The sequence below is a fragment of the Virgibacillus carmonensis genome, from assembly GCF_057836705.1.
On record NZ_JBYQFJ010000003.1, the window covers coordinates 1 to 230686 of the forward strand.

The window sequence follows — 230686 nt, forward strand, 5'->3', positions numbered from 1 at the left end:
GCACCGCTCTGCTTATGCTTGTCGTGTCTTTCAAGGCGCCCTGAGCTTTTCTTACCAGTTATGATCAAAGAACAGAGAAAAAGGGGGCAATCACAATTGCTAAAGCAACTAATGCTACAGCACAAGATCCGACCTTGCTCTCTTTCCAAAGCTTTATGGAAAACCCAATTGTATATAAAAATACGACGGTGATCATGATCCAAATAAATAATGTCAAGTTAATCCCTTATTTCCTTTTCATTTGGTAATTCACTTTGACGGCCAAATTGACCGAATGTAACCTTTACATCTATATTTACCTTCATATCAGGATAGGATTTCATCCAGTCAAATTCTTCAAAAGCAGGAATTGTAAGAAACCTTTTTCTGGCAATTAATGACCAACCGAATGGTTCTGCTTTAAACACCTCTTGAGTCCTTGTAACAAGTTTCTCCATCTTTTCTGTAATTTCCTTCTCGATGGATTTTTTTAATTTCTTTCTTTTTGATATGTCTTTCTCATAGTCCACCATACTGTGGGCTGACAACACCTCAATTTCAAGGGGAACTGTTACATCAATTGTTGGTGTAGAAGCTGCTAAATCCATTTCAACTTTATTAGACTTTGTTTTATTAACTCTTGTTGCCACACGAAATTTTTCATTAAATGGATCTGTATAAGTAGTCAAAACATCTGTAGCGTTTAATGTGTCGTTCAACATAATGGAAACGCGGGTTTCGTCTGCTGTAAGCTTACCAATCATTATTCCTTCTTTAAAAACGGCTGATCCGGCGAAGTTTGTTGTATTTGTTTGACCCGAATAGCGGAATTCACCAGCAGTAAAATTATCATTATCACGATTTTGATTCCCATCATCACTTTGTTTTGTTGTACCATACATTGCCAAAAAGAGATCCGCGTCCGCTTCCGTTATTCTAAAATAACGAATCAGTTCAGAATTTGGCAGCATACCAGTTTCGATTCCGCGTTCCAAGACCATATCAAAATATTTATGTGGTCTTGTTTCAAGTTTGGGTTCATTTTCCTTAAAAAATTCACTCGCTTTTTCTTTTGTAACTACCAAATGTACATCACGTCTAATTTCTGGATCTTTAGTAGTGTCGTACATCCATCTTATAAAGTCTTTATCCTTGGCAAATTCCTGTGACACAGTCAATACGCTCAGTAAATCGTAGGTAATTTCTTTTGAGATAACAACGTTTGCTGCGTTTCTGGAAGTAGTGATATCATCTGTAACAAAGCTAATTATTTCATGTGGGGGTTCTTTTGTACCACCACCCTGTATTTGTGAACCATATTCTGGGTTTGCGATTAAATAGGTGAGCTTAATTTGATTGTCATCTTTAGCATTATCTAGCCCAATTGCAATTACATAGGCTCTTTCTTCGATCTGACTTTGGTTCCAGCAACCACTTAGTATAAGTGTTAAAATGATTAGACAGCCAATCCGATATACAAGTTTACGTCTTTTCATTTTTGTAATCCCCCTTGAACTTAGCTAATACCCACAACATACAAGGCAAGCCGAAAAAAACAGGTGTTAAAACAAATAACAGGGAGTCTCTTAGTTGGGAAAGTGCAAACGATTCATTTTCTAATATCATTCCAAGAAATAGAAATAGTGTGGCAAGGGAAGGAATTGTATGTTCAAAGTCTTTAATTCTAAAAAGTCTTCCAAATAAAATCCCATTTAAGTAAAGATAAACGGCAAATCGAATAAATGAAGCAATTAACCAAAATGGAAAAAAGAGTGTCTCCATATTTGATAGGAATCCTATACTAATATAGCGAATTGCTTCGTGATAGGGGTAATTCAACATTTGCGCGGTCTTATAATCAAATAAGAGTACGTAAGCTAGAATAGCCACAGTCAACTCCACAATTAATATTACAAACGCTATCCATGTGCCTCTTGTAAAATCTTTGGTGTTTCGAATATAAGGTGTCAAGAGGCACAAGTAAAAGATATCACCATAAATGGAAAGTCGCATTGTACTTTCTTTGACTACTTCCCATCCTCCAGGCCCGAGGAGTGGGAATAGAAATGCAAAGTTTCCCTCTATCATGGTTAATAGTAATGCTAGGAATAACGAAATTTTAATATATGGAAGAATGGCTTTCGCAACTGAGCCAATTTGTTCTAGTCCATGTTTTGCCGCGTAAACACATACACCTATTAAAATAGTGTATATAACGATGGTTGGTGTTCTTGTAAAATACATTGTTCCTATGATATCAGTATAAATGGCACTATCAATAATAATGGCAGCAGAGCCTACAATCCATAGAACAAATATAATGACAAACCCGATGTACTTTCCAAACAGATGAATGATGATTTCCAGTAAATTTTTTTCTTTATAATACATCATTGTTTTTAGTAATAAATAAATCGGAACAATCGATATGACGCCACTTATAATTGGTGTCATCCATGCCGCATTATATAATGAACTATACAAAATGGCTGGTAAATCATCCGCTAGCTTGGTACCAATCGTTAGTAAAATGATGGCTATATATTCTCTTATCCCAATTTTTCCGCTACTTTGCTCCATATGTCAATTCTCCTATTTCTTTTTCAAGTCTTTAGGCTTTAAATAGCTTGGACGGAATATTTCATTTTTCAGCATCCTCCTAAAAATGGTGTCACCTGAAGAAAGGTATTTAGGTGTTAATGGAGAAAGATAGGGTACTCCAAAGGATTTAATGGATACCATGTAAAACACACCCATAATGAACAAGGCAGTAATGCCATATATTCCAAATGCACCAGCAGCAAGGATGAAAGCAAAACGGCATATTCTGACAGCAAAGTTCATACTAATATTACCAATCGCAAACGAACTTAATCCACCTAAGGCAACTACAATTACTACAATTGGGCTTACAAGGTTTGCTTGGACGGCAGCTTGACCTAATATTAAGGCTCCAACAATTCCAATTGTCGGGCCTATTGGACCTGGAATCCGTAACCCTGCTTCGCGAATTAGTTCAAATGCGATTTCCATAAATAATACTTCCAATACAGCACCAATGGGAACTTTTTCTCTTGTAGCAGCTATAGCAAGTAATAAATCAGGTGGTACCATTTCAGCGTGGAAATTGGTAACTGCAATATAGATGGAAGAAGTAAATAAGGCGATGAACATTGCCGTCATTCGTAATAACCGTGTGAAGTTCCCATAAACAAGTCGCATGTATCGGTCTTCCGAAGTGTGATAAAATGACCAGAATGTAGCAGGTAAGACGAGTGAAGCTGGTGAGTTATCCATGAGTAATACAATATAACCTTCCTCAAGGAAAGACGCTGCACGATCCGGTCGCTCCGTATTTAAGATAGTTGGAAAAATCGACTTTTGCCGTTCTTCAATATGCTGTTCTAGTATCGCTAAATTTTCGATCGTATTAATATCTACTTTATTTATTCGTTCCTTAACTTTTAGTAATAATTCTTCATTAACCAAATCTTTTACATATACATAATAGACTTCATTATGGGACCGTTTGGAAATTGTAGAGGACTCAATAATCAAATCCTCACTCTTAATTTTTTTTCGAATTAATGAGATGTTCGTCATAACTTTTTCGTTAAACGCTTCTTTAGATCCAATTAAAGAAACTTCATTTTCCGCTTTTTCAATTCCTCTACCCTGGAAGTTGGCCGCATTAATAATAAACGCTTGCTTTTCACCTTCAATAAAAATTGCTACATTTCCTTTATTGACATCTTTTAGGATATCCCTTACTTTTTTAGCCGTGCTAACAGTTTGAGCAGACATTAGGTCATCGATTTTTCGTGAAGGTTTTTCGTTAAGTAAAAGTGGACTAATTATTTGTTTTTCGATCATGTCCGAATCAGTTATGGTACTAATGAAAACTAGTACAGCTTTTTTATTGTTACCGCCGATTCGGATATCTCGGAATTTAACATCCTTATTAGCTGGATAAGAATAGATGGATTTGAACGTACTTTTCGTGTTGTCCAGGTTTTGTGTAATCTCCTTTTCCTTAATCGCAATGTCTTTTTCCGAGGATTGCTGGGTATATAGCTTTTCTTTATTTGTTGTTATGTATTTAGTTAGTAAATTTTTAATCATTAGAAGCTACCCCCAAGCGTACGTTATTCCACTTATCTTGTCACGATAGCCGTTAAAGTATGTATTTCTGGAATTAGCAGGAATAGACTTTTTTTAATCGATCTTTTCATGATATAGTTAAACTAATCATTATCTGAATTATTAAAAAGGTGGTGTGAGCCTTTGCAAACCAGTGAAAGACCAAAACTTAAATCGGTAATTAATATGGATGCAACAGGTATAGCGCAGGCGATTAAGAATGGCGAAATGTCTAGCTTTGATGTTACCAGCATATACATAGAACACATTAAAAAAATTAACCCTGCTATTAATGCGATGGTTGAAGAACGTTTCACGGAGGCATTAAATGAAGCACAAGAAATGGACAGACAATTAAATGATGGTACAAAAAAAGGATTATTATATGGTGTGCCAATTAGTGTTAAAGAAGCATATAACGTTAGAAATATGAAAACAACTGGGGGATTAATCAATCGATATGATCTAATAGCCAGAAATGACGCCGTCCTAGTGGCTAAGCCTAAAATGGCTGGGGCTATAGTACTTGGTAAAACAAATACTCCTGCATTATGTTTTTGCCAGGAAACAGATAATAAACTATACGGAAGAACAAACAACCCGTGGGACCTTGAACGAACTTCAGGTGGTTCCAGTGGTGGTGAAGGTTCGTTACTAGGCGCTGGTGGGGCTGCTGTAGGAATCGGCTCAGATATTGGTGGGTCTATTCGGTTTCCAAGTCATTTCAATGGTGTTGTTGGGTTCAAGTCTGGAAAATATCAAGTATCAGCAGAAGGAAATTTCCCTTCTATTACTATTCCGTTACAGGAGCGCATGTTGGGATTGGGGCCGATGGGAAAGTCTGTACGTGATATGGAACTTTTATATAATATAATCGCAGAAAATAAAAGTAAGGATATCCAATTGGATCAGTTTGAAATTGAGCTGCTGCAGGAGGATACTGAATACCCCTTATCAGATCAGACAACAGAAATTATGGGGGAAATTGAAAAATTTGTAGCAACTTCCGCTCCAATAAAACGATCGATACCGCCTTACTTTAAAGAAAGTGCCCAATTATGGCAGGAAATTATGTCGATAGATGGCGGGAAAGGAATGGAAAAAATTGCATTCACCAGTGATAGGTTAAGTTCCTTAAAAGAATTTGCTAAAGAGAAGGTGACGAAGAAATCACAATTTCATCCTTACTTAACATGGGCGATGATTGGTGCTAATTTGTTCAAACCTAACAAAAAACGCAGAAGAGAAATAAAGGCAATTATTGAAGAAGGAGACAGGACATTAGCAGGTTATCTAAAGGATCGTCTATTGATTTTTCCAGTGTATCATACAGGGGCACTAGAACATGGAAAGGTATATCGCGAGATCTTTTCCATTAAGAAGACCTTTTTAAAATATATGCCGTATGTTGCGTATGCAAATGTATGGGGACTTCCATCATTATCTGTTCCAGTAGGAAAAGATGATAACGATATGCCAATCAGTATACAAATCATGAGCTCTAATGGTAATGAAGCTGCATTGTTTCAATTAGGGAAAAGAATGGAAGCACAATTTGGTGGATATACCAGGTGTAAGAAACTTGACTAACTAAAACGGGCAGTAGTTTGGTCACTACTGCCTTTATAATCCCTCACACACAAAACCGTCTCCTTCACCATCAAGTCGGTGTGAATCTATTTCGGGTCCTCCAGCAGATTCAAAAAATGTTTGTGCTTCTTCTTGAGATGTAAAATCCCCACAATCACGATCAGGACCAGTTAAGTCATAACTAGGTTCTTTTTCATTATCCTCCTGATTAACCGGAATTGATTCGGAGTTAAATCCTTCCTCTGTAACATAGCCATCAATACTCCAGATACCGATTTCCTTGTTTTTTGCTTTGGATTCTAACTCGCGAAGTTCTAATACATACTTATCATTTGGAGGATAGACGTAAGCGACTCTAGCCAAGCCTTCTTTAATTAGTAGCTTGTTAAACATTTGACCGTCCTCGGTATAAACATATGCAAGTAATCTATCATATTTATCTCTCTTTTGGGTTCCATGTTCGATACGAATTGGGTCAGAAGGGGAGAAGGATTCTTTCATACGTTCACTTGCTTCGCGACCAAATGGTTGAACCTCCTTATCTGGGTGCTTTGTTTCCGGTGTATCAACCAATAACAATCGTATGTATTCATCTTTGCCATCAATCGTTGCAATTAATGTATCGCCATCTACAGATCTGACAAAGGTCGCTTCATGTTCATCAGGTGTACAGCCTAGAAGTAGTACTACTAATAGAAAAGTGGCTAAACATCTTTTAAGCAAATAAAAACAGCTCCTTCCATGTACTAAACAAATTATACATGAAAGTAAGCTATTCTAAAAAGACTATTTTAAGTATGCCGATACGAGGTCAATTGCTTGCTGCAGCTTTTGACTATTAGTTTGATACAATTGTTTGGCTGACTGATTCTCTGTAGCTAATGCGAAAAGCTCAAGATCAGCTTGGCATTTTTTTAAATTTGCTAGAAGTAATGGTTTTTCCGAGGGAGAGGGTACTGCAATTTTGTCATCATATAAATCGACAGTAAGCTGTCCATCTGTATCTGCTTGCCCTAGAAAAACATTTTCAATACTCACGTTCAACTTATCAAGTTCCGTTTCTAACCAATTTGTGTTTAAGGAGAGGTTTGCCAATGGTTCTAGAATTACTTTACCATCCATGATTACCGTTTGTGGTTCTTTTTCCGTGGGAATCTTCATTCCGAGAACTTTTGCGGTTATCGGTTGGTTTTCTTTTTTTTCCATCACATTCAAGCTACCAGAGGGTTCAAGTACAGCGAACTCAACATCAGCTGCTTTATAGATATTATTGGAACGAAGCTTTTCGAGTAACTCATCAGTGGTAAAACGCTCTTTCTTAAGGTTGTCCTCCATAATTTTACCGTCTTGAATGAAGACTGTACTTTTACCTTGGACAAAGTTTCGAAATGATTTACTTTTCTGTGAGAGGAATTCAACGGCAAGCGGTATGAAAAACCACACCAACAACGCCGCAATAGCATGAAAGAAGTTCGTTTCAGTATCTGCCGCATGCATCGCAACAATACTACCAATGACAATACCTGTTATATATTCAAAAATGTTCATCTGTGATAGCTGCTTTTTGCCCAACGATTTTGTTATAAAAAAAAGTACAACAAGTAAGATAAACGATCTGACGATAATATTAACCCACTCTGGCATACTAAAAATCCTTTCTAAAATAGCTGAATTCACTAGCTTTTGTATTGTGGTTCCTCTTGGTCAAGATAAATGACTTGTTTTTGTAAGTCACTCTTCACTTCACCGACAATTAATTGAACGTCTTGATATACTTTTTTTGTTTGTTGATCCTGTGTTTTATTTGCTAATAAATCTAATGTTGCTTCCGCACTTTTTAATGAAGAAAAACAACTTTTCACTTGCGATCCGATCGTCATCTTTAATTGCCTCCTTAACCTTTAGGTCTAAAAAATATAGCACCAATCATACCAAAAATAATTGCGGCGGATATACCCGAACTAGTAACTTGGAACATGCCTGTTACTACACCAATTAGTCCATGTTCTTCTGCTGCGGCCATTGCGCCATGTACTAATGAGTTTCCAAAGTTTGTTATTGGAACCGTTACGCCAGCCCCAGCAAAATCGATTAATGGTTCATACAATCCGAAACCATCCAGGATTGCTCCAGCAACAACAAGTATACTTAAAGTATGTCCTGGTGTTAGTTTGAAAACGTCAAACATAATTTGACCAATTACACAGATAAGTCCTCCTATAACAAATGCCCAGAAAAAAATCATATACTATCACTTCCTGTTTCAATAGAGACTGCATGAGCGATACAGGGAATAGGATCCTTTTGTTGAATACTTAATGTAGAATGTAATGCACCTGTTGCAATTACAAGAATACGATTTAGTTCTCCTCGTTTCATTTTGTTTAAGAAATGACCGTACGTAACGACAGATGAACATCCAGCACCACTTGCTCCTGCTAAAACTGGCTGCCCTTCTCGATAGATCGTCAATCCACAGTCGACATATTGATCTTCTGAAATAGGAACACCTTGTTTTTTTAGGAGATCTAAGGAAACTTCCCGCCCAACATGACCTAGATCCCCAGTTATGATTAAATCGTAATAGGAAGGATCTATATTTCTTTCCCTCAAGTGGGTTTCTAATGTATCCACCGCAGCGGGGGCCATAGCGCCACCCATGTTGAAGGGGTCGCTCATGCCCATATCAACTACTTTTCCAATCGTTGCAGAGGTAATCACCGGACCTTTGCCTTCCTTTGCTACCAATGCACAACCAGCCCCAGTTACCGTCCATTGTGCTGTAGGTGGCTTCTGCCCACCGTATTCAGTAGGGTAACGGAATTGCTTTTCTGTCGCAGCATTGTGACTTGCACTACCACTTAATATATAATTGGCTCCTTGTCCATTGATTAAAAAGGCAGATAGTGCAAGACTTTCCATTGAAGTAGCGCATGCACTAAATAGTCCGAAATAGGGCACATCTAGCGTTTTTGCAGTAAAGCTTGTAGGTGTAATTTGATTAATTAAATCGCCACTAATAAAAAATTCAACCTGCTCTTTTTGAATGGAACTATTCTTAATCGCAAACTGGCAAGCCTCTTCTAGCATTGTTTGTTGCGCCTTCTCAAAAGAAGCTTGTTTCAGCCACATGTCATCATGGAGTAAATCGAAATCATTCGGGATATTCCCGTTAGCCTCAAATGGACCTCCGACAGTACCAGTGGAAATAATGACGGGTTTATTTTCAAAAACCCATGTTCGATGACCTAGTAACATCTATAATCCCCCCCATTGAATTAGAATCGTTTTGATCAGTGCAACAACAAATGCTGAAAATACGCCGAATAAAACAACAGATCCCGCTAGTTTGAACATATTGGAACCCACACCCAATACAAATCCTTCTGTACGGTGCTCTATGCATGCGGAAATAACAGCGTTACCAAATCCAGTTACAGGAACTGCTGATCCAGCACCAGCAAATTGACCAATTCGATCGTATATTCCAAAACCGGTTAACAGCATGGTAATAAAAATTAATGTAGCAACTGTAGGATGTCCCGCTGTTTGGTCGGTGAAATCAAAGAAATAAATATAAAACGTTGTAATTAACTGACCAATAAAACAGATTAATCCACCTACTAAGAAGGCTTTTATACAATTTTTGACTATAGGCCTTTTCGCCTCCCGTTGTTGTTGGAAGGCTTGATATTCTTGTGCAGTTGGAGGTAAGTTTTTCTTTTTTTTATCAGCCATTACGTGCCCACTCTTTCATTTAAGTTTTATCGCGTGAAAGTTCAATTAGATGTTTCACTTCTTTTTTTAACTTTTTATTGCCAATCTTTTTTTGAGATACCCTTTTTTCTAATTTATTTACTTCCAATACCAATTTTTGGTCCGTTGAAACTTCCAACTGAAGATCACCAAATTGCTTCTTGAGTTTCTTTTCTAACTTTTTTTCTAATTTGGTTAATTTCAAACGATCATTATGATGTACTTTATACGCAATCAACATTTTTTTATCCGTGTTAACTGCATATACATTGGTTGTTTCATCATATCTCCGCAACATTTTTTTTGCTTGTTCTGATGGGGATTGATCATTTATTGAAGAGGTGCTTAACTTAGATGGCTCAGCTTGTGTTTGTTCTTTTGAAGTATCCGTATTTGTATTACAAGCAACTAAAAAACTTAGCACGATTAGAACAAACAACTTTTGTATTTTCAATTTATCATCACCTACTTTATTAGGATTATGTAGTAGGGGGTTGAAACTGGAAATTCAACCCTTTAAATCAGTCTAGACGTCTTTATATTGCGGTTCTTCCTGTTCAATTTCCTGCATACGTGGTTCAACACTTTGCACAATGGCATCTGTTTGTTGTGCTGCACCTTCATATAATTGTTGTGCTTGCTTATTTTCTGTTTGTAAGGCAAATTGTTCAAAGCTTGCTTGAGCACTTTTCAATCCAGCAATGGTTTGCTTAACCTGACTAGAAACTGTCATTCGTATTCCTCCTTTCGCTATCAGTTATTAGAATTGTATTTTTTGTCGTTATTATGCTTTATATTTATTTCCTTTTTATGTTAATGTTGATATAAGAAAAAACTGAATTATTTTATTCTTAAATAAGATTCCAAGTACTATTCTAAGAAAAATGAAACTTAATTGTCGTTTTATTCGTCCTATATAATAAGAATCAACAATTGGTTGGAGGGCTATCCTTGCGAAGATTTAAGCTTATATTACTTATAGTTCCCATTAGTATCCTAGCCATCCTTTCTTTTATATGGATTGGATTTGAAAAAACAACACTAGTTGCAAATCAGACTGGTTCTGCAGGTGTTGGAGATTTTATCCTACATATTAGAGTTGAGGAAGTGGAGCAGGAAATTAAGGTGTTCCGAGCATTGCAATACAATGGAAAAGAAACCATTGAAATTGAACACCAAACGCCATTAGTATCTGTCTCATTAGATAATAGAAATCATGACTTTACAGGGAGTTCGGTCTTAGAAGAGATGAAATATGGAAATAGTTATTACCCACAAAAAGCTAAATTTATAAAGGTGCCGGAAGAAAAAGGAGAATATACCTTATATTGCATAGCCAAATTTCGAGTAAACGGGGAAGAAAAAGTTATCGAACACACTGAAGAGTTAGTTTTTGAGTAATAAAAACCCTTAATCATTTCTGCGGATTTAAACTTATCCTAGTCATGTATAAGCACCAGAGCTAGAAATAATAAAAACAGCACTTGGGCAAGTGCTGTTTTATCTGGCTTTTTAGTCCGTTGTTACGGTAACTTTTTTTGTTATCCCACTGGATTCATTCCACTCGGCAAGAGAAGAGGGTTCATCCAGGGCAGGTATTGTTATCGAGATATTTTGATTATCGATCCACTCTGCAGTAAGAATTGGCCGATGGTAGTCCAGTAATTCCATCTCGTTTGTCGCATTTGTCAGTGGTAAGAGTTCCCACTCTAGGATGTCAATTACAACAATGGTGCTTAGGTGCACTGACATAGTATCATCACGATTAAACTGAAGAAGTATTTTTGAATTATCTTGTGATAGTTTTATCTCTTTTAATTGGGCTAGGTCCGCAATCAGATAAGCTTGATTTCCTTCACTTTTATTTAGTAATAGGTAGGAACATGATTCATTCACACATGAAAATTCAAGTAAGTATAGGTGACCATCGTCATACTGAAGAGGTTTAAGATGCATTGATTCCACTGTTTTGGCACGGTCTTTTGATGCGCTCAAATATGCATTTAAAATAGGGACCATTTCCAGATTAATCATTACTTTTTCATCTGGAAGGATGAATTCAATCATTTCATCGATCTCATCTTCATTTGATTGCTCAACCAGCTCAGGATTCTCTTCTGTACTCTGGGTCTCAGTTTTCTTTTTCACAATAACTTGCTCTTCATTTTGACAAGCTGCTAGTAACAGTAGTAAACCAATTAATAAAAAATATTTTTTCATACAAGCTCTCCTACATAGATTAATAATTAGAATATAATTAATTATACATTAATCTAAAATAGAAAAAAGGCTATATTCACAAAAAAACACCGCACTTAAACGATGTTTTAAACATTTTTGTTGTCATCTTGATTATCGCGGCTACCATGTGATAGATAATCTTCTTGTAATCCTTCCTTTTCCTTTATGGACAAAGAAGAATCATTAGTAGGATTTTTACTTTTATTCGAGATCAAAAAAGCGATAATCAGTAGGACTATAACTGCAATTATCATATAAAGCCACATCATTTTTTATCACCTCTTATAGTGAAGCAAATGTTTTAAAGCATAGGAAAGACATAGCTGATTAAGAACCAAAGAATTCCGAAAAATATGATTAAATAAGTTGCGTACTTAATCAAAGCTACGCCAACCTTGCTTGAATCTGATTTCTTTTCTCGATGTTCCACTTCTACTTCTCTGTCTCGACGCTCATCCATCCATACTTACACTCCATTATTATATTCTTGGTTACTATTTAATACCCATCATTGTTTAAAGTAAAACTTTTCGGAGAATGAAAAATATTATTTATTAAAAAAATTTGTTAGACTAAGAGTACTAGAAAAATAAAGTGAAAAGGATTTTGTTGACTATGGTAGAAATGCGTAAGCCTTTGTCAGTTCATGAAGCAGTAGACAACGTAATGAAATTTAGTAAAACGGGTGAATCTGAAGTGGTCTCAATTGAATTATGTGATGGGAGAAGGCTAACAGAACCAATTATCACCAAACATGCAGTACCACCGTTTGATAAATCACCCTATGATGGATTTGCCTTTTATTCCCGAGATACCAAGCATGCATCTACCACAAATCCTGTTGAATTTGAGGTTGTTGAGCATATTGGGGCAGGACATGTTCCGAAGAAAAAGCTGAAAATGAACCAGGCTACACGCTTGATGACTGGTGCACAAATTCCAGATGGAGCGGATTGTGTTGCGATGTTTGAAATATGTAGGGAATTTGAACGAAATGGAAAACCTTACATTTCTTTAAAAAGCAAAATGGAGCCAGATCAGAACGTGATTCGAAAAGGTTCTGAAATTGGGAAAGGTATCAAACTGGTTTCCAAAGGAACAGTTATCAATCCTGGTGTAAAAGCACTTTTAGCAACATTCGGGTATAAAAACGTCCATGTTGCGAAAAAGCCTGTCGTTGGAATCTTTGCAACAGGAACCGAATTACTGGACGTTGACGAAGAGCTCGAACCAGGGAAAATACGGAATTCCAATGCATATATGATTATGTCGCAAATAAAACGATCTGGGGCAGAACCTCTTTATTTCGGAAAATTAGTTGATGAACTTGAAACAGGCTTTGAATCGATTAAAGTTAAATTAGAAAAAGTAGACTTTCTCATTACAACTGGTGGGGTTTCTGTTGGTGACTATGATTTAATGCCAGCAATATATAAAAAATTAGATGCCAGGGTTTTATTTAATAAAGTGGCTATGCGTCCAGGCAGCGTAACAACAGTAGCAACGGTAGGGGGGAAACTTTTATTTGGCTTATCAGGAAATCCTTCAGCATGCTATGTCGGATTTGAGTTGTTCGTTCGACCCGTATTACAACGGTCTTTATACAATGAAACTCCCTTTCTAAAAAGGTCACAGGCACGATTAGCTAACGACTTTCCTAAGCCTAATCCCTTCACTCGGTTTGTGCGTGGAATAATTTTTATTGAAGATGGACAGGTTTCTGTTCGCTTAGCGGGTATGGATAAGTCTAATGTTGTGACATCGTTAGCCTTTACAAATGGGTTCATAGTCCTTCCCGGGGGAAGTAGGGGCTATACAAAAGGTTCACAAGTCGATGTATTATGGCTTCATGATGATAATGGTGGACAAGACATGTTTTAAAAGGAGCTGAGTGAGAGTGAATCAAGTAATCACCCCAATTACAGATCATCTTGGAAGACAACTTAAGGATCTTCGAATATCGGTAATAGATAAATGTAATTTCCGGTGTACCTATTGCATGCCAAAAGAGATTTTCGGCGATGACTATGTTTTTCTCCCTGAAAGTGAATTATTAAGTTTTGATGAGATTACACGTGTCGCCGAACAATTTGCGAAACTTGGCGTTGAAAAGATTCGTATTACTGGTGGTGAGCCGCTACTACGTAAAAACTTAAACGAACTCATTTCAACGTTAACAATTATACCTGGTATTAACGACATTGCATTAACAACAAATGGAGTATTTTTGCCGAAGAAAGCACAAAAATTAAAAGAAGCTGGATTAGAACGGGTGAATATTAGTTTAGATGCAATTGAAGATGACGTCTTTAAGCAGACAAATGGTAGAGGTGTTGTAACACTTCCTGTATTAAAGGGGATTGAAGCTGCGCAAAAAGCTGGGTTACAAGTTAAAATAAATATGGTTGTAAAAAAAGGAATGAATGAGGATCAAATTTTGCCGATGGCCAGATATTTTAAAGGTAGTGGTGTTATTTTGCGATATATTGAATTTATGGACGTTGGAAACCATAACGGGTGGGATCTAAATAATGTGATTTCAAAAAAACAAATTATTGATATAATCAAAGAAGAATTACCGATTGTCCCATCTGATCCGAATTATCATGGCGAGGTAGCATCAAGATACAAATATGAGGATGGAGCAGGAGAAATTGGAGTCATTTCATCAGTGACGGATTCATTTTGTAATACCTGTACGAGGATTCGATTATCAGCGGATGGTAAGCTTTACACCTGTTTATTTGCCTCTGATGGATACAATCTACGGCAGGACTTGCGTACAGGTTTATCAGAAGATGAGTTAGGAACCAATTTGAGTTCCATTTGGAATAAACGAACTGATCGCTATTCTGATGAACGGATGGAGTCGAAAAAATCAAGTCGCAGGAAAATTGAAATGAGCTATATAGGCGGATAAAGTATGTGATGTGTCTGGGGGTGGATAAATGAAAACATTTAAATTAAGTTCTTTAGAAATTGTAGAAAATGAAGATCATGACATTGTCCTGCATGAAATTCCTTTACTGGATGGTCTCGTTATTAACCGGGAAGATGAGCAGAATCGCTGGATTATCGAAGCCTTCATGGAGAAAGATAATGTTGAAGTTTTTCATAATCTCAAGGAAGAGGATGACACCGTTGTGCTCCAAGTAAAGATTACTAAAGAAACAAATACACCAGCAACGTTTATTACTTCTATTTTATCAATCAACGAAATTGGTGACCGGATTAATGTGATCTTTATGGGTACAATTGTTGACCAACGAAAAGGTATTGTTAAAGACATGTTAAAGAAGCTAATTGAAGAGGGCTACCAAGGTGAATCGCTATACAAAAAGTTTAAAGAAATGATTGAACAGGGTTAGTAGACTGTATACTAACCCTGTTATGTTGCACTGGGATATCCGCTAAATTTCACCCTATTAACTAACAAAAATACTATCTAGAGAAATAATTGTCGATTATACAAGCAAATCTCTTATATGCCTGCTATAATGAGTTTAAGTTTTGTTCCATCTAACCGATATATTAAATGAAGGTAATAAGGAGTCGCTTTATGTTTTTAAATATAGTTAAATTTGAATGGTTAAATAAGCTATCACCAGTGCAGTTGATCCTGTTTTTCTATTGTGTAGCAGTAGTTGTTTCAACAGCTATTTTGGCGTTACCTTTTGCACATGAAGAAGGGGTAGACGCATCATTAATCGATATATTATTTATTGCAGTAAGTGCAATAAGCGTAACAGGATTATCACCGATCAGTATATCTGAAACATTTAACACATTCGGCTATTTTTTGTTAACCTTTATCTTGCAATTTGGTGCGGTCGGAGTTATGGCAATGGGTACTTTTATTTGGATCATACTTGGTAAGAAAATTGGTCTGAAAGAACGTCGCTTAATTATGACAGATCAAAATCAGACTTCATTTGCAGGGATGGTTCGACTGATCAAACAAATTATGTTCGTTGTTTTAACAATTGAGTTCATTGGTTTTATAATTTTAGGTACATATTACATTCAATATTTTCCTACCATTGGTGAAGCATATTTAAATGGTTTTTTTGGTTCAATAAGTGCTACGACTAATGGTGGATTTGATATAACTGGTAGCTCCCTAATCATGTTTAAAGATGATTATTTCGTTCAATTCATTCATATGTTGTTGATCATTTTTGGGGCGATTGGTTTTCCAGTGTTAATTGAAGTGAAGGAATACATGTTTGCGAAAGAAGAAGTTCGTAAAGGTTTACGTTTCTCACTATTTACTAAGGTAACCACATTTACATTTTTTGCTTTAATTGGAGCGGGCGCCATAGTCATTGCTCTCTTAGATGCTGGTAACTTTTTTGCAGATAAGTCATGGCATGAGGTCGTATTTTACTCCTTGTTTCAATCTGTAACAACTAGAAGTGGTGGTTTGGCAACAATGGATGTTAGCCAATTAACAGAACAAAATCATTTGTTTATGTCATTTCTAATGTTTATCGGAGCATCACCTAGTAGTGCTGGTGGTGGAATTCGAACAACCACTTTTGCATTAGTATTAATATTTATCTTCACGTATGCCCGTGGGGGTGCAAGTATTCGTATATTTAAAAGAGAAGTGCATCAGGATGATTTATTAAAAGCGGTTACTGTATCATTAATGGCAATTGCATTTGTATTTAGTTCCATTCTTGTCATATCAATTATGGAGCCTTATTCATTATCAGAAATATTATTTGAAGTCACCTCCGCGTTTGGTACGGTCGGTCTGTCGCTTGGGATTACCAGTGAGCTTTCAACACTAAGCAAATTTATATTAATGATGCTAATGTTTATTGGACGAGTAGGGATAATCACATTCTTGTTCATGTTTAAAAATAATAAATCAAGCGGGAAGTTCCATTACCCGAAAGAAAAAATGATAATTGGGTAATGAAACGGGAGTCTTTGGAGGAGAATCGTATGTCTAAAGAGAAAATAGAATTTCCGATCCATGATGGCGTTTTTATACATTTAAAAGATGCAATACTGTTTGTTGATGATCTAGGAAATATCGTTAAAGGTAATAATGCTGCTTTTTCATTACTTACTATTAGCGATAAAGATGATTTATCAATTTTTCGTTACTTGGATTTTGATTTATTAATGGAAGATACAGAAAAACATTTACTAATGGAACTAAAGAAAGAAGACGGAAAGTTAATTGAAGTAAAGTCGGTTCGCATCGATGATTCTTTGTATTGTTTAATAATGAGTGATTTGTCTATACAAGATAAAACGGAAGAGGTCAAAACCTACATCAATCAGTTGACACACGCGAGTGAAGAAGGAATGGTGATGTATAACGAGGATCGAATTCTAGATTGCGATCAAACTTTTGCCAATATGTTTGGATATGCAAAAGAAAGTATAACAAAAAAGAACCTGTCAGAGCTCGTTCAAGAATACAGGGGTTATGGATTAGATCAACTTATTTACAGAAGTTCTGAGGAATCACAGGTCTACACAGGAAAGAAGCAAAACGGAAGTACAATTCATATTGAGATGATTGAACAGCCCTATAATAATTTTGGCGCTATCATTCGTGTGGCGATTATTAAAGACATTACAGAGCGAATTGAAAATGAACGGCGAATAGAGTTCATGGCTTTTTATGATGAATTGACAGATTTGCCGAACAGAAACTTTTTTGTGAAAGTTCTGAAGGAAGCTGTCATGGCTGCAAAAGAAGCGAATGAGATGCTAGCTGTTTATTTTATTGATTTGGATTATTTCAAGGAAATTAACGACACGCTTGGCTACGCATTCGGTGATCAATTATTGAAAGCTTGTGGGGAAAAGTTGAAGTCATTTCTACAGACTGATACATTTATCGCTCGTATGAGTGGAGATGAATTCTTAATTCTACAAAAACATACAAAAGACACAGATGATGCTATTAAACTTGCGAAAGCATTAATTTCTGAATTTGAAAAACCAATAAAAATTGATGGCTACGAACTTTTTATTTCCATAAGTATTGGTATTAGCGTTTTTCCGGAAAATGGCTTAACAGAAAATGACTTAATTAAGCATGCTGATTCGGCGATGTATGTTACCAAGGAACGTCATCGAAATAGTTATAAATTATTTGAATCATCCATTTCCGAAAGTTTTAAAAATATGTTAACAATGGAAAGTGAACTCAGAAAAGCATTAGCATATGGGCAATTTGAGCTGCATTACCAGCCGCAAAAAGATTTAGGGTCAGGCAAGATTGTGGGCATAGAGGCTTTGTTACGCTGGAACCATCCGGTAAATGGCTATATTCCTCCAGATGAATTTATTTCACTGGCGGAAAAGACCGGGCTGATTATTGATATTGGAGAATGGGTTTTAAAAGAAGCTTGTAAACAAAATAAAGCATGGCAGGATAAGGGATATGAACCTGTCATTGTGGGTGTTAATTTATCTGCAAAGCAGTTTAACCAAAAGGGATTAGTAGAGAATATTGAGAACATACTTAACCAAACGGGATTATCTCCAAGTTACTTGGAACTTGAAATCACTGAGAGTATGGCGATGAGTAATGAAAAATATATTATTAATACCATGAAACGACTACGGAAATTAGGAGTATTGGTTTCCATTGATGATTTTGGTACCGGGTATTCCTCATTAAGGTATTTAAGTATATTTCCGGTCACAAAATTAAAAATTGATAAAATGTTTATGGATGATAACCAAAAACAAAATCAAGCTATTGTGAAATCAATTATTCACATGTCCCATTCTTTAAACATGAAGGTTATTGCAGAAGGCGTGGAAACAATCGAACAGCTTTCTTTTCTAGAGAGTGAAAAATGTGATGAGGTACAGGGGTTTTATTTCAGCAAACCATTACCAGCAGCACAATTAACTAAATTCTTTCAAGTGCAATAAAAAGAAAAAGCAAAAACCAGCTGGATTTAAGTTGATTTTTGCTTTTTAATATATTGGTTTGGCATGATTGCAGTTATTATGTATAACTTAGTGGAAATATTTATTTTGGTTACCAAGAAGGATTTTTTTATTTGATCTTGTAATAAAAATTATTGCTTGTGCTAATGTGAAATAGCACAAGCAACCTGAGATAAATTAGCAGTAAAAAGCTGTACCTACAATGATTAGAAGTATAAAAAGAACAACAATTAACGCGAATGAACTCCCGTTATTATGAGCTCCTTGTACTTGGTTTCCATAACCGCCACATCCACCATATCCATATGACATACTACTTCACCTCCTAGACGTTTACAGTTATACTATATGTAAACTTAGACGAAATGTATGGACGTTTTAATCAGTTTTCGTAATAAATAGGGATAGAAGCACATTATCTAGGAATATGGATAGGGAATTTGTAATGGATCAACAGCCAAAATACCTTTAGTAGATAGTGTTACGTAAAAACCCTAACCAATAAAATTATGGTTAGGGTTTTAGTTTATTTCTCAACCTGTGATATGTTGAGTATTTTCAACTGGTCATTTTCATATCCGACTGTAAAGTTAAATTTAATAGTTGCTTTAGATACCTTTTCTTCATTAGGCTGTTTGACAGAATAATTCACTTTTACAGTTGTTTCCACTTGACCATTACCTGTTAAACTGGTTGTGAATTCATTGAAATTTAAGTTTACAACATGAATATATTGTTCTCGAAAAGCAGAATAGGAGGTTTTCCCCTGCATTTCACTACCTAAAATAGTGTAGGCACTAATGTAATCTCGAATCAAAATGCTATCAAGAAAATAATCGATTAAATACTCCGCATCTTCTTTGTATGCAGCTTCATCAATATTGTTTATAATCTCTGACGGAGTTGAAAAGTCTAAGTTATCCGTTTGTGCTTCATTAGACCATTGCTCAATTTGATCGATTACATTTGCTAGTGGAATACTAAAACCAATCGTCCCATCCTTAGTACCAACTGAATTTATGCCAATAACTTTGCCAGTCGCTCTATTTATAAGCGGTCCGCCACTGTTACCATGCGTAATCTGTGCGGAAATTTGATAGACATTTTCATAGTCATATCCATCAACCGAAAAGTTTCGCTCAGTCCCAGATATTATGCCAAGTGTAACGGTGTTTTGAAACCCATGGGGACTTCCAAGTGCTATTACTTCATCGCCTATATCTGCTTTGACTTCTTTCTCAATCTGAATGGGGGACTGATTAGCCATTTGCGGAACTCGAATTACTGCAATGTCTGTTTCTTCACTAATGCCGACAACTGCAGCAGGATACACTCGTGCGTTCGATGTTCGTACATGAATGACATCAGCATTCTTTACAACATGAGCATTCGTAATGATATCTCCCTTTTCGTTATACAAAAAACCAGAACCAGTGACCGTGGTCTCTTCATTAACACCTTCAATCTGCATTACATTTTTTTCAGCTTTATGAATGATTGACTTAAGGTTTAATGTTTGAGGTGAATTATTAATTTTATTTATACCGGAATTACTGACGGATATTTCAACTGCATACCACTGGTTATACATTGCAAAAATACTGATTCCACCAATAATAACGATAATAACAGTAATGGCAGTTGGTATATATTTATTTTTCTTCAAGGAAGTTCACCCCATTAGTTGTGCACATTATTTATCTGTGTACCATTTAATTTTAGATACTTCTACCTTTAGTTCTTTAGCTTTATTGTTTACTTCAAAGTGGGTGAATTCAAATTCACCGGCCTCATTTGGATAAAGTGTATCTGGGAATACATAAACCTCATTTGATGTAAATTTTTCGCCCTCCCTTGTTAGTAAATCATACTCAACTAATATGGTATTGATTGGTATGGTTGCAATACTTTTCACTTTTCCCTTCACAACGAGTTTTCCCTGTTCGTCATTAAGAAGTTCAACATTTGCTAATTCGACAGCGTCATTCTTGTTTTGTTTTCGTTCTTTTTCAGCAGTACTAATTGCTGTCTCAATACGACGTTGTTGGGCAGTTTCAAATGCAATTCTTTCGCTATCTATTGCTGTTTGTAAGCTATCTAGCTTTTCAGAATCTGGAGCGTAGATTAACCCATCACTAACAAGTGCCTGCGCATCAGAAAAATGACGTTTTTTCAGCTGTTCACTTGCCCTGGAGTAAGTATAGTTTATTATTTGATTGCGAATATTGGTTGTAATTTTTTCAGCTTCGTTACTTTTAATGGATTCTGCTTCCCAAAGTAAAACTTTTAATTCGTTCATCTTAGGTTCTTTTAGTAACTGACTTTTTAATTGTTCTACTTTAACGGTATTTCGTGTCAAAACGATCTCATTAACTAGTTTTTTCACAACTGACCCATTGTAATTTTTTAGAGATGATTCCGTTTCAACGATAAGGCTAAGTGCTTTCTGATATTCCTGCTTTGCAAGGTGTTTCGCTGCGTCATCGAGTTTAGATTGAATGAGGATAGCTTTATCCATAAGTTCAATTGCATTTGAAGCTTGCGGGAAATTTTCTTTTTGTTCTAATGCTTGCTCAAAAAGGTTCTTCGCTACCTCGTAATTTCCTTTTTGAGCATTCTTCTCACCATTAGAATACATTTCCTTGGCTTGTGCAGTCTGATTTTCTAAAAATAAGTAAAAAACACCAATGGATAAGGTCAAAAGAAAAATAATTATCAATGGGAGAAACCAAAACTTTTTTGATCCTCTTGAAACATTCAATCGGTTATGCATATCTTCAGGCAAATGTTTTCCACATTTTATACAATAGGATTCATTATCCTGTACTTTAGTACCACAATAAGGACAGTGAAACAAAACTGTCACCTCTTTCGTCTAAGGTGTTGAAGTGTAACGTTATTTAGTGAAGTGATGGGGGATATATCGGGCATTATGAATAACCGCCGTTCTAAAAAATATTGGCAATTCTGTAAATATATCCGCCATTCAATTCTCATAGATGATTAGTCATCGTTGCTTTTCTTTTTCATTTTAACATATTTTTGCTTTATTTAGGGTTGGTAAATTGGTATGATAGTAGGGAAGTGTTAATTGTTTAATTTAGTACATAATATAGGCGTACTTATATCAAGATGGGGAGGTGCATTACTGTAATGGAACTAGCATTAGGTGTGATTTGTTTTGCAATTCTTGCTCTAAACGTTGGGTATTGTTTCCTAGATAATGAAAAGTAATAAAAATCGTGCGCGGTAAGATGACTTATCGCCATGGAACAAGGAAACACAATGAAAACTGGAGCAAAAAATAATAGAAAAGGGCCAGACCATTGTTTAAGTCTGACCCTAGTATTTATTTAATCATAGACCATTCATCAAATGGATAAATGACAAGCTCAGATCGGCCTACAATATCGTCTGCATTGATAAAACCTAATCCATTTCTACTGTCCTTACTGATTGCTCTGTTATCCCCCATGACGAAGAATGAGTCTTCTGGAACCTCTATTGGACCAAAATTCCCCGTATGATTTAAAGCTTCATTACTAATAAAAGCCTCATCATATTTTTCACCATTAATATATAATTGGTGATCTTGGAATTTCACTGTTTCTCCAGGTAAACCGATAATCCGTTTCACATAGTTTTTAATTGGCCGCTTGATAATCACTACATCCCCACGTTCTGGCTCGTCAACAAGATATATAAGTTTGTTGAAAATTACACGTTCTCCATCTTCTAGAGTAGGAACCATGCTCTCACCTTCAACTATCGAGGTTGCGAACACGAATGTACGCAGAAAAAATGCTAATAATATTGCTATAAATATTGCTTTTCCCCACTCTAACCATTCATTTTTCTTTTTATGCTTAACCAACTTGGACATCCTTTCCTTACTTAAACCCTTTGCGATAATCGTAACATATTATGCAGTGGATATTAGAATATAATAACCGTTATGACTTCATTCTTTTTAGTTTCTTAAGGGACTGAATCATTGTAGCGTGATAGGCTTCGTCCGTATTTAAATGTATTCCCATTTCATAAGATGTTTTCGAAGGCTTCGTCCAACTTATTATGCCCGTTGAATCAAATAATGTATCATCAATCATAAATGACAATTTAATTTGACTGCCACTTTCCAACCGGATATTATCCTCACAATAAACTTTTGCGCCATTCTTACTGACATCTAATATGGAAACATTAATTGATGTACGGGTAATATTAGCTGATTCACACAGTTTTCCAGGGATTGGTTGGCCAAATGAAAAACGAAACGCTTCATTTCTTTTGAAATACAAGTTAATCACCTACCTATTCATTATAATAAAGGTATCATTTTAATGGAAAATATTATAGTCTTTTGCCTTATTATAAACAACAGCTGTATCTAGTTATTATACAAAACTTGGCAAACCTAAACGTACGTGCTAAAGTTATATCAGCTATGTGTAAGAGGAGGTAACCATTTAACCGAGATGAGTACAATAGACAAATTGCTAAGAAGAATTGAGTTTCTGCGTAACGAAATGACTAAGGTTGCCTTTAAAAAAGGGTTTACAAGCCAAGAATCTATTATTATTAGTCAAGAGCTTGATAAATTATTAAATTTATATGATAGTATCCAACGAAAAGAAGTAAATAAAAAACAAAAATAACAAACTCTATTCAATGTGTATAGAAAATTTTGTGTCTGGGATATATCCTGATGCTAAAATAAATTATGGATAATCCCTTTCAGCTGTTCGCCCAGCAAAATGTATATCTAACTTTTTGTGTAAGAAGTTCTCCGACCAAAACCTTTGTGTAAATACCACCACACTATATGTAGACTAACAACAGCATGTACTCTTCACCAAATTCGAACCTAATACCCAATTTAAAAGATGACATTATTTTAATGAGGTTCCCACTATGCTTTTATACTCCAAATATAAAAAAGATTATTTCTTCACAAAATGTTCAAATAATTTCGATTCATTCAAAGAAATTAGGGTATAATGATACTAATATAGTAAAAGGAGTGAGGATATGCGTCCCAAGACTCAGAACTTTGAAGATCTTGTAAAACAATACAAGCAAGAATTGTTATCAAATGAGAAAGAATTATCACAAATTGAAATTCGGCTTGAAAATAAACAGACCAAAAAAGAACAAAAAAAACCAAGACGATTTTCTTTTTATGATTAGGTGAAGAAGTAACGAGGTATGAGCAAAAAATGGAGTGATAGAAACTATATCACTCCATTTTTCCATGTAGAATTAGTATTATTTTTTGTGAAAAGTTGAATTAAAATAATTGATCCGATAATACAAGTCATTCCAATCATTTGTATATAGGAAAAAGCTTCATTGAAAACAATGATACCAATAAAGGTTGCAACCAACGGCTCGACCGTCGTAAGAATGGATGCCTTTGAGGCTTCTGTTTGATGTAAGCCATATGTATAAATAATGTATGCAAGTGCTGTAGGTAAGAGACCTAATCCAAATGAATAGAATAAAACAGCAGGATTCATTAATAAGTGAAATTTTGTCTCGTATGGAAAAAAGGGCAGTAAGGCTATACTTGCTATGATAAATGTGTACACGGTAATGCTTAAACTAGTATATTTTTTCAAAGCGTATTTGCAGAAAATACTATAGAGTGCATAACCTATCCCAGATCCAAGTCCAAAAAGAATGCTGTTAAGCTGCAGGGTTTGCGTATTAAGAGGTATGAGACTAACGATTAAACAGGTACCAAGAAGCGTAATTACTAATGCAGCTAATTTAACTCTCGTTAGCTTTTCTTTAAATAAAACGAAGGAAAGAAGTGTTACAAATGATGGTGCAGTGTAGAGCAATGCAGTTGCAAACGGTATCGTTGATAATTCAATTGCAGTAAACAAACAATAATTGAAGAATATAATACTTATAATTCCAGTTCCAATGAAATACTTAATATCTTTAAAAGAATGCAATGCTAACTTTTTTGGTGATTTTATCAGTATGTAGAAGAGTAAGATGAAAGCCGTTGTTAATACGCGTAAAGTTACTACTTCCATTGGGGTGAATCCAAAGTCGTACAGGTTTTTAACAAACCAGCCAATGGTTCCCCAAAGTGCGGCGCCAAGCATAATAAATAGATAAGCACTATTCAAGGCTACATTCCTCCTTCTGTCAAACACTTTGAAGACTTTTCAATTGTACTCATTATACCAAATTACCGGTATTAAATTAACGAAAAGTTTAGAGGTTACAAGTTGTGGTGATAATAAAGGTAACTGAAAGGGTGGGAGGAGTATCATGGAACAAATAGTATGGTCGTTATCTTTCATGAAAAATAGCCCATACGGCTTAATGACATTGATTGTGATCGGAACATTAATTTGCTATCTTTCTATAAAACCACTGATACATTGGTTTGTGACGTTAAAGCAAGATCGAATATTAAGTTACATTATGTGTAGCTTTATTATATTAATCTGTACAATTTTAATAGGGTTCCTATTTTTTCAATCAGACTATGTATATCTTATAAAGATTACGTTACTATGTATGGCAGTTTTTGGTGGTATTCTAGTTATTGTACGGCTATTACATTTTATTTTCCAAACCGTATTTATGAAGAATGTATAGTAAAACCCCGTCAACTTTATTTGACGGGGTTTTTGAGTTACCTAGCGTTCCTCTTTTTCAACTATACCAACTTCTGATTGCACCTTTTCTAACCAACGATATACCAATGCATAATGTTCCTCCGGTGCCGGTTGATTGACCGGTGCATGCTTTAAAATCAAAGCTTTTTCTGTTTCGGAAAGCTTTTCATATTTATCTTTCAACGTATGTGTTTGATCCGCATAACGGTGTAGTTCATAGACAAAATCTTTTAATTCTATCATGATGGTGCCTCCTTTTACTATACTAGTACCTTTCATGATAAAAGCTAAACATTAGAAAAACTCACCATTAGTTTCTCGTCATTAATAGCGAATGGCGAAGTTTTTCTTATATCGGCGTTTCTTTAAAACTTATATACCATCCTTACGTGTAAAAAACCGCAACTGTTTACTGGTTGCGGTTTAAACTAGTTCCAGCCTGATTGCTGGTGTACATTTCTTATGTTTCAAATTTTCGATAAGGCTTTGTTGGTGGCCATTCCATTTTCCCTAAGGATGAAGGGGTATAGTAGGAAGAAGTATATTTCTTGTTTTTAGGTTTTTTTTCGGGTTTCGGTGTAAAGTTAATGTATTGATAAACTACTTTTTTTGCTTGTGATAATGACATTTTTGTTTGAGGGTTTCGGTATGATTGATCCAAAGTACCTAGGTGTTCAAGCTGATTAAAGTCATTTTTTTCTGGAGGTATATGAAAATAGTAGTTATCCACTTTTACGAGTAATGTAGAGTGTTGATTACTGAATTTCGGATGGTCAGAAAAGTGAAGTCCAATCTTTTTTGCTTGATCTTCTGCCAACAACTTCTTAATTGTTTCTTTTTTAATGTAATATAGATGTTTAGGCTCTGGAGCAGTTTTTGCATGTCTATTAATGGTATACAATGCCATCGCAAGCTCAGCTACAGAAGTTGGTTTTGCTTGATTCATTGTTTGTCCTCCTCCTTTCGATTTATTATGTCAATTCTATACTATCGCAAAGCTTGTCCATTTACAATAAGTGAAAGCAAAGAAAAAGAAACTAGAATTAAAATCCAGTTTCTTTATGTACTACTTTATTTCTTTAATATCTTCTACAATTTTATCCATTTCTGCTGCCTTAGTTCCTGAATAATAATTAATAGCAGTTCCTTCTGGGGATACGAGGTAAAAGCTAGTACCGTGCATGAATTGATTAGAATCAGGAATTTTTTCTAATGCTGATTTAAAAGACTTTATTGATAGTTCTTTAATCGTTTGAAAGTCATAACCCGTCAGGAAATGCCAATTATCAAAGGAGGCTCCTCGTGCTTGACCAAATTCTTTTAATGCAGCTTTCGTATCATGCTCAGGGTCAATACTAAATGAAATCAATTGAACATCCTCAAGTCCAGCTTCTTTTAATTTTTCTTGTAGTCTAGCCATGTTTGCTGTCATTGGTGGACACACTGTTTCACAATTTGTAAATATAAAATCGGCTACCCAGAAGTTTCCTTCAAGACTATTTTGAGTTACTTTCTCACCATCCTGATTTGTAAAAGCAAAATCTTGTACTTCAGAAGTAATATTGCCTTCATATTCTTCGCCACAAGCTGTAAGTATAAGAACTAGCATTAATATCGGAAAAGCTATTTTAACCTTTTTCACCATATATGTACCCTCCATATTAACAAAATCGTATCTAGCGTAGCACTTTTCTACTGAAAAAACTATGGATAAAGTGTTACACATGTGATTGTTTCTATTTGCTTTGTAATGTATACACATATATTTCTGGTTTACACAGAAACCGATACGGTAATCTTGTTGTTCCTATACCTTTTGTAACATATAGAGTTAAATGATCCAGTTGATATTTACCCTTCACGTATTTTTGCGCATATAATGGTGTATACAAATGCCCGATAATAGGTAAACGCACCTGGCCACCGTGACTATGACCGGATAACTGCACATCCACGTGATAATTAACCGTTTTATCTGCAAAATCTGGTTCATGTGCAAGTAATAGTGTGAATAGCGAAGGGTCTGTTTGATTTAAGGTTTTTTCTAGATTTGGATCCCCTAGCATAACATCATCAATTCCAGCTACAACAAAAGATTCTTGTCCTTTTTTAATAGTAGCATGTTGATTTTGAAGTAAGTTAAAGCCAGCTTGATCCATTACATTTTTTACTATATTTGTACCATACCCGCCATGGTCATGGTTCCCGTATATCCAGTATTTACCGTACTTTGCATGTAATGATCCTAAAATGCGAATCAATGTAGTGTTCCAATTATAGTCATTGGGAGCATCAACTAAATCCCCCGTGAAGACAATTATGTCGGGTTTTTGATTGTTAATGGTTTGCGCTAATTTTTCTAATTGTTCAAGCGAGTAATGAAAACCTATATGTGTATCAGAGAACTGAATGATTTTAAAATTATTGAATTCAGGTGTAACTTTAGCTGAAGAAATAATCTCTTGATGGATATCTAATAAACCCGGTTCAATTTCACGAGCATAATAATAGGTTCCACCACTTAAACCGAGGAATGCTAAAAGACTACCAAATGATTTTTTTAAAAATGATCTTCTATTCATGTGGTCAAACCTTTCTAAAACTGATACTAGCATTATATCATGTATTTTGGCATTCAACATGACGTATTAATAGATGTAAATAAATCGTAATAGGGTATACTTATCTAAATTATCTGTTTACCTTTTGGCAGTAAACGCAACCTATGCTTGGAACGCTGGTGCAGGAATTATTTACTCATCTGCCGCAAAAGCGGGGGTACTTAATATGACGCGAACACTAGCAGTAGAATGGGGTACGCAGTATGGGATTCGCGTAAATGCGATTGCACCCGGACCTATTGAACGAACTGGTGGTGCAGAAAAATTATTTGAATCAGAGAAAGCAGCGCAACGTACAATCGATTCTGTTCCATTAAAGCGATTAGGAAAACCTGAAGAAATTGCAGAGCTAGCATATTTCCTGATTTCGGATAAGGCAGCATACATAAACGGAGAAGTTGTAACGATGGACGGTGGCCAGTGGTTAAATAAATTCCCTTTTTAATATAGAAAAGCGAAAGCGACTGGTTAGAAGCGGAAGCAAGAGCAAGGAACCGCAAAACGCACGGGTTTAGCGTTCTTAGTGTTCCTTGCTTTTGACGGCAGCTTCTAGGAGCCCTAGCTGGATCCAGAAAAGCGTAGTGGGCTTGCTAGCGGTGAAATGCGTAAGCAAGAGAACGTAGAGCACACGGTATAAGTTCTCGGAATCACGAACTTGCTAGACCGCAAAGCAGACTGTATATAGGTGCTTACTGTTTTCTAAATCACATAATACAAAATTGTAAAAAAGTGAAAAACCGACCCAGCTAACACAAATAAGTGCCATACTGCATGGTGATATGGAAAGCCACGCCAAACATAAAAAACAGCACCTACAGTGTAAAAAACACCGCCAATTAGTAAGAGTAGTAAGCCAGTATCATTAAATGCTCTTATCAAAGGCTCCCAGGCAAAAACAATGATCCATCCCATTAAGATATACAATAATGTTGACATCACGATAAACTTTTTTACAAAAAACACTTTAAATATCACACCAAGTAAAGCAACTCCCCAAACAATACTAAATAATACCCAACCAATTTCACCACGAATAGCAACAAGTAATAGTGGTGTATATGAACCAGCAATAAATAGATAAATGGACGAATGGTCAAAAATCTGAAAGATATCCTTCCATTTACCCTCTGGAAGGCTGTGTACAATTGTGGAACATACATACATAAAAAACATGGTCGACCCAAATACAGTAACTGAGACGATATGCCAAGGATTACCGTTACTAGATGCATCTAAAATTAGTAGTACAAGAGCAACTATACTTAATAATGCACCGATCCCATGGGTGATAGCATGAGCAATTTCTTCTCTTCTTGTAAATGTGTGTATTTCCATGTCAAGACCCCGTTCCATTGTGATAGGTAATTGTTATATTAAATTGAAAGTAAACCATGAATTCATGTTATATCATATACAGGTATTAGCTCAATATAAATTACTTGTCCAAGTGAAAAAATTATGTTTCTATACTTCTAATTATGGTAAGCTAATTATGTAGATAGTTATTATTTACTCCTTTTATGTGGAATAACTCCCTCCAACATTTTTGACTAGTAAAAAGGAGCGTTTTTAATGAGCACATTGAAAGATAAGCAATTAACAGATATCATTGTTGATGATTTATTAATTTCTTCTGAGAAGGTAGCACATGTACAGTTAAATAACCCACTTGAACATGCGCTGCTTGTTTTGGTGAAATCAGGGTATTCTGCTGTTCCTGTTCTAGATTCATCGTACAAATTGGTTGGTACGATTGGTAAAACTGTCATATTGAATCAAATATTAGGGCTTGAACGTATTGAATTTGAAAAACTTTCTACTATGCGTGTAGAAGAAGTAATGAATACGGATATTCCATTTTTAGGAATAAACGATACGTTTTTAGATGCATTAAAAGCAGTCATTGATTATCCATTTGTATGTGTAGCCAATCAGGAAGGTTACTTTGATGGAATAGTGACTAGACGCACAATTTTAAAACAAGTCAGCCGAGATATTTATACAAAAAAACAAACAACTGAAAAATGACTATCCCACCCTTGCCATTGTATTGATGACAAGGGTGGTCTTATTAATAAATTGAATAAAAGCAGTGATATATAATGATGGATAATAAGAAAGAGTTGAAGCGTCCTCTAATAGTGGTATCGGTCATGTTAGGTATGTTTTTGGCTGCAATTGAGGGGACCATAGTTGCTACAGCAATTCCTAGTATTGTAGCAGATTTGGGTGGGTTTTCTTTATATAGTTGGGTTTTCTCTGCATATTTATTAACCAATGCAGCAACGGTTTTGGTATTCGGAAGGCTATCTGACATTTTTGGAAGAAAACCAATCTTTGTAATTGGTGTCAGTATATTTTTAATTGGCTCCATATGTTGTGGTCTAAGTACGTCCATGTTCATGTTAATTCTATCGCGATTTATTCAGGGTCTAGGGGCCGGTGCAGTAATGCCAATTGCGACGACAATCGTTGGCGATATATATGACAAAAATGAAAGAGCCAAAATACAAGGCTATCTGGCTAGTGTGTGGGGTATTTCTGCCATATCGGGACCACTTTTGGGTGGTCTGTTTGTTGATTCATTAAGCTGGAGATATATCTTTTGGATGAATATTCCCCTTGGACTTCTAGCCATGCTTGGAATTATTTTTTTCTTACATGAAGGTATTGAGAAAAAAGAGAGATCAATTGATTTTGGTGGGTCTATTTTAATAGTAATTACTGTAGTTTCTATGATGTTTATATTGGTTGAAGGTGGAATAGGAATTCCGTGGAGGTCACCATTTATGGTTTGTTTACTTTTACTTGCAGTAGGCGGATTCATTTTCTTCCTATTTCATGAGAAACGCGCTGAAGCTCCAATGATGCCCTTTGATATTTGGAAGGATAAATTGATACGTGTAGCAAATCTCACAACGTTACTAACAGGCATGATATTAATTGGGGTATCAAGCTATTTACCGGCATTTGTTCAAGGAGTTATGGATCAGTCTGCAACAGTGGCAGGATTTACATTGACTACGATGTCGATTGGATGGCCAATCTCATCGGTCATTGCTGGTAGACTGCTTTTAGTCATCGGATACCGAAAGACTTCTTTAATTGGGGGAATCGCGTTAATTATTGGCGCAATCTTCTTTTTTATGTTAACTCCTGAGATGGGTCCAATTTGGGCTGGAATAGGTTCCTTCTTTATTGGTATCGGAATGGGAATGACTAGCACTTCATTTATTGTAGCGATTCAAGATACAGTAAGTTGGGAAAGAAGGGGAATTGCTACTGCTGCTAATATGTTTATGCGGTCACTAGGTAGTGCAATAGGTGCTGCATTACTCGGTGGAATATTAAATAATCGAATTAAGACACTTATCACTACAAACGGAATTGAAAATAAAGTATCAGTTGATGCAACTAATCAGTTATTATCTTCAAATCAACAACAGAATCTTTCTAAACAGGTCAAAAGCGTACTGGAAGATGCGTTAACATCTGGTTTGCATTACGTTTATTTAGGATTGCTGATTTTAGCAGTTATAGCCTTCGTATTAATTACATTACTTCCTAAAAAAGAAAGTAATTAAAATACGTTACCAAATGTTTCCGCTTTCATTGTATACCTTTTTACTTTTTGTAAAAACTACATAGGAGTAATTTTCTAATGTAGTAGAGGAGGTAATAGGTATGGCGCGAATTGGCGTTGAAGGAACACTTACAGATGTTAAAGAAGCACTAAAGGAAAAGGGCCACCAAGTAGTAGATCTGCACTCTGAAGAGGATGCAGGTCAATGTGACTGCTGTGTTATCTCAGGCCAGGATAAAAATGTAATGGGAATGTCTACAGCTAGTATTGCTGGACCAGTTATTAACGCAGATGGTTATAATGCGGAAGAAATCTGCCAGATGGTTGAACAAAAACTTCAATAAGAAAAGAAAACCCAGCTCAAAATTGAACTGGGTTTTCTCCTATTTAGATGCTTTTTCTACATTCACTTGATGCGGATATGGAATGTCAATTCCAGCTTCATCAAAGGCTAATTTGATTTGTTTGCGCATAGCGCGTTCACACGCCCATTGTAAGCCGTTTTCAGTTTGACCGACAACACGTAGTACAATATCTGATGCTCCGATTCCTTGAACCCCTATTGCATTCGGGCCATCCTTAAAGCGTTCGTCCTCTTGGAATTCAGCACATACCCGTTCTAAAACTGTTATGGCTTCATCAATGTTGTCATCATAGCTAATACCAATATCAACTAAAGCACGCATATTTCCGCGTGAGTGGTTAGCAACGCCTTCTAACAGACGATTAGGTACAAAATTAAGTGTACCATCGAAACTGCGGATTTTCGTAGTTCTTAAGCCAACTTCCTCGACAATTCCATCGTAGCCACCAGAAGTGACATAATCATCGATTTCCATTTGACGTTCCAATAAAATGAAAAAACCTGTAACAATGTCACTTACAAGACCTTGTGCACCAAATCCTATTGCTAGTCCAACTATCCCAGCTCCAGCTAGAAGTGGAGCGATAGGTATGGCAAAGACCGCAAACAACATAACAATGAAAATGAATATCATCACATAGGAAAATACGTTTACTAGTAATTTTTCTAATGTTTTAACACGACTTGGTGATAGCTTTTCATGTTTGCCTACCCTTTGTATAGATTTTTCAATAACCTTTTTACCAATTGGAACAAAAACAATAAAAGCAATAATTAATAATAGGATCTTTAATCCAATTGGTAATGCAATAGATAAAATTCCACCTATATCGAAATTTAATCCTTCTTTGAAAATATCCATGTATAGTCTCCTTTCTTGTAAAAGATTGTACTGTATTCGTTTTTTATCTTATCGGAAGCTTAAAAGCAATTCAAATAATATCCTTTTGTGTCAGGTAATTCTTCATAATAGACACCAATTGCAATTAAATGTTACGTTATTAGTTGTGTAACCTTTGTTTTAGAGTCATTATGTCTGGTTATACTTATAAACAAGTGACTGATATGTGACGGGGTAATGTCCCTTTTTAAATTAATTATTATTTAATATTGACTAAAATTAAGAGGTTGCCTATAATCGTTTATGGATATAGTTTAATTAATATGATGGAGGGATTATCTATGGCAGAAAGAATGGTAGGAAAGCAGGCACCACGATTTACAATGGATGCTGTAATGCCTAATAAAGAATTTGGAAAAGTAAACTTAGAAGAGAATATGAAAGATGATAAATGGACAGTCCTTTTCTTTTATCCAATGGATTTCACATTTGTATGTCCTACAGAAATTACTGCAATGTCAGATCGATATGACGAATTTGAGGATCTAGATGCAGAAGTAATTGGTGTATCAACTGACACTGTCCATACACATAAAGCGTGGATTAATACATCGCGCGACGATAATGGATTAGGTGAGTTACTCTATCCATTAGCTGCTGATACTAACCACGTTGTTTCACAAGACTATGGTGTGTTAATAGAAGATGAAGGTGTAGCTTTACGTGGATTATTTATTATTAATCCGGAAGGCGAGCTTCAATACCAAACTGTTTTCCATAACAACATTGGCCGTGATGTTGATGAGACATTACGTGTATTACAAGCGCTTCAAACTGGTGGACTTTGCCCAGCAAACTGGAAACCAGGTCAAGAAACACTTTAATAGATAATTTAGCGTATCATATAAATGTTATTAGCTGACTCTTTAATAAGGAATATTGCTGAGTCAGCTTTTTTAGGTAAAACAACATTGGAGGTAGAACTTATGCGATTACGTGCACAGATGCCCGATTTAGACGGAGCAACAAAGTGGTTCAACAGCAATGAGATTAGGAAAAGTGATTTAATTGGGAATAAACCTACATTAATTCACTTTTGGTCCGTGAGCTGTGGATTATGCAAAGAAGCAATGCCTAATGTAAATGAATTCCGAGATGAATATAAAGATGAATTAAATGTTATTGCTGTTCATATGCCACGATCTGAAAAAGATTTAGACTTAGACCAAATCAAGGAAGTAGCAGGGGAACATGATATTACGCAACCAATTTTTGTGGATAATGAACACAAATTAACAGATGCATTTGAAAATCAATACGTTCCTGCTTACTACGTTTTTGATTCAGAAGGTAAATTAAGACACTTTCAAGCAGGCGGTGGGGGCATGAAGATGCTTCGTAAGCGTGTTAACAGAGTGTTAGGGACTAATGAAAAATAATTATATTAATCAAAACGCTTCTACAGAGGATTGTAGAAGCGTTTTTTTATGTCCAAAAAAATAATTATGAAAAACTTTAAAAAATTGAGTAAAAGGAGTAGATATTTATTTCGGAACCCGTTATATTAGTAATTACGGAAAACAATCAAAGGAGGTAAACCATGGATATATTTAAAAAACTAAAGCAATTTTATTGGCCCTATAGGAAGTACTTTTTTACTTCGTTAGTCTTTCTAATCATTGTTACTGCAATTACTGTAGTGTATCCAATCATATTACAAAAAACGATAGATGAGGTAGTCATTAAAGACCGATATTCACTCATACCATATATCGCGATAGCATTTTTATTTGTCATGATTATTAAAGGATTTGCAACCTATTTTCATCAATACTTAGGAGAGCTATTTGGTATCCAATCTGTTTATACACTAAGGGATGCATTATATGAAAAGCTACAAGTGTTATCATTTAAATATTATGATAACGCTAAAACTGGTGATTTAATGTCAAGATTGACTGCTGATGTGGAAGGTTTTCGCTTTTTCCTTTCTGCCGGATTTTCAGAGCTAATTCGTATAACACTTTTAATTGTTATAAGTTTAGGTGTTATGTTGTTTTATTCTGTTCCACTTACGCTTGTTACAATGGCTGCTATGCCATTTCTTGGTATTGTCGTGTATAAATTTGATAAACGTGTTCATCCCGCATTTAGGGGAATACGAAAATCATTTGGAAATTTAAATACACGTGTTCAAGAAAATATTAGTGGGATGACTACTGTAAAATCCTTATCTCGTGAAGATTTTGAAATTGGTAGATTTTCATCAAACAATGATAACTATCGTCAACATTATTTAAAAACGTCAGGAATATGGGCAAAGTTCTTTCCGCTGATGGAGTTCATTGGGAATGTATGTGCTGTTGCATTATTAGCGTTTGGTGGTTACTTAGTTATTGAAGAAAGACTAACTTTAGGTGAATTGGTCGCGTTCTTCAGCCTCATTTGGTATATCTTAGGACCATTGATGAACTTAGGATTTGTTATTAATTTATTTTCACAATCAAAAGCATCGGGAGAACGTCTAATTGAAATTCTAGATGCAAAAGAAGATGTAGTTGAAAAAGATCAACCAATCGATGTTCCAATTAGAGGCCACGTTACCTTTAACGAAGTTACGTTAACCTATACAGAGAATGATGACTCTGCACTTAAGAATATCAGTTTTGATGCTCCACCAGGTAAGGTTGTAGGATTGATTGGGGCAACTGGTTCTGGTAAAACAAGTATTACACAACTGATAACACGATTTTATGAACCCGAAAAAGGTAATGTGCTGGTCGACGGGCTACCTGTTGAAAATTATAAATTAAAATCCCTACGCAGTAATATAGGATTCGTTTTACAGGAATCATTTTTATTTTCAACTAGTATTCGAGAAAATATCGCCTATGGTAATCCAAACTTAAAGGATGAACAGATTATCGATGCGGCAAAACGGGCTCAAGCACATGATTTTATTATGGAAATGCCTAGAGGGTATGACACCATGCTTGGTGAGCGTGGTATGGGATTGTCAGGTGGTCAAAAACAACGTATCGCTATTGCACGGGCCATTTGTATCAATCCCAGTATTCTAGTTCTTGATGATGCTACATCAGCGGTAGACATGGAAACAGAGTTTAAGATTCAAAAAGCACTAAAAGAAGTAATGAAAGGCCGTACAACATTTATTATTGCACACCGTATATCTTCTTTGAAGCATGCCGATGAAATAATAGTGTTAGAGGATGGAGAAATAGTTGAAAGAGGTAAACATGATGCGTTAATAAATATCCGTGGCGTCTATCAACGTATTTATGATATTCAGTATCAAGATCGAGATGCAATTATGAACGTAGCAAATCATTAAGGGGGGATAAAAGTGGCTAAATCAACAGAAGAGGTTAAAAAAAGTCGTCATTCGAAACGATTTCATTATACCGTTGATCAAGCAATTGATAAACAGTTTAACTGGAAGCAAATGTTAAGATTATTAGCTTACTTAAAACCATATTCGAAAACTTATTTACCTGGTGCAGTTATTGCAATGCTAATCTCTACAGCAGTTCGTTTAATTGTTCCGATAATAATTGGTAAAGTCGCGATAGATGTTGCTATTGGCAATAAGGATACGGGTTTATTGACCTATTTGGTGGTCATAATCGGTGTACTTTATTTAGTAAATTATGTAGGTAATATTTATCGAATTAAGTGGGTAAATATTTTAGGGCAAAATGTAATTTTTGATTTACGGAAACATCTATTCTCACATGTACAAAGATTATCACACCGTTTTTTTGATTCTAGGTCAGCAGGGTCTATATTGGTTCGAATAATGAATGATATTAATTCCTTACAGGAACTGTTCACAAACGGGATAATCAATTTGTTAATGGACGTTGTAACACTTATTGGAATTATTGTTATATTACTTGTAATCAGTCCAAAACTAGCACTGGCTATCATGGTAATCATACCAATTATGTTCTACATCTCAATCAAACTTCGTCGTAATATTCGCAGATCCTGGCAGGATGTACGTATTCAACAATCGAGGCTGAACTCACATTTAAATGAAAGTATGCAAGGCATTCGTATTACTCAGTCATTTTCACAGGAAAAAGAAAACGCTGAATATTTCAATGGTATTAACTTTGACAATTTTGACAGTTGGCGTACAGCAACAAAAAAGAGTGCCTTATTTCGACCATTTGTGGAAATGAGTAATGCAATAGGTACAATAATTTTAATAACATATGGTGCCTATTTAATTCTTCTCGGTGTTGAAAATGGTGGAATTGATATAGGTACATTCGTAACCTTTGCGTTTTTCCTAGGTATGTTCTGGGAACCGATTTCTCGCCTTGGTCAGATGTATAATCAATTGCTAATGGCAATGGCGGCATCGGAGCGAATTTTTGAATTTCTTGACGAGCAACCAAACGTTGATGAAAAGGAAAATGCCTATGAATTGAAGGACATGAAAGGTAATATTGAATTTGATCAAGTTCAATTTTCTTATGATTCCGATCGAATAGCCTTGCATGAAATATCTCTCGATATTAAGCAAGGCCAAACGATAGCGCTGGTAGGGCATACCGGTAGTGGTAAATCTACCATAGCTAATTTGATTAGTCGCTTTTATGACCCTACAAAAGGGGCAGTTAAAATTGATGGGCACGATTTGCGTGATGTGCGCTTAAATACGTTACGCCAACAAATTAGTGTTGTGTTACAGGATACATTCATCTTTTCGGGTACAATTATGGAAAACATTCGATTTGGTCAGCCAGATGCGACCGATGAACAAGTGAAGGAAGCTGCAAAGGTAGTTGGTGCTGATGAATTTATAAAGCGACTTGCAGATGGATACGCGACAGAAGTAGAAGAACGTGGTAATATTCTTTCTGCAGGAGAGCGACAGCTTTTATCGTTTGCCCGAGCATTATTAGCGGATCCCCGAATTTTAATTTTAGATGAGGCTACAGCTAGTATTGATACTGAAACGGAAGTTAAAATTCAAGCAGCATTGAAACGTTTATTGAATGGAAGGACAGCGATAATGATTGCGCATCGTCTTTCCACTATCCGTGAATCCGACATGATCTATGTACTTGAAAACGGTAAAGTCCTTGAAAATGGAGACCATCAAGAGCTAATGGAATATAAAGGAGAATACTTTGACTTAGTCAAATCACAATTTCAAATGTTAGATGTGATCTAGTAAGAAAGACGTAGTGGGCTTGTACTCGCGGCGAAATGCGTAAGCAGTAGAGCACACGATTTTAGTGCTCGGTGTGTCAATCGCTTACGTCGCAAGCCTACGGAGCTATATAGTAAGAGAAAGGTAAGTCTACGATAGTAATTACAAAAACCAGTCCGGTTTGGAAGTAGGGACTGGTTTTTTTGTCATATAACTGTCATTTTCATTTGTGATTTTTTCGGAGAAAGGGTATATACTATGAGTGTAATAAGATAGAAACGAAATATAATACTACTAACACTTGTTCAGTATTGAGCATAATTTAAATATATCCAACCTTAAAAGGATGATGAATAATGAGCTATGAAGTCATTGGAATAACCGTGTTATGGTTCTTTTTATATGGTTACTTAATTGTGGCATCTATTGATTTTGGTGCAGGTTTCTTTGCATACTATGCCAAAATCACAAAAAAAGATCATATCATTAATCAGCTAATATCAAGGTATTTGTCACCTGTGTGGGAGGTAACTAATGTATTTTTTGTATTTTTCTTTGTTGGGTTAGTAGGATTCTTTCCAGACACAGCCTATTATTATGGAACAGCCTTGTTGATTCCAGGCAGTATAGCAATTATTTTACTCGCTGTTCGTGGCTCATTTTATGCCTTTGAAAACTATGGTTCGAAAAAAAGCAATCTTTATATGTTCTTATATGGTGCAACCGGACTGCTCATACCAGCTTCCTTATCGATAGCATTAACATTATCAGAAGGCGGATTCATCGTAGAAACAAATGGTGTTGTATCACTTCTTGTTACAGAACTGTTAACAAGTCCTTATTCTTGGAGTGTAGTATTTTTAGCGATTGTTTCCGTATTGTATATTAGTTCTACTTTTTTAACCTTTTATGCAGCACGAGCGAATGATAAACCAGCACTAAAAATTGTAAGAGGATATGCATTGTTTTGGAGTGTGCCAACGATCATTGCTAGTTTAACGACCTTTATTGCATTGAGTCAACACAATGAGCGACATTATGAAAATATGCTTGATCTTTGGTGGATGTTTGGTTTGTCAGTCGGATTCTTTATGATTGCTATGTTGTTAATATTTCAGGAGAAGCTTTATGGATTGGCGTTTATATCAGTAATGCTACAGTTTTTCTTTGCCTTCTTTGGATATGGTAAAGGGCATCTACCGTACATATTAGATCCATACATTACCATTTATGAGAATGCTACACAAGAATCAATGGGAATCGCTCTGATTGCGGCCTTTATAGCGGGACTTTGTTTATTAGTTCCGTCTTTAGTGCTATTAATGAAAATGTTTTTATTTGACGCGGACTATGTTAAAGGAAAAAAATAACCTATACATTTTCCTTCCCAATGTATTATGTTAAACTTATGAAAAAGTATGGTGAATGGTGGAGGATATAGAATGAAGCGAGAATTTGCTGTAATTGGATTAGGAAGATTTGGTGGAAGTATTTGCCGTGAACTAAATGCTGAGGGAATGCAGGTTTTGGCAATAGATAGTGACGAGGATAAAGTAAATGAATATAAAAATATTGCAACACATGCTGTTATTGCAGATGCTACTGATGAAGCAACATTAAAGGAATTAGGAATTAAAAATATTGATCATGTAATTGTAGCTATAGGTGACAATATTCAAGCTAGTATATTAACTACTGTTGTTCTTACAGATTTAGGAATAAAGAAGATAACTGTTAAAGCACAAAACGATTACCATGAAAAAATTCTGAACAAAATTGGAGCTGATGAGGTAGTTCATCCAGAGCGGGATATGGGTAAAAGAATTGCTCATAACATAATATCGAACAATATTCTGGATTACCTTGAGTTGTCTGATGATCACAGTATTGTTGAGGTTAAAGTTGGTAAGAAGATGCTTGGAAAAACGATGATTGAGCTTGATATTCGGGCTAACTATGGCTGTAACGTTGTTGCGATAAAACGTGGTAAAGATATTAATGTATCGCCCCGTGCAGACGATACACTAAATGAAAACGATATATTAATTGTAATTGGATCTGATAAGGATATTTCACGGTTTGAAAAGCAGCTAGTTATCGATGACAATTAATTAATTAAATTCAAGCCTGTATTTGCGAATACAGGTTTTTTTTATTGCCCTTTAGGAAATAGTGACTGATAGAGAGGTTATATAAAAACTATGGAAAGGGTGGGGTAATTGTTTGAAAAACGAACAGGTGAACTATTAATTGATCAATTAATACAATGGGGTGTTGATCATATTTACGGCATGCCCGGAAACTCCATCAATGAATTTATTGATGATTTAAGGAAGAGAGAGGAAGACATTGATTTTATCCAAATACGACATGAAGAGGTAGGAGCATTTGCCGCATCATCTTATGCTAAATTAACAGGAAAGCTAGGCGTATGTTTATCTATAGCTGGTCCTGGAGCTACTCATCTGATCAATGGCTTATATGATGCTAAAAAAGATAAAGTGCCCGTTCTTGCTATAGTGGGGCAAGTGCCAAGTACTGCGGTAGGTACCAATGCACATCAGGAAATAAATTTGGAACGTATGTTTGATGGGGTAGGTGTTTTTAATCGACGAGTTGAAGCAGCAGAACAACTTCCAGACATGCTCAATATGGCCATTCGAGAAGCCTACACACAAAAAGGGGTATCTATTTTGATTGTTCCTGACGATTTATTTGCTGTTAAACAAAAAAATGACAAAATGAAAACAAGCCAGACACCTGTACATCCAACCATTACACCAGATCAAGAAACGATGGAACGAACAATTAGTTTACTGAACAGCGCAAAAAGACCTGTCATTTTAGCAGGGAAAGGTGCACGTGATGCTAGGAATGAGCTGGTTGACTTTGCAGAAAAAATTAATGCTCCAATTGTTCTGAGCCTGTTAGGTAAGGGAACTATCCCGGATTATCACGAATTGAATTTAGGGCAGCATGGACAAATAGGGACGAAACCCGCTTATGAGGCCATAATGGATACAGATTTACTGTTATTGATAGGAACGACCTTTCCGTATAGGGACTATTTACCAGACGGTGTAAATGCTATTCAAATAGAAATAAAGCATGGTGATATAGGGAAGATTTATCCAATTACTGAAGGGTTATGTGGTGATGCTAAACATATTTTACCTAGATTAACATCTTTAGTATCTGAGTCTAAATCAGATGAATTCCTTAAGAAGTATCAAGAAAAAATGAAGAGATGGCATATTCATATGCTAGAGCTGAAGAAAGATACAACAGATCCAATTCACGGGCCACAAGTTATGTATGAACTGGAGAAGAATATGGAAAAAGATGCCATTATATCTTGTGATGTAGGAAATGTGACTGTCTGGACTACCCGTTTTTTTCCTATTACTAATCAAAAATTTATAATTTCTGGCGGATTAGCATCCATGGGGTCTGGTTTACCAGGGGCAATTGCAGGTCAACGAGCATACCCAAATAAGCAAGTTGTTGCGATATGTGGCGATGGAGGATTTTCAATGGTAATGCATGACTTTATTACCGCGGTTAAATATGACATGCCGATCAAAGTTGTCGTACTGAATAATAGTATGATCGGCATGATAAAGTATGAACAGCAAATCAAGGGCAATTTAAATTACGAAACAGGCTTAGGTGCGGTTAATTTTGCGGAATTTGCCAAAGCTTGTGGTGGGGATGGTTATCGAATAGAAAAATACGAAGAGATGGAAACTACCATGAAACAAGCTTTTATGTCGAAAAAACCCGCTATTATTGATGTAGTTATTGAAGACATAGCGCCATTGCCGGGTCAAATTACGTATGATCAAGCGGTCAGCTACAGTGAGTATTTAATTAAAGAATTTTTTACAAACGGTAAAGCAGAATTTCCGGATGTAAAAAAAACCATACGGCGATTAATATAAAAACAAAAGCGGAAGCACCATATGTGGCGCTTCCGCTTTTTACTAGTTAAAGTGCCCATTGCAAGCGGACATTTTGCTTTTGGTTAAACTTCCATAATAATTGGTAATACCATTGGTCGGCGTTTTGTTTTCTCGAATAAGAATGGGGCGATGGTATCAGTAATTTCATTTTTGATTTCAGACCATTGTGTAGTTCTTCTTTCCATCACTTTATTCAGATGGGTCGAAACGAGTTTTTGTGCCTCATTGATAAGATCCTCTGATTCACGCATGTATACAAATCCACGTGAAATGATATCAGGTCCAGCGGAAATTTTAAATTCCTTCATATCGATACTTACAACTACGATTACAAGACCTTCTTCTGAAAGAATACGTCTGTCGCGAAGTACAATGTTACCGATATCTCCAATACCACTACCATCTACATAAACAGATCCAGAAGGTATTTTTCCTGCAACCATTGCATTATCTTTGCCTAGTGCTAATACATCCCCGATATCCATTATAAAACAGTTTTCGGGTTTTACGTCACATGATTCAGCAAGCTTTGTGTGTTCCTTTAACATACGATATTCACCGTGAATTGGCATGAAATATTTTGGTCTAATTAAACGGAGCATTAGTTTTTGTTCTTCTTGACTACCATGTCCTGATGTATGAATATCACTTAATGGACCATGGATGACTTCTGACCCCGCACGGTATAATTTGTTGATAATACGGCTTACACTTACATTATTACCTGGGATTGGAGATGAGGAAAACACAACTGTATCACCAGGAATTGTTTGAATCTGTCTATGTGTTCCATTAGCAATACGTGATAATGCAGCCATTGGTTCACCCTGAGAACCTGTACAAAGTATAACTATTTCATGTGCTGGAAGGCGGTTGATTTGATGCGCATCAATAAACGTCTCTTTTGGTGCATTAATGTATCCTAGTTCTTGTCCAATAGCAATGGAAGACTCCATGCTTCGTCCAAAAACTGCGACCTTACGATTATATTTTACAGCTGATTCAATAACCTGTTGTAGTCGATAAATATTTGATGCAAATGTGGCGAATATTAATCTGCCATTTACACGAGTAAATATATTGTCAATATTACTGCCAACAACGCGCTCGGACATTGTAAATCCTGGAACTTCACTGTTCGTACTGTCAGAAAGAAGACATAAAACGCCTTCCTTACCAATTTCAGCCATTTTCGCAATGTTTGCTGGCTCACCAACAGGTGTAAAGTCAAACTTGAAATCTCCTGTATGCACTACATTACCAGGTGGTGTTTTAACAACTACCCCATATGAGTCCGGAATACTGTGTGTAGTACGGAAAAAAGATACAGACGTTTTACGGAATTTAATTATATCGTCTTCTTGTATCGGATGTAATTTTGCTTTACGTAATAAACCGTGCTCATCTAATTTATTTCGAATTAATCCAAGTGCAAGCTTACCCGCATAGATTGGTATATTGATCTCGCGTAAAAGGTAAGGGATTCCTCCAATATGATCTTCATGACCATGTGTGACAATAAGGCCTTTAATTTTATCTTGGTTTTGTATTAAATAGGTATAATCGGGAATTACATAATCAATTCCTAATAGTTCATCCTCTGGAAATTTAATTCCAGCATCGATTAATATAATTTCATCCTGAAATTGGACAGCGTATGTGTTCTTTCCAATTTCCCCTAATCCACCCAATGAAAATACTGCTGTTTGATCATTCTTTACAAATTTCATGGGTTATACGTTCTCCACTGTAAAATTTTCTGATTTCTTTTCATACGCTAAATGTGCATCGTCTAATTGTTGGATGAATTCAATATTATAGTTACGATTCACTAATTTGTTGCGTACTTCTTCTTCTGTTTTCGCCTCAACATAAAGGCCCTTTGTTCGTTCTCGCACAGGAATCTCCGTTTTCAATTCCTGATAATATACTTTGTAAATCATTTCATCTCTCCTATCGATTTCTTTGTTTTATTTGGTATAAGAATAATTGCATCCGTATGTTCCAGAAACAATGCTTCTTATGCATGGATTATTTTTAACATTATTTAATAAAGCCGACGATGGATAGGCAGCTACTTCACTTTGCTTATATCGGGGTGCACTGACAACAAAATATTAATTTTGCTCTCGTTATCCCTCTGTTTTAATCCGCTCGTCAACTATAATAAGTTTTAAACCGTCCTAGCATGTGTTTAATGTATGATTGGCTTTATTTATGGTAGTCTTTCCTATAACTAGTTGGTACTCGTCCACGGCCTAAAAAATCCTTCCAGCGTTTCTTCAGCTTTTCTTTTAGGCGTTTTAACATGATCCCATGCACTCCTCTCATTATCTTAAGAAAGCAACATAAACGTTCTACCGATCCAATCCCTCTTATCTATAGTATAGTACTGTTTGATAAATATTGAAATAAAAAACCATGATTTATATAAAAAAACATTTTTATCAGTCTAAGTTCAGGATTTATGACACGTTATTATCCAACTATTTTTCACCTAGAAAGAAATCTTATTCAAACTTTGCACAAAAAGCTGCCCTTATTTGTAATGGGCAGCTTTAAATGGTATGGAATATAAAACTTTTTAATCGTGCTTGTTTCTAATCAATTGCCTTTGCATCATCCGGAGCTTCTAGTGGGTTATCCTTATTGATGTGATCATAAAACATAACACCGTTGAGATGATCAACCTCATGCTGGAAAACGATAGCAGGGTAATCACGTAGTCTTAGTTTTATTTCTTTTCCTGCAAGATCTGTTGCTTTCAATGTAATACGCGCGTTCCTCGGCACATAACCTTCTACATTTCGATCAACAGAAAGGCAACCTTCGCCACTAGTCAAGTATGCTTTTTCAACAGAGTGGCTGACAATTTTTGGGTTGAATAGTCCGTAGCTATATTTTTTTCCATTTGCATCCTCAAAGTGGATAGCAATCATTCGCTTGGAAACACCTAATTGTGTTGCAGCAAGCCCTACACCCGCACGTAATTCATATTCACGCGCTATTTCATCATCTTGACTATTTTTTAGGAATTGTAACATATCTTCTAAAAGCTTTTGTTCTTCATTTGTTGGTGGAATTGAAACATCCTTTGCCACTTCACGTAATGCAGGATGTCCTTCTCGTACGACGTTTTCCATTGTTAACATGGGGTTCTCACTCCTAAATTGTACATAATTTTTTATTTTAACATAAATACTAATTAAAATTTAGAAATATGATATAGTTACGAATATCATATTTCCTATGTTCATATATATGTTATACTACTACATAGAAAAAATAGATTCTTATATTTCGTTTATTGTGAAAGCTGAAGGAGGAAACGCCCAATTGTTTTATAGAAAGATAGCCATCATTTTATTAATAAGTGTAATTGCAATGTTATCCGCATGTAGCGGCGCATCAACATCTGAAAAGATATATGATCATTTGGAAAAAGCGGTAACACTTGAAGAAGTGTTTGAAAAGCAACAAGATGATATTGTTGAGCTAGAGAGGAAAGAGCAAGAACTTTATAGTCAAATCATTGATCTAAGCATGGATGAGTTTGATAAAATAACATCGATTGCGAAAGAAGCAATTGGTGTAATTGAAAAGCGTAAGGAAAAGATTGAATTAGAAAAAGAAAGTATCGACACATCAAAAGAAGAGTTCAAAAAAATAGAGGATTTAATAGAAGAACTTGAAGAGAAAAAGGCAAAAGAGAAGGCAACTAAAATGTATGACGTTATGATGAAACGATTTGACGCCTATTATAAACTGAATGATGCATATGAACAATCACTTAAATTAGAAAAAGAACTGTATGCAATGCTTCAAAAAGAAGATCTTGAACAGGAGACATTGACTGAACACATTAAAGAAATCAATGAGAGCTATAAAAAGGTCCTAGAAGCAAATGAAAACTTCAATACATTTACGGAGAAGTATAACCAACTGAAAAAAGAATTTTATGAGACAGCCAATGTTGAAGTGAAGTACGACGAGGAAAAAAAGAAATAGATAGCAATTAAGGGCTAAATCCTAAATAGGGTTTAGCCCTTGTTTTTTTATGCTGACTAATACAGTTTAACTATCTTTATATAACAGTTTGATAAAAATTCTGATACTTTGAAAATGAGATTAAAAATATATAGAAATAAAAGCAAAGTGATTGACCAAGTTGGTGTAAATAAGCTAAACTTTATATATATTATTATTGTACCAGTAATTTTTGCGATGATTATGTAACAGTTTTTGAAAAATCTAACGGAAAAGATTAGTGAATTTCAAAATAGGGAATACAATTAGAAGCAAATTGGTACAGATTTTTTTCGTATATTGGGAAGGCTAGAAAAGACAAATAAATGGATATAAGGAAAGGAAGAGGTGAACTATTTTGAAACACGTACTTGAAAGTGTTGAAAGCCAGTTCGAGATGTTCCAGATTCTAGATGAAAACGGAAAAGTAGTTAATAAAGAAGATATGCCTGATCTTTCAGATGATGATTTGAAAGAACTGATGCGTCGAATGGTTTATACTCGTATGTTAGACCAACGTTCTATTGCATTAAATCGACAAGGTCGCCTAGGTTTCTATGCGCCAACAGCAGGGCAAGAAGCTTCACAGTTAGGCAGTCAATTTGCATTAGAAAAGGAAGATTATATTTTACCAGGATACCGTGATGTTCCACAAATTATTTGGCACGGTCTTCCATTATATCAAGCATTTTTATTCTCAAGAGGACATTTTCATGGCAACCAATTCCCTGAGGATGTAAACGCAATGAGCCCACAAATTATTATTGGTGCACAAATAACACAGGCTGCAGGTGTAGCGTTAGGGCTTAAAAAGCGCGGTAAAAAAGCAGTAGCTATCACTTACACAGGTGATGGTGGGACATCACAAGGTGATTTTTATGAGGGAATGAACTTTGCAGGCGCATATAAAGCTCCAGCGATTTTCTTTGTTCAAAATAACTATTTTGCTATTTCCGTTCCAGTAGAAGAACAAACAGCTGCGAAGACATTGGCACAAAAAGGTGTCGCTGCGGGTATTGAAGGACTACAGATTGACGGCATGGATGTTCTTGCTGTATATGCAGCCACAAAGGATGCTAGAGAACGTGCTGTTAATGGAGAAGGACCTACACTAATCGAGGCGTTAACTTATCGTTATGGTCCACATACAATGGCGGGGGACGATCCAACACGTTACCGTACAGATGATTTGGATAACGAATGGGAGAAAAAAGATCCATTAGTTCGTTTCCGTAAATATCTAGAAGGTAAAAAGTTATGGTCTGAAGAGGAAGAGAACAAGGTTATTGAAGAAGCTAAAGATGACATTAAAAAGGCTATTAAAAAAGCTGATGACTATCCAAAACAAAAAGTAACAGACCTTATTGAAAATATGTTTGAAGAACTTCCTAAAAACTTGCAAGAACAAATGGAAGAATACAAAGAAAAGGAGTCGAAGTAAATCATGGCACAAATGACAATGATTCAAGCAATCACAGACGCAATGCGCACAGAGTTGAAGAACGACGAAAATGTGCTTGTATACGGTGAAGACGTAGGACAAAACGGTGGAGTATTCCGTGCTACTGAAGGTTTACAAGATGAATTTGGTGTAGAACGTGTTTTTGATACGCCGCTTGCTGAATCAGGAATCGGTGGACTATCAATAGGACTCGCACTACAAGGTTATCGCCCAGTGCCAGAAATTCAATTCTTCGGCTTTGTATATGAAGCAATGGATTCAATTAATGGTCAAATGGCTCGTATGCGTTATCGTTCGGGTGGATCTAAAACAGCTCCTATTACCATTCGTTCACCATTTGGTGGTGGAGTTCATACACCAGAGTTGCATGCTGACTCTCTTGAAGGATTAATTGCTCAACAACCAGGTATTAAAGTTGTTATCCCATCAACACCACATGATGCGAAAGGGCTTTTAATCGCAGCAATCCGTGACAATGACCCGGTTCTATTTTTAGAGCATATGAAACTGTACCGCTCATTCCGTGGTGAAGTTTCAGAGGAAGAATATACAATTGAGCTAGGCAAAGCAGATGTGAAACGTGAAGGTAAAGATGTAACACTAATTACGTATGGTGCGATGGTACATGCTTCATTAAAAGCAGCAGAGGAACTAGAAAAAAATGATATAGATGCAGAAGTTATTGATTTATGTACAATATCTCCAATTGATATCGATACAATTGTTGAATCTGTTAAGAAAACAAATCGTGTTGTATTTGTACAAGAAGCACAACGTCAAGCAGGAATTGCAGCACATGTTATTTCTGAAATACAAGAGCGCGCAATCCTACATTTGGAAGCACCAATTTTACGTGTTACAGCACCAGATACTGTTTATGCATTCTCACAAGCAGAAGAGGTATGGCTACCAGATCATAAAGACATCGTAGATAGGGTTAATGAAGTAATCAACTTTTAATAGAAGGATGGGAGGTAGTAATTATGGCATATAATTTCAAAATGCCCGATATTGGTGAAGGAATTCATGAAGGTGAAATTGTTAAATGGTTTGTAAAAGAAGGCGATGAATTAAAAGAAGATGACGTGCTTTGCGAGGTTCAAAACGATAAAGCGGTTGTTGAAATTCCTTCTCCTGTAGAAGGAACGGTTACAAAGGTTCATGTTGATGAAGGCACTGTAGCGATAGTTGGTGATACACTTATCACGTTCGATGCAGAAGGTTATGAGGATGAAGACGTAGAAGAGTCTGAAGAAGAATCTAAATCAGATGAAAAAGAGGAACAAAAAGAAAAGAAGCAAGATAAGTCTAGCGAATCATCTAAGAACGATAAAGGTGATGAACAAGAGGATAAAGATACAACTAAAAAGGATGAGCAAGAATCAGCGCAAGAAACATCATCTGACGATAAACGAGTAATTGCAATGCCATCCGTAAGGAAATATGCTCGGGATAATGATGTTGCTGTCCAAGAGGTTAATGGTTCTGGTAAAAATGGTCGTATCCTTAAAGAAGACGTAGACAAGTACTTAAGTGGTGATCAAAAAGCAGAATCACACGAATCATCTGAAGATAATGGTGAGCAAGCAGAAGAAAAGCCAGTTTCAAAAGAAACATCAGTTCCAAAAGGTGATTACCCAGAAACTCGCGAGAAAATGAGCGGTATTCGTAAATCAATCGCAAGAGCTATGGTTAACTCCAAAACAAAAGCGCCACATGTTACATTAATGGATGAAATTGATGTAACTGAACTGGTTGCACATCGTAAGAAGTTTAAGGCTATTGCTGCAGAACAAGATATTAAACTGACGTATTTACCATATGTAGCTAAAGCTTTAGTTTCTACATTGAAAAAGTATCCAATTTTAGGTGCAGCAGTAGATGATGAAACAGATGAGATCATCTATAAACATTATTATAATGTTGGAATTGCAGCAGACACGGATAAAGGCTTGTTGGTACCAGTTGTAAAAGATGCTGACCGCAAATCAATTTTTGCTATATCACAAGAAGTAAATGAATTGGCAGATAAAGCGCGTAATGGTAAACTTGCATCTGATGAGATGAAAGGCGCAACAACCACGATTACGAACATTGGATCTGCTGGTGGTCAATGGTTTACACCAGTTCTTAATTATCCAGAAGCAGCTATTTTAGGGATAGGACGTATTGCCGAGAAACCTGTAGTGCGTGATGGAGAAATTGTCATTGCTCCAGTAATAGCACTATCATTGAGCTTTGATCATCGAATTGTTGATGGTGCAACTGCTCAATTAGCATTAAATCAGATTAAACGTTTGTTGAACGATCCACAATTAATTATGATGGAGGCGTAAATTATGGTAGTAGGAGATTTCCCAATTGAATTAGACACATTAGTTGTGGGCGCAGGACCTGGTGGCTATGTAGCTGCCATCCGCGCTGCCCAATTAGGTCAAAAAGTAACAATTGTTGAAAAAGGTACTTTAGGTGGGGTTTGCTTAAATGTTGGTTGTATCCCTTCTAAGGCGATGATTCAAGCAGGTCATCTTACTGAACATGCTCATGGTAATGAAGAACTAGGGATTAAAACGGAAAATGTTTCAGTGGACTTTTCAAAAGTTCAAGAATGGAAGGGTAAAGTTGTTAATAAATTAACTTCCGGTGTTGAAGGATTGTTAAAAGGGAACAAAGCAGATATCGTTAAAGGTGAAGTATATTTTGTAGATAAGAATACGGTTAAGGTAATGGATGAAAAAAATTCACAAACGTATACATTTAACAACTGTATAATCGCTACAGGATCTTCACCAATTGAAATTCCAAGTTTCAAGTTTTCTGATCGTGTGTTAGATTCGACAGGCGCTTTGAATTTAAAAGAAATCCCTAAGAAAATGGTAGTGATTGGTGGGGGATATATTGGTACTGAGCTCGGTTCAGCGTATGCTAACTTTGGCACTGAAATTGTTATATTAGAAGGCACAAAAGATATTCTTGGTGGCTTCGAAAAACAGATGACACAAGTTGTTAAAAAGCGTCTAAAGAAAAAAGATGTTTCCATTATTACAGAAGCTATGGCTAAAGGCGTGGAAGAATCAAAAGATGGTGTTAAAGTAACCTACGAATCAAAAGGTAAAGAAGAAACAGTAGAGGCAGATTATGTATTGGTAACTGTAGGTCGTCGTCCTAACACAGAGGAACTCGGCTTAGAACAAGTAGGAATTGATGTTGATGATAAAGGACTTATCAAAATTGATAAACAATGCCGTACAAATATAGATAACATTTTTGCCATCGGTGATATTGTTGCTGGCCCTCCACTAGCACATAAAGCTTCCTATGAAGGAAAAGTTGCTGCCGAGGCAATTAGTGGTGAAAAAGCAGAAATCGATTATATTGGAATCCCAGCTGTTGTATTCTCTGATCCAGAGTTAGCATCAGTAGGATACACGGAGAAGGAAGCTAAAGATGCTGGTTACAAAGCAAAAGCATCTAAGTTTCCATTTGCGGCCAATGGTCGTGCATTATCATTAAATGATAGTGATGGATTCCTGAAATTAATTACTAGAGAAGAAGATGGTTTAGTTATTGGAGCTCAAATTGCGGGACCTAATGCTAGTGATATGATAGCTGAATTAGGCTTAGCAATTGAAGCTGGTATGACTGCTGAAGATATTGCGTTAACTATCCATGCGCATCCTAGTCTTGGAGAAATTACCATGGAAGCTGCGGAAGTAGCAATGGGTACTCCTATTCATATGATGAAGTAGTTATATTATATATAAAAAGAGTTAGGCGCATTTGATGCCTAACTCTTTTTATGTTCTTCTATTTTTTCTTTCTTCTTAAGTCAGCCTGTCTACCCTCTTCCTTAAATGATTTCAGCATGGAGAACACGATCAATATCATGATAATCGTAAATGGAAAGGCTGCAATAATGGAAGCGGTTTGTAATGCCCCTAAACCACCTTGCCATAACAGAACTGCTGCAGCACTGGATTGAATTAAGCCCCAAACTAACTTAACACTATTTGGTGGATACAAGCTACCACCCGTTGTTTGCATTCCTAATACGAATGTCGCTGAATCAGCTGATGTGATAAAGAATGTACTGATCAATAGAATAGCAATGATTGACATGGTTGTTCCAAATGGGAATTCGGCTAATACAGCGAACAGTGCTGCCTCCGTGCCAATATCATCAACATATTGCGTGATATCTGTGTTTTGGAAGAATTCTAAATGAATTGCTGATCCACCAAAAACAGAGAACCAAAGTGCTCCAAATATAGTTGGAACTAATAGAACTCCAAGTACAAATTCTCTAATTGTTCTACCACGAGAAACACGAGCGATAAATGTACCTACGAATGGGGCCCATGCAATCCACCAAGCCCAGTAGAAAATGGTCCAATCTTTAATCCATGTATCTTCTGTATCAAATGGCGTCATTCTGAAACTCATTCCTGGTAGATTTTGAATATAGCTGCCGAACGTATTTGTAAATAAGTTCATAATAAAGTTTGTAGGGCCAACGAATAGTAAAAATGCCATGAGCAATAATGCCAGTACTATGTTCGCATTACTTAAATATTTAATCCCCTTATTTAAACCTGTCATTGCTGAAATTAGATACAACACTGTAACGATTAATATGATAATAAATTGTGTGGTAACGGTTTGATCCCATCCAAATACAAAGGATAGACCGCCACTAATTTGTATCGCACCAAATCCAAGTGAAGTTGCTACACCGAATACTGTTGCAAATACAACAATAAAATCGATTAATGTACCCCATGGCCCCTTCATTTTATTGCCAAAGAGCGGTTCGAGAATAGCACTTACTAAACCAGATGATTGCTTTCTGAATTTAAAGTAGGCTAATGCTAGAGCAATTGTTGCATATATTGCCCATGGATGTAGGCCCCAGTGGAAGAAGCTGTACTGTAAGGCTGTTTTTGCTGTTTCCGGAGTTCCGGGTTCACCAAATGGTGGTTTATAAAAGTGTGAAAGGGGTTCTGCCGCGCCCCAGAATACTAATCCTATTCCCATACCAGCACTGAAAAGCATAGCAAACCAAGTTATGTAGGAATATTCGGGCTTGTCCCCAGGTTTACCTAGTTTTATATTTCCGTACTTTGAAAATATCAAGTATAAAGCGAAAAGTAAAAATCCAGTTGCACTTAACAAATAGAACCAACCAAATCTATTTACAATAAAGCTTTGGATAGCAGTTGTTACATCATTGAGGTTTCCATTTGGTAATACATCTTTGGGGATAATTCCCCAGATGATGAATAAAACCGCAACTACTACCGATATATAAAAAACGCGTGTTACCTTATTCATAGGCCAAACTTCCTTTCTAAACAGTGTTATTATTATCACACATAGTTTTCATGCACAGTAATGTATTAAAACATATTGAAAATTAAAGTTCAACTAATGTACTTACTATTTCCGATAATAGAAATAAAATACTATTGTACACATTTGACCTTTATTTACTTTCCCATTACGGGTTAATTGTAAACTTATCCTACCACAATAAATACAAAATAATTCAGAAAACCTCTAGTAAATTAACGTCATTCTTCGTTATAATAGAAGTATGATATATATACATCTTAGGGGGAAACGGTATTGAAAAAAATTACTATTATCTGCTTGTTATTGCTTGTTGCTTTTATGAGTGCATGCTCGAATGGCGGGCTAGCTGTAAGTGGAGATTCAGAAAATCAGAAAGAAGAAAAAGAAAAAGACCAATTGCAGGAAGATGGAAATAAACAAGAAGAGAAAAAAGAGGAGACAGAAAAAGAAGTCGCCGCTCCTGCACCTGTAATTACAGAACCAAAATATAAAATCAACCAAAATAATTGGTTAGTTCAGCCATTGAATGAATCTATAAAGGAAAAAGTTGTATTACTTACAATTGACGATGCACCAGATAAATATGCGGTTGAAATGGCAAAAACATTAAAGGAATTAAATGCAGGCGCAATCTTTTTTGTAAATGGTCACTTTTTAGACACTCCCGAGGAGAAGGAGAACTTAAAAAAAATTCATAATATGGGTTTTATGATTGGCAACCATACATATAGTCATCCGTTTTTACCTGATTTATCAAAGGAAGAACAAAAGGAAGAGATTCTTCTGCTTAATAATTTAGTGGAGGAAATAATAGGTGAAAAGCCAGTGTTTTTCCGTGCCCCTAATGGAGCAAATACAGATTACACTAGACAGCTTGCACAAGGAGAAGGTATGACATTAATGAATTGGTCATACGGATATGATTGGAATAAGGAATACATGACCAAAGAAGCGATAACAGATATTATGGTTCATACAGATTTATTAGTTGATGGGGCAAACTTATTAATGCATGACCGGGAATGGACTTCAGAAGCGCTAAACGGTATTGTACTGGGATTGCGTGATCAAGGCTTCGAAATTGTTGATCCACATGCAATTAAAACGAAATAGCGTACCGATAAGACACTCAAAATATTGGGTGTTTTTTTATGAACAATTTTTTATATAAATTAATAGTATGTATTATAGATGAATAAGTTATACTAATTAAGGGTTGAATTTCTTAATGTGACACATTATAATAGGTATACGAAATCATAATAATCACGAAGGAGTTGGGCTGAATGGGAACTATCATTTGTCAAGGCTGTCAACAAATTATTGAGCAATTTGATGATGAAAAAGTTACAACCCTTTATGGCGCTTGTCCGACTTGTAAATAACATACTATAAAAAAAGAGTTGCATAATATAAAATGCAACTTTTTTTTAGTATTAAGAGAAAGTTACTTTATTTAAATGGCCGATGTTCTTTAATAACGTGTATGCTCTCTAAGGATTCATCTTGTAAGCCCTGTACAGGTAGACCGTTATTAATATTTTTATGAATGTATGCTATGTTTTCTTCTGTTATTATTTCTCCCGGAATGAAAATGGGTATTCCAGGTGGATATACCATGATCGATTCTGCACTAATTCTTCCAGCTGAATCTGTAAAAGAAATCACTTCAGTTTCAGCATAAAATGCATCGCGGGGGGATAGGGCAAGCAAAGGTATATCTGGAATAGATACTGTTATTTCACTTGCAGCACGATGATTCATCTTATCATTCGCTAGTTGTTTTAATGCGATTTCTAAAATTTGTACAGTTTCCATGGTATCACCTGGTGTAATAATGCAAAGAAGGTTGTACAAGTCGGATAATTCTACTTCAATTGCGTAGTTTTCCCGCAGCCAAACTTCTGCATCGTAACCAGTAATTCCTAGATCCTTTACCGATATAATTAATTTTGTTGGATCAAAGTCATATATTGCTTCACTGCCAACAATTTCTTTTCCTACACAATATAAATAGGGTATTTGATTTATGGCATGTCGAGCATGGTTTGCTAGATTTATTGCATATTCTACTAATTCGAACCCATTCGTAGCTAGTCGTTTTCTAGCAACATCTAATGAAGCCAATAAAAGATAGGATGTAGATGTCGTTGTCAGCATTGACATCACGGTTTGGACACGCTCATGTGACACCCTGTTTCCTTTCAAATTCAGCACAGAGCTTTGCGTAAGGGATCCTCCCAATTTGTGAACGCTTGTAGCAGCCAAGTCAGCACCAGCCTGCATGGATGAAAGAGGTAGTTTATCATGGAAATGAATGTGCACGCCATGAGCTTCGTCTACCAAAACTGGTACATCATACTTATGAGAGATTTCCACTATTTCTTGCAAATCAGCAACAATTCCAAAGTATGTTGGGTTAATGACTAATACCGCTTTCGCATCAGGATGAGCTTCTAATGCATGTCGGACCGCTTTGGGGGTAATACCATGGGAAATCCCCAATCTGTGATCCAGTTCTGGATGGATAAAAATAGGTGTCGATCCTGAAAAAATGATTGCTGATGTTACAGACTTATGAACATTTCTCGGTACAATTATTTTATCTCCAGGAGAACATACACTTAATACCATCGTCATAATAGCTCCACTAGTTCCTTGAACAGAAAAGAATGTATAATCTGCACCAAATGCTTCTGCGGCAAGTACATGGGCATCTTTAATCATGCCACGTGGGTGATGTAGGTCATCTAGTGGTTCAATATTAATGAGGTCTATTTTAAATGCATTCTCTCCCATGAAGTTTCGAAATGATTCTTCAACTGCTTTTCCTTGTTTGTGCCCAGGAATATGAAATTGTGTTGGATCTTTTTCTATATGATTTAATAAACCATTGAATAATGGTGTTTGTGATTGGTCATTCATCGTCAGCACTCCATATTACGTTTTAAAATATCCAACGTAGTATAGCAAATTATAGTGTAAAAATCTAGTTTACTAAGTAGCCATAATTGTTCAAATTATGCTAGCATTAAGGGTATACATACGAGTAGTTATTTACCTGAAGGGAGAAATAAACGATGAAATGGAAAACTAGAGTAACAGACTTATTAGATATTGAATATCCAATTATTCAAGGAGGACTTGCATATCTAGCATATGCTGATCTTGCAGCTGCCGTTTCAAATGCAGGGGGACTGGGGCAAATCACTGCGATGAGTTTACCGAACGAAACGAGGTTGCGCGAAGAGATTCGCAAAGTGAAGTCATTAACAGATAAACCCTATGGCGTAAATTTTGCCATCGGGCAGCATGGACGCCCATTTGAACATATGGTACAAGTGGCAATAGACGAACAGGTACCCGTTATATCAGTTACCGGTGGAAACCCTAGGGGTGTATTAGATATGGTTAAACACCACCCGATTAAAAAACTTGTACTGGTTGCCGCTAGACGCCAAGCAGAAAAGGCAGAAAAATTGGGTGCTGATGCAGTTATGGTTGTCGGACAAGAGGGTGGTGGCCATCTTGGGCGTGGTGACATTGGAACGTTTATACTTACTCCTCAGGTAGTGGAACATGTTTCTATTCCAGTTATAGCATCAGGTGGAATAGGGGATGGTAAGAGCATGATGGCAGCACTTGCGTTAGGTGCTGAAGGTGTAGAAATGGGAACAAGGTTTATTGCTACAAAAGAATGTGTGGATGCACATCCATCATATAAACAGGCTTTAATAGATGCGGATGAAAATGCTACCGTTGTTATCAAACGTTCACTTGGTACACCTGCACGGGCATTAAAAAATGCATGGACTGAACAAATACTAGATCTAGAAGCGGATCTCGCTACTTTTGAAACATTAAAGCCATATATAGGTGGAGAAGCAAACACGGATTATATTTATGATGGAAATGATGCAAAAGGATTTGGTTGGGCAGGTCAAATTGCTGCGAGAATCCATGATATTCCAACCGTTAATGAATTACTATCAGCCATGATCAAGGATGCAGAGCTAGTAAGACAAAAATGGATGTAACGAGGTGAAAATGTAATGAATTACCATTATCCATTAAATGAACTGTGGTCAAAACAAGAAATTATTGATGTCGTCCATTTTTTTAGTGTAATTGAAAAACATTATGAACAGAGAGCTGATGACAACGAAATTTTAGGCGCGTACAAACGTTTCAAAGAAATCGTTCCATCTAAAAGCGAAGAAAAAACCTATTTCAGAGAATTTGAAACTGCTTCTGGCTATAAAGTTTTCCCCGTTATTAAACAGGCAAAAGAAGTAAGATGAAAAATAAGATGGTTGGTGAAAAGTACCAACCATCTTATTTAATTATAGCTTCAGACATCGATAATTTGTAAATGGGTGTTAATGTTTCAAACGTATTTTTAACTTCATTTAAAAAGGCCTTTCCATCCTTGAGTAGGGCATCATCTGCTCGGAAGTGTCTACCAATTAGAAATTCTGCTTTTTTAACGTTACGAAAACGTTCCAGTGACTTTTTTAGATCTAAATCTTTTAGAGTGGTAGCATCTTTTTTCATATGGTCAAGCGAAACTACATAATTAGTTGGAATCGTTTTTTCTATATCATTAATGTGATTCAAAAATGATTCAGCCATTTCTTTTTTATTTGGAAGCTCGTAGATATATGCTAGCCAAACAAATAAATGATCATCAAACAAGCCAATCTGAAAATGGGGATGTTGTTTATATCCCCGCTTGTTATGACAAAAAGCCATCCATGTATCGTTAGGCGGATTAACGGTTCGTCTAGCATGTTGTGCGATATGCAAATTCATGTCATGTCCTGTCAGAGTGGACAAATCATCCATCAATGCATCACCAATTGTTTGGAACTTTGGTTGGATGCGTTCTCTTATTGCTTCCATTCTGTTATCTAATCCATTAATCGTAAATGTTTGAAAGTCTTTCTTAGCAAATCCTCTAAATGCCATGAAGTAGTCCCCTTTTTTCGTTCGTAAGTTATTTATAATAGTTATTATTAAGGAAAAAACACATGTAGTCAAGAAAGATACTTTGTATACATAGGTTTACGAACATAGCTATAAGGGAATAAATTTTACAATAATAGTAAAATTTATTAACCAATTTTTGCTGGATATCATATATATAATAAAAGCATCTGAAAGGATGAGAAAAATGAAATATGTTATGGAAGCACTGAGGCGGAAAGAAGCGCAAGAAAAGATACCTGTAATCCGAATGGAAATTGACTATGAACTTGTATCGTTATTTGATGCATTACAAGCAAATGATAAGGTAGAGATAATAAAAGCAAAAGAGCGATTAGAACAACTAAGAATCCAGCTCAATTCAATTGAAAATGAATAATTTATATCCTTAAACTGACCACATCTTAAGTCGCTATACTTGGTGGTTGGTTTTTTAATTTGGTAAGATAGGTAGAGATTAAAAGTTGGAGGATTAGTAATGACTGAATTAAATCGTAATGAAATTTTTAATAATACAAAACAATGGATCCTTGAAGCAGGTAAAATTATTCGGGGAAAAATAAATGACCCATTAATCGTGGACACGAAATCGAACGCAAATGATCTTGTAACAACAATGGATAAAGAAACCGAGAAATTTTTTGTGAATAAAATTAAAACAGAATATCCGCACCATTTATTACTGAGTGAAGAGGGGTTTGGTGATGATGTTAAATCACTAGATGGCACGGTTTGGATTATTGATCCAATTGATGGAACGATGAATTTTGTGCAACAAAAAAGAAATTTTGCAATATCGATTGGGATTTATCAAGACGGGATAGGAGAAGTTGGCTTTATTTATAATGTAATGGATGATGTATTATATAGTGCTATAAAAGGAAAAGGCGCCTATAAGAATGAAGCAAAAATACCTAATTTAGAGCCACATATTGATATTGATAAAGCAATGATTGGCTTAAATCACTTTTGGCTCTGTGAAAATCGACTTGTTGATGAAAAAGTGATGCAACAATTAGTTCGTACAATAAGAGGGACACGTACATACGGTTCAGCTGCTTTGGAATTTGCCTATGTTGCAGAAGGAATTATTGATGGTTATTTAACCATGAGATTATCTCCGTGGGATATTGCTGCAGGAATGATTATTGTTAATGAAGTCGGTGGTGTAACAACAAATGTGATTGGTGAGGATGTCAATATGGTTGATACTAATTCGATTCTTGTTTGTAATCCTTCTATTCAGGAAACGATTATTAAAGACTATATAGTAAAAGGAAAAAAGTGACTCCAAGTTAAGAAGTCACTTTCTTTTTCGTTTTAATGTTAGACCAAACCCCATAATTGCAAAGCCAAGTAATATAAAGAATAATATCAACCAAATATTTCGAAGTGCAATTCCTATTCCAACTGAGAAAAAAGCCAAAATTACTAGAAAAGCTAAAAGCAACATGGGATAATTTATTTTATTCATGATTTCACCTCAAATTTAAATACATCAAACAGTATATATCATTCCCTTTATTTATTCAAAACGTTCATCTTGCATGCGAACACATGTTCTAACTAGCGAGGTAGACAAAGATTTAGTATTATAGGTAAAGAGCTTAATTGCTGTACATATTAATAACAACGGGGGATACAAATGGATTCGAACAATAGTGCAATTTTTGAATTTATCTTATCGCAATATGGCACGGATCATATATTTACAATACTATATGTGCTGAACCTCATTTTTGGTTCAATCGCATTTAAATTGGGCTTTGCAAGGCAGTTACCATTATTGAAAACCATTTTTGTATATATTATGCTTGCAGTTGGAACGTATATATTAACGATTTTTAGTATTTTTGGACTGCCAATAACGGAAAGTTTAATTATTATATCGATTGTACTAGGGATATACCGGTTGCGATTACATCAAGAAAGAAAAAGAAAACAAGACGTGTAATAAAAATACCCACTCGAAGTTGAGTGGGTATTTTTCATATTAGATCTTCCTTTTGTTTTTGCTTTCTGTACAACCGAAAATTTCCAGAGGCATGTCTTTCTTTAGTCTTTTCATCAATTCGTTTATAGCATGGTTGACATAAATACATATGAATTCGACGATTCCTCAATCGTTTAGCTTGAAGAGATTGGTCATCGATAGATTCTATGTGATCACAGATTACACATTTAACTTGCATAGTTTCACCTCAAATTAGGCTCTTTAATATAATTATAACATAGGAAACAATTGGATTGAAGATGCAATTATTGTATGTTTTAGAAAAAAATAAGTGGGGAACATATAAATAAATAACGAAGCGAAAGGGCGATTAGATGAAAAAAAGATATTTACTTTCGGGTGTAGGTGCTGTTGGAGCAAGTGTTGCAGGATTTGTTTTAAAGGATAAAGAAAAACGCGACAAGATAAAAACAACAGTGAAAAATACTACATCAAAAATTAAAGATATGAATAAAGAAACAACATTAGATGATGCTGGTATTCCAGACCAGGTTGAAAATAACGACCGTTCACAGCTTGAAAATTCTAAAATGGTCTCAGAAGGGTCTCAATTCGGTGTCAATTACTACAATGAAGTCAAGGAAGAGAAAAACAAAACAACTACAAGTTAAAAAAGTTTCCTGATTATTTTACGATAATCAGGAAACTTTTTTTCTTACTAATAACTAATTTATTCGTTATTTTGATGATTTGATTGATCTTCCTCGATATCATCTAGTTTCTTCTCATCTTTTTTTGGTAAAACCTTTTTGTTTTGATCTGGTTCTTTTGGTTGGTTTTCATTAATAGGAAAATCTGGCATGTATCTACCAACAATTGCAGATAATTCATCTACTACACCGTGTGTTGGATAACCTTGTTGCATTTTATTTCTCATCTGCCGTAATCTTTCTGTAATATCACCATCAGCAACAACAACAGCTGTTTTTCCATATGGATCATGTTGCAGGGCTTCTAATACGGTGAATTTGATGGTTCCTACCCTAGAACGATCTAAGTCCTTATCCACATCAATACCAACAACTGCATAAGGTCCAGCAACAACTGCTGAAGCATCATTAACATTACCAACATCAGCAGCAAGGGAAGCCAAGTGATCAGCAATTTCTTTATTACTTAATGATTGTTTTTTGGTGGGGTCTGAATCCTCTACTTGGATAAAACGATCATTCGTTTTTTCGTCAGACATGGATATATCTTCATTATCAGATTGACATCCACTAATAATAAAACAAGTGATTACAATACATATTCCTGAACGAATGCCTAGTTTCATTTGTCGTGCCTCCTTTTCTTTTGATTAAAAAGAAATGTACTATGTTTATATTTTGTTTTTGGTTGATAAATTATACAAAAAAGCTGTTGCTTGATTAGCAACAGCTTTATGGAAGCATTACACTATTTAGTTAATCACAATTTTTTTAATGGACTTTATTGGATTGTCCTTGTTTGAACCATCTTTATGGTAGAGGTGAACTGGCCCATCATCTTTTATAGGCTTTCCATCAACCGCAAATAACAAATAGGAATTGTTTAATTCTTCTAATGATATGGTAACATCTTTACCAACCTCTACAATTAATGTAGCAGTTTTTGCATCGTTCTTTGCTTCTGCATGCTCTACAAACGTTGCTATTGGCATGACATATGTACCTTCTAAAATCTTTTTACCTTCAAGTTTAGAAATACTTTTATTTATTGGAGGATTTATGTTTTGTTGATATACTGCTCGGTTCCAGCGTTTAGATGCATTTTCTAATTCATTATCCTCCTCAGGTTCATCTGAAACATTATCAAATGCTTTTTCAAATTCTATTTTGCGGTCATCAAAAATCCAGACGGTAGGATCTAATGTAATGGAGTAAGTAATATTACCTGTAATTGGTACAATCATATATATATTTCCACCTTTCAACTCGTGTATAAAAAATAATAGCTTAAATTAATTTTTCACGGTATTCATTTTATCATAAACACTTTAAATATGCTTATGTATATGCTAAATGAAATGGATAGTTTTATTAATTTTATTTGCAATTTATCGTTTTGAACGATAATATAAACTATAAGATAGTCTTTTAATTGGAGGGATTCAATTGATTCCTGAAGTGACCGTAAATCATCGTGAAAAAGCGCATGCCCTGCTTAAGGCAGACGCTGATAAAATTTTAAAGCTTATCGAGGTACAAATCGATAATTTAACTATGCCACAATGTCCTTTATATGAAGAGGTGCTAGATACTCAGATGTTTGGTCTTTCAAGAGAGATTGATTTTGCAGTGCGCTTGGATTTAATCAGTGAAGATGAAGGGAAATCACTTCTTGAAAATCTAGAGAGGCAGCTAAATATATTGCATGAAGCAGCACAGAACTCAGTTTAACAAAATATTGTTACGTTGTTTTGTGTATGTATCTGATAGCTTAGCAAAACTTTGCCGACATAAATTGGGCAAGGTTTTTTTAATATAAATTTAATATAAAATTGAGGGAAATTACATGATACAATTAGAAAGTATGGGGAAGCAATTCGACAAAAAAAGATTTCAGAAAAATAAATTACATTATTAAATTTAATGTGTTATACTACTGGAAATCTCTATTTCGTCATTGCTTAATTACATAAAATAGGGAGAAGTACGATGATACAAAAATTAAAAGAATACGATTTTACACTTATTATTACGCCCATACTTTTATCGGGTTTTGGTATTGTTATGATCTACAGTGCCAGTATGGTAATAGCTGTTATGGATGGATTTGAAAGTACGCACTACTTTTTTAAGCAAATACAATGGTTTGTTCTTAGTATGATCGGTTTTATTATTTGTAGTGTATTTCCATATCGATACTACCAAAAATTGATGAAGATAATTATTTTAGTTGTTCTGTTGTTATTAATTGGTGTATTAATCATTGGTAAGGAAGTAAACAATGCCAAGTCCTGGTTCGATTTTGGACCTGTCAGTTTGCAACCTGCAGAATTTGCAAAGATTGGATTGATTATGTATTTGGCAAGTATTTATTCAAAAAAACAATCATACATAAATGATTTTAAAACAGGTGTAGTACCACCATTAATTATGACAGGAATTATCTTGGGTTTAATTTTTTTGCAGCCTGATATTGGTACAGCTGCAATCATTTTCTTAATTGCGTGTTCCGTAATTTTTAGTTCTGGTATTAAATTTCGACATTTGTCTATTCTTATTTTACTCGGGTTAATTATAATTGCTTTGGCAATACCTCAAATGGTAACAGATGAACGACTTGCCAGGTTTACTGGCGCATATCAACCTTTTGAAACCCCAAATACTGATGGGTATCATTTAATACAGTCGTATTTAGCAATTGGAGTAGGTGGAATTACAGGGGAAGGCTTAGGACAAAGTGTACAAAAACTTGGTTATTTGCTTGAACCCCATACTGATTTTATTATGGCGGTTATCGCTGAAGAGCTTGGATTTATTGGTGTAATTATCGTGATAGGTATGTTAGCAATAATTGTGTTACGGGGGATTTTTATCGCACGGAAATGTGAGGATAGTTTCGGAGCGTTACTGGCAATTGGAATTTCATCGATGGTAGGTGTACAAGCATTTATTAATCTTGGTGCGATTAGTGGACTCTTACCAATCACTGGTGTCCCATTACCATTCATCAGTTATGGAGGATCATCGCTTTTGGTGATGATGTCTTCCATGGGTATATTAAATAACATTGCAAAATCAGTTAAGGAAAAGGATCAAGAACCAGTTAAGGTTAATCAAGATACTAATAGAGATCAGACATTCAATAGAGGAGGAAGTTCATGGTCAAGTTAAAACCAATACAAAAAGTTTTAGTAGCAAATAGAGGCGAAATTGCAATTCGAGTTTTTCGGGCCTGTACGGAATTAGATATACGAACTGTTGCCATATATTCAAAAGAAGATTCAGGTTCTTTCCATCGTTATAAGGCAGATGAAGCATATATAATTGGTGAAGAAAAAAAACCAATTGAAGCATATTTAGATATTGAAGGAATAATTGAAGTTGCAAAAAATGTTGGGGTGGATGCCATACATCCCGGATATGGGTTTTTATCAGAAAACATTCATTTCGCTAAACGCTGTGAGGAAGAAGGATTAGTCTTTATTGGCCCAACCAGTGAACATTTAAACATGTTTGGAGATAAGGTTAAGGCTAGATCACAAGCCATAAATGCAGGGTTACCAGTTATCCCTGGTACTGATGGTCCTGTATCAACGCTTGACGAGGTGAAAGCTTTTGGTGAAAAAGCTGGTTATCCAATCATAATTAAGGCGTCTCTTGGCGGTGGTGGTCGAGGAATGCGCATTGTTCGTAGTGAAAGCGGTCTTTCAGAAGCGTATGACCGAGCAAAATCAGAGGCAAAAGCAGCATTCGGAAATGATGAGGTATACGTAGAGAAGTTAATTGAAAACCCGAAACATATTGAAGTTCAAATTATTGGTGATAGTAATGGAAACATTGTTCACTTATTTGAACGGGATTGTTCCGTTCAAAGGCGTCACCAAAAAGTAGTAGAGGTTGCTCCAAGTGTATCGCTACCGGATGCATTACGTTTAGAAATATGTGATGCGGCAGTTAAATTAATGAAGAACATCCATTACGTAAATGCGGGAACTGTTGAATTTTTGGTTACGGACAATGAATTTTACTTTATTGAAGTGAATCCACGAGTGCAAGTTGAACATACAATCACAGAGCTAATAACAGGTATTGATATTGTTCAGACACAAATTAAAGTTGCAGAGGGCATGGATATTCACGATCAATCCATTGGAATTCCTGCTCAAACAGATATAAAAACAAATGGATATGCTATTCAATCACGGGTAACAACAGAAGATCCATTAAATAACTTTATGCCAGATACTGGAAAAATCATGGCCTACAGAACTGGTGGGGGATTTGGTGTTCGTTTAGACGCTGGTAATGGATTTCAAGGTGCAGAGATTTCTCCACATTATGATTCTTTGTTAGTAAAGGTATCTACTTGGGCATTAACTTTTGATCAAGCAGCTAACAAAATGGTTCGTAATTTAAAAGAGTTCCGAATTCGTGGTATTAAAACCAATATTCCATTTTTAGAAAATGTGATCCGCCACGCTAATTTTATTTCTGGCGAATATAGTACAACGTTTATCGATCATACTCCAGAATTATTTGTTTTTCCAAAACGAAAAGACCGTGGAACTAAAATGCTTTCATATATTGGTCATACCACTGTTAATGGGTTTGAAGGTCTAAGTAAAAAGAAAAAACCATCATTTATAACACCACCAATACCAAAGGTGGATCGATTACAAGATATACCACATGGTACAAAGCAAATCTTGGATGAAAAAGGGCCTGAAGGACTTGCTTCATGGCTTCTTGATCAGAGAGAAGTTTTATTTACAGATACTACATTCCGGGATGCGCATCAATCATTACTTGCGACACGTGTTCGTACCAAGGATATACTGCAAATAGCAGAGCCTACTGCACGCTTGTTACCAGAGTTATTTTCTGTTGAAATGTGGGGAGGAGCGACGTTTGATGTTGCTTATCGATTTTTAAAAGAAGACCCATGGGAACGGTTATTGAAATTACGGGAAAAAATGCCAAATGTGTTGTTCCAAATGCTTCTTAGGTCCAGTAATGCAGTTGGATATAAAAACTATCCAGATAATGTGATTAAAGAGTTTGTTGAAAAAAGTGCATCAGCGGGAATAGATGTTTTCAGAATCTTTGATAGTCTGAACTGGGTGGAAGGTATGAAGTTAGCTATACAATCCGTTCGCGAAACAAATAAAATTGCTGAAGCTTCCATGTGTTATACGGGGGATATTCTAGATAAAGGCCGCACGAAATATGATCTTGACTACTATAAAAATTTAGCAAAAGAATTGGAACAGGCAGGTGCACATATTCTTGGAATTAAAGATATGGCTGGTTTATTAAAACCTGAAGCAGCGTATCAATTAATCTCCACGTTAAAGGAATCACTTACAATTCCTATCCATTTGCATACACATGATACAAGTGGAAATGGTAATTATATGTACGCACGAGCGATCGAAGCAGGGGTTGATGTTGTCGATGTAGCTAACGGACCAATGGCGGGACTTACTTCGCAACCAGGTGCACAAACACTTTATCATGCCTTAGAGGGGAACAAAAGGCAGCCTAAAATCAATGTAGGTTCGTATGAAAAACTATCCTACTACTGGGAAGAAATTCGTGGGTATTATCAGGACTTCGAAAGTGGTATGAAATCTCCGCACACGGAAATATATAACCATGAAATGCCAGGTGGACAATATAGTAACTTGAAGCAACAGGCAAAAGCTGTTGGGCTCGAAGAACGTTGGAATGAAGTTAAAACAATGTTTCATAATGTAAACTTAATGTTTGGTGACATAATCAAGGTTACACCTTCCTCAAAGGTTGTTGGAGATATGACTTTATTTATGGTCCAAAATAATTTATCTGAAGATGATATTTATGAACGCGGAGAATCGATTGACTTTCCTGACTCTGTTATTGAATTTGCGCAAGGTTATATAGGACAGCCATACCAAGGGTTTCCTAAGGAACTTCAACGAATTATACTTAAAGGAAAAAAAGCTATAAAAGTTCGCCCTGGTGAACTTTTAGAACCGGTCGATTTTGTATCATTAAAAGAATCATTATTTAAAACATTAGATCGACAAGTAACAAGTTTCGATATGATATCTTACGCGCTATATCCAAAGGTATTCATGGATTATCATCGTTTTTATGAAAAATACGGGGATATGTCCGTACTTGATACACCAACATTTTTATACGGAATGAAATTAGGCGAACAAATAGAGGTAGAGATTGAACAGGGGAAAACACTTATTGTAAAATTACTTTCCGTATCAGAGCCTCACGCTGATGGAACCCGTGTTATCTATTTCGAGCTTAATGGACAGTCGCGTGAAGTAGTTGTTAAGGATGAGAATGTAAAGTCACAACTTGTTACGAAACAGCAGGCAGACAAAGGGAATGCAAAACACATAGGCGCTACCATGCCTGGTACAGTGCTCAACATAATCAGTGGAAAAGGCGATAAAGTGAAAAAAGGTGATTACCTTCTCATTACTGAAGCAATGAAAATGGAAACAACTGTCCAAGCTCCATTTGATGGCGTAATCAAAGCAATTCACGTTAGTAATGGGGAAGCTATAAAAGTGGATGACTTATTAATAGAATTTGAATAGATCTCAAAAAAAGTAGTAGAAATCATTGATTTCTACTACTTTTTTGTGTTATTTATTTTTTCGTATTTTGCACTTCTGTTTGATAGTAAAATGAAATAGCTTAACATGGCGAAGTAACAAGAAATAACAAAGGCATGCATAAGTGCAATTCCCAGATTCAACAGTGTGAAAATAATCATTGCCCCAAAAAATACCTGTAGGGTAATAAGTCCCGCAGTTACAGTCCAACCCCATACCATAATTTTATTGTGGGGGTAATTTTTCACCATTTTTATAAATAGAACTATGGTCCAGATAAATAACAAACCAGCAGCTAGTCTATGCCCCATGTGCACCCATTGGTCAAACCGGAAAGAGGAAATCTGAAGTGGTGCACCATTTGTGCAAAACGGCCAATCCCCACACACGAGACTCGCCTCTACGTGTCTGACCAGTGCGCCAGTATAGACTACAATTAGTGTATAGATCGTAATAGCGTATATTTCAATGCGATGTTTCTTTTTAATAAGAAGTGAACTGGCGTCAAACTTTTTATCAATTTCAAACACAAGTAATGTTAACAGGAACACGGAAGCAAAAGAGATTAATGAGATTCCAAAGTGCGCAGCCAAAACAAATTCGGATTGCCCCCATTTAACGGCAGCTGCGCCAATTAACGCTTGCACTAACAAGAAAAAGATAGACATGAAAGATAAAAATTTCACTTCACGAATATGGCCTATTTTTCTCCATGATAATACAGATAATGCAAGAACAATAAAACCAACACCACCAGTTACAAGACGATGGCTAAGCTCAATTAGAAGTTCGGGTGTAATATTTGTCGGAAGAAATTGCCCCTCACATAATGGCCAACTGGAACCACACCCAGCGCCAGATTCCGTTTTGGTTACAAGTGCACCACCAATTAATACAAAAAACATGCCTATCGTGGCAAGTACAGATAGCCATTTTAACAATTTGATCATATAAATGCCTCACTTTTTCTTCTTTATATATCCTATATAATAATACTTCTTGAATGAACAAAGCAATTAAAATCGACGTAAAAAGCCATTCTTCCACATAATTGTCATATTATCACGTTTTATAGTTGTTTTCATTTTAAAAAAATAAAAAACGCTTGCATTGTTAACGGTTGTTTGCTAGAAATAGTGTAGGGGATATTTTGTTAAGTAAACCATTATAAAGCCCAGTTTAATGGGGATACTTTAAGGTGTAGTGTACTATGTAAAAAGGCGATATACCTTTCATTTTATTTTTAGCCAGACTTCACATTTTTGTCACATATACATTGTCTAAAAATGAAATATACTTATATAGTAAATAGATTGTAATACAAATTCGTGATACAATTAAGGTAATACATAGGATACTTTTGGAGATAGTAAGTAGTAACGCTATCATTCCATCATATGTTCTATATAATTTTGTGCCTTTATGTTGGGAAGTTGAAGGGGGGATATATGGAATGGATAAAGTGGAGACTACTTCTTCACGGATGATAGGAAAAGTTGCTATATCAGAAAACGAAAATATGACATTGTTTGCAGATTTAAAAGCCCTCATTAAAGTAGGTATTGTGAATTCTAACCTTATAACTGCGTTTACTGGTTTTTGGTTAGCACTTTATTTCACCAATGCTACTTTTGTTCAAAATTGGGATGTTTTTTTGTTGACAATGACCGGTACTGCTTTAGTTATTGCTGGTGGTTGTATACTTAATAATTGGTATGATCGCGATATTGATCCTGTTATGTCTCGTACGAAGACGAGACCTACCGTAACGGGGACTATCGCTTTAAATCATGTCTTGATGCTTGGTATTTCTACAACCGGGATAGGTATAATCCTTTTGTTACTAACTACAGTGCAAGCAGCTGTTTTTGGTTTCTTTGGCTGGTTTACTTATGTTGTTTTATACACGATGTGGTCAAAACGCAGATATACACTAAATACAGTAATTGGTAGTTTTTCTGGTGCAATGCCACCATTAATTGGGTGGGCAGCAATTGATCCAAATCTTCATATTGCGGCGATTATATTATTTTTAATCATGTTTATTTGGCAGACACCACATTTTCTTGCTTTAGCAATGAAAAAATGCGATGAATACAAAGCTGCCGGTATCCCCATGCTTCCGGTTGTACATGGTTTTGAATTTACAAAACGTCAAATGGTCATTTACACAGCATGTCTATTACCATTGCCATTTTATTTAGCACAACTTGGTACAGCATTCATCGTGATTGCAACGCTTTTAAATGTTGGCTGGTTGGCACTTGGTATTAGCGGTTTTTTTATGAAAAGTGACCTGAAATGGGCTAATATGATGTTTATTTATTCGTTGAACTATTTAACTATTTTATTTTTAATGATGGTTGTTGTAACATTTGATTTCCCCTTTAGTTAAGTAATGAATTTCGTAATTGTCCTTAATCACAAAATTATATAAGGAAGAAACAAAGAGAAAGAGAGGTATGATTAAATGAAAGGTTGGTTAGGAAAATTTAGAGCTTTAACACTATTTGGCTCATTAGTGCTTATTCTTTCAGGATGTGGTCAAGAAAATCTAAGTGCATTAATACCTAAAGGATATGGAGCAGAAAAATCATTAGATTTAATTATCCTGACTGCAGTTGTTATGCTGTTTGTTCTAATAATTGTAATGCTTGTCTACGTTACAGTTTTAGTGCGTTTCCGCAAAAAGAAAGGGGAAAAAGATTTTATCCCTAAGCAAGTTGAAGGAAACAAAACACTTGAAACGATTTGGACAGTTATTCCAATTGTTTTATTAATTATTATTGCTGTTCCTACAGTAACTGCTACATTCGATTTGGCAGATGAATCAGCAGCAAGTAAGAGCCTTAATGTCGAAGTTACTGGTAATCAGTACTGGTGGCATTTTAATTACGAAGGCCAAGAAATTCAAACCAGTCAAGATTTATATATCCCTACTGGTGAAAGAGTGTATCTTAACATGAAATCGTCTGATGTTATCCACTCATTCTGGGTACCAGCTATATCCGGAAAAATGGATGTAATTCCTGAAAATGAAAATACGATGTTTATTGAAGCGTATGAAGAAGGTGTTTACTATGGTAAATGTGCCGAATTATGCGGCCCTTCCCATGCATTAATGGATTTTAAAATCATTGCAGTAAGCCCAGAAGAATTCGATCAATGGGTGGAAGATATGCAAAATGTTGATCCCGAAGCAGTAGCAGAGGGGGAAACTGCGCAACAAGGTCAAGCATTGTTCCAGGAAAGCAACTGCATGGGTTGTCATGCTATTGGTTCTTCACCAGTTCAAGTAGGGCCTAACTTAACTAATTTCGGTCAACGCACCCGTGTTGCTGGAATATTAGATCATAACAAAGAAAATCTTATTAGCTGGATTATGGATCCTGAATCCATTAAGCCTGGTAATAAAATGACAGGGAAATATCCTGAGTTATCTAAAGAAGAAGCAGGTAAAATTGCGGAGTATTTAATGCAATTAAAGCCGTCTAGTATAACACCTGAAGACGCTGGGAAATAGAGAAAAATTATTTTAATAATGTAAAAGATGTATGAGGGAGGTTAAAGTAGTGAGTAATGCAGCTACTCATAAACAAGGCTTCGGAGCTGTACTTTGGGATTATTTAACAACTGTTGATCATAAAAAAATTGCGCATTTATACTTGTTCGGCGGTGGTTTTTTCTTCCTAGTCGGTGGATTAGAAGCTATGTTAATTCGTATTCAATTAATGAAACCAGATAGTGAGTTTTTAAGTAATGGTCTGTATAACGAAGTATTGACAATGCATGGAACAACTATGATTTTCTTGGCGGCCATGCCGTTAATATTTGCTCTAATGAACGCAATAATTCCCTTGCAAATCGGTGCACGCGATGTGGCATTTCCGTTCATTAATTCATTAGGATTTTGGTTATTTTTATTTGGTGGACTTATTTTAAACTGTAGTTGGTTTTTAGGTGGGGCACCAGATGCAGGATGGACTTCCTATGCACCGCTTTCAACTACATCACCTGGTCATGGTGTCGACTTTTATGTAATCGGGCTCCAGATTGCCGGGGCCGGGACATTAATCGGTGGTATTAACTTTTTGGTAACCATCGTTAACATGCGTGCACCTGGTATGACATATATGAGAATGCCATTATTCACATGGGCATCATTCATTACAAGTGTACTTATTTTATTTGCGTTTCCAGCATTAACTGTTGGACTTTTCTTACTTATGTTTGACCGTATGTTTGATGCAGCGTTTTTTGATGTATCACTAGGTGGTAATGCGGTAATTTGGGAGCATATATTCTGGATTTTCGGTCACCCTGAGGTGTATATATTGATACTACCGCTATTCGGATTATTTAGTGATCTCTTTTCAACCTTTTCAAAAAAACGGTTATTCGGATATACAGCGATGGTATTCGCAACGATGCTAATTGCATTTTTAGGATTCATGGTATGGGCTCATCATATGTTTACGGTAGGCCTAGGCCCAGTAGCGAACTCTATATTTGCAATTGCAACAATGGCTATAGCAGTACCGACAGGAATCAAGATTTTCAACTGGCTTGCGACAATGTGGGGCGGTCAGATTACAATTAACTCTGCTATGCTTTGGGCGCTTGGATTTATTCCTACATTTACATTAGGCGGTATGACCGGTGTAATGGTAGCCTCAGTAGTAGCCGACTATCAATATCATGATTCATATTTCGTAGTAGCTCACTTCCATTACGTAATTGTAGGTGGAACAATCTTTGGTATCTTTGCCGGTCTTCATTACTGGTGGCCAAAAATGTTCGGTAAAATTTTACACGAAGGAATGGGTAAACTAACTTTCTGGACATTCTTGATTGGATTCCATTTAACGTTCTTTATCCAACATTTCCTTGGATTAATGGGTATGCCACGTAGATATTCAACATTTCTACCAAACCAAGGATTGGATCTTGGAAACTTGATTAGTACAATTGGAGCATTTTTCATGGCATTTGGTGTAATTGTCTTTGTTATCAACGTCTTTTACACAGCAGCAAAAGGTGAAAAAGCACCTGATGACCCGTGGGATGGACGTACACTAGAATGGGCGACAGCATCACCTCCTGCACATTATAATTTTAAGCAGGTACCGCTTGTTCGTGGTCTTGATCCATTATGGATCGAAAAAACAGAAGGTAAAGGTAAAATGACACCTTCAGAACCACTTGGTGAAATTCATATGCCGAATTCATCCTTTTTACCATTTATGATGTCATTCGGACTATTTGTAGCAGGTTTTGGAGTTATATACCAAGTAGATAACAAAGCTTGGTTAGCGGTATTGGTTATTGGAATGGGTATCACATTCGGATCTATGTTAATACGTTCATTAAAAGACGATTTAGGGTATCATATTACCAAAGAAGAACTTGAAAGGGAGGCTGACTGATATGAGTCATGATCATTCCTTAAATCCAGAAACAATGCCAAATGAACCAGAAAAAGCCACCCTTGAAGGGAAGAACAAGTTTATTGGTTTTTGGTTCTTTCTAGGTGGTGAAACTGTTCTTTTTGCATGCTTGTTTGGTACTTATCTTGCATTACGTAACTCAACAGCTGGTGGTCCATCAGCAAATGAATTATTTGGTCTAGAACTCGTTTTCATTATGACGATTCTTTTGTTAACCAGTTCGTTGACAAGTGTATATGCTATTTACCATATGAAGAATAATGATTTTGGCAAAATGAGATTATGGTTCATCATTACCATATTACTTGGTTTTGCATTCCTTGGCTGTGAAATTTATGAGTTTACACATTACATTCATGAATACGGATTTACGTTTACCTCTTCCGCATTTGGATCTGCCTTCTACACGTTAGTTGGTTTTCACGGGGGACACGTACTTTTCGGTTTATGCTGGATGATTGCATTGCTTATACGTAATGGAAAACGAGGCTTAAACTTATACAACGCACCAAAGTTCTATGTTGTAAGTCTTTACTGGCACTTTATTGACGTAGTGTGGGTATTCATCTTTACTGTAGTATATCTAATGGGAAAGGTGGTATAATAAATGACTGAAAACACCGGTTCCAAAAATGTAGATACATTTCAAAAAAGAAAAAATAAAGAAGAAATGAAAAGCCAATTGATTACGTTTGCCCTGATGATTGGGTTCACACTTGTAGCATTTGCAATTGTAGTAGGGGAGTTAATGCCAAAAATGTTTGTTATTCCGGTTATACTTCTGCTAGCTATTGTACAAGTTGCTTTTCAGCTTTATTATTTCATGCACATGAAAAACGCTGGTCATGAAATGCCGGCTCTTATGATGTATAGTGGTTTTTTTGCAGCAAGTTTAACTATTGCTGCACTAAGTTTACTAATTTGGTGGTAAAAATAAAGGTAACAGGCTAGAGATTCTAGCCTGTTATTTTTTAATAACAAGGAAATTAGAAATTTTGGCGTTTATCTGTCTAGCTCCTGCGCCTAGCCCTCAAGCTTTTAAGTCAAATCTTTTTGTCATAAAAGCCATCGCTAAGGAAAGCTTCTACAATAATCACCGCAGGAACAATCTGCATTGTAATTGTTTCGAAGGCGCCTGCATTTTTCTTAATAAATTTGTCACATTCAATTAATGTGAATGTTGATAGTTTGCGTTATACTAATGATATAAGTTGTTATTATGGAGTGAAAAATTATGTGGTTAGAATTACAAATCTTTGGATTCAGAGCACTTTGGAGTCCTTATTATATGATTTTTGTATTAGGGCTAGCCCTGACCTACTATTTACTTACAGGGCGTTATCGTCATAAATTTGGTGGGGACGCGAAGCCTACAGGAAAGCAACAGTTCTTTTTTTACTTAGCAATGGTGTTACTATACTTAGTAAAGGGATCACCGATAGACTTATTAACACATATTATGCTGACAGCCCATATGATCCAAATGGCTATTTATTATTTAATAATTCCCATATTAGTCATTAAGGGTATACCAGTTTGGGTATGGAGAAGATTTCTTAAACTTCCAATCATAAAACCAGTTGTAAAGATAGTAACGAAACCATTAATTTCGTTATTATTGTTTAATACGTTATTTTCGCTCTACCATATTCCAGAAGTATTTGATTTTGCAAAATCTTCTCCGATTGTCCATGCCGTTGTATCAACGGTTATATTGATATCTGCTTTCATTGTGTGGTGGCCAATGGTAACACCGGTAAAAGAGTACGATACTATTCCACCAATATTAAAAATTGCTTATATTTTTGCGAATGGGGTTTTAATTACTCCCGCCTGTGTGTTAATTATATTTGCTGATGCACCGCTTTTCGCAACATATAGTGAAGGTGGGGCATGGATACAAGCATTAAGTCTATGTGTTCCTACGGATGTGTTACGTGGTTTGTCAGGTGCGCTTACAGGTCCTGAAATGTTTTCACCAATGAGCACATTGGAGGATCAACAGCTTGGTGGCATAATCATGAAGTTAATGCAGGAAGTAACGTATGGATTTATTTTGGCTAAGATATTCTTTTCCTGGTTTAATCGAGAAAGTTTGAAGATTGATCCAATACCTGATCCCTCATCAGCAAATTAAGAATTGATCCTTCGCATGCATACTATTTGTGCGAAGGAAAGTCATTACATAAGCAAGAAATGGAGAAAGGATTTTACACTATGCCATTATTACCTACTATAAGTACCTTTTTTATTCTTTTAAGTGCGATTCTCGTGGCATTTGGATGGCGGTTTATTATTAAAGGTAGACCGAAAACACACAAAAAAACAATGATAGCAGCTGCAATAAGTGCTTTACTTTTCTTCATTATTTATGTTTCAAGAACAGCATTCATAGGAAATACAAGCTTTGGTGGCCCAGAAGATATCGAAATTTATTATACAATATTTTTGATTTTTCATATTATGTTAGCTACTACAGGTGCTATTTTTGGCGTAGTAACGATAACATTGGCACTGAAAAGGAAAATACGTGTTCATCGTAAGATTGGACCAGTAACAAGTATTATTTGGTTCTTTAGCGCTGTTACAGGTGTAATGGTATACCTGCTCTTATATGTTATCTATGAAGGCGGAGAAACAACGAGCATGTTGAAGGCAATACTAGGTGGATAAAGTAAAAAATGAGAGCGTTTAATAAACGCTCTCATTTTTTTCTATCTAATTTGTGCTATTTTTGCCTAGCAGAAGCACTCGGAATTCTAGTCTATATTTTTATATTCCACTTTATAATTCCTGCTTCTTTTGCTGAATTAAATGCAATGACAAACAATGGTCCCAGAATGAATCCAAGAATTCCTAGAATCTGTAGGCCAAGAAACATGGCAATCAATGTAGCTAGGGGAGATAGCCCAATATGGCGCCCCATCACTTTTGGTTCGACAGTTCTTCTAATCGCAAGTAAGATAATTGCTAAAATTGCTAGCTTTACCCCCATTGAAATGTCTCCAGATAAAAACATAAAGAGTGACCATGGTCCGAGTATAATGATTGATCCAATTATTGGTATAAAGTCAATCACCCAAATAACAAGTGACATAATGATCGCAACTTCAGGAGCGATGATAAATAAACCTATTAACGAAGAAAGAAATATCACCACACTAACAAGAAATTGTGCTTTTAGAAATCCTAAAGTGACATTAGCTAACCGTTTGTTCATATAAGCAACCTTCTGAGCTGTTTCCTTGGTTAGTAAATTGTAAAAGTTTGCTTTTAAAATTGGTAATTCAAGCATAAACAAAAATAAAGCAATTAAGTATACAAGAAAACTAATTAAGTATTGAGGTACTTTTGCAAAGATTTCAGCTATGTTATCAATTGTAATTTTTTCTTTTGCGGTATCACTTAATGAGGTTAGATTATCTTCCAGGCTTTTCGATATCTGAGATACAAATTCAGGTGGCAAATTTTTGGAATAAGTCTGAAAATCATCTTCCCAATCCGCATACATGGCATTTAACTGATTAAAATGTTCAGGCACATCTTCTACAAAGTTGACAACCTGTGTAGCAGCTTTTGTTACAATAAACGTCCCAGCAATCCCAATCAATACTAAAAATAACAGGAAAACAATAATAACAGCTGTTTTACGCGTTAGTCTTAAATGCGTTTGAGTTAGACGTATCACACGATTTAACGCTAATGCTGTGACGAATGCAATGATAAGAGGTACCGATATAGGCAAAATAAAATATAAAGCCAATATCAGCAGTATTGCTGTAAATATAAGTGACCATTGGCGTTTAGTTATAGAACGAAACAATGTAGTTTGATGTCCCCTTTCAATAAACATTATAGTATTGAATATAGCATGTAGATAGTTATTTGAACAGAACAAAGAGTTTAAAACGTTAGAAAATAGCAGTTTTAGAGCATGTTCAACAGTCACCAAGTGATAAATGGCAAATCTCTTCGTTACTCGGTCTTCCGGTCCTTAAAACTCTCGTGCCTCGACCTTCTAATTTCTAATTCGGCAACTTTTTGAACACGCCGTTTTAACTAAAAGCAACTGCTCAGAATTATTCTGAGCAGTTGTAAGTATTATTGTTTATAATTTTTAAGGTCTATTTTTAGTTTTTCAACTATTCCTGTAGCTCTTTCTACCAAGCTTTGTGGAAAGTTTTCATTTTCCCCATATTCGACACCATGTGGATAATAGTGTTTGCCTAATAAAGGGGGCAATAACTTTATTACTGCATTTCCACGATCAACATCACCTTCAACAGCATAGCCTGGAATACGAATATAATATGTAATATTTTTTTCTTTTGAACCAATTTTATAGTCATAGGTAACCCGGTCATAATCCCATTGTCCTGCTCGAATAAATGCATGTTCACCCATAAAATGATCAAGTGGTTTTAAATCTAAAATTGAATCTTCAATACCATTAACTTCTAATTTCATATTTTTACACCTCACATAATTATCCTAACTAACACTATAATAGTACGAAACGTGAGAAGTTGCAATCGAAAAGAGAATTTGATTCGGATATAGAGTACTTACACTCAGGTTAAGTAAACAATGTATGAGATGACATGTTAGTGTCGATAGTTGTTAGAAGATGATAAACTAGTAAAGAATAGAATTTATTGCATGGTTTCAAAGACTTGCACATATAATTACGATACATTATTATTCATATAAAATCCGGGTGAAGGAGAAGCAAATATGCGACTAATTCGATCTATAATTATCCTCTCGTTACTACTTTTTGGTGGTTACTACCTATTAGATATAAATAATGTAACACCAAAGGAAGCTGTATTAGATATCGGTGAGCAATTAAAAGACAAAACTAGCTTACTCCAAACAAAGATAGTACCAGATAGAGAAAAATCAACTATTCAATTGGACGGTGAACTCTTTCAATGGATAGGTAAAAATACTGAACAGCTAACGGAAAGTCTGGGTGAACCAATTCGTAAAGATCCAAGTGCATATGGTTATGAATGGTGGGTATACACAGATCAAACTAGGCAGTATATCCAGTTTGGAGTTTTAGATGATAAAATAACGACTGTTTATGCAACTGGTAAGGATCTGCCGACTGAACCAATACATGTAGGACAAACTTATCAAGATGTTAACAAGCAATTTACATTTAAGAACGAGGTGACTATGTCTGAAGGTATTTCCTCTTATACATTTAAATTAAATGAGAAGGAAATGGAAATGCGTCCCTTAATAAAACTAACGGACAATGTATTTTTACAATGTTATTTTGATACATTCACATCGAAACTATCTGCTATTCGGGTATTAACTGGTGATGTATTATTAAAACACCGTCCTTATGCAATAGAATATCGAGGCAAATTACCAGAAGACCCTAATTTATCTGATGAACAATGGACCAAAATAGAAAGTGGGATGGAACAACAAATACTGTCTATATCGAATGTTATCCGCAATCAACATGGTAAGTCCAAATTAGAGTGGGGTGATTCAGTAAGTAACGTTGCCTTTCTTCATAGTAAGGATATGGCTGTGAATAATTATTTTTCTCATTATAGTTTAAATGGTGATGGTCTTAAAGAACGTTTAGCAGCCAAGGAAGTGAATTATCAGGCTGCAGGTGAAAATATAGCTGCTCAATATCCAGATGCGCCAGCAGCGATGCAAGGATGGTTAAATAGTAAAGGACATCGCGAGGCTTTGTTAGAAGAAGATTATACGCATTTAGGTGTGGGTGTATATCATTTTTATTACACGCAAAATTTCTTGCAAAAACCTATGTAGTTTGAAAAAACCTGAAAGGATTTATTAAATCCTTTCAGGTTTTTGCATTTAAAAGCTCACAAACAACTGGGTTGGGCATAAAGTAGTAGTAATACAACCTAGAGGTGATTGAAATGAGTGAAAGAGAAGTAGATTCATCTATTTTGGAGTTTCGTGATTTTATCAATACTCATCCAAAGCTCATTAAGGAAGTTAGAAAAGGCGGAGGATCCTGGCAGCCTTTTTATGAGAAATGGGTCTTGCTTGGAGAATCAGACCCTTATTGGGAGAAGTATAAAGAAGATAGTGAGAAAAACAATGACGAATCGAATGTTATGGAAAAAATTCGTAAATGGACAGAAGAAATAGATATGGATCAAATACAAGACAAAGTAGAGCAATGGGATCAAACCATTTCAATGTTTCAAGGCATGCTAACCCAGTTTAAAGAGAATAAGCAGGAGAATGGTTCCAAACAGAGTTTTAATGACAATAAATATAGGGATTGAGATGTGAGAAAATGAATATGGCGTGTTACCACTATTTGAAGTCAGAACCCGATTTATTAATGTTTGTCAGGCATAATCCTGTCTGGTATAGATACCTTTCCAGAGATCCGAATAGAATAATGGAAATCGAAAAAGAGGCGAAAAAGTTTTATGGTAAGACTTGGCCACAGCAGTTCGAGAATGCAAGTAATAAATTTTCTATGATGAAAATGCTTTTGCAATTAGCTACAATGGATGATTAATTATTTATGCATTTTCATAATAGGAAGAAAATGATAAGATGATAGTGGGGGTGATAGTAATGTTAGGAACAATGGAGATGGTAGGTATTCTTGATCGTTCTGAAGATCTAGGTAAAATGATTTTGCAATCAGACGTTATGGAGTCATACAATATTTCCCAAAAGGCATTAAAAGAAGATAAGGAATCCCAAAAGCTTGTTAAAGCTTTTGCAGACATAAAAGATCAATATGAGGATGTACAACGATTTGGGCGGTATCATCCAGATTATAGTGTAATCATGAAAAAGGTGCGGACCATTAAACGTGAAATGGATATGGATGATAAAGTTGCAGCTTTTAAAATAGCTGAACGTAATCTCCAAAAGCTACTTGACGAAATTAGTGGGAATGTAGCGATGAGTGTTGGAGATATGATTAAAGCCCCTAAGGACGGGGCTGCATTATCAGACGGTGGATGTGGTTGTGGTTCAGGCAGTAGCGGATGTGGTTGTAAGGCCTCTTAATTATTGTAGAGCCTGCAAATATTTGATACACTAATTACAAATGATTAGGTTAGTGAGGACATATTATGAGAACAGAGAGGCAAGGGATTATTGTTTGGTTTCAACATATGAAAAACCTTAAGCAAATTAGAAAATACGGGCACCTTTTGTATTCTTCTAAAAAGCTAAAGTATGCAGTAATCTATGTAAATAAAGTGGATATGGAAGATACAGAACACAAATTATTAAAATTATCTTTTGTATCTAAGGTTGATCGGTCATACAAACCATTTATCCGAACAGATTATGAAAATGCTAAACCTGATAAAGCAAAAGAATATGATTATAAAATGGGAATTTAAATAGAGAAGCGTAAGCGTCCGTTGATTGGCGTATGATCTGTAAGAGCCTGTATGAGATAAAGGAAACAAGGGAGCGAATGCGACGGTGTTGACTTATTGCAAGGAAGGGTCTGAAGATTACTAGCCAGTGGGCGCTGTTGCTAGACAGAGAGAAGCTGCGTTAAGCTTGCTCAGAGACGAAAGGCTTAGGTGTCGGTTCATTGCTGATGTCCATAGCCTTTAGAGCCCGTAGCTAACATCGTTCTAATATGTAGAAAAAAAACCTGCAGATATTTAATCTGCAGGTCTTTTTGTTTTTTAAAACAAAAAGTAAAGGGAGAGGAGAAATCAGAAGAAGAACTTATGGGGAATGTAAGTCTTCTTCTCATCGTGAAACAACCAAGCAAAGCATTTGCTGTTTCATTTTTTTAGTATGGACAGAAAAAAGATTTCTATTCAAATGTTTACTAGTTTTTTTATAAAACTTTTTGTGGTAGGATTAATGTCGAACTATGTCTAAGAGGTGGTCAAATGCGCGTAATTGCTGGTACATTAAAAGGACGTCAAGTAAAGGCTGTTCCCGGGAGTTTAACTAGACCTACAACTGATAAAGTGAAAGAGGCGATATTTCAAATTATAGGGCCATTTTTTGAAAGTGGATCATGTCTAGATCTGTATGCAGGTAGTGGTTCATTAGGAATTGAGGCGCTGAGTCGAGGTATGAAAAATGCTGTTTTTGTGGATAAGCAGTCAAAGGCTATTCATACTATTCATGAAAATATAAAAGACTTGCAACTAGAAAATCAAACTGAAGTTTTTCGGACCGATGCATTTCGAGCAATCCAAGCAGCTGCGAAAAGAGAGTTACAATTTGATTTAATTTTACTTGATCCACCATATAAAAAAGCCGATTATGGGGAACTATTAAATGAAATCGTGAAATTAAATTTAATTAAACAAAAAGGTTTTATTTATTGTGAACATGATCAAAGGGAGAAGCTACCAGAAGTACATCCTGCTTTTACATTGATCAAACAGGCATCATACGGTGGTACAATTGGAATTACTCTTTATCAAAATGATAGAAAAGAGGTTTTTGAATGAGCAGATTAGCAATTTGTCCAGGAAGCTTTGATCCTGTTACGTATGGGCATTTAGATATCATACAAAGAGGGGCACGCATATTTGATCATGTAGTAGTGGCGGTATTTAATAATCAGGGTAAGCACCCATTATTTTCTGTTGAAGAACGTGTTTATTTACTAGAAGAATCTACGAAAGATATACCTAACGTTACTGTTGATTCGTGTGAAGGATTATTAATTGATTACGCAAAAGAAAAGAATGCCAATGCCATTCTTCGCGGATTACGCGCTGTCAGTGACTTTGAGTATGAAATGCAAATTACATCTATGAACAGAAAGCTCGATGAACAAATCGAAACGTTCTTTATGATGACAAATAATCAATATTCTTTTTTAAGTTCTAGTATTGTTAAAGAGGTTGCAAAATATAAAGCAAATGTTTCAGATTTGGTACCAGAAGTAGTAGAACAAGAATTACATAAGAAATATAAATAACTGTGGTAAAGGTGTTGCAAGGAACTGAGGTTTACCTATACCTTACTCCTAGCAACATTTTTTTAGTTCAGAATCTGTCGCCTCAAAAGTATAAAAAATGCCAGGGACAATGTAAAGATGGTAACGATTGGACCAAAAGTTTGTAAATTTTCTAGAGTAATTTCCCAAAAACCTTTCTGTAAATCATTCGTAACTGGTAAGTTATCCAGATTGATGGTTTTTTTATTTAAATATAAGGGCTTATATAAAAATAAAACAAGGATACTTGCGAATAAACCGTGTAGAATTCTAGCAAAAAAGTAAGGAGAAAAACGTACATCTGATTTTGCTAAAATACTTGCAACCTGGGCTTGAACAGAAAATCCATTAAACCCTAAAATAAAACTAACGGCAATTACTTTTGCAATTAGTGGATCCTCCGCTACTTTCGCTATCATGTCGGAACCTATGGTAATTTCAAATAATCCAGAAAAAATCGGTAACGCTAGTTCAATCGGTAATGATAATAGTTGTAATACTAATTCTATAGCGCCTGAAATAGCTGGTGATACGCCAATAATATATAAAAGTTTTATAAAAACGGAGAAAATGATGATAAAACCCCCGACCATTACAAGTGTTTTGATGGAATTAATAACAGCATCACCAAAAATTTGACCAAATGGCCTAGGGTCTGCGACTCGAGTCGCATGCATCTCTTTAAATGCCCGAACTATTGATACCTTTTGTTTTTCGTTTCTATTATCTTCATCAGCTTTTCTTCCATAAAAACGCATGCAAATTCCTACCAACGCATTTGCCCCGTAGTGTGTAATCGCAAGTAGTATACCTAGTTTTGCGTCATAAAAGAACCCAACTGCCACTACGCCGAAAATGAACAATGGACTAGAAGCGTTGGTAAAGGAAACCAGCCTTTCTCCTTCAATCCTTGTAATTTGATTTTCTTCACGGAGGCGAACTGTGATTTTTGCCCCTGTAGGATAACCACTAGCCATTCCCATTGCCCATGCAAAACTTCCTACTCCAGGCACATTAAACAAAGGACGCATAATTGGCTCGCATAGTACTCCAATAAACTTCACAACGCCAAATCCAATCAATAATTCAGCAGTAATAAAGAATGGAAGAAGTGATGGAAATACTTTTTCTAGCCACATATTCAATCCTCGTAAGCTTGCTTCAAATGCTTGATCAGGGTAACGAATTAATGCAAACGTCATAAATAAGGTTGAACCAGCTAACAATATACTAGTTATGATTTGTTTCAACTTGAAGCCCCCTAATGAATGAGCTCATCCTGTACATAATTTTTTTATAGTAGTAGAATGATTTTAGCTTGTTTTAAATTGCAAATTTCAAAAATTCTTATGCTACTAGCATAAGAAATGAATACAAGCTATTATCACTATACGCTTTCGGTACATACATATATTCCAAAAAATTTAAAATTGAAATGTTTATATCGATAGGTATAAAAGGAGTTTTTTGATGAAATTTACGAAACGTCATTTGGTATATTTACTTATAGTAGTTGTGATAGCATTCTTACTCTCGACATACAAACTTCCCTACTATATTTATAAACCGGGTGATGCAGGTGCCTTGAATCCAATTGTAGAGGTTGAGGGAGGATATGAAAGCGCAGGAGACATGCATCTCGTGACTGTCCGCGGTGGACAAGCAACACCGATTCAATATGCTATGGCGAAAATTTTACCACACCATGAACTTCACCCTATTAAAGAAATAAGGCCAGAAGGTGTGACAGAAGAAGAATATTTCCATGTGCAATTACAAATGATGGAAAGCTCACAGGAAGCAGCTATCGTTGTAGCATATACAGCAGCCGAAGAAGGGATAGACATTCAATATAATGGTGTATATGTTGTTTCTATTATTGAAGGGATGCCTGCTGATGGAATCATGAAAATGGGAGACAGAATAGTAGGGATTGATGGGAACGCAGTAAATAAATCTGAAGACCTTATTAAGTATGTTGAGGGTAAAAAGGACGGAGACTCAATTAAACTCGAAATTGTTCGCGATGATAAACATATTACGAAAGAGATTGAGTTGGAAGCATTTGAACAATTGGACAATAAAGTAGGGATTGGGATCCAATTGGTTACGGATCGTAACGTAGAAGTGGATCCTGATGTTACATTTTCAAGTGGTAATATCGGTGGTCCAAGTGCAGGGATGATGTTTTCACTTGAAATTTACGACCAATTAACGGAAAAGGATCTAACAAGTGGTTACCAAATTGCAGGAACTGGTGAAATTGACTATGAAGGTAATGTTCAACGCATTGGTGGAATAGATAAAAAAGTAATTGCTGCTGATGATGAAGGATGTAAAATTTTCTTTGCACCAAATGAAAATGGCACTGAAGGTTCTAATTATGAAGTAGCAAAAAAAACTGCTGAAGAAATCGGTACTGACATGGAAATTGTTCCAGTAGATACATTTAAGGACGCATTAACTTATTTACAAGAGTTGGAACATTAAAAAACAAAAAAACTAGTTGGCGGATTGTTGCCGTCAACTAGTTTTTTACATTATTATGGGTGGGCCAATTTCTTGTCTACTGAACTGTTTTCTAAGTGAGGGTTTCAGGATACTGTAATAGGCGTTACTTGCTCTTTCCTCACTAGTTAAAAAAGAATTCCTATGTTGAGACAATTGTGAAACAAGTGGAACATTCATGGTTTTCTTCTGTCTATTTAAATAGGCTTGCCCTTGCTTTGTCATTCCTAACAATCGAACATATGGTACAGATTTCCTCGTTTTTATAAGCTGTATATGTTCTTTTTTTGTGTTCGTCAAGATATGAACAAATATACGTTGAAGCCTTGTCCAAGTGTAGCGCTTTGTTTTAATTGCATTTATCCATTCATAAAGTGATAGGGTATGTTTCGCTGTTTTTTTGATTCGATGTTCAAGTCCTTCATCTACACCATGTATTGAAGCAAGTTCGGTATGATTCATTGTCATCACACGATAGTGTAGTAAAGGAAAGTACTGTTCCCAGTTGTGCCAAACCGAGGATTTATGATAATATTCATTAAGTTGTTGTTGTGTGTTAGCAGGTAAGGTGGACGCAATCTTTTCTGTGACAAATCCATCGTGAAAAAGCTGTTTCCGGATACTAGTCGCACTAGCAATATTACTTGAAATAGTTTCATCATGATAGCCGCTACTAGTTCGTTTTACAGTAAAAGGATTAATTGCTAAATGATGATCAAGGATTTCTCTTATATAACTGAACCCCAGTATATTATTAGGCTGGGCCAGATCCATTTCTTTTGTTGCTAATCCTATCTTTTCATACGCAAATTTGCTTGCGTCTGGAAACGATAATCCAGTATGTAGATTTTCACGTAATTCTTGTTGGAAAATCGATTCTTTTTCTTTAAAGATTTCATAACTTGTTATAAAATTAGAAGTAGTGCCAGATTCACTACCAAAGCAAATCGAAGAAACGCCAATTTCATTTAATGTTTGAACAGAACCTTTCGCAAACAAGTTACTGGATTGAACAGCGTATACAAAAGGTAGTTCAAGTACAATATCTACACCACCAGCAAGCGCCGCTTTAGTTCGGTGGAATTTATCAATGATTGCTGGTTCTCCACGTTGCAAGAAGTTACCACTCATAACGGCTACCATACAGGAAGCGTTTGATTTTTTCTTCGCTTCTGTTAGATGATGGAGGTGGCCATTATGGAATGGGTTGTATTCGACTATCAAACCGCATGCATCCATTTAAATCTCTCCTATTTTACTATTGATATCATTGTATCAAATAAAGGAAAGTGGCGCACTAACTTTTACTATCCTGGTTAGTAAGCTATAGAGTGGGAACAATAATTAGAAACGATTTATTAAACTGTAAAGAAAATATGTTGACAAAAGTCTATTTTCCTTTTAAAATTACTCTTGTTGCCTAGAGGTGATAAACATGCAAATTGCTATTGGAAAAATTAAAGGAAGTTCGTATAATGAACCCTTTCATTTCGAAGGGAAGGTTGATGTTTCGGAACTCGTAACATTAAACAATGATATACGTGAAATTAAACCTGTATATGTGAAAGGTACTTGTTATATTCAGGGAGATACTATTATTTCTTCTTTTACGGTTAATGGTGAAATGATTTTACCATGTGCAAGAACGCTTGTAGATGTACCATTTCCTTTCGATATTAAAGCTGAGGAAATTTTCACATTATCTGCATATTACGGGGACGTGGAAGCGGAAAATGAGATTCATCCAATTACTGGAGAAACACTTGACTTAACGCCATATATAAAGGAAAATATTTTACTAGAGGTTCCTTTTCGGGTATTTTCTGATGATGAGGAAGCAAAAGAAAATGCTACTTTTAAAGGTAATGGTTGGGAGTTTGTATCTCAGGAAGAAAAAAAGCAAACAGTAGATCCCAGGTTCAAAAAGTTAGAGAACTTATTTAACGACAAAGAAAAATAAGAATAGAATTATTTTCAAATTTTGCTTTCGTCATTTGAAGGAGGTGTAAGTCATGGCAGTACCAAAAAGAAGAACGTCTAAAAAAGTGAAAAACCAACGTCGTACTCATAAAAAGCTACACGTACCTGGCATGGTAGAATGTTCAAATTGTGGTGAATTAACTAAACCTCACCACGTATGTAACTCTTGTGGACATTACGGTGGAAAAGAAATTAAAGAAGCATAATTGATTTAACAGACTGCACATTTTGTAGTCTGTTTTTTTATAACCTCCGCCTTTTATGATCTAGCTGCGGCTTCTAGCGACTAGCAAATAGTTAGTCATGATGAACGTAAGTAAAGTTCGACTTACATCCACAGTCCTATCTATTTGTACGTCGCTGAACAGTCGCCTCCGCCTTTCGGGATCTAGCTGCGGCTTCTAGCGACTAGCAAATAGTTAGTCATGATGAACGTAAGTAAAGTTCGACTTACATCCACAGTCCTATCTATTTGTACGTCGCTGAACAGTCGCCTCCGCCTTTCGGGATCTAGCTGCGGCTCCTAGAAGCTGCCGTCATAACAAAGAACACGCCGAATGCTAAGCCCGTGCATTCTACGGTTCTTTGCCTATGCGTCTGCTTCTGTACAGTCAGCTCCTTTTTTACTATATTACATAAAATGATGAAGTAGGGATAAACAATGTTTAAAACAATACAATACGAAACACTTTCAGAAGGATATAGTATAATTTCATTAAATAGACCAGAAAAAAGGAATGCTGTTTCAATTGAAATGGTTCAGGAATTAAGGGAAGCAATAAAATTAGCTAGAGAGACATCCATTAAATTCTTGGTTATTACAGGTTCTGGAAATAAAGTATTTTGTGCAGGTGGAGATTTAAAAGATTTAAACGGAGACTTAACACCAGAGGATGCTTTTCATCAATTATACGCGATGAAAGAGGTTCTTTTTGATATTGTATCTTTTCCGGTACCGACTATTTGTTTATTAAATGGTGATGCAGTAGGTGGAGGTTGTGAAATTGCAACCGCATGTGATTTTCGAATAGCTAAAGAATCCACCAAATTCGGCTTTGTCCAAACCAAACTTGGAATTGTTCCTGGTTGGGGTGGTGGTGCACTTTTATATGAAAAGGTTCATTCAAGCTTTGCTTATTCGTGGCTAGTAAATGCTGAGAAATACGACGCGTTATTTTTAAAGGATAAAGGTTGGATTCATAGAATTGTTCCTACTGAAAAATGGAACAATCAGGCTGAAATATTGTCAATTTATATCTCAAAGTCGGTGACCCAAATGGAAATATTAGATAAGCAATATAAGCAAAAAGTTGGAGTGCTGGGATTGTCTGCATTAATGGATGATGAAGTTCGAAACTGTGCGAAATTATGGGATTCAAAAGAGCATATGGATGCAGTAAACAAATTCTTAACTAAAAAGGGATAGAAGTAAGCAAAATTCTCATGAAAATAGTAATCGATTAGTCTATCATCGCTACCTTTCGCATACATTTATAGCAAATAGTTAAGGAGTGATGGTATGAATCGTACGCGTCAGGATGCTTGGTCAAGTGATGAAGATGTAATATTAGCTGATACGGTACTAAGTTATATACGAGAAGGGAAAACGCAACTAGAGGCCTTTAAGGACGTAGCAAATCAATTATCTCGTACGTCAGCTGCCTGCGGATTTCGTTGGAATGCAACTATACGAAGAAACTACCAAGATGTAGTGAATGTTGCAAAAGAAGAACGAAAGAACAGAACACATAACAATGCAAGAGGCTTGAAAGAAAATACATTGGACAGTAATCAGGATACAATAGAAACGGCAATCCTATTATTGGAGAATATGAAGAGTTCTTATACAAATGAGCATAGTGTTCATAAGAAGGAACAAGAGCATGCCGTGAAGAAATTAGAGGAAGAAAATATTCACCTTAAGACAGTATTGCTCCGATATGATGAAGCTTGGAAAGAAATGGGCAATCTTTGGAGCTGGGTACGATCTTCTACAAAGAATTAATGGATAGGTGGGTGGCATGTATGCTGTTACCTTTAGGGCTTTCCTTAGAAAGATTTGGTATATCGCCAAGTACTAATGGTGGAAGCCTTCGTGTTACTTATACTTTAAACCCCGAAACCTTTTACATTGTTAAAGTGAAAAAAAGGCATGACTGATGCAATTTCATCAATCATGCCTTTTATTTGGTCTAATTCTTTTCCTTTTCTTTCACTCCAGCTGGCATCCAAATAAATGGATTTTCACCTAAATCACGTTCCATTTCATATTTTGCTTTTTGAAAGCCCATTTCTTCCCAAAATCCCTGTGAATTTATTCTAGGGTTTGTCTTGATTGGTAATTCATCTTTTTTTGCAAAGTCCACTAATGCTTTTCCATAACCTTTTCCGCGATAGTTAGGCAAAACCTCTAATTTCCAAAGCTCTAGATAATCCTGGGATGGTTTAAAGTATGCATCATGTTTAGCTCTTACCTTATATAAGCTCATTCTTGCTACAAGGTTGTTGCCAAAATAAATACCATAGAATGGTGATTCGCTATCATTTTCTACAATATTGCTTTCTAAGTCCTCTAGCATAGAGAGTTCCTGATTTCCATATGCCTTGAAGTGTTTAAATTTTTCGAGTGTTTTATAATTGATTAATAGCTTTTCCACTTTAACAAGTTCCACGAACCTTCCCCCTTATAGTAAATCTATGTTTCGTATATATTTTAATTATAATATAAACCAATTAAGAATGAAACGAACATCACCAAGAATATTAATTAGGAATAAGCTAGCTTATTTTCGTTACAAGAAAGCGTTTGTTTGCTACAATTAGCAAAGAAGGGCATTGGACGGAGGTAGAGACGATGAAAATTGGTGTTATAGGTGGAGGATCAATTGGTCTTTTAGTAGCTAGATACTTATGTGCTAATCATGATGTAACAATATATGTAAAAAGAAGTCAACAAAAACAAAAACTAAATGATCATGGGTTATTTTTATCAAGTCTCATAACACCTTGTAGAGTGAAGGCATTATTGACAAATGATTTGAAGGAAGAAGATTGTGTTATTGTATGCGTGAAACAACCAGAGATCGGATCTGTGCTGAAATCACTTTCCAATCTTAACCTTAATGAGAAAACCCCAATAATTTTCTTGCAAAATGGAATGGGTCATATTGAAATTATTAATAATATCGTACAACCAGTCTATCTCGGAATTGTAACACACGGCGCTTTACGTAAAAGCGATCATATTGTTACACATACAGGAAAGGGATTAATAAAAATAGCTAACTTTAGTGGTGGAGAAGAAAATTTAACTACCATTGTACAGCAGCTTAACAGTGAGCTTTTTCCTTTCCAAACAGAAAAAGATTGGGAGAAAGTATTAGCAGAAAAGTTGGTAATTAATGCAGTCATTAATCCGCTCACTGCTATTTTTGAAGTTCCGAATGGCGATATACTGCGTAATGCACATTTGATGATATTAGCAAAGGAATTATGCCGCGAAGCCTGCTCCATTTTACAATTAGATTTTATGAATCAGTGGAATCATGTGCAAACCGTTGCCACTAATACAAAGGAAAATGTGAGTTCTATGTGGAAAGACCTAAAGGAACATAAGAAGACAGAGAATGAAGCAATTTCAGGTTACTTAGTAAAAAAATCAAATTCAGCCATACCATATACAACATTTGTTTATAACAGCATGAAGGCATTAGAGGTGAAAAAGGGGATAAATGAATAAAGATGTGGAGCATTATTACCTATAGTATTGCTATTGCTATTACAGTTCCATTTGTCATAACGTGGCTTTTTTACAAATGTAATCGTATTTTGAAAAAAACTAGGGTTTATGCATTTCATAAGGCAATTACGTGGACTACTATTCTGTATATACTATCAGTTATGATGATGTGTAAGATTCTTTTTAATTATTTTTTTATTGGATCTATTTTTGTCTTTCATCTCATACTTTTGGCGGTCATTATTATTTACCAGCGTATAAATTATGTAGAAGTTGTTTTTAGAAAAGCTTGGAAGATTGTATGGCGAGTTAGTTTCTTACTATTTTCATTCCTTTATATTATGTTGATTTTACTTGGTATTATCCGGCGGTTCATTTCCTCCTAAATACTTTAGTAAACAGATTGCATGAAATATCCTTGAAAATTATGTAGAATACAATGAGCAACATTTATGATTAACATTAAAGGAGCATGTAAGTTATGCGCGTTCACTCTATCAATTTACAAACACAAAATAAATTAATCCAGGATTATAGAAATAAAAAGGCAACCATCATGCAGCATTTTGATTATAATCCATTTGAATCCGATGTTTTTCAAAAACGTAGCAAGGATCTAAAAGATAAAAATGTGAATCGAAAGCAATTAGCTGATGTATTACATACAATCAATGCAAAATGGGATGCTCCGGAAAGCACAATGGAAAATATTAGCCGTTTAAGAGAGACCAATAGTTTAGTCGTAATTGCTGGTCAACAGGCAGGCTTGTTAACAGGGCCAATGTATACAATAAATAAAATAATTTCAATCATTCATTTAGCTAAGCAACAAGAAGAACAGCTTCAAGTCCCAATAATACCTGTTTTTTGGATAGCCGGAGAAGACCATGATTTTGATGAAATTAATCATATTTTTTTACAAGATACATCACAGATGAAAAAATATACGTTATTACAGCGCGAGATTGAAAAGAAAGCTGTTTCAAATATAGCTATTGATAACGTCCAAGCAAATGAATGGTTAAAAAAACTATTTCTAGAGTTGAACGAAACAATACATACAAAAGAATTATATAATAAGGTAAGTATGTTCTTGAAAGAATCAGATACATATGTTGATTTTTTCGCAAAGATAATTTATTGGTTATTTAATGAAGAGGGGCTTGTATTAGTTGACTCCAATCATAGTCAGGTTCGACAGCTTGAAAGTAGCTACTTTGTTGACCTGATAGACAATCAATCGAAAACCACATACGCAATAAACAGCTCTTTTGAGGAAGTTACAAAGCAAGGGTACTCTTTATCTGTCGATGTTGATGATAACGATGCAAATCTGTTTTATCAGAACGGAATGGAACGTGTGTTACTAGTTCGTGATGATAATGACTTTTGGGTTGGCAAAAATAAGGAAGTTAAGTTTAGCACAGAGGAATTATTAAATATCGCTAGGAATAAGCCAGAATTACTTAGCAATAATGTAATGACAAGGCCACTGATGCAGGAGATGCTTTTTCCATCTCTAGCATTTATCGGTGGTCCTGGTGAAATTAGTTATTGGTCAATTTTAAGGAAAGCTTTTCATGCAAATAATATGAAGATGCCACCAATAATTCCAAGGCTGTCCTTCACACTAATGGAACCTCACATTGAAAAGTTGATAACTAACTATCATATTGAGGCAGAACATGCAGTAAATCATGGCGTAATGGATAGTAAGAATAGATGGTTAGAGGAGAAGTATGATCCTCCTGTTAAGCACTTGGCAAATCAATTGAAACAAACAATTGGTGATGCGCACGAGCCATTCCGTGAATTAGCAAAGTCTATTCAATCAGATCTTGGTGATTTAGCGGATAAGAATCTTGACTACTTGTTTAGAGACGTTGAGTTTCTAGAAAAAAGGATTTCAAAAACCCTTGAGAAGAAATATGCTAAGGAGCTACATGAATTTAATCTCCTGCAATTGGCATTGCATCCAAATAATGGTTTACAGGAAAGAGTTTGGAATCCATTACCTTGGATGAATAGATATGGTATAGACTTCATTAAGCGGTTATCCAATGAATCTTGCTCTTATGAGAAGGAACATTTCCTCGTATATATGTAAGGAGTTATAAAGAGCACCACTTTCCACCACACAATAATGAAAAACATTCATACACATTAAATATTTCTATATTTCGCTGATCTGTAACCAATGGATCAGGAAATAATAGGAATATTTTTTTGGTTATAGACCTTATTAGGACAGCTTTTATCTACCTGGAAAAGGTACTTCTTGCTCATTTTTGATCTCGCTAAAAAAAGTTTTAAAAATGAGTGGTGAATAGTGGGGGAATGTGGTAACATGTTTATATGAAAGTGGGGAGAACCATATGTTTATGGGAGAATTTCAACACAACATTGACACAAAAGGAAGAATAATTGTGCCTGCCAAGTTCCGTGAAGGTCTTGGGGATCGTTTTGTTGTGACTCGCGGATTAGACAAGTGTTTATTTGCGTACCCCATGGATGAATGGAAAAATCTCGAAGAAAAACTAAAGAAACTCCCACTTACCAAGAAAGATGCCAGAGCATTCACTCGTTTTTTCTTTTCTGGAGCAATTGAGTGTGAAGTGGATAATCAGGGTAGAATAAATATTCCTCAACCACTTCGGAATTACGCAGTGTTGAGTAAGGAATGTGTTGTAATTGGTGTATCTAACCGAATTGAATTTTGGGCTAACGAAAATTGGGAAGATTACTTTAATGATTCCGAGGAATCGTTTGCTGAGATCGCTGAAAACCTCATGGATTTTGATATTTAAATCAAAAGCGTAAGCGTCGGGTTATTGGCGCTGAAGCTCCTAAACAACAAAAAAGCAGGTGTGTATCCATGTTCAATCATTACAGTGTATTAAAAGAAGAAACAATAAACGGGTTAAAGATATCTCCAAGTGGTACATATGTAGATTGTACGGTTGGTGGTGGAGGTCATTCTGAACAGATTGCAAGTAACTTACATAATAACGGATTATTAGTTGCTTTTGATCAGGATATAGATGCATTAGAAGCTGCAAAAGAGAAGCTAAAAAAGCATCATGGAAAAATACAATTTATACACACAAACTTTCGCAATTTAGAAGCGGAGCTAGTAAAAAATGATATTACCAACATCGACGGACTCCTATTTGATTTAGGTGTATCATCTCCTCAGCTTGATCGAGGTGAACGAGGATTTAGTTATCAGCATGATGCATACCTTGATATGCGAATGAACCAAGATCAAAGTTTAAGTGCTCATGAAATTGTAAATACATGGCCATATCAGAAACTGATAAAGATATTTTTTGCATACGGGGAAGAGAAGTTCTCCAAACAAATTGCAAGGAAGATTGAAGCATATCGGGAAAAAGAAATGATTAATACAACACATCAATTGGTTGACATTATAAAGGATGCAATACCAGCAGCTGCACGGCGGACTGGTGGACATCCTGCGAAACGAATTTTTCAAGCGTTACGAATTGCAGTTAATGATGAATTGGCGGTTTTCAATGATGCATTACATCAAGCTGCTCGTATGGTTAATGTAGGTGGTCGAATTGTTGTTATCACATTCCAGTCGCTAGAGGATAGAATTTGTAAGCAAGCCTTTAAAAAATGGAGCACAACTAAACCCGTTCCAAAAAACTTACCAATTATTCCTGAATCACATGAAGCACCATTCAGAGTGATTACGCGTAAACCAATTATTGCAGATGATAATGAACTTGAAGAGAATCGAAGGTCACGATCAGCCAAGTTAAGAATTGTAGAAAAAGTGAAACCATGGGAAACAGAATTTACCTATATGGAAGGGTGGAAAAAATAATGAGTGCAAGTCAAGCCCGCAGTTGGCAACAAACACAAACTACTGCATCACCGAACAAGGACAAACAGGTTGTAGTAAAAGTAAGAAAACAAAGCTGGATTACAAAAGGTGAAAAGGTTTTATATTCTGTAATTGGTACTTGTTTGATACTAGCCGCTATCTATATGGTATCATTCGCTTCTTCCACTGACACAATCAATAGGGAATTACAAGCACTCGAGAATAATGTTCAAAAACAACAAGTCCAAAATGAAGGATTGCTTTTTGAAAAAAAGGAATTGAGTAGACCAGAAAGAATCGTTAAAATAGCTAAAGAGAATGGGTTGCAAATTCAAGATGCAGAAATTAAGCAAGTTACCGCATTAAACAAATAAGCAAGGTGGATTTGTTATGAAAAAAAATAAAACAACACATTTAATGGCTGGAATATTGATTCTTGTATTCGTTTCGATTTTTCTAATTTTGACAGGAAGGTTTATGTACATACAGACTACTGGAGAAATTAATAATGTTTCGTTAGAGGAATGGGCAGACAAAAAAAGAACTGCTTCCTATACCATGGATTCAGAACGAGGCAAAATCTTAGATAGTAATGGTATGACACTTGCATATGATCGACCTACATTTAAAATAAAAGCAATAGTAAGAGAATCATACTCAGATAACCTAGAGGAGCCACAGCATGTAAAAAATCCCGAAAAAACTGCGGAGATGCTGGCTCCTCTATTAGATATGAAGCAAAGTGAAATTCTTGATCGAATTAATTACGGCATTGAAAATGACAAGTTTCAAGTTGAATTTGGTTCAGCAGGTAAGGAACTCTCACAAGAATTGAAGGATAAAATTGAGGACCTTGATCTACCCGGGATTCAATTTGATAAACAATCCATTCGGTATTATCCTAATGGAATGTTTGCATCGCATATAATTGGTTTTGCTCAAAAAAAGGAAGGCCAAATTACTGGAATTGCAGGTATGGAAAGACAAATGAACGACATTTTAAGTGGCAATGATGGTCACATTTCTTACCAGCGTGATAAATTTGGTACAAAATTGTTAGACCCAAATGAGGTAATCGAAAAACCAGAAGACGGTGATAACGTATACTTAACGATTAATCAAAAGATTCAAACGTTACTAGAGGATACACTTACACAGGTAAACGCGGAGTACAATCCAGAGCGTATAACAGCAATAGTAATGAATCCAAAAACGGGGGAAATTGTAGCAATGAGTAATCGGCCAAGCTATAATCCCAATAATCCTACAGAAGTTGAAAATTGGTATAATGATGCGATTTCAACACCTTTTGAACCTGGATCTACGATGAAGATGTTCACATGGGCCGCAGCTATCGAATCTAATAATTATAATGGTGATGCAAAGTATTTATCAGGAAGTTACCGTGCGCTTCCAAAGATTAAAACGGTAGAAGACCATAACATAGACGGATGGGGTAAGATTTCGTTTGATGAAGGATTCAGACGCTCTTCTAACGTTGCGGCAGCAAAATTACTTTGGGAAGAAATGGGTCCAGAAACGTATTTAAATTATTACAAAGCCTTCGAATTTGATCAGAAAACAGGAATTGATCTGCCAGGGGAAGTTACTGGAAAATTGGTATATGACTATCCAATTGAAAAAATTACAACTTCATTTGGACAAGGTACAACAGTAACGCCAATTCAACAAATGAAGGCTGCAACTGCAATTGCTAATGACGGTAAAATGCTGAAACCATTTGTAATTAAAAAAATTGTGGACTCAAGTACTGGTAAAACACTAAAAGAAAAATCTCCAGAAGTGGTAGGGCAACCAATCTCGAAAGAAACAGCTGACCATGTAAAAGAATTACTTGGGACTGTTGTAACTGGAGAAGGTGGAACTGGTGAAAATTATAAGCTGGATGACTACTCTGTTGCAGGTAAAACAGGTACAGCCCAAATTCCAAACCCTGAGGGAGGAGGTTATTTGGCTAATAATGGTAACTACGTCTTCTCATTTTTGGGTATGGCACCTAAAAATGACCCTAAATTGATGATGTATGTTTCTGTCAAACAACCTGAATTGGACCATGAAGCTGGTTCAGTACCTGTATCATTTATTTTTAAAAATGTAATGAAAAATGGTTTACACTACTTAAATATTAATCCAGATAAAGAAGCGAGTGAACAAGCATCAATTGTGAAAGTCCCTGAATTAATTGGAATTAACACAAAAGATGCAAAAGATCAGTTATCTAAGTCAGGGTTCGAACATATAATGGTTATTGGTAATGGGGAAGAGATTGTAAATGCTAGCGCGCAAGAAGGAGAAGAAATGGTAGCTAACAATCGGATCCTATTAATAACAAACAAACCTACTATGCCTGATATGAAGGACTGGTCAATGCGTGAGGTATATAAATTCGCTGATTTGATTGGTCTGAAGGTAGAAACAATGGGCAATGGCTATGTCGTGAAGCAGAGCATCAAAAAAGGAAAAGGCATAAAAGAAAATGATTATCTAGGTGTTGAATTTAAATTGCCTGCATTGGAGAAGAAAGAAACAGATGAAAAAGAAAGTATAGAGGAAGCACAAACAGAAGACAATGCAACGAATGAACCAACCGAGGAATAGCGGTTTATAGTTACCGTAACAGGACAGACAGTGTTCTATTTCGTTTTTTCAATCATATAGTGGATACAAGCCTACCTATGAAAAGGGGATGGAGTATGAAACGTGTATCTACTGTAATAGTGAGAAAACGAATAGTCGCTGTCTTTTTAATTGGCTTATTAGTATTTGTAGCGATAAACATTCGTCTAGGGTATGTGCAATTTTTTCTTGCTGATAAACTGATCGACAAGGCAAATGATTTATGGAGTAGGGATGTTACATTTGAGGCCGAGCGCGGGAAGATATTAGATGTAAATGGTGACGTTCTTACCAAAAACGTATCAGCACCTACTGTTATTCTTGCTCCTAGTCAGATAGAAAACCCGAAAGATACAGCAGAAAAATTAGCGGAAGTGTTAGGGATTTCTACCGAAGAGGCATATGAAAAGGTAACAGAAAACAGCAGTCAGGTTAATATTCGTCCAGAAGGTATAAAAATATCTAAAGAACAAGAAAAGGCATTGCAGACCTATAATTTGGATGGGGTATACCTTGCAAAGGATTCCAAACGATATTATCCATTTGGTGATAATCTGTCACACGTGTTAGGTTTTACTGGAATAGATAATCAGGGCTTAATGGGACTTGAGCTATATTACGATGATAAGCTCAGTGGAACACCAGGTAGTCTTTCGTATTATTCTACTGCAAAAGGGGCTCGATTGGATGAACCAGCCGACGTATACAAGCCTCCTGTGGATGGTTTAACATTGAAAACAACCATCAATTCAAAGGTACAAACGATTATAGAGCGGGAACTGGATTTAGCTGTTGCAAAATATTCTCCTGATGGAGCTTCTGCTATAGCAGTTAATCCTAAAACTGGAGGCATCTTGGCAATGGCATCACGACCTGATTTCAAGCCAGGTAAATACAAGCAGTATGATCCAACTATTTATAGTCGCAATTTGCCTATATGGAGTACCTATGAACCTGGATCGACTTTTAAGATCATTACATTAGCAGCAGCTTTAGAAGAAAACGCCGTTGATTTAGAAGAAGATACATTTGATGATGATGGAGATATTTCAGTAGGTGGTACCGAACTACATTGCTGGAAATCTGGAGGCCATGGACATCAAACCTATTTAGAAGTTGTTCAAAATTCCTGTAACCCCGGATTTGTTAATCTTGGCATGAAGCTTGGACAAGAAAAATTGTTTTCTTATATTCGAGAATTCGGATTCGGAGAAGAAACGGGAATTGACTTACAAGGAGAAAGCAGTGGTATTCTATTTAAACCAGAGCAAGTTGGCCCGGTTGAACTTGCCACTACATCATTTGGGCAAGGGGTATCTGTAACACCAATCCAACAAGTAATGGCTGTTGCAGCTGCAGTTAATGGTGGGGATTTAATGGAACCACATATTGCTAAAGAATGGATTGATCCAGTAACGAAAGAAGTAGTTGATAAAATAGAACCTGAATTAGTCGACAGCGTAATTTCCAAATCTACTTCCGAGGAAATTCGGCATGCATTAGAAAGTGTCGTTGCCAAGGGAACTGGTCGACCTGCCTTTGTTGAAGGCTATCGTGTAGGAGGTAAAACAGGTACCGCTCAAAAGGTAGGATCAGATGGAAGGTATATGCAAAATAATTATGTCTTATCATTTATTGGTTTTGCTCCAGCGGATGATCCAAAAATTGTAGTGTATCTAGCGATTGATAATCCAAAGAATACCGTTCAATTTGGTGGAGTGGTTGCAGCTCCTATTGTAGGAACAATTATTGGAGATAGTTTAAGTGGAATGGGTGTTCAGAAGCGAACAGATGGATTAGCAAAAGAAACCCAATGGCCCGAGGAACCAAAAGTAACTGTTCCGGAACTAATTGGATTGAACAAAGGTGAAATAGCAGAATACCAAACAAACTTATCCATCCAAACCAGTGGTTCAGGCAAGTATATTATTGATCAGGAACCTACCGCTGGAACAAAAGTTAATCAAGGTTCCAACATTAGGATATACTTATCGGATAATAAATGATCGTGATATTGGTCAAAAACTGGTATAATATACTGGATATATTTTTAAAAATTGAAAGAGGGTGTAACCACCCTCTTAAACATTGAAGAGAAATAGAATACATATGGATAGGGTGAATGCGATGAATTTGAATGAAATCATCTCCATCTTGCCATTCTATAAAGCTATGTATCTAGCCGATGATGTAATTATCAATGGAATTAAAATGGACTCACGTGAGGTGAAACAAGGGGATCTTTTTATCTGTATCAATGGTTTTACTGTTGATGGACACGATTATGTAGATCAGGCAGTTGCTAATGGAGCAGCTGCCATTATAGCAGAAACCATAATTTATACGAATGTATCAACTATTATTGTACCAGACTCCTTGAGAGCACTTTCCATGCTTGCAGCACACTTTTATAATTATCCAACTACAAAACTTCCACTTATTGGGATAACAGGAACAAATGGCAAAACCACGATAACTTATTTAATTGAATCTTTGCTGAAAGAAAATGGCAGAAAAACAGGGGTTATTGGGACAATACAAATGAAGATAGGAGATCATTTATTTCCAGTTCAAAATACTACTCCGGATTCCTTATTTTTGCAAAAAAGTTTTCATGAAATGGTAGAATGTAATGTAGATACTGCAATTATGGAAGTATCATCCCATGCGTTAGATATGGGAAGGGTTTATGGATGTGAATTTGATATAGCTGTTTTCAGCAATTTATCCCAAGATCATCTTGATTATCACAAAAACATGGATGATTATTTGCGTGCAAAAAGCCTTTTGTTTGCTCAATTAGGTAATACGTATAAGAAAACACAGCGAAAGTTTGCTGTTATAAATGTAGATGATGCTAGACATGACATTATTGAGCGCAGTACCGCACAACATATCATTACCTATAGCTGTAAGAAAAAAGCAGCCATAACTGCTGAAAATATTCAGCTTGAGGCCACTAAAACTAGTTTTCGTTTAAGTACTCCTGTCGGTGAGATTATGATCACTAGTAAACTGATTGGAATGTTTAATGTATATAATATTCTGGCAGCAGTTGGAGTAGGTTTAGCATTACAAATTCCGTTATTTACAATTAAGGGCGCACTTGAGAAAATTACAGGTATACGTGGGAGATTTGAGCCAGTAGAGGGGAATCATACTTTCACCACCATCGTTGATTATGCACATACGCCTGATTCACTGGAAAATGTGTTACAAGTCATTAAAGATTTTGCGAAAAAAAACATCTATGTTGTGGTTGGGTGTGGTGGTGATCGTGATAAAACGAAACGTCCTCAGATGGCTTTCATAGCGTTAAACTATGCAGATAAAGTTATATTTACATCAGATAATCCAAGAACAGAGGAGCCACAAGCAATATTGGAAGATATGGTTTATGGACAAAAAGAAACCCACTATGAAATAATAGAAGATCGAAAACAGGCCATTTATCATGCTATTAACCTCGCTAGCGACAATGACATTGTTTTAATCGCAGGAAAAGGGCATGAAACATATCAATTAATTGGCCATACGAAATATGATTTTGATGATAGAGAAATAGCGAAGGAAGCAATATTATCTAAGGAGAAATAAATATGTTATTTACAACCAATTGGATTTCCACTTTTTTTACTGATTATAAAGGTGTAGCAACTGACGAAATAATGATAAATGAAATTGTTACAGATAGCAGGGTGCGATCATTTAAATCACTTTTTATCCCCATACAGGGAGAAAAATTTGATGGTCATGACTATATGAAAGAAGCATTTAATAATGGAGCTGTTGCAGCGGTTTGGAATAAAAATAAGGAAGTACCATCTTTTCTTCCAACTGAATTTCCATTATTCTATGTAGAAGATACATTAGAAGCATTACAAAAATTGGCTGCAACTTATCGAAGTGAAATAAATCCTGTTGTTATCGGAATAACAGGTTCCAATGGTAAAACTACTACTAAAGATCTTGTAGCCTCTTTACTGAAAACTACTTACAGAACACATGCTACAAATGGAAACTTTAATAATGAAATTGGTCTTCCCCTTACTATTTTAGCGATGCCAAGAGAAACAGAAATATTGGTACTTGAAATGGGGATGAGTAATTTCGGGGAAATCGAACGTTTATCAAAAATTGCACTGCCAGATTACGCAATCATTACGAATATTGGGGAATCCCATATTGAATATCTTGGCACACGTAAAGGGATAGCAAAAGCAAAAACAGAAATAGTGAAAGGCATGACTGATAAAGGATTTCTGCTTATTGATGGTGATGAGCCGCTGTTAACAGAACTGCATAAAAAAGAACACGTTATAACGTGTGGATTTAAATCAGGAAACGATGTGGAAATAGAAAAGGCTAGTATTTCACACGATCATACTGAATTTACACTCGGGGACAATGGTACTTTTTCAATTCCGTTATTAGGAAAACATCATGCATTGAATGCTACTTTGGCCATCACACTTGCCAAACAATTAAAAATTGATAATAACACAATTCAACAAGCACTATCATCCATACAACTAACTGCCATGCGCTTTGAAATGATAGCCGGCAAAAATGGTGTCTCGATTATAAACGATGCATACAATGCATCCCCTACATCCATGAAAGCGGCAATTGGAGTAGTGAAACAGATGGAGGGTTTTTCAACAAAAATCTTAATCTTGGGTGATATTCTAGAGCTTGGTGAACACACGCAAAGCTTTCATGAATCGATTAGTGAAGTAATAGATGAATCAATTTTTGCACTGTATACGTTAGGAGATCATGCAAGAATGATTAGTGAAAAGGTAAATTCCAAATTGGAAGGTACGGTAAGTAAACACTTCAATACAAAAGAAGAACTTGTTCATGACTTGGAGTTTTACCTAAAAGAAGATACACTAGTATTATTTAAAGCGTCACGAGGTATGCAGTTTGAAAAAATGATTGAGCAAATTAAGTAAAGAATGTTCAAAAAGTCACCAAATGTTAAACTACAAATTTCTTCGTTGGCTTGTCTTTCCGGTCCTCATGTAGCAGTAACACAGAGGAACTTCTACTAAAATAGACCATGTCCTGTGGGCAACGTAGAGTCAGCACATCGCGCGCAAGTCCGGTCTCGGGGACTTCACCGCCTCGACCTTTTGTTTTTAATTTGGCACCTTTTTGAACTCGCACTAATTAAAATAAGCATGGACGGTAGGTATAAGGAGGAGAACCAATGAATTTATATGCACTTTTACTAACAATTGCAATCGCATTTTTAATCACCGTCCTTTTATCCCCGATATTTATTCCTTTTTTAAGACGATTGAAATTTGGACAAAGTATACGAGAAGAAGGACCGAAATCGCATGTGAAGAAAACAGGAACACCTACAATGGGTGGTTTGATGATTGTATTCAGTATTATTATTACTTCCCTGATTATGGCATCTAAATATTCGTTTCAATCTATCAGCTATGAGCTATGGCTCCTAATCTTTGTATTAGTAGGTTATGGTTGCTTGGGCTTTCTAGATGACTTTATTAAAGTTGCTCTTAAGCGAAATTTAGGATTAACTTCCAAACAGAAAATGCTGGGACAAGTAGTAATTGCGCTTGTATTTTATGTTATTTTAAGAATGAACAATTTTGATACATATATTCAAATTCCAGGTACAAACGTAGAGTGGGATCTTGGTTTTGGTTATGCACTATTAATCATTTTCATGCTAGTTGGTACTTCAAACGCTGTTAATTTAACAGATGGGTTAGATGGACTTTTAGCAGGGACAGCAGCAATTGCTTTTGGTGCATTTGGAATTCTGGCGTGGTCCGGTTTTCCACAAAATGAGGTAGCTATTTTTGCGCTTGCAACAGTTGGATCACTACTAGGGTTTCTTATTTTTAACGCCCATCCTGCGAAGGTTTTCATGGGTGATACTGGGTCATTGGCACTTGGTGGTTCATTGGCCGCAATTGCTATTTTAACGAAGCTGGAAATCCTACTCATCATTGTTGGTGGTGTTTTCGTAATTGAAACGTTATCCGTTATTATTCAGGTCATATCTTTTAAAACAACTGGCAAACGAGTATTTAAAATGAGTCCTTTACATCATCATTATGAACTAATGGGATGGTCTGAATGGCGAGTGGTCACTACTTTTTGGTCAGTCGGATTACTATTTGCAGCACTTGGTGTATATATAGAGGTGTGGTTTACATGAAAAAATTGACTAATTTTAATTATTCTCATGCATTAGTATTAGGTTTAGCGAAAAGTGGTACAGCTGCAGCTGATCTACTTTTATATAGTGGAATTAATGTACGTGTAAACGATAAGCTTTCAAACGAAACAGATGATGTTGTGTTGAGGTTAAAGAAAATGGGTGCTGAAGTGATTGTTGGTTCACATCCTCTTTCTGTGTTAAACAATATTGATGTAGTTATTAAAAACCCAGGTATTCCTTATGAAAATCCGGTTATTGTGGAGGCGCTTAACAATAACATTCCAATTTTGACTGAGATAGAATTTGTTAATGATTTAGTTGTGGATGGGAATATAATTGGCATAACCGGCTCCAATGGAAAAACTACCACAACCACACTTGCAACAAGTATGATAGCTGAGAGTAAATTACCTGTAAAAGTAGCAGGGAATATTGGAAAAGTAGCAACGGATGTTGCGCAAACTTTAAGCAAAAATGAAACATTGATATTAGAATTATCATCATTTCAATTATTGGGTATAAAGGATTTTAAACCTAATATAGCAGTCCTGTTAAATATTTATGAGGCCCATCTGGATTATCACAAAACAATGGAAAGCTATAAAAATGCAAAGTATAACATTTTTATGAACCAAACTTCTGAAGATTATGTGGTGTATAATCATGATGACCTTAACTTGAGAGAAGCCGTGATGGGTGCCAAATCCATTAAAGTACCCTTTTCCATTACAGAAAGACTAGAAAATGGAGCCTGGGCAGACGCAACGAGCATTTATTTTAAAGATGAAAAAGTCATGGATAAAAAGGATATTGTATTAGTTGGGGATCACAATATCGAAAATATTTTAGCTGCAATCTGTGCTGCGAAATTGAACGGTGCCAGTAGTGAAGCAGTACAAAAAGTTTTAAGAACGTTTTCGGGTGTTGAACATCGCTTTCAATTTGTAGCTAGAATTGATGATCGTTTATTTTACAATGATTCAAAAGGTACAAATATTTTAGCTACACAAAAGGCATTAGATTCATTTACACAACCTATTATTCTATTGGCTGGCGGCTTAGACAGAGGAAACGATTTTGATGAATTGCTGCCATACTTAAAAAATGTGAAGGCAATGGTATTATTTGGACAAACACAAATGAAGTTAAAAGACTTGGCCAATAAAGCGGGCATCACTGCTATTGAACTTGTTGAAGATGTCACTGCTGCCGTTGAGAAAGCCCATTCGTTATCAAGGCCTGATGATGTTATCCTGCTTTCACCAGCGTGTGCTAGTTGGGACCAGTTTAGTAGTTTTGAAGAACGAGGAGACATGTTTATAAAAGCGGTGCATACACTAGAGTAAGGGCATGTACAATTAGTCATTACTTTCTTAATAGTTCTATTAAAATGCCCTAATTTCTTTGTTCTAGGAAATGGGGTATTTTTTTGTTGCAAAAAGTGTTCAAAAACCAAAGTAAACCGGATTACCTGTTGTTAGGATTGGTAATAACATTATTGATTGTAGGAGTTGTCATGGTATTCAGTTCCTCCTATATCTGGGCAGATTATAAGTATGGTGACGCATATTTTTACCTTAAACGTCAATTGTTGTTTGTAGGAGTAGGTATTTGCGCGATGTTCTTTCTTATGATGACACCATACGGAATATGGAAAAAGTATTCTAAACTAATTTTATTAGTGTGCTTTGTTTTACTCGGACTTGTGTTAATTCCTGGTGTAGGGTTAGTTCGTGGTGGGGCACAAAGTTGGATTGGAGTAGGAGCATTTAGTATTCAGCCCTCAGAGTTTATGAAACTGGGATTGGTTATGTTTCTTTCCACTTATTTATCATTTAATCAAAAATACATTACATCTTTTAAAAAAGGTTTTTTCCCGTCTATTATCCTTGTGTTTACTGCATTCGGATTAATTATGCTTCAACCTGACTTAGGAACAGGGGTTGTTCTGGTTCTTACATGCATGGTACTAATTTTTACTGCTGGTGCTAAACTAACTCATTTTTTTGGTCTGGCAAGTTTAGGTGTAGTGGCTTTTCTATTACTAATCATTTCTGCACCATACCGAATTAAGCGGATAACCGCATTCATAAACCCATGGGAGGATCCTCTTGGTGATGGGTTTCAAATTATTCAATCGTTGTATGCAATAGGCCCTGGGGGATTAATGGGGGTAGGCTTAGGGGATAGTATACAGAAATATTTCTATCTACCAGAACCTCAAACAGACTTTATATTTGCTATTTTAGGTGAAGAACTAGGTTTTATTGGCGGAACTACCGTTATCATTCTATTTATCTTACTCTTTTGGCGAGGAATTAAAATCGCCCTTACCACACAAGATGAATTTGGAAGATATTTAGCTTTAGGTATTACGACGATGCTAGCAATCCAGGTAATGATAAATATTAGTGTAGTTATCGGATTAATTCCAGTAACTGGTATTACATTACCATTTTTGAGCTATGGTGGATCATCGCTAACACTAACCCTTTGTGCAGTTGGAATATTATTAAATATTAGCAGGTCTTCCACAATTTAATAGTTATAGAAACAAATGGTTAAAACGTACTGCCATAATGCTTAAAAAATCAATTTTTCTAGGCGATATTTACTACATATATATGTACGTAGTATGATATAATTCATGTAACAAAATGAAACGGCATTCTTTAGTGCCGTTTTATTCTGTTAATTTGGTATAAAGGAAGAAATAGAATGAGTAAAAAGAAAGTTGTTTCGATTGAGGAGCGCATTCCAAAGCTGAAACAAGCTCGTAAAAAGAAAGCGAATAGACGTTTGATATTTTATCTTTCTATTTTTTTCTTATTAATATCAATTATTGTGTATTTGCAATCTTCACTGAGTCATGTACATACAATTGAGGTCACCGGTAATACAGCGTTATCGGACGAGGAAGTTGTTGAAAAAAGCAATTTAACTACCGATACGAATATTTGGATGATTGATCAATCCGAGATTAAAAACAAATTAGACGGAAACCCAATTATAGATTCCGTTGAAATTAACAAGAAATTGCCTTGGACAGTCGAAATTGCCATTCAGGAGTTTAAACGGATTGGTTATATAAAAAAAGAAGGCTTTTTTTATCCTGTTTTGGGAAGTGGCAAGGTTTTATCGAAATTGAAAAAAGAAACAAGCAGTGGTGATGCTCCATTATTGTTAGATTTCGATGATGAATCTACCTTAAACAAAATGACAAATGAGCTAATGAAACTTCCGCAAAATATTCGAAACATGATTTCTGAAATTCATTGGCAACCAAAAGATGATAATAAGAATAAGATAGTACTTTATATGAGTGATGGTAATATGGTAGATGGAACAATAAGAAATTTTGCTGAAAAAATGAAAGTATATCCATCTATCGTTGCTCAGCTTGATCCAAATAGTAAGGGGATCATTCATATTGGAGTAGGTGTATATTTTGAATCCTTTGAGGATAAAACAAAGGACAAAAAAATTGAAGAAACAACTGCAGAGTAAATAAGTATTTAAAAATTTACTGACTAATTTTCTTTGAAAGTCATATATAGGCTGTTGTTAACGAACAGTTTAGTATGGAATAAAGTAAGTGCAAAAAGGTATGTACTAAAAAAAAATTCATTAAATCAGTAGAAAATTAAAGGAATTCTATGATTATTGTAGAATTACTCATAATATATTTTATTTTTACCGTATATTACGATAGAATAATAGATTATAATACTATATGGATTATGACTCGTAATTTGAAATGTGAAACGTGGCTAAAAATAAAATTGTTGTAAGGAATTGGGAGGTGCCTTTCTTTGAATCAAAGTGAGATTTTAGTTAGTTTAGATATTGGAACATCAAAAATAAAAGTTATCATTGGTGAAGTTGTAAATGATTCATTAAATATTATTGGAGTGGGTTCTGCTAAATCAAACGGCATGAAAAAAGGTGCTATAGTTGATATAGATCAAACTGTAAACTCTATTAGAAATGCTGTGGAACAAGCAGAACGCATGGTAGGCATGGAAATTGATAGAGTAATTGTTGGTATAAATGGTAATCATATTCAATTGCAATCATGCCATGGTGTGGTAGCAGTTCAGAGTGAAAATCGTGAAATAGACAATGAAGACATAACACGTGTAATTGATGCAGCACAAGTACTTTCAATCCCCCCAGAACGAGAAATCATTGATGTCATTCCAAAACAATTTATTGTAGATGGCTTGGATGAAATAACCGACCCAAGAGGCATGATTGGCGTTCGGTTGGAAATGGAAGGGACGATTATTACGTGTTCCAAAACGGTCTTACATAATATATTAAAATGTGTGGAGCGTGCCAATTTGCAAGTATCTGATATTTGCCTGCAACCACTTGCATCAGGTTCAATTGCATTATCAATGGACGAAAAGAATCTTGGTGTAGCTTTAATCGATGTTGGAGGTGGATGCTCAACTGTCTCAATCTTTGAAAATGATCATCTAGTATCTACTAGTGTTGTTCCTTTAGGTGGGGATAACATTACAAAAGACTTATCCATTGGATTACGAACTTCTACAGAGGAAGCAGAAGACGTCAAGGTGAATTACGGTCATGCTTTTTTTGATGAAGCACAAGAAAGTGAAACATTTGATGTTTCCACTATTGGAAGTAACACGAAACAAACTTATAACCAGCTACAAATTGCTGATATGATTGAAGCAAGACTTGAAGAAATTTATGCATTTGCAGAACGAGAAATCCGAAAAGCAGGATTTCAAGGATTACCTGGTGGTTATGTACTAACAGGTGGTACAATGAAAATGACAGGTGTACTAGAGCTTGCTCAAGATTTATTTCAATCAAATGTAAGAATGGCTATTCCGGATTATATTGGGGTTAGAGAACCACAATTTACTGCAGGTGTGGGTATCTTGCAATTTGCTTATCGTAATGCGAAAATACAAGGAAAAGACTTATTTCCAGCTGTAATTGAACATACAGATGAACCAAAACCGAAACGTACGAAAAAGCAAACAAGTACAAAAGAACCATCAGAAAAAACGAAAAAAGAATCAGGGATTGCTAATATTTTCAAATATTTTTTTGATTGATAGAATGTCCTGTTAGTTTATTAGAAATAAAACTCTTGTAATTTGCAAATTAGGAGGAACAAATATGTTAGAGTTTGATACAAATATGGATCAATTAGCATCAATAAAAGTCATCGGTGTTGGTGGTGGCGGTAGTAACGCTGTAAATCGCATGATAGAACACGGGGTACAGGGCGTAGAATTTATTGCCGTGAACACAGATGCACAGGCATTGAATCTATCAAAAGCGGAAGTTAAACTCCAAATCGGTGGAAAGTTAACACGTGGTCTCGGGGCTGGAGCAAATCCTGAGGTCGGTAAAAAAGCCGCTGAAGAAAATAAAGAACAAATCGAAGAGGTATTACAAGGTGCAGATATGATATTTGTAACTGCTGGAATGGGTGGCGGTACTGGCACAGGTGCTGCACCGGTAATTGCATCAATTGCAAAAGAGTTAGGTGCATTAACAGTTGGTGTAGTGACTCGCCCGTTCACTTTTGAGGGTCGCAGGCGATCAGTACAAGCAGTTTCAGGTATAGATGCATTGAAAAGTAGTGTAGATACATTAATTGTCATTCCAAATGATCGTTTGTTAGAGATTGTAGATAAAAATACACCAATGTTAGAAGCATTCCGTGAAGCGGATAATGTACTTCGTCAAGGTGTACAAGGTATCTCTGACTTAATTGCTAAACCAGGATTAATTAACGTTGACTTTGCTGATGTTAAAACAATTATGTTTGATAAAGGTTCTGCGCTAATGGGTATTGGTGTTGCTACTGGAGAAAACCGCGCAACAGAAGCTGCTAAAAAAGCAATATCATCTCCATTACTAGAAACTTCAATCGATGGAGCTCATGGGATATTGATGAATATTACCGGTGGAGATAATCTAAGCCTATATGAAGTACAAGAAGCTGCCGATTTAGTAACTTCTGCTGCAGATAACGAGGTAAATGTTATATTTGGTTCAGTTATTAATGAAAATTTAAAAGATGAAATTATCGTTACGGTTATTGCAACTGGATTTGATGAAAATCAAAAAGTTGATAATACACCAAAACAGCGACCGATTATTAATCATAAGCAACAAGCTCCGTCTAGACAATATGACGAAAACCCTAGAGAAACAAGACAGCAGCAACAACCGCAACAACAACAGCAACAACAACAACCACAATCTAATCGTGTTAAACAGGAAGACGATACTTTAGATATCCCAACTTTCTTACGTAACCGAAATAGAAACAGATAATAGATCGATAATGAAAAGCAAACATTCTGGAGAGCGTCAGGATGTTTGCTTTTTTAATGCTCAAAAGTAAAAATTAATGACTTGATTTTTCCAGTCCCTACCTTTTTTGGACGTTTCTGCTTTTCAATTCGAATCTATTTCTCCGACAATCCCTCCGATAAGAAGTTAAAAATAGCCCTTTTCTGCTTACAAGAAGCGACAGACTTTTTTCTCAATCTCCCTTATACTTTTTATAATTCAACTAATACATCGTAATTTATTTGAGTGGAAAGGAAGGGAGAAGTGACAATTTATGTTGATGTAATATGGATGCTCAATTTTCTATTTGACATGATGATAATTATGTTAACACTGATTTTGGCAAAGGTAAGTACTAGTAAAAAAAGAATAATTTTAGGTTCGTTTGTCGCTTCAATGATTGTTCCCATTTCTATCTATTTCCCAGATTCATTTATTACTAGTGTAGTTGGGAAATTCATGTATTCGCTCATAATAATTTTGTGTGTATACTCTTACCGATCAATGTATCAATTATTTCGACTACTGTTTTTATTCTACTTTGTAACATTCACTATAGGAGGTGGTTTAATAGCCTTACACTTTATGTTAGAGAGTCCATTTGGGGTTTCAGCAAATGGGATTCTTACGTTTAATAAGGGATATGGTGATCCAATTAGCTGGATATTTGTAATTGTAGGTTTCCCTATCATTTGGAGTTTTACGAAAAGAAGTATGGACAAGCACGCTGTAGAAAAGATTCGTTATGATCAGTTGTGCCCGATAACACTTCAAATGAATAACAAGTCATTATCAACAACAGGCTATATCGATAGTGGGAACCAATTAGTTGATCCATTAACAAAAAGCCCTGTAGTTATCTGCGATGAACCTTTTTTAAAACAATACTTTTCTGATGAAGAATGGGAAGCCATTAAAAAAGCATGTGACCTCCTGGATTTTGATGCCATTCCTAAAAAGTGGGAAAGTCGTATACATATTGTTCCATTTCAAGGTGTAGATGGAAAATCTTCTTATATGATGGCTATCAAACCAGATAATATAAAAATACTGTATGATGAAAATGAAATTATAACCAATAAGTTATTAATTGGAATTCAGTTTTCTGATTTAACTAAAGATAAACGTTATCATTGTTTACTACATCCTCAAATTATAAAATTGGCAGCTGTTCATTCAGCCTAACGAAGAAAAGCGAAGGCGACTGTTTAGCGACGTACAAATAGATAGGACTGTGAAGATACGTCGAACTTTACGTACCTTTCAACAGGACTAACTATTCGCTAGTCGCTAGGAGCCGTAGCTGGACAGAGAAAAGCAAAGGCGACTGTTCCAGTAGCGGACGCGTTGAAGCTAGAATGATTAATGAAAAGGAGCGATTAACCTTGAAAATGTGGAAACTTCGAATACAGTTATGGTGGTATAAGCTATTAATTAAACTGGGCTTTAAAGCTGATGAAATATACTATATAGGCGGTAGTGAAGCGTTACCTCCACCACTATCTAAACCTGAAGAGCAATCGTTATTAAAGCGATTACCAACTGGTGATAAAGCAGCTAGAGCTATGTTAATTGAACGAAACCTGCGTTTGGTGGTATACATTGCGCGTAAGTTTGAAAATACAGGTATCAACATAGAAGATTTAATTAGTATAGGAACAATCGGTTTAATAAAAGCAGTGAATACATTTAAACCAGAAAAACAAATTAAACTTGCTACGTATGCTTCACGGTGTATTGAAAATGAAATATTAATGTATCTGCGAAGAAGTAATAAATTAAAATCTGAAATATCGTTTGATGAACCACTTAATATAGATTGGGATGGAAATGAATTATTATTGTCAGATGTCTTAGGGACAGATGATGATGTCATCACAAAGAATCTAGAAAAAACTGTGGACAAAGACTTATTGAAAAATGCATTGTCCCACCTGAACAACAGAGAAAAACAGATCATGGAATTACGCTTTGGATTAATTGGTCAAGAAGAAAAAACACAAAAAGATGTTGCGGATATGTTAGGAATTTCACAATCCTATATTTCCAGATTAGAAAAAAAGATTATCCGTCGTTTGAAAAAAGAATTTAATAAAATGGTATAGCCTTACACCCAGTTGAAAAGCACCTCATATTTTACATTTTTTGTCGAATTCGATTTGCATAAAAAACCTTTTACGCGGAGATACTGTCCATGAACAGCATCGCTAACTGGGAGGGCAGAATCGATATGATTAGACATAAGGTTGAGATATGTGGTGTTGATACATCGAAATTACCCGTATTAAAAAATGAAGAAATGCGTAAATTGTTCGTGAAAATGCAAGATGGAAACTTATCTGCTAGAGAAGAACTAGTAAATGGGAATTTACGTTTAGTATTAAGTGTTATTCAACGATTTAATAATCGTGGTGAGTATGTAGACGATCTTTTTCAAGTAGGTTGTATTGGATTAATGAAATCAATAGACAATTTTGATTTAGGCCATAATGTTAAATTTTCTACTTATGCAGTCCCAATGATCATAGGAGAAATTAGAAGGTATTTGAGAGACAACAATCCGATACGTGTTTCACGATCATTACGTGATATTGCATATAAAGCATTACAAGTTAGAGAAAGTCTAGTTAACAAAACTTCCAAAGAACCCACATCTATGGAGATAGCAGAAGAATTAGGAATACCGCAGTCAGATATAGTATTTGCATTAGATGCTATTCAAGATCCTGTCTCATTGTTTGAACCAATCTACAATGATGGGGGCGACCCAATTTTTGTGATGGATCAATTAAGTGATGATACGGATAAAGATTCTACCTGGGTAGACAAGCTTTCTTTGAAGGAAGGTATGCACCGGTTGAACGAAAGAGAAAAAATGATTGTTAACAAACGATTTTTCCAAGGAAAAACCCAAATGGAGGTCGCTGATGAAATAGGCATTTCACAAGCACAGGTGTCACGCCTAGAAAAAGCAGCCATCCACCAAATGAACAAACAAATGTTTGAATAAAAAAGAAAAGCGAAGGCGACTGGTCAGAAGCAGACGCATAAGTAAGGAACCGTAGAATGCATGGGTTTTAGCATTCGGAGTGTTCCTTGCTTATGACGGCAGCTTCTAGGAGCCGCAGCTAGACAATAACGAAAGCGGAGTGGGCTTGCTAAGCGTCGAAATGCGTAAGCGAAGGACCGTAGAGCACACGGGCTTCGTGCTCGGAGTGTCAATTGCTTACGTCACGAGTCGCTAGCCCGCGCAGCTAGACAATAAAGAAAAGCGGAGTGGGATTAGCTAGATTCCGTAACTTATAAGGAACTGATTAGAACAGATGAAATTTTATCTGTTCTTTTTTGTTGTCTTTTATGAAAAATTTATTAAACCTCGCATATAGTTTTAATAAGGTAGGTGATTATAATGATAAAACTTTCAGAGTTACAAATGAAAGAAATTATTGTCATTGAAAACGGGACACGGTTAGGACATATTTCTGATTTGGAAATCGACGCGACAAATGGACGAATACTTGCATTAATTATTCAAATAAAAGAAGGCAAGAATGGGATGTTTGCAAAATCCGGAGAAATGATTATTGGGTGGAATCAGATTAAAACAATAGGAGAAGATGTGATTTTAGTGCAATTGAAAGAAAACCCACTTTTATTAAGTGGTAATTCAAATTTCAATTAATAACTGCTGTAACTATGATAAAATGGGACGATAACTTTTATGGAGGTAAATATGTTGGAACCCTTTTGTCAGGAAAATAAATCAGTACTAACGTTAAAAAGTTGGAGAGAATTACACCCCTCTCTAAAAGTTGGTTTTACGACGCGTGAGGGAGGAATTAGCAAATTCCCGTTTGAATCATTTAATATGGGATTACATGTGTCAGATAATGAACAAGACGTCATTTACAATCGTAAGCTGCTTGCTGAGAAAATCGGTATGACAATGGAAACATGGGTTAGTGGTGAACAAATTCATGGAACAAATGTGGAAATAATTACTGATAAAGCTAAGGGAAGGGGTGCTTTCTCCTATGAAAATTCCCTGCCAGGCATTGATGGACTTATCACCAATCAGAAAGATATTGTTTGTACAGCCTTTTTTGCTGACTGTGTGCCATTGTTCTTTTTTGATCAAAAAACAGGCTATGCCGGAATTGCTCATGCAGGTTGGAATGGCACTGTTAACGGTATTGGTAAAGAAATGATTAATAAATTTGTTCAACTAGGTGGAAGTATCGATACAATAAAAGTTGCTGTAGGGCCTTGTATATCGCGAGATGCATATGAGGTGGATGAACACGTTATTAAAAATCTTACTAAAGAACAAATAATAAACACAACAAGAAAACAAAAGAATCACCATTATTTATTAGACCTGAAGATGTTAAATATAGAAATCCTTTTACAAAGTGGTGTTTTACGTCATAATATAGATGTAACAAATTATTGCACGTATCAGCAAAAAGAACTATTTTTTTCACATCGACGTGATCATGGCAAAACAGGAAGAATGCTAGGATTTATTGGTTTCGGGTCATGATTAGCTTTGAAAGGGGACCTAGTAATTGTGTTAGTAGCAGAAAACTTAACTAAAATACAATCGACCATACAAACAGCCTGTGATAAGAGTAATCGAGAACCGAATGAAATAACCATTATCGGAGTGACGAAATATGTTACAATAGAACGAACAGAAGAAGCGATTCAGGCTACAATTGAAAATCTTGGGGAAAATCGTTTAGAAGGTTTTCAAGAAAAATATGAACACTTCAAAGATAGGGCGAAATGGCATTTTATTGGCACGTTACAATCTAGAAAAGTGAAGGACATAATTGATAAGGTTGATTTCATACATTCGCTAGATCGTAAATCGTTAGCAAAAGAAATAGACAAGCGTTCCACTCATCCTATCGACTGCTTTATTCAAGTAAATGTTAGTGGTGAGGAATCAAAGCATGGGATTGCACTCAAGGATGTTGAATCATTTATATCTACACTTGCGGATTATACAAACGTTCAAGTTGTTGGTTTGATGACAATGGCACCGCATACGGATGATTATGAAGTAATACGGCAAACGTTTAAATCACTTCGAGAAAAAAGGGATCAGATTAGGAACAAAAATGAATCCCATGCTCCATGTACCTATCTTTCGATGGGAATGAGTAATGACTATGAGATTGCTATTGAGGAAGGTGCCACTCATATACGAATTGGTTCAGAGTTAGTTGGATCAAAAAACTAGTGAGGTGTAAACATAACATGAGTATAAAAAACAAGATTAAAACATTTTTCACCATGGATGATGAATATGAATACATGGAGGAGCAGGAACAAGAAGGTGAGTCTACTTCAATTCCAGATCACAAACAATCAAAACAAAACGTTGTGAATTTAAAAAGTATGCAACAGACACCATCGAAAGTGGTTTTAAGTGAACCAAGGTCTTACGGTGAAGCGCAAGAGATAGCTGATAATATTGTAAACAGAAGAGCTGTGGTTATCAATTTACAACGTGTAGATCGCGGACAAGCGAAGCGGATTGTTGATTTTTTAAGCGGGACGGTTTATGCCATTAATGGTGATATTCAGAAGCTTGGAGCAGATACATTTCTATGTACACCTGATAATGTAAATGTGTCTGGCTCCATTACAGATGCATTTGAAGAAGAAAACGATATTGAAAAAGGATGGTAGCACATAATGAATCAATTGTTTACACTACTTTATTATGGTTTAGAAATATATAGTTTCGCCTTGATTATTTATATCTTCATGTCATGGTTTCCAGGAGCACGGGAATCAGCAATAGGAAGGTTTCTAACAAACATATGTGAACCTTTTCTAGAGCCTTTCCGTAAAATCATTCCACCATTTGGTGGGCTTGACTTGTCACCACTTGCGGCAATTTTTGTGTTATTTTTGGCAAGGGATTATGGATTACCAGTATTTTTCAATATGTTGGCTGGTTTATTTTAAAAAATGGACATTTATCAGCATTTTAGAAAAGAAGAACATCCTTTCATAACCCGAGTATTATCCTGGAAGGAGCAAGTGGAGAGATCGTATCAATCTATTTTGACAGACTTTTTGGATCCAAGAGAACAACAAATTATTACCAGTCTGATTGATACAGACGGTGACGATTTGATTATACAATTATTTGGTGGAGGCCAGTATTCTGAAAGAAAGCGTGCCATCATTGCACCAGATTATGAAGAAGTCAGGCAAGAAGACTTTGGTGTTACTATCATGCAAGCAACATACCACGAAAAATTCATTTCACTGTCTCATGGTGATGTAATGGGATCATTTTTATCACTTGGCCTTGAACGAAAAAAACTTGGTGACATCGTTGTGCATGATGGGTTGGTACAAATCTTATTATCTGATGATATTTGTACATATGTTTTGATGAATTTAACAACGGTTAAAAAGGCTACTATTAAACTTGAAACAAAACCGGTTAGTGCTTTAGTTGAGATAGCACTAAATTGGACCTTAGAAGACAAGCTTGTGTCGTCAATGAGACTTGATACTATAATTAAAGAGATATATTCCATCTCCCGCCAGAGTGCTGCAGATAGCATTACGAAGAAACTTGTAAAAGTAAACTATCGAGTAGTGCACGACCGATCATTTTCTGTGCAGGCGAATGATTTAATTTCGTTCAAAGGGAAAGGAAGAAGTAAAGTAGAGCGTATAAACGGCAAAACGAAAAAAGAAAAGTGGAAAATTACAATAGCAAAATTGAAATAATTTGATAAACACGCAGGATTTTAGGATAATGTGTCGAATCAAATTATATAGACGGTAATTATACTGAGTAAATGACATTGGTACATAAATAAAGTAAGGAGGTGGCCTTGTGCCATTAACACCATTAGATATCCATAACAAAGAATTCACAAGAAGTTTTCGAGGTTATGACGAGGATGAGGTAAACGAATTTTTAGATCAAGTTATTAAGGATTACGAACTGGTAATACGTGAAAAAAAAGATTTAAAAGAAAAAGTGGAACAATTAAACGAGAAGCTTGGTCATTTTACCAACATTGAAACAACATTGAATAAATCCATTCTGATTGCCCAGGAAACTGCAGAAGAAGTACGAGGAAATGCTATGAAAGAATCTAAATTAATTATTAAAGAATCTGAAAAGAATGCAGACCGGATCATTAACGAGGCTCTTAATAAGTCACGTCGTATTTCAATGGATGTAGAAGAATTAAAAAAACAAGCAAAAGTTTTTCGCACTCGCTTAAAGATGCTTGTTGAAGCTCAATTAGAGATGATTGGGACGGATGATTGGGATCAATTATTCGATGTGGATTTAGGTGAAGAACTGGAATTAGCAGAAAATAAATCGTAGTTCTTGACGTTTGCTGTAATTTTACATATTATTATAAAATAACGATAACATTAAATAAAGAAATATACATGGATGGAGACAGTATAATTGTTTAATCTGTTTAAGCGAGCTAGGAAATGGTGTAAGCCTGGTACAGAAAACTTTTGGAAGATCACTCCTGAGTATCCAATCAATTCTATTGTGAGGAGAATTGGACGTATCGTTCACGTTACGAACTTTCGAGTGAATTTAAATTTAAAGTGAATTTAAGTTTATAAGGGTGGTACCGCGAGTCTTCTCGTCCCTTTTTGGGATTAGGAGGCTTTTTTTAATATATTGAACCATGTTACAAGGAGGAAGGAAATAAATTATGGATTATAAAGACACATTACTTATGCCGAAAACTGAATTCCCGATGCGAGGAAATTTACCGAATAAAGAACCACTTCGTCAACAACAATGGGAAGATGATAATATTTATGAAAAAGGACAAAACCGTACAAAAGATCGTCCTATGTTTATTTTGCATGATGGGCCACCCTATGCTAATGGAGATTTGCATATGGGCCATGCGTTAAATAAAGTCTTAAAGGATTTTATTACGCGTTACAAGTCAATGACAGGGTATAGCGCTCCCTATGTACCTGGTTGGGATACACATGGATTACCGATTGAGACCGCTTTAACAAAGAATAAAAAAATTAAAAGAAAAGAATTAAGTATCGCTGAGTTTAGACAAAAGTGTGCAGAGTATGCGATGGAACAAATTGAAAATCAGCGGACACAATTTAAACAACTAGGTGTTCGAGGAGATTGGGATAACCCATATATTACGTTAACGAAGGATTATGAAGCAGCTCAAATTAAGGTTTTCGGTGAGATGGCAAACAAAGGCTATATTTACAAAGGATTGAAGCCAGTTTACTGGTCTCCATCGTCTGAATCAGCTTTAGCTGAAGCGGAGATTGAATACCATGATAAACGCTCGCCATCTATTTATGTATCGTTTGAAGTAACGGACGGAAAAGGTCTGCTTGATGGTGGGGAAAAATTTATTATCTGGACCACTACACCATGGACTATTCCAGCCAACCTGGGAATAAGTCTGCACCCTGAATTTGAGTATGTTGTCGTTCAAGAAAAAGATGAAAAATATGTAGTAGCACAGGAGTTACTTGAAGCAGTATCTGCCGAATTAGAGTGGGAAAATTCAGAAGTGGTTAAAACATTTAAAGGTAAAGAAGCTGATAACATTATAACAAGACATCCATTTTATGATAGAGATTCTATTGTAATGTTAGGAGATCATGTTACGACCGAAGCTGGAACTGGCTGTGTCCATACTGCACCAGGTCATGGTGAAGATGACTTTTATGTTGCGAAACAATATGGTTTAGAGGCGCTATGCCCGGTCGACGATAAAGGTGTCTTTACAAATGAAGCACTTGGTTATGAAGGTTTATTTTACGATAAAGCAAACAAACCAATAACAGACAAACTTGAGGAAGTTGGAGCATTACTAAAACTTACGTTCATTACACATTCGTACCCACATGACTGGCGTACAAAAAAACCAACAATTTTCCGTGCTACATCACAATGGTTTGCGTCTATTAAAGATTTCCGTCAAGAGATTTTGGACGAAATTAAACGTATAAATTGGTACCCAAACTGGGGAGAAACTAGACTATATAACATGGTCCGTGACCGTGAAGATTGGTGTATTTCACGCCAACGCGCATGGGGTGTGCCAATTCCGGTCTTTTATGCGGAAGATCAAACACCAATCATTACGGAAGAAACGGTTACACATATTTCTAAGTTATTTAGTGAGCACGGTTCGAATGTATGGTTTGAAAGAGAAGCTAAAGAATTATTACCAGAAGGATTTAGTTCAGAGCATAGTCCAAATGGTACGTTTACGAAAGAAACGGATATTATGGATGTTTGGTTTGATTCAGGTTCTTCACACGAAGCAGTGTTAGTTGGACGGGATGATCATAGAAGACCTGCAGATGTTTATTTAGAGGGAAGTGACCAGTATCGTGGGTGGTTTAACTCATCTCTATCAACTTCAGTAGCAGTAACTGGAAAAGCACCATATGAAAATATTATAAGTCATGGATTTGTTTTAGATGGTAATGGGCGAAAAATGAGTAAATCTTTAGGTAACATTATGAGCCCATCAAAGGTTCAAAAGCAGTTGGGTTCCGATATCATCCGTTTATGGGTTTCATCCGTGGATTATCAGGCAGATGTACGTATTTCTCAGGATATATTAAAACATGTATCAGAGGCATATCGTAAGATTAGAAATACATTCCGCTTTATGCTAGCAAACTTAGCAGACTTTAATCCAGAGACAGATCGAATTGATGTGAATAATTTACAAGAAGTTGATCAATATATGCTTCATCGCCTAAACCAATTAAATGAAAATGTAAGATCAGGCTATGATAAATATGAATTCTCAACTATTTACCATCAAATTCATAACTTCTGTGCCGTAGATTTAAGTTCATTTTATCTCGATTTTGCAAAAGATATTTTATATATCGAGGCAGCTGATAATGTACGCCGTAGAAGCATTCAAACCGTTTACTATGATATTGTAACAACACTTGTACAATTACTGACACCGATTATTCCACACACTACTGAAGAGGTATGGGAGTATATTCCTGGAACAGATGCAGAAAGTGTTCAGTTAACGGATATTCCTGAACCTCAAACCATTTTTGATAAAAATGATCAAGATAAATGGGATCTCTTTATGAGTATTCGCGATGATGTATTTAAGGCACTAGAGGAAGCACGTAGCGAAAAAATAATTGGTAAATCATTAGAGGCAAAATTAAAAATTGTAGCCAAAGATGAGAAGACTAAAGAAGTATTAAGCCAAATTAAACATGTCCATCAGTTATTGATTGTTTCTGAAGTAGAATTAAGTGCTAATGCTGAAGGAACAACAGCATATCGTTATGTAGATGTGAAGGTGGAAAAACATCCAGGTGAAAAATGTGAACGTTGTTGGATTGCATCAGAAACCGTTGGAGAAGATAAAGAACACCCTGAATTATGTACACGTTGTGCAGCTATTGTAAAAGAAAATTATTCTGTATAGAAAAGCGGAGCGGGCTTGCTCAGCGGCGAAATGCGTAAGCAAGAGACCGTAGAGCACATGAGCTTTGTGTTCGGAGTGTCAATTGCTTACGTCACGAGCCGCTATCCCGTGCAGCTAGACAATAAAGAAAGGCGGAGCGGGGTTGCTCAGCGGCGAAATGCGTAAGCAAGGGACCGTAGAGCACATGGGCTTCGTGTTCGAAGTGTCAATTGCTTACGTCACGAGCCGCTATCCCGTGCAGCTAGACAATAAAGAAACCTCCTCTAAAGCAGAGGGGGGTTTTTTATGATAAAATAATGAAAGATAATAAACGAATCGGGGGAAGATGAATGTACGTGTATTACATAATTGCAGTAATCCTCGTTGTAATTGATCAAATTACAAAATGGATAGTTGTTAAAAATATGGAATTGTATGAACAAATTACAATAGTACAAGACTTTTTTTATTTTACATCACATCGTAATAAAGGGGCCGCTTGGGGTATTCTAGAAGGAAAAATGGTCTTTTTTTACATCGTTACTACGATTGTGATTATAGGTGTTATCTATTATATGGAAAAGTATGCGAAAGATAGTAAACTTCTAGCCATTTCCTTAAGTTTTATTCTTGGGGGAGCAATTGGGAATTTTATTGATCGCATATTTCGTGGGGAAGTAGTTGATTTCTTGGATTTTATCATTTTCGGCTATGATTACCCGATTTTTAATGTTGCCGATTCCTCGTTAGTAGTTGGAGTAATTCTTGTGTTAATAGCAACATTTCTTGATGAGAAAAAGAAAGGAAATAAAACCGTATGACTATAAATCAATATGAAGTGCAAGCTCACCAGAATAAGGAAAGAATTGATAAGCTTTTGGCTGATATAAACCCAGATAATTCAAGATCACAAGTTCAGACATGGATTAACGATGGTTATGTAAAAGTAAATGATGAAGAAGTCAAAGCTAAACATAAGTGTCACGAAGGTGATGTAATAAAATGGTCCATTCCTGAATCAAAGCCATTGGAAGTAGATGCTGAAAATATTCCGCTTGATATTATTTATGAGGATGCTGATGTCATTGTTGTTAATAAGCCAAAAGGAATGGTAGTTCATCCATCTGCTGGCCACACTGGCGGCACACTTGTAAATGCGTTGCTATATCATTGCAAAGGTTTATCAGGGATAAATGGTATTGAACGTCCTGGAATTGTTCACCGAATTGATAAAGACACAAGTGGTTTACTCGTCGTTGCAAAGAACGATATTGCTCATACAAGTCTCGCTGAACAATTATCAGGTAAAAAGGTAGAACGAAAATATGAGGCAGTAGTCCATGGTATTATCGAACACGAAACTGGCATGATTGATGCTCCAATTGGTCGTGACCCAAAGGATCGACAGAAAATGGGGATTGTCAATGATGGTAAACCTGCTGTGACACATTTTAGTGTTTTAAATCGTTATGGTCATTACACACATGTTGAATGTCAGCTAGAAACAGGTCGTACACATCAAATTCGTGTTCACTTCAGATACATTGACTTTCCACTGGTTGGTGATCCAAAGTATGGTCCAAGAAAAACATTGGATGCAGGTGGACAGGCGTTACATGCAAAATCAATAGGATTTACCCACCCACGCACAAAAGAATGGCTTCAGTTTAAGGCGGATCCACCACAAATCTTTGTGGATTTAATCGAGCAGATTGAAAAAATGTATTGACACTTGTTACGGAGTTTGTCATACTAAAACAAATGAATAAATGAACCTTTAAAGGTAGTCCCGTGAGGCTAAAAAGGAATCGGATGTAAATGCATAGATATAAGTTTATGCACAATCAAATCCCTTTTTTCCTCATGGAGAAAAGGGATTTTTTTATCGAGGTGTATAATAATGATAGAAAAGACAGTAGTGCTAGATCAACCTGCGATCAACCGAGCATTGACACGAATCGCACATGAAATAGTTGAAAAAAATAAGGGTGGAGAAAATCTGGTTCTGATTGGCATCAAGACTCGCGGTGTTCCAATCACAAAAAGGTTACAGGATAAAATAAGGCAAATAGAAAATGTGACTGTTCCGATTGGTGAATTAGATATTACTTTATACCGAGATGATTTAAAAAAGAATTCACCTACGAACGAACCAGAATTAAAGGATACCAATATAGATGTAGATTTAACAAACAAAAGTATTATTTTAATTGATGATGTACTATTTACTGGTCGTACGGTTCGAGCTGCAATGGATGCAGTGATGGATCTTGGGAGACCATCACAAATTCAATTGGCAGTGCTGATTGATCGGGGACATCGGGAATTACCAATTCGCGCTGATTATGTAGGCAAGAACATTCCTACATCTGATGAAGAAGTAATCGTTGTACAGTTAGATGAAACAGATCAACTTGATCAAGTTAGTATTTATGGAAAATAAAAGCGCAAGCGCCCGTTAGCGACGTATGGACTGAGCCCGTGCAACATCGAACATTCTTCCGCAGGAGGTAAAGGAAGTCCACTAGTCGCTGGGAGCTGGAGCTAGACAAATAAATAGTAAACCTTTAACTGAATCCAGTGAGATTTAAAAGGTTGTCAATGTTACGTGTCAATTGTACACGTATACCTCTTTGCGACCTTTGCAAAGAGGTATTTTTAATACATTAAAAAGGGGCGAATAGAAGATGAAACATTTTGTGTCGACAAAAGATCTAACAACAGAAGAGATGCTAACTTTGCTAAATCTAGCTGAGAGCTATCGGAAACATCCTCTTCAACTTGATCAACAACTATTTGCTGCAAATCTATTTTATGAACCAAGTACCAGGACCAAAATGAGCTTCCTAGTCGCACAGAAAAAACTAGGAATGGAAACATTGGACTTGCAGATGGAAGCATCGAGTGTGACAAAAGGTGAATCTTTATATGATACTTCGAAAACATGTGAATCGATAGGTGCCAATCTCTTAGTTATTCGCCACCAGAATGATAACTGGTATAACGATTTTACTGATCATTTTCCAATTCCGATTATAAATGCAGGTGCTGGAAAAGGAGAGCATCCAACACAATGTATGCTTGACCTATTAACTATTTACCAAGAATATGGACAATTTACTGGATTAAACGTTGCCATAACAGGTGACATCAAACATAGCAGGGTTGCCAGGTCAAACGCTCAAGCACTGAAAACGCTTGGAGCAAACGTATATTTTGTAGCGGCGCCTGGATTTGAGGATACTACACTCGATTTCCCTTACATTTCAATTGACGAAGCTGTTGATATGTGTGATGCCTTGATGCTACTGAGAATTCAACATGAACGCCATAATGGTGACCAATATGATGCAACATCTTATCATGAGTCGTACGGTCTCACGATAGAACGTGAGAAGAAGATGCAAGACCACGCAATTATTTTACACCCTGCTCCCGTCAACCGGGGAGTAGAAATAGCATCAGGGTTAGTGGAGTGTAATCGTTCAAGAATTTTTAAACAGATGAATAACGGTGTATGTGTAAGAATGGCAATTATTACAACATTATTAAAGGAATGGGGAATGCATAATGAGAACTTTACTTATAAATGCAACACGCTTAGCAGAATCAAATGAGAAGGAAAAAGTTGATATTTTAATTGAAAATAAACTCATCAAAAAAATTGCTTCAACCATTGCGGAGGATGCAGAACAAGTCATAGATTGTGAAAACAAGTTAATTTTTCCAGGATTTATCGATGTGCATATTCACTTGCGAGAACCAGGTGGGGAGCATAAAGAGACAATTGAAACTGGTACGAAAGCTGCAGCAAGAGGTGGTTTCACAACGGTATGCGCAATGCCAAATACATCACCTGTCCCAGATAACGTGGAAAGTGTTCAAGCATTGTTCGACAAAATCAATGAAACAGCGATTGTTCGTGTTTTACCGTATGCCGCTATTACAAAAGGTTTAAAGGGCGAAGAGTTAACCGACATAAAAAGAATTGCAGACATGGGCATTTTTGCTTTTACGGACGATGGTGTTGGCATACAAACAGCGGATTATATGCTACGTGCTATGAAGGAAGCTGCAGCAAGTGATACACCAATTGTTGCACATTGTGAGGATAATTCGATTGTATATGGTGGTGTTGTTCATCAAGGGGATGTTAGTGAACGCATGAATTTCCCTGGAATACCATCATTAAGTGAATCGGTGCAAATAGCTCGCGATGTGTTGTTAGCAGAAGCTGCAGGCGCGCATTATCATGTGTGTCATGTCAGCACCAAGGAATCGGTTCGTGTCATCCGGGATGCAAAAAAAGCTGGCATTCATGTGACAGCAGAAGTAACTCCTCATCACTTACTGTTAAATGAAGACGCAATTATTGAGGATGATACCAATTTAAAAATGAATCCTCCGCTTCGAAGTAAAGAAGACCAGGAAGCACTACTAGCAGGTTTAATCGATGGAACGATTGATTTTATTGCGACTGATCATGCTCCACATGCAGAATCGGAAAAGGCATTAGGGTTTCTACAATCGCCATTTGGAATTGTAGGGTTGGAAACAGCATTTTCTCTTCTATATACCTATTTAGTTAAAACAGAAAAAATCACATTAAATCAACTAGTGAATTGGTTGACGATAAAACCTGCACAAGTTTTTGGACTTCCTTATGGAAGGTTAGAAGAAAATGTAGTAGCGGATTTGACAATTGTTGATTTGGATAAAGAAACCAAAATAGATAAACATCTGTTTTCTTCAAAAGGTAAGAACACTCCATTTCATGATTGGAAGATTACCAGTAAACCAGTATTAACCATATCAGAAGGAAAAATCGTTTTTAAGGAGGATATTCATGACTAAGCGCCAACTAATTTTAGAAGACGGAACTGTTTTTATTGGTGAAGGCTTTGGAAGTAATCGAAAGAAGTCAGGTGAAGTTGTTTTTAACACAGGAATGACTGGCTACCAAGAAGTAATTACTGATCCTTCCTACTGTGGACAAATAGTAACAATGACATATCCTTTGGTTGGAAACTATGGCATTAATCGGGATGATTTTGAAACGGTAACACCTTTTATTCATGGTTTTGTGGTAAAAGAGGTATGTGATTACCCATCTAATTTCAGAAGTGATGAAAGCCTAAGCTCTTACTTGGAGGCAAATGATATTCCAGGAATAGCAGGAATTGATACAAGAAAGCTAACAAAAATCATCCGAAAGCATGGAACGATGAAAGCATTAATTGCCGATTCAACTGAATCAAAGGAAGAACTTTTAAGAGAACTAAATAATCACCCCATTATTACGGACCAGGTTGAACATACATCAACTGTTAAGCCATATGTTGTACCAGGGCGTGGGCATCGGATTGTCTTGGTAGATTTTGGAATGAAACACGGAATTCTACGTGAGCTAACAAAGCGAAATTGTCATGTAACGGTTGTTCCGTATAACTATAGTGCAGAAAATATTTTACGATTGAAACCAGATGGAATTATGTTAACAAATGGACCTGGGGATCCAAAGGATGTTCCTGAAGCAATCAACATGGTCAAAAAAGTCATGGGTAAAATTCCTTTGTTTGGTATTTGCTTAGGCCATCAATTGTTTGCACTAGCATGTGGTGCAGATACAGTGAAAATGAAATTTGGTCATCGCGGAGCAAATCATCCGGTAAAAGATTTAGAAATGAACAAAACGTATTTAACATCACAAAATCATAGTTATGCAGTTCAGCCGGATACACTAGCGAAAACCAACTTAGTTCTTACACAAATAGCCTTAAATGATAATACTGTAGAAGGTATTAAACATAAAACATATCCTGCATTTACAGTACAATACCATCCAGAAAGTTCACCAGGACCAGAGGATACCAATCACTTATTTGATAACTTCTTAACTATGATAGAACAGGTGCAAGCTAAAAATGAGGAGGAGACTTATGCCTAAGAATACAGCAATCAAAAAAATTCTAGTAATTGGATCAGGTCCAATTGTCATCGGACAAGCGGCAGAATTTGATTATTCGGGAACACAAGCTTGTCAGGCGCTAAAAGAAGAAGGTTACCAAGTAATTCTTGCTAACTCCAATCCTGCGACAATTATGACCGATCATACAGTAGCAGATCAAGTATATATGGAACCACTAACCGTAGAATTTTTGACGAAAATTATTCGCAAAGAACAACCGGACGCATTGTTACCAACACTTGGAGGGCAAACTGGGTTAAATCTAGCAGTAGCACTTGAAGAGACTGGTATTTTGGCAGAATACAATGTGAATCTACTTGGAACCTCATTAGAAGCAATACAGAAAGCAGAGGATAGGGAATTGTTTCGTTCATTAATGCATGAACTAAATGAACCAGTCCCAGAAAGCCAAATTGTTAATTCAGTTGAACAAGCCACAGATTTTGCTAATGAAATAGGCTTTCCGCTCATTGTAAGACCAGCTTATACATTAGGTGGAACTGGTGGAGGAATGTGTTACGGAGAACGAGAGCTTCGAGACGTTACACGAAATGGATTATCGCTATCTCCAGTTAATCAATGTCTAATTGAACGAAACATTGCTGGTTTTAAAGAAATTGAATATGAAGTAATGCGTGATAAGAATGACCAAGCAATCGTTGTATGTAATATGGAAAACGTTGATCCTGTAGGTATTCATACTGGTGATTCTATAGTAGTGGCACCATCCCAAACACTTAGTGACCGGGAATATCAACTACTACGAAATGCTTCACTTAAAATCATTCGAGCGTTAGAAATTGAAGGTGGTTGTAATGTTCAACTAGCACTCGATCCAACTAGCTTTAATTACTTTATTATTGAAGTGAATCCTAGAGTAAGTCGGTCATCTGCGCTAGCCTCTAAAGCTACCGGTTATCCAATTGCTAAAGTCGCAGCAAAAATTGCGGTTGGACTAACCTTAGATGAAATTATGAACCCAATTACTGGTAAAACATATGCATGCTTTGAACCTTCACTTGATTATGTTGTTACCAAAATACCACGGTTTCCATTCGATAAATTTATTACAGGAGATCGCAATTTAGGAACACAAATGAAAGCAACAGGCGAGATTATGGCTATTGGTCGAAATTTTGAGGAATCACTATTAAAAGGTGTACGTTCCCTTGACATCGGAACAGAGGATCTTTGGTTAAAGTCACTTACTAATTTGTCCCTAGATGAGCTAAAACATCGATTAAGGAAAGCTGACGATGAACGGTTATTCGTTTTAGCAGAAGTACTTAGACGTGGAATGACGGTAGATGAAATTTTTGAACATACGAAAATTGATCGTTTCTTTCTTGTTAAGATTTGTCGATTAATCGAGTTAGAACATCAATTATATGAAAATAAAAACGATCTACATTTGTTAGAAATGGTTAAAAAGCTAGGTTTTTCCGACGCTCACGTCGCACGCATGTGGGAAACAACGGTAGATGAAATATACGAACTACGTATGGAAAATGGGTTAGTACCTGTCTACAAAATGGTTGATACGTGTGCAGCAGAATTTGAATCGGAAACACCATACTTTTACAGCACGTATGAAGAGGAAAATGAATCCGTTCAATCTGATCGTAAAAAAATTCTTGTACTGGGTTCAGGACCAATCCGAATCGGACAGGGAATTGAATTTGATTATGCGACAGTTCATTCTGTAATGGCAATTAAAGAAATGGGTTATGAAGCTATCATTATGAATAACAATCCAGAAACTGTTTCAACCGATTTCAGCATATCTGATAAATTATATTTTGAACCGTTAACACTGGAAGATGTCATGCATGTTATTAATCTAGAAAAGCCTGAGGGTGTTATCGTACAATTTGGTGGTCAAACAGCTATTAACTTAGCCGACGGACTACAACGTCGTGGTGTAGAAATTTTAGGAACAAATTTGGAAGCAATTGATAAAGCAGAAGACCGTGATAAATTTGAACAGTTATTAAATGGTCTAGACTTATTGCGCCCGAAAGGTAAATCCGTATTAAAGCTCGATCAAGCCCTGGATGTAGCAAACGAAATTGGTTATCCGGTTTTGGTTAGACCTTCCTACGTAATTGGCGGTAGCCGGATGGAAATTGTTTATGATGATGATGAATTAAATGCGTATCTAGCCAAATCCAACGATACAGATAACAAACATCCAATATTGATTGATAAGTACATCACGGGCATTGAGGTAGAAGTTGATGCAATCAGTGATGGAGAAACGACAATCGTTCCTGGAATTATGGAACACATTGAACGTGCAGGTGTGCATTCTGGGGATTCAATTGCAGTTTATCCACCACAACGAATTAGTAAAATAGTTAAACAGAAATGCATGGAAGCATCAACGAAAATTGCTCGTGAGTTAAACGTAAAAGGGTTAATCAATATTCAGTTTATTGTTCGAAAAGATGATGTATATGTACTAGAGGTAAATCCAAGAGCAAGTCGAACGATCCCGTTCTTAAGTAAGGTTACTAGTGTAACAATGGCAAACCTTGCAACAAGGTGCATCTTGGGAGAATCATTAAAATCAATGGGCTATACGACCGGAATTTTACCTGAACAAGAAAGTGTGTCTGTAAAAGTTCCAGTATTCTCATTTGAAAAGTTACGAAGTGTTGATACAATTTTAGGACCAGAAATGAAGTCAACAGGTGAAGCAATAGGCCATGATAAAACATTAGAAAAAGCATTATATAAAGGGTTAATTGCTTCCGGCTTAAAAGTTCCTCAAGAAGGTGCCGTGTTATTGACTGTTGCTGATAAGGATAAGGCAGAAACGCTCGACATAGCAGAACGCTTTCATCAATTAGGTTTCCAGTTATATGCAACAGCTGGAACGGCAACCTTTGTTCAACAACATGGTATCCCTGTTACCGAAGTCGCAAAAATCGGATCAGATGAACCAAACGTTCTGTCAATCATCGAAAATGGCCATGTACAGTTTGTTGTAAATACGTTAACTTCCGGTAAAAAACCACGTTCAGATGGATTTATGATTCGTCGGGAAGCAGTGGAACACGGAATCGCCTGTTTAACAAGTCTGGATACTGCAAACGCGATTCTTAATGTAATTGATTCAACAACATTTAGTGCAAAACCAATGACGGATAAAAAGGCTGTTCTATCATGATGAAGAAAGAAAGTTTAACGATCGTTAAAACGACTGAAATTGCGCTTGAAACAACGGAAATGGTGCTTCATAATGCCTATATTAGTGAAAGAGCGCAACCTGGCCAATTCTTGCATATCGGAGTTTTAGGGCATACATTACGGCGTCCCATATCGATTGCGAACATTGATAGAGAGAACGGAACTATTACTGTTTTATTCAAGCAACTCGGAGAAGGTACTAAAGCATTATCTACGTACCAAAAAGGAATGCAAATTAGTGCACTAGGTCCGAGCGGTAATGGTTTTACTTTAGATAATAATGAAAATAAAACTGTCTTGTTAGTAGGTGGAGGGATTGGTATTCCTCCACTATACTGCCTTGGTAAAAAGCTCGCTAAACAAGGTGTGAAAATAAAATCTGTCCTAGGATTTCAATCATCGGATAGTGTTTTTTATGAAGATAAATTTAATGATCTCGGTGAAACGTTTATTACAACAAATGACGGAACGTATGGCCATCATGGATTTGTTACCGATGTATTGGATGAAGTGGGCGAATATGATTGTTATTATTCATGTGGCCCCCTACCAATGCTGCAAGCTGTCACAACTATACTTAAAGGCCAAAAAGGCTATATTTCACTTGAAGAGCGAATGGGTTGTGGTGTTGGTGCATGTTTCGCTTGTGTAATTCCGACAGATGAACACGGCGGATATAAAAAAATATGCAGAGACGGTCCAGTTTTTGCCGCAAACGAGGTGAGCTTATGACTGAATTAGCCGTGAATTTACCTGGCCTACAGTTGAAGAATCCAATTATGCCAGCTTCAGGATGTTTTGGATTTGGTCGTGAATACAGTGATTTTTATGACTTACATCAACTTGGTGCTGTTATCATGAAAGCCGCAACAGGTACGAACCGTTTTGGTAACAAAACACCGCGTGTAGCAGAAACTTCAGGGGGAATGTTGAACGCGATCGGGTTACAAAATCCAGGTGTTGATAAAATCATTAAAAAAGAGGTACCTTTTCTAGCTAAGTATCAGGTTCCAATTATTGCGAATGTAGCTGGAAGCACCTTAGAAGAATACGAGAAGGTTGCAGAAGCATTTAATCATACAGATTCTGTTCATGCACTCGAATTGAATATTTCATGTCCAAACGTTAAAGAGGGTGGCATTCAATTTGGAACAGATCCTGAAATGGCTGCCCATGTTACGAGGGTCGTGAAAACGGCTAGCAATCTACCTGTTTATGTGAAATTATCGCCGAATGTTTCAGACATTGTAGCAATGGCGAAAGCGGTTGAGGACGCTGGGGCAGACGGATTATCGATGATTAATACTCTTTCAGGAATGCAAATCCATCTACCTAGCAAAAAGCCTTTATTGGCCAATAAAACTGGTGGATTATCCGGACCAGCTATAAAGCCTGTTGCCATCAGAATGATCTACGAAGTAAAACAACATGTTTCGATACCAATTATTGGAATGGGCGGGATTTCCAATGTAGACGATGTCATTGAGTTTTTATTAGCGGGTGCTAGTGCAGTAGCTGTTGGAACAGCAAACTTCCAAAATCCTTTCATTTGTCCGGAATTAATTGAGGAATTACCAAATGCGTTAAAAAAGTATGGGTTCGCGTCAGTAGAAGAAGCAATTGGAAAGGGGCATCAGGCATGAATAAAAATATGTATTTATCACTAGATTTCCCAACATGGAAAGAGGCTAATGCATTTATCAACAGGTATGCGTTTCACGGTGTTCCAGTAAAGGTTGGTATGGAATTATTTTATCGTGAGGGACCTCATGTGATTGAAAAGTTAAAAGAAGATAATCATGCCATCTTTCTTGATCTGAAACTACACGACATTCCGACAACGGTAATGAAGGCAATGAAAAATATTGCACGGCTCGAAGTCGATATAGTAAATGTTCATGCACTTGGTGGAAGTGAAATGATTCAACGTGCAAAAGACGGACTAGTATCTGCTTCAACTGGTAATCATGAAACAAAGCTAATTGCGGTTACAATGCTTACATCAATGGATGATGAGGCGGTGAATAGTGAATTGAGATTACCAGGAAGCCTAAATGATAATGCGCTTCACCTTGCAGATCTTTCTAGGCAAAATGGTGCAGACGGGGTTGTATGCTCTGTTCATGAAGCAAAGGCGATTAAACAAATTTGTGGATCATCCTTCCTGACTGTGACACCTGGAATTCGTTTGGGTGATTCAGCTGTTAATGATCAAAAACGTGTTGCAACACCAATAACTGCAAGAGAAAATGGATCGGATATATTGGTGCTTGGGCGTACTGTTACAAAAGCTTCTGATCCTAGAAAAGCATACAATAAAGTGAATGAGGAGTGGCAACATGAGTTTAAGTCATGAAATAGCAAAGGATCTTTTAGACATAAAAGCTATTCAAATTAAAACAGACCATTATTTTACGTGGACATCTGGATTGAAATCACCAATTTATTGTGACAATCGTTTAACTATGTCATATCCAGCCATTCGTAACAAAATAGTTCGGGGATTTGCCGAGATAATTGAAAAAATGAATGTAAAGCCGGATGTGATTGCAGGGTGTGCAACAGCTGGAATTCCACATGCTGCATGGCTTGCTGCTGAACTTAATTTGCCTATGGTTTATGTACGGTCAAAACCAAAAGGTCATGGGAAAGGTAACCTAATTGAAGGACATTTTGAAAAAGGTCAAAAAGTTGTTGTGATTGAAGATTTAATTTCAACAGGGGGATCAGCGATAGAAGCGGCTCAAGGGCTAATGAATGATGGGGCAGAAGTGTTAAGTGTTCTTGCAATTTTTACATACGGATTAGAAAAATCTATTGAAAAATTTTCAGATGCAAAATTAGACTTTGATACGATAACGAATTATGAAGGAGTCCTTTCACTATTAGTACAAGACGGGACAATTAGTGGTGAGGAAAAGGAAAAACTACAAGTTTGGCGTAATGAACTATAAATAATAAGATGACCACCATTCATAAAGTGAAATATTTTTACAAAGGGTGCACTTTAAAGAGGCGTGGTCATCTTTTTATTCTACATATAACTTTCAACAACAAGCTTTTTTATTTTTCACACATCACCATCCATTCGTCAATCGCAAATGATTGAATCTCACCTTGATTAATGTCAACTTGAAAATGTTCATGTACTTCTCTAGATGCTTCGAATATATAGGATTCCACCTTATTTTTCGCTTCATCACTGTCTAACGTTCGGTCAATCCACTCTTTATATGGCAGTGTTTTCTTCCTGACTTGTTCCCTAATCACAGTTAACTGATACTTAGTAAAAAGTTCTTTCCATTCTAAAATAGAATGCGAACGTACATGGTTATAATCACGCATTTTTTCCAATGTGTTAACAAACTTATCGAGTGACATATCCTCTGGAGCAATATTATCAATAAATATAAACTTCCCATTGGGTTTCAACACACGATTAGCTTCAGAAATGAACTTTTCGGGACTCGGGAAGTGATGTGCTGCAATACGACATGCCACGACATCAAACGTGTTGCTATCAAATGGTAATTCTTCAGCATCTGCAATCTTATACATAATGTTTTCGTAGGATGATAAATGGTTTGCGGTATTGTCCAACATTTCCCCGGTTAGATCTGATGCTATTACTTTGGCAACATACTTGGAGAGGTGTTTGGCTACATGACCACCACCTGTTGCAATATCTAGGGCAATCATGTGGTGCTTAGGCTGTAACCATTTAACAAGTAAGGATAAATCTGTTCCTTTCGAATGCGTTGAGCTTGTTACATAGGCATTACTATTTTTGGCAAACACGCTTTTAACGTTTTCTTTTTCATTCATGTGATTTCCTTCTTTCCATATTTAGAAACTACTTCATAATTCTATCTTATGATTAAGGGTGCAATAAGTAAAATACTAGTTTATAATCAATAGTAATAATTAATACTTATCAGTTGAGGTGGAACAAGTGAAAATTGATGATTACATTTTATTATTAAAGTTGAATGAGGTTGGCACGATTCGTGGCACTGCGAAAGCTATTCTAATATCACAACCAGCTGTAACGCAACGTCTTAAATACATTGAAGAATACTTTGGTCAAACTATTTTTATTCGTACGTCCAAAAGACTAATTCTCACACCAGTTGGAGAAATGATCATAAATCATGCAAGGACTGTTGTTGACCGGGAAGAAGCATTAAAGAACAGTTTACTCGAATCTAGTGAAAAGGTTCAAGGTACGTTATCCATTGCCTGTTCTTCACTCATCAGTCAGCGTTATTTGCCGGCTATGCTTGCTGAATACACGGTTGCATATCCAAATGTGGGAATTGATCTTGTCACCGGCATTAGTGAAGATATCAAGCGTGATCATAAAAATTATCATGTTTCAATCATTCGAGGTGAAAAGTTAAAGGAAAGTACATGTTCCTGTATATTTGAAGATCCACTATATATATTTGATACGGAATCGTTTCCAAAAAACAAGATAAAAGAACGTCCGCTAATTGCGTTTAAGAGTGATGATAGTATGCATGAACTAGTTGATAACTGGTTATATCATCATCAACATCATATTAAACCACTAAAAACGATACGAGTTGACCAAATTGAGACATGCAAACAATTTATGAAGCAGGGCCTCGGAATGGCGGTTTTACCAAAAAGCGTTTCTGATACGATGATGGATGAATATCCACACGTAGCTTTAACACTAAACAAGAAAAGTGTGACAAGAAGCACGTGGGTTTGTTATCAAGAAGAAGTTAGGAAACTACCTCAAGTGGAAAAGTTTCTTGAGACAATATTACATAAAAAATATATTTAATGGTGTTTAGTAAAGAAAACTTAGTGGAATAGTAATATATATTCATTATAAAGAGGAGTGCTAATTATATGAGTAAGGTAATTTTTTCTTCAAAAGCAACAGCAAAAAACGGTCGCGATGGTCATGTGAAATCTGAGGACGGATTAATTGATTTAAATTTAGTTAATCCAGCTACAAATAAAGAAGATAAAGGTTCAAATCCTGAACAATTATTCGCTGCAACGTATTCTGCATGTTTTGATGGGGCATTAAATTTAGTTGCATCGAATCAAGATAAAAAGATTGACTCTGAAACTACTGCAGAAGTTAGTTTTTGTAAGGATGAGGAAGATGGCGGTTTTAAAATTGCAGCTACATTGGATGTTTCTATTGAAGGTGTTAGTCAAGAAGTAGCAGACAAGCTTGTAAAAGATGCTCATGAAGTTTGTCCATATTCCAAAGCAACTCGTGGCAATGTTGATGTAACGTTAAACGCAAAAGCTAAATAGAAAGGCTTAAGCGCCTAATAGCGGTGTATGGACTGGACTGACTTGTGCAAGATTAGATGAACTTGATTTATCGAAGACACGGGGAAGGAATTTCACTAGCCGCTGGGTGCTGAAGCTAGACATAGATAATAAAAACGGATGACTCATTTACGAGTCATCCGTTTTTATCGTTTAGTCGATCTTTTTACGGTCGCTTCCGTTATTCTTATTATCTCTTAAGGTAGCTACCATATTTTTATCTGGTGTTACAAAGAGTGTCTTTTGGTTGTCGTAAGTCACAAATCCGGGTTTGGCACCATTTGGTTTCTTAACATGTCGAATCAACGTGTAATCAACTGGAACAGAAGAAGACTGTTGTGATTTGCTAAAATAGGCAGCTAATTGAGCAGCTTCCAACAATGTCTCTTCACTTGGACGCTTGTCTTGAATGACAACATGGGAACCTGGAATATCTTTGGTGTGCAACCAGACATGATCACGATGGGCCAATTTAGTTGTAACGTATTCATTTTGTTTATTGTTTTTTCCTACAAGAATCGGTGTTCCATCATTAGCCTGATAAGCATCTGGTTTAGGCAACCCTTTTTTATTTTTTTTCTTATGTTTGATACGTTGTTTTCTTAGATATCCTTCATCACGTAATTCTTCACGTATTTCTTCAACATCTTCTTCTCGAGCCACATCAATTTGTTGTAACAATTGATCCAGATAACCGATTTCATCTCTTGTTTTTATAATTTCTTTTTCAACTACCTTTTTTGATGTTTTTAACTTTTGATAGGTTTTGAAAAAGCCTTGCGTATTCTCACTTGGTGTTTTATTTGGATTTAAATCAATCGTAAGTTCTCGTTGTTCAGGATCATAATAGTCCGTGACCACAACGGACGCATCTCCCTTTTTTACGAGGTGCATATTTGCAGTTAATAACTCACCTAGGTGTTGGAATTTATCTGCATTATCTGCCTTTTTAATGGTTTGATTATGCTTTTTCATTTTGCGTTCATTTTTATCCTTTTCGTTTTTTATGAAACGATAAAGATCTTTTGCTTGTTGTTTGACACGGTCACGTTCTGCTTTTCCTGAGAAATAAACATCAAGCATTTCATTGGCAGTAGTGAACGGCTCTATATCACCGCTTACAGTCTCAAGTGATAATACATGAAAATCTTCTTTTTTATTTCTGTAAATAGCTGGTTTAAAATCATCATTTTGAATTGTGTTTTTTAAATCGGCAAAAACCTTCATATATGTCTGTTGTGACCCAAGCTTAGCTCGTCCTACTACTTCTTGGGCAACTAGTGGTGATACACCACTAAGTGATTGCACAATCTGATTTTCTATTTTTCCTTGATTAAAATCAATCTTTTGGATGAATTCTTCCTCGTTAATTTCTAGCAAATTTAATTTGTCTTGATGTGGTGGGAGGATGTATTCATGACCTGGTAATATCGTTCTATAACGGTTTTGTGCTAGTGAAATATGTTTCAAACTGTCGATAATATGTCCTTTTTCTTGATCAATAAGCATTAAATTACTATGTTTCCCCATTAATTCAATCACAAGTGATTTGTGTGTAACATCTCCAATTTCATTTCTCGTTTTAAAGCTAAATGTTATGATACGTTCCATTCCATACTGGTTAATCGACTCTATAACTGCACCAGATAAATATTTCCGAAGTATCATACAAAACATCGGAGCTTCTTTGGGATTTGTATAGGTATCATTCGTAATATGTATGCGGGCATACATAGGATGAATTGAAAATAATAACGTATGATTTTTTCCATTGCTTCGTATGGTGAAAACAATTTCAGTGTCTGTCGGTTGATAAATCTTGTTTATTTTTCCTGGAACAATTTGCGCGTTCCATTCGTTCGTTAATGCTCTAGTAACTATTCCATCAAATGGCATGCGATCACCTCATGCTTCAATTATAGCATTTTTCAGGACAAGTCTGCATACATATCGTTAAGAGAAGGCTAAAATTATCAATTTCTTGATAAGAATTGGGGCTTAAACTGGAGGGGTGTGTTTTGCAGTGGTATCAATTAGACAAAGAAACACTTGAACAAAAACTTCACGTAACTACTGAAAGAGGGCTTACATCAAAACAAATAGAAACTAGACGGAAACAGCATGGAGCCAACGAATTGGATGCAGGGAAACAAACTGCAAAATGGTTAATTTTTATTAAGCAATTTCAGGATTTTATGGTATTAGTTTTGTTAGCGGCAACTTTAATTGCAGGGTTGTTAGGCGAGTATATCGATGCAATAGCAATTATGGTCATCGTTTTTGTAAATGGGTTTATTGGATATTTTCAGGAACAAAAGGCTGAAAAGTCATTGGCCAAGCTAAAAGAATTATCTGCTCCTTTTGCCTATGTATTAAGGGACAGGACATGGGAACGAATACCATCCAAGGATATTGTTGTTGGTGATGTGATTCAAGTAAGAAGCGGGGACAGAATTTCAGCAGATATTCGAGTTATAGATTCGAAAAGTATGGAAACAGAAGAATCTTCATTAACTGGTGAATCACTCCCAGTAGTGAAACATGCTGAATCTATTAACAAGGAAGAATTGGGTCCTCAAGATCAATCGAATATGGCGTTCATGGGGACATTAGTAACACGCGGATCGGGAACAGGTATTGTAGTTGGAACAGGTATGAATACGGTGATGGGACAAATTGCATCACTAATGGTTAAGACAAAGAAAACCGTTACACCATTAGAACATAAGCTGGCAGAACTAGGTAAAATTCTAATAATTGTTGCTCTAATTTTAACTGCATTAGTTGTAGGTGTAGGAGTTTTCCAAGGTCATCCAGTCTATAATATGTTTTTAGCAGGTGTATCTTTAGCCGTTGCAGCGATACCAGAAGGACTTCCCGCAATCGTTACTGTTGCACTGTCACTCGGAGTTCAACGAATGATAAAAAAGAAAGCCATTGTACGCAAGCTATCAGCGGTTGAAACCCTTGGATCTGCATCTGTTATTTGTTCCGATAAAACAGGTACGATGACAGAAAATCAAATGACGGTTAAAGAGGTTTATCTAAATGATAAAAAGTTAGTTGTAACAGGTGATGGTTACGATCCGATAGGGGACTATTATTCAAATAATACCAAAGTAGATGAACAATTCCCTCATTTGAAGTCAATGCTCCTGTATGGAATGTTGTGTAATCATGCATCTTTGCTTGTGAAAAAAGGGAAAAATTATGTTAATGGTGATCCAACAGATGGTGCGCTTCTTGTGGCGGCAAAGAAAATAGGACTGACACAAGCTGATGGAGAATCGTACAAGATAGTTAAAGAAATACCGTTTGATTCAACTAGAAAGCGCATGAGCATGATAATAGAGGATGAAAACAAACGTCAATTTCTCATTACCAAAGGAGCACCTGACGTACTGTTACCAAGATCCAATTTTTTATTATCTAATAATGAAAAAAAGCTGATGAAGTCTGCCGATAAAGCGAGGATAAATGATGCGATCAACGGGATGGGCGAAAAAGCACTGCGGACAATTGCAATTGCTATTAAACCTATTACCTCAAATGGACAGAGCGATGAAGGTTTGCTAGAGGATGACTTAACATTTATTGGTTTGTATGGCATGATTGATCCTCCTAGAAAAGAAGTGAAGGCAGCAATACAGGATTGTAAAGAAGCCGGCATTAAAACCGTTATGATTACGGGTGATCATGAGAAAACGGCGCGAGCTATTGCTACCGATTTAAACTTGTTACCTGAAGATGGACTCGTCTTAGATGGCTATCAATTAAATCAAATGTCATCAGATGAATTAATAAAAATCATTGATCGTGTATATGTATTTGCACGGGTTACACCTGAACACAAGCTTAAAATTGTTGATGCCTTTCAGCAAAACGGGCATATTGTTGCCATGACAGGTGATGGGGTAAATGATGCTCCTGCAATTAAAGCGAGTGATATAGGAATTAGCATGGGGCGCAGTGGAACAGATGTAGCAAAAGAAGCTTCATCGCTAATCTTAATGGATGATAACTTTGCAACGATAAAAGATGCGATTAACGAAGGCAGAAATATTTATGAAAATATTCGAAAGTTCATTCGTTACTTATTGGCATCGAATGTCGGTGAAATATTAGTTATGCTATTTGCCGTATTGCTAGGACTTCCATTACCACTTGTTCCAGTACAAATTTTATGGGTTAACTTAGTTACAGATGGCCTCCCAGCTATGGCACTGGGACTAGATCAACCAGAAGCAGATGTTATGAGTCGAAAACCACGACATCCGAAAGAAGGAATTTTTGCTAGAGGTCTGGGCTTTAAAATAGTAAGTAGAGGTATTTTAATTGGAATCGTAACGCTAATTGCATTTATGGTGACCTATCAAGGAAATCCAGACAATTTGGTTTATGGCCAAACAGTAGCATTTACGACACTTGTCATGGCTCAATTGATCCATGTATTTGATTGTCGAAGTGATCGTTCTGTCTTTGCTCGGAATCCATTTGGCAATAAATATTTAGTACTAGCAGTATTGTCATCCATTGCGATGTTGTTATGTGTTATCTATTTTGAACCATTACAACCAATCTTTCACACTGTTTTCTTGGGTATTCGAGATTGGATATTTATTCTAGCATTAAGTGCAATTCCAACCGTATTTTTCGGTTTCACAAAGAAATAAGAAAAGCGAAGGCGACTGTTCAGAAGTGGACGCATAAGCAAGGAACCGAAGAACGCAAGGGTTTAGCGTTCGGAGAGTTCATTGCTTATGACGGCAGCTTCTAGGAGCCACAGCTGGATCAAGAAAAGCGGAGCGGGTTTGCCAGCGGCGAAATGCGTAAGCAAGGGACCGTAGAGCACATGTGCTTTGTGCTCGAAGTGTCAATTGCTTACGTCACGAGTCGCTAGCCCGCGCAGCTAGATCAAGAAAAGCGAAGACGACTGTTCAGCGACGTACAAATGGATAGAATTGAAAAATAATTGCTCCTTTCCTTCATATTTTAGGAAAGGAGTTTTTCTTTTTTAATCAAAGTATGTATAATAGATAGAGTTACTGGTCAAGTTTTAGTTTTGCAATCCTTATTGATTATACTATACTTATTAGAGAAATAATTTTATCTAGAATAGATGTTTGAGGTACAACTAAGGGGGAAGCAAGTTGAGTTTAAGATTAATAAATATAGGGTTTGGCAATGTAGTATCTGCCAATCGTATAATTTCCATCGTATCGCCAGAATCAGCACCAATAAAACGAATTATTACAGTTGCAAGGGAAACAAATAAATTAGTTGACGCAACATACGGAAGACGCACAAGGGCTGTTATCATTACAGACAGTGATCATGTCGTATTGTCTGCTGTTCAACCAGAAACAGTTGGTCAGCGTGTATTAAGTCATGATGAAGTTTCAGACGAATAATAGGGGGTACTGCTTTGATTGATCAAAAAGGGATCTTGTTTATTCTTTCAGGTCCGTCTGGTGTAGGAAAAGGGACGGTACGAAAAGAACTTTTTGACCAGGATACGGAGTTGAAATACTCCATATCTATGACAACTAGGAATATACGTCCGGGTGAAAGAGATGGAATTGATTATTTTTATAAAACGAATGAAGAGTTTGAAACGTTGATAAAACAAAATCAACTGTTAGAATATGCAAAATATGTCAATAATTACTATGGAACACCTCGTGAATATGTTGAAAAAACATTGGCAGAGGGACATGATGTATTTTTGGAAATTGAAGTACAAGGTGCATTACAGGTTCGTGAGAATTTTCCAGAAGGCGTGTTTATATTCTTGTTTCCACCGAGTTTAGATGAACTTAAAAATAGGATTGTAAACCGTGGAACAGAAACACAAGAACTTGTATTAAATCGTCTCAGAGAAGCAAGAAAAGAAATCGAAATGATGGACGCTTATGATTATGTTGTCGTAAATGATCAGGTTGAACACGCTGTTGGTAGGGTTCAATCTATTATTCAAAGTGAGCATTGCAAGAGAGAACGGATTGAACAACAATACAAACAACTACTGGAGGATGAAATCTCATGATGTTAGAACCGTCAATCGATAAGCTTCAAGAAAAAATTAACTCAAAATACACATTGGTAACACTATCTGCACGACGCGCAAGACAAATGCTGGAAACGGATTCCAATTCCTTGCTAATCGAAAACCCTACTTCATATAAACAAGTAGGTATTGCATTAGAAGAAGTGCTAGCTGACAAATTATTTGTTACTGAGAAATAATAAAATGAAACCCCTCGCTTTGTTGCGAGGGGTTTCATTTTACTGTTAGGGATGTTCAAGCAGTCATCAAATAATTATTGGCGAATCTTTTAGTATTCGGTTTTCCAATCCTTACGTATTAAAGCTAACTTATAAACGAGTTCTTGCGCTTTTGTACTTTAGAAATAGGTCCAATATATGGTATAACTAAGAGAAGAAATAGTAATAGAAGGGGCTTAAATATGATGATGGAAAATAAAAATATTCTTTTAGGTGTTTCTGGAGGAATAGCTGCATATAAAGCTTGTGCATTGACGAGTAAATTAACACAAGCAGGGGCTAATGTTCGAGTAATGATGACAGAAAATGCCTCAAAGTTTGTCTCACCTCTTACTTTTCAGGCTTTATCAAGAAATCCCGTTTATACAGATACCTTCGATGAGAAGAACCCTCAAAAAATCGCGCACATAGATGTGGCGGATTGGGCAGAAATAGCGATCATAGCTCCTGCAACGGCAAATAGTATTGGAAAATTAGCAAATGGGATAGCAGATGATATGCTGTCTACTACTTTGCTTGCTACTCAGGCTGATGTTTATATAGCACCAGCGATGAATGTTCATATGTATGCACATCCTGCAGTAATAAAGAATATGAAACAACTTGAGGAATGGAACTATCATTTTATTGAACCTGGTTCGGGCTTTTTGGCCTGCGGTTACGTAGGAAAAGGTCGATTAGAGGAGCCAGAGAGTATAATAAACACTGTAATTAATCACCAAGACTCTCAAAAAACCAAAGGATCTTTACATGGTAAGAAGGTATTAGTTTCAGCTGGTCCAACGCGGGAACAAATTGACCCTGTACGGTTTTTCACAAATCGATCAACTGGAAAAATGGGGTTCGCACTTGCAGAGGCTGCTGCAGAATTAGGTGCAGAAGTTACCCTTGTGACCGGTCCAGTAAGTATACGTACAACAAACCCTACTATAAAAAGAATCGATGTAATTACTGCCGAAGAAATGTATCAGACTATGCATGACAATTTCCCGGTCAATGATATTGTTTTCAAATCAGCTGCCGTTGCTGATTATCGTCCAAAACACACGTTTGTTGAAAAAATGAAGAAGCAACCAGGTGATTGGAATGTAGAAATGGAAAGAACCCAAGATATTTTACAGTCGTTAGGTGAGGAAAAGAATCATCAATTTCTAGTTGGATTTGCTGCTGAAACCACCAATCCACTGGAATATGGTGTTAAAAAGTTGCAAAAGAAGAATTTGGATGCAATAGTCATCAATAATGTTTCTACTAATGGCGCTGGATTTGAGAGTGACACGAATATTGCTACATATGTAAATAAGTCTCTACAACCTGAGGAAATTCCATTGTCTTCCAAATATGATTTGGCGTTACAAGTACTTGAATTTACTGTCCGTGATATGAAGGATGATAAATTGTGAGTGTTGCAAAAGTTATCGTAGATGTGCCAGCTAAACAAATTAATCAGACTTTTGATTACGTCATCCCTGGTAGGCTTGAACATGTGTTAGTACCTGGTATGCGTGTTATTGTTCCATTTGGTCCAAGAAAAATCATGGGCTTTGTTATTGAACTCACATCTGCATCAACACATGTTAAGTTGAAAGAAATTGTAGATGTGCTTGATCTGACACCTGTATTGACAGGCGAGCTATTGAAACTTGGGCAGTGGCTCGCGGATGAAACCGTCAGTTTATATATTACTGCTTATCAGGTAATGTTACCTCAAGTACTAAAATCACAATACAAAAAAGAACTAGTACGAATGTCTGATGAGGAACTTGACCCTATTATGGAATCACTTTTTGCAGGTCGCCATATTATTCCTTACGAGGAATTTGCTCATTCAACTGTTCGTTATCAGCAACTTTTAAAAGCCGTAAACAACGGCGATATCTCAGTAGATTATCTGGTTAAATCAAGAATAACCAAAAAAACCGAAACGATGATTAAACCAGCGGTTGCTGGCCATTTGTTAGAAGAAGCATATAATGATATGTCCAACAAAGCGAACAAACAAAGAGAATTACTAGTATATTTTATTCAAAACAAAGAGGCAATCAACAAGAAACAACTGATGTCTAAAATAAATACAAGTACTGCTACTATTAAATCATTACTAGATAAGAAGTTATTGATTTCCACGAAAATGGAAGTATACCGGAATCCTTATGATGATACTTCAATTGAGCGAACTGACGCCCTAATATTAACCGATCAGCAGAATCAGGCAATTAAGCCCATTAAACAAACAATTACAGATAGTTCACATGATGTTTTTTTATTGCATGGTGTTACAGGTAGTGGGAAGACGGAAATTTACCTTCAAGCGATTAGTGATGTTATTGAAAAGGGGAAAGAAGCAATCATACTGGTTCCTGAAATTTCACTTACGCCTCAAATGGTCCATCGATTTAAGGGGAGATTTGGTTCAGATGTTGCTGTTATGCACAGCGCGTTGTCCAGTGGTGAAAAGTATGATGAATGGCGTAAAATCTACCGAAAGGAAGTGAAGGTAGTAGTTGGAGCGAGATCAGCTGTTTTCGCCCCTTTTGAGAACTTAGGTATCATCATTATTGATGAGGAACATGAAACGAGCTATAAACAAGAGGATCAGCCTAAATATCATGCACGAGATGTTGCAATTGAACGCGGTAAATATCATCAGTGTCCAGTAATTTTAGGTAGCGCAACACCGACACTAGAATCATATGCTCGAGCAAAAAAAGGTGTTTACCAACTCGCAACATTGAGTAAACGAACAAACGAGAAGGCTATGCCTGAAGTGGAAATTGTTGATATGAGGAATGAATTGCATGAAGGTAATCGAACCATGTTTTCTAGAAAACTAAAAGAGAAAATGGAATCGTGTATCGCAAAAAATGAACAAATTGTCCTTTTATTAAATAGACGGGGTTATTCAACATTCGTTATGTGCCGGGATTGTGGACATGTAAAGGAATGTCCTCATTGTGATATTGCGCTTACTTATCATAAGAATTCAAATCGGTTAAAATGCCATTATTGTTCTTATGAAGAACCTATGCCGACAATCTGCCCGGAATGTTCCAGTGATTTGATCCGTTATTTTGGAACAGGTACACAACGGGTTGAAGAAGCGCTAACGCAGCTTATTCCAGAAGCAAGAGTAATTCGAATGGATGTGGATACCACTCGTAGAAAAGGTGCACATGAAAAACTATTAAATCAGTTTGGAAATGGTGAAGCAGATATTTTGCTAGGAACGCAGATGATTGCCAAAGGGTTAGATTTTGAAAACGTAACATTAGTTGGCGTATTGACAGCTGATTCGATGCTACATTTACCTGATTTTCGTTCATCGGAAAAGACGTTCCAGCTATTAACCCAGGTTAGTGGACGAGCAGGTCGACATGAATTACCAGGCGAGGTTATTGTGCAAACATATACACCAGATCACTATAGCATTGAACTGGCGAGTCAATATAGCTTTACTGATTTCTACTTGAAGGAAATGGCAATGCGGAAGACATTCCATTATCCACCATATGTATTTCTAACTCTTATCACTATTTCTCATCCCAATCAAGTGAAGGTTGTACAAACTACACAAAAAATAGTGCAATCATTAGTAGAGTCTGTTAAGGAAGAAACAGTGATTTTGGGACCAACACCATCACCAATGGCACGAATCAAAGATAGGTATCGTTACCAGTGTATGGTAAAATACAAAAATGAGCCCACTTTAAGAACTATCATACAAAATATAATGAATCAGTATGAAGCAGATATACGAAAAGATGAACTATTGATATCAGTTGATATGCAACCATACCAAATGATGTGAAAAAAGCTAAGAGCGACTGTTCAGCGACGTATGGACTGGACTAACCTGCGGTAAAATAAAGGATAGCCAAAAGTGTTCTTTTTTGGGACGACTTATTGAAATGAGGGAAGTCCACTAGTTGCTAGAAACTCGTGCTAGACAGATGAGAAAGAGGTTAGATGATGAAAAAAATTGTATTTATGGGAACCCCAGATTTTTCCGTGCCAATTTTACGAGCACTTGTTGAAAACGGCTACGACATTGCATTAGTCGTTACACAGCCAGACCGTCCTAGAGGAAGAAAAAAAATCATGACTCCTCCTCCTGTTAAAACGGAGGCATTGGAACAAAATATTCCTGTGTTTCAACCAGAAAAATTAGCAGACAACTATCAACAGATTATTGATTTACAACCTGAGATAATTATAACGGCGGCATATGGGCAATTATTACCGACCCTGTTACTCACCGCGCCATCTTTTGGTTGTATTAATGTTCATGCTTCTTTATTACCTGAACTAAGAGGAGGAGCACCTATTCATCACGCAATTTTAGAGGGCAAGTCAGAAACAGGTATAACGATTATGTATATGGTAGAAAAACTTGATGCGGGCGATATTCTAACGCAAGAAAAAGTTGCTATTAAAGTTAACGATGATGTAGGAACAATGCATGATAAGTTAGCAAAAACGGGTGCGACATTACTTATTGGCACATTACCTAAACTGTTTAGAACTGAAATTACGGCAGTTGAACAGGATCATGCGAAATCTACATTTGCAAGTAATATTAAGCGTGATCAAGAAAAAATTGATTGGCAACGAAACAATAGTGAAATTTATAACCAGGTTCGTGGGCTATGCCCTTGGCCGGTTGCATTTACAAAGTATCTAGGAAAGCCTTTGAAAATTTGGGCAGCTGACTTAGATAATAATGAATACATTGGAGATCCTGGTGAAATAGTAGATATAATAAACAATGAATCCTTACTGGTGGTATGTGGTAATAAAAAAGGATTAAGGATTACGGAAATACAACCTTCTGGAAAGAAAAGAATGACAGTGAAAGATTTTTTATTAGGTTCACCGGATCGGTTGAAAATTGGAACAAAATTAGGTGATTCACTTGAATAATTCATTGCGTGAAATAATATTAGATCTATTACTTCGAATAGATGGAGACAGCGGTTTCAGCCATTTACTGATAGACTATGAAATAAAAAAGAATCAAGTTACAGAACGCGATGCTGGTCTATTGACTGAAATTGTATATGGAACTCTACAACGGAAATTAACGATAGACTATTATCTGGAACCGTACATTAACTCAAATAAAAAAGTGAAACCGTGGGTTAGCATGTTGTTACGTATGTCTGTCTATCAAATGGCTTTTCTAGACAAAATACCAGATCATGCAATTATTCATGAAGCGGTGGAAATTGCGAAACGAAGGGGCCATAAAGGTATTTCATCCTTAGTAAATGGAGTCATGCGAAATATTCAAAGAAACGGCTATCCAGATACATCTACAATCGACAGATCATCAACAAAAATATCAATTGAAACTAGTCATCCAGAATGGCTTGTGGATCGTTGGATAGACATGTATGGTATAGACATAACAAAACAAATGTGTGAAGCCAATTTAGAACGAAAAGGTACTTCTATTCGTATACAGCCTATGAAGATAAGCCGCAAAGAGGCAATGAATCATCTGGAAGAACTAGATTTTGATGTTCAAGAATCGATATTCTCAAAGCAAGGAATTATCGTAAATAAAGGTAACATTCTAAATACTACGTTATTTAAAGAAGGATATGTAACCGTTCAGGATCAAAGCTCTATGTTGGTTGCAGAGGTACTTGACCTTGAAAGCGATATGGTGGTATTAGATGCATGTAGTGCACCAGGAGGGAAAGTTACACATATTGCTGAAAAAATGAACAATCAAGGAAAGATACATGCATACGATCTACATGCCAAAAAAGCCAGGTCAATTAACGATAAAGCAGAAACGTTAAATTTGACAATCATCGATGCAAAACAAGCAGATGCAAGAAAATTACAGGATGTACATAAAGATGAAAGCTTTGACCGTATTCTAGTCGATGCACCATGTTCAGGGCTTGGTGTTATCCGAGGTAAACCGGAAATCAAGTATAATAAACAAGAATCAGATATTGATAATTTGGCAAAAATCCAATTTGATATATTAAACGAGGTTGCACCATTGCTAAAGAAAAGTGGTTATTTAATGTATACAACATGTACGGTTGATAAGGTGGAAAATAACCAAGTGGTAAGTAATTTCTTAGAAAGTCATCCAGAATATATAATAGACCAGACATTTTTTGAAGAACTACCATCTTTTTTATCAGCTAGTGTTGGTATTTCGAACGAAGGGTTACAATTGTTTCCTCATACACACCAAACGGACGGTTTTTTTCTAACTCGATTCGTAAAAAAGTAGTTGTAGTTCTTCATTATTAATAAGCTTTCATGTAATAATAGAAATAGGAAACTTTTATCTGATTAGCAAGAGGTCTTAAAACATTGAAATAGTTTATAACTGGACAAGATTCTTTTGCTTTTCTAAAGGGGTGATAGGATGAAAGGACAATTTATTACCGATCAAGGTCGTGTTAGAAATCATAATGAGGATGCTGGAGGTTTGTTTATAAATCACGCCAACCAGTTTTTATCTCTTATTGCAGATGGTATGGGTGGACATCAGGCTGGTGACGTTGCAAGTCAAATGGCTTCATCTATTATTGAAAAAGAATGGCTTGAAATTGATGAAATCAATAATCCTGAAGAAGCAGAACAATGGTTAAAAACAATTATTCACAAAGTAAACGACGAGATTCACGAAAAGTCCATTAGCCAAAAAGAATGTCAGGGTATGGGAACTACTGTCGTAATGGCCATTTGTACACCGGATTTTATTACCGTAGCACATGTTGGTGATAGTAGATGCTATATGATAAATGAACAAGGCTTTAGTCAAATCACAGAGGATCACTCTTTGGTGAATGAACTTGTTAGATCTGGGCAGATAACACATGAAGATGCTGAACATCACCCCCGTAAAAACGTAATATTAAAAGCATTAGGAACGGAAGAAGTTATTTATCCAGATATTCGAACAATATCATGGGAATTAGGCAACATGATTTTACTGTGTTCGGATGGTTTATCTGATAAACTCTCTGCTAGTGAATTACAATCGTTCTTAGAAAATGATAAATCTATAGAAGATACAGCGCAAGATTTTATAGCATTAGCAAATGAGCGTGGAGGCGAAGATAATATTTCTCTCGTTATCGTACATCATGAACCAGATATGAAGGAAGGTGAACCTACGTGTTAAACGGTCGCCTTTTGAATGAGCGCTATAATATTAAAGATACCATTGGTGGCGGAGGAATGGCCAATGTATATTTAGCAAGAGATATTATTTTAGAGCGCGATGTCGCGATAAAGGTCCTCAGGTTAGAATACGCGAATGATGATGAATTTATTGCTCGTTTTGATCGTGAAGCTCAATCAGCGACAAGCTTATCTCACCCAAACATCGTGAATATCTTTGATGTTGGCGAAGAGGATCATATTTTATATATGGTTATGGAATATGTAGACGGCTTGACATTAAAAGAATATATACAAAAGAATGGTCCCATTAATGTAGAAGAAGCGTTAGATATAATGAAACAAGTAAGTTCAGCAATCGGCCATGCGCATGCTAATAATATAGTACATAGGGATATAAAACCACAAAATATCTTAATTGATTCTTTTGGACAAGTGAAAGTAACAGACTTCGGTATTGCGGTTGCGTTAAGTGCTACTGCATTAACCCAAACAAACTCGATACTTGGATCTGTTCATTACTTATCACCTGAACAAGCACGAGGTGGGATGGCAACAAAGAAGTCAGACATTTATTCACTTGGAATCGTATTATTTGAACTATTAACTGCTCGTCTGCCTTTTTCTGGACAATCACCAGTTTCTATTGCATTGAAGCATTTGCAAACAGATACGCCTTCCGTAAGAAGGTTTAATCAAGAGGTCCCACAAAGTGTAGAAAACATTGTTCTGAAAGCTACCGCAAAAGATCCATTTAACCGTTTTGATACGGTATATGATTTAGAGGATTCACTAGCTACTGCTTTGGATCCTGAAAAATTAAATGAGGATAAATTTGTTCCACCTGTAGGAGTGGGCGAAGAAACAAAAGCAATACCGATCATTACAGATAATCAAATGCATGGCAGCACCAATCAAAATACCATAGTTCACCAAACGAACGGTGCTACAAAATCATTTGTGGCAAACGATACAGATGAACCAAATGGACAGAAAAAAGTAAAGAAGAAAAACAAAGGGGAGAAAAGTAAAAAAAAGAAGGTATTTTGGATTACAATTATATTATTCGTCTTGTTAGCTTCTGGGGTTGCTGCATTGTTCATTGTCCCTAGTCTGATGCAACCGGATGATGTTACAGTTCCAGATGTTATCGGGGGAGAATATGAAGAGGCTGCAAATGAATTGCAAACTCTGAATTTAGAAACAAAAAAGGAAATAGCTTTTTCCGATGATGTAAAAGAAGGGGATGTGATTAGTACAGATCCATCTCCAGGTAGTGTCGTAAAGGAAGAGTCGTCTGTAACACTTATTGTTAGTCAAGGTAAAGAAACAGTAACCTTTTCTAATTATGTAGGTAAGGACTATAGCCAGATTAGACAGCTCTTAGATGATAAGGGATTTAAAGTAATTGGTTATGACAAGACTTCTGATCTGACTTCTGGTGAAATTATAACGCAAATTCAGCCTTCTCCTGATTCAGATGTAGTACCAAGTGAAACAACTGTGATCTTTGAATACAGTAGTGGACCGGAACTAATAAGTTTAAATAATCTACAGGGCATGACAAAAGAAGAAGCAATTGGCTACCTGGAAGAACATAATCTTATTGCAAATACGGTAGAGGAATATTCAGATAGTACACCGGCAGGAGAAGTTATTCGCCAGGAACCTGAATCAGGAACAGAATTGCAAGAGGAAGAAACAGTAACCATTTTTGTTTCTGTAGGTCCAGAAGAAAAGCCACCAGTGTCGCGTACAGTTACGTTTACGGTACCGTACAATCCTAATCAACAACCAGATGAGGGTGAGCAAACAACGGATGATCCAGATAAACCAGACGAACCAGACGAACCTGAAGAACCAGTTGAGCAAACCGTTAAAATTTATGTAGAAGATGCGGATCGTTCTATTTCAGATGTTCATATTGAGGAAACCATCACACAGGATCAAAAATATGAAATCACATTAACAATCAGACCAAACCAAACAGCGGAATACAAAGTAATTCGGGATGATGATGTTGTAATAAATAAAACAGTGGCATATGAAGAGGGTGAATAAATGGCAGAAGGCAGAATTATAAAGGCGTTAAGTGGGTTCTACTATGTGCAATCTACTGACGGGATATATCAATGCAGGGGGAGAGGCTTGTTTCGAAATAAAAAAATAACCCCTCTTGTTGGTGATTTTGTTGATTTTGATAAAAGGGACGGTATGGAAGGATATCTGATTAACATAAAACCAAGAAAGAATGAATTAGTACGTCCGCCTATTGCTAATGTTGACCGTGCTTTCATTATAAGTTCTGCAGTAGAGCCATCGTTTAGTTCATTATTATTAGATCGATTTCTTGTGTTAATTGAATCCAAGTATATTGAACCTGTTATTATTATTTCTAAAATAGATGTTCTACCAGAGAAAGAGAAAGTAAATGTAGATAACTATGCAAAAGCTTATCAAAGCATTGGATACAAGGTTGAACAAGTATCGTCTAAAGAACCTTTTGAAATAAAAGGGATTGAAACCTATTTTAGTGATGGTGTTTCTGTCATCGCAGGACAGTCAGGCGTTGGAAAATCATCGTTGTTAAATGCGCTTAAACCAGAACTACAAATTAAAACAGATGATATTTCAAAAAGCCTTGGACGTGGAAAGCATACAACGCGACATGTTGAGTTAGTTCAATTATTTGATGGTTTAGTTGCGGATACTCCTGGATTTAGTGCACTCGAATTTAATGAAATTGAATTGGGTGATTTAGGAGATTATTTTCCAGAGTTTCGTGAAAGAAAAGGAGACTGCAAATTTCGAGGTTGTATGCACAACAAGGAACCAAAATGCGCAGTCAAGGAAGCAGTTGAGCAAGGTAAGATTTCGCGATTTCGATATGACCACTATCTAACTTTTTATGAAGAAATTAAAGCCAGAAAGCCGAGGTATTAATATGACTAAAATAGCACCTTCTATACTTTCAGCCGATTTTTCGATACTTGGTCAAGAGATTCAAGATGTTGAAAAAGGCGGAGCAGATTATATTCATGTTGATGTTATGGACGGGCATTTTGTTCCAAACATTACGATTGGTCCTTTAATTGTGCAGGCAATAAAACCAATCACGAATTTACCATTGGATGTACATTTGATGATTGAAAATCCTGATGCCTATATTAAAGGATTTGCAGAAGCTGGCGCATCCATAATTACGGTACATCAAGAGGCTTGTCCACATCTGCATCGAACAATCCAGCTAATTAAAAGTTATAATGTGAAAGCTGGAGTTGTTATTAACCCTGGTACACCAGCCCATATGATAAAAGAAATACTTCCAGATGTAGATTTGGTACTATTGATGACTGTTAACCCAGGGTTTGGTGGGCAATCATTTATTTCCAATGTTGTCCCTAAAGTTAAACAAATTGATGAGTGGCGCACGGAGCTTGGTCTGTCTTTTGAAATAGAAATTGATGGCGGAGTAAATGTAGATACTGCTAAGACCTGTGTTGATGCAGGTGCAGACGTTCTAGTTGCGGGAAGTGCGGTTTATAATAAATCAGATCGAAAGCAAGCAATAGAAGCTATCATTCAAGCAACTAAAGCATCGGATTAAGTATATGAAAACGATAGGCATTGTAGCAAATGGGCCAGAGGAATTAATACCTGATTTGGATTATTATCGAGATGTAATCGATATATGGATTGGAGCAGATCGTGGCTCACTGATCATACTTAACAATCACCTTCCACTTGATTATGCGCTCGGAGACTTTGACTCTATTAATAAGCAAGAAGAGACAACTATAGAAAAAGCTTCAAGGTCTTTTACTAAATTCCCATCAGAAAAAGATCAAACAGATATTGAAATCGCCATAGAAAAAGCAATTGAGCTAAAAGGCGATACAATCTACTTTTTTGGGGTAACCGGTGGTAGATTGGATCATGAGCTCATCAATATTCAAATGTTATACTCACTACTGGAGCGAAAATGTTCTGGAGTCATAATTGATAAATCGAATCGCATAGAAATAGTTGTACCTGGTTCCTATGGAATTAGTTCCGAAAAAAGATTTCCAAACATATCATTTGTTCCGTTTTCGGGACACGTCAAAGGCCTAACACTAGAAGGATTTTATTATCCACTTGAGAACTATCATTTATTTTTGGGTTCAACTCGTTGCATTTCAAACAAGCTTCTTTTAAATAATGGTACTTTTTCTTTCGATGAAGGCATACTATTACTTATAAAGAGTCGTGATGGATAGGACTAGACGATTCCAATTCAAGCTGTTTTTGTCAATGGAGGAGGGGGAACTCATGAAATTTTATACTATTAAGCTCCCAAGATTTATCGGTGGATGTGTCAGGGTAGTGATAGGCATGTTTAAGAAAGAAAAATAATTATTATTTAGCTTTTGTCAGAACAATGACAAAAGCTTATTTTTTTATAGACAAGTCAGAAAAGCGGAGGCGACTGGTCAGCGACGTACAAATAGGAAGACTGTGAAAGTACGCCGAACTATGCGTACCTTTCAACAGGACTGCCTATTTGCTAGGCGCTAGGAGGCGCAGCTAGACAGAGAAAAAGCGGAGGCGACTGGTCTTTGTTTATGGTGGGCTTTTAGAGCTACAGCTAGATAAGTAAAAAAGCACCCAACTAATAGTGGGTGCTTTTTAGACATATACTAATGTAAAAGGTATATTATACGCGCTCTACTTTACCTGACTTAAGTGCGCGAGCAGAAACATAAACTTTTTTAGGTTTGCCGTCTACCATAATACGTACTTTTTGTACATTAGCTTTCCAAGTTCGCTTGCTCGAGTTCATAGCGTGGGAACGTTGGTTTCCACTGTGAGTTTTACGTCCAGTTACAACACATTTTCTAGCCATGTTAATCACTCCTACTCATACATGTGACATTTTACTACTTATATAATTTATCATAACCTTACCAATAACGCAATGAATCTATGATAATTTATCAAGAAAATTAACTTGACAGAACAAAGAATTACGGTCATTGTTATAAGGGGCTATGTGTGTCTAGAGCATAAGTGCTTTAAAAACTTGCATGTTTATAGTAGAATATCCTTATCAATGATGGGTATTAAAGGAGGATAACTATGTCCATTGAACTTAATACAAATGACGGTCATGTAACAATTACCAATGATGTTATAGCAACAATTGCAGGTGGTGCAGCTGTTGAGTGTTATGGAATTGTAGGGATGGCTTCAAAAAATCAAATTAAAGATGGAATTTCTGAAATTTTACGCAAAGAAAATTTTGCGCGTGGTGTGCTAGTTCGTCAAGAAGATGATTATCTTCATATTGATATGTATATTATTGTAAGCTATGGTACAAAAATATCCGAAGTAGCGCACAACGTACAATCACAGGTTAAATATACATTGAATAAATCATTAGGACTGTCCATAGACTCAGTCAATATTTATATTCAAGGTGTGCGTGTAGAAAAAGATTGATCCTTTGTTTATTTGTAATGAAAGAGGAGGAACTGTAGTGACAGTACGAACGTTAGACGGCATAATCTTCGCACAGATGGTACGCTCTGGAGCACACCATCTAACAAACAATGCCAAAAAAATTGATGCTCTGAATGTATTTCCAGTACCAGATGGAGATACAGGTACAAACATGAATTTATCGATGACTTCAGGAGCAAGTGAAGTAAAGAAAATGGATAGTTCTAATATCTCAGAAGTAGCCCTTGCTTTTTCTAAAGGCCTATTAATGGGAGCTAGAGGTAATTCGGGTGTAATTTTGTCCCAAATATTCCGTGGTTTTGCAAAAGGTATGGACAAAAAGGAAGATCTAACAACGAAGGACCTGGCTAAAGCTTTTGATATGGGTGTTTCCACTGCATATAAGGCTGTAATGAAGCCTGTTGAAGGTACAATTTTAACAGTGGTAAAAGACGCTGCAAAAGTAGCAGTTAAAGAAGCGAAAAATGAAAAAGATGTAATCGCTTTAATGGAAAAAGTTTTAGTTGAAGCAAAAGCATCACTTAAACGTACGCCCAGTCTTTTACCTGTTTTGAAAGAAGTAGGTGTAGTGGACTCAGGTGGGCAAGGTCTTGTTACCATTTATGAAGGATTCTTAGCCGCGTTAAAAGGAGAAGAACTGCCTGAAGGTGTGACATCGGATGTTGAAATGGATGAAATGGTGAATGCAGAACACCATAAAATCGCTCAGGATTTCATGGATACAAGTGAAATCGAATTTGGCTATTGTACAGAATTCATGGTTAAATTTGAAGAAAAAAAGACAAAGGAACATCCATATAATGAAGAAGAATTCCGGGACGAATTAAGTGACCTCGGCGATTCGCTGTTAGTTGTTTCAGATGAAGATGTAGTAAAAGTACATGTCCATGCTGAATATCCTGGTGATGCTATGACATTAGGTCAACGGTATGGAAGCTTAATTAATATGAAAATAGAAAATATGCGTGAGCAACATACTGCTATTGTTGGTGACAAAAAACCAGCTCCTAAGGAAAAGGTTCCATATGCAATTGTGACAGTTGCGATGGGTAAAGGCTTGAAGTCATTACTTGAAAGTTTAGGTGCTTCAATTGTTATTGAAGGTGGCCAAACGATGAACCCTAGCACGCAGGATATAACAAATGCGATAATCGACGCAAACGCAAAAAATGTACTTATTTTACCTAATAATAAAAATATTATAATGGCTGCTGAACAAGCGGCAGAGCTTGCAGAAGTTAATGCTGCTGTCGTTCCTTCAAAAACAATTCCACAAGGAATAAGTGCTATTCTTGCTTTTCATCCGGATTCTGAGATAAATGAAAACAAAAAAGCAATGCATGAAGCATGTGGGCATGTTAAGACTGGACAAGTTACCTATGCAGTTCGTGATACTCAAATAGATGGAATACCAATTGAAAATGGTAATTTCATGGGGATTGCAGATGGGAAAATTAAAGCAACACATCAAGATAAATTGGAGACTGTGCGATTGCTTTTGGAAGGTATGATCACAGAAGATGATGAAATCCTTACAATCCTGCAAGGGGAAGATGTAAGTGATGAAGAAGTAGAAAAGCTTGTCAACTATGTAGAAGATACATATGAAGATGTAGAGGTTGAAGTCCATAACGGGAATCAGCCGATATATTCGTATATTTTTTCGGTGGAATAAGTTGGAATTAAGTTAAAAATTTTTAAAAAGCGAAGGGCATTGTCTCTTTGCTTTTTTCTATTAGCACTAACAGTAGCTTCTTATCTCGGGAAAGATACATAGAACATATTAAACGAAAATGACTCACTTCATGATATAATAAATCGAAATTAATATTAATTTTATGGTGACTTTGAGAAAAGTTGAAAAGGGAAGTTGGTTAAAATCCAACGCGGTCCCGCCACTGTATTGAGTAGAATCCATTATAAAACCACTGTTTCTAAAGAAATGGGAAGGGGTAAAAGGATTTGATGACTCTGAGCCAGGAGACCTGCCATAAGGAAGTACATTTTTTCCTACGGGAGATAGGGGGATGTTTGCGATCAAATAATTTCATTCGGAATTATTATGTATTGTCATGCCATCTTCTGATTTTTAGAGGGTGTTTTTTTATTTTACTGGGAGGTTTTTTTATTATGGGAAATATCATTGTACCAATTACTAAAACAGTTCAAACTCGCTTGGTCCTACCACCAGACACCAATCACTTAGATACGATATTTGGTGGAAAGGTATTAGCTTATATCGATGAAATAGCTGCCCTAACAGCGATGAAACATTCAAGTAGTGCTGTTGTTACTGCCTCGATTGATTCGGTCGATTTTCTTTCATCGGCTAAAGTAGGAGATTCATTGACGCTTGAAGCATATGTAACTTACACCGGAAATAGCTCGATGGAGGTTTATGTAAAAGTAACCGCACATGATTTGATCCGAAATAAGATAACACTAACGACAGAATCGTTTCTTACGATGGTTGCAGTAAATGAGAAAGGGAAGCCTGTTCCAGTACCAAAGGTGTCACCACAGACGGATGAAGAAAAGCAACTCCATGCAACAGCTCCAGCGAGGAGGGAAAATAGAAAAAGACGTGCGTCTCTGCGATAATGAGGTCTGGGAGATGTAGCAATGCTAACGTTATATATTACGAGACACGGGGAGACTGTGTGGAACATGGAAAAGCGCATGCAAGGCTGGAAAGATTCCGAACTAACCCAGAACGGTATCAAAAATGCGATTCGTTTAGGAGGGCGACTGAAAGATGTTGATTTCGGAGCAGTTTATGTCAGTTCTAGCAACCGAACTAGAAAAACAGCCGAATTAATATGTGGGGAAAGAAAGTTATCCGTTAATTTAGATGACAATCTACGAGAGATTAATATGGGAGATTGGGAAGGCCAGTTACAATCGAAAATAGTGGCAACCAATCAGGAACAAATGGAATCCTTTTGGAAAACACCACATCTTTACACGTCAGCTACTGGAGAAAGTTTTACCGAACTACGCGAGCGTGTGTTAGGAGCAATAAATCGTATTAAAGAAGAAAACAAGGATGGAAAAGTCCTGGTTGTTACCCATGGTGTGGTAATAAAAAGCTTAATGGCGTACTTCAAACAGGCATCCACTGAAAAACTTTGGGACCCACCGTACATAAAAGGGACTAGTTTAACAATCGTAGAACTAGATGGTAATGAAGCGAATGTTGTTATGGAAGGCGACTTTTCGCACGGTAAATAATTAAAAAACATAAATATTATATCAGGGCGAAAGGATAAATGTACACTTACGAATCGTTTGAAACATTTTGGGTATTCACTTTGCTGCATTAAAGAATCCATGAGCATTTTCATGGAGAGTATTGAAGCCCTATTCAGCAATCGGATGCAGATCCGAATAAACAAAAATAACCACCCTTAGCCTACGAACTAGTGGTGGTTATTTCTTTACTTATAAGTTGCCTCTTTGATGGGCTATCGGACTTAGACTGAGTGGTGTCAGCGCACCGTTCAGCCTTTTACTATTGTTTGGATAATTCTCACCAAAGCCTTCATTGTTACTTTCTATCAATAAAATATATTAAATAAACTAGGAATGTATCGTAAAGCGTTTCTTTCAAGAAACTTTCTTTGGTACTTAATCAGTTGACAATAGTAACCTCCACCATTCTTCTACCCCAGTTGTACGCTTGATCCTTAGTTGGAAGATGGACATCTATTTTTCTCCCATTGATAGCACCACCGGTATCCGCTGCAATGGCATAACCATAGCCTTCTACATGGACCTTTGTACCAAGAGGTATTACGTTCGGGTCAACGGCAATAACTTTCGCATTGGGGTTATTTATCAAATTTACCCCTGTTGACGTTATCCCTGAACACCCTGTGCAATAAGCTGTGTAAGCAGTTGCTTCAACAGAAAATGTTCTTCCTTCTACTTCCTCTTCCGCTTTACTTACATTTTTACTTACTTTCGCTTCAGCTGGCTCAGTTTTAGGGACACGGGCGGTTGTGCTAGTATCTTCTGTCTCTTGTGCCTCTTGTTTTGTTGCTTCCTGTTGAGCAGGTTCCGTCCCATTTATAATCAACCGTTGTCCGGTGATGATTAAATCAGAAGGAAGATCATTCCACGCTTTTAGGCTCGCGACCGTTACGCCAATACTGTGATTTTTGCTGATGTGGCTCAGTGTATCTCCCTTTTTAACAATGTAATAATCTATTTTACTTTCATTAATTTTCAATACCTGTTTAGGAAGTATTAAAGAGGATTCTAATCCATTTATATCCATCAATTCGTCCACGTTTGTATTATGGTTAATTGCTATATCCCAAAGAGTGTCTCCCTTTTTTACTTCATATTCAGCTGCAGATACGGATGTTGCAAAAATACCTGTAAATAGTAAACCTACAAATAAAGCTACTAACTTTTTCATTTATGTAGTCCCCCTTTAATAATTGACAAGCTAATCTTACCACGGTATTTCTATGTGTGCGGTTACAGCTTGTTTAAAAGAGGGTGACAAGGATTACAAGTAAAATAAGTTATGATTAATAGGTTCTATTTGCTCTATCTCCTGCATATACTATACTAGAGGCTCCTATGCGATTGACTAATTATACCTATATTCTACCATTCGGATTGAAGATTCCATGATCGTAACAACTATAATAAAGTGCCGAAAAAGAGAAGAAATGAAAATTATAAAATTGATCTTCAGTAATCACGAGCAAATCCGTAGAAGAAGAATATGCTCTTTTTTATATGCGAGTTTCGGATGCATATAACAAGTTACGGTTGTAAAGAATATAAAATAAAGATGCGTTAGGTAACTAAACATGCCCAATATAATAAAAATTTTTACCAGAGGAAAGGAATATAGGAACAAATGAAGCCAAAATACAAAGCAAAATTACTGAAAAAAGAAGAAATTGCGAATGACACAATGGCCTTTTACTGGGAAAAACCACAGGGGTTTACATATAAAGCTGGGCAATATTGCGATATGACACTGAACAAACCGAAAGTGACCAATGATGAAGTTAAAGAGCGTGCATTTTCAATGGCATCCGCTCCGTATGAAAAGGAGGTTATGACGGCCACTCGTATATCTGATTCGGCTTTTAAACAGTGGATAGAAGATTTCACAATTGGCACAGAGGTAAAATTCGATGAGCCCCGCGGCGAATTTACCTTACACGAGGATAGCACGACGCCAGCTGTATTTATAATTGGTGGTATCGGAATCACGCCGGTACGGAGCATCATTGCTCAGGCTACACATGACCAACTGCCTCACAAGCTTACCCTGTTGTATGCCAACGAAACCCAAGTAGATTCAGCATTTATGACCGATTTAAAGGGTTTTGCCGAAAAAAATCCGAACTTTTCGTTTGTGCCTGTGATGACCGATACCGAACCCAATGAATGGGGAGGAGAAAGCGGTTTGATTGACGCTGGTATGCTCAAGAGAAATGTATCGAATATTAGCAAGCCGATTTACTATTTATGCGGTCCTCCTGGTATGGTCAAAGACATGCGTCAAATGCTTGTTGAGGCTGGAGTTAATGAAAACAACATCAGAATTGAAGAATTTTCAGGTTATTAAAATCAAACAATAGTTTCCTAATAATATGATTATGAGTGAACAGAGCTGTTTAATGGTGTACCTGTATGAGGTGCAAATTTCACACGTGAAATCCCATTGGGAGTTCACGTGTTTTCTGTTTTAGTCTAGGATATCTCGTAGATAAACTTATTAATATAATTATATATTAAAATATACTCTAAACAGCAAGCACCCTTATTCCTGTATAACTTTTCTAATAAGAGGAAAAATAGGTAGAACTAATGTTGAGGAGGATTAATTTTGGCAGAGAACAAAGGCAAAGATGATTCAAAAAGACAAGACGTGAAACGCGAGATATTGACTACGCGCCAAGGCCGCCCTGTGGCAGATAACCAGAATATCCGTACAATTGGTGATCGTGGCCCGGCCACACTTGAGAACTATCATTTCATTGAAAAGATTTCCCATTTTGATCGTGAAGAGGTACCAGAGCGTGTCGTTCACGCAAGAGGATCTGGCGCATTTGGATATTTTGAAACGTATGGAAAAGTTGGAGATGAACCGGTAGAGAAATATACGCGCGCAAAAGTTTTTTCGGGTGCTGGGAAGAAAACACCTTTAATGGTTCGTTTCTCCACAGTGGCAGGAGCAAAAGATGCACCGGAAACGGATCGAGATCCACGCGGATTTGCGATGAAAATGTATACAGAAGATGGGAACTGGGATCTGGTTGGGAATAACCTAAAAATTTTCTTCATCCGTGATGCGATGAAATTTCCAGATATGATTCACGCATTTAAAGCTGATCCGGTTTCGAACGTACCAAATCCGCAGCGGATGTTTGATTTCGTTTCCCGTTCGCCTGAGGCTACGCATATGATCACATTTGTATTTTCTCCATGGGGTATACCCGCAACTTACCGCCACATGCAGGGTTCAGGAGTAAACACGTATAAATGGGTTAATGATAAAGGTGAGGCTGTATTAGTGAAATATCACTGGGAGCCAAAATCAGGGATTCGTAACTTAACACAAGAAGAAGCGAGCTCTATTCAAGCGAAGAACGTAAGTCATGCAACACAAGATTTATATGAAGCTATTGAGCGGGAAGATTATCCGGAATGGGAACTCTTTGTGCAGATTATGGAGGATGATTATCACCCTGAACTAGATTTTGATCCGCTTGACGATACGAAACTATGGCCAGAAGATAAATTCCCGTGGTTGCCAGTAGGTCGTATGGTCCTTGATCGTAATCCAGTGGATTTCCATGCGGAGATTGAGCAAGCCGCATTCGGTACAGGGGTGCTTGTCGATGGAATGGATTTTTCAGACGATAAAATGCTGCAAGGTCGTACCTTCTCTTATTCCGATACGCAGCGCTATCGAGTAGGTGCGAACTACTTAAATTTACCTGTGAATGCACCGAAAACAACCGTTCGCTCAAACCAGCACCGTGGCCAAATGGATATCCATGATCCGAAAGAATCTAGGGATAATCCACACATAAACTATGAGCCATCGATGATTGGCGGTTATCAAGAAGTTAGTGAAGAAGAACCACCACAGCATCGTCCAACATATAATGCGGCAGCAATGAGTGCGCCTATTGATCGTCCTAACAATTACGGTCAAGCAGGCGATACATATCGCAGCTTTGAAGATTGGGAACGTGACGAATTGATCGAAAACCTTTCCGGAGCGCTTGCGGTATGTGACAAACGAATTCAAGATGCAATGATTGGGCACTTCTCCCAAGCCGATGAAGACTATGGTCGTCGTGTGAAGGAAGGTATCGAACAGAAAATGAAAGAAATACAAGAAGATAAGAAGGAAAACAATGTCCCTGGACGTGATGCAGGTATTTCGAAATATGGTGAAGGTTCGATGGCTGAGAATAAAGCAACTAAGGATGCTGTGAAGAAAAGCCACGAAGCAGATCCTTATTAATTAAACATTGACAAGCGATTGCTGGACCCGGAATAAGGCTTCAAAATGAAGCCTTATTCCTTTTGTTTTTTAACGGACATCAAATCCGCTATTTTGATGAGAATTGACCCTAATTCTTAGGTTTGGCGGACACAGAGGATGTTATTTACGTAAATATACAAGGAGATCACAAGCTTTTTAAGTGAATATTAGAAATTAGACCTTTATTGTATATTGTACAAATAACGGATTTAAAGTCCGCGAAATTCACGCGTCGCTCATCGATAACTGAAGGGTAAGATTATTGAACAATACAAGTAGATAATTTGTGATTTTCGATTAAATACAACAATAAAAGCCATACCACACAAGTTATACCTGTGCAGTATGGCTTCTCATTTTGTTAAAATCCAACAATCTTCATCAAAAAGTCGAACAAAAATAGTGATGATATGATCACTAATGCGAATGAAAGTTCTCTTTGCTTCCCAAGCGCTAGTTTTACAATCGGATAGGCAATAAAGCCAAATGCCATTCCATCAGCGATACTGTATGTGAATGGAATCATAACAGCTATTAGAAATGCAGGTACTGCTTCTGATAAATCATCTAGATAAATATGACGAATGTTTTGCGCCATCAGTATACCAACAATAATTAAAATCGGACTAATTGCTGTATTTGGTATGATCGATATCCACGGAATAATAAATATCGTCGCCAGGAATAAGATACTCGCTGTGATTGCCACTCTACCTGTTTTTCCGTTTGATGCGATAACTGCCGCATTCTCTGCAGCTGAAACAGTTGGTGATGTTCCAAGAAAAGCACACGTCAACGAAGAAAATGCTGTAACACGATATGCTTTTTCGTAACGGTTTTCCCGTTTCAGCATGTCTAGCTGTCCATGTAACAATCCCATATTTTCAAAAATAAGAATCATCGCCAGCGGGAAAACAGCTAACCAGAATGATAGTTCATCGATTGCTGTAAAAGACGGAATAAAAATTAATTCCTCAGCATTCACGTTTACGGTACTAGACCCCTTGTCCAGAATACCGAACAAATAAGCTAACACGGTTCCACTAATCATTGTGATTAAAAAATTTGCTGGAACATTTTTCATAAATAAAAAGATCGCCAGGAATAATGTCAGTAGACTTACAATTACCGTTGGTGAAGTAAAGTCACCGATCGCGATAATCGTATGTTCACCGCTAACAACCAAACCACTTTTTTCTAACCCAATTAGGATTAAGAAAAAACCTAACCCAACTGTAATCGCATGCTTTAACGAATTCGGTATCGCTTCTTTTAGTATCAATCCCAATCGACTAAACGCGGTGATTAGAAATAATACCGAAGCAACGATGACAACAGCTAAACCCTCTTGAAAACTAAGCCCTGTTCCTTCCACAATGGAATAGGCAAACAACGCATTAATTCCCATTCCAGGAATTAAAATCAATGGAAGCTTAGCATACAAGCCCATGAACAATGTTCCGACAAAGCTTGCTAGAATCGTAGCCATCATGCCACTCTCGATAGATAATCCAGCTTCACTTAAGATCGAACCGTTCACCGCCACAATGTACACCGTAGTCAGGTAACCAATCAGTCCAGCTATAATCTCCGTACGCCAATTTCCTTTCGTTAGCGCATTACCCGCATCTTGTTTTTTATAAGGCATGAAATCTCCTCATATTTCCTTCTATCCCTCTCCCACCCGATTATATCAAGTATAATCCACAAGAGAATAGTATAGATGGATTGGAGGGGAAAGTCAACTTTGGAGAGGGTTGCTATGATATGGTAAATGGCCATGGAGCGCTTGGCGTAGAACCTGCATCATTTATAATAGATTTAGAATTAGAGAGAGTATGTGTATAAGATGAGCGACAAAATAAATATAGAATTAGAAGATAAGATGATAATGGCTTTAGCAGGATTGAAAGATATGAGTAACAACAAGTGGAGTTGCAGAAAACCTCAATGTTTCCACGGTTACAATAAATAAATACATGAATAGCGGGTAAGAAATTTTCTATCAGAATTAAAAAAACGTTGTCCTCAAGCTGAATTTAAAAATGATGATTATTGAATAAATAAAAAAGACTTTGTTTATTGGTGATGAATTATTCATCAATCTCGCGCAAGAACGGAATAAGCGACAGTACTCAAATCGATTTGGCCACTTTAATGAAGGAATGTGTGTTAAAATTTAAATGCAAAATATTTTTAATTGTTTAAAAAGGAGTGTGCAAGATGAATAAATATCAAGAACGTTCTGTTTATATTTCAATTGTAGCACTTGCTTTCTTCTTAGCATTATCTTTAATGACAAACCATTGGGGATTCTTTTTATGGAGTTTATTGCCTGTTTTTATAGGTTTGATGACTGCGTTTTCTACCAAGATTGACAAGAAAAGTAATGAGAAATGAAAAGATTTATTCATTCATAGGGCGCGAAAGTTGAATAAGGGTGTAGAGGCGGTGAAGGAGAATCAATTACGCCTTTATAACTTAATCCCATTATTTTTGAAAGATCGATTTTGTGTGCGCCATGGTCATACAAATAATACCCTTTTTCATTATATTCCTCTATAAAATCATCGAAGAATTCCCATCCACTATAATCAATATTCACTTTAAAAACTCCTTTCTTTATTTTAATTTCTTTATTTTGTGAGAGGATAGAACAACCATTTCAATTAATGTTTTAAGTAACACAAAATCTTTTTTTCAAAAACTTTCAAAATAGATGCCACCAAACTACCCTCTTCCTACGATTATAGTATTAAGAAATGTTTTTATCCGATTAACTTCGGTTCATTTCACTTTTATCTATTCGTAGGGGGAGGGTTTTATTATGGAACGGCAGACTATTACAGTAAATGAAGTGGCGAATTATCTTGGGGTGCATGCCGATACCATTTATACACTGGTGAAGGAGAAACAGATTCCACACATGAAGATCGGAACGCGCATTTTGTTCACAAAGCAATCAATTGATTTATGGATTCAAGATCAAGAGTACACAAGCCTACGTATCTAGCAAGATACATGGGTTTGTTGTGCTCTTCTTTTATTTAGGCTGTTTTCTAAAAGTTAATTTTTATTAATTGTAAAAGTGGTGCTGTATAGGATGAAGAACGCGCATCAGCAGTGGAAATATGCGAGACTCCTCGAAAGTGTATACACATTTTCTTCGTGCGATGTATCGCTGTTGTAGCCTTGCTGACTACCTAAAAATCACTTACATACCAGAAGGGGAAATGATAATGAATTATATTAAAGAGTTGAATGCTTTTAAAAACTGGTTATTGATTAATGATCTGCCAACGGGGGCGATTACTTTATGGCATGCCTTGATGGCCGTCAATAATGCTGCTGGGTGGAAGGAGCGATTTAATGCTCCAAATTCGACTGTCGGTCAATTAACTGGCTTATCAAAACAGGGAATGTTGGATGCGCGGAAAATTCTTATGGAAGAGGGGTTAATTCAAGTTAAAAATGGTAAAAAGGGGAAGGCACCGGTCTATAAAATGATTTCCTTTTTTCCAAATGCTGACCAATCACTTAACCAATTGGCAGACCAATCGGATGACCAATTACTAGACCCATCACTGTGCCAATCAGCCGACCAATCCTTGACCATACCTAAAAAGAAACTAAAAGAAAGAGTAGAAGAGGAGGGGGAAGAAGCGCACGTGAAAAAAATTGTTACAACTTACGAAGAAAACATTGGGCAGCTTAGTCCAATTGTGAAGGATGAATTTTTGGAATGGTGTGGGAAGCTTGGTGAAGATGTGGTGCTTGAGGCGATTAAGGTCATGGTGAAGAATAACGGCCGAACCTTTCGTTACTTGGAGAAAATTTTGCAGGAATGGTGTACGGCAAATATTTGTTCGGTTGAGGATGTACAAGCATACGAAACGCAGAAAAATACATCACGAGGAGATAATACAGTGCCATTTCGAAAAAAATCAAACGCAAGTGGGATGTCCATTTTTGACGAGTTACGAGCGGAGGCAGGGTTATGAATAAACAAGAGGCAATTAATGTGCTGGAAACAATCCGTGATATTTACCCAAAATTTGAAATTACGAAGCGAAAAGCGAGTTTGCTGATTCCACAGCTCATGCAGATGGATTATCCGCTTGTGATGAAAAAGTTATCGGCATTTGTGGCGACCCATCCGTATGCCCCAACGCTTGCTGAGATTGCGGTTTACCCTGCAGAAGATAATGGGCATTTGGCCAACATTAGTGAGTGGCGTGAAGAAGCTGACAAGGTACCAAGTGAGCTCAAGCACGCTTTCCATGCGAGAATGATGAAGCTGTTAAAGGAGAAGACAAATGATCGGTCTATCTAATTTTGAAGCAGAGATATCCGTACTTGGGTCGTTACTTTTGGAAGGGTCACTTTTCACGGAACTTGAGATACAGGCAGAGCATTTTTATCATGCGAAACATCAGGTGATTTTTCGTGCCATGAAGCAGGTTGCAGCTGCTGGACATCAAATTGATTTGGTCTCTGTTGTCACGGAATTGGGGGAAGCGGTTAATCAAATTGGCGGGACTTGCCGCTTAGTGGAGATGGCAGGGTCTGTACCTAGTGTGGCAAGTTTGAAGCATCATGAACGTTTGATTTTCGATGCGTACCGAAATCGAATGGCTAGATCAAGTGCTTTGGATTTTGCAGGAGATCCATCAGACGAGGCATTAGACACATTGATCAGTCGGTTGACGGAATACCGAGAATTAGGTGTTAGCAAGCAAGATAAGACGACGTATGACTATTTACTCGAAATCACGGAGGAAATGTGTTTTCCTTCTGGTGAACAATCGGGATTCTGTACTGCTTTTCATGACCTAGACGATATGACTGGTGGAATGCAGCGGGGGGAGTTGATTATCGTTGCGGCAAGGCCGTCTGTAGGAAAAACGGCATTTGCGCTTAATCTTGCAGCTGGTCATGCGAAAAATGGTGGTTCTTCCTTAATTTTTAGCTTAGAGATGGGAACGAAGTCGCTGTTGCAACGAATGATTTCAGCGGAAGGTCGGATTAACAGCCAAAAATGGCGCAACATGATTTTTGCCGAAACGGATTATGAACTTGCGATTAACGCAATTGGAGCGATATCGAACTGGAACGTGCAACTCTATGATAATGTGCGGACGGTTAGTGGGATCAGGTCAGCCGTTCGAAAAATAGTACACGACGATCCAGAGGAAAGGCATATGGTGCTTATTGATTATTTACAGCTAATGACACCAACGAGTAAGCACGATCGGCGTGATTTGGAGATTGGGAAATAACGCGGGAATTGAAGCTGCTTGCAGTAGAACTGAATATCCCAATTGTGTTGTTATCGCAGCTCTCGCGTGGGGTGGAATCAAGGCAAAATAAACGACCGCTTATGTCCGATCTAAGGGAGTCAGGTAACATCGAACAAGACGCGGATGTGATTGCATTCCTTTACCGAGATGATTATTACAGCCGGGAAAATAGCGGACCGAGTAAGATAGAAATTATTGTATCAAAACAGCGAAGCGGTCCAACTGGAACAGTGCGACTTGGGTTTGATAAGGAATATGGACGTTTTGAAAATATGGGTAGGGTGGGGGTGTAGTACTACATTTACATACTTTTTTAGACTTTTTGTGAAATGAATTTATTAAAGGCTTGAATAACGTAACTCTAGGAAATGATATAAAACTAGCCACTACTCTAAAGCTAGTGGCTTGGTGATGTTATTTCCCTATTTCATGCTTATGATAGAACCGTTTTTTTGTCAAAAAGGATGGATTCAGCAAGTTCCAATGCTTTCTCTGTTTTCTCGCGGGTTATAAAATAATTAAATAATTTCTTTTCATAGTGTTCAATCATCATGTAGTATCCTGTTTCGCGATAATATGGAATAACTGTTTCCTCTAAGTAACGATAATAGGTTTCTTCTTCCCGATTAATAGAGTAGATATGTAGTTGAAACAGGATAGATCGTTTGTCATTATTTCTAGTTGCAAGTTTTAATCCATTCCTGGAAAGTTCCAGTAGCTCATCATCTGGTAACAACTGACCATTCAGGCAGGAATTGATATATACATCCAATGTGGTTAAATGGAGTTGGTCATCCTCATCAATAAAATTCATCGCCTTTCGAAAATAATGTGCAGCCTCTTTGTAATATCCTCTTCGCATATTTTCAAACCCGATGTTATGAAATAATTTGGACTTTCTATGCTGATCATGGCATGTATCCGTTAGCTGGAGTAGTTTTTCGTATTTTTCGAGTGTACTTTTGTAGTCATGATGTTCCTTCGAATTCAGTTGAATCAACATAACCATTTCTGTATCGATGATACGTAAAAGGTTTAATGTCTTTTGAAAGTAGGTAAGTGCTCTTGATGCAAAATAATAGGCTTGAATATTCGAATGAACCGAATGGTGTGCCAATGCCAGGTGATAATAGTATTCATCATTATGATATTGCTCATTATCAATGCTTTCCATCATCGTGATACATTCGTTATTTTGACCGGTTAGAAAATAGTAAATGCCATATACATGTTTTAATAGATTAATTTCCCTCGTAGATAGCGTCGCTAGTTGTCGTTTTTTTATGTAGGATATGATTTTAAAAGCTTCTTTCACGTGATGTGTAAATAAGTAATAACGCGCAAGTAGAAGTTTATATAGATTAAGGTTTTCGGGTAAGTTGATTAAATCTTCATTTTCAATTTCTTCTTTCAACCGGAAAATCGTTTCTTTTTTCTGCATGACGATCGCATCCAGCCATTTTTCTAATAGGAGTTTCGTATGGTTATACTGCTTTATTTCCATTGTTATGTTGATGCCAAGACGGTCGGACATCAGCGATATGATTTCACTAGAGTACTCGGTAATCCCGCGTTCGATTTTACTTAAATGCGTTATAGAGCAAATTCCTTGTCCCAATGCTTCCTGAGACAACCCAGACTTTTGTCGATAATATTTAATAATTTTCCCTTCAATCATAGTACACCCCACTGATGTTGATATATTTTGTAAAATTAACGGGTAATTGCTTAGTCGTATTATACTATGTAATTACCCCAATATAAACCTAGTCTTATGAATAGGTCATAATTCCTGTCTGTGTATACTTTCCTTAATTTTTATCATAATTGCTTCCTTCCCAATAATCTATTGTCTAGGGACTAGACTTTGCTTACTAAACCTACTAGATTATTATTACTATTTTTTCTTAATTCCTGATGTAACAAGAAAGACTAACAATCTTATTATTTCTTTTCTAGTATTTTAATCCTGGTACCAAATGACCAGTGAATAACCCCAATAGGAAATTTTATGAATGTTGTGTAACATAATAATTAATTCATGTTATGCCAATTAGATATATTTGTTTCGCGTTGTGCTTGATTTAGTAAGCTATTTAATTGGCGGGAACTGAGAACAGAAAAAGCAGGGAAGAGGTGAGTACTATTCTAGTATCATTACGGAAATAAATATCAGAAAAATTAAAACAAACAGAAAGTAGGGAAGTAAATGACCAAAAAAAGCTGGAGTAAAGTTTTTCCGGTTGTTTTGTCACTTGTTTTACTATTAAGTGCTATGCTGCCGATTCAGTCATCAGCTACAAAACAACCCAGCGGTATAAAGAATGCTGAAGAAGTATTGAAAAACCTGACTGACGCCGAGCGTCAATCCTTGAAACAACTAGAGGTCAAGCCAGGATTTACGATTCATCCTGATATTAACCTTACTAGCCCAGATCCTGCGAAAGTTATCGTTGAATTTAAACAGGATCCAGCGAAAGTTGAACTAGCAAAAAACACAATGAAGCGGAAAAAGGCTTCACTTGCACAAGCAAAAGAAAAGGTTGAGGAGTCACATCAAACATTTAAAGAAGGACTTAAAAACCTTAACCTCAAAAAAGGTTTCAAAGCGAAAAGTGCAAAAATTAGTAAAGAAGATATCAAAATTACGAGGGAGTATCGTCATGCTCTTAATGGAGTAGCAATGACATTACCGGGAACTGCTGTCAAAAGTTTACTACAGATTGATGCGGTTGAACGAATCTGGAAGGACAAAGAAGTAAAGATTGATCTGCCAAAGGTAAAAAAAATAGAACCTAAAATGGCGGATAGCATCCCACAAATTGGGGTGGACAAGCTACATGAGGAAGGCATTAATGGGGAAGGAATTCAAGTTGGTGTAATTGATACGGGTATTGATTACAATCATCCTGATTTACAAGAAGCTTATGCTGGATATCGTAAACAGGAGGGTGAGGACCCAAGTGCCGTTGATTCAGATAGTGTCAAAGGATGGGATTTCGTCAATAACGACGCGAATCCAATGGAAACAACTTATCAGGAATGGAAAGCAACTGATCAGCCGGAAACCCATCCTATTACTGGATCCAGTTACTATACCTCGCATGGTACACATGTGTCAGGTACGGTAGCAGGACAACAAGATAATCAAGTTGACTATGCTGTGAAAGGGGTAGCGCCTCAGGTAGACTTATATAGTTATAAGGTACTTGGACCCTATGGTATGGGAACAACAAATGCTATCCTTGCTGGAATTGATAAGGCAGTGAAAGATGAAATGGACGTTATCAATCTATCCTTGGGATCAACTATAAATGATCCCTTGTCCCCAACCTCGGTAGCTGTGAATAATGCGGTGCTTTCAGGTGTGGTGACTGTTGTAGCAGCTGGGAATACTGGACCAGGAGAAAAAACTTTGGGCTCACCTGGATCCGCAGCTCTTCCGATTTCAGTTGGAGCAAGTGATGTTTCGGTGACAATCCCAACGTTCACTGCTACTGCAGGAGATCTATCATTTACAGATGTGAAACTGTTAGGGAAAAGTTTCTCTACTAATCTCGAAGACTTTCAAAACCAATCTTTCCCGGTTGTTTATGCAGGATTAGGTGAAATTAGTGATTTTGAAGGAAAAGACCTGACAGGGAAAATCGCTCTCATACAGCGCGGCACAATCACTTTTAATGAGAAAATACAAAATGCTAAGCAAGCTGGAGCGAAAGCGACCATTGTCTATAACAATGAGGATGGTCAAATCCCTTTTTATTTAGGTGAAAATACATCCTTTATCCCATCATTCCGTTTGTCAAAAGAGGATGGGGAAAGCTTAAAGGCAGCGCTTACGGAAGAAACAACGTTCACGTTTGGAACATTAAATAACACGAAAACAGAGGGAGATCATCTAGCTGATTTTAGTTCAAGAGGGCCTGCTACTCAAAATTATGATATCAAACCGGATGTAGTTGCCCCAGGGGTAGCGATATTCTCCACGTATCCGGAGTATATCAATGACCCACAAGCAGGTACCAATTATGATACCGCGTATGCACGTATCTCAGGTACATCGATGGCATCGCCTCATGTAGCAGGTACGGCAGCTTTAATTTTACAACAGCATCCGGAATATACACCTTTTGATGTAAAAACAGCATTGATGAATACTGCAGGGGATTTACAGGAGGATTATTCTGTTTATGAAGTGGGTGCTGGGCGTATTGATGCGTATAAGGCAGTCTATTCAGATGTATCGATTAAGGTTATTGATAAAACAAAGAATATAGAAGGTGACCAAGTTGTTGAAATCGATGAAGAAACTGCTTCTATCTCTTTTGGAAGTCATTACAAAACAGGAGAAACGATTGAAGATAGCAGAAAAATGATCATCGAAAACAAGGGGAATGAAGATAAGTCTTTTAATATAGAAGTTGAGTACCATAGCGAGCGTACAGGTATTCAAGATGGTGAGGAAAATGGTATCGATGTTGACGTACCGGCTAGCATCACGGTTAATGGCGATGAAGCTAAAAAAATTGCACCATCGATCACTGTTCCTGAAAATGCCGAAGAAGGGCGTTATGAAGGTTACATTCATCTAACGAATACCAATGATTCAAGTGAAACCTATCAGGTTCCATTCGCAATCCGTGTCACAGAAAAAGGATTCGAATATTTCACAACAGACAGACCGGCTTTGGCAAACAATACACCAAAATGGCAGTATTACAATCCAACATTAATAGGTGTTTTTCAAATGAAAAGTCCGTTTCATATGATTGATATCATTGTGAAAGATAGCCAAACAGGTGAAGCGATTGGATATGTAGCTACCCTTAAAGATGATTCAGTAAAAGCTGACACAAGATACTTCCTACAGAATGTCTTTGCAGGAATCGTTTATCCATTTACAGGTGACAAGGACAATCCTATATCCGACGAGTATATGGAACTGCCTGAAGGAGACTATGTTTTAGAACTTATTGGGTATGATGAAGAAGGAAAAACCTATACTATCGACACACCTGTCATCATCGACAATACAAAGCCTGAAGTAGCCTTTGACAAAGCTCCAGATGTTTATGAAATAAGTGAGGATATGTATACCGAAGAATTCGGAAAGAAAGCATTTTGGATTCATGGGAATATCCAGGATGAATCAGTGGACGTTTTACAATCAAAAGGATTGGACTATGACCAATCTTCGAACAAATTCTTAATCGCAACTGGTGAGCGTGAGTACTTTAATTGCTGTTTCCCTTCAGCAGATTCAGAAGGGGATACTGAATTCGGTATTGAACCAACAGATATTGCTGAAGGGCCATTGAGATTAAGTCTAGCAGGTCATGACATTGCGGCGAATGTGAATTATCAACGATACATTTTCTTGCAAGAAGGTACTGAATACTTGACTTCCGATTACAACAAAAAAGAAGTAAAATTAGGCGATATGGTAACGATGACGCTGAGCTTAAATAATGTAAAGAATTTTGTTTCGGGAGAGTACACTGTCGAATTTAAAGGGAAACAATACTCATTTGAATCAGTCGAGTTGAATGATGCAGTGAAGAATTATTCAAAAGAAAATGGTCTGGAAGCAACACTTCAAGAAGTTGAAGTGAAAGAAGATAGTTTTTACTCTACAGTAAACGTAGGTGCTGAGATAAATGGGAAAGGATTTACTGGGCTGAATGAAGACATGCCATTTTTAGACGTAACGTTTAAAGTCATTAAAGATGATTGGTTCTACGGAAATGACAAATTGAATGTTACAAATTCAAATTACACAAAAGCGGGTGAAACCCAGCCGGTTTCTCTACCATATTATAGTACAGCATATTTTGATTTCATATCTGAACATTCAAGATTAGAAGGGTATATTAAACCAGAAGCATTCCTGAAACCTGCCTCTATTACTTTACCATATGGTGTTGCTGAAGAAATTGGAGCAAAGGTATACGCTTTATCGCCAGAGGGTGAGAAATATGAAGGTACGATTGACCCGCGCGGGAAATATACTATTTTAGGTGTACCTGCTGACGGTAAGAAGTACAATGTAGTAGTGGACGTTCCAGGACACTTGAAAACATACAAAAGTTTCAAATCTGGATATTTATTAAAAGGAAAGTATTATGGGGACTTCATAAATTTAGGCTATAAGATTAACCTTGCAGGTGATGTTAACAATGACAAATTGATCGATGTAAAAGATGTCAGAGACATCGAAAAAGATTATGGAAAAGAAGACCCTGAAATTCAGACACATGATGTGAACCAAGATGGTGTCATTAACGAGACAGATGTTCGTTTCATAGAAAAGAATTTCTTGTCTACAGGACCTGATGCTCCTAAAGGTAAGTCACCTAAGGAATCAAATGGTAAAAAAGATCTCAATTATTACTTGGATAAGATGGGGTTAGAACCTGCGAGTGATTAAGTGATTAGAAAAGAAAAAATCAGGCTGTCGAGAAATCCTCGACAGCCTGATTTTTTCTTTTCACTTTACCAATTAACCGCGTTAATTTGGTATAATAGAGGTAATAAAAAAGGCGGTGACAAGCTTGTTCCATACGAGAAAAAACACGCAGAATGAAATAGAATTTGTTTCCATCGAAGATTTAGTTCCTCAAAATCACCTTCTAAGAAAAATTGATAAATATATTGATTTCACCTTCATTTTAGATAAGGTAAGACCTTATTTTTGTGAGGATAACGGGCATTCATAGTATAATACGACTAAACAATATTCCGTTTTGGATTATACATATTTCAACATCAATGAGGTGTATTATGATCGAAGGAAGAATCATTAAATATTATTGGCAAAAATCAGGGTTGTCCCAAGAGAAGTTGGGACATGGGATATGTTCTGTAACGCATTTAAGTAAAATCGAACGCGGGATTACCGAGTACTCTAGTGAAATCATATCGCTAATGTCCATCCGTCTTGGCATCAATATAAAAACTGAAATAGAACGGTATAAACAAACGAAAATTCTTTTAGAAAAATGACATGATGCTTTGGTGATGCAGAAAAAAGAGGAGATCTTCCGATTAAAGCAGGAGATTGAAAATGAAGATTTATTCCATCCTCCCGAACATTTTAACTTATACAAACTATTACTTGCTCGTTGTTACTTGTTTACCAATAAGGTTGATGAAGCATTTAAAATCATATCCGATATCAAAAAACGTAAACTAGCAATTTTATCTCCTAGGGAAGCGAATTTATTGAAACATGTCTAGCGTGCATCACTACTATAGAAAATATTGATAAAAGAGCAATATCATAATGATGAATACTATTATCACCTTGCCTTAGCCCACCACTCCGTCCATTCGAATGTTCAGGCCTATTATTTTGCATTAAAAGCACTTGATTATTTTCAAAGGACCTTAAATCTATTAAGAATCATTGATACGGGGATGATTATGTTAATACAGCTTAACGCAAAGGAGCATCATGACTATAAAAGCACACCCCATAAATACAGAAAACTGATACAAATATGTGATACGTGCCATGACCAAGATAGAAAGTCTAAATTATTTCATAATCTTGCTTTTGAAAATATGAGAAGGGGGTATTACAAAGATGTCTCATGCTTCTTTCGAAAAGCGATGAATTTGATTAATGAGGATAACCATCAATATTTAACCACATTGGATGTATATATCAATACCTGCATTAAAGGGCAGTTGTTAAAATATCCAAGGACTTCAGAGATTACGGGCAATGGAGTCCCTTGTTCAAGCAATGCACTTGCAAGTGTATGACGAAGCGAATGCAATCCTTGCCTTTTGCCATGAGGAACAGAGGCTTAGACGTGAAGGTTGATGAGCCGACCTTTAGAGATGATTATTATCAATCAGTTAAGGTTGGTGCAACACTTTCTGGTAAAGATTTCAAGGGCATTGATGGTGATATTAATTTCTTAGATGTCACATTTGAAGTGATCGATGATACCTATTATCTGCGTAATAGCAAGTTCAATGTTAAAAACTTGACTTATTAAAAAGTGGGGGAGACAGAACAAACAACCACTCCAGTACTTGCCTATGATACGTTTACCTATTACAAAACATTCAACGGTGCGTGGACATGTCGCTTTTGAAGCCGTGATAAATGATCAAGGCTGGATGCCACGCATGGACTTTGAAGGTATGGGGGCAAGGTATATGCGATTAGCCCAACTGGTAAAAAATATGAGGGAACCGTTGAGTAAGTCTTAAATTGACCGGACCATTCTCCAGTTCTTCCGGTAGTAATCCAAATTTAATTTCCCCTTCGCCATTCACAGGAAGTGTACCTGGGAAAGGTGAAACTTGATAATAACCAACGAGATTTTCTGATTGATCATAATTCAAACATTTTGAATTTAATACATCAATCGCTGAGTCATATACATTTGTGTGCACCCAAAAGGCATGATAGCCATCTTCATCGGTGTACATGGATGGATCCACTTCATGAATACCCGGTTGTAAATCATTAAATGTAATTTCAGGCGGTGTATTACCAACCATAGCAACGGTATCCTTCGCGTACGTTTTTCCTTGATCGTCGTACGCAACCATTTCGAACGTGTAATCACCTTCAGGCAACTTTACATATTCGTCTGAAGTAGGTTCAGAAGGATCATCTGCATTCACTAGGTTAACTTAATAATACTGCTTAGAGAATGATGGTCACCGTTCTCTTTCTTATGCGGACATGGAATCCGTTATTTTAGTGAAATGACCCTAGTTTACGAGCTAAGAGGACACTGAGTGCGTTATTTGCGAAAAATCACAATGAAAGTACTGTTTTTTATCAAATAACGGAACTGAAGTCCGCAAACATTAAAATTAATCCATTTTTACAGAAATAAAGGATCTGATGTCCGCCAAAATCCATTAACCAAGAGAACACTGATCACACATATGCACTTTGTTAGTCAGCGCAAAATAAAAATGAAATCCAATGAAGAACTTCTTATCCCTTCACTGCTTGTTTAACAATGGATACAAGCTCTCTGCTATACGTATCCAAGTCTACTTTTTTTGTAATCAGCAGCAAACATATACTCTCCGATTGCTCCTTGAATCATGTTGGCCATTACATCTAGATGGAACTTACCAAAATCACCTTGCTCTTGACCAGTACGTAGGATTAACCGAAGTTCATCCATGATGGGATCTTCGTCATCTTCATCACCTAACTTATAATACGGAATATTTTCAGGTGTTCTCGCGTTAAAAACAATTTCGATTAAGGCTGTATTACGTGCTGGATGCGTACCCTGATAAGCTAAACTTGCAGTAATAAAAGTGGTTAGTTTTTGATCTGGTGTCGTTTCTTGATGTACGCTCTCCAGTATATATGTGGCTGATTTTTCTACTAGATAGTGCAATAGATGATTCATTAAATCGTTTTTATCAGAAAAGTGATAAGAAATAAGGGAAGTACTAATCCCAGCATTTTTAGCGATTTGCGCTAGGCTGGCTTTTACATATCCGATTTCATCCAGTGTTTTAATGGCAGCCGCAATTATTTGCTCACGCCTTGCTTCAGCAATGAACGACTGCTTTCCTTTGCTTTGTTGTTCACTTGGCATTTTCTTCAACCTTCGTTTTTCTGAAATATTGACGTTTTGCATCATCGTTAAGAATGATTCCTAATGCAGTCAACTCTTTACGAAGGACCTTAGCTTCCTCAGTTTCCCCGTTCTTCAACACCCGTTCTCTTTCTGCCAATAAGTTCAAACCGTTTTCATCAAGAACAACTTATTTAATGTTATATCTTTTATGTGTATTAATCAAACGCTAAATAAAGTTATTTCTGTACAAATAGTGTGTACAGTTTTGGATAAATAATGAGTTCATTTTGTTCGTTTTTCTCTGTCTTACACCATTCTTTCGTATTTTAGTTAGAAATTAGTGTTGTGGAAACTCTGTTTTAACAAAGGATACAGAATAATTAGAACTATTGCGATTACAGGTAGTAAAGTATTTGTAAAATGGATTCGTGATTTTTTTTGTGGGTATAGCCTCACTCTAATGAAGATGATTATTCCACCGTTTTTTGTTATAATTGATAATAGATTGGTGCGTTCATATTAATATTTAGGTGGTGGCAGTTTTGAAATTCAATTCAGTATTCGATATTATTGGTCCTGTTATGATAGGGCCATCAAGTTCACATACAGCTGGTGCAGCAAGAATTGGGAAGGCTGCACGTAATTTATTTGGCGAGGAACCAAAATGGGCTAAAATACATCTTTATGAATCTTTTGCTAAAACATATAAAGGACATGGAACAGATTTTGCATTAGTAGGCGGATTATTAGGTTTTGAGACGGATGATACCCGCATGAGTAAAGCATTAACAATTGCTAAAGAACGAAATATGGAAATAGAGTTTATCGAAGAGAGTGGTGCTTCTGACCATCCAAATACCGCTAGAGTAATAGTCGGTAATGATAAAGAGGAAATGGAGCTTGTTGGTATTTCCATTGGTGGAGGCAAAGTCGAAATTACCGAATTAAATGGTTTTGAACTTCGCTTATCTGGTAATCATCCAGCAATCTTAATCATGCACAATGACCGGTATGGAGCAATCGCGTCTGTTACGGAAATTCTAGCAAAATATGAAATTAATATTGGCCATATGGAAGTGAATCGAAAAGATGTTGGAAAAGAAGCTTTAATGGTTATCGAAGTCGATCAAAATGTGGAGGACACTGTTCTACAAGAATTGGAGAACGCTGACCACATTATTCAAATCTCTAAGATTGTAAGCTAATCATCATAGAAGGGGGACTCATACATGTTTCGTTCAGTTGCAGAATTAGTAGAAATTGCAGAAAAAGAAAATATATTGATTTCCGAGGTAATGATTCTACAGGAAATGGATGTTAAAAATATCTCCCGCGAGGAAGTCTATGCCAGTATGGAAAGAAATTTAGTTGTTATGGAACAAGCGGTAGAAGACGGACTGAATGGTGTTAAGTCTGTTACAGGATTAACAGGCGGCGATGCTGTCTTAGTTCAAAAATATATGAAGGAAAAAACCCCACTATCTGGCAACCTTATGATGGACGCGGTGAGTAAAGCAATGGGTACAAACGAAGTAAATGCTGCGATGGGTACAATATGTGCTACGCCTACAGCTGGTAGCGCTGGGTGTGTTCCAGGTACATTATTTGCAGTGAAAAATCAACTGAATCCAACGCGCGAGCAAATGATTCGATATTTGTTCACCTCAGGTGCGTTTGGGTTTGTGGTGGCCAATAATGCATTTATTTCGGGTGCTGCTGGTGGGTGTCAAGCAGAGGTTGGTTCAGCTGGCGCAATGGCCTCTGCAGCTATTGTGGAAATGGCAGGGGGGACCCCGCAACAATCAGCTGAAGCCTTTGCAATTACGTTGAAAAACATGCTTGGACTCGTTTGTGACCCTGTTGCAGGGTTAGTCGAAGTTCCTTGTGTGAAACGAAATGCTGCAGGTTCATCACTTGCTATCGTTTCTGCTGACATGGCTTTAGCTGGTGTTACAAGTAGAATTCCGTGTGATGAAGTGATAGGAGCCATGTACAAAATTGGAAAGTCAATGCCTTCCGCTTTACGTGAAACAGGGGAAGGTGGACTAGCAGGTACACCAACAGGTGAAGCAATCAAGAAAAAAATATTTGGGATATCACCCAAGGAAGTGTGATCGAATTTGCTAAGTGAATCCGTATCTGTCATCAAAGGTGTCGGTGATAAATTTGCAGAAGCATTGGCGCTGGTTAATATATACACAGTAGAGGACTTACTCTATTATTTCCCAAACCGTTATGATGTTTTTGAAATAAAACCGCTTAGTGAGTTAATTCATGAGGACAAAGTAACGATTGAGGGAAGGGTAATCCATGATCCTTCCCTTTCTTTTTTTGGGAAAAAGAAATCCCGTCTAACCTTTACCGTTGAAACGGAAGGGGTAGCTATAAAGGCTGTAATGTTTAACCGCGCTTTTGCAAAAAAACAATTGAATGCAGATGATGTAGTAACCCTTACAGGTAAGTGGGATGCTCATCGACTTCAAATTACCGTTAGCAATTATAAAAAAGGACCGGCAGAAGAACAAGCCACTATACAACCAATGTATCCCTTAAAAGGGGAACTAACCAACATCAAACTAAAAAAAGTTGTAAGTGCTGCTATAAAAGAACACATAAATGATGTAGAAGAAATCATTCCTGAAGAATATTTAAAAGCATATAAGATTCCTGATCGCAAACATGCTATTTTAGCTATGCATTTCCCAAAAGATCGACAATTGTTGAAACATGCTAGAAGAAGATTTACATATGAAGAGTTCCTATTGTTCCAACTGAAAATGCAGCTACTCAGAAAGATAAAGCGAGAATCTACCACTGGTAATGCACAGCATTACGAGCCAACGAAAATCCAGGAATTTATTCAGTCTTTGCCGTTTACTTTGACAGGTGCTCAAACAAGTTCACTAAACCAGGTATTAGCAGATATGAAATCACCATATCGAATGAACAGGCTATTACAAGGGGATGTTGGTTCTGGAAAAACGGCAGTCGCAGCTATTTGTTTATGCGCCACGATTTCAGCAAATAGACAAGGAGCTCTAATGGTTCCAACCGAAATCCTAGCAGAACAGCATTACCAATCCTTGTGTGATATGTTTGGTGAGAGAGCATCGATTGTTTTACTGACTGGTTCAATAAAAGGAAAGAAAAGAAGAGAAATAACGGAAGCCATAAGAGATCATAAGGTAGATATTGTAGTAGGTACACACGCTTTGATTCAAGAGGACGTAGTATTTGCAAATCTAGGTTTTGCAATTGTTGATGAACAACATCGATTTGGTGTGGAACAACGGCGCGTGCTTAGGAGTAAAGGGTTACATCCAGATGTATTGTTTATGACTGCAACTCCAATCCCCAGGACACTAGCTATTACCGCATTTGGAGATATGGACGTTTCTATCATTGATGAAATGCCATCTGGAAGAAAAGAAATTGATACATTTTGGACAAAAGAAAATACGTTTGAGCGGGTATTGAACTTTATAGAAAAACGTGTATCTTTTGGAGAACAGGCATATGTAATCTGTCCGTTAATAGAAGAGTCAGATAAACTGGACATCCAAAATACTGTCGATCTCTACCATCAGCTGCAGGAAATTTATTCAAGTAACGTTCAGGTGGGTTTAATGCATGGTAGATTGTCATCAGATGAAAAAGAAGAAACAATGAATAAGTTTGCAGCAAATGAAATTCAGGTACTTGTATCTACTACGGTCGTTGAAGTAGGTGTGAACGTACCAAACGCAACAGTAATGGTTATTTATGATGCCGAACGATTTGGCTTGTCACAATTACATCAGTTGAGAGGGCGAGTTGGACGAAGCGATAAGCAAAGTTATTGTATTCTAATTGCTGATCCGAAAGGTGAAGTGGGTAAAGAACGGATGAAAATCATGACAGAAACAACGAATGGCTTTGAGTTATCTGAGCAGGATCTGAAGCTTAGGGGGCCAGGTGACTTTTTTGGAAAGAAACAAAGTGGTCTTCCAGACTTTAAAGTTGCTGATATGATTCATGACTATAAGGCACTTGAAACTGCCCGCGCGGATGCACAGGATATTATTGAATCAAATAAATTAGAAAATGATGAAAACTATCAGGAACTACAAAAGCTCTTAGAGAATGATTCATATATGAGAAAAAAGCTGGATTAAGGATTGCTTGCATAATTAATTATCCTATTATATATTACTATTAGTACCAAGTCATAAATTAATTAAACTGCCATAAAGTGGATGGTGTCATAAATGAAACGAACTAAATTAGAGAGACAAAGGTCTTTAATAGAAACAATTGAGGAAACTCCTTTTATTACAGACGAGGAGTTAGCACGAAAATTTGATGTTAGTATCCAAACTATTCGCTTAGATCGCATGGAACACGCAATTCCAGAATTACGTGAACGAATAAAGTCTGTTGCGACTAACCAATGGAATGAAACAGTAAAGGCTTTGCCGTTAGAAGAGGTAATTGGTGAGGTCATTGACCTTGATCTTGATAACCGTGCTATTTCAATCCTTAATATCGGCGCAGAACATGTTTTTTCTCGTAATAAAATAGCAAGGGGTCATCATTTATTTGCCCAAGCAAATTCGTTAGCTGTTGCTGTCATTAATGATGAATTTGCGTTAACTGCTAATACGGAAATATCTTTTACCAGGCAGGTTAAAGAAGGAGAACGTGTAGTAGCTAAAGCGTTCGTCGAAGGTGAAAGTGATAAAGGTTTTACGGTTGTTCGTGTCTGGAGCTATGTTGATCAAGAAGTAGTTTTTAAAGGATTATTTTATATGTATAGGTCAAACGACCAAAAAGGGGAACTTTCCAATGAAACTAGCCATTGATGCTATGGGTGGTGACCATGCCCCGAAAGAGATTGTATTGGGCGCAATGGACGCTATTGAAACTATCAGGGATTTAGAAATTGTTTTAGTAGGGGATCAAAAAAAAATTGATCTCTATTTAACTGAACAAACGAAGATAACCATTATTCACACAGATGAAGTAATAACCAGCGAAGAGGAACCTGTACGAGCAGTTCGTAAAAAGAAAGATGCCTCTATTGTATTAATGGCAAAGGAAGTTAAAGAAGGGCGTGCTGATGCTTGTATATCAGCAGGGAATACTGGTGCACTAATGGCAGCAGGGTTATTTGGTGTTGGTCGAATTGCAGGAATTGATCGACCAGCCTTGAGCCCCACATTACCTACAGTTGATGGCAAAGGATTTTTATTGCTTGATGTAGGTGCGAATGTTGATGCCAAAGCCCATCATCTTCTGCAATATGGAATTATGGGTTCTATTTATACAGAAAAAGTTCGAGGTATACGAAATCCGACTGTTGGGCTGATGAACGTAGGCACAGAGGATGGTAAAGGTAATGACTTAACAAAAAAGGCTTTTGCACTTTTGAAAGATGCACCCATTAATTTTGTGGGAAATGTAGAGGCTCGTGATCTTCTGATTGGGGCAGCTGATGTTGTAGTAACAGACGGGTTTACTGGTAACATAGCCTTGAAAACAATTGAAGGTACATCGCAAACCGTTTTCCAATTGCTAAAAGAAACATTTATGTCTTCCTTTAAAACAAAAATGGCTGCAGGCATGATAAAGGGAGATTTGAAAAGCTTAAAAGGAAAACTGGACTATAGTGAATATGGAGGGGCAGGGCTTTTTGGACTAGCTTCACCCGTTATTAAAGCGCACGGTTCCTCGAGTCGGAGGGCAATCCATAGTGCAATTAAACAAGCATGTCACATGGTTGAATTTAACGTTACAAAAACCATTGAAGACACGATATCGGAAATTGATACAGACAAGGGGGAAAAAGAATGAAACGAGTAGCATTTATGTTCCCAGGACAAGGGTCACAGGATATTGGCATGGGTAAAACATTTTATGACGCTTACCCTGAAATAAAAGAAATGTTCCAGGAAGCGGATGGCATACTAAATTTATCATTAACAGATATTATGTTTAATGGACCTAAAGAAACGTTAACAGCAACACAAAACGCACAACCTGCACTATTATTAACTAGTGTTGCGGTACACACACTTTTATTGAAATCTGAGGTTCAACCAGTTATGGCTGTAGGTCATAGTCTGGGAGAATATAGTGCCTTGGTTGCAGCAGGTGCAATCCCGCTTGAAGAAGCAGTCCAATTAGTTGCCACACGCGGCAAGCTAATGGAAGAAGCTTTTCCAGCTGGGAAAGGTGCAATGGCGGCAGTTTTAGGGTTGTCAGCGGATAAAGTAGAAGAAGTGTTAACTTCGATGGAATCAGAAGAGGTAGTTGACCTGGCGAACATTAACTGTCCAGGGCAAATTGTTATCTCTGGGACAAAAGAAGGTATTAATCAGGCTTCTGATGCTTTGAAGGAGAATGGAGCGAAACGCGTTTTACCATTGAATGTTAGTGGTCCATTTCATTCTAGATTAATGGAAGCAGCAAATGAAAAGTTTGCTGAAAAACTTGAAGCGGTTTCTATTACAGATGCAAACATTCCCGTCTATGCAAACGTTACAGCTACACCTGTAACAGAACATAATGAGATAAAGGAGCTATTAATTAAGCAACTCTATTCACCGGTACGATTTGAAGAATCAATCCGAAACATGATTGATGAAGGCGTAGACGCATTTGTTGAGGTGGGAAATGGAAAAGTTTTAAGTGGATTAGTCAAGAAAATTGATCGGAAGGTACCTACATTCGCTATTCAAGATCCAGAATCCATGGATGAATTTATTTCGTGGTACAAGGGGGATGCATAATGTTAAAAGGCAAAAGCGCTCTAGTTACAGGGGCCTCACGCGGTATCGGAAAAGCAATTGCACTTGAACTGGCTAAACAAGGTGCTAATGTTGCAGTAAATTATGCTGGTAGTGAAGCAAAGGCACAGGCAGTAGTGGAAGAAATTGAAAAAATTGGTGTAAAAGCTTTCAAAATTCAAGCAGATGTAGCAAACGAATCAAATGTAAAAGACATGATAAAAGAAGTCATAAGCGAGTTTGGGAGCCTTGATATTCTGGTTAACAATGCTGGAATCACCAAAGACAATTTGTTGATGCGTATGAAAGAGGAAGAATTTGATCAAGTTATAAACACAAATCTTAAAGGTGTGTTTGTGTGTACAAAAGCAGTTACACGTCAAATGATGAAGCAAAAAAGCGGGAAAATTGTTAATGTCTCCTCTATTGTTGGCGTAAGTGGTAATCCTGGACAAGCTAATTACGTAGCAGCTAAGGCTGGGGTAATTGGTTTGACAAAATCGACAGCGAAAGAACTTGCATCACGTAATATTCTTGTTAATGCAGTAGCGCCTGGATTTATCGCGACAGATATGACCGATGAGTTGACGGAAGAACAACGTGCAGGTATGCTTGCCATGATTCCATTAGGAAAACTAGGACAAGCGGAAGACGTAGCTAGAGTAGTACGTTTTCTAGCATCCGATGATTCCAACTACATTACTGGCCAAACCCTACACATAGACGGCGGAATGGTGATGTAGAAAGAAAAGCGGAGTGGTGTTCAGCGGTGAAATGCGTAAGTAAGAGACCTTAGAGCACATGCTCTTAGTGCTCGGAGTGTCTATTACTTACGACACGAACCGCTAGGCCTCGCAGCTAGACAGAAAGAAAAGCGGAGGCGACTGGTCAGGGGCGTACAAATAGATAGGAATGTGAAAGTAGGTGAACTGTCCGTACATTCATCAGGACTAACTATTTGCTAGCCACTAGGAGCCACAGCTAGACAAAAAGAAAAGTGCAGCGGGTTTGTTTGAAACAGTCTAACTTTGAAGGGAGGTGAATGATTGTGGCAGACGTATTTGATCGTGTAAAAGAACTTATCGTTGAACGTTTAGAAGTGGAAGAAACCAAAGTAACAATGGAGGCATCTTTTAAGGATGATTTAGATGCAGATTCACTTGATGTAGTTGAGTTAGTAATGGAACTTGAAGATGAATTCGATATGGAAATTGCTGATGAAGAAGCTGAAAAAATCAATACAGTTGGTGATGCTGTTAACTACATAAACAGTATTAAGTCCTAATAATTATAAAGAGAAAGTCTCGCTACATGCGAGACTTTCCGTATATTCAATAGAGGCAGGTGACATAAAATGAATAGTAAACAACTTGAAGAGAAACTTCATATTAGATTTAATGATCATAACTTATTAGAGCAGGCTTTTACACATTCATCGTATGTGAATGAGCATCAGGAAAAGGTATTTTCGGACAATGAACGATTAGAATTTTTGGGCGATGCAGTATTAGAACTTGGTGTATCTCAATATTTGTATCGAAATAATGAAAAGATGCCAGAAGGAGAAATGACAAAATTACGTGCAGCAATTGTATGTGAACCATCCTTGGAAAACTTTTCTCGTGATCTGGGCTTTGGAGAATATATTTTGCTTGGGCGAGGAGAAGAACAAACTGGTGGGCGAGATCGACCAGCTTTATTAGCGGATGTATTTGAGTCTTTTCTAGGGGCGCTTTACCTTGATCAGGGTTATGAGCAAGCTATAAGCTTTTTAAATGAATTTGTTTTTCCGAAAATTAGTACCGGTGCTTTTTCGCATGCGATGGATTATAAAAGTCAACTACAAGAGCTCGTACAACAGTATAAAAACCAAAATATCGAATACAAAATAGTTGATGAAAGAGGACCTTCACATAGCAAAGAGTTTGTTATAGAGGTTTATGTCAAAAATCAAAAAGCTGGTTCAGGTGTGGGACGCACAAAAAAAGAAGCGGAACAACGTGCAGCAAAGCATGCATTAGATACCTTCAATGATTAGTAGAAAATTATAATAGGGCTGTAATTCACGAAGTGAAATACAGCCTTATCTAAATAATTATTTTATCGTAGTTTAACAGGCAGAAAAACCTCATAGGAAAAGAGAGAGGCCTCTAACTTGAATAAAGTTTTAATTTATGCTTTCCTTACAGATCTTAATTCATCAATAAACGCTTGAGTTTCAGAGGCACTTAGACGACCTTTCTGTACTACCATATCATACATAAATTTTATGTCATCGTATTTATCCAAATCATAATCCTCATGATCCATTAAACTGCGATTGGCTACCTTTAAGCGGTCTGCTAATTCTTCTAACATAAATTTTAAGTTTTCTTCGGATGGATGTTCAAGATTCATTTTTACACCTCACAATTCACTTTATTTTTAAAAGGTAAGAAAAGAATAGTTATGTATATAGCGTATAACCTGCTACTCTCTTCTTTTGTTACTAAGTTTATGATAAAATAAATGCGGTAAAAAGCCAAATTTTATTACGAATTAGTAGTACCTTTCGTTAAGGCATTAACTATCGGTTATGTTTATCTTGGGTTTATTTAGGAGAATGTTTATGTATTTAAAACGATTAGAAAGTATAGGATTTAAATCTTTTGCAGAGCGTATACAGGTTGATTTTGTTCCAGGCGTCACTGCAGTCGTAGGCCCAAATGGAAGTGGAAAGAGTAATATAACCGATGCAATACGATGGGTGCTTGGTGAGCAATCTGCTAAATCACTTCGTGGATCCAAAATGGAAGATATTATTTTCCAAGGTAGTGATTCAAGAAAAGCGTTAAATGTGGCTGAAGTATCACTGGTTCTGGATAACAATGATCAAGCAGTACCACTTGATTATGAAGAAATTAGTATTACAAGACGTGTATATCGTTCTGGTGATAGTGAATTTTATATTAATAAACAATCCTGTAGATTAAAGGATATCATTGACTTATTTATGGATTCCGGACTTGGTCGAGAAGCTTTTTCCATTATTAGCCAAGGCAAAGTGGAGGAAATTTTAAGTTCAAAAGCAGAAGAACGCCGAACTATTTTTGAAGAAGCTGCGGGCGTTTTAAAATATAAACAGCGAAAAAAGAAAGCAGAGTATAAGTTAGCTGAAACACAAGAAAATTTAAATCGCGTTGAAGACATTATCCATGAAATCGAACAACAGCTTGGGCCACTGCAGGAACAAGCGGAGACAGCAAAGAAATACAATCGTTCAAGGGAGCACTTAAAACAACAAGAAATCTCATTAATGATTACTGAAATAGAGCAGTTACATAGTGACTGGCAACAGGTATTAGCAGAATTGGAAAAAGAAAAAATGAAAGAATTGGCAATAAAAACCGAGGTCCAGAAAAAAGAGGCTAATCTGGAAGAAGAACGCAACAAGATTAGTGTCTTAGATGAAGAAATAGAACAAATACAAGTGGAATTGCTAGCTATTACACAAAAACTAGAACAGTACGAGGGTAGAAAACATGTTTTAAAGGAAAGAATGAAGCATTTTGAAGAGAATAAAACAAAGTTGGAAACAGATAAGCAAGCATTGGAACAACGAATTAACCAATTAAAAAAAGAACTTCAAGAAGAAAAAGAAAAATATGAAACAGTAACGAATGAACGAAACACAATTAAGCAAAAAGTAAGTCGGTATGAAAAGCACTTAACGGTAGATAAAGAATCGATTGCGGATCAAATTGAAGAGCTAAAATCAGAGTACATTGAATATCTAAATAGCCGGGCAGCAAATCGAAATGAGCAACAATCAATAGAACAACAAATCAATCACCTAATAGTTAAAAAGCAAAAACAGGAAGATAAAAATAGTGACATCGTGAAATCCAGAGAAGCATTTGAGAAAGATAAATCAAGCATTGCTAATACACTTAACAAACTGAAAAAAAACTATTCAACAGACGAAAAGGAAATCAAAAAATTAAAAGATACACTTACCAAGGAAAAAAGTGATTATCAGGAACTTCAATTAAAATTAAATCAAGGATTTCAATACATAGAGAAAATGAAGTCCAGAAAAGAAATGCTTGAGGAAATGAAAGAGGATTTCCAAGGTTTTTTTCATGGAGTAAAAGCAGTTTTAAAAGCACGGGAAGAGAATAAATTAAGGAAGATTCATGGTGCGGTAATCGAACTTATTGATGTACCGAAAAACTATGTTAATGCTATCGAAACTGTATTAGGTGGGCAAGCACAGCATGTTGTTGTTGACGACGACCATGCAGCACGTGAAGCAATTAAGTGGTTGAAAGATACAAATAAGGGAAGAGCGACATTTTTACCATTAAAATCAATTCAACCCCGATTTATTTCCGAAAACGTATTGGCACAATTGAAAGATCAAGCTGGTTTTATTGGTCTAGCAGCTAATCTGGTGAAATGCAATTCTACTCATCAAAGGGCTATTGAACACTTAATGGGACATGTGATCATAGCGGAATCATTAAAAGAAGCCAATGAAATAGCTAAATTGGTCATGCGTAAGTTTCGAGTTGTTACACTTGATGGAGATGTAGTGAATCCTGGGGGCTCTATGTCAGGTGGGACAACAAAAAAAACAAATCAATCGTTATTTACACGTGACCAAGATCTGCAAGGGATTACGGAAAAGCTTGCAGAATTTCAACAAAGAACGGTGTTGTTTGAGAAAAAAGTTCAAGCAGCTAAAGAATCAATTGATCGTAAAGAAGAAAATTTAGAGCAAGTCCAGGAAAGGTTTACAGAAAGTTATCAAGCTTTACAAGATACGAAGGCAGCGTACAGTCAAGTAGAAATGCGTGTAGCTTCAGTAAATAATAATTTAGCCTTATATGATCAGGATAAGAAACAATTTGAAACAGAGGAAAATGAATTAACAGTCCGCCGTAAATTTTTATTGGAAGAGTTAACTGAAATCGAGGATAAAATAAAAAATATTCAGCAAAAGATTGATGAATTAGGTGAACAAGAAAGTAAATTAAAAGAAAATAAAGAGCAAATACAACATGATTTCCATCAAAATCAAATTCTCTTAGCAGAATTAGAGGAACGTGTGAAAAACCAACGCGATAAAACGAAAGCATTAACAGAAGAAATTGACGAAGAAAGTCAGCAGTTTGACGACCACAGGGATAAATTACAAGAATTAATAGACCTGAAAGAAAACGAGGTTACGGAAATTCAAGTTACCAATTATATTGCTAACTATCAAGCTGAAAAAGAAAAAATTACGAATGAGATACAGACGAAACGACAAAATCGTAGCAATCTAACGCAATTCGTTCAGGACGCGGAAAGAGAGCTAAAAGAAGAAAATAAAATTCACCAAGCGACAGGGAGACAGATTCAGGACAAAGAAGTTAAGTCAAATCGATTAGATGTAGAGTTAGAGAATCGATTAACACATTTGCAATCAGAATACATGCTGACTTATGAACGAGCAAAAGAATCCTATGCTAAAACCAATGATCTTATGAAAACAAAAACAAATGTTCAGCAAATTAAAAAATCGATAGAAGATCTAGGTACAGTTAATCTAGGTGCGATAGATGAGTATGATCGCATTATGGAACGTTTTACTTTTCTATCAGAACAAAAAGAAGACCTTGTACATGCAAAAGAAACGATGTTTTCGGCAATCGCTGAAATGGATGAAGAAATGCAGGTACGTTTTGAAACAACTTTCACTCAAATTAAAGATGAATTTGCGATCGTGTTTAAGGAATTATTTGGCGGTGGAAATGCGGAGCTAAAATTAACTGATCCTAAAAACATCCTTGAAACAGGTGTTGATATAATTGCACAACCACCAGGTAAAAAACTGCAGCATCTTGGACTGCTTTCTGGTGGAGAGCGGGCCCTGACTGCTATTGCTTTGTTATTTGCAATCTTGCGTGTTAGACCTGTTCCATTCTGTGTATTGGATGAGGTTGAGGCAGCACTAGACGATGCTAATGTGATGAGGTTTGCTAAATATGTCAAGATGTATAGCAAGGATACGCAATTTATCGTGATTACACATCGAAAAGGGACGATGGAGGAAGCGGATGTATTATATGGCGTCACTATGCAGGAATCAGGTGTTTCCAGGCTAGTTTCCGTGCGGTTAGAGGATACAAAAGAATTAGTGAATTTTTAAAAGGATGTTCAAAAAGTCACCAAATGATAAACGGCGAATTTCTTCGTTCCTTGAAAAAGAAGAACACTTTTTCTGCTTGCGAAGTAATCCTTCGGATAATTCTAGTGCTCAGTTTTTCCGGTCCCCACGTATTAAAAGCATAGAGGAACTTCTACTAAAATCGTTCACGTCCTGTGGACAACTTAGAAGTCAGCACACGCGTAAGTCCGGTCATCAAAATCTTCGCGCCTTGAACTTCTTGTTTCTAATTAGCCGACTTTTTGAACACGTATACTTTAAGGAGGAATTTTAATGGGTTTCATGGATAAATTAAAAAATAAATTTAAGCAAAATGATGAAGAAGAAATCTCTACTAAATATAAAGAGGGTATGACCAAAACGAGGAATTCTTTCTCGGGAAAAATTAATGATTTGATTGCCAAATATCGAAAAGTAGACGAGGATTTCTTTGAAGAGCTAGAAGAGGTTTTAATAACTGCCGATGTTGGTGTTATGACAGTCATGGACTTAATTGATGAATTGAAAATGGAAGTGAAGCGACGTAATATTAAGGATACAAAAGATGTTAAAGATGTTATTTCGGAAAAACTGGTAGAAATATATTATGGTGACGATAACGAAAGTATGGAAGAGTTAAATCTTCAACCAAATGATTTAACGGTCATATTAGTTGTTGGTGTAAACGGTGTAGGTAAAACAACATCCATTGGAAAGCTCGCACATCAGTTGAAATCTGATGGAAAAAAAGTAGTATTAGCAGCTGGGGATACGTTTCGGGCAGGAGCTATCGAACAGCTTGAAGTCTGGGGTGAGCGTGCAGATGTGGATATTATTAAACAAGGTGCTGGTAGTGACCCTGCGGCTGTTATTTTTGACGGAATTAAAGCTGCAAAAACGCGAAATGCAGATGTGTTAATTTGTGATACAGCAGGACGTTTGCAAAATAAAGTAAATCTAATGAACGAACTGTCAAAGGTAAAACGCGTTATAGAACGAGAAGTACCAAATGCACCACACGAGGTGTTGTTAGTCCTAGACGCAACTACTGGTCAAAATGCAATGAGCCAAGCTAAGACATTTTTGGAAGCAACAAATGTTTCAGGAATCGTGTTAACCAAGCTTGATGGGACTGCTAAAGGTGGAATAGTCCTAGCTATTCGCAATGAGTTACATATCCCAGTAAAATATGTTGGATTAGGGGAAAAAATAACAGACCTGCAAAAGTTTAACGCACAAGCCTTTGTATTTGGTTTATTTGCTGATATGCTAGATGATGACAAGGAGTACTAGTTGTTGTCGAGCTTTTCATAGTTGACAGGTAAAAACAATGTTCGTTATTATTGTAAAGAACTTTCACTTAACAAGGGGTGTTTGGAATGCTAGAAAAAACTACACGCGTTAATTATTTGTTTGATTTTTACCAAGCATTACTAACACCTAAACAACGCAATTATATGGAAATGTATTATCTAGAAGATTATTCGCTTGGTGAAATTTCCGAACTGTGCGAGGTTTCAAGACAAGCAGTATACGATAATATTAAACGCACAGAACTGATGCTTGAATCATATGAGAAAAAGCTTTATTTATATGATAAATTTAAATCTCGAATGGAACTTTTGGATCAAATTGAAAAGGATATTGCAAAAAATACAGTAACAAATGAAACAAAAAGCATGTTCATTAAATTAAAAGAAATAGATTAGGGGGACACCTTCTATGGCATTTGAGGGACTTTCCGACCGTTTACAAAGTACAATTAAAAAAATAACCGGTAAAGGTAAAGTATCTGAACAAGATGTAAAAGAAATGACAAGAGAGGTCCGACTTGCACTTCTTGAAGCTGATGTAAACTTTAAGGTTGTAAAGGGACTAATAAGTCGAATAAAAGAACGTGCAACTGGTCAAGAGGTTATGGAAAGCTTAACACCTGGACAGCAAGTTATAAAAGTTGTAAAAGATGAACTGTCTGAGTTAATGGGCGGGGAACAAAGTAAAATAGCTGTCGCAGATAAATCACCAACTGTCATTATGATGGTGGGCTTGCAGGGTGCTGGTAAGACAACAACAACCGGTAAACTAGCAAATTTCCTTCGAAAGAAACATAATCGCGCACCGCTGTTAGTTGCTTGTGATATTTATCGTCCAGCAGCAATTAAGCAACTCGAAACACTTGGAGAACAATTGACTATGCCCGTCTTTTCAATGGGAACTGAAGTGAAGCCGGTTGATATTGCTACTAAAGCAATTGAACAGGCAAAAGCGGAACATAATGATTATGTCATTATTGATACAGCAGGTCGGTTGCATGTTGATAACGATTTAATGGATGAATTACAGGATATAAAAGCTAGCGTGAATCCAGATGAAATTTTCTTAGTTGTCGATTCAATGACTGGTCAAGATGCTGTAAATGTAGCAGAGAGCTTTAACGAGCAACTTGATATAACCGGTGTCGTCCTGACAAAACTTGACGGGGATACACGTGGTGGTGCAGCTCTATCTATTAAAGCTGTAACAGATAAACCAATTAAATTTGCAGGGATGGGTGAAAAGCTAGATGAGCTGGAAGCATTTCACCCAGAGCGAATGGCATCCCGAATTCTCGGTATGGGCGATGTTCTGACGTTAATTGAGAAAGCACAAACGAATGTTGATGAAAAACAAGCGAAGGCCTTAGAAGAAAAAATGCGAACAATGTCATTTACTTTTGATGACTTTTTAGAACAAATGAGTCAAGTGAAAAATATGGGACCACTGGATGATCTCATGGCAATGATTCCAGGTGCAGGTAAAATGAAAGGCTTAAAGAATGCACAATTAGATGAGAAGCAATTGGTACATGTAGAAGCCATCATTCAATCTATGACCAAGCAAGAAAGACAAGAACCAAGTCTTATGAATGCTAGTCGCAAAAAACGAATCGCAGCTGGATCTGGTACATCTGTTTCACAAGTCAATCGATTATTAAAACAATTTGATGAAATGAAAAAAATGATGAAACAAATGACCAACATGCAAAAAGGCAAAAAAGGAAAGGGAGCTGGGATGAAGTTTCCATTCATGTAATGCTCAAAAGCGTAAGCATCCTGGGAAGTTCGACTATTGTCGAACTGTTATCGCTTGGAAGGGCAACAGGTAATGGGTTTTGAAGCTGAACGTGGCTGTTTCTGCAAAACAATTTTTTTATTCCAACATAGTTATTTTTTGTTGTAATGGAAAAACACTTTACAGACAAAGAAATATCTGATAGAATCTAAAATTGTGTAAAACATTTTTATTGGAGGTGCAAGAACATGGCTGTTAAAATTCGTTTAAAGCGTATGGGATCAAAAAGAAATCCGTTTTATCGTGTGGTTGTAGCTGATTCACGTTTTCCTCGTGACGGACGCTCAATCGAACAAATTGGAACATATAACCCAGTTGTTAACCCAGTTGAGGTTAAGATAGATGAAGAAAAGGCATTAGACTGGATGTCAAAAGGTGCAAAACCAAGTGATACAGTTCGCAATCTTTTCTCAAAAGAAGGCATCATGAAAAAATTCCACGACTCTAAAAATCAAAAGTAAAGTAGTGTGATATCATGAAAGCCTTAATTGAATCCATTGTTACACCACTTGTTGATTTTCCAGAAGATATCGTTGTAACAGAAACAGAGGAAGAATCAAAAATCATATACCATCTAACTGTTAATCAAGATGATGTTGGTAAAGTTATTGGCAAGAATGGACGTATTGCAAAAGCTATCCGTACTGTTGTATACGCAGCTAAGTCGGACGCAAACAAACGTATATATTTGGATATCATGTAAAGAGGGAAGGGGCATACCTTTCCCTTTTTACGCATTATTTTTTATAATTCTCCTATCTAGTTGAAGAGGGTGTGATTTATGTATGAAAATAATGAAAAAGGTACTGGTCAAACAAGTAATTACAGAAAAAAGTAAAGATGCGTTAAGACAAAACTTCGCAAATCATAAAATGCGACTTGAACAAGAGTGTCAACAATTGTTGTTTGAACAAAGAAAGTCACAGAATAAATCAGGAGTATCGAAGCAAGAGGTCTACCAACGTTTTCAGCAGGAAATAAAAAATCGTAAGGAAAAAATGAAACTAGTTGATTTTAAACTAGAACAATTGGATATGTTAGAGCTTGGCAGCGAAATCACGGAAAAAGAAGTTGAAGCTCTTGTTGAGGTTAAGGTTGGATCGCATTGGGATCAAATTATGGAAGAAACAGCTATTGTTATAAAAGACGATGTTGTCATCCGAATCGATGAATAGCAGGTGATGGAATGAATGAAAAAATGTTTAATGTAGGTAAAATTGTAAACACCCATGGAATACGCGGGGAAGTAAAGGTATTACGAATCAGCGATTTTGAAGAACGTTTTTCAGTTGGTGAGGTACTTTACTTGGTCCAAGATAAAGAAAACCCCATTCAGCTAACAATTGAAGCTCATCGTACACACAAGAACTTCGATCTAATTCAATTCAAGGGGTTTGGTAACATCAATGATATAGAACATTTCAAAGGTTCTTATTTACAAATATCCGAGAATCAACTAACTGACTTAGATGAAAATGAATATTATTATCATGAGATAATAGGTTGTGAAGTTTATTCAAACAATGAAAAAATGTTAGGAACGATCAAAGAAATTTTATCACCGGGTGCGAATGACGTCTGGGTAGTGAAGCAACCTAAAGGAAAAGATTTATTAATTCCTTATATTGAGGATATCGTAGCATCAATTGATATTGATGCAAAAAAAGTAGTCATTGTACCAATGGAAGGGCTGCTTGACTAATGCATATTGACATATTAACATTATTTCCAGAAATGATAGAGGGAGTATTTAATTCCTCTATTTTAAAAAAGGCTCAGGACAAAAATAAGTTCAGTTACAATCTAGTGAATTTTCGTGATTACTCAGTTAATAAACACAAAAAAGTAGATGACTACCCTTATGGTGGAGGGGCTGGGATGGTATTAACTCCTCAGCCTATTTTTGATGCGATAGAAACGGTTACCAAGGATAGGTCGTCCAAAACTCGTGTTATTCTTATGTGTCCACAAGGTGAACCGTACAATCAAAAAAAAGCCGAGGAATTAGCAAAAGAAGAAAATCTAGTATTCATTTGTGGTCATTATGAAGGGTATGATGAACGTATTCGGAAACATTTGGTCACTGATGAGATATCAATTGGGGATTACGTTCTTACAGGTGGTGAGCTTGGTGCGATGGCTGTTATCGATAGTGTAGTACGTTTATTACCAGATGTATTAGGTAATGAAGAATCCGCGCCAGAAGATTCTTTTACCACTGGGCTATTAGAGCATCCTCATTATACCAGACCAGCCGATTTTCGTGGTATGAAGGTGCCAGATATACTATTATCGGGGGACCATGCTAAAATTAGTAACTGGAGAAAAAAAGAATCATTGAAACGGACATATGATCGACGACGAGAATTGATCAATTCACGTACATTATCAGATGAAGATAATAAGTTACTTGATAACATAATTAAAAGTGATGAATAGTAATTGATAAATTGTTTTAAAAGTAGTTGAACTTGACATTCGTATATGGTATATTTATTGTTGTGTTTAAGTAGGATACTTAAGCTTTATAAACGATGTTCCGCTGTCCCTAGTGAGTTATGAGCATTGGTTTGGAAGGAGAGAAATATAATGCAAAAAATAATTGCAGATGTTACAAAAGAACAAATTCGCGCAGATCACCCTAACTTCCGCCCTGGTGACACCGTTAAGGTGCATGTGAAAGTTGTCGAAGGAACTCGTGAGCGTATTCAGGTATATGAAGGTGTTGTAATTAAACGCCAAAACGGTGGAATCAGCGAAACATTTACAGTAAGAAAAATTTCTTACGGTGTTGGTGTTGAACGTACATTCCCAATGCATTCACCTAGAATTGAAAAAATTGAAGTTTCAAGACGCGGTATCGTTCGTCGTGCGAAGCTTTATTATCTACGTAATCTACGTGGAAAAGCAGCTCGTATTAAAGAACGTCGTTAATAAAAGTAATAGTAAAGGAGCTTGGCATTGTATGCAGGCTCTTTTTTACTTTATCGTGTATACATATCTTAAATGTTTCGGAGGAAAGCGAAATGTCTAAACTGAAAAATGAATGGTTCGATTGGGCAAAAGCATTATTGATAGCTTTTGCGTTGGCCTTTATCGTTCGAATGTTCTTTTTTGCTCCAATTATAGTAGATGGACCTTCGATGCAACCCACATTACACAATCATGATCAAATGATTGTAAATAAATTCATCTATAATGTTAGTGAACCTGAAAGATTTGATATTATTGTGTTCCATGCTACACCAGAACAAGACTTTATTAAGCGGGTAATTGGTTTACCCGGCGAGCATGTGGCAGTGAGGGATGATGTTTTATATATTAATGACGAACCAATAAAAGAGACCTTTTTACAAGAAATTAAAAATAATAAAAAGCTTAATCAAACACTTACGGGTGATTTTCGACTAGAAGATCTGCCTGGAAGCTATGAAACAATACCAGAGGGATATATACTTGTCTTGGGGGACAATCGAAATAATTCAGCAGATAGCCGTGTATTAGGATTGATCCCACAAGACACAATTGTTGGTAAAACAGGTTTTATTTATTGGCCACTAGATCGATTTCAGATTTTAGACTTCTAAAATAAAATTTTCAGGACTAGAGCGAAAGACAAACAAAGTTTTTCCAGAAAGAATAGGTGATAACATGGCTATACAATGGTTTCCAGGACATATGGCAAAAGCACGTCGGCAAGTAGAGGAAAAATTAAAGCTCGTGGATTTTGTAATGGAATTGGTTGATGCACGAGCTCCGTTTTCCTCACAAAATCCAATGCTTCAACAAGTATTGCAAAGCAAACCCAAGATGATAATTTTAATGAAAAAAGACTTAGCTGATCAACGCATGACTGACAAGTGGATTGCTTATTTTCAAGAGAAAAATATTACAGCAATAGCAATCAATGTTAACGACAAAGGAGATATTCAAAAGGTTATCCATCATGCAAAAGCACTCGGGCAAGATAAAATGGATAAGCTTATGAAAAAAGGAATAAGACCAAGAGCTTCAAGAGCTATGATAGTTGGCATTCCTAATGTTGGAAAATCAACACTAATTAATCGACTCGCAAATAAAAAAGCAGCGAAAACTGGAGATCGTCCAGGAATAACAAAACAACAGCTATGGATTAAAGTGAAAAAGGACTTTGAATTATTAGACACACCAGGTATCTTGTGGCCTAAGTTTGAAGATGAGCTGGTGGGTTTACGATTAGCGGCGTTAGGTACAATAAAGGATCAATTATTATCACTTCAGGATATAACTGTATTCGTTATTAAGTATTTTCAAGAATATTATCCTACGCTACTTAAAGAACGTTATGAAATTGATCATGGGAAAGATGATATAGTGGAAATATTCGAGGCGATTGGAAAAAAACGCGGTTGCCTAGAAAGTGGCGGAACAGTTAATTTTGACAAGGTCGCAGATGTGGTTATCCAGGATTTACGTACAGGTAGGTTAGGAGCTATTACATTAGAATCCGTACAATAAAAATGGCATTGCATCTTAGGATGAATGCCTTTTTTTTACACTGACAGGATAAACTTTTGGTTTTTTAGTGGATATCAGTATAAGTTCAACTTAGGCTATTGCCATTAAAGCTTGGCAATAGCCAGGTTTTCTAAATAAACTACGAATTACTGTTAAACAAACCGATATAGAGGGTGACGTATGAAAAATAAAACTATCGCTGAAATTAAACAAATAATAGATGAAAATAACCTCTCAGATATGGAACGCTCGAATCTACAACGAGATCCTAGAAAAGGTGTACAAAATCTATGGAAAGCTTATGAACAGCGCCAGGAGAAAAAACAAGCATTAGAACTACATTTTTTGGAAATGTGTCAATATGAGCATGAAAATTATACAAACGGTTGTGAATTTATAGCTGGAATAGACGAGGCAGGAAGGGGGCCATTGGCTGGACCTGTAGTGGCCGCGGCGGTTATTTTACCGAGAAATTTTAAACTATTAGGGATTGATGATTCAAAACAATTAAATGAGCATAAACGTAATGAGTTTTTTACAATAATTAAAGACCAGGCTGTTAGTTTTGGGATATCAATTGTTAGTAATCAAAAAATTGACCAAGTAAATATTTATGAAGCAACAAAAATTGCGATGCGAGACGCTTTAAGTCAGCTAAATCCTAGTCCAGATCATGTTTTAATCGATGCTGTCCCACTAGAATCCCTCCCTTGTACCTCTGAATCTATTACAAAAGGGGATCAAAAAAGTATTACAATCGCGGCTGCAAGTATTTTAGCTAAAGTTACACGAGATACGATTATGAAAAAAATACATAAGGATTTTCCTTTCTATGATTTTAAGTCAAATATGGGATATGGCACAAAGCATCATATGGATGCGCTAAAACAACATGGTAGTACACCATTTCACAGGAAGTCATTTGCACCAGTAAGAAGCACAATTATTTGATAGGGAGGTGCCTCAGTTGAGCATACAAGACGTGCTGTCTAAACGATTGAGCAGTGCCAAAGTAAACCACGCACAGGCGTTCTTAAAGCCCGGACAGATTGTTCAAGGAAAAATTGTGAAGCTTTTTCCAAACAGTAAAGCACAAATTCAAATAGGTTCACAAAAAATGATTGCTCAATTAGAGGCCTCGTTGGCAATTGGAGAAAACTATCACTTTCAAGTAAAGATAAATGAAGATGTTACGCATTTAAAGGTTATTGGTGAACAGTTAAAACATAACATGAGCGACAATATGCAAAAGTTATTACAAGAATTAGGTATCAAAGCAACGAAAACGAAAATCTCTCTTATGCTGCAATTAACGCGTGATAAAATTCCATTTGATACAGAGCAACTGGTAAAAGCTTTTCAATTACTGGAGGGTGCTGCAAACAAAGCACAGGCACAGTCCGTGCTTAAGGATATGATCATACATAAATTACCAGTAACAGATTCGGTCTTTCAAGCCTTGTATACGAAATCAACAAGTGGATTTACTGATCAATTGAATAGGTTATTGCTGCAGTTAAAACAGGACACAAATCAAACACCTTTAAAGCAAACTTTAATCGAACGTTTGTCGATGCTAACCGAGCACACACAGTCAAATAAGGGAACATTAATTAAGCACATATTAACAGAGATAGGGTCTAATCAGGCAAATTTCTTAGAAACAGTAAAAACAATTGGGTTAGTTGATAAAAGGGTAAATTATTCTACATGGAAAACGGAGTGGCAAGGTTTTGCTAACAATAAATTTGGAAATGTCTCGGTACAAACTATCACGTTAACCAATCAACAATTAACTTCATTATCATTGCCATTTGAAATGAATCCATCAGAAGTGTTTTCTACATTGAGCAAGCTAGTAGAAAATAAGGGGATTTTAATGAAGCAAGCACAAGTGCTTTTACAACATTTTTCATCAGCAATTAATACAGCCAACATTCACCAAATTCCGTTATCTCCAGAGAATTTCTCACAATACAAATTACAAATTGAAACAAAATTACTACCCTTGTTACCAGATAAACAACAACAACTGGTTAGAACGCTTTTACAAAATAACGTTGCCTCAATAGGTCAATTACAAACAATGGTTAAGACACTTTCTCATGAGCAAACATATAAACAAATAGAGCAATTTGGGAAAAATACAAAACTAACTGACAATCTATTAGTTACGAAACCTCATGAGCAGTTTTTAGTTCAGTTAAAACAAATGCTTAATACAACTGGCTTAGCCCATGAATATTACGTTGCAAATGATTTGCCTGAACAACAGTCAGCTAACATTAAAACCATGGTATTACAACTTTTGCAACAAAGTGATGGCATGATAAATGATCGAGCTCAGCAGTTAATTCATTTTATTAATGGCATGCAAATACAATCAGTGAATGATACAACGAATTTTTTACAAGCAAGCCTTCAGATACCTGGGGAAAAGCTTGCTTTAGCCAAAGATTTACAACTTGAGTTTGAAGGAAAAAAAACAAAGTCAGGTAAAATTGATTCTTCGTATTGTCGAATTTTGTTTTATCTAGATTTAACCAATTTGAAAGAGACAGTTATTGATATGAACATTCAGAAACGAGCAGTTGCTGTTACCATATTCAATGACGATATTTCAATTTCAGATCACTCCCACGCATTAAAACCGATTCTAAAAGAAGGTCTAGAAGCGCTTGATTATTATTTATCGACAATTACTGTGAAACCACTAAAGCAAATGAATATGGAAAAAGAAACAGCAACGAGAAGAATGGAAACCGATTCCTTTCAGGAGGTTGATTATCGAATATGAAAGGAAACAGAACGAAAGCTGCAGCACTTAAATACGACCAGAAGCAAGATCAAGTACCAACGATTGCGGCCTCAGGTAAAGGAATTATTGCAGAAAATATTATTGAAAAGGCAAAGAAAAATAATGTTCCAATGATTGAGGATGCAACCCTTGTTGAATTATTAGCTGAATTAAATATAAATGAAACCATACCAGAGGAATTATATCAAGCAGTTGCAGAAGTGTTTGCATTTGTTTATCGTGCGGACAAGAAAGTAAATTCTACAAAAGAATAATACTAATTTTCGACAACAAAGCTCGCTTTTCTCTTGATCTAGCTACGGCGCCCCATTGGCTAGTGCCCTTCAGGACTCCTCCTTGCGATAAGTCAACATCGATTCGCTACGATCATCGTGTTTCCTTTATCTCATACGGAGCCTTCCAGGTCATACGCCAATTAACGGGCGCCTCCGCTTTTCTTTATTTCTTTATTCCTTGTGAAATTTGTTGTTTTTTAATACAATGGGAATGCAGTGAATTTTGATGGGAGGATAAAAGATGAACATTCATGAGTATCAAGGCAAAGAAATTTTGCGAAGCTATGGTGTAAATGTTCCAACTGGACATGTTGCATATACAGTGGACGAAGCTGTAGAAGCTGCTGAGAAACTAGGGTCGGCTGTGACTGTAGTTAAAGCACAAATTCATGCTGGTGGGCGTGGTAAAGCCGGTGGAGTGAAGATTGCGAAAAACTTAGACGAAGTGCGTACATATGCTGATGAAATTTTAGGTAAAACACTAGTAACGCATCAGACTGGTCCTGAAGGTAAGGAAGTTAAACGCTTGCTTATTGAAGAAGGGTGCGACATTAAGAAGGAATATTATGTAGGACTTGTTCTTGACCGTGCAACTTCAGCTGTTGTTATGATGGCGTCAGAAGAAGGCGGAACAGAAATTGAAGAAGTGGCTGAAGAAACGCCTGAAAAAATCTTTAAAGAAGTTATTGATCCGGTAGTAGGACTTTCAGGATATCAAGCTCGTAGACTAGCATTTAATATTAATATCCCTGATGAATTAATCGGAAAAGCGGTTAAATTTATGATGGGTCTTTACCAAGCGTTTGTTGAGAAGGATTGCTCGATTGCAGAAATAAATCCTCTAGTTACAACGGGTGATGGTGAAGTATTAGCATTAGATGCGAAGTTGAACTTTGATGACAATGCACTTTTCCGTCAAAAGGACGTACAGAATTTCCGTGACTTAGACGAAGAAGACGCGAAAGAAGTCGAAGCATCTAAATATGATCTAAGCTATATTTCCTTAGATGGAAATATTGGTTGTATGGTTAATGGTGCGGGTCTAGCAATGTCTACAATGGATATCATTAAACATTATGGTGGCGACCCCGCTAACTTCCTTGATGTGGGGGGCGGTGCAACTGCTGAAAAAGTTACAGAAGCATTTAAAATCATTTTGTCCGATCCCAATGTAAAAGGTATTTTTGTTAATATTTTCGGTGGAATCATGAAATGTGACGTTATTGCTGAAGGTGTTGTAGAAGCAACAAAACAAGTTGGTCTTGAAATTCCATTAGTTGTGCGTTTAGAAGGTACAAACGTTGATTTAGGTAAGAAAATATTAAATGAATCAGGCCTAAATATTACTTCAGCTGACTCTATGGCTGATGGCGCTGAAAAAATCGTTTCAATGGTGAAATAAAAGCGGAAACGACTTGTTCAGCGGCGTATGGACTGTGCCCACGCAACGTGGGTAGTTCGAAGTTGCTCATGCTTTGTGGCGGTTTTAATCGAACAAACCTTCCAAATGAGATATAGGCAAGCCAAAGCGACTTTTCTTTTGAGCTTGACTTATCGAAGACACGAGGAAGGAAGTCCTATAGAAGCTAGTCGTTGAAGCTAGATAATAACCAACTGACTGAATGAGAAAACGTATAAAGATTGCGTAGAAAGGACGGACGAAAATGAGTGTATATGTTAATAAAGATACAAAAGTAATTGTCCAGGGAATAACTGGTGGTACAGCTAGATTCCATACCAAACAAATGCTTGAATATGGTACAAAAATCGTTGGCGGTGTAACACCTAAAAAAGGCGGTACAGAGGTTGAAGGAGTACCTGTATTTAACACGGTAAAAGACGCTGTTGATGAAACAGGTGCTAATGCATCTGTAATTTACGTTCCTGCTCCATTCGCTGCAGATGCTATCATAGAAGCAGTAGATGCAGGACTTGATCTTGCTATTTGTATTACTGAGCATATTCCAGTATTGGATATGGTTAAAGTAAAACGTTATATGGAAGGCAAGAAAACACGTTTAGTTGGACCAAACTGTCCTGGTGTAATCACACCTGACGAATGTAAGATTGGTATCATGCCTGGTTATATTCATAAAAAAGGTCATATCGGAGTTGTTTCACGTTCTGGAACATTAACATACGAAGCGGTACATCAATTATCTGAAGCAGGTTATGGTCAATCTACTGCTGTTGGAATTGGCGGAGACCCTGTTAATGGAACAGATTTTATCGATGTATTAACTGCATTCAATGATGATTCAGAAACAGAAGCAGTAATCATGATTGGTGAAATCGGTGGTACTGCTGAAGAAGAAGCAGCCGAATGGGTAAAAGCAAATATGAAAAAGCCTGTAGTAGGCTTCATCGGTGGTGCAACTGCACCTCCAGGTAAACGTATGGGACACGCTGGTGCAATCATTTCGGGTGGTAAAGGTACTGCTGATGAAAAAATCCGTGTTATGAATGAATGCGGAATTCAAGTTGCAGAAACACCTGCCGTTATGGGTGAAACAATGATCAGCGTATTAAAAGAAAATAACTTACTAGATAAATGTAAAACACATTAAGTAATAAAAAGGTTTTAGACAAGGGAACTCAATAATACTATTGGGTTCCTTATTTTAAAAGGGAAGTGATTAATTGTTGTCATTACGTAATCGAATCATCCATCTCCACCGATGTAGAGGCATTACAAGGCGGTCTATTAAGCGAATGCTTGCTATTGATCCCTCACTCGCTACTATTTATAATCTGACCTCCTCCCAGATCAGTCAGCAATTTTTTATTCCTCAAACACATGCAAAACCACTTCATCAAGATCTTCATAATCGTACACTTCAAAAAGATATAGAAAGAGATATTGATACCTACACCATCCTCACAGTAGTTGACGAGTCCTATCCCATTGTGTTAAAAACAATAAAAGATCCACCTCTTGTGTTATATACACGTGGTGATGTGTCACTTTTACAGGATACACCAGCTTTAAGTGTAATCGGAACAAGGTTTCCATCACGAAATGCCTTGACTAAAATGAACCTTATTTTGCCAAAACTTATTGAAGAAAAATGGATAATTATAAGTGGCATGGCAATGGGAATAGATAGCTACGCCCACCAATTTGCACTAGGTAATAAAGGGAAGACCATTGCAGTATTAGGGGGCGGTTTTCATCATATTTACCCAAAGCAAAATGTCACATTGTTTGACCAACTAAGCAATAAAGGCTTAGTATTATCAGAGTACCCTCCAAGCCAACGACCAGCACGGTTTCATTTCCCTGAACGAAATCGCATTATAAGTGGTTTAAGTTTTGGGACCTTAGTTATTGAGGCGAAAGAAAAAAGTGGTACACTCATTACAGTTAACCAGGCATTAGATCAAGGAAGAGAAGTTTATGCTATTCCTGACTCCCCAACTATCCCTGAATCAATTGGTTGCAATCAGATGATACAGGATGGTGCCAAGCTAGTAATTAAACCGGATGACATCTTAGAAGACTGGGATGTGGCCAAAGAAATTTGGATTAATAAAAAATAAATAGTTTTTAAAATTAAAAAGTGTAAATAGCATGTTTGACAAATAAGGGGTATATATTTACTATTAGTAAAGATTTCAACTTAAATACTGAGGACCTCATTTCTAGGAGGATGAATGAATGTCAGATTATCTTGTAATCGTTGAATCGCCTGCTAAGGCAAAAACGATTGAGCGATACTTAGGAAAGAAATATAAAGTAAAAGCTTCTATGGGGCATGTTCGTGATTTACCTAAAAGCCAAATGGGCGTTGATACCGAAGACGAATTTAAACCAAAATATATAACAATCCGTGGGAAAGGCGATGTACTTAAATCGCTTAAGACTGCAGCAAAGAAAGCTAAAAAAGTATATCTTGCAGCCGATCCAGACAGAGAAGGAGAGGCTATTGCGTGGCATTTAGCACATAGTCTTGGTATTGATGAGACTTCTCAATGTCGAGTGGTTTTTAATGAAATCACAAAGGATGCAATAAAGGAATCCTTTAAACACCCTAGATCCATTAATACAGACTTAGTAAATGCGCAACAGGCAAGAAGAATTTTGGACCGGTTAGTGGGTTATAATATTAGTCCTTTACTTTGGAAAAAGGTGAAAAAAGGACTAAGTGCAGGTCGTGTTCAATCAGTAGCAGTTAAAATGATCATGGATCGTGAAAAAGAAATAGAAAGCTTTACACCTGAAGAATACTGGTCAATTGAAACAAATTTCACGAAAGATAAAGATACTTTTGAAGGTTCCTTTTATGGAATCGATAAGAAAAAGAAAGAATTAAAAACAGAAGATGATGTAAAAAAAATACTTGAACAATTAGAAGGAAAAAACTTTACTGTTGATAAGGTAAATAAAAGGGAAAGGAAACGAAATCCTGCAGTACCCTTTACTACATCTTCAATCCAACAGGAAGCGGCACGAAAATTAAATTTCCGGGCTAAAAAGACGATGATGGTTGCGCAACAATTATACGAAGGTATTGACTTAGGGAAAAAAGCTGGTGGAATAACAGGTTTAATTACCTATATGCGTACCGATTCGACCCGTATATCTGAAACTGCTAAATCAGAAGCGAAAGATTATATTGTGGAAAAGCACGGTAAAGAATATGTCGGTCAAACAAAAGCTGTAAAACAGAAAGAAGGAGCTCAAGATGCCCATGAGGCAATAAGACCCACTTCTGTAATGCACGATCCTAAATCGTTAAAAGCAATATTTTCAAAGGATCAATATAAGCTTTATAAATTAATATGGGAACGATTTGTATCAAGCCAAATGGCACCGGCAGTTATGGATACGATGACTGTCCATTTATTAAATAATGGAATTGAGTTTCGTGCTACCGGTTCAAAAGTTAAATTTAAAGGATTTATGTCTGTTTATATTGAAGGTACAGATGATAAAAAGAAAGAAGAAAACAAGTATTTACCTGATTTAAAAGAAGGTATGGAAGTAACGGCTAATGATATCAATCCGGATCAGCATTTCACACAGCCACCTCCAAGATACACGGAAGCGAGACTAGTAAGAGCGATGGAAGAACAAGGAATTGGACGACCGTCAACATTTGCTCCAACTCTGGATACAATTCAGCGTAGGGGATATGTAAGCATTGATAATAAGCGATTTATTCCAACTGAATTGGGAGGTATCGTGATAGAATTACTCCAGGAATTTTTCCCGGAAATAATCGACGTTGACTTCACTGTGAAAATGGAAGGTGATCTGGACTCTATTGAAGATGGCAAAAACAATTGGGTATCCATTTTAGATGGATTCTATGTAGATTTTAACAAACGTCTAGAAGTAGCAGAAAAAGAAATGGAAAAAATTGAAATTAAAGATGAACCAGCTGGAATTGATTGCGAAAATTGCGGACATGAGATGGTTTACAAAATGGGGCGCTATGGAAAATTTCTTGCGTGCTCTAATTTTCCAGAGTGCAGAAATACAAAACCAATTTTAAAAGAAATTGGTGTTAAATGCCCGAAATGTAATGAAGGAAATGTAGTAGAAAGAAAATCTAAAAAGAAACGTACATTTTTTGGATGTGATCGATTCCCAGAATGTGATTTTGTTTCATGGGATAAACCAATTTCAAGACCATGTCCAAAGTGTGAATCATTGCTAGTAGAAAAGAAAAGTAAGAAAGAGACACAGATTCAATGTACAAACTGTGATTACAAGGAAAAGACACAAAACTAAAATTGAACACTGAAAGCAGCAAAGCATTGTAGAACTGTTCATAACGAGCAGTTCTTTTTTGTTTCACTGTGCTTTTCTTAAAAAAGCAAGCAAAGTATAGATTTTGACGTTTATTTGTCTAGCTCCAGCCCCCAGCGACTAGTGGACTTCCTTCATCCCCTTCGTGTGGATAAGTCAACATCGCTTCGCTTACGCTTACCGTGTTTCCGTTATCTCCTGTGGAAAGAATGTTCGATTAAAACCGCCACAAAGCATGAGCAACTTCGAACTACCCACGTTGCGTGGGCACGGTCCATACCTCACTAAACGGGTGCCTATGCTTTTCTTATAAGTTTTAACTTCAATGAAAAGGGTAAATTACTTAGGTAGGAGGTATTAATGATGAGTGAAAAAAAACAATACTTTGTAACTGTTGATACAGAAGATATCCGTGAAATGTCAATTCCTGATAGTGGTGTTGAATATGAGATCACTGCTAATGCCGAAGAAATTAAAGAAATTGAAATGTTATTTATGGAGAAAAGAAAAAATGGGAAACAAGCGATTGAATATATAAGTAAACCATTTGATGAATGGGGTGCAGATGATGAAAGAAACAAATATGATTACTATTTAGTTAGAATTTATCAAAAATTATATGACCTTGGTACTACAACTACTAAAGAAAAAATTAATGAAATAGGGTTATTAAAATAATTTTTTGTCAATAAATAATAAATATAGAAACTCCCCTTCACATTTAATTAAGCTTTGTAAATTTTTTCGAATACTTTAATTGTTGAAGATTGACTATTATATTCGAAAAAGATATAATTACGATTTGGAAAGCTTATTTACTTGACAGTAATGGAGGGGAGTCAATTATGGGCATTAATTAGTTACGATCTTTTTTTGTCCGTATACTCTAAGTTCATTAAATGTTCACGTGATTAAATACAGAAATAACAGGCTGGACGCGAAGAGTATAACAGTATAAGAATTAGGGTCAATTCTGAATTTTGTTACAATTTTGTTAAATTTATTGCGCTACGCTATGGAATGTGATATGATTTATTCGCTGATTAACGGGGTGACGTATTGTATCATTTAAAACAATATAACGAAGCATTCATGGAATATTTACAAATTGAAAAAAACGCGTCTCCATATACTGTAAAATATTATCTGAATGATCTGGAAACTTTTCATCAATTTTTAAATGCTGAAGGAATTGAAGACCTTTCTGATGTTGATTACCGTTCAGTTCGTGTTCTTTTAACTTCTTTATACGACAAGAATTTAAGTAGACGCACTGTATCGAGATTAATTTCCAGTATGCGCAGTTTTTATCGATTTTTAGAACGAGAGGATAAAGTTCCTAGCAACCCTTTTCTTCAAGTGACTTTACCAAAGGCTACAAAACCGATTCCCGGATTCATGTATCAGGAGGAACTTGAGAAATTGTTTGAAGTGAATGATATGAGTGATCCTTTGGGTCAGCGCAATCAAGCATTACTAGAAACGTTCTATGCTACTGGAATTCGGGTGAGCGAATGTCAACAGCTAACACTTCAAGATATTGATTTTACTATAGGCACAATGCTTATACATGGTAAAGGTAGAAAAGAACGATATGTACCATTTGGTCGCTTTGCGGAAATCGCATTGGAAACATATATGAATGAAGGCAGAAAAACACTACTTAAAAAGTCTAATGATGTCTCAACAAAAGCTGTATTTCTAAATGCAAAGGGCATGCCTTTAGCTGTAAGAGGAATGCGCCTCATCTTAACGAAAATGGTAGAAAAAGCTTCATTAACTATACATGTTCATCCACATAAATTACGTCATACATTTGCAACACATATGTTAAATGAGGGTGCTGATCTTAGAACCGTTCAAGAGTTGTTAGGGCATGAAAGCTTATCTTCAACCCAAATTTATACGCATGTAACAAAGGATCATTTGAAAAATGTGTATATGAAGGCTCATCCTAGAGCCAATAATTAATTAGATTATGAGGTGATGCAGGTGTCAAATGAGATGCATGCAACAACAATTTTCGCAGTTGCACACAAGGGACAATGTGCAATGAGTGGAGATGGTCAGGTTACTCTAGGAAATTCAGTTGTAATGAAACATAAAGCACGTAAAGTACGTACATTGTTTAATGGGCAAGTGTTAGCTGGGTTTGCTGGTTCTGTAGCAGATGCTTTTACTCTCTTTGAAAAATTCGAAAGCAAGCTTGAAACCTATAATGGTAATTTAGCTAGGGCATCTGTGGAACTTGCAAAAGAATGGCGTAGTGATAAAGTTTTACGAAAATTAGAAGCTATGCTCATTGTCATGAACAAGGAAAACATGTTTCTAGTATCCGGAACTGGTGAAGTAATTGAACCCGATGATGGTATTTTAGCTATTGGTTCAGGTGGAAACTACGCTTTAAGTGCTGGTCGATCATTAGTACGATATTCGGAAAACCTAACTGCTAAAGAAATAGCACATGCAGCACTTACAATTGCAGGTGAAATATGTGTCTTTACAAATGACCAGATTACACTTGAGGTACTTGAGTAATAAGGAGGCCTTGTAAACCTATGGGAAATGATTATACTCCAAAGCAAATTGTGGAGCAACTCGATCAATATATTATTGGCCAAAAGCAAGCTAAAAAGTCAGTTGCTGTAGCGCTGCGAAATCGTTATCGTCGTATGAAGTTAGATGATTCAATAAAAGATGAAATTGTGCCAAAGAATATTTTAATGATTGGTCCAACTGGTGTCGGTAAAACAGAAATAGCCAGAAGGTTAGCCAAATTAGTAGGAGCTCCTTTTATTAAAATTGAAGCGACAAAATTTACTGAAGTGGGATATGTTGGCCGTGATGTAGAATCGATGGTACGGGATTTAGTTGAAATGTCTATTCGAATGGTTCGGGAAGAAAAGATGGTTGAAGTAAAAGAAAAAGCAGAACAAGAGGCTAATGTAAAGCTAGTTCAGTTATTAGTACCTCAAGTCAAAAAGGATACAACTAATAAAAATCCGTTTGAAATGCTTTTTTCAAATCATTCTTCCGATGATGACGAAGATGAAAAAGATAGCGAAAGTAACGAAGAGGTTAGGAATAAAAGACAACGTACCGAACAAAAGCTAGCGCTTGGTGAGTTAGAAAATCATATGGTCCAGGTAGAAATTGAGGAAATGCCACCATCTATGTTTGACATGTTACAAGGCTCGGGAATGGAGCAAATGGGCATGAATATGCAAGACGCTTTTGGGCAGTTTATGCCAAAGAAAAAGAAAAAGCGTAAATTATCAGTATCAGAAGCCAGAAAGGTTTTAACCCAGCAAGAGGCACAAAAATTAGTAGACATGGAAGAAGTAGCTCAAGAAGCTATTTCTCGCTCAGAACAATCAGGTATTATTTTCGTTGATGAAATTGACAAAGTGGTTGCAAAACAGGATAATTCTGCAAATGTTTCCCGAGAAGGGGTACAGCGTGACATTTTGCCAATCGTGGAAGGATCTACTGTTGTGACTAAACATGGGTCAGTTAAGACAGATCATATGTTATTTATTGCAGCAGGGGCATTTCATATGGCAAAACCGTCTGATTTAATTCCAGAGCTTCAAGGAAGATTTCCAATTCGAGTGGAATTAGAAAAGTTAACGGTCAGTGATTTCAAACGAATTTTACTTGAACCATCCAATGCATTACTTAAGCAATATCAGGCAATGATGAAAACAGAAGGTATAAATGTACTATTTACCGACGAAGCTGTAGATAAATTAGCAGAAGTGGCTTTTGAAGTAAATCAAGACACGGATAATATTGGCGCACGTCGCTTACACACTATTTTAGAAAAGTTAATGGAGGATTTATCATTTGAGGCTCCAGACATCACGATGGATAAAATTGAGATCACATCGGAATATGTTGATAAAAAACTAAGTTCTATTGTGAAGAATAGGGATCTAAGCCAATTTATACTATAAATTAAACTATTGAATGGAGGATTATTAGCATGGAATTATTAAATCGCGCAAGAAAAATTAATGCAATGCTACAAAAAGCAACAGGAAAATCGGTGGATTTCAATGAGATGTCAGCATCACTTAGGGATGTTATCAAAGGTAATGTCTTTATCTTAAGCCGTCGTGGAAAACTACTAGGTTTTGCAATCAATCAGGAGATTGAAAATGATCGCATGAAATCGATGCTAGAAGAAAGACAGTTTCCAGAAGAATATACCCAAGGGTTATTTTCAATCTATGAAACAACTCCAAACTTGGATATCAACAGTTCATTTACTGCTTTTCCAGTTGAAAACCGTGAATTATTTCAAAGCGGTTTGACTACTATTGTTCCAATTATTGGTGGTGGAGATCGTCTTGGTACCTTAGTCTTAAGTAGATTGGAAGAAAGCTTTAGTGATGATGATTTACTTTTAGCTGAGTACGGTGCAACAGTTGTAGGAATGGAAATTCTGCATGAAAAAACAGAAGAAATCGAAATTGAAGCCCGTAGCAAAGCGGTTGTGCAAATGGCAATCAGTTCACTATCTTACAGCGAACTTGAAGCAATCGATCATATCTTTGAAGAATTAAATGGTAACGAAGGATTACTAGTAGCAAGTAAAATTGCAGACCGTGTTGGGATAACTCGATCTGTCATCGTAAACGCATTACGCAAGCTAGAAAGTGCGGGTGTTATTGAATCTCGTTCATTAGGAATGAAGGGAACATACATTAAAGTATTGAACAACAAATTCTTAGTTGAACTTGAAAAATTACGCTCAAGATAAAATCAAAAGTTGTAGTGATCCAGTAGAACAAGGATAGAAGAGATAAAGGAATAAGGAATCAAAAAGGCTAGTAATAGTAGCCTTTTTGATTCCTTTTTTATTTGTTTAATATAGAAAGACGTTAATAGTTATTACTTTAATTATAGGGTATTTATACCTATTCTATTTGTAATAGAATAAATGAAATATAATTAACATCTGAAAAATAGGTATATAGAACTGGTTAATATTAACTATTTTAATTTCCCAAGTCGTAATATGTCGAAATTTCATAGACATTACTTCCAGTATAATTTACAATATTCGTAAGTGTTCTTAAAAATGTGTCCGTTATAAAATTAACAATGTATGGAAATGGAGGAAAAATTATGGGATTATTCGGGGGAACTATAAGCACATTAGAAAATTCTCTTGATTATGCAACCGCTAAAAATCGGGTCATATCAAACAATGTAGCAAATGTGGATACACCAAATTACAATGCGAAAGAAGTTGTTTTTAAGAATGTGTTGAATGATGCCATATCAGGCTCGTTAGAAGCTAAGCGAACTAACCCTAAACATCTGCCTTTTTCCATGGAATCTTCTAGTCATGCATATCAAACAAAAACCTTAACCAATACCATGTATAATCATAACGGAAATAATGTTGATATAGATAAAGAAATGTCCGAGTTAGCGAAAAATCAAATCTATTATCAAGGTTTGGTAGATAGGTTAAGTGGTAAATTCAGTAGTTTACAAACTGTTATTAGAGGAGGTAGGTAGGATGTCAATTTTTGGAGCATTAAATTCAAGTGCTAGTGCACTCACAGCTCAAAGATTACGAATGGACGTTGTCTCATCTAATATTGCTAATGCACAAACAACACGAGCAACTGTGAATGAAAACGGGGAGGTTGAACCATATAGAAGAAAAATGGTTGTTCTTGAACCAAAAGATGGTAGCTTCCAATCCTTTCTACATAAAGCATCTAACACACCATCAACTGAATCTGGTGGTGTGAAGGTTTCCAAAATTGCAGAAGATGAATCTCCATTTAAATTGGCTTTTAACCCAACTCATCCTGATGCGAATGAAGAAGGCTATGTACAACTGCCAAATGTTGACCCTTTACAGGAAATGGTAGATTTAATGAGTGCAACACGTTCATATGAAGCTAATGTAACTGCGTTAAATGCAACAAAAAATATGTTGTTAAAAGCATTAGAAATCGGAAAGTAATCAAAGGGAGTGAAAATACATGAGCCAGTTTATAAACGGAGTATCCAATACCATACTACCTGTCAATACGAACGACAAACTTATATCTCCAGGAAATGCACAGGCGAATTTTGCAGATAATTTAAAAACAGCAATAGAAAATGTGAATAAATCACAAGTAACATCTAATCAAAAAACGGAAGCCTTTGCACGTGGTGAAATAGAAAATCTTCATGATGTAATGATTGCTTCACAAAAAGCTAGCGTTACTTTAGAAACATCCGTACAAGTTCAACGAAAAGTAATTGATGCTTACAACGAGATAATGCGTATGCAAGTATAAAATTATTTTTTATTGCAGGTGTTTAATACTTACTATTATTTTTTTGGAATTTGGCGGGGGAATATATGAAAGAAAACATGTTAAAAATGAGGGATTCGGCCAAATCTTTTTGGATGAAGCGATCGAAAAGTCAAAAAGGTATCTTTTTGGGTTCAATAGGTATAGTTGTTTTTCTAATTATAGGGTTGTCACTTTTTTCAACCAAAACAAATCTGGTGCCATTATACAATAAATTATCCTTACAAGAAGTAGGTCAAATTAAAACAGAGTTAGATGCAAGAGGAATTCAATATGCGCTTGAAGATGGTGGTACTGCCATAACTGTCCCAGAAACAGAGGTAAATAATTTATTAGTCGACTTAGCAGGACAAGGCATTCCGAGTAGCGGGAATATTGATTACTCATTCTTCAGTCAGAATGCATCTTGGGGTATTACAGATAATGAGTTTAGCATGATAAAGCTGGATGCTATGCAAACAGAACTGGCTAACTTAATCAAAGGTGTTCAAGGAATTGAAGATGCTAAAGTTATGATTAACATGCCTAAGGATCCTGTTTTTGTAAGTGATGCAGGACAACTGGCAAGTGCTTCCATAGTGGTTAACACACAACCTGGACATAAGTTTCAGGGAAATCAGATTGAGACGCTCTATCATTTAGTTTCAAAAGCAGTTCCTAAATTACCACCGGAAAATATTGTGATTATGAATCAGTACTTTGAATACTTTGATCGGGATGCCCAAAATGTTGGAAATAATCAAGATGTTTATACATATCAGCAATCGGTAAAGAAAGATATCGAACTCGACATTAGAAGAAGATTACAACAAATGCTAGGAGCCATGGTCGGACCAGAAAATGTAATCGTATCCGTGACATCAGATATTGATTTCACCAATGAAAAACGAGTAGAAGAGATTGTCGAACCAGTAGATTTAGAAACAATGGAAGGTCTACCAGTAAGTATTGAAACTGTTCACGAGACCTATTCTGGTAATCCAGCTGTTGAAGGTGGAGTTGTGGGAACAGGAGATGAAGATATTCCTGGGTACCAAGCAACACAAAATGGAGATGGTGATTACGAACTAGTAAAAGAAACGATTAATAACGAGTATAATAAAATACGAAAAGAAATTGTCGAAAGTCCATACAAAATTAGAGACTTAGGTATACAAGTTGCCGTAGACAATGTAAAAAGCCGTGAAGGTAATCAGGTTAATTACTTATCGGAACCAGACATAACGGAAGTGCAAGAAGGAATATCCTCTATTCTTAATTCTATCGTAACAACATCAGTTGATGCTGAATATGGAGAAGTACAACCAGAAGAGAAAGTTTCAATTGTTTTTCAAGAGTTTAGTGAGAGCACAAAACTTCCTGAAACGACAGCACCTACAATCCCATTATGGATGTACATTGCTGGGGGCGTGTTGTTACTAATTATCGTCTTCTTAGTAGTAATGTTAATGCGTAATAAAAAAGATTCGAAAGAAGAGATTGTGGAGGATCCGACTGTTACAGAGACATCGATGGAACTCCCTGAAATGAATCAGGAAAAGGATTCAGAATCTGTTGTTCGAAGAAAGCAATTAGAAAAAATGGCAAAAGAAAAACCAGAAGAATTTGCAAAATTGTTACGCAGTTGGATAGTGGAGGATTAGGAGGATTTTAATATGACACGAACTAAATCAACATTAACAGGGAAGCAAAGAGCAGCAATTTTATTAATATCCCTGGGTCCTGATGTATCCGCACAAGTGTATAAACATTTGTCAGAAGAAGAAATAGAAAAAATAAGTCTGGAAATCTCATCAGTAAAGAAAGTTGAATCGAAACTAAAAGAAGATGTATTAGATCAATTTCACCAAATTGCCCTTGCTCAAGATTTTATTTCACAAGGAGGGATTGGTTACGCGAAGACAGTTTTAGAAAAAGCTTTCGGAAAGCAGGAAGCGTCAAGCATCATCAACCGACTCACTTCTTCCGTCCAAGTAAAACCATTCGATTTCGCCCGAAATGCTGACCCTCAGCAGGTATTAAATTTTATACAAAGTGAGCATCCGCAAACCATTGCGCTTGTTTTATCTTATTTGGACCCGGAACAAGCTGGACAAATATTATCAGCGCTTCCTCAAGAAATGCAAGCAGATATAGCAAAACGTATCGCAACAATGGATTCCACTTCACCTGAAATTATAAGCCAGGTTGAGCAAGTTCTGGAACGAAACATTTCTTCCTCACTAACCGAGGATTATACACAAACTGGTGGAATTCAATCGGTCGTTGAAGTACTAAACGGTGTGGACCGCAGTACAGAGAGAACTATTTTAGACGCTTTGGAAATACAGGACCCAGAGTTAGCAGATGAAATTAAAAAACGAATGTTTGTTTTTGAAGACATTGTAATTCTAGACAATCGTGCTATACAACGCGTGATCCGTGAAGTAGAAAATGAAGATCTAAGACTTTCCCTTAAAGTATCAAGCGATGAAGTTAAAGAGCTTGTGTTTAAAAATATGTCACAACGTATGGCTGAAACATTTAAAGATGAAATGGAATATATGGGTCCAGTACGTCTGCGAGATGTAGAGGAGGCACAGTCCAGAATTGTAGCCGTAATCCGTCGACTAGAAGAAATTGGAGAAATTGTTATTGCCCGTGGTGGAGGTGACGATATTATTGTCTAGTAATAACTCGCAACATTCGTATCGTAATACGCAAAAACAAAAACAAATAAAGATTAGACCAATTGAGCTTTTTAATAGAAGACCAACTGAATTTCCCAATACTGAGACTATTGACGATGAACTGATTGCCAAACAAACCAAGCTGGAAGAACTAACCCACCATATAGATCAGATCAAACACCAAAGTGAAACATTACTTATGAATACACAAAAAACGGTTGAGCTTGAAAAGGGAAATTGGGAAGAAGAGAAGCAACAACTTATAAAAGAAACAAAGGAATTAGGATATAAAGAGGGATTTGCTTCTGGTAAAGAAGAGAGTATAAATCATTACAATGAATTATTAAATAAAACAAATGATATAGTTGATTCTGCTAAAAAAGACTATCATGCACTTTTGGAGAGTAGTGAGGAAGTTATATTAAAGCTAGCAATCCGGTCTGCTGAAAAAATTATACATAGCAAACTTGAAGATAAGCCTGAACTATTTATTCACATTGTGAAAGCAGCCATAAACGACATCAAGGAGCAATCGAGCATATCTATATACGTACATCCAGATAATTATCAAATAGTATTAAGCCAAAAAGATGAGCTAAATAAATTACTCGAATCAGATTCAAAGCTATCAATTTATGTAAAAGATGGTATGGAAATTAATAATTGTCTGATTGAACATCCTTTTGGGCGAATTGATGCAAGCATTGATACGCAGCTTAAACAACTACGTGCTCTTTTGCATGAAGTGAATCTGGAGAATAAACAATGAAGATTGAGCAATATATAGAGGCAATTGAACAAGCAAATATATATAAACGATTTGGCAAGGTATTGCGTGTAGTCGGATTAATGATAGAGTCCCGTGGCCCAGAAGCTAATATAGGCGAGGTTTGCTATATTCATAGTTCCGCATCAAATAATAAGCCTATCCTTGCTGAAGTTGTAGGTTTTAACAATGAAAAGATTATTCTTATGCCATATTCAGCCTTAACTGAACTTGGTCCCGGTTGTTTAGTTGAATCAACTGGTAAACCATTAACGATTAAAATTGGACGAGGGTTGATCGGAAAAGTAGTCGATTCAATAGGTAAACCATTAGATGAATCTAACTTACCAAAAGGGTTATCTAACTTTACAACCGAACAATCACCACCAAATCCATTGTCAAGACCGAGAATCACCGAACCTTTCCAAGTTGGCGTGAAAGCAATTGACTCTTTATTGACTGTAGGAAAAGGGCAACGAATCGGTATATTTGCTGGAAGTGGTGTTGGTAAAAGTACACTACTTGGTATGATTGCCAGAAATAGTGGTGCAGATATTAATGTGATTGCTTTAATCGGAGAACGCGGTAGAGAGGTAAGGGAATTTATAGAAAAAGACCTAGGTGAAGAAGGTTTAAAAAAATCTATTGTAATAGTAGCAACATCTGACCAACCTGCACTTATGCGAATAAAAGGCGCTTATACAGCGACGGCAATAAGTGAATATTTTAGAGATCTAGGTTATCAAGTCAATTTGATGATGGATTCTGTAACCCGAGTTGCAATGGCTCAACGGGAAGTCGGTTTAGCAACAGGAGAACCACCCACAACAAAAGGCTATACTCCATCGGTATTTGCTATGCTTCCAAAATTATTGGAAAGAACTGGCACGAGTGTTAACGGGACGATTACTGCTTTTTATACTGTTTTAGTAGATGGCGATGACATGAATGAACCGATAGCTGACACGGTAAGAGGTATTCTCGATGGTCATTTTGTGCTTGATAGAAGATTGGCAGAACAGGGACAATTTCCAGCGATCAATGTATTAAAATCTATTAGTCGAGTAATGACGCAAATAGCTACTAAAGAGCATCTTGAAACAGCTCAACAAATTAGATCACTGCTAGCAACCTATGAAGAAAATAGTGAATTAATTCAAATTGGTGCATATAAACGTGGTACAGATCATGAGATTGACCGGGCTATTGCATTTCATCCAAAGATCCGAGGATATTTAAAACAAGGTACATTGGAGTACTTATCTTTACACGAATCTATTAAGCGTATGCAGATTCTGCTTTCAGGAGGCATTGGTTAATGGCTGAAATAGTAGCATTATCAAAAATACTTAATGTAAGAGAAAGAGAAAAACATGATGCACAAAAAAATTATCGTCAATCAATCGAATATTTTGAGGGTGTTGCAACCCGACTATATACATTACTCAAAAAGAAAGAAACTGCCGAAGAGATCCAGGAAGATTATCTACAAAACACAATACCTATAGACAAAATAAGAGAGCAAATTACATACATTGAAAATTTAAACAAACAAATTTTACAACTGCAACGAGAAGTCCAGACTGCCAGAACAGAAATGGAAGCAAAGCAAGTTAAACTCACAGATGCACATGTTGAGGTGAAGAAGTTCGAAAAAATAATTACGTATCGTAAACAGGAACAAGCAGAACAAATGCAAAAAAACGAAAAAATATTTATGGATGAACTATCTGTTCAGCAATACTTAAATCAAAAAAATAGGTGAATAACATGGCTAAAAACTCCGAAAAGCAATCAAAAACAAAATCAAATCCTATCCTTTGGTTTTTGTTTGCTATTGTTGTTCCGTTAATCGTGGCAATAACAATTGTTATGATTATTTTTACAGTAGCTGGATTTAATGTAATGGATTGGGCAAAAAGTACTGGCAATAATATTCCGGTTATTTCATCTGTAATATCAACAGATGAAGAAAAGAGCGAACAGCGTACAGAATTGTCCTTTAAGGATAAAATCGCTGACAAGGACGAGGAAATTGGTGTACTAAAAACAAATGTAACAAACTTGGAAGAGACGGTGGATCAGCTAGAACAAGAAATTGTTAAGTTGGAAAATGCTGAAGAAACGGAGTCGAATGATGAAAAAAACCTAGCGACTCCGGTTGAAGTTAAAGAAGATAATCAATTAAAATCGATGATTGCATCTTTTGAACAGATGGATACAGAACAAACCGCACTTATCCTACAAAGCTTAGAAGAGGATATGGTAATTGCAATATTAAAAGGTGTACCAGAGGATGTGCGTGCAGGAATTTTTGAAGAAATGGAACCGGAAATAGCTGCACAATACACAAAGGCTTATCTGAATAGTGCTGAATAACTTTCAACACTTGAAAGGGGGTGGAAAAAATAAATATAACCGGAATGCCTATGCCTATTCAACTACAATTACGAGCACCTATATCACGTGAAAAGATACCAGGTGAATTAGTAAATGTATTTAAAGGATTATTACTGAATGAAAAGCAACCTAACACATCTGCAGGAAACACAGGTAATCAACTAAAAGCACAAAGTCCAAACGATTTGGTAAAGAGTTTATTTGCTGACCTACCAGATGAATTAAAAGATAAGCTTGACGCGGTACTTAAAGAACCAGAAGATGTAGACCATACGCTTGAAGGAATGAATTTAAGTGCAGACAAACTTCAGCAGTTGAAAGTTATTCTGGACAATATAACTAAGGCTGACAGTAAACAATTTCAAATGGAAACTCAAGTAATTGTACCAAGCATAAGTACAACGGTTATTCCAATCAATATAAAAGAAATCGAACAACAACTTGTTGAATTAGGAAAGAAAGCTGAATCATTATTATCGGGTATCATAAATCAGAGCAACATTGCTAAGATTGCTTCAGAGATCCAAGGTCTTTTAGAGCAATGGACGGGTCTAGAGAAAAAGTTGGCTGGTATTAAAGAAAGTACTGTGCTAGTAGGGAAGCAATTTAATCTAAGTGGGACAAAGGTCGATGCTGTATGGCGGGAATTAGTAAATGCATACCAAAAAAGGAATCAATTTGTGACATCACAGCAATATAACACAAATGCAAAGGTAACAAATTCTGATGTAGCAAAATGGATTGATAAAGCTCTGGTGCAGCATAGTATTTCTGAACCTGTTTCAGTTAATCAAGTTGCCCCTTCATCAATGGCGATATCCAGGGTGGAACAATATGTTATTCACTTAAAACAATCACAAAATACACAAAGCACAGGAAAACAGTTGGTAGATAAGTTTCAAGAAGTGATGAATACAAGCAATTTTCGTGCGTTGAACAATGGTACAACTCAACTATCGATTGCGCTACGTCCAGCTAATCTAGGGGAAATGATGGTTAAACTAACCCAGATCAATGGTGAGATGACAGTTAAAATTATTGTGGCATCTGCCGCTGCTCAAGACATGTTAGAGTCGAACATGCATCAACTTAAACACCTGTTTTCACCGCAACAGGTTGTGATTGAAAAGCAAGATATTAATACACAGACGCAAAATATGCAACATGACAAAGATCAAGAATCCATGAATAAAGACGATCAAAGTCAACCTGAACACTCCCATCAAGATGAACAGAAACAACCAAACGATGATTTTGAAAAATCCTTTCATGAAATTTTAATGAATGAGAAAGTGTAGGTGGTAGATATGACTAAAATCGATCCATCGTATTATTTACAAAACCAAACAAATTCAAGACAACCAAGTCCTGAACTTGGCAAGGAAGAATTTTTACAGATTTTAATGACTCAGTTGCAAAATCAGGACCCGACAAATCCAATGGACGATCGGGAATTCATTTCTCAAATGGCTTCATTTTCATCGTTAGAACAAATGATGAATATGACCCAATCGATTGACACTTTGGTGCAAAGTCAGTTGGTTTCCCCGGTAATTAAATATAGTCATATGATTGGTAAAGAAGTTTCTTATCAAAATTATGAGGAAGAAACCGGTGAAAAATTAGGTATTGAATCAAGTAATGTTATAGCAGTAAGTCAGCAAGAAGGATGGGCAATTCTCGAGTTAGAAAATGGAAAAAAAATTTTTGCTGATGCTATTTTACAAATTAGTGATCCGAATGCCAATCTTGGTGATGCAAATGAAGTTAAGGTAGAGGGGCCAGATAAAACAGAAGGAAGTGAATAAATATGGATCATCGCATCCATCAGACACAGTCACAATCCTTGCAATTTCCGAATGTAAACAAACCCTTATCTAAACAACAATCTACATCAATTAATTTTAAAGACATGTTAGTTGATGCACAGACGGTTAAGGTTAGCAAACATGCAAAAGAACGATTACAGGAAAGAAACATTACGATTAATGATAAGCAATGGCAGACAATAACAGAAAAAATGGTGGAAGCGAGAAACAAAGGGATTACTGATTCACTTGTTGTAACCAATAATGCAGCTCTACTGGTTAGTACAAAAAACCATACAGTCGTAACAGCAATGAACCGAGAAGAGGCAACAAACAAAATTTTCACGAATATAAATGGAACAATTTTGATTAACGAATAGGCTGGACTCAGGTACTGGGAGGCCACAGAAGCTGTTGACTGAATGATACAGCTTACTACACTACCAATGAAGGGATGAATGAATATGTTACGTTCAATGTATGCAGGGATTTCGGGGATGAAGGGGTTTCAAGCGAAATTAGATGTTATTGGTAACAATATTGCAAACGTAAATACAGTAGGATTTAAAAAAGGAAGAGTAACGTTCCAAGACATGATGAGTCAAATGTCGTCTGGTGCTCAGGGTCCAACCGCTGCACGTGGTGGTATAAACGCAGCACAAATCGGTTTGGGATCACAATTAGGATCAATTGACAATATTCATACACAAGGATTTCGTCAAACGACAAACAATCCTCTAGATTTAGCATTAGAGGGAGATGGAATGTTCGCACTGGAGGCAAATGGTGAAACTTTGTATACACGTGCCGGTAATTTCTACTTAGACAATGAGGGCAGTATTGTGAATGCAGATGGATATTATTTAGTGGGAGCTGATGGGAATTCACCATTAACTATTCCTGATTCTGCACAAAGCTTTAGTATCCAGACAAATGGAACGGTAACTTATATAGATGCTGCCGGTGAGACTCAAACAGAGGGGCAGATTGGAATAGCAAGTTTCTCAAACCCTGCTGGACTACAAAAAGCTGGTAGTAACCTCTTTTTAAATTCGGAAAACGCTGGTTTTACGGGATTGGCAGTACCTGAAGCGGATGGCGCTGCATCCGTCATTAGTGGTTCACTAGAAATGTCTAATGTCGACTTAGCCGAGGAGTTCACCGAAATGATTACCGCACAACGAGGATTCCAGGCAAACACGAGAATTATTACTACATCTGATGAAATATTACAGGAACTTGTAAATCTAAAACGATAGATGAGGAGGTAGGGGATGTTGCGCTGTATATATCTACAGGCACATCCCCCCACCATATTATGATTCAATTAACCAGGTTAAACAATGATGTGTTTACATTAAATGCTATTATGATTGAACAAATACAATCGCATCCAGATACAACGATCACCTTAATTAATGGTAAGAAGATGGTAGTAAAAGAGCCGGAAAAAGAGGTTGCAAGCTTAGTTTCAAGTTTTTATCGTAAACTTGGAATCAGGGAATGTGTAAAAGGGATAGGTGATGCAAATGGGTAGCAGATTAGTTAAAACAATGGTTACTTCATTAATCATTTTATTGCTTGGTGGAGTAATTGCATTAGTTGTTGTCTTAAATGTGTCTGGAGACGATAAAAACGGTGATGCTCAATCGATAGATGAAATTGTCGAACACTCCTATCAAACATCTGAAATAACCACAGACCTAGAGGATGGAAGCTTTGTACGTATTCAGTTCCAAATAGTAACAGATAGTAAAGATGCAAAAGAAGAAATAGCGAAAAGAGAATTTCAACTTAAAAATATCCTTATAAAGGAATTATCAAAAATGAGTGCTGAGGATTTCAAATCTGGACTTGGTAATTTAGAGGATGTTTTACAACTGAAAGTTAACGAAGTAATGACAGATGGAAAGATTACCAATGTCTATACAATTAGTAAGATTTTACAATAACTATAATTACTCCATTATGGAGGTGAGGGTTTTACGTGGAAGAAGTACTATCACAAAACGAGATTGATGCATTGTTATCGGCTATTTCAACTGGTGAAATGGATGCTGATGAATTAAAAAAAGAAGAAAAAGAGAAGAAAGTTCGAGTCTATGATTTTAAAAGGGCGTTACGCTTCTCTAAAGACCAGGTTAGAAGTATATCTAGGATTCACGAAAATTATGCCCGGTTATTAACGACATTCTTTTCAGCACAATTAAGAACTTATGTAAATATATCTGTTGCATCCGTTGATCAAATCCCATATGAAGAATTTATTCGTTCTGTACCTAAGATGACCGTTTTAAATATATTTAGTGTTGCACCTTTAGAAGGTCGTATTCTTATGGAGGTGAATCCAAACATTGCGTATGGCATGTTGGATAGAGTCTTAGGGGGAAAAGGGAACAGTGTAAATAAGGTAGACAACTTAACCGAAATTGAAACGTTGTTGATGTCACAACTCTTTGAAAAGGCTGTTGTTAATTTGCAGGAAGCATGGGCATCGTTAATAGAAATTGATCCAGTCTTGGAAGACTTTGAGGTGAATCCGCAGTTTTTACAAATGGTTTCTCCTAATGAAACAGTTATTATTGTATCGTTAAACACTACAATCGGAGAAGCAAGTGGTTTGATTAATATTTGTATCCCGCACATTGTGCTTGAACCAATTATTCCGAAGTTATCTGTTCACTATTGGATGCAAACGACAACAAAAAATAGAGATCCAGAAACTTATAGCAAGCTTACAGAAAATATTAAACTGGCAAAGGTAGAAGCGAAAACATTATTAGGTGAAACAACGATTAGCATCAATCAATTTTTGAACCTACAAAGAAACGACATCATTGGTTTAAACCAGTCTATTGACGATCCATTAACTTTAGAAATCAATAATGAACCTAAGTTTTATGTCCAGCCCGGTAAATTAAAAAATAAAATTTCAGTACAAGTATTAGAAGAAATTGAAGGGGGAAACAGGGATAATGAATGATGGCATGCTTTCCCAAGATGAAATAGATGCACTTTTAAAAGTAGGGTCAGATGACGACGAGATTGAAAGCCCTATACAGGATATCGAGATCTCGAATTACTTAACTAGCATAGAAGAAGACACACTTGGTGAAATTGGTAATATTTCGTTTGGAAGTTCTGCAACCACACTTTCTACGTTATTAAATCAAAAGGTTGAGATTACAACACCTCAAGTCTCTGTAATCAGGCAAGAAGATCTAACTAGTGAATTTACCTTTAACCACGTTAGTGTTGAGGTGAAATATGTAGAAGGATTTATTGGTCAAAACGTTTTCGTTATTAAATCGGAAGACGCATCTATCATTTCTGATATCATGCTTGGAGGAGATGGAACGAATCCATCAGAAGAATTAAATGATATCCATATTAGCGCTGTACAAGAAGCCATGAACCAGATGATGGGCGCCGCTGCAACTAGTATGTCGACGATCTTTAAAAAGAAAGTCGATATCTCACCACCAATTATCAAACAACAGAATGGTGAAACCAACGTGGATGGTGAACTAGATGGAAACGATAACGTTTTTGTCAAAGTTTCCTTTCAACTAAAGGTAGGAACATTAATTGATTCAAATATTATGCAATTAATCCCAATCCCTTTTGCAAATCAACTAGTTGATGAGTTAATGAAAAATGCACAAGAAGAAACAAACGAACCGCAGTCTGCTGCTTTAGAACAGATAGAAAAACAAGGCAGTACGGAGCAAAATCATAAGGGTCGGGAAGAGATTCCACAGTCTAAACAGCAATATTTAGGTGAAAATGTTAACCAATCCCCAAATAATGTACACCAAGCCACATTCTCAACATTTGACCAAGTTGGACTCAGTGAAAACAACCAACGAAACCTTGATTTACTTTTGGATATTCCATTAAAGGTTACCGTAGAACTTGGACGTACAAAAAGAACAATTAAAGATATATTGGATTTATCATCAGGATCAATTATTGAATTAGATAAGTTAGCTGGTGAGCCAGTGGACATATTCGTTAATGAAAAATTAATCGCAAAAGGTGAGGTAGTTGTAATTGATGAGAACTTCGGGGTTCGCTTAACAGACATCATAAGTCAGTCAGAAAGGCTTATGAAACTTAAATAGAAAACTAATGGGGGAAAACATAATGGGACAACGTATTCTAATCGTAGATGATGCAGCATTCATGCGTATGATGATAAAAGATATTTTAAGTAAGAATGGCTTTGAGGTAGTAGGTGAAGCACAAGATGGCGCAGAGGCCATTGAAAAATATAATGATTTAAAACCAGATTTAGTAACAATGGACATTACAATGCCTGAAATGGATGGAATTACTTCATTAAAAAAAATAAAAGAGGCAAATCCTCAAGCTAAAATAATAATGTGTTCTGCAATGGGACAACAAGCTATGGTGATTGATGCTATACAGGCTGGAGCGAAGGATTTTATCGTTAAACCATTCCAAGCCGACCGGGTAATAGAAGCAATACAAAAGGCTTTAAGTTAAGAAGCGAGTGAATATGTTGTTGAAAAAAATAAGTATTTGTATCTGTTTAATAATATGCTTTTCAAGTTCAGTTTTAATGTCAGAGGCTTTGGCTGCGGCACCAAATGCTAAGGAATGTATAGACGGAAATATGAATTGTGGTGAGTTGGAAAATGAAGATTCTGGTGGAGCAAATATAGGTGCTAGTGAAGACGAAAATGGATCAATAGTATTTGATTTAATAAAAATGGTTTTTGCTTTACTTCTTGTATTAGCACTTATTTATTTATTGTTAAAATTTTTGAATAAACGAAATAAAATATTTCAACAAGTAAAGGCGTTAGAAAATATCGGCGGAATTTCAGTTGGACAAAATAAGTCGATACAAATTATTCGTATCGGAAGCAAACTCTATGTTGTCGGTGTTGGTGATAATGTTGAATTGTTACACGAAATTACAAGTGAGGATGAAAAAGAAGAATTATTACATATAAATCAAACGAACGAGTTCCAACCTGGTTCACTCATCACGTCTTTATTTCAGCAAAAGAAAAGTGTTAATTCAACCAGGCAAACGAAAAAGGAATTTAAAAACCTTTTCATAACAGAGCTTGATAAGTTAAAAAGTGGTCGAAAAAAAATGATTAATCACCATAAACGAAAAGGTGATAAGCATGAATGAATTTATAAATATGTTTTCTGACTCAGATCCAGCATCTGTTGCAACATCGGTGAAATTGTTATTATTATTAACCGTTCTATCTCTTGCTCCGAGTATATTGATTTTAATGACTAGTTTCACACGTATTATTATTGTATTATCCTTTGTTCGAACATCACTCGCAACACAGTCCATGCCTCCGAATCAGGTGCTTATTGGACTTGCTTTGTTTTTAACATTTTTTATTATGGCACCAACATTTAATGAGGTTAATGAGGAAGCACTTCAGCCACTTTTCAATGAAGAAATATCCTTAGATGAGGCTTATGATCGTGCAAGTGCACCAATGAAAGACTTTATGGCAGCTCATACGAGACAAAAGGACTTAGCATTGTTCATGAATTATGCAGAAATGGAAAAGCCTGAAACAGTGCAGGATATACCGATGACTACACTTGTACCTGCATATGCAATTAGCGAACTGAAAACTGCCTTTCAAATGGGTTTTATGATTTTCGTACCATTTTTAATTATTGATATGGCTGTCGCAAGTGTTCTAATGTCGATGGGGATGATGATGTTACCACCAGTCATGATCTCGCTGCCATTTAAAATATTACTATTTGTATTAGTGGATGGCTGGTATCTCATAACCCATTCATTATTAGAGGGATTTTAATGAATATCATGTGTTCTTTAAGGGGTAGACTTTAATGAGTAGTGAGTTTGTCTTAACACTAGCAGAAAAAGGCATTTATACGATATTACTTGTATCCGGTCCATTGCTAATATTAGCACTGGCGATTGGATTGTTGGTAAGTATCTTTCAAGCAACAACTCAAATACAAGAACAAACACTTGCATTTATTCCGAAAATTGTGGCTGTTTTTGTTGGTTTGATATTTTTTGGACCTTGGATGTTAACGAAAATGGTTGAGTTTACAGCTGATTTATTTCAAAACTTAAATCAGTTTGTCGGGTAGATTATGCTAGATATTATTAATCTTGCAAGTATTCCCGCTTTTTTACTAATATTTGTTCGAGTAACAGCCTTTTTTGTTGCATTACCACTGTTTTCCTATAAAACCATACCAACTCACTTTAAAATAGGGTTTAGTTTTTTTCTAGCGTTTATTATGTTTTATACAGTCGATTCACCTCTTATTCCGATTGATGGAACGTTTATACTTTTGCTTGCCAAGGAAGCAATTATCGGATTGTTTATTGGCCTCCTTGCTTATATTATATTGTCAGCAATTCAAATTGCCGGCGGGTTGATTGATTTTCAAATGGGGTTTGCAATTGCAAACGTCATTGATCCGCAAACAGGAGCACAAAGCCCTTTAACTGGACAATACTTTTATATTATTGCTCTATTGTTTTTATTATCGGTAAACGGACACCATTTGTTAATAGATGGAATCTTTTATAGTTATAATTTGATTCCAATAGACGCTTATGTACCTTTTCAGAATGAATCACTCGTTAATTTTATTATTGAAACTTTTAATAAGATGTTTCTAATTGCATTTCAAATGGCAATTCCGATAGTAGGTTGTTTATTTTTAGTTGATGTTGCACTTGGGATTATTGCAAGAACTGTTCCACAACTAAACGTGTTTGTTGTCGGATTGCCTCTAAAAATATTAGTAAGTTTTATCGCAATTTTATTTTTTTTAAGTTTATATATGGTTTTAGTGAAAAGCTTATTTGAGACAACTTTTGATGCAATGCATGGTTTAATGCGGCTAATGGGAGGTGCTTAACATGCAATTAAAATTGAATCTTCAATTTTTTGCAGGTGAAAAGACGGAAAAGGCAACTCCCAAGAAAAGGCAAGATTCCAGAAAAAAAGGACAAGTAGCAAAAAGTCAGGATATCAACACTGCATTTCTATTATTTTTTTGCTTTTTAATTTTATTTGTTTTTGGCGATAGCATGGGAACGAGTATGACTGCGTTATACAAAACTGCTTTTACTGAATATATTCAATGGGATCTCACGGAGAGCAGTGTACACCAAATTTTTGTAGAGGGAACAATCGAAATGGCAAAAATTATTGCTCCTATTATGGGAATCGCTATTGTTGCTGGCTTAGCAGCTAACTTTACTCAAATTGGGTTTTTATTTACAACAGAGCCGTTGAAAATAGATTTGAAAAAGATGGATCCTATCCAGGGTGCAAAGAGAATTTTTTCCGCACGCGCTTTAGTAGAACTGGCGAAATCATTAGTAAAGATTGTGTTCATTGGTGTTATAACATTTTGGGTGATTTGGGCATTTAAAGACGAAATGATGATGCTTTCATTTAAAACTGTAGAAAGTGCTTTAGCCTTTTTTGGAAACAGTACAATAATAATGGGTGTTACAGCAGCTTTCACACTATTATTTATCGCGGTTTTTGACTATGCCTATCAAAAGTTCGATTTTGAGAAAAGTATTAAAATGTCAAAGAACGATATAAAGGATGAATATAAAAATATAGAAGGCGATCCATTAATAAAGTCGAAAATCAAGGAAAAGCAACGCCAAATGGCAGCTAGACGGATGATGAGCGAGGTCCCAACTGCTGATGTAGTCATTACAAATCCAACTCATTATGCAATAGCTATAAAATATGATGAAAGTAAGGCTAGTGCACCTTTTGTAGTAGCTAAAGGTGCAGATCACACTGCACTTCGAATCAAAGAAATTGCTAAGAGTAGTGACGTTATGACGATTGAAAACAGACAATTGGCACGCGCGCTCTATGGCGCGATAGAAATCGGTAATAGTATTCCTGAGGAGTATTATCAAGCGGTTGCGGAAGTATTAGCATATGTTTATCGATTAGAGAAAAAGGTTTAGCAAAAAGGCTCTTTTAGTTAGGCTGTTTTCGTATAGTTTGTTGTTCATACCACCGAAGTTGATATAAAATGCGACATAACATACCGCTCCGGAAATACAATGCGAAGTGACTGCTGGTTATTTTCCGCTGCGGACCGTTGCTTTCCGCGGGCACGGCTTCAGCCTCCTCGCGGAAGACCACCGCTGCGGGGTCTTCAGACTCGTGCTGTTCCCGCAGGAGTCAACGGTCCTCCGCTCCAAACAACTGCCAAAATAGCGGAAAACATGCTCTAATCAATAAAGTGATTACGACCGTTGCATTATTGGACCCCACGCTAGCGAAGGAAAAACACGGAGACTCCTGCGGGAACAGCGAAGACGATGAGACCCCGCAGTGAGCGGTCTTTGCGATCGAGGAGGCTCATCGCGAGCCCGCGGAAAGCGTAGTGTTTTTCCGCAGCGGTCGTAGGGAAACAAACATGATTTATAGTTACGTCGCAGTTTATAGACTTTGTGCCAAAAAACAATAATCTTTTAGAAAACAGCCTAGCAAAAGGGGTTACATATATGAAAGCAAGAGATTTATCGGTATTATTAGGCGTAATTTTAATCATTGCAATGTTAGTCGTCCCACTACCTGGATGGCTATTAAGCATACTTATTTTGTGTAATATTATTCTGGCACTCATTGTTATCTTAGTATCTATGAATACACAAGATGCATTACAATTTTCTATTTTCCCGTCATTATTATTGTTATTAACCTTATTTCGTTTAGCGTTAAACGTATCGACGACTAGATCTATTCTTTCCGATGGTGAGGCAGGGGGAGTAGTAGAAACGTTTGGATCATTCGTAATTGGAGATAACCCATTGGTTGGTTTTGTTGTGTTTATTATCTTAGTTATTATCCAATTCTTGGTGATTACAAAAGGTGCTGAACGTGTATCTGAAGTTGGTGCTAGATTTTCCTTAGATGCAATGCCTGGGAAACAAATGAGCATTGACGCTGACTTAAACGCCGGCCTAATTTCGGAACAACAGGCAAAGGAACGACGTGAAAAAGTAGAAAGAGAAGCAGATTTCCACGGAGCAATGGATGGAGCGAGTAAATTCGTTAAGGGAGACGCAATCGCAGGAATTATAATTGTACTTATTAACATTGTATTTGGACTGATTATTGGTATGGTTCAAATGGGGATGTCTTTTCCAGAAGCGTTGAATACATTTATGCGTTTAACTGTTGGTGATGGATTGGTAAGTCAAATTCCGGCATTATTAATTGCAACAGCTACTGGTATAATTGTGACACGTGCCTCATCAAAGGGCAATTTAGGTAGTGATGTTTCTGGACAATTATTGCAATATCCTAAACTACTTTTCATTGCAGCTGGAGCAATTTTTTTACTTGGTTTAACCCCGATTAACTTTTTATTAACAACTACATTAGCTGGGTTATTAGTACTTAGTGGTTATTTGCTTCTAAAACAAGATGAAAAAGTGGAGGAACCTGATGCAGAAGAAGAGGAACAATCAGAAAGCTCTGCGATGAAGTCACCTGAAAACGTGGTAAGTCTATTAAATATGGATCCAATAGAATTTGAATTTGGGTACGCACTCATTCCGTTGGTAGATGCCAGTCAGGGTGGTGATCTGCTTGACAGGGTTATCATGATCCGCCGCCAGCTAGCTATCGAGTTAGGTATTGTCATACCAGTAGTGCGCATTCGCGATAATATCCAACTAAATCCGAATGAATACCGATTAAAAATTAAAGGTAATGAGGTCGCCTTTGGTGAGCTTTTACTAGATCACTATTTGGCAATGACACCCGGAATAAATGACGATAGCCTAGAGGGGATAGATACAAATGAGCCTGCATTTGGGCTACCCGCTAAGTGGATTAGCGAGGAAGTAAAAGATGAGGCAGAATTGTCTGGGTTTACTGTAGTCGATCCGCCTTCTGTAGTCTCTACACATATCACGGAAGTAATTAAAAAGCATGCACATATTTTATTAGGTCGTCAGGAAACAAAGCAATTAATTGATCATTTGAAAGAAAACTATCCAATATTAGCAGACGAAGTAACCCCAGAGCCGCTCTCGTTTGGAGACGTACAAAAAGTATTAGCAAAACTATTGAAAGAAAATGTTTCTATTCGTAATCTACCAATAATTTTTGAAACATTAGCGGATTTTGCGAAAATGACCAATGATACGGAACTACTGGCTGAATACGCTAGACAATCATTATCACCGCAAATCACAAGACAATATGCAACAGATGATATGTCATTAAAAGTTATTACCGTTTCAGCAGCTGTTGAAAAAATGATAGCAGAGAATATTCAACAAACAGAACATGGTAACTATTTATCATTGGATCCAGAATCACAGCAATTAATCATTAAAACAGTAAATGAAGAGGTAGAGAGAATAGCATTGCAAGAGGATACAGCCATTTTGTTATGTTCCCCTGCGATCCGGATGTATATGAAGCAATTAGTTGAACGATTTTTACCGCAAGTCGTTGTATTATCATACAACGAGCTAGAACCAACCGTTCAAGTTCAAAGTGTAGGAGTGGTGAACGTAGCATGAAAGTAAAGAAATATGTAGCGGCAACAATGCCTGAGGCAATGCATCAAATTCGTAAAGAACTCGGCGCAGATGCGGTCATTTTAAATTCAAAAGAGGTAAGGAATGGTAGCTTTTTTGGGTTATTTAAAAAAAGAAATATTGAAGTAATCGCTGCACTTGACCCACAACCGACGAAACCTAAACCGGTAGTAAATAATGAATCATCTGATAGAAGTTCACGCAAAAAAATTCAAATCGATCAATCAGCAAAAGATAAAAATGTACTAAGTGAAATTAAGCAATTAAAGAAATTACTCGAAGTACAAAACCAACTAGTTAAAACAAACTTTACTTCACAATATAATCTAGTTTATCAACACTTAATTGACCAGGAAGTTTTTGAATCATTGGCATCTAAAGTAGTCCAGACAGTCATCGATCAACACGCAAATAATAATGGTAGCGAACCAGAACAGCATGTTATTTTTCAGGATACAATGAAGGAAATCACAAATCAACTTTCTATTCTTTCATTTGAGGGGATAACATACAACAAGAAAATCATTCATTTCGTTGGACCGACAGGGGTAGGGAAAACAACTACAATTGCCAAGGTTGCTGCTGACAGTGTATTGAACGATCAAAAAAAAGTCGCTTTTATCACTGCAGACACGTATCGAATTGCTGCCATTGATCAATTAAAAACATATGCCAAAATATTGGATGTGCCTATAGAGGTTGCTTATGATATTAAAGACTATAAAGAAGCTGTTAAGAAGTTTACAAGTTATGATTTGATACTTGTTGATACTGCGGGACGTAATTTTCGAGACTCGAAATATGTACATGAATTGAAACAAAGCATTGATTTTAATGACGAAATTGAAACGTATCTTGTTTTATCACTGACAGCAAAACCAAATGATTTACAGAAAATCAGTGAACAATTTCAACATATTCCAATAAAAGCGTTCATTTTTACTAAAATCGATGAGACAAGACAATATGGTAGCATGCTTAACATAGCACTCCATAACCAAATTGGAGTTGCCTACATGACAAATGGTCAAGATGTACCTGATGATTTAGTTAAACCCTCACCTGTGAAAATTAGTGAATATATAGTGGGTGCATACCGTGATGAATGATCAAGCTATGAATTTGCGACGCAAACTTCAGTATTCCAAAGACCCAAGGCAAGCTAAAACAGTTTCTATTGTTAGTGGAAAAGGGGGAGTAGGGAAGTCCAACTTTGCAATAAATTTTTCACTGGAACTTTTAGGAACAGGTAAAAAAGTGCTGTTAGTGGATTTGGATGTCGGAATGGGTAATATTGATATTTTGCTAGGATTAAATGCAAAAAAAACTATTGTAGATATGTTTGACCAACAGTTAAAGATTCATGAAATTATTGAACACGGACCTAATAATCTTGCCTTTATCGCAGCTGGAAATGGTCTTTCTAATTTCTTTACATTGGACGATGATAAAAAAGATTATTTTCTGGAACAGTACAATGAATTAGTCAAGATGTATGATTATATTATTTTTGACATGGGGGCAGGTGCCTCGAAGGAAAGTTTATTTTTCATAGTGGCTTCAGATGAGTGCATCGTTATTACTACACCTGAGCCTACATCCATAACTGATGCATATGGCATGATTAAACATATTGTAAACAATCATGGAAAAATGCCGATATACGTGGTAATGAATCGTTCGTTAACCTATAAAGTTGGTAAAAAAGCACTAGAGCGATTTCAACGTGTTATTTCCCGGTTTCTAACTATTGAAACTCACCAAATGGGTATCCTGCCAGATGATCGTATCGTTTCAACTGCAGTAATAAGGCAAATACCATACAGCATTCTAAATG

At 36.4% G+C, this 230686-nt stretch carries 236 protein-coding genes, 3 pseudogenes, 1 riboswitch and 1 other annotated feature (1 of these 241 cut by a window edge); of the genes and pseudogenes, 186 read left to right on the forward strand and 53 right to left on the reverse strand.

Going from position 1 to position 230686, the window contains the following annotated elements; genetic code table 11:
• Nucleotides 1–218: 218 nt before the first annotated feature.
• From AC3G7N_RS02645 to AC3G7N_RS02655, 3 genes are read right to left on the reverse strand one after another with little or no spacing between them, the layout of a single operon-like run.
• Nucleotides 219–1475: a Ger(x)C family spore germination protein gene (locus AC3G7N_RS02645; protein ID WP_489420596.1), complete on the reverse strand. Its 1257-nt coding sequence runs from the start codon at nt 1473–1475 to the stop codon at nt 219–221.
• The gene (locus AC3G7N_RS02650; RefSeq protein WP_489420597.1) at nt 1462–2559 is read right to left on the reverse strand and encodes a GerAB/ArcD/ProY family transporter; all 1098 of its coding nucleotides are present in this window, start codon (nt 2557–2559) and stop codon (nt 1462–1464) included. Before AC3G7N_RS02650 ends, AC3G7N_RS02645 begins: the two co-directional genes overlap by 14 nt.
• 12 nt (nt 2560–2571) lie before the next feature.
• The gene (locus AC3G7N_RS02655) at nt 2572–4101 is read right to left on the reverse strand and encodes a spore germination protein (RefSeq protein WP_489420598.1); all 1530 of its coding nucleotides are present in this window, start codon (nt 4099–4101) and stop codon (nt 2572–2574) included.
• Between the two features lie 162 nt (nt 4102–4263).
• Here AC3G7N_RS02655 and AC3G7N_RS02660 point away from each other — a divergent pair, with 162 nt between their 5' ends.
• Nucleotides 4264–5709: an amidase gene (locus AC3G7N_RS02660; RefSeq protein WP_489420599.1), complete on the forward strand. Its 1446-nt coding sequence runs from the start codon at nt 4264–4266 to the stop codon at nt 5707–5709.
• Nucleotides 5710–5742: 33 nt separating this feature from the next.
• Here the strand turns inward: AC3G7N_RS02660 and AC3G7N_RS02665 are convergent, their stop codons facing one another.
• The 8 genes from AC3G7N_RS02665 to AC3G7N_RS02700 form a co-directional block, all read right to left on the reverse strand.
• Nucleotides 5743–6432 carry a thermonuclease family protein gene (locus AC3G7N_RS02665; RefSeq protein WP_489420600.1) on the reverse strand — a complete coding sequence of 230 codons (690 nt, stop codon included), beginning with the start codon at nt 6430–6432 and terminating at the stop codon, nt 5743–5745.
• A gap of 63 nt (nt 6433–6495) precedes the next feature.
• Complete coding sequence (locus AC3G7N_RS02670) at nt 6496–7353, reverse strand: DUF421 domain-containing protein (RefSeq protein ID WP_489420601.1); 858 nt, start codon at nt 7351–7353, stop codon at nt 6496–6498.
• 32 nt (nt 7354–7385) lie between these two features.
• The gene (locus AC3G7N_RS02675; protein WP_489420602.1) at nt 7386–7589 is read right to left on the reverse strand and encodes a DUF1657 domain-containing protein; all 204 of its coding nucleotides are present in this window, start codon (nt 7587–7589) and stop codon (nt 7386–7388) included.
• A gap of 14 nt (nt 7590–7603) precedes the next feature.
• The gene (spoVAE, locus tag AC3G7N_RS02680; RefSeq protein ID WP_489420603.1) at nt 7604–7954 is read right to left on the reverse strand and encodes a stage V sporulation protein AE; all 351 of its coding nucleotides are present in this window, start codon (nt 7952–7954) and stop codon (nt 7604–7606) included.
• Entirely contained in the window at nt 7951–8967 is a 1017-nt protein-coding gene (spoVAD, locus tag AC3G7N_RS02685; protein WP_489420604.1) for a stage V sporulation protein AD, read from the reverse strand. Before spoVAD ends, spoVAE begins: the two co-directional genes overlap by 4 nt.
• Nucleotides 8968–9447, reverse strand: a complete 480-nt coding sequence (gene spoVAC, locus AC3G7N_RS02690; RefSeq protein ID WP_489420605.1) for a stage V sporulation protein AC — start codon at nt 9445–9447, stop codon at nt 8968–8970. It abuts the gene before it with no gap.
• Nucleotides 9448–9466: 19 nt separating this feature from the next.
• The gene (locus AC3G7N_RS02695; RefSeq protein ID WP_489420606.1) at nt 9467–9919 is read right to left on the reverse strand and encodes a YhcN/YlaJ family sporulation lipoprotein; all 453 of its coding nucleotides are present in this window, start codon (nt 9917–9919) and stop codon (nt 9467–9469) included.
• Between the two features lie 72 nt (nt 9920–9991).
• A complete protein-coding gene (locus tag AC3G7N_RS02700; protein WP_489420607.1) occupies nt 9992–10198 on the reverse strand; it encodes a DUF1657 domain-containing protein in 207 nt (68 codons plus the stop codon).
• A gap of 218 nt (nt 10199–10416) precedes the next feature.
• On the opposite strand from AC3G7N_RS02700, the gene AC3G7N_RS02705 reads away from it, so the two are divergent.
• Complete coding sequence (locus tag AC3G7N_RS02705; RefSeq protein ID WP_489420608.1) at nt 10417–10866, forward strand: hypothetical protein; 450 nt, start codon at nt 10417–10419, stop codon at nt 10864–10866.
• Nucleotides 10867–10977: 111 nt separating this feature from the next.
• On the opposite strand, the gene AC3G7N_RS02710 is transcribed toward AC3G7N_RS02705, so the two are convergent.
• From AC3G7N_RS02710 to AC3G7N_RS02720, 3 genes are all read right to left on the reverse strand, one after another.
• On the reverse strand, nt 10978–11685 hold the full coding sequence (locus AC3G7N_RS02710; RefSeq protein ID WP_489420609.1) for a lipoprotein: 708 nt from the start codon (nt 11683–11685) through the stop codon (nt 10978–10980).
• Nucleotides 11686–11792: 107 nt separating this feature from the next.
• Nucleotides 11793–11975, reverse strand: a complete 183-nt coding sequence (locus AC3G7N_RS02715; RefSeq protein ID WP_489420610.1) for a hypothetical protein — start codon at nt 11973–11975, stop codon at nt 11793–11795.
• A gap of 32 nt (nt 11976–12007) precedes the next feature.
• The gene (locus tag AC3G7N_RS02720) at nt 12008–12166 is read right to left on the reverse strand and encodes a hypothetical protein (RefSeq protein ID WP_489420611.1); all 159 of its coding nucleotides are present in this window, start codon (nt 12164–12166) and stop codon (nt 12008–12010) included.
• A 155-nt stretch (nt 12167–12321) separates the two neighbouring features.
• Between AC3G7N_RS02720 and AC3G7N_RS02725 the strand changes: the two genes are divergently transcribed.
• The 5 genes from AC3G7N_RS02725 to AC3G7N_RS02745 all read left to right on the forward strand — a co-directional run bounded on the left by AC3G7N_RS02725 (nt 12322) and on the right by AC3G7N_RS02745 (nt 18618).
• Nucleotides 12322–13587, forward strand: coding sequence for a molybdopterin molybdotransferase MoeA (locus AC3G7N_RS02725; protein ID WP_489420612.1), 1266 nt, complete (start codon nt 12322–12324; stop codon nt 13585–13587).
• Between the two features lie 16 nt (nt 13588–13603).
• Nucleotides 13604–14626: a GTP 3',8-cyclase MoaA gene (gene moaA, locus AC3G7N_RS02730; protein ID WP_489420613.1), complete on the forward strand. Its 1023-nt coding sequence runs from the start codon at nt 13604–13606 to the stop codon at nt 14624–14626.
• Between the two features lie 28 nt (nt 14627–14654).
• Nucleotides 14655–15074 (forward strand): YwpF family protein, encoded by a 420-nt coding sequence (locus tag AC3G7N_RS02735; protein WP_489420614.1) that lies wholly within the window; start codon nt 14655–14657, stop codon nt 15072–15074.
• A gap of 191 nt (nt 15075–15265) precedes the next feature.
• The gene (locus AC3G7N_RS02740) at nt 15266–16630 is read left to right on the forward strand and encodes a TrkH family potassium uptake protein (RefSeq protein ID WP_489420615.1); all 1365 of its coding nucleotides are present in this window, start codon (nt 15266–15268) and stop codon (nt 16628–16630) included.
• A gap of 29 nt (nt 16631–16659) precedes the next feature.
• Nucleotides 16660–18618, forward strand: a complete 1959-nt coding sequence (locus AC3G7N_RS02745; protein ID WP_489420616.1) for an EAL domain-containing protein — start codon at nt 16660–16662, stop codon at nt 18616–18618.
• Between the two features lie 195 nt (nt 18619–18813).
• Here AC3G7N_RS02745 and AC3G7N_RS02750 read toward each other — a convergent pair whose 3' ends face one another.
• The 5 genes from AC3G7N_RS02750 to AC3G7N_RS02770 all read right to left on the reverse strand — a co-directional run bounded on the left by AC3G7N_RS02750 (nt 18814) and on the right by AC3G7N_RS02770 (nt 22937).
• Entirely contained in the window at nt 18814–18948 is a 135-nt protein-coding gene (locus AC3G7N_RS02750; RefSeq protein WP_489420617.1) for a YjcZ family sporulation protein, read from the reverse strand.
• A gap of 214 nt (nt 18949–19162) precedes the next feature.
• Nucleotides 19163–20302, reverse strand: a complete 1140-nt coding sequence (locus AC3G7N_RS02755; RefSeq protein WP_489420618.1) for a S1C family serine protease — start codon at nt 20300–20302, stop codon at nt 19163–19165.
• Between the two features lie 27 nt (nt 20303–20329).
• Nucleotides 20330–21502 carry a zinc ribbon domain-containing protein gene (locus tag AC3G7N_RS02760; protein WP_489420619.1) on the reverse strand — a complete coding sequence of 391 codons (1173 nt, stop codon included), beginning with the start codon at nt 21500–21502 and terminating at the stop codon, nt 20330–20332.
• Nucleotides 21503–21985: 483 nt separating this feature from the next.
• Nucleotides 21986–22519: a signal peptidase I gene (gene lepB / locus AC3G7N_RS02765; RefSeq protein ID WP_489420620.1), complete on the reverse strand. Its 534-nt coding sequence runs from the start codon at nt 22517–22519 to the stop codon at nt 21986–21988.
• Between the two features lie 70 nt (nt 22520–22589).
• Complete coding sequence (locus tag AC3G7N_RS02770) at nt 22590–22937, reverse strand: PilZ domain-containing protein (RefSeq protein WP_489420621.1); 348 nt, start codon at nt 22935–22937, stop codon at nt 22590–22592.
• 177 nt (nt 22938–23114) lie between these two features.
• On the opposite strand from AC3G7N_RS02770, the gene AC3G7N_RS02775 reads away from it, so the two are divergent.
• Both AC3G7N_RS02775 and AC3G7N_RS02780 read left to right on the forward strand, forming a co-directional pair.
• Complete coding sequence (locus tag AC3G7N_RS02775; protein ID WP_489420622.1) at nt 23115–23294, forward strand: Spo0E family sporulation regulatory protein-aspartic acid phosphatase; 180 nt, start codon at nt 23115–23117, stop codon at nt 23292–23294.
• A gap of 373 nt (nt 23295–23667) precedes the next feature.
• Nucleotides 23668–23826 carry an FbpB family small basic protein gene (locus AC3G7N_RS02780; RefSeq protein ID WP_489420623.1) on the forward strand — a complete coding sequence of 53 codons (159 nt, stop codon included), beginning with the start codon at nt 23668–23670 and terminating at the stop codon, nt 23824–23826.
• 44 nt (nt 23827–23870) lie between these two features.
• On the opposite strand, the gene AC3G7N_RS02785 is transcribed toward AC3G7N_RS02780, so the two are convergent.
• A complete protein-coding gene (locus tag AC3G7N_RS02785; RefSeq protein WP_489420624.1) occupies nt 23871–24779 on the reverse strand; it encodes a DMT family transporter in 909 nt (302 codons plus the stop codon).
• A gap of 145 nt (nt 24780–24924) precedes the next feature.
• Here AC3G7N_RS02785 and AC3G7N_RS02790 point away from each other — a divergent pair, with 145 nt between their 5' ends.
• Nucleotides 24925–25257 (forward strand): hypothetical protein, encoded by a 333-nt coding sequence (locus tag AC3G7N_RS02790; RefSeq protein WP_489420625.1) that lies wholly within the window; start codon nt 24925–24927, stop codon nt 25255–25257.
• Between the two features lie 41 nt (nt 25258–25298).
• On the opposite strand, the gene AC3G7N_RS02795 is transcribed toward AC3G7N_RS02790, so the two are convergent.
• The 4 genes from AC3G7N_RS02795 to AC3G7N_RS02810 all read right to left on the reverse strand — a co-directional run bounded on the left by AC3G7N_RS02795 (nt 25299) and on the right by AC3G7N_RS02810 (nt 27859).
• The gene (locus AC3G7N_RS02795; protein WP_489420626.1) at nt 25299–25520 is read right to left on the reverse strand and encodes a hypothetical protein; all 222 of its coding nucleotides are present in this window, start codon (nt 25518–25520) and stop codon (nt 25299–25301) included.
• Nucleotides 25521–25737: 217 nt separating this feature from the next.
• Entirely contained in the window at nt 25738–26223 is a 486-nt protein-coding gene (locus AC3G7N_RS02800; protein WP_489420627.1) for a YkyB family protein, read from the reverse strand.
• A gap of 120 nt (nt 26224–26343) precedes the next feature.
• Nucleotides 26344–26922 carry an SCO family protein gene (locus AC3G7N_RS02805; protein ID WP_489420628.1) on the reverse strand — a complete coding sequence of 193 codons (579 nt, stop codon included), beginning with the start codon at nt 26920–26922 and terminating at the stop codon, nt 26344–26346.
• Between the two features lie 91 nt (nt 26923–27013).
• Nucleotides 27014–27859 carry a metallophosphoesterase gene (locus AC3G7N_RS02810; protein WP_489420629.1) on the reverse strand — a complete coding sequence of 282 codons (846 nt, stop codon included), beginning with the start codon at nt 27857–27859 and terminating at the stop codon, nt 27014–27016.
• A 136-nt stretch (nt 27860–27995) separates the two neighbouring features.
• Here AC3G7N_RS02810 and AC3G7N_RS02815 point away from each other — a divergent pair.
• Nucleotides 27996–28343, forward strand: a pseudogene (locus AC3G7N_RS02815) (SDR family oxidoreductase); the annotation flags it as partial.
• 254 nt (nt 28344–28597) lie between these two features.
• On the opposite strand, the gene trhA reads toward AC3G7N_RS02815, so the two are convergent.
• The gene (trhA, locus tag AC3G7N_RS02820; RefSeq protein ID WP_489420630.1) at nt 28598–29233 is read right to left on the reverse strand and encodes a PAQR family membrane homeostasis protein TrhA; all 636 of its coding nucleotides are present in this window, start codon (nt 29231–29233) and stop codon (nt 28598–28600) included.
• A 237-nt stretch (nt 29234–29470) separates the two neighbouring features.
• Between trhA and cbpB the strand changes: the two genes are divergently transcribed.
• From cbpB to AC3G7N_RS02835, 3 genes are all read left to right on the forward strand, one after another.
• The gene (gene cbpB / locus AC3G7N_RS02825; RefSeq protein WP_489420631.1) at nt 29471–29926 is read left to right on the forward strand and encodes a cyclic-di-AMP-binding protein CbpB; all 456 of its coding nucleotides are present in this window, start codon (nt 29471–29473) and stop codon (nt 29924–29926) included.
• A gap of 77 nt (nt 29927–30003) precedes the next feature.
• Nucleotides 30004–31482, forward strand: a complete 1479-nt coding sequence (locus tag AC3G7N_RS02830; RefSeq protein WP_489420843.1) for an MDR family MFS transporter — start codon at nt 30004–30006, stop codon at nt 31480–31482.
• A 100-nt stretch (nt 31483–31582) separates the two neighbouring features.
• Entirely contained in the window at nt 31583–31825 is a 243-nt protein-coding gene (locus tag AC3G7N_RS02835; RefSeq protein WP_489420632.1) for a YkuS family protein, read from the forward strand.
• Between the two features lie 39 nt (nt 31826–31864).
• Here the strand turns inward: AC3G7N_RS02835 and AC3G7N_RS02840 are convergent, their stop codons facing one another.
• The gene (locus AC3G7N_RS02840; RefSeq protein ID WP_489420633.1) at nt 31865–32707 is read right to left on the reverse strand and encodes a mechanosensitive ion channel family protein; all 843 of its coding nucleotides are present in this window, start codon (nt 32705–32707) and stop codon (nt 31865–31867) included.
• 320 nt (nt 32708–33027) lie between these two features.
• Between AC3G7N_RS02840 and AC3G7N_RS02845 the strand changes: the two genes are divergently transcribed.
• From AC3G7N_RS02845 to AC3G7N_RS02875, 7 genes are all read left to right on the forward strand, one after another.
• Nucleotides 33028–33570, forward strand: coding sequence for a peroxiredoxin (locus AC3G7N_RS02845; protein WP_489420634.1), 543 nt, complete (start codon nt 33028–33030; stop codon nt 33568–33570).
• 102 nt (nt 33571–33672) lie between these two features.
• Complete coding sequence (locus AC3G7N_RS02850; RefSeq protein WP_489420635.1) at nt 33673–34125, forward strand: TlpA disulfide reductase family protein; 453 nt, start codon at nt 33673–33675, stop codon at nt 34123–34125.
• Nucleotides 34126–34286: 161 nt separating this feature from the next.
• The gene (locus AC3G7N_RS02855) at nt 34287–36038 is read left to right on the forward strand and encodes an ABC transporter ATP-binding protein (RefSeq protein WP_489420636.1); all 1752 of its coding nucleotides are present in this window, start codon (nt 34287–34289) and stop codon (nt 36036–36038) included.
• Between the two features lie 111 nt (nt 36039–36149).
• Nucleotides 36150–37892, forward strand: coding sequence for an ABC transporter ATP-binding protein (locus tag AC3G7N_RS02860; RefSeq protein ID WP_489420844.1), 1743 nt, complete (start codon nt 36150–36152; stop codon nt 37890–37892).
• A gap of 335 nt (nt 37893–38227) precedes the next feature.
• Nucleotides 38228–39241, forward strand: coding sequence for a cytochrome d ubiquinol oxidase subunit II (locus AC3G7N_RS02865; RefSeq protein WP_489420637.1), 1014 nt, complete (start codon nt 38228–38230; stop codon nt 39239–39241).
• Nucleotides 39242–39313: 72 nt separating this feature from the next.
• Nucleotides 39314–39982, forward strand: a complete 669-nt coding sequence (locus tag AC3G7N_RS02870; protein ID WP_489420638.1) for a potassium channel family protein — start codon at nt 39314–39316, stop codon at nt 39980–39982.
• A 108-nt stretch (nt 39983–40090) separates the two neighbouring features.
• Complete coding sequence (locus AC3G7N_RS02875; protein WP_489420639.1) at nt 40091–41812, forward strand: pyruvate oxidase; 1722 nt, start codon at nt 40091–40093, stop codon at nt 41810–41812.
• Nucleotides 41813–41895: 83 nt separating this feature from the next.
• Here AC3G7N_RS02875 and rnjA read toward each other — a convergent pair whose 3' ends face one another.
• The 3 genes from rnjA to def form a co-directional block, all read right to left on the reverse strand.
• Nucleotides 41896–43563 (reverse strand): ribonuclease J1, encoded by a 1668-nt coding sequence (gene rnjA / locus AC3G7N_RS02880; RefSeq protein ID WP_489420640.1) that lies wholly within the window; start codon nt 43561–43563, stop codon nt 41896–41898.
• Between the two features lie 3 nt (nt 43564–43566).
• Nucleotides 43567–43776: a DNA-dependent RNA polymerase subunit epsilon gene (locus AC3G7N_RS02885; protein ID WP_489420641.1), complete on the reverse strand. Its 210-nt coding sequence runs from the start codon at nt 43774–43776 to the stop codon at nt 43567–43569.
• A gap of 657 nt (nt 43777–44433) precedes the next feature.
• Entirely contained in the window at nt 44434–44985 is a 552-nt protein-coding gene (gene def, locus AC3G7N_RS02890; RefSeq protein ID WP_489420642.1) for a peptide deformylase, read from the reverse strand.
• A gap of 184 nt (nt 44986–45169) precedes the next feature.
• On the opposite strand from def, the gene AC3G7N_RS02895 reads away from it, so the two are divergent.
• From AC3G7N_RS02895 to lpdA, 5 genes are all read left to right on the forward strand, one after another.
• The gene (locus tag AC3G7N_RS02895; protein WP_489420643.1) at nt 45170–45841 is read left to right on the forward strand and encodes a YkyA family protein; all 672 of its coding nucleotides are present in this window, start codon (nt 45170–45172) and stop codon (nt 45839–45841) included.
• 376 nt (nt 45842–46217) lie between these two features.
• On the forward strand, nt 46218–47300 hold the full coding sequence (gene pdhA / locus AC3G7N_RS02900) for a pyruvate dehydrogenase (acetyl-transferring) E1 component subunit alpha (protein WP_489420644.1): 1083 nt from the start codon (nt 46218–46220) through the stop codon (nt 47298–47300).
• A gap of 3 nt (nt 47301–47303) precedes the next feature.
• Nucleotides 47304–48281 carry an alpha-ketoacid dehydrogenase subunit beta gene (locus AC3G7N_RS02905; protein WP_489420645.1) on the forward strand — a complete coding sequence of 326 codons (978 nt, stop codon included), beginning with the start codon at nt 47304–47306 and terminating at the stop codon, nt 48279–48281.
• Nucleotides 48282–48304: 23 nt separating this feature from the next.
• Nucleotides 48305–49657 (forward strand): dihydrolipoamide acetyltransferase family protein, encoded by a 1353-nt coding sequence (locus AC3G7N_RS02910; RefSeq protein WP_489420646.1) that lies wholly within the window; start codon nt 48305–48307, stop codon nt 49655–49657.
• Between the two features lie 3 nt (nt 49658–49660).
• Entirely contained in the window at nt 49661–51070 is a 1410-nt protein-coding gene (lpdA, locus tag AC3G7N_RS02915) for a dihydrolipoyl dehydrogenase (RefSeq protein ID WP_489420647.1), read from the forward strand.
• A gap of 58 nt (nt 51071–51128) precedes the next feature.
• On the opposite strand, the gene AC3G7N_RS02920 is transcribed toward lpdA, so the two are convergent.
• Entirely contained in the window at nt 51129–52652 is a 1524-nt protein-coding gene (locus AC3G7N_RS02920; RefSeq protein ID WP_489420648.1) for a glycine betaine uptake BCCT transporter, read from the reverse strand.
• 294 nt (nt 52653–52946) lie between these two features.
• Here AC3G7N_RS02920 and AC3G7N_RS02925 point away from each other — a divergent pair, with 294 nt between their 5' ends.
• On the forward strand, nt 52947–53786 hold the full coding sequence (locus AC3G7N_RS02925; protein ID WP_489420649.1) for a polysaccharide deacetylase family protein: 840 nt from the start codon (nt 52947–52949) through the stop codon (nt 53784–53786).
• A gap of 173 nt (nt 53787–53959) precedes the next feature.
• Nucleotides 53960–54058 carry a GapA-binding peptide SR1P gene (locus AC3G7N_RS02930; protein ID WP_489420650.1) on the forward strand — a complete coding sequence of 33 codons (99 nt, stop codon included), beginning with the start codon at nt 53960–53962 and terminating at the stop codon, nt 54056–54058.
• A gap of 67 nt (nt 54059–54125) precedes the next feature.
• Here AC3G7N_RS02930 and AC3G7N_RS02935 read toward each other — a convergent pair whose 3' ends face one another.
• Nucleotides 54126–55598, reverse strand: a complete 1473-nt coding sequence (locus AC3G7N_RS02935) for an aminotransferase class I/II-fold pyridoxal phosphate-dependent enzyme (protein WP_489420651.1) — start codon at nt 55596–55598, stop codon at nt 54126–54128.
• Between the two features lie 155 nt (nt 55599–55753).
• On the opposite strand from AC3G7N_RS02935, the gene AC3G7N_RS02940 reads away from it, so the two are divergent.
• Both AC3G7N_RS02940 and AC3G7N_RS02945 read left to right on the forward strand, forming a co-directional pair.
• Nucleotides 55754–56710: an NAD(P)H-dependent flavin oxidoreductase gene (locus AC3G7N_RS02940; RefSeq protein WP_489420652.1), complete on the forward strand. Its 957-nt coding sequence runs from the start codon at nt 55754–55756 to the stop codon at nt 56708–56710.
• Between the two features lie 15 nt (nt 56711–56725).
• A complete protein-coding gene (locus tag AC3G7N_RS02945) occupies nt 56726–56974 on the forward strand; it encodes a UPF0223 family protein (RefSeq protein WP_489420653.1) in 249 nt (82 codons plus the stop codon).
• A 34-nt stretch (nt 56975–57008) separates the two neighbouring features.
• Here the strand turns inward: AC3G7N_RS02945 and AC3G7N_RS02950 are convergent, their stop codons facing one another.
• Complete coding sequence (locus AC3G7N_RS02950) at nt 57009–57641, reverse strand: YktB family protein (RefSeq protein WP_489420654.1); 633 nt, start codon at nt 57639–57641, stop codon at nt 57009–57011.
• 205 nt (nt 57642–57846) lie between these two features.
• On the opposite strand from AC3G7N_RS02950, the gene AC3G7N_RS02955 reads away from it, so the two are divergent.
• Together AC3G7N_RS02955 and AC3G7N_RS02960 are read left to right on the forward strand one after the other, a co-directional pair.
• Nucleotides 57847–58038: a YkzI domain-containing protein gene (locus AC3G7N_RS02955; protein ID WP_089532742.1), complete on the forward strand. Its 192-nt coding sequence runs from the start codon at nt 57847–57849 to the stop codon at nt 58036–58038.
• A 99-nt stretch (nt 58039–58137) separates the two neighbouring features.
• Nucleotides 58138–58947, forward strand: coding sequence for an inositol monophosphatase family protein (locus AC3G7N_RS02960; protein ID WP_489420655.1), 810 nt, complete (start codon nt 58138–58140; stop codon nt 58945–58947).
• A 15-nt stretch (nt 58948–58962) separates the two neighbouring features.
• Here the strand turns inward: AC3G7N_RS02960 and AC3G7N_RS02965 are convergent, their stop codons facing one another.
• Nucleotides 58963–59133: a DUF5325 family protein gene (locus tag AC3G7N_RS02965; protein ID WP_489420656.1), complete on the reverse strand. Its 171-nt coding sequence runs from the start codon at nt 59131–59133 to the stop codon at nt 58963–58965.
• A 171-nt stretch (nt 59134–59304) separates the two neighbouring features.
• On the opposite strand from AC3G7N_RS02965, the gene AC3G7N_RS02970 reads away from it, so the two are divergent.
• Nucleotides 59305–59613, forward strand: a complete 309-nt coding sequence (locus tag AC3G7N_RS02970) for a YlaH-like family protein (protein WP_489420657.1) — start codon at nt 59305–59307, stop codon at nt 59611–59613.
• 34 nt (nt 59614–59647) lie between these two features.
• On the opposite strand, the gene AC3G7N_RS02975 is transcribed toward AC3G7N_RS02970, so the two are convergent.
• Nucleotides 59648–59851: a YlaI family protein gene (locus AC3G7N_RS02975; protein ID WP_489420658.1), complete on the reverse strand. Its 204-nt coding sequence runs from the start codon at nt 59849–59851 to the stop codon at nt 59648–59650.
• Nucleotides 59852–59987: 136 nt separating this feature from the next.
• Here AC3G7N_RS02975 and AC3G7N_RS02980 point away from each other — a divergent pair, with 136 nt between their 5' ends.
• Complete coding sequence (locus AC3G7N_RS02980) at nt 59988–60284, forward strand: YbyB family protein (protein WP_489420659.1); 297 nt, start codon at nt 59988–59990, stop codon at nt 60282–60284.
• 59 nt (nt 60285–60343) lie between these two features.
• Here AC3G7N_RS02980 and AC3G7N_RS02985 read toward each other — a convergent pair whose 3' ends face one another.
• Both AC3G7N_RS02985 and AC3G7N_RS02990 read right to left on the reverse strand, forming a co-directional pair.
• Nucleotides 60344–60949: a YhcN/YlaJ family sporulation lipoprotein gene (locus AC3G7N_RS02985; RefSeq protein WP_489420660.1), complete on the reverse strand. Its 606-nt coding sequence runs from the start codon at nt 60947–60949 to the stop codon at nt 60344–60346.
• A gap of 126 nt (nt 60950–61075) precedes the next feature.
• A complete protein-coding gene (locus AC3G7N_RS02990; protein WP_489420661.1) occupies nt 61076–61567 on the reverse strand; it encodes a hypothetical protein in 492 nt (163 codons plus the stop codon).
• Nucleotides 61568–61772: 205 nt separating this feature from the next.
• On the opposite strand from AC3G7N_RS02990, the gene AC3G7N_RS02995 reads away from it, so the two are divergent.
• The 3 genes from AC3G7N_RS02995 (at nt 61773) to pyc (ending at nt 66925) form a co-directional block, all read left to right on the forward strand.
• Nucleotides 61773–62054, forward strand: coding sequence for an Fpa/YlaN family protein (locus tag AC3G7N_RS02995; protein ID WP_489420845.1), 282 nt, complete (start codon nt 61773–61775; stop codon nt 62052–62054).
• Nucleotides 62055–62312: 258 nt separating this feature from the next.
• Nucleotides 62313–63494, forward strand: a complete 1182-nt coding sequence (ftsW, locus tag AC3G7N_RS03000; RefSeq protein ID WP_489420662.1) for a putative lipid II flippase FtsW — start codon at nt 62313–62315, stop codon at nt 63492–63494.
• Nucleotides 63482–66925 carry a pyruvate carboxylase gene (gene pyc / locus AC3G7N_RS03005; RefSeq protein WP_489420663.1) on the forward strand — a complete coding sequence of 1148 codons (3444 nt, stop codon included), beginning with the start codon at nt 63482–63484 and terminating at the stop codon, nt 66923–66925. Before ftsW ends, pyc begins: the two co-directional genes overlap by 13 nt.
• Before the next feature lie 35 nt (nt 66926–66960).
• On the opposite strand, the gene AC3G7N_RS03010 is transcribed toward pyc, so the two are convergent.
• Nucleotides 66961–67893 (reverse strand): COX15/CtaA family protein, encoded by a 933-nt coding sequence (locus AC3G7N_RS03010; protein WP_489420664.1) that lies wholly within the window; start codon nt 67891–67893, stop codon nt 66961–66963.
• Nucleotides 67894–68396: 503 nt separating this feature from the next.
• Between AC3G7N_RS03010 and cyoE the strand changes: the two genes are divergently transcribed.
• The 7 genes from cyoE to AC3G7N_RS03045 all read left to right on the forward strand — a co-directional run bounded on the left by cyoE (nt 68397) and on the right by AC3G7N_RS03045 (nt 75063).
• Nucleotides 68397–69338: a heme o synthase gene (gene cyoE, locus AC3G7N_RS03015; protein ID WP_489420665.1), complete on the forward strand. Its 942-nt coding sequence runs from the start codon at nt 68397–68399 to the stop codon at nt 69336–69338.
• A 75-nt stretch (nt 69339–69413) separates the two neighbouring features.
• Nucleotides 69414–70466, forward strand: a complete 1053-nt coding sequence (gene coxB / locus AC3G7N_RS03020; RefSeq protein ID WP_489420666.1) for a cytochrome c oxidase subunit II — start codon at nt 69414–69416, stop codon at nt 70464–70466.
• Between the two features lie 31 nt (nt 70467–70497).
• Complete coding sequence (ctaD, locus tag AC3G7N_RS03025; protein ID WP_489420667.1) at nt 70498–72369, forward strand: cytochrome c oxidase subunit I; 1872 nt, start codon at nt 70498–70500, stop codon at nt 72367–72369.
• A gap of 1 nt (nt 72370) precedes the next feature.
• Nucleotides 72371–72994 (forward strand): cytochrome (ubi)quinol oxidase subunit III, encoded by a 624-nt coding sequence (locus AC3G7N_RS03030; RefSeq protein WP_489420668.1) that lies wholly within the window; start codon nt 72371–72373, stop codon nt 72992–72994.
• 3 nt (nt 72995–72997) lie between these two features.
• Nucleotides 72998–73321, forward strand: a complete 324-nt coding sequence (ctaF, locus tag AC3G7N_RS03035) for a cytochrome c oxidase subunit IVB (protein WP_489420669.1) — start codon at nt 72998–73000, stop codon at nt 73319–73321.
• Nucleotides 73322–73624: 303 nt separating this feature from the next.
• Nucleotides 73625–74527 carry a cytochrome c oxidase assembly factor CtaG gene (ctaG, locus tag AC3G7N_RS03040; RefSeq protein WP_489420670.1) on the forward strand — a complete coding sequence of 301 codons (903 nt, stop codon included), beginning with the start codon at nt 73625–73627 and terminating at the stop codon, nt 74525–74527.
• An 80-nt stretch (nt 74528–74607) separates the two neighbouring features.
• The gene (locus AC3G7N_RS03045) at nt 74608–75063 is read left to right on the forward strand and encodes a DUF420 domain-containing protein (protein ID WP_489420846.1); all 456 of its coding nucleotides are present in this window, start codon (nt 74608–74610) and stop codon (nt 75061–75063) included.
• Between the two features lie 91 nt (nt 75064–75154).
• Here AC3G7N_RS03045 and ytvI read toward each other — a convergent pair whose 3' ends face one another.
• Together ytvI and AC3G7N_RS03055 are read right to left on the reverse strand one after the other, a co-directional pair.
• A complete protein-coding gene (gene ytvI / locus AC3G7N_RS03050; protein WP_489420847.1) occupies nt 75155–76213 on the reverse strand; it encodes a sporulation integral membrane protein YtvI in 1059 nt (352 codons plus the stop codon).
• Nucleotides 76214–76491: 278 nt separating this feature from the next.
• Nucleotides 76492–76857, reverse strand: coding sequence for a YugN family protein (locus AC3G7N_RS03055; protein ID WP_489420671.1), 366 nt, complete (start codon nt 76855–76857; stop codon nt 76492–76494).
• 267 nt (nt 76858–77124) lie between these two features.
• Here AC3G7N_RS03055 and AC3G7N_RS03060 point away from each other — a divergent pair, with 267 nt between their 5' ends.
• The 7 genes from AC3G7N_RS03060 (at nt 77125) to coaD (ending at nt 81328) form a co-directional block, all read left to right on the forward strand.
• Nucleotides 77125–78195 carry a CAP domain-containing protein gene (locus tag AC3G7N_RS03060; RefSeq protein ID WP_489420672.1) on the forward strand — a complete coding sequence of 357 codons (1071 nt, stop codon included), beginning with the start codon at nt 77125–77127 and terminating at the stop codon, nt 78193–78195.
• A gap of 113 nt (nt 78196–78308) precedes the next feature.
• Nucleotides 78309–78683 (forward strand): spore coat protein YlbD, encoded by a 375-nt coding sequence (gene ylbD, locus AC3G7N_RS03065; protein WP_489420673.1) that lies wholly within the window; start codon nt 78309–78311, stop codon nt 78681–78683.
• Nucleotides 78684–78718: 35 nt separating this feature from the next.
• Complete coding sequence (locus AC3G7N_RS03070; protein ID WP_489420674.1) at nt 78719–78925, forward strand: YlbE-like family protein; 207 nt, start codon at nt 78719–78721, stop codon at nt 78923–78925.
• Between the two features lie 59 nt (nt 78926–78984).
• Nucleotides 78985–79428 carry a YlbF/YmcA family competence regulator gene (locus tag AC3G7N_RS03075; protein WP_489420675.1) on the forward strand — a complete coding sequence of 148 codons (444 nt, stop codon included), beginning with the start codon at nt 78985–78987 and terminating at the stop codon, nt 79426–79428.
• 65 nt (nt 79429–79493) lie between these two features.
• Nucleotides 79494–79769, forward strand: a complete 276-nt coding sequence (locus AC3G7N_RS03080) for a YlbG family protein (protein ID WP_489420676.1) — start codon at nt 79494–79496, stop codon at nt 79767–79769.
• Between the two features lie 510 nt (nt 79770–80279).
• Complete coding sequence (gene rsmD / locus AC3G7N_RS03085; protein ID WP_489420677.1) at nt 80280–80852, forward strand: 16S rRNA (guanine(966)-N(2))-methyltransferase RsmD; 573 nt, start codon at nt 80280–80282, stop codon at nt 80850–80852.
• Nucleotides 80849–81328: a pantetheine-phosphate adenylyltransferase gene (gene coaD / locus AC3G7N_RS03090; protein ID WP_489420678.1), complete on the forward strand. Its 480-nt coding sequence runs from the start codon at nt 80849–80851 to the stop codon at nt 81326–81328. Before rsmD ends, coaD begins: the two co-directional genes overlap by 4 nt.
• Before the next feature lie 62 nt (nt 81329–81390).
• Here the strand turns inward: coaD and ylbJ are convergent, their stop codons facing one another.
• Complete coding sequence (ylbJ, locus tag AC3G7N_RS03095; RefSeq protein ID WP_489420679.1) at nt 81391–82596, reverse strand: sporulation integral membrane protein YlbJ; 1206 nt, start codon at nt 82594–82596, stop codon at nt 81391–81393.
• Between the two features lie 220 nt (nt 82597–82816).
• Here ylbJ and AC3G7N_RS03100 point away from each other — a divergent pair, with 220 nt between their 5' ends.
• Nucleotides 82817–83836 carry a SepM family pheromone-processing serine protease gene (locus tag AC3G7N_RS03100; protein WP_489420680.1) on the forward strand — a complete coding sequence of 340 codons (1020 nt, stop codon included), beginning with the start codon at nt 82817–82819 and terminating at the stop codon, nt 83834–83836.
• 45 nt (nt 83837–83881) lie between these two features.
• On the opposite strand, the gene AC3G7N_RS03105 is transcribed toward AC3G7N_RS03100, so the two are convergent.
• Nucleotides 83882–85093 (reverse strand): nucleotidyltransferase, encoded by a 1212-nt coding sequence (locus AC3G7N_RS03105; RefSeq protein ID WP_489420681.1) that lies wholly within the window; start codon nt 85091–85093, stop codon nt 83882–83884.
• A 196-nt stretch (nt 85094–85289) separates the two neighbouring features.
• Here AC3G7N_RS03105 and AC3G7N_RS03110 point away from each other — a divergent pair, with 196 nt between their 5' ends.
• The 4 genes from AC3G7N_RS03110 (at nt 85290) to AC3G7N_RS03125 (ending at nt 87839) form a co-directional block, all read left to right on the forward strand.
• A complete protein-coding gene (locus AC3G7N_RS03110) occupies nt 85290–85814 on the forward strand; it encodes a YceD family protein (protein ID WP_489420682.1) in 525 nt (174 codons plus the stop codon).
• Between the two features lie 52 nt (nt 85815–85866).
• Complete coding sequence (rpmF, locus tag AC3G7N_RS03115) at nt 85867–86040, forward strand: 50S ribosomal protein L32 (protein ID WP_489420683.1); 174 nt, start codon at nt 85867–85869, stop codon at nt 86038–86040.
• A gap of 455 nt (nt 86041–86495) precedes the next feature.
• A complete protein-coding gene (locus tag AC3G7N_RS03120; RefSeq protein WP_489420684.1) occupies nt 86496–87260 on the forward strand; it encodes an enoyl-CoA hydratase/isomerase family protein in 765 nt (254 codons plus the stop codon).
• Between the two features lie 93 nt (nt 87261–87353).
• Nucleotides 87354–87839: an RsfA family transcriptional regulator gene (locus tag AC3G7N_RS03125; RefSeq protein ID WP_489420685.1), complete on the forward strand. Its 486-nt coding sequence runs from the start codon at nt 87354–87356 to the stop codon at nt 87837–87839.
• A gap of 187 nt (nt 87840–88026) precedes the next feature.
• On the opposite strand, the gene AC3G7N_RS03130 is transcribed toward AC3G7N_RS03125, so the two are convergent.
• Complete coding sequence (locus tag AC3G7N_RS03130) at nt 88027–88506, reverse strand: N-acetyltransferase (RefSeq protein ID WP_489420686.1); 480 nt, start codon at nt 88504–88506, stop codon at nt 88027–88029.
• Between the two features lie 182 nt (nt 88507–88688).
• On the opposite strand from AC3G7N_RS03130, the gene AC3G7N_RS03135 reads away from it, so the two are divergent.
• From AC3G7N_RS03135 to pyrE, 38 genes are all read left to right on the forward strand, one after another.
• Nucleotides 88689–89573, forward strand: coding sequence for a 2-dehydropantoate 2-reductase (locus tag AC3G7N_RS03135; protein WP_489420687.1), 885 nt, complete (start codon nt 88689–88691; stop codon nt 89571–89573).
• A gap of 2 nt (nt 89574–89575) precedes the next feature.
• On the forward strand, nt 89576–89959 hold the full coding sequence (locus tag AC3G7N_RS03140) for a DUF3397 domain-containing protein (protein ID WP_489420688.1): 384 nt from the start codon (nt 89576–89578) through the stop codon (nt 89957–89959).
• Nucleotides 89960–90054: 95 nt separating this feature from the next.
• Nucleotides 90055–91680 carry a bacillithiol biosynthesis cysteine-adding enzyme BshC gene (bshC, locus tag AC3G7N_RS03145; RefSeq protein ID WP_489420689.1) on the forward strand — a complete coding sequence of 542 codons (1626 nt, stop codon included), beginning with the start codon at nt 90055–90057 and terminating at the stop codon, nt 91678–91680.
• 268 nt (nt 91681–91948) lie between these two features.
• Nucleotides 91949–92380, forward strand: coding sequence for a division/cell wall cluster transcriptional repressor MraZ (gene mraZ, locus AC3G7N_RS03150; RefSeq protein ID WP_489420690.1), 432 nt, complete (start codon nt 91949–91951; stop codon nt 92378–92380).
• Nucleotides 92381–92448: 68 nt separating this feature from the next.
• The gene (gene rsmH / locus AC3G7N_RS03155; protein ID WP_489420691.1) at nt 92449–93426 is read left to right on the forward strand and encodes a 16S rRNA (cytosine(1402)-N(4))-methyltransferase RsmH; all 978 of its coding nucleotides are present in this window, start codon (nt 92449–92451) and stop codon (nt 93424–93426) included.
• On the forward strand, nt 93426–93800 hold the full coding sequence (gene ftsL / locus AC3G7N_RS03160) for a cell division protein FtsL (protein WP_489420692.1): 375 nt from the start codon (nt 93426–93428) through the stop codon (nt 93798–93800). Before rsmH ends, ftsL begins: the two co-directional genes overlap by 1 nt.
• Before the next feature lie 16 nt (nt 93801–93816).
• Nucleotides 93817–96045, forward strand: a complete 2229-nt coding sequence (locus tag AC3G7N_RS03165) for a penicillin-binding protein (RefSeq protein ID WP_489420693.1) — start codon at nt 93817–93819, stop codon at nt 96043–96045.
• A 95-nt stretch (nt 96046–96140) separates the two neighbouring features.
• Entirely contained in the window at nt 96141–98069 is a 1929-nt protein-coding gene (locus AC3G7N_RS03170) for a stage V sporulation protein D (protein WP_489420694.1), read from the forward strand.
• A gap of 121 nt (nt 98070–98190) precedes the next feature.
• A complete protein-coding gene (locus tag AC3G7N_RS03175; protein WP_489420695.1) occupies nt 98191–99660 on the forward strand; it encodes a UDP-N-acetylmuramoyl-L-alanyl-D-glutamate--2,6-diaminopimelate ligase in 1470 nt (489 codons plus the stop codon).
• A gap of 2 nt (nt 99661–99662) precedes the next feature.
• Nucleotides 99663–101021 (forward strand): UDP-N-acetylmuramoyl-tripeptide--D-alanyl-D-alanine ligase, encoded by a 1359-nt coding sequence (locus tag AC3G7N_RS03180; RefSeq protein WP_489420696.1) that lies wholly within the window; start codon nt 99663–99665, stop codon nt 101019–101021.
• Between the two features lie 257 nt (nt 101022–101278).
• Complete coding sequence (gene mraY, locus AC3G7N_RS03185) at nt 101279–102265, forward strand: phospho-N-acetylmuramoyl-pentapeptide-transferase (protein ID WP_489420697.1); 987 nt, start codon at nt 101279–101281, stop codon at nt 102263–102265.
• Nucleotides 102262–103614, forward strand: coding sequence for a UDP-N-acetylmuramoyl-L-alanine--D-glutamate ligase (murD, locus tag AC3G7N_RS03190; protein WP_489420698.1), 1353 nt, complete (start codon nt 102262–102264; stop codon nt 103612–103614). The genes mraY and murD overlap by 4 nt, the downstream gene beginning before the upstream one ends.
• 95 nt (nt 103615–103709) lie before the next feature.
• Nucleotides 103710–104810, forward strand: a complete 1101-nt coding sequence (spoVE, locus tag AC3G7N_RS03195) for a stage V sporulation protein E (RefSeq protein WP_489420848.1) — start codon at nt 103710–103712, stop codon at nt 104808–104810.
• A gap of 176 nt (nt 104811–104986) precedes the next feature.
• Nucleotides 104987–105775, forward strand: coding sequence for a cell division protein FtsQ/DivIB (locus tag AC3G7N_RS03200; protein WP_489420699.1), 789 nt, complete (start codon nt 104987–104989; stop codon nt 105773–105775).
• Between the two features lie 305 nt (nt 105776–106080).
• A complete protein-coding gene (gene ftsA / locus AC3G7N_RS03205) occupies nt 106081–107361 on the forward strand; it encodes a cell division protein FtsA (RefSeq protein WP_489420700.1) in 1281 nt (426 codons plus the stop codon).
• Nucleotides 107362–107425: 64 nt separating this feature from the next.
• Nucleotides 107426–108595 (forward strand): cell division protein FtsZ, encoded by a 1170-nt coding sequence (ftsZ, locus tag AC3G7N_RS03210; protein ID WP_489420701.1) that lies wholly within the window; start codon nt 107426–107428, stop codon nt 108593–108595.
• A gap of 282 nt (nt 108596–108877) precedes the next feature.
• Entirely contained in the window at nt 108878–109798 is a 921-nt protein-coding gene (gene spoIIGA / locus AC3G7N_RS03215) for a sigma-E processing peptidase SpoIIGA (protein WP_489420702.1), read from the forward strand.
• Between the two features lie 200 nt (nt 109799–109998).
• The gene (sigE, locus tag AC3G7N_RS03220) at nt 109999–110718 is read left to right on the forward strand and encodes an RNA polymerase sporulation sigma factor SigE (RefSeq protein WP_089532693.1); all 720 of its coding nucleotides are present in this window, start codon (nt 109999–110001) and stop codon (nt 110716–110718) included.
• Nucleotides 110719–110843: 125 nt separating this feature from the next.
• On the forward strand, nt 110844–111623 hold the full coding sequence (gene sigG, locus AC3G7N_RS03225) for an RNA polymerase sporulation sigma factor SigG (RefSeq protein WP_489420703.1): 780 nt from the start codon (nt 110844–110846) through the stop codon (nt 111621–111623).
• Between the two features lie 399 nt (nt 111624–112022).
• Entirely contained in the window at nt 112023–112295 is a 273-nt protein-coding gene (locus AC3G7N_RS03230) for a YlmC/YmxH family sporulation protein (protein ID WP_489420704.1), read from the forward strand.
• Between the two features lie 51 nt (nt 112296–112346).
• Complete coding sequence (pgeF, locus tag AC3G7N_RS03235; RefSeq protein WP_489420705.1) at nt 112347–113156, forward strand: peptidoglycan editing factor PgeF; 810 nt, start codon at nt 112347–112349, stop codon at nt 113154–113156.
• Between the two features lie 27 nt (nt 113157–113183).
• On the forward strand, nt 113184–113861 hold the full coding sequence (locus AC3G7N_RS03240) for a YggS family pyridoxal phosphate-dependent enzyme (RefSeq protein WP_489420706.1): 678 nt from the start codon (nt 113184–113186) through the stop codon (nt 113859–113861).
• 17 nt (nt 113862–113878) lie between these two features.
• On the forward strand, nt 113879–114313 hold the full coding sequence (locus AC3G7N_RS03245) for a cell division protein SepF (protein ID WP_489420707.1): 435 nt from the start codon (nt 113879–113881) through the stop codon (nt 114311–114313).
• Between the two features lie 6 nt (nt 114314–114319).
• On the forward strand, nt 114320–114595 hold the full coding sequence (locus tag AC3G7N_RS03250; protein ID WP_489420708.1) for a YggT family protein: 276 nt from the start codon (nt 114320–114322) through the stop codon (nt 114593–114595).
• 3 nt (nt 114596–114598) lie between these two features.
• On the forward strand, nt 114599–115375 hold the full coding sequence (locus AC3G7N_RS03255) for a YlmH family RNA-binding protein (protein WP_489420709.1): 777 nt from the start codon (nt 114599–114601) through the stop codon (nt 115373–115375).
• 109 nt (nt 115376–115484) lie between these two features.
• Nucleotides 115485–115988 (forward strand): DivIVA domain-containing protein, encoded by a 504-nt coding sequence (locus AC3G7N_RS03260; protein WP_489420710.1) that lies wholly within the window; start codon nt 115485–115487, stop codon nt 115986–115988.
• A 60-nt stretch (nt 115989–116048) separates the two neighbouring features.
• Nucleotides 116049–116276, forward strand: a binding site (T-box leader).
• A 61-nt stretch (nt 116277–116337) separates the two neighbouring features.
• Entirely contained in the window at nt 116338–119091 is a 2754-nt protein-coding gene (gene ileS, locus AC3G7N_RS03265; protein WP_489420711.1) for an isoleucine--tRNA ligase, read from the forward strand.
• A gap of 329 nt (nt 119092–119420) precedes the next feature.
• Nucleotides 119421–119891: a signal peptidase II gene (gene lspA / locus AC3G7N_RS03270; RefSeq protein ID WP_489420712.1), complete on the forward strand. Its 471-nt coding sequence runs from the start codon at nt 119421–119423 to the stop codon at nt 119889–119891.
• Nucleotides 119888–120799, forward strand: coding sequence for an RluA family pseudouridine synthase (locus AC3G7N_RS03275; RefSeq protein ID WP_489420713.1), 912 nt, complete (start codon nt 119888–119890; stop codon nt 120797–120799). The genes lspA and AC3G7N_RS03275 overlap by 4 nt, the downstream gene beginning before the upstream one ends.
• A 174-nt stretch (nt 120800–120973) precedes the next feature.
• Entirely contained in the window at nt 120974–121513 is a 540-nt protein-coding gene (pyrR, locus tag AC3G7N_RS03280; protein ID WP_489420849.1) for a bifunctional pyr operon transcriptional regulator/uracil phosphoribosyltransferase PyrR, read from the forward strand.
• 244 nt (nt 121514–121757) lie between these two features.
• Nucleotides 121758–122687 (forward strand): aspartate carbamoyltransferase catalytic subunit, encoded by a 930-nt coding sequence (locus AC3G7N_RS03285; protein WP_489420714.1) that lies wholly within the window; start codon nt 121758–121760, stop codon nt 122685–122687.
• The gene (pyrC, locus tag AC3G7N_RS03290; RefSeq protein WP_489420715.1) at nt 122641–123924 is read left to right on the forward strand and encodes a dihydroorotase; all 1284 of its coding nucleotides are present in this window, start codon (nt 122641–122643) and stop codon (nt 123922–123924) included. The genes AC3G7N_RS03285 and pyrC overlap by 47 nt, the downstream gene beginning before the upstream one ends.
• A complete protein-coding gene (locus AC3G7N_RS03295) occupies nt 123917–125017 on the forward strand; it encodes a carbamoyl phosphate synthase small subunit (protein ID WP_489420716.1) in 1101 nt (366 codons plus the stop codon). Before pyrC ends, AC3G7N_RS03295 begins: the two co-directional genes overlap by 8 nt.
• On the forward strand, nt 125010–128210 hold the full coding sequence (carB, locus tag AC3G7N_RS03300; protein ID WP_489420717.1) for a carbamoyl-phosphate synthase large subunit: 3201 nt from the start codon (nt 125010–125012) through the stop codon (nt 128208–128210). The genes AC3G7N_RS03295 and carB overlap by 8 nt, the downstream gene beginning before the upstream one ends.
• Nucleotides 128207–128962 (forward strand): dihydroorotate dehydrogenase electron transfer subunit, encoded by a 756-nt coding sequence (locus AC3G7N_RS03305; protein WP_489420718.1) that lies wholly within the window; start codon nt 128207–128209, stop codon nt 128960–128962. Before carB ends, AC3G7N_RS03305 begins: the two co-directional genes overlap by 4 nt.
• Nucleotides 128959–129873: a dihydroorotate dehydrogenase gene (locus AC3G7N_RS03310; protein WP_489420719.1), complete on the forward strand. Its 915-nt coding sequence runs from the start codon at nt 128959–128961 to the stop codon at nt 129871–129873. The genes AC3G7N_RS03305 and AC3G7N_RS03310 overlap by 4 nt, the downstream gene beginning before the upstream one ends.
• The gene (gene pyrF / locus AC3G7N_RS03315; RefSeq protein ID WP_489420720.1) at nt 129870–130586 is read left to right on the forward strand and encodes an orotidine-5'-phosphate decarboxylase; all 717 of its coding nucleotides are present in this window, start codon (nt 129870–129872) and stop codon (nt 130584–130586) included. The genes AC3G7N_RS03310 and pyrF overlap by 4 nt, the downstream gene beginning before the upstream one ends.
• Nucleotides 130570–131184: an orotate phosphoribosyltransferase gene (gene pyrE / locus AC3G7N_RS03320; RefSeq protein WP_489420721.1), complete on the forward strand. Its 615-nt coding sequence runs from the start codon at nt 130570–130572 to the stop codon at nt 131182–131184. The genes pyrF and pyrE overlap by 17 nt, the downstream gene beginning before the upstream one ends.
• A 109-nt stretch (nt 131185–131293) precedes the next feature.
• Here the strand turns inward: pyrE and AC3G7N_RS03325 are convergent, their stop codons facing one another.
• Nucleotides 131294–132055 carry a class I SAM-dependent methyltransferase gene (locus AC3G7N_RS03325; RefSeq protein WP_489420722.1) on the reverse strand — a complete coding sequence of 254 codons (762 nt, stop codon included), beginning with the start codon at nt 132053–132055 and terminating at the stop codon, nt 131294–131296.
• Between the two features lie 127 nt (nt 132056–132182).
• Between AC3G7N_RS03325 and AC3G7N_RS03330 the strand changes: the two genes are divergently transcribed.
• Nucleotides 132183–133043 (forward strand): LysR family transcriptional regulator, encoded by an 861-nt coding sequence (locus AC3G7N_RS03330; protein WP_489420723.1) that lies wholly within the window; start codon nt 132183–132185, stop codon nt 133041–133043.
• A 68-nt stretch (nt 133044–133111) separates the two neighbouring features.
• On the forward strand, nt 133112–133531 hold the full coding sequence (locus AC3G7N_RS03335) for an organic hydroperoxide resistance protein (RefSeq protein ID WP_489420724.1): 420 nt from the start codon (nt 133112–133114) through the stop codon (nt 133529–133531).
• A gap of 171 nt (nt 133532–133702) precedes the next feature.
• On the opposite strand, the gene AC3G7N_RS03340 is transcribed toward AC3G7N_RS03335, so the two are convergent.
• Nucleotides 133703–135445, reverse strand: coding sequence for an Rqc2 family fibronectin-binding protein (locus AC3G7N_RS03340; protein WP_489420725.1), 1743 nt, complete (start codon nt 135443–135445; stop codon nt 133703–133705).
• A 122-nt stretch (nt 135446–135567) separates the two neighbouring features.
• Here AC3G7N_RS03340 and AC3G7N_RS03345 point away from each other — a divergent pair, with 122 nt between their 5' ends.
• The 14 genes from AC3G7N_RS03345 (at nt 135568) to spoVM (ending at nt 151384) form a co-directional block, all read left to right on the forward strand.
• Nucleotides 135568–138222 (forward strand): calcium-translocating P-type ATPase, SERCA-type, encoded by a 2655-nt coding sequence (locus AC3G7N_RS03345; protein WP_489420726.1) that lies wholly within the window; start codon nt 135568–135570, stop codon nt 138220–138222.
• 477 nt (nt 138223–138699) lie between these two features.
• Nucleotides 138700–138960 carry an extracellular matrix/biofilm regulator RemA gene (remA, locus tag AC3G7N_RS03350; protein ID WP_089532669.1) on the forward strand — a complete coding sequence of 87 codons (261 nt, stop codon included), beginning with the start codon at nt 138700–138702 and terminating at the stop codon, nt 138958–138960.
• 14 nt (nt 138961–138974) lie between these two features.
• Nucleotides 138975–139595 (forward strand): guanylate kinase, encoded by a 621-nt coding sequence (gene gmk / locus AC3G7N_RS03355; protein WP_489420727.1) that lies wholly within the window; start codon nt 138975–138977, stop codon nt 139593–139595.
• Complete coding sequence (rpoZ, locus tag AC3G7N_RS03360; protein WP_489420728.1) at nt 139592–139795, forward strand: DNA-directed RNA polymerase subunit omega; 204 nt, start codon at nt 139592–139594, stop codon at nt 139793–139795. Before gmk ends, rpoZ begins: the two co-directional genes overlap by 4 nt.
• A 224-nt stretch (nt 139796–140019) precedes the next feature.
• Nucleotides 140020–141237: a bifunctional phosphopantothenoylcysteine decarboxylase/phosphopantothenate--cysteine ligase CoaBC gene (gene coaBC / locus AC3G7N_RS03365; RefSeq protein WP_489420850.1), complete on the forward strand. Its 1218-nt coding sequence runs from the start codon at nt 140020–140022 to the stop codon at nt 141235–141237.
• On the forward strand, nt 141234–143642 hold the full coding sequence (gene priA / locus AC3G7N_RS03370) for a primosomal protein N' (protein WP_489420729.1): 2409 nt from the start codon (nt 141234–141236) through the stop codon (nt 143640–143642). Before coaBC ends, priA begins: the two co-directional genes overlap by 4 nt.
• A 161-nt stretch (nt 143643–143803) precedes the next feature.
• The gene (gene fmt, locus AC3G7N_RS03375; protein WP_489420730.1) at nt 143804–144754 is read left to right on the forward strand and encodes a methionyl-tRNA formyltransferase; all 951 of its coding nucleotides are present in this window, start codon (nt 143804–143806) and stop codon (nt 144752–144754) included.
• Nucleotides 144747–146090 (forward strand): 16S rRNA (cytosine(967)-C(5))-methyltransferase RsmB, encoded by a 1344-nt coding sequence (rsmB, locus tag AC3G7N_RS03380; RefSeq protein WP_489420731.1) that lies wholly within the window; start codon nt 144747–144749, stop codon nt 146088–146090. The genes fmt and rsmB overlap by 8 nt, the downstream gene beginning before the upstream one ends.
• Nucleotides 146091–146228: 138 nt before the next feature.
• On the forward strand, nt 146229–146990 hold the full coding sequence (locus AC3G7N_RS03385) for a Stp1/IreP family PP2C-type Ser/Thr phosphatase (RefSeq protein ID WP_489420732.1): 762 nt from the start codon (nt 146229–146231) through the stop codon (nt 146988–146990).
• Complete coding sequence (pknB, locus tag AC3G7N_RS03390) at nt 146984–149050, forward strand: Stk1 family PASTA domain-containing Ser/Thr kinase (RefSeq protein WP_489420733.1); 2067 nt, start codon at nt 146984–146986, stop codon at nt 149048–149050. The genes AC3G7N_RS03385 and pknB overlap by 7 nt, the downstream gene beginning before the upstream one ends.
• Nucleotides 149051–149932, forward strand: coding sequence for a ribosome small subunit-dependent GTPase A (gene rsgA, locus AC3G7N_RS03395; protein ID WP_489420734.1), 882 nt, complete (start codon nt 149051–149053; stop codon nt 149930–149932).
• A 1-nt stretch (nt 149933) separates the two neighbouring features.
• Complete coding sequence (rpe, locus tag AC3G7N_RS03400; protein WP_489420735.1) at nt 149934–150596, forward strand: ribulose-phosphate 3-epimerase; 663 nt, start codon at nt 149934–149936, stop codon at nt 150594–150596.
• Nucleotides 150597–150600: 4 nt separating this feature from the next.
• The gene (locus AC3G7N_RS03405) at nt 150601–151248 is read left to right on the forward strand and encodes a thiamine diphosphokinase (RefSeq protein WP_489420736.1); all 648 of its coding nucleotides are present in this window, start codon (nt 150601–150603) and stop codon (nt 151246–151248) included.
• A 52-nt stretch (nt 151249–151300) separates the two neighbouring features.
• Entirely contained in the window at nt 151301–151384 is an 84-nt protein-coding gene (gene spoVM, locus AC3G7N_RS03410) for a stage V sporulation protein SpoVM (protein ID WP_489420851.1), read from the forward strand.
• A 301-nt stretch (nt 151385–151685) separates the two neighbouring features.
• Here the strand turns inward: spoVM and rpmB are convergent, their stop codons facing one another.
• A complete protein-coding gene (gene rpmB / locus AC3G7N_RS03415) occupies nt 151686–151874 on the reverse strand; it encodes a 50S ribosomal protein L28 (protein WP_489420737.1) in 189 nt (62 codons plus the stop codon).
• A 233-nt stretch (nt 151875–152107) separates the two neighbouring features.
• On the opposite strand from rpmB, the gene AC3G7N_RS03420 reads away from it, so the two are divergent.
• The 4 genes from AC3G7N_RS03420 to AC3G7N_RS03435 all read left to right on the forward strand — a co-directional run bounded on the left by AC3G7N_RS03420 (nt 152108) and on the right by AC3G7N_RS03435 (nt 155722).
• Complete coding sequence (locus tag AC3G7N_RS03420) at nt 152108–152470, forward strand: Asp23/Gls24 family envelope stress response protein (RefSeq protein ID WP_489420738.1); 363 nt, start codon at nt 152108–152110, stop codon at nt 152468–152470.
• A 37-nt stretch (nt 152471–152507) separates the two neighbouring features.
• A complete protein-coding gene (locus AC3G7N_RS03425; RefSeq protein ID WP_489420739.1) occupies nt 152508–154166 on the forward strand; it encodes a DAK2 domain-containing protein in 1659 nt (552 codons plus the stop codon).
• A gap of 147 nt (nt 154167–154313) precedes the next feature.
• Nucleotides 154314–154498, forward strand: a riboswitch (cobalamin riboswitch).
• A gap of 123 nt (nt 154499–154621) precedes the next feature.
• Complete coding sequence (locus tag AC3G7N_RS03430; protein WP_489420740.1) at nt 154622–155092, forward strand: acyl-CoA thioesterase; 471 nt, start codon at nt 154622–154624, stop codon at nt 155090–155092.
• A 21-nt stretch (nt 155093–155113) separates the two neighbouring features.
• A complete protein-coding gene (locus AC3G7N_RS03435) occupies nt 155114–155722 on the forward strand; it encodes a histidine phosphatase family protein (RefSeq protein WP_489420741.1) in 609 nt (202 codons plus the stop codon).
• 400 nt (nt 155723–156122) lie between these two features.
• On the opposite strand, the gene AC3G7N_RS03440 is transcribed toward AC3G7N_RS03435, so the two are convergent.
• Nucleotides 156123–156914, reverse strand: coding sequence for a 3D domain-containing protein (locus tag AC3G7N_RS03440; RefSeq protein ID WP_489420742.1), 792 nt, complete (start codon nt 156912–156914; stop codon nt 156123–156125).
• Nucleotides 156915–157367: 453 nt separating this feature from the next.
• Between AC3G7N_RS03440 and AC3G7N_RS03445 the strand changes: the two genes are divergently transcribed.
• Both AC3G7N_RS03445 and AC3G7N_RS03450 read left to right on the forward strand, forming a co-directional pair.
• On the forward strand, nt 157368–158087 hold the full coding sequence (locus AC3G7N_RS03445) for an FAD-dependent oxidoreductase (RefSeq protein ID WP_489420743.1): 720 nt from the start codon (nt 157368–157370) through the stop codon (nt 158085–158087).
• A 261-nt stretch (nt 158088–158348) separates the two neighbouring features.
• Nucleotides 158349–159998 carry a catalase gene (locus AC3G7N_RS03450; RefSeq protein ID WP_489420744.1) on the forward strand — a complete coding sequence of 550 codons (1650 nt, stop codon included), beginning with the start codon at nt 158349–158351 and terminating at the stop codon, nt 159996–159998.
• Between the two features lie 382 nt (nt 159999–160380).
• Here the strand turns inward: AC3G7N_RS03450 and AC3G7N_RS03455 are convergent, their stop codons facing one another.
• A complete protein-coding gene (locus AC3G7N_RS03455) occupies nt 160381–161667 on the reverse strand; it encodes an NCS2 family permease (RefSeq protein WP_489420745.1) in 1287 nt (428 codons plus the stop codon).
• Between the two features lie 575 nt (nt 161668–162242).
• On the opposite strand from AC3G7N_RS03455, the gene AC3G7N_RS03460 reads away from it, so the two are divergent.
• A complete protein-coding gene (locus tag AC3G7N_RS03460; protein WP_489420746.1) occupies nt 162243–162419 on the forward strand; it encodes a hypothetical protein in 177 nt (58 codons plus the stop codon).
• A gap of 10 nt (nt 162420–162429) precedes the next feature.
• Here AC3G7N_RS03460 and AC3G7N_RS03465 read toward each other — a convergent pair whose 3' ends face one another.
• Entirely contained in the window at nt 162430–162624 is a 195-nt protein-coding gene (locus AC3G7N_RS03465) for a hypothetical protein (protein ID WP_489420747.1), read from the reverse strand.
• 222 nt (nt 162625–162846) lie between these two features.
• Here AC3G7N_RS03465 and AC3G7N_RS03470 point away from each other — a divergent pair, with 222 nt between their 5' ends.
• The 4 genes and pseudogenes from AC3G7N_RS03470 to dnaB all read left to right on the forward strand — a co-directional run bounded on the left by AC3G7N_RS03470 (nt 162847) and on the right by dnaB (nt 165612).
• Nucleotides 162847–163032, forward strand: coding sequence for a helix-turn-helix domain-containing protein (locus tag AC3G7N_RS03470; RefSeq protein ID WP_489420748.1), 186 nt, complete (start codon nt 162847–162849; stop codon nt 163030–163032).
• Between the two features lie 226 nt (nt 163033–163258).
• The gene (locus tag AC3G7N_RS03475) at nt 163259–164020 is read left to right on the forward strand and encodes a DnaD domain-containing protein (protein WP_489420749.1); all 762 of its coding nucleotides are present in this window, start codon (nt 163259–163261) and stop codon (nt 164018–164020) included.
• Complete coding sequence (locus AC3G7N_RS03480; RefSeq protein ID WP_489420750.1) at nt 164017–164352, forward strand: replicative helicase loader/inhibitor; 336 nt, start codon at nt 164017–164019, stop codon at nt 164350–164352. The genes AC3G7N_RS03475 and AC3G7N_RS03480 overlap by 4 nt, the downstream gene beginning before the upstream one ends.
• Nucleotides 164336–165612 (forward strand): annotated as a pseudogene (gene dnaB, locus AC3G7N_RS03485) (replicative DNA helicase). The gene AC3G7N_RS03480 and the pseudogene dnaB overlap by 17 nt, the downstream one beginning before the upstream one ends.
• A 140-nt stretch (nt 165613–165752) precedes the next feature.
• Here the strand turns inward: dnaB and AC3G7N_RS03490 are convergent.
• Nucleotides 165753–166997: a helix-turn-helix domain-containing protein gene (locus AC3G7N_RS03490; RefSeq protein ID WP_489420751.1), complete on the reverse strand. Its 1245-nt coding sequence runs from the start codon at nt 166995–166997 to the stop codon at nt 165753–165755.
• Nucleotides 166998–167528: 531 nt separating this feature from the next.
• Here AC3G7N_RS03490 and AC3G7N_RS03495 point away from each other — a divergent pair.
• The 6 genes and pseudogenes from AC3G7N_RS03495 (at nt 167529) to AC3G7N_RS03520 (ending at nt 173325) form a co-directional block, all read left to right on the forward strand.
• Nucleotides 167529–171746, forward strand: coding sequence for a S8 family serine peptidase (locus tag AC3G7N_RS03495; RefSeq protein WP_489420752.1), 4218 nt, complete (start codon nt 167529–167531; stop codon nt 171744–171746).
• A 115-nt stretch (nt 171747–171861) separates the two neighbouring features.
• Nucleotides 171862–172026, forward strand: a pseudogene (locus AC3G7N_RS03500) (transposase); the annotation flags it as partial.
• Between the two features lie 73 nt (nt 172027–172099).
• On the forward strand, nt 172100–172321 hold the full coding sequence (locus tag AC3G7N_RS03505) for a helix-turn-helix domain-containing protein (protein WP_489420753.1): 222 nt from the start codon (nt 172100–172102) through the stop codon (nt 172319–172321).
• A gap of 15 nt (nt 172322–172336) precedes the next feature.
• Nucleotides 172337–172555, forward strand: a complete 219-nt coding sequence (locus tag AC3G7N_RS03510; protein ID WP_489420754.1) for a hypothetical protein — start codon at nt 172337–172339, stop codon at nt 172553–172555.
• Between the two features lie 24 nt (nt 172556–172579).
• The gene (locus AC3G7N_RS03515; protein WP_489420755.1) at nt 172580–173086 is read left to right on the forward strand and encodes a hypothetical protein; all 507 of its coding nucleotides are present in this window, start codon (nt 172580–172582) and stop codon (nt 173084–173086) included.
• Nucleotides 173083–173325: a hypothetical protein gene (locus AC3G7N_RS03520; protein WP_489420756.1), complete on the forward strand. Its 243-nt coding sequence runs from the start codon at nt 173083–173085 to the stop codon at nt 173323–173325. The genes AC3G7N_RS03515 and AC3G7N_RS03520 overlap by 4 nt, the downstream gene beginning before the upstream one ends.
• A 169-nt stretch (nt 173326–173494) precedes the next feature.
• On the opposite strand, the gene AC3G7N_RS03525 is transcribed toward AC3G7N_RS03520, so the two are convergent.
• The 3 genes from AC3G7N_RS03525 to AC3G7N_RS03535 all read right to left on the reverse strand — a co-directional run bounded on the left by AC3G7N_RS03525 (nt 173495) and on the right by AC3G7N_RS03535 (nt 175045).
• Nucleotides 173495–173962 carry a hypothetical protein gene (locus tag AC3G7N_RS03525; protein WP_489420757.1) on the reverse strand — a complete coding sequence of 156 codons (468 nt, stop codon included), beginning with the start codon at nt 173960–173962 and terminating at the stop codon, nt 173495–173497.
• Between the two features lie 365 nt (nt 173963–174327).
• Entirely contained in the window at nt 174328–174906 is a 579-nt protein-coding gene (locus AC3G7N_RS03530) for a TetR/AcrR family transcriptional regulator (protein ID WP_489420758.1), read from the reverse strand.
• Nucleotides 174896–175045 carry a CysS/YqeB C-terminal domain-containing protein gene (locus AC3G7N_RS03535; protein ID WP_489420759.1) on the reverse strand — a complete coding sequence of 50 codons (150 nt, stop codon included), beginning with the start codon at nt 175043–175045 and terminating at the stop codon, nt 174896–174898. Before AC3G7N_RS03535 ends, AC3G7N_RS03530 begins: the two co-directional genes overlap by 11 nt.
• Nucleotides 175046–175430: 385 nt before the next feature.
• Here AC3G7N_RS03535 and sdaAB point away from each other — a divergent pair, with 385 nt between their 5' ends.
• The 9 genes from sdaAB to rnc all read left to right on the forward strand — a co-directional run bounded on the left by sdaAB (nt 175431) and on the right by rnc (nt 183693).
• A complete protein-coding gene (gene sdaAB / locus AC3G7N_RS03540; RefSeq protein WP_489420760.1) occupies nt 175431–176093 on the forward strand; it encodes an L-serine ammonia-lyase, iron-sulfur-dependent subunit beta in 663 nt (220 codons plus the stop codon).
• A 24-nt stretch (nt 176094–176117) separates the two neighbouring features.
• A complete protein-coding gene (sdaAA, locus tag AC3G7N_RS03545; RefSeq protein ID WP_489420761.1) occupies nt 176118–177002 on the forward strand; it encodes an L-serine ammonia-lyase, iron-sulfur-dependent, subunit alpha in 885 nt (294 codons plus the stop codon).
• Between the two features lie 6 nt (nt 177003–177008).
• The gene (gene recG, locus AC3G7N_RS03550) at nt 177009–179042 is read left to right on the forward strand and encodes an ATP-dependent DNA helicase RecG (RefSeq protein ID WP_489420762.1); all 2034 of its coding nucleotides are present in this window, start codon (nt 177009–177011) and stop codon (nt 179040–179042) included.
• 93 nt (nt 179043–179135) lie between these two features.
• On the forward strand, nt 179136–179729 hold the full coding sequence (gene fapR, locus AC3G7N_RS03555; RefSeq protein WP_489420763.1) for a transcription factor FapR: 594 nt from the start codon (nt 179136–179138) through the stop codon (nt 179727–179729).
• Entirely contained in the window at nt 179713–180720 is a 1008-nt protein-coding gene (gene plsX, locus AC3G7N_RS03560) for a phosphate acyltransferase PlsX (RefSeq protein ID WP_489420764.1), read from the forward strand. The genes fapR and plsX overlap by 17 nt, the downstream gene beginning before the upstream one ends.
• Complete coding sequence (gene fabD, locus AC3G7N_RS03565; protein WP_489420765.1) at nt 180717–181658, forward strand: ACP S-malonyltransferase; 942 nt, start codon at nt 180717–180719, stop codon at nt 181656–181658. The genes plsX and fabD overlap by 4 nt, the downstream gene beginning before the upstream one ends.
• On the forward strand, nt 181658–182398 hold the full coding sequence (gene fabG, locus AC3G7N_RS03570) for a 3-oxoacyl-[acyl-carrier-protein] reductase (RefSeq protein WP_489420766.1): 741 nt from the start codon (nt 181658–181660) through the stop codon (nt 182396–182398). The genes fabD and fabG overlap by 1 nt, the downstream gene beginning before the upstream one ends.
• Before the next feature lie 305 nt (nt 182399–182703).
• Nucleotides 182704–182940, forward strand: a complete 237-nt coding sequence (gene acpP, locus AC3G7N_RS03575) for an acyl carrier protein (RefSeq protein ID WP_489420767.1) — start codon at nt 182704–182706, stop codon at nt 182938–182940.
• A gap of 69 nt (nt 182941–183009) precedes the next feature.
• The gene (gene rnc, locus AC3G7N_RS03580; protein WP_489420768.1) at nt 183010–183693 is read left to right on the forward strand and encodes a ribonuclease III; all 684 of its coding nucleotides are present in this window, start codon (nt 183010–183012) and stop codon (nt 183691–183693) included.
• A 134-nt stretch (nt 183694–183827) separates the two neighbouring features.
• Here rnc and AC3G7N_RS03585 read toward each other — a convergent pair whose 3' ends face one another.
• Nucleotides 183828–184052 (reverse strand): DUF1128 domain-containing protein, encoded by a 225-nt coding sequence (locus AC3G7N_RS03585; RefSeq protein WP_489420769.1) that lies wholly within the window; start codon nt 184050–184052, stop codon nt 183828–183830.
• A gap of 211 nt (nt 184053–184263) precedes the next feature.
• On the opposite strand from AC3G7N_RS03585, the gene smc reads away from it, so the two are divergent.
• The 50 genes from smc to AC3G7N_RS03835 form a co-directional block, all read left to right on the forward strand.
• On the forward strand, nt 184264–187830 hold the full coding sequence (gene smc / locus AC3G7N_RS03590) for a chromosome segregation protein SMC (RefSeq protein ID WP_489420770.1): 3567 nt from the start codon (nt 184264–184266) through the stop codon (nt 187828–187830).
• A gap of 291 nt (nt 187831–188121) precedes the next feature.
• Entirely contained in the window at nt 188122–189120 is a 999-nt protein-coding gene (gene ftsY / locus AC3G7N_RS03595; RefSeq protein ID WP_489420771.1) for a signal recognition particle-docking protein FtsY, read from the forward strand.
• An 86-nt stretch (nt 189121–189206) separates the two neighbouring features.
• On the forward strand, nt 189207–189536 hold the full coding sequence (locus AC3G7N_RS03600) for a putative DNA-binding protein (RefSeq protein ID WP_489420772.1): 330 nt from the start codon (nt 189207–189209) through the stop codon (nt 189534–189536).
• Between the two features lie 13 nt (nt 189537–189549).
• Nucleotides 189550–190899 carry a signal recognition particle protein gene (ffh, locus tag AC3G7N_RS03605; protein WP_489420773.1) on the forward strand — a complete coding sequence of 450 codons (1350 nt, stop codon included), beginning with the start codon at nt 189550–189552 and terminating at the stop codon, nt 190897–190899.
• Between the two features lie 227 nt (nt 190900–191126).
• Complete coding sequence (gene rpsP / locus AC3G7N_RS03610; protein WP_489420774.1) at nt 191127–191399, forward strand: 30S ribosomal protein S16; 273 nt, start codon at nt 191127–191129, stop codon at nt 191397–191399.
• A gap of 14 nt (nt 191400–191413) precedes the next feature.
• Complete coding sequence (locus AC3G7N_RS03615; RefSeq protein ID WP_489420775.1) at nt 191414–191641, forward strand: KH domain-containing protein; 228 nt, start codon at nt 191414–191416, stop codon at nt 191639–191641.
• A gap of 82 nt (nt 191642–191723) precedes the next feature.
• Entirely contained in the window at nt 191724–192113 is a 390-nt protein-coding gene (locus AC3G7N_RS03620) for a YlqD family protein (protein WP_489420776.1), read from the forward strand.
• 11 nt (nt 192114–192124) lie between these two features.
• The gene (gene rimM / locus AC3G7N_RS03625) at nt 192125–192640 is read left to right on the forward strand and encodes a ribosome maturation factor RimM (protein ID WP_489420777.1); all 516 of its coding nucleotides are present in this window, start codon (nt 192125–192127) and stop codon (nt 192638–192640) included.
• Entirely contained in the window at nt 192640–193377 is a 738-nt protein-coding gene (trmD, locus tag AC3G7N_RS03630) for a tRNA (guanosine(37)-N1)-methyltransferase TrmD (RefSeq protein WP_489420778.1), read from the forward strand. The genes rimM and trmD overlap by 1 nt, the downstream gene beginning before the upstream one ends.
• 150 nt (nt 193378–193527) lie before the next feature.
• Entirely contained in the window at nt 193528–193872 is a 345-nt protein-coding gene (gene rplS, locus AC3G7N_RS03635; protein WP_489420779.1) for a 50S ribosomal protein L19, read from the forward strand.
• A 92-nt stretch (nt 193873–193964) separates the two neighbouring features.
• Nucleotides 193965–194525, forward strand: a complete 561-nt coding sequence (gene lepB, locus AC3G7N_RS03640; protein ID WP_489420780.1) for a signal peptidase I — start codon at nt 193965–193967, stop codon at nt 194523–194525.
• Between the two features lie 64 nt (nt 194526–194589).
• Nucleotides 194590–195435 (forward strand): ribosome biogenesis GTPase YlqF, encoded by an 846-nt coding sequence (ylqF, locus tag AC3G7N_RS03645; RefSeq protein ID WP_489420781.1) that lies wholly within the window; start codon nt 194590–194592, stop codon nt 195433–195435.
• Nucleotides 195436–195615: 180 nt separating this feature from the next.
• Entirely contained in the window at nt 195616–196386 is a 771-nt protein-coding gene (rnhB, locus tag AC3G7N_RS03650; RefSeq protein ID WP_489420782.1) for a ribonuclease HII, read from the forward strand.
• Between the two features lie 16 nt (nt 196387–196402).
• On the forward strand, nt 196403–198232 hold the full coding sequence (locus tag AC3G7N_RS03655; RefSeq protein WP_489420783.1) for a TP0910 N-terminal domain-containing protein: 1830 nt from the start codon (nt 196403–196405) through the stop codon (nt 198230–198232).
• On the forward strand, nt 198229–198507 hold the full coding sequence (locus tag AC3G7N_RS03660; RefSeq protein ID WP_489420784.1) for an EscU/YscU/HrcU family type III secretion system export apparatus switch protein: 279 nt from the start codon (nt 198229–198231) through the stop codon (nt 198505–198507). The genes AC3G7N_RS03655 and AC3G7N_RS03660 overlap by 4 nt, the downstream gene beginning before the upstream one ends.
• A 262-nt stretch (nt 198508–198769) precedes the next feature.
• Nucleotides 198770–199930 carry an ADP-forming succinate--CoA ligase subunit beta gene (gene sucC, locus AC3G7N_RS03665; RefSeq protein WP_489420785.1) on the forward strand — a complete coding sequence of 387 codons (1161 nt, stop codon included), beginning with the start codon at nt 198770–198772 and terminating at the stop codon, nt 199928–199930.
• Nucleotides 199931–200192: 262 nt separating this feature from the next.
• Nucleotides 200193–201095, forward strand: a complete 903-nt coding sequence (sucD, locus tag AC3G7N_RS03670) for a succinate--CoA ligase subunit alpha (RefSeq protein ID WP_489420786.1) — start codon at nt 200193–200195, stop codon at nt 201093–201095.
• Nucleotides 201096–201240: 145 nt separating this feature from the next.
• On the forward strand, nt 201241–202068 hold the full coding sequence (gene dprA / locus AC3G7N_RS03675; RefSeq protein WP_489420787.1) for a DNA-processing protein DprA: 828 nt from the start codon (nt 201241–201243) through the stop codon (nt 202066–202068).
• 118 nt (nt 202069–202186) lie between these two features.
• Nucleotides 202187–204265 carry a type I DNA topoisomerase gene (gene topA, locus AC3G7N_RS03680; protein ID WP_489420788.1) on the forward strand — a complete coding sequence of 693 codons (2079 nt, stop codon included), beginning with the start codon at nt 202187–202189 and terminating at the stop codon, nt 204263–204265.
• Between the two features lie 381 nt (nt 204266–204646).
• Complete coding sequence (locus AC3G7N_RS03685; RefSeq protein ID WP_489420789.1) at nt 204647–204961, forward strand: hypothetical protein; 315 nt, start codon at nt 204647–204649, stop codon at nt 204959–204961.
• Nucleotides 204962–205375: 414 nt separating this feature from the next.
• Nucleotides 205376–206254: a tyrosine recombinase XerC gene (gene xerC, locus AC3G7N_RS03690; protein ID WP_489420852.1), complete on the forward strand. Its 879-nt coding sequence runs from the start codon at nt 205376–205378 to the stop codon at nt 206252–206254.
• Between the two features lie 21 nt (nt 206255–206275).
• Nucleotides 206276–206821, forward strand: coding sequence for an ATP-dependent protease subunit HslV (gene hslV, locus AC3G7N_RS03695; RefSeq protein WP_089532584.1), 546 nt, complete (start codon nt 206276–206278; stop codon nt 206819–206821).
• 20 nt (nt 206822–206841) lie between these two features.
• Nucleotides 206842–208239 carry an ATP-dependent protease ATPase subunit HslU gene (gene hslU, locus AC3G7N_RS03700; protein WP_489420790.1) on the forward strand — a complete coding sequence of 466 codons (1398 nt, stop codon included), beginning with the start codon at nt 206842–206844 and terminating at the stop codon, nt 208237–208239.
• Nucleotides 208240–208268: 29 nt separating this feature from the next.
• Nucleotides 208269–209048, forward strand: coding sequence for a GTP-sensing pleiotropic transcriptional regulator CodY (codY, locus tag AC3G7N_RS03705; RefSeq protein WP_089532582.1), 780 nt, complete (start codon nt 208269–208271; stop codon nt 209046–209048).
• Between the two features lie 368 nt (nt 209049–209416).
• Nucleotides 209417–209815 carry a flagellar basal body rod protein FlgB gene (gene flgB, locus AC3G7N_RS03710; RefSeq protein ID WP_489420791.1) on the forward strand — a complete coding sequence of 133 codons (399 nt, stop codon included), beginning with the start codon at nt 209417–209419 and terminating at the stop codon, nt 209813–209815.
• 1 nt (nt 209816) lies between these two features.
• Nucleotides 209817–210272: a flagellar basal body rod protein FlgC gene (gene flgC, locus AC3G7N_RS03715; RefSeq protein ID WP_489420792.1), complete on the forward strand. Its 456-nt coding sequence runs from the start codon at nt 209817–209819 to the stop codon at nt 210270–210272.
• Between the two features lie 19 nt (nt 210273–210291).
• Nucleotides 210292–210594: a flagellar hook-basal body complex protein FliE gene (gene fliE, locus AC3G7N_RS03720; protein ID WP_489420793.1), complete on the forward strand. Its 303-nt coding sequence runs from the start codon at nt 210292–210294 to the stop codon at nt 210592–210594.
• Between the two features lie 65 nt (nt 210595–210659).
• Nucleotides 210660–212255 carry a flagellar basal-body MS-ring/collar protein FliF gene (fliF, locus tag AC3G7N_RS03725; protein ID WP_489420794.1) on the forward strand — a complete coding sequence of 532 codons (1596 nt, stop codon included), beginning with the start codon at nt 210660–210662 and terminating at the stop codon, nt 212253–212255.
• A gap of 12 nt (nt 212256–212267) precedes the next feature.
• Nucleotides 212268–213281, forward strand: coding sequence for a flagellar motor switch protein FliG (gene fliG, locus AC3G7N_RS03730; RefSeq protein ID WP_489420795.1), 1014 nt, complete (start codon nt 212268–212270; stop codon nt 213279–213281).
• On the forward strand, nt 213274–214050 hold the full coding sequence (gene fliH, locus AC3G7N_RS03735; protein WP_489420796.1) for a flagellar assembly protein FliH: 777 nt from the start codon (nt 213274–213276) through the stop codon (nt 214048–214050). The genes fliG and fliH overlap by 8 nt, the downstream gene beginning before the upstream one ends.
• Nucleotides 214047–215366 (forward strand): flagellar protein export ATPase FliI, encoded by a 1320-nt coding sequence (gene fliI, locus AC3G7N_RS03740; protein WP_489420797.1) that lies wholly within the window; start codon nt 214047–214049, stop codon nt 215364–215366. The genes fliH and fliI overlap by 4 nt, the downstream gene beginning before the upstream one ends.
• Complete coding sequence (gene fliJ / locus AC3G7N_RS03745) at nt 215366–215812, forward strand: flagellar export protein FliJ (RefSeq protein WP_489420798.1); 447 nt, start codon at nt 215366–215368, stop codon at nt 215810–215812. The genes fliI and fliJ overlap by 1 nt, the downstream gene beginning before the upstream one ends.
• Nucleotides 215813–215817: 5 nt before the next feature.
• The gene (locus AC3G7N_RS03750) at nt 215818–216426 is read left to right on the forward strand and encodes a MotE family protein (RefSeq protein ID WP_489420799.1); all 609 of its coding nucleotides are present in this window, start codon (nt 215818–215820) and stop codon (nt 216424–216426) included.
• 50 nt (nt 216427–216476) lie between these two features.
• The gene (locus AC3G7N_RS03755; protein WP_489420800.1) at nt 216477–217745 is read left to right on the forward strand and encodes a flagellar hook-length control protein FliK; all 1269 of its coding nucleotides are present in this window, start codon (nt 216477–216479) and stop codon (nt 217743–217745) included.
• A 9-nt stretch (nt 217746–217754) separates the two neighbouring features.
• Nucleotides 217755–218255, forward strand: coding sequence for a flagellar hook assembly protein FlgD (flgD, locus tag AC3G7N_RS03760; RefSeq protein ID WP_489420801.1), 501 nt, complete (start codon nt 217755–217757; stop codon nt 218253–218255).
• Nucleotides 218256–218257: 2 nt separating this feature from the next.
• Nucleotides 218258–218635: a TIGR02530 family flagellar biosynthesis protein gene (locus tag AC3G7N_RS03765; RefSeq protein WP_489420802.1), complete on the forward strand. Its 378-nt coding sequence runs from the start codon at nt 218258–218260 to the stop codon at nt 218633–218635.
• A gap of 84 nt (nt 218636–218719) precedes the next feature.
• Entirely contained in the window at nt 218720–219514 is a 795-nt protein-coding gene (gene flgG / locus AC3G7N_RS03770) for a flagellar basal body rod protein FlgG (protein ID WP_489420803.1), read from the forward strand.
• Nucleotides 219515–219573: 59 nt separating this feature from the next.
• Nucleotides 219574–219792 carry a flagellar FlbD family protein gene (locus AC3G7N_RS03775; RefSeq protein ID WP_489420804.1) on the forward strand — a complete coding sequence of 73 codons (219 nt, stop codon included), beginning with the start codon at nt 219574–219576 and terminating at the stop codon, nt 219790–219792.
• Nucleotides 219785–220207: a flagellar basal body-associated protein FliL gene (gene fliL, locus AC3G7N_RS03780; protein ID WP_489420805.1), complete on the forward strand. Its 423-nt coding sequence runs from the start codon at nt 219785–219787 to the stop codon at nt 220205–220207. Before AC3G7N_RS03775 ends, fliL begins: the two co-directional genes overlap by 8 nt.
• 35 nt (nt 220208–220242) lie before the next feature.
• Nucleotides 220243–221238 (forward strand): flagellar motor switch protein FliM, encoded by a 996-nt coding sequence (fliM, locus tag AC3G7N_RS03785; protein ID WP_489420806.1) that lies wholly within the window; start codon nt 220243–220245, stop codon nt 221236–221238.
• Nucleotides 221228–222379 carry a flagellar motor switch phosphatase FliY gene (gene fliY, locus AC3G7N_RS03790; RefSeq protein ID WP_489420853.1) on the forward strand — a complete coding sequence of 384 codons (1152 nt, stop codon included), beginning with the start codon at nt 221228–221230 and terminating at the stop codon, nt 222377–222379. The genes fliM and fliY overlap by 11 nt, the downstream gene beginning before the upstream one ends.
• A 22-nt stretch (nt 222380–222401) precedes the next feature.
• Nucleotides 222402–222764: a response regulator gene (locus AC3G7N_RS03795; RefSeq protein WP_489420807.1), complete on the forward strand. Its 363-nt coding sequence runs from the start codon at nt 222402–222404 to the stop codon at nt 222762–222764.
• A 76-nt stretch (nt 222765–222840) separates the two neighbouring features.
• The gene (fliO, locus tag AC3G7N_RS03800; protein ID WP_489420808.1) at nt 222841–223425 is read left to right on the forward strand and encodes a flagellar biosynthetic protein FliO; all 585 of its coding nucleotides are present in this window, start codon (nt 222841–222843) and stop codon (nt 223423–223425) included.
• Nucleotides 223418–224083 carry a flagellar type III secretion system pore protein FliP gene (fliP, locus tag AC3G7N_RS03805; RefSeq protein ID WP_489420809.1) on the forward strand — a complete coding sequence of 222 codons (666 nt, stop codon included), beginning with the start codon at nt 223418–223420 and terminating at the stop codon, nt 224081–224083. The genes fliO and fliP overlap by 8 nt, the downstream gene beginning before the upstream one ends.
• 34 nt (nt 224084–224117) lie before the next feature.
• Entirely contained in the window at nt 224118–224387 is a 270-nt protein-coding gene (fliQ, locus tag AC3G7N_RS03810) for a flagellar biosynthesis protein FliQ (RefSeq protein ID WP_089532563.1), read from the forward strand.
• A 3-nt stretch (nt 224388–224390) separates the two neighbouring features.
• Nucleotides 224391–225170: a flagellar biosynthetic protein FliR gene (fliR, locus tag AC3G7N_RS03815; protein WP_489420810.1), complete on the forward strand. Its 780-nt coding sequence runs from the start codon at nt 224391–224393 to the stop codon at nt 225168–225170.
• 1 nt (nt 225171) lies between these two features.
• Nucleotides 225172–226251: a flagellar biosynthesis protein FlhB gene (flhB, locus tag AC3G7N_RS03820; RefSeq protein WP_489420811.1), complete on the forward strand. Its 1080-nt coding sequence runs from the start codon at nt 225172–225174 to the stop codon at nt 226249–226251.
• A gap of 546 nt (nt 226252–226797) precedes the next feature.
• Nucleotides 226798–228831, forward strand: a complete 2034-nt coding sequence (flhA, locus tag AC3G7N_RS03825; RefSeq protein ID WP_489420812.1) for a flagellar biosynthesis protein FlhA — start codon at nt 226798–226800, stop codon at nt 228829–228831.
• Nucleotides 228828–229958, forward strand: a complete 1131-nt coding sequence (gene flhF / locus AC3G7N_RS03830; RefSeq protein WP_489420813.1) for a flagellar biosynthesis GTPase FlhF — start codon at nt 228828–228830, stop codon at nt 229956–229958. The genes flhA and flhF overlap by 4 nt, the downstream gene beginning before the upstream one ends.
• On the forward strand, nt 229951–230686 hold the 5' portion of the coding sequence (locus AC3G7N_RS03835; protein ID WP_489420814.1) for a MinD/ParA family protein. It continues 128 nt past the right edge of the window; 736 of the gene's 864 nt are visible here — the first part of the coding sequence; the start codon lies at nt 229951–229953; its stop codon lies off the right edge, out of view. Before flhF ends, AC3G7N_RS03835 begins: the two co-directional genes overlap by 8 nt.

Excerpts from the sequence above, each read along its gene's own strand:
- AC3G7N_RS02645 (WP_489420596.1), bottom strand. The coding sequence starts at position 1,475 with ATGAAAAGACGTAAACTTGTATATCGGATTGGCTGTCTAATCATTTTA.
- AC3G7N_RS02650 (WP_489420597.1), bottom strand. The coding sequence starts at position 2,559 with ATGGAGCAAAGTAGCGGAAAAATTGGGATAAGAGAATATATAGCCATC.
- AC3G7N_RS02655 (WP_489420598.1), bottom strand. The coding sequence starts at position 4,101 with ATGATTAAAAATTTACTAACTAAATACATAACAACAAATAAAGAAAAG.
- AC3G7N_RS02670 (WP_489420601.1), bottom strand. The coding sequence starts at position 7,353 with ATGCCAGAGTGGGTTAATATTATCGTCAGATCGTTTATCTTACTTGTT.
- AC3G7N_RS02675 (WP_489420602.1), bottom strand. The coding sequence starts at position 7,589 with ATGACGATCGGATCGCAAGTGAAAAGTTGTTTTTCTTCATTAAAAAGT.
- spoVAE (WP_489420603.1), bottom strand. The coding sequence starts at position 7,954 with ATGATTTTTTTCTGGGCATTTGTTATAGGAGGACTTATCTGTGTAATT.
- spoVAD (WP_489420604.1), bottom strand. The coding sequence starts at position 8,967 with ATGTTACTAGGTCATCGAACATGGGTTTTTGAAAATAAACCCGTCATT.
- spoVAC (WP_489420605.1), bottom strand. The coding sequence starts at position 9,447 with ATGGCTGATAAAAAAAAGAAAAACTTACCTCCAACTGCACAAGAATAT.
- AC3G7N_RS02700 (WP_489420607.1), bottom strand. The coding sequence starts at position 10,198 with ATGACAGTTTCTAGTCAGGTTAAGCAAACCATTGCTGGATTGAAAAGT.
- AC3G7N_RS02710 (WP_489420609.1), bottom strand. The coding sequence starts at position 11,685 with ATGAAAAAATATTTTTTATTAATTGGTTTACTACTGTTACTAGCAGCT.
- AC3G7N_RS02715 (WP_489420610.1), bottom strand. The coding sequence starts at position 11,975 with ATGATGTGGCTTTATATGATAATTGCAGTTATAGTCCTACTGATTATC.
- AC3G7N_RS02720 (WP_489420611.1), bottom strand. The coding sequence starts at position 12,166 with ATGGATGAGCGTCGAGACAGAGAAGTAGAAGTGGAACATCGAGAAAAG.
- AC3G7N_RS02725 (WP_489420612.1), top strand. The coding sequence starts at position 12,322 with ATGGTAGAAATGCGTAAGCCTTTGTCAGTTCATGAAGCAGTAGACAAC.
- AC3G7N_RS02735 (WP_489420614.1), top strand. The coding sequence starts at position 14,655 with ATGAAAACATTTAAATTAAGTTCTTTAGAAATTGTAGAAAATGAAGAT.
- AC3G7N_RS02740 (WP_489420615.1), top strand. The coding sequence starts at position 15,266 with ATGTTTTTAAATATAGTTAAATTTGAATGGTTAAATAAGCTATCACCA.
- AC3G7N_RS02745 (WP_489420616.1), top strand. The coding sequence starts at position 16,660 with ATGTCTAAAGAGAAAATAGAATTTCCGATCCATGATGGCGTTTTTATA.
- AC3G7N_RS02750 (WP_489420617.1), bottom strand. The coding sequence starts at position 18,948 with ATGTCATATGGATATGGTGGATGTGGCGGTTATGGAAACCAAGTACAA.
- lepB (WP_489420620.1), bottom strand. The coding sequence starts at position 22,519 with ATGTCCAAGTTGGTTAAGCATAAAAAGAAAAATGAATGGTTAGAGTGG.
- AC3G7N_RS02775 (WP_489420622.1), top strand. The coding sequence starts at position 23,115 with ATGAGTACAATAGACAAATTGCTAAGAAGAATTGAGTTTCTGCGTAAC.
- AC3G7N_RS02780 (WP_489420623.1), top strand. The coding sequence starts at position 23,668 with ATGCGTCCCAAGACTCAGAACTTTGAAGATCTTGTAAAACAATACAAG.
- AC3G7N_RS02790 (WP_489420625.1), top strand. The coding sequence starts at position 24,925 with ATGGAACAAATAGTATGGTCGTTATCTTTCATGAAAAATAGCCCATAC.
- AC3G7N_RS02795 (WP_489420626.1), bottom strand. The coding sequence starts at position 25,520 with ATGATAGAATTAAAAGATTTTGTCTATGAACTACACCGTTATGCGGAT.
- AC3G7N_RS02800 (WP_489420627.1), bottom strand. The coding sequence starts at position 26,223 with ATGAATCAAGCAAAACCAACTTCTGTAGCTGAGCTTGCGATGGCATTG.
- AC3G7N_RS02805 (WP_489420628.1), bottom strand. The coding sequence starts at position 26,922 with ATGGTGAAAAAGGTTAAAATAGCTTTTCCGATATTAATGCTAGTTCTT.
- AC3G7N_RS02810 (WP_489420629.1), bottom strand. The coding sequence starts at position 27,859 with ATGAATAGAAGATCATTTTTAAAAAAATCATTTGGTAGTCTTTTAGCA.
- trhA (WP_489420630.1), bottom strand. The coding sequence starts at position 29,233 with ATGGAAATACACACATTTACAAGAAGAGAAGAAATTGCTCATGCTATC.
- cbpB (WP_489420631.1), top strand. The coding sequence starts at position 29,471 with ATGAGCACATTGAAAGATAAGCAATTAACAGATATCATTGTTGATGAT.
- AC3G7N_RS02830 (WP_489420843.1), top strand. The coding sequence starts at position 30,004 with ATGGATAATAAGAAAGAGTTGAAGCGTCCTCTAATAGTGGTATCGGTC.
- AC3G7N_RS02835 (WP_489420632.1), top strand. The coding sequence starts at position 31,583 with ATGGCGCGAATTGGCGTTGAAGGAACACTTACAGATGTTAAAGAAGCA.
- AC3G7N_RS02840 (WP_489420633.1), bottom strand. The coding sequence starts at position 32,707 with ATGGATATTTTCAAAGAAGGATTAAATTTCGATATAGGTGGAATTTTA.
- AC3G7N_RS02845 (WP_489420634.1), top strand. The coding sequence starts at position 33,028 with ATGGCAGAAAGAATGGTAGGAAAGCAGGCACCACGATTTACAATGGAT.
- AC3G7N_RS02850 (WP_489420635.1), top strand. The coding sequence starts at position 33,673 with ATGCGATTACGTGCACAGATGCCCGATTTAGACGGAGCAACAAAGTGG.
- AC3G7N_RS02855 (WP_489420636.1), top strand. The coding sequence starts at position 34,287 with ATGGATATATTTAAAAAACTAAAGCAATTTTATTGGCCCTATAGGAAG.
- AC3G7N_RS02860 (WP_489420844.1), top strand. The coding sequence starts at position 36,150 with ATGTTAAGATTATTAGCTTACTTAAAACCATATTCGAAAACTTATTTA.
- AC3G7N_RS02865 (WP_489420637.1), top strand. The coding sequence starts at position 38,228 with ATGAGCTATGAAGTCATTGGAATAACCGTGTTATGGTTCTTTTTATAT.
- AC3G7N_RS02870 (WP_489420638.1), top strand. The coding sequence starts at position 39,314 with ATGAAGCGAGAATTTGCTGTAATTGGATTAGGAAGATTTGGTGGAAGT.
- rnjA (WP_489420640.1), bottom strand. The coding sequence starts at position 43,563 with ATGAAATTTGTAAAGAATGATCAAACAGCAGTATTTTCATTGGGTGGA.
- AC3G7N_RS02885 (WP_489420641.1), bottom strand. The coding sequence starts at position 43,776 with ATGATTTACAAAGTATATTATCAGGAATTGAAAACGGAGATTCCTGTG.
- def (WP_489420642.1), bottom strand. The coding sequence starts at position 44,985 with ATGTTAACAATGGAAAACGTCGTACGAGAAGGACATCCTGCATTACGT.
- AC3G7N_RS02905 (WP_489420645.1), top strand. The coding sequence starts at position 47,304 with ATGGCACAAATGACAATGATTCAAGCAATCACAGACGCAATGCGCACA.
- AC3G7N_RS02910 (WP_489420646.1), top strand. The coding sequence starts at position 48,305 with ATGGCATATAATTTCAAAATGCCCGATATTGGTGAAGGAATTCATGAA.
- lpdA (WP_489420647.1), top strand. The coding sequence starts at position 49,661 with ATGGTAGTAGGAGATTTCCCAATTGAATTAGACACATTAGTTGTGGGC.
- AC3G7N_RS02920 (WP_489420648.1), bottom strand. The coding sequence starts at position 52,652 with ATGAATAAGGTAACACGCGTTTTTTATATATCGGTAGTAGTTGCGGTT.
- AC3G7N_RS02930 (WP_489420650.1), top strand. The coding sequence starts at position 53,960 with ATGGGAACTATCATTTGTCAAGGCTGTCAACAAATTATTGAGCAATTT.
- AC3G7N_RS02935 (WP_489420651.1), bottom strand. The coding sequence starts at position 55,598 with ATGAATGACCAATCACAAACACCATTATTCAATGGTTTATTAAATCAT.
- AC3G7N_RS02940 (WP_489420652.1), top strand. The coding sequence starts at position 55,754 with ATGAAATGGAAAACTAGAGTAACAGACTTATTAGATATTGAATATCCA.
- AC3G7N_RS02945 (WP_489420653.1), top strand. The coding sequence starts at position 56,726 with ATGAATTACCATTATCCATTAAATGAACTGTGGTCAAAACAAGAAATT.
- AC3G7N_RS02950 (WP_489420654.1), bottom strand. The coding sequence starts at position 57,641 with ATGGCATTTAGAGGATTTGCTAAGAAAGACTTTCAAACATTTACGATT.
- AC3G7N_RS02955 (WP_089532742.1), top strand. The coding sequence starts at position 57,847 with ATGAAATATGTTATGGAAGCACTGAGGCGGAAAGAAGCGCAAGAAAAG.
- AC3G7N_RS02960 (WP_489420655.1), top strand. The coding sequence starts at position 58,138 with ATGACTGAATTAAATCGTAATGAAATTTTTAATAATACAAAACAATGG.
- AC3G7N_RS02965 (WP_489420656.1), bottom strand. The coding sequence starts at position 59,133 with ATGAATAAAATAAATTATCCCATGTTGCTTTTAGCTTTTCTAGTAATT.
- AC3G7N_RS02970 (WP_489420657.1), top strand. The coding sequence starts at position 59,305 with ATGGATTCGAACAATAGTGCAATTTTTGAATTTATCTTATCGCAATAT.
- AC3G7N_RS02975 (WP_489420658.1), bottom strand. The coding sequence starts at position 59,851 with ATGCAAGTTAAATGTGTAATCTGTGATCACATAGAATCTATCGATGAC.
- AC3G7N_RS02980 (WP_489420659.1), top strand. The coding sequence starts at position 59,988 with ATGAAAAAAAGATATTTACTTTCGGGTGTAGGTGCTGTTGGAGCAAGT.
- AC3G7N_RS02985 (WP_489420660.1), bottom strand. The coding sequence starts at position 60,949 with ATGAAACTAGGCATTCGTTCAGGAATATGTATTGTAATCACTTGTTTT.
- AC3G7N_RS02990 (WP_489420661.1), bottom strand. The coding sequence starts at position 61,567 with ATGATTGTACCAATTACAGGTAATATTACTTACTCCATTACATTAGAT.
- ftsW (WP_489420662.1), top strand. The coding sequence starts at position 62,313 with ATGATACAAAAATTAAAAGAATACGATTTTACACTTATTATTACGCCC.
- pyc (WP_489420663.1), top strand. The coding sequence starts at position 63,482 with ATGGTCAAGTTAAAACCAATACAAAAAGTTTTAGTAGCAAATAGAGGC.
- AC3G7N_RS03010 (WP_489420664.1), bottom strand. The coding sequence starts at position 67,893 with ATGATCAAATTGTTAAAATGGCTATCTGTACTTGCCACGATAGGCATG.
- cyoE (WP_489420665.1), top strand. The coding sequence starts at position 68,397 with ATGGATAAAGTGGAGACTACTTCTTCACGGATGATAGGAAAAGTTGCT.
- coxB (WP_489420666.1), top strand. The coding sequence starts at position 69,414 with ATGAAAGGTTGGTTAGGAAAATTTAGAGCTTTAACACTATTTGGCTCA.
- ctaD (WP_489420667.1), top strand. The coding sequence starts at position 70,498 with ATGAGGGAGGTTAAAGTAGTGAGTAATGCAGCTACTCATAAACAAGGC.
- AC3G7N_RS03030 (WP_489420668.1), top strand. The coding sequence starts at position 72,371 with ATGAGTCATGATCATTCCTTAAATCCAGAAACAATGCCAAATGAACCA.
- ctaF (WP_489420669.1), top strand. The coding sequence starts at position 72,998 with ATGACTGAAAACACCGGTTCCAAAAATGTAGATACATTTCAAAAAAGA.
- ctaG (WP_489420670.1), top strand. The coding sequence starts at position 73,625 with ATGTGGTTAGAATTACAAATCTTTGGATTCAGAGCACTTTGGAGTCCT.
- AC3G7N_RS03045 (WP_489420846.1), top strand. The coding sequence starts at position 74,608 with ATGCCATTATTACCTACTATAAGTACCTTTTTTATTCTTTTAAGTGCG.
- AC3G7N_RS03055 (WP_489420671.1), bottom strand. The coding sequence starts at position 76,857 with ATGAAATTAGAAGTTAATGGTATTGAAGATTCAATTTTAGATTTAAAA.
- AC3G7N_RS03060 (WP_489420672.1), top strand. The coding sequence starts at position 77,125 with ATGCGACTAATTCGATCTATAATTATCCTCTCGTTACTACTTTTTGGT.
- ylbD (WP_489420673.1), top strand. The coding sequence starts at position 78,309 with ATGAGTGAAAGAGAAGTAGATTCATCTATTTTGGAGTTTCGTGATTTT.
- AC3G7N_RS03075 (WP_489420675.1), top strand. The coding sequence starts at position 78,985 with ATGTTAGGAACAATGGAGATGGTAGGTATTCTTGATCGTTCTGAAGAT.
- AC3G7N_RS03080 (WP_489420676.1), top strand. The coding sequence starts at position 79,494 with ATGAGAACAGAGAGGCAAGGGATTATTGTTTGGTTTCAACATATGAAA.
- rsmD (WP_489420677.1), top strand. The coding sequence starts at position 80,280 with ATGCGCGTAATTGCTGGTACATTAAAAGGACGTCAAGTAAAGGCTGTT.
- coaD (WP_489420678.1), top strand. The coding sequence starts at position 80,849 with ATGAGCAGATTAGCAATTTGTCCAGGAAGCTTTGATCCTGTTACGTAT.
- AC3G7N_RS03100 (WP_489420680.1), top strand. The coding sequence starts at position 82,817 with ATGAAATTTACGAAACGTCATTTGGTATATTTACTTATAGTAGTTGTG.
- AC3G7N_RS03105 (WP_489420681.1), bottom strand. The coding sequence starts at position 85,093 with ATGGATGCATGCGGTTTGATAGTCGAATACAACCCATTCCATAATGGC.
- AC3G7N_RS03110 (WP_489420682.1), top strand. The coding sequence starts at position 85,290 with ATGCAAATTGCTATTGGAAAAATTAAAGGAAGTTCGTATAATGAACCC.
- rpmF (WP_489420683.1), top strand. The coding sequence starts at position 85,867 with ATGGCAGTACCAAAAAGAAGAACGTCTAAAAAAGTGAAAAACCAACGT.
- AC3G7N_RS03120 (WP_489420684.1), top strand. The coding sequence starts at position 86,496 with ATGTTTAAAACAATACAATACGAAACACTTTCAGAAGGATATAGTATA.
- AC3G7N_RS03125 (WP_489420685.1), top strand. The coding sequence starts at position 87,354 with ATGAATCGTACGCGTCAGGATGCTTGGTCAAGTGATGAAGATGTAATA.
- AC3G7N_RS03135 (WP_489420687.1), top strand. The coding sequence starts at position 88,689 with ATGAAAATTGGTGTTATAGGTGGAGGATCAATTGGTCTTTTAGTAGCT.
- AC3G7N_RS03140 (WP_489420688.1), top strand. The coding sequence starts at position 89,576 with ATGTGGAGCATTATTACCTATAGTATTGCTATTGCTATTACAGTTCCA.
- bshC (WP_489420689.1), top strand. The coding sequence starts at position 90,055 with ATGCGCGTTCACTCTATCAATTTACAAACACAAAATAAATTAATCCAG.
- mraZ (WP_489420690.1), top strand. The coding sequence starts at position 91,949 with ATGTTTATGGGAGAATTTCAACACAACATTGACACAAAAGGAAGAATA.
- rsmH (WP_489420691.1), top strand. The coding sequence starts at position 92,449 with ATGTTCAATCATTACAGTGTATTAAAAGAAGAAACAATAAACGGGTTA.
- ftsL (WP_489420692.1), top strand. The coding sequence starts at position 93,426 with ATGAGTGCAAGTCAAGCCCGCAGTTGGCAACAAACACAAACTACTGCA.
- AC3G7N_RS03165 (WP_489420693.1), top strand. The coding sequence starts at position 93,817 with ATGAAAAAAAATAAAACAACACATTTAATGGCTGGAATATTGATTCTT.
- AC3G7N_RS03170 (WP_489420694.1), top strand. The coding sequence starts at position 96,141 with ATGAAACGTGTATCTACTGTAATAGTGAGAAAACGAATAGTCGCTGTC.
- AC3G7N_RS03175 (WP_489420695.1), top strand. The coding sequence starts at position 98,191 with ATGAATTTGAATGAAATCATCTCCATCTTGCCATTCTATAAAGCTATG.
- AC3G7N_RS03180 (WP_489420696.1), top strand. The coding sequence starts at position 99,663 with ATGTTATTTACAACCAATTGGATTTCCACTTTTTTTACTGATTATAAA.
- mraY (WP_489420697.1), top strand. The coding sequence starts at position 101,279 with ATGAATTTATATGCACTTTTACTAACAATTGCAATCGCATTTTTAATC.
- murD (WP_489420698.1), top strand. The coding sequence starts at position 102,262 with ATGAAAAAATTGACTAATTTTAATTATTCTCATGCATTAGTATTAGGT.
- AC3G7N_RS03200 (WP_489420699.1), top strand. The coding sequence starts at position 104,987 with ATGAGTAAAAAGAAAGTTGTTTCGATTGAGGAGCGCATTCCAAAGCTG.
- ftsZ (WP_489420701.1), top strand. The coding sequence starts at position 107,426 with ATGTTAGAGTTTGATACAAATATGGATCAATTAGCATCAATAAAAGTC.
- sigG (WP_489420703.1), top strand. The coding sequence starts at position 110,844 with ATGATTAGACATAAGGTTGAGATATGTGGTGTTGATACATCGAAATTA.
- AC3G7N_RS03230 (WP_489420704.1), top strand. The coding sequence starts at position 112,023 with ATGATAAAACTTTCAGAGTTACAAATGAAAGAAATTATTGTCATTGAA.
- pgeF (WP_489420705.1), top strand. The coding sequence starts at position 112,347 with ATGTTGGAACCCTTTTGTCAGGAAAATAAATCAGTACTAACGTTAAAA.
- AC3G7N_RS03245 (WP_489420707.1), top strand. The coding sequence starts at position 113,879 with ATGAGTATAAAAAACAAGATTAAAACATTTTTCACCATGGATGATGAA.
- AC3G7N_RS03250 (WP_489420708.1), top strand. The coding sequence starts at position 114,320 with ATGAATCAATTGTTTACACTACTTTATTATGGTTTAGAAATATATAGT.
- AC3G7N_RS03255 (WP_489420709.1), top strand. The coding sequence starts at position 114,599 with ATGGACATTTATCAGCATTTTAGAAAAGAAGAACATCCTTTCATAACC.
- ileS (WP_489420711.1), top strand. The coding sequence starts at position 116,338 with ATGGATTATAAAGACACATTACTTATGCCGAAAACTGAATTCCCGATG.
- lspA (WP_489420712.1), top strand. The coding sequence starts at position 119,421 with ATGTACGTGTATTACATAATTGCAGTAATCCTCGTTGTAATTGATCAA.
- AC3G7N_RS03275 (WP_489420713.1), top strand. The coding sequence starts at position 119,888 with ATGACTATAAATCAATATGAAGTGCAAGCTCACCAGAATAAGGAAAGA.
- AC3G7N_RS03285 (WP_489420714.1), top strand. The coding sequence starts at position 121,758 with ATGAAACATTTTGTGTCGACAAAAGATCTAACAACAGAAGAGATGCTA.
- pyrC (WP_489420715.1), top strand. The coding sequence starts at position 122,641 with ATGAGAACTTTACTTATAAATGCAACACGCTTAGCAGAATCAAATGAG.
- AC3G7N_RS03295 (WP_489420716.1), top strand. The coding sequence starts at position 123,917 with ATGACTAAGCGCCAACTAATTTTAGAAGACGGAACTGTTTTTATTGGT.
- carB (WP_489420717.1), top strand. The coding sequence starts at position 125,010 with ATGCCTAAGAATACAGCAATCAAAAAAATTCTAGTAATTGGATCAGGT.
- AC3G7N_RS03305 (WP_489420718.1), top strand. The coding sequence starts at position 128,207 with ATGATGAAGAAAGAAAGTTTAACGATCGTTAAAACGACTGAAATTGCG.
- AC3G7N_RS03310 (WP_489420719.1), top strand. The coding sequence starts at position 128,959 with ATGACTGAATTAGCCGTGAATTTACCTGGCCTACAGTTGAAGAATCCA.
- pyrF (WP_489420720.1), top strand. The coding sequence starts at position 129,870 with ATGAATAAAAATATGTATTTATCACTAGATTTCCCAACATGGAAAGAG.
- pyrE (WP_489420721.1), top strand. The coding sequence starts at position 130,570 with ATGAGTTTAAGTCATGAAATAGCAAAGGATCTTTTAGACATAAAAGCT.
- AC3G7N_RS03325 (WP_489420722.1), bottom strand. The coding sequence starts at position 132,055 with ATGAATGAAAAAGAAAACGTTAAAAGCGTGTTTGCCAAAAATAGTAAT.
- AC3G7N_RS03335 (WP_489420724.1), top strand. The coding sequence starts at position 133,112 with ATGAGTAAGGTAATTTTTTCTTCAAAAGCAACAGCAAAAAACGGTCGC.
- AC3G7N_RS03340 (WP_489420725.1), bottom strand. The coding sequence starts at position 135,445 with ATGCCATTTGATGGAATAGTTACTAGAGCATTAACGAACGAATGGAAC.
- rpoZ (WP_489420728.1), top strand. The coding sequence starts at position 139,592 with ATGATGTTAGAACCGTCAATCGATAAGCTTCAAGAAAAAATTAACTCA.
- coaBC (WP_489420850.1), top strand. The coding sequence starts at position 140,020 with ATGATGGAAAATAAAAATATTCTTTTAGGTGTTTCTGGAGGAATAGCT.
- fmt (WP_489420730.1), top strand. The coding sequence starts at position 143,804 with ATGAAAAAAATTGTATTTATGGGAACCCCAGATTTTTCCGTGCCAATT.
- AC3G7N_RS03385 (WP_489420732.1), top strand. The coding sequence starts at position 146,229 with ATGAAAGGACAATTTATTACCGATCAAGGTCGTGTTAGAAATCATAAT.
- rsgA (WP_489420734.1), top strand. The coding sequence starts at position 149,051 with ATGGCAGAAGGCAGAATTATAAAGGCGTTAAGTGGGTTCTACTATGTG.
- rpe (WP_489420735.1), top strand. The coding sequence starts at position 149,934 with ATGACTAAAATAGCACCTTCTATACTTTCAGCCGATTTTTCGATACTT.
- AC3G7N_RS03405 (WP_489420736.1), top strand. The coding sequence starts at position 150,601 with ATGAAAACGATAGGCATTGTAGCAAATGGGCCAGAGGAATTAATACCT.
- spoVM (WP_489420851.1), top strand. The coding sequence starts at position 151,301 with ATGAAATTTTATACTATTAAGCTCCCAAGATTTATCGGTGGATGTGTC.
- rpmB (WP_489420737.1), bottom strand. The coding sequence starts at position 151,874 with ATGGCTAGAAAATGTGTTGTAACTGGACGTAAAACTCACAGTGGAAAC.
- AC3G7N_RS03420 (WP_489420738.1), top strand. The coding sequence starts at position 152,108 with ATGTCCATTGAACTTAATACAAATGACGGTCATGTAACAATTACCAAT.
- AC3G7N_RS03430 (WP_489420740.1), top strand. The coding sequence starts at position 154,622 with ATGGGAAATATCATTGTACCAATTACTAAAACAGTTCAAACTCGCTTG.
- AC3G7N_RS03435 (WP_489420741.1), top strand. The coding sequence starts at position 155,114 with ATGCTAACGTTATATATTACGAGACACGGGGAGACTGTGTGGAACATG.
- AC3G7N_RS03440 (WP_489420742.1), bottom strand. The coding sequence starts at position 156,914 with ATGAAAAAGTTAGTAGCTTTATTTGTAGGTTTACTATTTACAGGTATT.
- AC3G7N_RS03445 (WP_489420743.1), top strand. The coding sequence starts at position 157,368 with ATGAAGCCAAAATACAAAGCAAAATTACTGAAAAAAGAAGAAATTGCG.
- AC3G7N_RS03455 (WP_489420745.1), bottom strand. The coding sequence starts at position 161,667 with ATGCCTTATAAAAAACAAGATGCGGGTAATGCGCTAACGAAAGGAAAT.
- AC3G7N_RS03460 (WP_489420746.1), top strand. The coding sequence starts at position 162,243 with ATGAATAAATATCAAGAACGTTCTGTTTATATTTCAATTGTAGCACTT.
- AC3G7N_RS03470 (WP_489420748.1), top strand. The coding sequence starts at position 162,847 with ATGGAACGGCAGACTATTACAGTAAATGAAGTGGCGAATTATCTTGGG.
- AC3G7N_RS03475 (WP_489420749.1), top strand. The coding sequence starts at position 163,259 with ATGAATTATATTAAAGAGTTGAATGCTTTTAAAAACTGGTTATTGATT.
- AC3G7N_RS03480 (WP_489420750.1), top strand. The coding sequence starts at position 164,017 with ATGAATAAACAAGAGGCAATTAATGTGCTGGAAACAATCCGTGATATT.
- AC3G7N_RS03490 (WP_489420751.1), bottom strand. The coding sequence starts at position 166,997 with ATGATTGAAGGGAAAATTATTAAATATTATCGACAAAAGTCTGGGTTG.
- AC3G7N_RS03495 (WP_489420752.1), top strand. The coding sequence starts at position 167,529 with ATGACCAAAAAAAGCTGGAGTAAAGTTTTTCCGGTTGTTTTGTCACTT.
- AC3G7N_RS03505 (WP_489420753.1), top strand. The coding sequence starts at position 172,100 with ATGATCGAAGGAAGAATCATTAAATATTATTGGCAAAAATCAGGGTTG.
- AC3G7N_RS03510 (WP_489420754.1), top strand. The coding sequence starts at position 172,337 with ATGCAGAAAAAAGAGGAGATCTTCCGATTAAAGCAGGAGATTGAAAAT.
- AC3G7N_RS03520 (WP_489420756.1), top strand. The coding sequence starts at position 173,083 with ATGACGAAGCGAATGCAATCCTTGCCTTTTGCCATGAGGAACAGAGGC.
- AC3G7N_RS03530 (WP_489420758.1), bottom strand. The coding sequence starts at position 174,906 with ATGCCAAGTGAACAACAAAGCAAAGGAAAGCAGTCGTTCATTGCTGAA.
- sdaAA (WP_489420761.1), top strand. The coding sequence starts at position 176,118 with ATGTTTCGTTCAGTTGCAGAATTAGTAGAAATTGCAGAAAAAGAAAAT.
- fapR (WP_489420763.1), top strand. The coding sequence starts at position 179,136 with ATGAAACGAACTAAATTAGAGAGACAAAGGTCTTTAATAGAAACAATT.
- plsX (WP_489420764.1), top strand. The coding sequence starts at position 179,713 with ATGAAACTAGCCATTGATGCTATGGGTGGTGACCATGCCCCGAAAGAG.
- fabD (WP_489420765.1), top strand. The coding sequence starts at position 180,717 with ATGAAACGAGTAGCATTTATGTTCCCAGGACAAGGGTCACAGGATATT.
- fabG (WP_489420766.1), top strand. The coding sequence starts at position 181,658 with ATGTTAAAAGGCAAAAGCGCTCTAGTTACAGGGGCCTCACGCGGTATC.
- rnc (WP_489420768.1), top strand. The coding sequence starts at position 183,010 with ATGAATAGTAAACAACTTGAAGAGAAACTTCATATTAGATTTAATGAT.
- AC3G7N_RS03585 (WP_489420769.1), bottom strand. The coding sequence starts at position 184,052 with ATGAATCTTGAACATCCATCCGAAGAAAACTTAAAATTTATGTTAGAA.
- smc (WP_489420770.1), top strand. The coding sequence starts at position 184,264 with ATGTATTTAAAACGATTAGAAAGTATAGGATTTAAATCTTTTGCAGAG.
- ftsY (WP_489420771.1), top strand. The coding sequence starts at position 188,122 with ATGGGTTTCATGGATAAATTAAAAAATAAATTTAAGCAAAATGATGAA.
- AC3G7N_RS03600 (WP_489420772.1), top strand. The coding sequence starts at position 189,207 with ATGCTAGAAAAAACTACACGCGTTAATTATTTGTTTGATTTTTACCAA.
- ffh (WP_489420773.1), top strand. The coding sequence starts at position 189,550 with ATGGCATTTGAGGGACTTTCCGACCGTTTACAAAGTACAATTAAAAAA.
- rpsP (WP_489420774.1), top strand. The coding sequence starts at position 191,127 with ATGGCTGTTAAAATTCGTTTAAAGCGTATGGGATCAAAAAGAAATCCG.
- AC3G7N_RS03615 (WP_489420775.1), top strand. The coding sequence starts at position 191,414 with ATGAAAGCCTTAATTGAATCCATTGTTACACCACTTGTTGATTTTCCA.
- AC3G7N_RS03620 (WP_489420776.1), top strand. The coding sequence starts at position 191,724 with ATGAAAATAATGAAAAAGGTACTGGTCAAACAAGTAATTACAGAAAAA.
- rimM (WP_489420777.1), top strand. The coding sequence starts at position 192,125 with ATGAATGAAAAAATGTTTAATGTAGGTAAAATTGTAAACACCCATGGA.
- trmD (WP_489420778.1), top strand. The coding sequence starts at position 192,640 with ATGCATATTGACATATTAACATTATTTCCAGAAATGATAGAGGGAGTA.
- rplS (WP_489420779.1), top strand. The coding sequence starts at position 193,528 with ATGCAAAAAATAATTGCAGATGTTACAAAAGAACAAATTCGCGCAGAT.
- lepB (WP_489420780.1), top strand. The coding sequence starts at position 193,965 with ATGTCTAAACTGAAAAATGAATGGTTCGATTGGGCAAAAGCATTATTG.
- ylqF (WP_489420781.1), top strand. The coding sequence starts at position 194,590 with ATGGCTATACAATGGTTTCCAGGACATATGGCAAAAGCACGTCGGCAA.
- rnhB (WP_489420782.1), top strand. The coding sequence starts at position 195,616 with ATGAAAAATAAAACTATCGCTGAAATTAAACAAATAATAGATGAAAAT.
- AC3G7N_RS03660 (WP_489420784.1), top strand. The coding sequence starts at position 198,229 with ATGAAAGGAAACAGAACGAAAGCTGCAGCACTTAAATACGACCAGAAG.
- sucC (WP_489420785.1), top strand. The coding sequence starts at position 198,770 with ATGAACATTCATGAGTATCAAGGCAAAGAAATTTTGCGAAGCTATGGT.
- sucD (WP_489420786.1), top strand. The coding sequence starts at position 200,193 with ATGAGTGTATATGTTAATAAAGATACAAAAGTAATTGTCCAGGGAATA.
- dprA (WP_489420787.1), top strand. The coding sequence starts at position 201,241 with ATGCTTGCTATTGATCCCTCACTCGCTACTATTTATAATCTGACCTCC.
- topA (WP_489420788.1), top strand. The coding sequence starts at position 202,187 with ATGTCAGATTATCTTGTAATCGTTGAATCGCCTGCTAAGGCAAAAACG.
- AC3G7N_RS03685 (WP_489420789.1), top strand. The coding sequence starts at position 204,647 with ATGAGTGAAAAAAAACAATACTTTGTAACTGTTGATACAGAAGATATC.
- xerC (WP_489420852.1), top strand. The coding sequence starts at position 205,376 with ATGGAATATTTACAAATTGAAAAAAACGCGTCTCCATATACTGTAAAA.
- hslU (WP_489420790.1), top strand. The coding sequence starts at position 206,842 with ATGGGAAATGATTATACTCCAAAGCAAATTGTGGAGCAACTCGATCAA.
- codY (WP_089532582.1), top strand. The coding sequence starts at position 208,269 with ATGGAATTATTAAATCGCGCAAGAAAAATTAATGCAATGCTACAAAAA.
- flgB (WP_489420791.1), top strand. The coding sequence starts at position 209,417 with ATGGGATTATTCGGGGGAACTATAAGCACATTAGAAAATTCTCTTGAT.
- flgC (WP_489420792.1), top strand. The coding sequence starts at position 209,817 with ATGTCAATTTTTGGAGCATTAAATTCAAGTGCTAGTGCACTCACAGCT.
- fliE (WP_489420793.1), top strand. The coding sequence starts at position 210,292 with ATGAGCCAGTTTATAAACGGAGTATCCAATACCATACTACCTGTCAAT.
- fliF (WP_489420794.1), top strand. The coding sequence starts at position 210,660 with ATGAAAGAAAACATGTTAAAAATGAGGGATTCGGCCAAATCTTTTTGG.
- fliG (WP_489420795.1), top strand. The coding sequence starts at position 212,268 with ATGACACGAACTAAATCAACATTAACAGGGAAGCAAAGAGCAGCAATT.
- fliI (WP_489420797.1), top strand. The coding sequence starts at position 214,047 with ATGAAGATTGAGCAATATATAGAGGCAATTGAACAAGCAAATATATAT.
- fliJ (WP_489420798.1), top strand. The coding sequence starts at position 215,366 with ATGGCTGAAATAGTAGCATTATCAAAAATACTTAATGTAAGAGAAAGA.
- AC3G7N_RS03750 (WP_489420799.1), top strand. The coding sequence starts at position 215,818 with ATGGCTAAAAACTCCGAAAAGCAATCAAAAACAAAATCAAATCCTATC.
- AC3G7N_RS03755 (WP_489420800.1), top strand. The coding sequence starts at position 216,477 with ATGCCTATTCAACTACAATTACGAGCACCTATATCACGTGAAAAGATA.
- flgD (WP_489420801.1), top strand. The coding sequence starts at position 217,755 with ATGACTAAAATCGATCCATCGTATTATTTACAAAACCAAACAAATTCA.
- AC3G7N_RS03765 (WP_489420802.1), top strand. The coding sequence starts at position 218,258 with ATGGATCATCGCATCCATCAGACACAGTCACAATCCTTGCAATTTCCG.
- flgG (WP_489420803.1), top strand. The coding sequence starts at position 218,720 with ATGTTACGTTCAATGTATGCAGGGATTTCGGGGATGAAGGGGTTTCAA.
- AC3G7N_RS03775 (WP_489420804.1), top strand. The coding sequence starts at position 219,574 with ATGATTCAATTAACCAGGTTAAACAATGATGTGTTTACATTAAATGCT.
- fliL (WP_489420805.1), top strand. The coding sequence starts at position 219,785 with ATGGGTAGCAGATTAGTTAAAACAATGGTTACTTCATTAATCATTTTA.
- AC3G7N_RS03795 (WP_489420807.1), top strand. The coding sequence starts at position 222,402 with ATGGGACAACGTATTCTAATCGTAGATGATGCAGCATTCATGCGTATG.
- fliO (WP_489420808.1), top strand. The coding sequence starts at position 222,841 with ATGTCAGAGGCTTTGGCTGCGGCACCAAATGCTAAGGAATGTATAGAC.
- fliP (WP_489420809.1), top strand. The coding sequence starts at position 223,418 with ATGAATGAATTTATAAATATGTTTTCTGACTCAGATCCAGCATCTGTT.
- fliQ (WP_089532563.1), top strand. The coding sequence starts at position 224,118 with ATGAGTAGTGAGTTTGTCTTAACACTAGCAGAAAAAGGCATTTATACG.
- fliR (WP_489420810.1), top strand. The coding sequence starts at position 224,391 with ATGCTAGATATTATTAATCTTGCAAGTATTCCCGCTTTTTTACTAATA.
- flhB (WP_489420811.1), top strand. The coding sequence starts at position 225,172 with ATGCAATTAAAATTGAATCTTCAATTTTTTGCAGGTGAAAAGACGGAA.
- flhA (WP_489420812.1), top strand. The coding sequence starts at position 226,798 with ATGAAAGCAAGAGATTTATCGGTATTATTAGGCGTAATTTTAATCATT.
- flhF (WP_489420813.1), top strand. The coding sequence starts at position 228,828 with ATGAAAGTAAAGAAATATGTAGCGGCAACAATGCCTGAGGCAATGCAT.